The following is a 223,628-nucleotide window of genomic DNA, read 5'->3' on the forward strand; positions in this document are numbered from 1 at the left end:
GCTGAACAAGAAGTGGTTTCTTGACTACAAGATGGGGCAGTAGGCCCTGTTGTTGACAGCAGTGCCTGTGCGGGAAATCGCGCTGGGTTTGCGCTTGAGCACCCCCCTCTGCCCCGGCGGCAGGACAGGGGGTGCCTTGGCACCTGACCTTCGCGATATCTGCCTTGCCAGCCGCGCCTGATGGCACCTTCGTCTTCCTCCACCAAAGCCGAATTCCCCTGGTGGCTTGCCGTTGCCGCTGCCCTTGCCCTGGCGGCGGCTTTGTTCATCGCGGCCAGCGATCTCTACACCCAGGTCTTCGCCACCGTCGCCAAGGGCATCGGCGTCACCGTCTTCGTCACTGTGGTCGCTTTCGCCCTGGCGTCGATCATCGGCCTCGGCATCGCCTTGATGGGCCTGTCCGCGTCGCCCTGGCTGCGCCAGATCGCCCGCTTCTATGTCGAGATCATCCGTGGCGTGCCGATCCTGGTGCTGCTGTTCTGGATCGCCTTTGCCGGTGCACCGGGCTTCGTCGCGGCCTGGAACGCGCTGACCGCGCCGCTGCAAAACGCCGGCTATCTCGGCGAGCTTCTGGTGCGCGACGTGTCGCTGCTGTGGCGCGCCATCATGGCGTTGACCATCGGCTACTCGGCCTTCATCTCGGAGGTTTTCCGGGCCGGCATCCAGTCGGTCGAGAAGGGCCAGATCGAGGCGGCCAAGGCGCTTGGCCTGAGCCGCGCGCAACGCTTCCGGCTGATCGTGTTTCCGCAGGCGATCCGCACCATATTGCCGCCGCTCGGCAATGATTTCGTCGCCCTGGTCAAGGATTCCTCGCTGGTCTCGGTGCTCGGCGTCGCCGACATCACCCAGATGGGCAAGGTCTATGCCGCCGGCTCGTTCCGCTTCTTCGAGACCTATTCGATAACAGCCTATATCTATCTCATCCTGACCGTCGGCCTGTCGCTGGCGCTGAGGGCGCTGGAGCGGCGCTTGCGCCGCCAGCACGAGGAATAGTCTTTGGACGCGGACAGGGTTACGATCCTGTCGACATACAGGTTCGGGAGGTCTCATGATCGTCGACAAAGCCAATGCGGCGCTGGATTCCGTCTATGGCGCCGACACGCCGGAATCGCTGGCGCAGGCCTACGCCGCATGGGCCGCGACCTATGACAGCGAGACCGCCTCGCTCGGCTATCTGCTCCCCTTCCTGATCACCGCCTGGCTGGCGCGCTATGTTCCGGCCGGTGAAGGGCCGCTGCTCGACGCCGGCTGCGGCACCGGCCTGTCGGGGCCGTCGCTGAAGGCGCTTGGCTATCGTGACATTGCCGGGCTCGACCTGTCGGATGACATGCTCAAGATCGCCGGCAGCCGCAACGCCTACAGCGAGCTGAAACAGGCGATGCTGGGTGGACCGCTGCCATGGCCGGACGGTCATTTCCGGGCCTTCTTCTCGACCGGCGTGTTCACCATCAGCCACGCTCCGGCATCCGGCCTGCACGATCTGGTGCGCATCACCAAAAAGGGTGGCCACGCCATCTTCACCGTACGCGACCAGGTGTTTGAAAGCGGTGGCTTCCAGGCGGTGTTCGACGAACTGGAACGGGCAGGCAAATGGCGCCTGGTCGAGCAAAGCCCGTGGTTCCGCTGCTATGCCATCGCCGAGCCGGATGCTTTGGTGAAGACGTTCGTATTCGAGGTGATGTGAGCTGCGCCTTCTTCCTTCTCCCCCTTGTGGGAGAAGGTGGCCTCGCGAAGCGAGGTCGGATGAGGGGTGCTCCAGCTTGGCACTGACGACACTCCGTCACCCACCCCTCAACCGTCTCGGCGCTACGCGCCGATCCACCTTCCCCCACAAGGGGGGAAGGAAGAAGGCACCGCCACGCCGCAATTGCCGAAAAGCCAAAACATTGGTATGAGCCACGCCATGGAAGAGCTTTTTGGCGATCCGGCCTACAAGGGGTTCGTGCTGCAGGACAGAAAACGCCTGCCGTCGCGCTTCTCCGCGCGCGTGTCCGGCGCGCTGACCAGCCGACTTACCTAGGCCAACCTGTTCAGGTTGTCGCGCCGGGAACTGCCCGGCGTCTGCTCTTTCCCATTCTCATATCGACGGATTTACGCACATGAGCGCACCGCGCACCCTCTACGACAAGATTTTCGACGACCACGTCGTCGACCGCCAGGACGACGGCACCTGCCTGCTCTACATCGACCGCCACCTCGTCCATGAAGTTACCAGCCCGCAGGCCTTCGAAGGCCTGCGCCTGAGCGGCAGAAAAGTCCGGCATCCGGAAAAGACGCTGGCCGTGGTCGATCACAATGTCTCGACCTCGCCCGAGCGCAAATTCGGTATCAAGAACGAGGAAAGCCGGATCCAGGTCGAGGCGCTGGCCAAGAACGCCAAGGATTTCGGCGTCGAATATTATTCCGAGAACGATATCCGCCAGGGCATCGTCCACATCATCGGCCCCGAGCAGGGCTTTACCTTGCCCGGCATGACCATCGTCTGCGGCGACAGCCACACCTCGACGCATGGCGCGTTCGGCGCGCTGGCGCACGGCATCGGCACGTCGGAAGTCGAGCATGTGCTGGCGACTCAGACGCTGATCCAGCGCAAGGCCAAGAACATGCTGGTCCGCGTTGACGGCCAGCTGCCGGAAGGCGTCACCGCCAAGGACATCATCCTGGCCATCATCGGCGAGATCGGCACTGCCGGCGGCACCGGCTACGTTATCGAATATGCCGGCGAGGCGATCCGCTCGCTGTCGATGGAAGGCCGCATGACGATCTGCAACATGTCGATCGAGGGTGGCGCGCGCGCCGGCCTGATCGCGGCCGACGAGACCACCTTCGCCTATGTCAAGGACAAGCCGCGCGCGCCGAAGGGCGCGGCCTGGGATGCCGCACTCGCCTACTGGAAGACGCTGCAGTCCGACGAAGGCGCGCATTTCGACAAGGTGATCGTGCTCGACGCGGCGAAACTGCCGCCCATCGTCTCCTGGGGCTCTTCGCCCGAGGATGTCGTCTCCGTGCAAGGCATCGTGCCGAACCCGGACGATATCACCGACGAAAACAAGCGCACCTCCAAGCAGCGCGCGCTCGACTATATGGGCCTGACGCCGGGAACCAAGATCACCGACATCACGCTCGACCGCGTCTTCATCGGCTCCTGCACCAATGGCCGTATCGAGGATCTGCGCGCCGCCGCCAAGGTGATCGAGGGCAAGACCGTCAATCCGCGCGTCAACGCCATGATCGTGCCGGGCTCGGGCCTGGTCAAGGAACAGGCGGAAGCGGAAGGCCTCGACAAGATCTTCCTGGCCGCCGGTTTCGACTGGCGCGAGCCGGGCTGCTCGATGTGCCTGGCCATGAATGACGACCGGCTGAAGCCGCATGAACGCTGCGCCTCGACCTCGAACCGCAATTTCGAGGGCCGGCAAGGCTTCAAGGGCCGCACCCATCTGGTCTCGCCGGCGATGGCGGCGGCGGCGGCGATCGCCGGCCACTTCGTCGACATCCGCGACTGGAAATAACAGCCGGTCCACACGTTCCCACCTATGACAGACCCCGGACCGCATCGCGGTTCCGGGGTCTTTTTCATTCGAGCGGCCCGCATATTCGCCTAGAGCCGGATGATTTCAGGTCGAATCGACCTGAAATCTGAATCCGCCTCTAAATCAAAGAGATAGAGCATGATGTCGTCCGAAAACCGCTTCACACTTTTCGGCATCATGCTCCAGGCTTAACCGCTTGTTTGGGCTTGCCCTCTACACTCTTACGCGACGTCAAACGAGGGGAAGTCACGGTCCTTTGGACACCGGCCTGTTCATAGCGCTGCTCAATCCAACGATCGCGCTGGCCCTCGGCGCGGCCTTCTTCGTGCTATGGACCTATCAGCGCCACCGCCCCTATCTGGCCGTGCTGGCGTTCAGCTACTGTGTTTCGGCACCCGGCTTCCTGTTCCAGTATTTCACCTTGCCCATCGGCATGGCGCTGACCAAGCTGGTGTCCAACATCTGCTTCACCATCGCCGGCTGCTGCCTGTCGGGTGCCATCGTCGCCCGCTACGGCCGCAAGGTGCCTCGTGTGGGGATCGGCGTGCTGGCGGGCGGCGGCCTGGCGTCATTTTGCTGGTTCCTGTTCGTCGAGCCGGATCTCACCTGGCGCATCCTGGCGATGAATTTTGCCTTCGGTGGCATCAGCCTGCTGGTCGCCGCCGAATTGCGGCCGGTGCGCAACAATGGTCCAACCGAGAAGATCCTGTTCCTGCTGTCCCTGCTGTCGGGCCTGAATTTCTTCGTGCGCACTTTGATCGTGGTCATCGCGCACGGGCCGTTCACCAGCTATGACGGTTTCTACGGTTCGTCCTACTGGACGACGGCACTGCTCTCGCATGCGCTCTTGTCGCTGCTGATCGCGCTTTGCCTGTTCACCGCCGCCGCACTCGACGTGATGAAGGCGCTCAAGGCCGAGACGCATACCGACCCGCTGTCGGGCCTGCTCAATCGGCGCGGCTTCGAGGAACGCGCCGAGTTCCTGTTGCAGCGTTGCGCGGCGGCGAAGTTTCCGGTCGCACTGGTGTTGGCCGACCTCGACCATTTCAAGACGCTCAACGATGTGCACGGGCATGCCGCCGGCGACCGGGTGATCGCCGATTTCGCCGCCAAGCTGCGCACGGCTACTGGCGCGCGAGGGGCGGCCGGACGTATCGGCGGCGAGGAGTTCGCCGTGCTCTTGCCCCTGAGCGATCTCGCCGCCGCGCGGCTGTTCGCCGAGGCCGTGCGCACACTCTATTCGGCAGGCGGCATCGACGGGCTCCCCGCCGGCACCAAGGTCACCGCCAGCTTCGGCGTGGCGGCCCGCAGCGGCGAGGAAGCGCTGGAACCCTTGATGCGCCGTGCCGACGAAGCGCTCTACAAGGCCAAGAAAAATGGCCGCGACAGTGTGCGCCTTTCCTTCGAGCGGCCGGAGGCGGTGTTTGTACCGGAGCCGTCCAGAGCCGGATGATTTCAAGGCGAATCGACCTGAAGTCTGATCCGTCCCCAATTCAAAAGAGATAGAGCATGATGTCGTCCGAAAACCGCTTCACACTTTTCGGGGGGTGCGAAAAGAGATGAGCGGCGCCAACTTCATCCTGTTGATCAATCTGTCGGTTGCCGGCCTGCTGGCGGCATCCTTCATGGCGGTTGCGTTCCATGATGCCGGCCGCGCCCCGGCACGATGGTTTGCATCAAGCTATGTCCTGGGCATGGCCTATTCGGCCATCGAATTCAGCATTCCCGCCTTCACCGATGCCCGGCTGCCGGTGGTGACTGCCTTCGCGGTTTTCCTTGGCGCAACAATAGCCTTCAATGCCGGACTGGCCCGCAAATACGGCGTCACGCCGCCATGGCCGGCGATACTGTTCTTCCTCCTCGCCGCCACCATCGCCGTCTATCTCGTCCAGGACCTGCCGCGCCAGTCGCTGGCCCGCATGGCGGCCTACCAGCTTCCCTATGCCGTCATGCAATTCGTCGGGCTGGCCATCGTCTGGTCGTCGAGGCAAAGGCATGGCCGGCTCGATCGTCTCCTGATGGCCGTGCTGGTAGCCAGCGTGTTGCTGTTCGCCTCAAAGCCGTTCATCGCGCATGCGCTCGGCGGCTGGGGGGCCAATCCGCAGGCCTATCTGCAAAGCAGCTACGCGCTGGTCTCACAATCGCTCGGCACTGTCTTTGCCCTGGCGCTGGCGCTGCTGATGTTGGCCATCCTGGTTCGTGAGGCGCTTGCCGAAGTGACGTCCAGGTCGGAGACCGATACGCTCTCGGGACTGCTCAATCGTGGTGCCTTCACGCGACAGGCCGAGCTGGCGGTGCTTGGCGCGATGCGACAAGGCGTGCCGGTCGCCCTGGTCATCGCCGACCTCGATCATTTCAAGAGCATCAACGACAGTTTCGGCCATGCCTCCGGCGACCGCGTGATCGAGACCTTTGCCGGTTTCCTGCGCGAAGCCGCCGCCGGCCACCATGTCGCGGGCCGCCTCGGCGGCGAGGAATTCGCAATCATCCTGCCCGGGACCAACCTCGCCGCCGCCCGGTTGTTCGCCGAAGGCACGCGCAGCGCTTTCGGCGCGCTGCCCATCGAAGGGCTGCCCGCGGACAATCGCTGCACGGCGAGTTTCGGGGTCGCCGAACTTCATCCGGGCGAGGAGATTGCCGATCTCATGCGGCGCGCGGATGAGGCGCTCTATCAGGCGAAGAATGCCGGTCGCGACTGCGTACGCATTTCCGCCGGGCCGGCGGATGCACGGGTGTCAGCCGTGTCGGAAGCCAACGCTAGCGGCAGGGGCTGAGTTCGGGCATTTCGCCGTCGGACAGCCCGTACATGTAGCTGCGGCCTTTGACGAAGACCGGCGGCCGGTAGCAATCGCTGTAGCCTGATATCTCGTCGGATTCGTTCTGGTAGATCACCTTGGGCTGACCGGCACTGGTGTAGTCGGACAGCTGCTTGGCCAGCCTGCCCTCACCGACGAGGATGCGCTTGTAGCCGGCGGCGCTGTCGATGACGAGATTGCCGAAGGAATCGGCGTAGACGCGGTCCTGATGACGGGTCCCGGCGAGCGCCGGTACAGCCAGGCCGGCAACCGAAGCCGCCACGATGATCGCCGCAAGGCGCGATCTGCCAGAGTTCGAACGCATGGCGTCCTCCGTGTTCGAGGTTGATAGGATGCATGTCGTTGCCCAAAAACCGCCGACGCACTTTGGAGCGACACGCACAGCCTCCTCGAATCAGAAATTAACCTTTTCTTAACCTTTGTTAAGAGGTCGGCGCGTTTGGCGGCGATGTCTCGATAAACATGGTTAATATCCGTCTGGACAAAAACCCGGCGGCCATCATTCGGCCATGCTTGGCCGCACCATCGCGGCCGGCATCGAATGGATCTGAGGGCAACGCAGGGGCAACCTTGATCTTGGCGCGGCATCGTGGCTAGTCTGCCGCGCGGGAGGACAGCATATGGCGTTACGCCGAACGGTTTGGGTGTCCGTTTTCCCGTTGCTCGGTATCGTTGCTGCCTGCGTGCCGCAGGATGGCGCGCCGAAGGCGGCCAACACCGTCCCGCCCCCGCCGGCTCAGCAGTCCGTCGCAGCCGCGCCGCCGCCGGCACCCGCGACCAAGATCACCACCGACCTGACCGCGCCGCGATCCGGCATCGGCACCGCCACCTACAGATGCGGCAACAACGGCATGATCACCATCCAGAATCTCGGCTCGTCGTTGCATGTGGTCGGGCCCGACGGTGCGACCGAGGAGTTTGCGGCGTCGCCCGCCAACCAGTCCAGCCGCTACCAGGAGGCCGCGACGCATGACGCAATCGTGATCGACGGGCGCGAGGCGCTGGTGATGAAGAGGGGCTCCACGCCACAGACCTGCAAGCGATGAGGCCCGCGTAAACCGCGGCGGCCTATCGCACTGCAGCGAACGCTGTGCCGGCTTCTAATCGATTGAGGCGAAAGGCCGCCGGTTTGTCAGACTAAATGACGTTTTCAAAACGATTTTCTGGCTTTGACGCGGTGCAAAAAGAGCATTAGAAACCGGCTGTCCGAAGTCGCAACCGAAAGCGGTAATGCCGCATTTCCACCTGGGGCTCCAGAGACGCCGAACTGGGGGAGCCATGAGCAAATCACCAGCCACCCGCGAATTCGCCCGGCGTGAACGGCCACTTTCGCCGCACCTGAGCGTGTACCGGCCGCCGATCACCATGACGATGTCGATCATCCATCGCATCACCGGCGGCGCGCTTTATTTCGGCACGCTGCTGGTCGCGGCCTGGCTGATGGCGGCGGCAAGCTCGCAACCGGTTTTCGACTGGGTCAACTGGGCTTTCGGCACCTGGCTCGGCCGGCTCATCCTGTTCGGCTACACCTGGGCGCTGATGCATCACATGCTGGGCGGCGTGCGCCACCTGGTCTGGGATACCGGCGCCGGCCTCGAAAAGCACACGGCCTCCAGGATCGCCTGGGCAACGCTTGCGGGTTCGATCCTGCTCACATTGCTGATCTGGGTCGCCGGCTATATGGCGCGAGGAGCCTGACCATGAGTACTGGCAAGACCGACATGCGCACGCCGCTGGCGAAAGTCCGCGGCCTCGGCTCCGCCCGTGAGGGCACCGGCCATTTCTGGCGGCAGCGCCTCACGGCCATCGCCAACATTCCGCTGACACTGTTCTTCGTCGGGTTCCTCATCGCGCTCAACGGCGCCGGCTATGCGGAGGTGCGCGCGGCGCTTGCCAATCCGTTCGTCGCACTGGTGCTGGCCCTGGTGCTGGTCTCCGGCCTTATCCATATGCGGCTCGGCATGCAGGTGATCATCGAGGACTACGTGCATGGCGAAGGCATGAAGCTGGCGCTCATCGCGCTCAATACATTTTTCACTGTAGCGGTTGGCGTCGCCTCGATCTTCGCCCTGCTCAAGCTGGCATTCGGAGGCTGAGTTGGCCAAGGACGCGAAATCAGCCAACACGGCAGGCTATACCTTTGTCGACCACAAGTTCGACGTGGTGGTGGTCGGGGCCGGCGGTGCCGGCCTGCGCGCCACGCTCGGCATGGCCGAGCAGGGCCTGCGCACCGCTTGCATCACCAAGGTGTTCCCAACCCGCTCGCACACGGTGGCGGCGCAAGGCGGCATTGCCGCCTCGCTGTCCAATATGGGGCCTGATTCCTGGCAATGGCACATGTACGACACCGTCAAGGGGTCGGACTGGCTCGGCGATGTCGACGCCATGGAATATCTGGTGCGCGAGGCACCGGCGGCGGTCTACGAACTCGAGCACTATGGCGTGCCGTTCTCGCGCACCGAAGAGGGCAAGATCTACCAGCGGCCGTTCGGCGGCCACATGATGAACTACGGCGAAGGCCCGCCGGTGCAGCGCACCTGCGCCGCCGCCGACCGCACCGGCCACGCCATCCTGCACACGCTTTACGGCCAGTCGCTGAAGAACAACGCCCAGTTCTTCATCGAGTATTTCGCGCTCGACCTGATCATGGAGCCGGACGGCACCTGCACCGGCGTCGTCGCCTGGAATCTCGATGACGGCACCATCCACCGCTTCTCGGCCAAGATGGTGGTGCTGGCGACCGGCGGCTACGGCCGCGCCTATTTCTCGGCCACATCGGCCCACACCTGCACCGGCGACGGCGGCGGCATGGCATCGCGGGCCGGCTTCCCGCTGCAGGACATGGAATTCGTGCAGTTCCACCCGACCGGCATCTATGGCGCCGGCTGCCTGATCACCGAAGGCGCGCGCGGCGAGGGCGGCTACCTCGTCAATTCCGAAGGCGAGCGCTTCATGGAGCGCTACGCGCCCTCGGCCAAGGACCTTGCCTCGCGCGACGTAGTCTCGCGCTGCATGACGCTGGAGATCCGCGAGGGCCGTGGCGTCGGCAAGAAGAAGGATCACATCTTCCTGCATCTCGACCATCTCGATCCGGCCGTGCTGCATGAGCGGCTGCCCGGCATCTCGGAATCGGCCAAGATCTTCGCCGGCGTCGACCTGACCAAGGAGCCGATCCCGGTGCTGCCGACGGTGCACTACAATATGGGCGGCGTGCCGACCAATTACTGGGGCGAGGTGCTGAACCCGACAACGCGCAGCCCCGACAAGGTGTCGCCCGGGCTGATGGCGGTCGGCGAAGCGGGCTGCGCCTCGGTGCACGGCGCCAACCGGCTTGGCTCGAACTCGCTGATCGACCTGGTGGTGTTCGGCCGCGCCGCGGCGATCCGCGCCGGCCAGGTCATCGACCGCAAGGCGGCGATCCCTTCGCCCAACGCAGCCTCGGTCGAGAAGATCATGGATCGCTTCGACGGGCTGCGCCATGCCAATGGCTCGACGCCGACGGCGGTGCTGCGCGAGAAGATGCAGAAGGCGATGCAGGAAGACGCTGCCGTGTTCCGCACGCAGGAATCGCTGGAGAACGGCTGCAAGCGCATTTCGGAAATCTGGGGCGAACTCAAGGACATCAAGGTCTTCGACCGCTCGATGATCTGGAATTCCGATCTGGTCGAGACACTGGAACTGGAGAACCTGATGGCCAATGCCATCACCACGGTCTACAGCGCCGAGGCGCGCAAGGAGAGCCGTGGCGCGCATGCGCGGGAAGACTTTTCCGCGCGCGACGATGCCACCTGGCGCAAGCACACGCTGGCGAGGGTGGGTGAGGACGGCAAGGTGACGCTCAGCTACCGGCCGGTGCACACCGAGCCGCTGCTGGCCGAAAAGGACGGCGGCATCAACCTCGCCAAGATCGCGCCCAAGGCCAGGGTGTACTGACGATGGCGCTGGCGGCGACGGGATATTCCGGCACGCCTCTTCCGGCCAAGCTCGGCCTGAAGGACGGCATGACCGCTGCCTTTATCGCGCTGCCGCCGGAACTCGACGACCTGACCGATGCAGTGGCTTTTGCCGAAGTGGATCGGCTGGCCGATTGGTCGCAGATTGCAGGGGCCGCTCTCAAATACGATGCCGTCCATGCCTTCACCCGGCAGCGCGCCGAGATCGAGAATCGCTTGGGCGATCTCGAGGCGGCGATCAAGCGCGACGGCATGGTCTGGGTGTCCTGGCCGAAAAAGGCATCGAAAGTGCCGACCGATGTCACCGAAGGTGTCGTGCGCACTGAAGCGCTGAAGCGCGACCTTGTCGACGTCAAGGTCGCCGCAGTGAATGAAATCTGGTCCGGGCTGAAGCTCGTCATCCGAAAGGACCTGAGGTAATGGTCGAACTCACGCTTCCCAAGAACTCGAAGATCCAGCAGGGCAAGACCTGGCCGAAGCCGGAGGGCGCTACCAACCTGCGGGAATACCGCATCTACCGCTGGTCGCCGGACGATGACGAGAACCCGCGCATCGACACCTATTTCGTCGACATGGACGATTGCGGGCCGATGGTGCTCGACGCGCTGCTCTGGATCAAGAACAAGATCGATCCGACGCTGACCTTGCGCCGCTCCTGCCGCGAAGGCATTTGCGGCTCCTGCGCCATGAACATCGACGGCTCCAACACGCTCGCCTGCACCAAGGGCTGCGACGACATTTCCGGTGCCGTAAAAGTCTACCCGCTGCCGCATATGCAGGTGGTCAAGGACCTGGTGCCCGACCTTACCAATTTCTACGCCCAGCACGCCTCGATCGAGCCGTGGCTGAAGACGGTGTCGCCGCAGCCGGCCAAGGAGTGGCTGCAGAGCCACGAGGACCGCGAGAAGCTCGACGGGCTCTACGAATGCATCCTGTGCGCCTGCTGCTCGACCTCGTGCCCGAGCTACTGGTGGAACGGCGACCGCTATCTCGGCCCGGCGACGCTGCTGCAGGCCTATCGCTGGCTGATCGACAGCCGCGACGAGGCCAAGGGCGAGCGGCTTGACAATCTCGAGGACCCGTTCCGGCTCTATCGCTGCCACACCATCATGAACTGCGCGCAGACCTGCCCCAAGGGCCTCAACCCGGCCAAGGCGATCGCCGAGATCAAGAAGATGATGGTCGAACGGCGCGTCTGACGCCGACTATCTTGCCGCCCTTGGGGCGGGCTGTCGCGGCGGCAAGGTCGGATCGTCCGGTCGCCGGCAGTGTTCCCATTGCCAGCCAGTTGTCGGGGCCTTGCATTCGTCCATCGTGACATACAATATCCATACATCTGGATCACGAGGCGAAGACAATGGACGACAATCAGGCTTCATGGACGCCGGCCATCCGCAAGGGCGACGGGCCGGTCTATCTCGCCATTGCCGATGCCCTGTCGGCCGATATCGCCTCGGGCCGGCTGGCCGGCGGTTTCAGACTGCCGCCGCAGCGCGCGCTGGCGGATGCGCTGGGCATCGATTTCACCACGGTCAGCCGCGCCTATGCCGAGGCGCGCAAGCGGGGTCTGATCGACGGGCGGGTCGGGCAGGGCACCTATGTCCGGGCTCGGCGACCGGCCGAGAGGCGAGGTGCCTCGACCGGCCTTGTCGACATGAGCATGAACCTGCCACCCCGGTTCGAGGATGCCGGGCTGGTCGCGCGGATGTGGGATGGAATTGCCGATCTGCGGGCGGATGACGGGCTGGGCCTGCTTCTGCGCTACCAGGAGGCCGGGGGAACCGCGCGTGACCGCGCCGCTGGCGCGCGCTGGCTTTCACCGAGGCTCGGCGCCATTCCGGCGGAGCGGCTTCTGGTCTGCCCGGGAGCACAGGGCGCGCTGCTGGCGCTGGCCGGCGTGCTCGCCGGACCCGGCGAGACGATCTGCGTCGAGGCCCTGACCTATCCCGGCTTCCGGTCGCTGGCCGCGCATCTCAGGATCAATCTCGTCGGCGTGCCGATCGACGAGCATGGGCTCATTCCCGAAGCACTCGAGGCGGTGTGCGCGGAACATCGGCCAAAAGCCCTCTATTGCACGCCGACCCTGCACAATCCGACGACCGCGACCCTACCTCTTGGCCGTCGCGAGGCCCTGATAGAGATTGCCCGCCGCCATCAGGTGCCCATTATCGAGGACGATGCCTATGGCGCCTTGCCGGCCGACCCCATGCCGCCGCTGGCAGCGCTTGCGCCGGATCTCGTCTATCATGTCGCGGGCCTGGCGAAATGCCTGTCCCCAGCCTTGCGGATTGCCTATCTCGTGCTGCCGGACGGCCGCTCCGCCGCCAGAGTGGCGGGCGCCATAAGGGCGACCGCCTCCATGGCCTCCCCCCTGACGGCCGCGATCGCGACGCGCTGGATCGAGGAGGGAACCGCGGACGCGGTGCTTGCCGCGATCCGCGAGGAGTCGCGTCGCCGGCAGGCGATCGCTGCCGCCATCTTGCCGCCCGGCTTCGGACAGGCCGACCCGCGGGGTTTCCACGCATGGCTGCGGCTGACCGGTCCCTGGACGCGGGGCGAATTCACCGCGCGGCTGCGCTCGGCCGGTATCGGCGTGGTGGCGAGCGATGCCTTCGCCATCGCGTCGCCGCCCGAGGCTGTCCGCCTGGGACTTGGCGCGGCCGCGAACGAAGACGATCTGCGTGACAGCCTGCGGATCGTTGCGGACCTTCTGTCGCAGTCACCGGCCATATCGTCGATGGTGGTTTGATCTTGTAGGGATTGCTCTTGACAATGTATGCATACATACCACATACATTGTGCAATCAATGACGCTGTGGAGACCAGCAAGTTCATGCCGTCACACGCGGGCGAGTGACCGCGAAGGGGCAGGGGTCTCCATGCACGCGCCGCAGACAAGGGCAAAACAAAATGGTTCAGGATCGCGAATGGCCTCCCCTCTCACCGATTGAGACGGGCATAAGGGGACGGTGTCCGCGCTGTGGCGAGGGACATCTGTTCGAGGGCTTCCTGAAGCTGCGCAAGGGCTGCGAGGTCTGCGGGCTCGACTATTCGTTCGCCGACCCCGCCGATGGCCCGGCGTTCTTCGTGATCTGCTTCGCATGCGTGCCGAGCGTGGTGCTGGCGCTCTGGATCGAGGTGCGCTTCGAAGCGCCCTACTGGGTGCATCTGTTCACCACCTTGCCGTTCATGCTCCTGACCTGCATCCCGCCGCTGCGGCCGCTGAAGGGATGGCTGGTGGCCAGCCAGTATTTCTACAAGGCGGAGGAGGGCCGGATGGTAACGCCGCTGATCCCGCCGGCATCCGCCGTGGGGGCCGGTTCGACCGCGACCTTGCCTGGCGACGACAGGCGGTGACGACAGCGACCGCGAAAATGACGGTTGAACGGCGCATCCGGTGGCGGCTATAGGCATTGGATGGAGTGCTTGAGGAAATCAACCTGGCCAGCATGGTCAGGGATAATGCCCGTCAAGCCCGCAAACGAACGCCTGCAACCGATCTCTACCGCCGGGAGGCTGAACAACTTTCATGAGCGAAGACCTTCCTATCCTCAATCCCGTCGAAGCGCGCGTGCTCGGTTGCCTGATCGAGAAGAAGGAGCTGACGCCTGATGTCTACCCGCTGACGCTCAACAGTGCGCTTGCCGCCGCCAACCAGAAGACGGCGCGCGAGCCGGTGATGGCGCTGGAGCAGACAGAGGTGCACCGGGCATTGAAGCTGCTCGAGCAGAAGGGGCTTGTGCGGCAGATGTTCGGCTCGCGCGTCGAGCGCTATGAACATCAGATGGCGCAGCGCTTCTCGCTGACCACGCCGCAGAGCGCGTTGCTCGGCCTGCTCTTGCTGCGCGGACCGCAGACGGCGCACGAGCTTCTGGCCCGAGCCGAGCGCATGGCGCGGTTTTCGTCGATCGAAGACCTGCGCGGTGAACTCGACATGCTGATCGGCCGCCGGCCGCCGCTGATCCAGGAAATACCGCGCGGGCCGGGCCAGCGCGAGGACCGTTATGTGCATCTTCTCGCCGGTCCGGTGGACGTCGCGTTGCTATCGGCGCAGCGCAGCGCGCCGGCCCTGCCTCACTCCGACCTGGAAGCGAGGCTGGAGGCTCTGGAGCAGGAAGTCGCCGCACTTCGCGCCAGGCTTGACGCGCTGGGCGGTTGAAGCCGCGAGGCTGCGTGCCCGCGTCGAGCCGCTGGCCGGCGGAGAAGCGTATTGCGCGCGCTCGTTGCCGGCCTCATGGCCGACGCTCCCCGGTGCGCGGCGGCCGCTTCAGGTCGCGGTGGTCGGCAACGGTTCCGCCGAGAGCGATGGACAGCAGATAGACGCGTGGATTGAAGCCCGCCGAAGCGAGACCCGACAGGGTCTTGAACAGCTGCAAATGATACATCGAACCCCCTTGTGGTTGTTTCGGTTTGCGCCCTCCGGGTCGGAAGCGCGCCGCAAACTAGGTCCGGGGAATGAGGCCAGCTTGGACGCAGCGGCCCTAAAAACGGCCCAGACGGCCCTGTATTGACGTTTTCGGGGTCACGGCGCATATGCGCGCTCTGGCATGGGGGGCCGATGACGGCGATGATGGGGTCAACCGCCTCGTTTCGACTGATTACCGACATGGTTCCCGAGCGGGACCGTATCGAGGTCATGCGCGAGGTCTATGGCCGCACGGTGCTCAAGGTCGACCTCGATCCGCTCGGTCCCACCCAGGTCGACATGAAGGTGCGCGCCCTGCCGGGTCTCGGCATCGCCACCGGCACCTCCTCGGAATTCCGCGTCCATCACTCGACATCGCTGATCGAAAGCGACGATCTCATCCTGCTGGCGGCTCTCGATGGCGCGAGCGTCATGAAGCATCGCGGCCGCGAGGAGGCGGTCGGCAACGGCCAGGCGCTGATGATGAGCGGTGAAGAGGTCGGCCTCAACGTCATCCAGCCCGGCGGCTTTCGCTTCGTCAATATGAGCTTTTCGCTGAGAGAGCTTTCACCGCTGATCGGCGATCCGGCGCGGGCCCTGATGCAGCCCCTGGCGACCGGCGGCGGGGCGATGCGGTTGCTGCTCGACTATGTGCAGTCGCTCCAGGATGCCGGCGACGCGCTGACGCCGGAGACCTGGCATCTGGCGACCGCGCATATGTTCGATCTCGTGGCGCTGGCCATGGGGGCGACCCGGGAGGCGGCCGAAATCGCGCGCGGGCGCGGCGTGCGCGTGGCGCGGCTGCGCGCCATCAAGGCCGATATTGCGGCCCATGGCGGGCATGGCGCCCTGTCGGCCGAAGACATCGCCCGCCGTCACCGCCTTTCAGCCCGTTATATCCGGAAGCTGTTCGAGGCTGAGGGGACGTCGTTATCGGACTTCATGCTCGGCCAGCGCCTGCTGCGCGCGCATCGCATGCTGTCAGATCCGCGCCACTCAGGCCGCAGCATCACCGAGATCGCCTTCGAGGCCGGCTTCAACGACCTGTCCTATTTCAACCGGGCGTTCCGGCGCCGCTACGATGCAACGCCGTCCGATGTGCGGGCGGCGGCGCTGAAGGGTTGATCCTCAAACGCGAAACGCCAGCCCGGAGGCTGGCGCCTGCAATCAAGGTCGTCTTGCTCGAACTCTTGTCTTGACGCAATTCCAAGGGAAAGCGTCACGCGCCTTCCCGGGGAAAACCGTTTCACGCTTTTCCAGGAATTGCCCTAGCCAAGCCTGGCGTCGAGCGACACTTTTATGGCGCCGAGAGCCTTGGAGACAGGGCATTCGGCCTTGGCCTTCTCGGCCAATTCCTTGAATTTCGCCGCATCGATGCCGGGCACCTTGCCGACGAGCGTGATCGCGCTGCCGGTGATGCCGGTGCCGGGGACCAGGGTCACCACGGCCTTGGCGTCGAGTTCGGCGGCGGGCGTGCCGTTCTCGGCCAGGAAATGCGAAAGCTGCATGGCGTAGCAGCCGGCATGGGCAGCCGCGATCAGCTCTTCGGGATTGGTGCCGGATTTGCCGCTTTCATCCTCGAAGCGCGCCTTGAACGAATAGGGCGTTCCTTTCAAGGTTCCGCTCTGGCTGTCGAGCGTGCCCTTGCCTTCTTTCAGATTGCCTTTCCAGACGGCGGTTGCGGTGCGGTCCATGAAGTCCTCCTTGGCCTCGATTGCGCCGGCCCGGCGCCGACGTTCCTGCCAACTATAGCGCGGGCGCGGGGGAAGGCCACCGCGCGATCGCAACGGAAACCGCGACATTGGTGTCGCGCCGAGATTTTTCCTGAAAAAAAGCGCCTGCGAAAATGTCGACTTCCATCCGGCCCGGCCGTCCTGGGGGCGGCCATGGGATTTGTGGCCGGATGGAGGTTCACATGGACAATCTGTTTTTCGCATTGTGGAAGGGGCCAGGCCATAAGGCTGGGCGACAGGAAGACTTATGGCTCGATCCGCCGGCGGCTGGCTTCGACAGGCTGCTGGCGGCTGTTGCCGTCATCGGCGTCGCGGCATGCCTTCTCGACCACATCGCCGCGGTCAACGGCACGGCTGACACGCACGCCGCCGCATCCTATGGTTCCTCGCGGCACGGGAGCGCGCAATGAAATATGTCTGTCTGGTCTATGGTGAGGAAAAAGACCTCCATGCGTTGACCGTGGAGCGCGGAGCCAAGCTCGACGCCGATTCGCTGGCCTATGACAGGTCCTTGGATCAACAGGGCAAGCTGATCATCGCGCAGGCGCTGCAGTCGGTGAAGACCTCGAAGTCGGTGCGACGGCGCAAGGGCAAGCGCCTTGTCACCGACGGCCCTTTCGCCGAAACCAAGGAGCAGTTGCTTGGCTTCGTCATGATCGAGGCGGACACTCTCGAGGAAGCGCTGGACATCGCCGCCGATATTCCGCTGGCCGAACTCGGCACGATCGAGGTCAGGGCGATCTATGACATACCCGGGTCATAGGCGGCGCTTGGCCTTGGCGGTCGGGCCTGCAAATCGGCTTGTCCGGTCGCCCAGGCTACGCCAGCCGCAAATTGTTTTTCTTCGCCAGCGGCAACTCTTGCGTGTTGAAGCAGCACGGCGGTTCTCTTATCGTCCGTCGGATTCCTGGGGGATTTCGACATGCCGTTCCTGATTGTTGTCCTTGGTGTGCTCGGGGCGGCGGCGTTCTGGTGGTACCGGATGAAGGCCATGAACGACGCCGCGCGCGAGGTCGCCGATGTCGTCGGGCGCGTGCAAGGCAACATCAGGCGCAAGAAGCTGCGCAACCAGGCGGCCCTGTCGCCGCTGACGGCGATCGACGATCCGGTGGTGGCCGCCGCGACGCTGATCACATCGATCGTCTCCGAGAGTGGGCCTGTCCTGCCGCAGCGCGAGGCCGTCATCCGCGCTGTCATTTCCGAGATCGCCGACAAGAAGAAGACCGACGAGGCGGTGGTCTACGCCAAGTGGGCGGCCTCACAGATCGACGACACCACTGTCGTCATCGACAAGCTGGCGCCGTTCCTGCGCGAGCGCCTCGACGTATCTGAACGAAACGACCTGCTGCAGATGGTGAACCGTGCGGCCCAAGGCGGCGAGAAGCGCCTTGAGATCGCCGACCAGCGCATGCTGAGGCTGCGGCAGAAGCTGGGTTTTGAAGTGAATTGAGATCGCCGGCCCGACGATTGGCGCCAAACATCCGCTGCGTCGTCATCCTATGGCGGAGCAAGGAGCGAAGCGACGCGGCGCAGACCATAGGATCCATGCCGGGACTCGGAAGCGCCGCCACGGTGCAGAATTCTGCTCCGCCGCACCCTACGACCAAGGTCGCGGCATGGATCCTCGGGTCTTCGCGACGGAGCTTCGCTCCTGCTTCGCCCGTGGATGACGAAGTCGGGTGCTGGCGAGAGACTCAGATCGCCTCGCCCTTCAGCAGCCTCGGCGTGCCGGCCGACAGTCCCGAGGCCTGCCGGATGAAAAACTCCTTCAGGCGCGGCATGCGCTCGACGAGGCCGAGGCCGATGTCGCGGACGGTGCGCAGTGGGGTGATGTCGTTGGAAAACAGCCGGTTCAGCACATCCGTGGTGACGCCCATCTGCACCGTGTCGAAACGGCGCCACTGCTGGTAGCGCTCCAGCACGTCGAGCGCGCCGATGTCCTGTCCGAGCCGGTCGGCCTCGACGATCACCTCGGCTAGTGCCGCCACATCCTTGAAGCCGAGATTGAGGCCCTGTCCGGCGATCGGGTGGATGCCGTGGGCGGCGTCGCCGGCAAGGGCTACGCGCGGCGCGACGAAGGCGCGCGCAATGCTGAGGCCGAGCGGCCAGGCGCGCGGCTTGTCGGCGACACGGATCTCGCCGAGCTTCAGGCCAAAGCGCTGTTCGAGCTCATGCTCGAAGACGAGATCGTCGCCTTCTACGAGCGCCTTGGCATCTTCCGTGCGTTCGACCCAGACGATCGACGAACGGTTGGTGCCGTCCTCGTCGGGTTTCAGCGGCAGCGTGGCAAAGGGTCCGGCGGGCAGGAAATGTTCTTCGGCGCGGCCATTGTGAGGCCGCTCATGCGCCACCGTGCAGACGATGCCGGACTGGCCGTATTCCCATTTCACAGTCTTGATGCCGGCCATGTCACGCAGCTTCGAATTGACGCCGTCGGCGGCGACAAGCAGCCGCGCCGTCAGCGTCGCACCGTCGGCCAGATGGACCGTGATGCCGGCACCGCTGGTCTCAAAACCCTGCACCGCGACGCCTTCGATAATGTCGATGCCGAGCGTCTCTGCCCTGGCGCGCAAGGCCCCGTTCATCGCCTTGTTGGCGACCATGTGCGCGAAGGGCTCGCCCGGCGCCACTTCGCCGCCGAAGGTCAGGAAGACGGGGCGCACCGGATCGGAACTGCGCGAATCGGTGATGATCATTTCGGTGATGGCCTGCGCCTGCGGGGCGATCTCGGCCCAGACGCCGAGCTGGTCGAGCATGCGGCAGGCTGCGGCGGCGATGGCCGATGCGCGGCCATCGCGTTGCCAGACGCCGGCCGGCGCGGCATCGACCAACGCCACGGCAAGACCCGGCCGCGCCTGCTTCAGCGAGACGGCTGCGGCCAGTCCGACATAGCCGGCGCCGGCAACGAGAACATCGAGCCCGGATCTGATCTTGGCGTCCGCCTTGCGTTCCATTGTCCTGGCTCCTTGCGCACCGACCGGGCTTGCGCCCTTGACGGCTCGTCCTTCCTGTCGGAAACCGCCATAGCAATTTTGCGGCGAGGTCACAAAAATGACGGCGGCCATGGACGAGCTTCTGCGCATTCTCGACCTCGAGAGGCTGGAACACAATCTGTATCGTGGTCGCAGCCCCCAGGTGGAGTGGCAGCGCGTGTTCGGCGGCCAGACCATCGCCCAGGCGCTGGTGGCGGCGCAGCGCACGGTCGAGCCGGACCGTTTCGTGCATTCGCTGCACGGCTATTTCATGCGGCCGGGCGATATCAAGGTGCCGATCGTCTACGAGGTCGACCGCATCCGCGACGGCGGCTCCTTCACCACGCGACGCGTGCTGGCGATCCAGCACGGACAGGCGATCTTTTCGCTGGAAGCCTCGTTCCAGGTCGATGAAAAGGGGCTCGAGCATCAATTCGCGCTGCCCGATGACGTGCCGCCTCCGGAGGGCCTGCAGACCCAGCGGCAGCTGCTCGAAAAGGCTGAACGTGTGCCGGAGGCGGTGCGCCGTTTCTGGGCGCGTGAGCGGCCGCTGGAGCTCAGGCCGGTCAATCTCCAGCACTATGAGAGTCGCGACAAGCTGCCGCCCCGGCAGAATGTCTGGATCCGTCTTGCCGGGCCGGTTCCCGACGACCGCGCGCTGCAATCGGTGCTGCTCGCCTATCTCTCCGACATGACGCTGCTCGACACCTCGACCTTCGCGCATGGGCGCGGCCTGTTCGATCCCGATATCCAGGCGGCGAGCCTCGACCATACCATGTGGTTCCACCGGCCGCATTCGCTCGACGGCTGGCTGCTCTATGCGCAGGACAGCCCTTCGAGTTCGGGATCGCGCGGCTTCAGCCGTGGCACGCTCTATGCCCGCGACGGCACGCTGATCGCCTCGATGGCCCAGGAAGGCCTGATCCGGCTCAAGCGTTGAGCACTGCGAGTCTTGTTTGAGCAGGATGACTGAACAAACGAAAACCGTTTGTCCGAGAAAACCGGGCTCCTCCCTTTAGCGCCATGCTCAAAGCCGGCAAAATAGGCAAAACAGAAAAAATGCACAAATTTTGAGCATGTGGCGCGCCGCAGGGACCGGCGCCCGCTGACCTCGGTCACTCCATTCCCTTTGTTTACAATAGGTTAACACGCTGCTTCGGCACTTGGCACGGAGCTTGAATCCTTGGGGGCACTCTCCGGCTCCTTGGGATCGGTGAAGTCGTGCAAACGCGGGGGACCGCAACAGCAAAGGGTGAAACCTTATGAAAATCGTGATGGCAATCATCAAGCCGTTCAAGCTGGACGAGGTACGCGAAGCGCTTACCGCCGTCGGCATCCAGGGCCTGACCGTCACCGAAGTCAAAGGCTACGGGCGTCAGAAGGGGCATACGGAAATCTATCGCGGAGCGGAATACGCGGTCAGTTTCCTGCCGAAGATCAAGATCGAGGTCGCGGTCAGTGCCGACACGGTCGACAAGGCCGTCGAAGCCATCACCGCCGCGGCCAAGACCGGCCAGATCGGCGACGGCAAGATCTTCGTTTTCGGCATCGACCAGGCGGTGCGTATCCGCACCGGCGAAACAGACACCGACGCGCTCTAAGCGGCGAACACGTATTCCAATGGAGAGTTCAATGAATATTTCTTCCACCTTGAAGACGACGGGACGGGCGGCCCTTCTGGGCTCGCTTGCTCTCGCAGCATTGGGCAGCGTCGCCGCCTTCGCGCAGGAAGCCGCTCCGGCCGCTGCCGCCGCCGCACCGGCCGCCGCCCCCACACCGGTGCTCGATACCGGCAATACCGCCTGGATGCTGACCTCGACGGCGCTGGTGCTGATGATGACCATCCCGGGCCTGGCGCTGTTCTACGGCGGCATGGTGCGCAAGAAGAACGTGCTCGCCACCATCATGCAGAGCTTTGCCATCACCTGTCTGGTGACGATTCTGTGGTTCATGTTCGGCTATTCGCTGGCCTTCTCCGACGGCGGCGGCATGAATGCCTATCTCGGCGGCTTCTCGAAATTCTTCCATCACGGCATCACCACCTCGACGCTGTGGGCGCCGGGAGTCGCGAACATTCCTGAATTCGTCTTCTCGATGTTCCAGATGACCTTCGCCATCATCACACCCGCCCTCATCGCCGGCGCCTTCGCCGAGCGCATGAAGTTCTCGGCGCTGCTGATCTTCATGGCGCTGTGGCTGCTGGTCGTCTATGCGCCGATCGCGCATTGGGTCTGGGGCGGCGGCTTCCTCGGCGCGGCCGGCGTGCTCGACTTCGCCGGCGGCACGGTCGTCCACATCAATGCCGGTGTCGCCGGTCTCGTCTGCGCCCTGGTTCTGGGCAAGCGCGAAGGCTATGGCACCACCAACATGGCGCCGCATAACCTGGTCTATTCGGTGATCGGCGCTTCGCTGCTGTGGGTCGGCTGGTTCGGCTTCAACGCCGGTTCGGAACTGGCGGCCGACGGTCTTGCCGGTGCCGCCATGCTCAACACCCAGGTCGCCACCGCCGCGGCGGCCCTTGCCTGGATGTTTGCCGAATGGATAGTCGCCAAGAAGCCTTCGGTGCTCGGCATCATCTCGGGTGCCGTCGCCGGCCTGGTCGCGGTGACGCCTGCTTCCGGCTTCGTCAACCCGACCGGCGCCTTCATCGTCGGCATCGTTGCCGGCGTGGTCTGCTACATCTCGGCGGTCAAGGTGAAGCACATGTTCGGCTATGACGACTCGCTCGATGCCTTCGGCGTCCATGGCGTCGGCGGTGTGGTTGGTGCGTTGCTGACCGGCCTGCTCGCCGATCCGGCGATCAACAGCCTGTCGTCGGGTGCGTCCGTCGGCAAGCAGCTCTACGGCATCGTCTTCACCATCCTGTGGACGGCAATCGCCACCTTCGTGATCCTCTACATCGTCAAGGCGCTGGTCGGCCTGCGTCCGACGACCCAGGAAGAGGTCGAAGGCCTCGACATCTCCCAGCATGGCGAAGTGGTGCCGTAAGGCCAGCCTCGCCAAGGGGCCGGCGGATCCTCCTCCCGCCGGCCCCATATTTCACGCAACTTCCACCTGAAGACCACGGTTCGGTTTTCATCGGAGTTGCTCCAGAGATCCCGTCGTGACGTTCTCGAAAGAGGCTCACGCATTGAGGCCCGAAGCAATTCGGGCCTCTTTTTTTGGAAAATCGTACGCTTCGAAAAGATGAAGGAGGAATCGTTTTTCGGAATGATCACGTTCACGTGATCGGCCAAAGGGAAGAAACATAGGGCTTCCCAGCTCCGTACTGGGGTTAGCGAGCGCCGTTCCGACGCTCGCTACCAACAGGGAAGGAACCAACTGATGAACATTAAGAACATCTTCCTGGGAGCGCTGGCTCTGTCGATGCTCAGCGGTGTTGCACTTGCTGGCGCGCTCGACGAGCCTGACAACATGGCGCCGTTCTTCACCGATTCCGGCATGAAGACCATGAAGTCGGAAGCGGACTTCAAGGCAGCCTGGGCCTCGACGGCCAAGGACAAGCAGGACACGATGATGAAGGAGTGCCAGGACGCGGCGATGAGCAAGCCTCATGCCGAATTCTGCGCCAACCTTATGATGTACGCCGGTCACAAATGATCGCGCGGGATCGGGTCCGGAAGGCCCCGATCGCTTCGATGTTTCAAGACAAGAATGGCGGGCTTCGCGGCCCGCCATTCCTGTCCGCGGGGCGGCATCGGTAAAAAGCCATGGTTAATGCGGCCTTAACCTTCCCACAGCTAGTCTGACCTCCGAATCTGCCGGAGTGCGTCATGCGCTCTGGCCAGGCAATCTGACGGGGAAGAGCATGCGTTCAGGGGCTTCAGCACCGCTCGCGCTGGCCGATACGGGGCACGGCATCCAGGCTTTCGCGCGGCGCCAGGTCGGCCGGCTGGTCGGTGCCGGCATGTTCCTGGCGGTGGCCTTCGGGATTGCCAGCCTCGCCACCTGGAACGTTGCCGATCCAAGCTTCTCGCACGCCACCAACAACACCGTCACCAACGCCATGGGCTATGCCGGCGCGGTGTTCTCCGATCTTGCCATGCAGTTCTTCGGCCTTGCCGCGGTTGCCGCGCTGGTCCCGGCGGTGATCTGGGGGTACCTTCTGTTTTCGGCGCGTGGTGTCGACAGGCTGCCCAAGCGCGGCTTGTTCTGGTTCGGCTTCGCGCTGCTCGCCGCCGCCATCGCCGGCTGCATCGTTCCGCCCAAGACCTGGCCGCTGCCCACCGGCCTCGGCGGCGTGTTCGGCGACATGGTGCTCAAGATTCCCGGCGTCCTCATCGGCGGCTATCCGACCGGACTGATCGCCAGCGTGCTCGCCGTTCTGCTGGCGGCGCCCGCGCTCTGGCTGTTCGCCTATGGCTCGGCGCTGATCGGGCGCAAGAACGGCTTCGCCGTGATGGAAGAACCGGCCGCGGACCCGCGCGAGGACGATCTTCTGTTCGACAATGACGAGGATGAAGGCGACGAGGGCATATTGGCGCTCGGCGCCATCACGCATTGGTGGCTTTCGTTGCGCGCCTGGATGCATCGCCGCGCGGTACGCCGCAGGCAGGAGCGGGAGGAGTATGAGCCGGAGATGGAGCAGCGCTCCACCGCATGGCGCCGCGCCGCCGAACGGGTCGAATCGGCCGAATTCGCGGAGCAGCGCATGAGCCCGGATGGTCGCGCCCGCGTCGAGCCGGAATTCTTTGCCGCCATGGTCAATGACCGCAGCGTTTCCGTCGATCCGGACGATGACGATGTCTTCGATGCCGGTTTCGACAATGGCGACGAGGATGTCGATCTCGACGACGAGCCGGTCAAGCGTCGCGCCACGCCGAACGCCAAGGTGCAGAACTTCCGCTCCGATGCGGCGACCCGTGTCGCGGCTCCGGCGGCGCGCCCCGTGCCCGGCGCGCGCGTCCAGCGTGAGGCACAGACCTCGCTGATCGGCTCGGACACGTTCGAGATGCCCTCGTTGCATTTCCTGTCCGAACCGAAGAACGTGGCGAAGGACCCGAGCCTGTCGAAGGACGCGCTGGAGCAGAACGCGCGCCTGCTCGAAGGCGTGCTGGAGGATTTCGGCGTCAAGGGCGAGATCATCGCCGTACGCCCCGGTCCGGTGGTCACCCTCTATGAGCTTGAACCGGCGCCCGGCATCAAGTCGTCTCGCGTCATCGGGCTTTCCGACGACATCGCCCGCTCGATGAGCGCGATCGCCTGCCGCGTCGCCGTGGTGCCCGGTCGCAACGCCATCGGCATCGAATTGCCGAATGCCAAGCGCGAGACGGTGTACCTGCGCGAGATCATGGCCAGCCGCGACTTCGAGACGACCAAGGCCAAGCTGGCGCTGGCGCTGGGCAAGACCATCAATGGCGAGGCCGTCATCGTCGACATCGCCAAGATGCCGCACGTGCTGGTTGCCGGCACCACCGGCTCGGGCAAGTCGGTCGCCATCAATACCATGATCCTGTCGCTGCTCTACCGACTGACGCCGCAGGAATGCCGGCTGATCATGATCGATCCGAAGATGCTCGAACTTTCCGTCTATGACGGCATCCCGCATCTTTTGACGCCCGTCGTCACCGATCCGAAAAAGGCGGTGGTGGCGCTGAAATGGACCGTGCGGGAGATGGAGGACCGCTACCGCAAGATGTCCAAGGTCGGCGTGCGCAACATCGACGGTTTCAACGCCCGCGTTCAGCAGGCCGAGAAAAAAGGCGAAAAGATATCGCGCACGGTGCAGACCGGCTTCGATCGCCAGACCGGCGAGGCGATCTACGAGACCGAGAATCTCGACCTCGAGCCGATGCCCTACATCGTCGTCATAATCGACGAAATGGCGGACCTGATGATGGTCGCCGGCAAGGACATCGAAGGCGCCGTGCAGCGCCTGGCACAGATGGCGCGTGCCGCCGGCATCCATGTCATCATGGCGACGCAACGTCCCTCCGTCGACGTCATCACCGGCACCATCAAGGCCAACTTCCCGACCCGCATCTCCTTCCAGGTGACGTCGAAGATCGACAGCCGCACCATTCTGGGCGAGCAGGGCGCCGAGCAGCTGCTCGGCATGGGCGACATGCTCTACATGGCCGGTGGCGGCCGCATCCAGCGCGTGCACGGTCCTTTCGTCTCCGACGACGAGGTAGAGAAGATCGTCGGGCACCTGAAGCTGCAGGGCGTGCCCGAATATCTCGACGCCATCACCGAGGATGACGACGAGGACGACGACGAGCCGTCAGGCAAGGGTGGTTCCGGCGGTGGTGGTGGCGGCAATTTCGAGGATTCCGACGACCCCTACGACCAGGCGGTCGCCGTGGTGCTGCGCGACGGCAAGGCATCGACCAGCTACATCCAGCGCCGTCTCGGCATCGGCTACAACCGCGCCGCCTCGATCATCGAGAAGATGGAAAAGGAAGGCATTGTCGGCCCGGCCAACCATGCGGGAAAACGCGAAATCCTGGTGCCGACCGAAGAGGACAAGTTCTGACGGGAAGCCGGCCGCAACCTTGAACCTTGCGGCGCGTTGAAGCGAGGATGCGCCGCCAAACTTCAGCCCAACTGGGGGTTCAGGACAGCGACAGATACAGAATCATCAAGCGAGTGACCGACATGAAGAACGATCTTTCCGCACTCAGCGATTTTGCCCCGACCCGTCGTCAGCTGCTCGGCCTCGGCCTTGCCTTCGCGGGTGCCGCCGCCATCAATGTGGTGCCCGGGTTCCAGTTGCTGGCCTCGGCGCAGGCGGCCGTGCCCACGGCCGCGCAGAAAATCGCCGACCATTTTTCCGCGGTCAAATCGATGAGCGGCGAATTCGTCCAGTTCGGCCCCAAGGGCGAGCAGACCGGTGGCAAGTTCTTCCTGGAACGGCCGGGCAAGATCCGCTTCAACTATGACGGAGCGTCGAATTTCCGGGTGATTTCCGACGGCAAGTCCGTGGTCATCCTCAACAAGAAGCTGAACACGTCGGATCTCTATCCGCTGTCCAAGACGCCGCTGAAGCTGCTGCTCGACGACCGCATCGACCTCTCCGGTGATCGCGTCAAGAGCGTCAAGGAAGAGGACGACCTCACCACCATCAAGCTCGCCGACAAGTCGGTGTTCGGCAATGCGATGATCACCATGATGTTCGATCCGAAGACCTACGATCTGCGCCAGTGGACGATCACCGACGCGCAAGGCAAGGACACCACGGTGATGATCTTCAATACCAAGGAAGGCGTCAGCTTCGCCGCCGACACCTTTGCCATCGACTATACGGCCAACCGCGAGCTGAACACCAAGACTCGCTGATCGCCAACTCGGCAGGCCCCTGCTTTCGTCATCCTAGTGCGGAGCAAGGAGCGAAGTGACGCGACGCAGACCCTAGGAGCTGCTCCGCAGCCCAAGGGATACATGCCGGGACTCTGGAGCGCCGCCACGGTGCAGAATTCCGCTCCGCTGCACACTTCGACAGACGTCACGGAATGGATCCCAGCGTCTCCGCGACGGCGCGGCGCGCCTGCTTCGCCCAGGAATGACGAAGTTGGGGCGGCCTTTGACCGATCTCAAAAGGTTCGCAACACGCTTCGGCTTGTCTTTGTGGCGCCCGGCTGGCAGTTTCCGGACTGACTCCCTCAAAAGGCGTCTTCTTCGCCAGGATTCATCGGTCCTGGCTGGAAGTACGCTGTCCCGGATTGCCAATGCCCTTTTCGATCGCCACCTGGAACATCAACTCCGTGCGCCTGCGCATGCCGATCGTCGAACGCCTGCTCGATGAGTACGCCCCCGATGTGCTGTGCCTGCAAGAGACCAAGGTTCCGGACGAACTGTTCCCGGAAAAGGCATTCCGCAAGCTCGGCTACGGGCACATCGCCTTCCATGGCCAGAAGGGCTATCACGGCGTCGCCACCGTGGCACGGCGCCCGATCGAGGTGGTCGAAAAGCGCCGTTTCTGCGAGATCGAGGACAGCCGGCATTTGTCGGTGACGGTGCGCGCCGGCGGCAAGACGATCCTGCTGCACAATTTCTACGTTCCGGCGGGCGGCGACGAACCGGATCCCGAAATCAACAAGAAATTCAAGCACAAGCTCGATTTCGTCGCGGAGATGAACGCCATCCGCGCCGAGCATAACGAGGTGTCCGCTTCGGTGCTGGTCGGCGACCTCAACATCGCCCCGCTCGAGCACGACGTCTGGTCGCACAAGCAATTGCTCAATGTGGTCAGTCATACGCCGGTCGAAACCGAAAACTTCGAGGCGATGCGGCTCGCCGGCAACTGGGTCGACCTGATGCGGCTCAACGTGCCATCGGACCAGAAGCTCTACACCTGGTGGAGTTATCGCGCGCAGGACTGGGAAGCGTCGAACCGTGGCCGGCGGCTCGACCATGTCTGGTCGTCGCCCAACCTAGTGCCGGATTTCGCCGGTTACGAAATCCTGAGGGCGGCACGCGGCTGGGACCGCCCCTCGGACCATGTGCCCGTGATTGCGCGGTTCGATCTGGACTAGGTGTGCCGAAGCTCCTGCTTCGTCCCAGGATGACGAAGAGTGGAGGGCGGCTCCAGCCAATGTCGAAGGGTAGTTCCTGGCTGCGACCGACGATTGCCGGCACTCACCCTGAAAACCGTGACGCCAGTTCCTCAATACGGCGGATCATGGCCTGGAATTCCTCGGAGATGCGCTGGTGCAGTTTCACCGCGACTTCGGGATATTCCTCCAGGATGCGGCGGAACATCTTGCGGCTGAGGCGGATCACTTCCGAGTCGATTTCGGCCGACGCGCTGGTCAGCCGGTTGGTGTCGGCGATCAATGCCAGTTCGCTGAGCATCGTGCCGGGACCGGCCTCGCCGATCGGGATGCGTTGACCATTCTGCTCGCGATAGAGCACGATGCGCCCGCTGACCACGATATAGGCCGAATCGGCCTCGTCATCCTCGCGGTAGAGCTTGTGGTCGGCCCGCACTACGGTGGTCTCGGCGCCGAAGGCGAGCAGGCGCAGTTGTTCCTGCGTGAAACCCTCGAAGAGCCTCACGGCGGACAGGATGCGGATGTCGTCATCCAACGCCATCTCTAGCTGCGTCCCCGAACGGTCAGTCCAATCCTCCTTCACGAGCCGATCCCGAATACCCTCCAACAGGATCGCACCCGAAAGCGGTCCCGCCCAGACCGCTCTATTCCTTCAGTTTTTCGCAATTCCGGACGGAAAACCGCCCACACTTTTCCTGGAATTGCTCATTGGATAATGAAATGTTTAAGGAACCAGCTTGTAGCCGCCGCTTTCTGTCACAAGAATTTCCGCATTGGAAGGATCGCGCTCGATCTTCTGGCGCAGACGATAGACATGGGTTTCCAGCGTGTGCGTGGTGACGCCGGAATTGTAGCCCCAGACCTCCTCGAGCAGCACGTCGCGCGTCACCACCTTCTGGTCGGCACGATAGAGATATTTGATGATCGAGGCTTCCTTCTCCGTCAGCCGCACCTTGCCGCCACGGGGGTCGATGAGCAGCTTCTGGCTGGGCTTGAAGGTGTAGGGGCCGACCGAGAAGGTGGCGTCCTCGCTCTGCTCGTGCTGGCGCAACTGGGCGCGGATGCGCGCCAGCAGCACCGCGAAGCGGAAAGGCTTCGTCACATAGTCGTTGGCGCCGGCCTCGAGACCAAGAATCGTGTCCGAATCGGTGTCGTGGCCGGTCAGCATGATGATGGGCGCCTTGTAGCCGCCCTTGCGCAGGATCTTGACGGCCTCGCGGCCATCCATGTCGGGCAGGCCGACATCCATGATAAGCAGGTCGATGAGGCCGCCGCGTGCCGCCGCGACGCCTTTTGCCGCAGTCGCTTCCTGCAGCACGTCGAATTCCTCGTAGAGGGCGAGTTGCTCGACCAGCGTGCCGCGCAGGTCGTCATCGTCGTCGACGATCAGGATGGTGCGTGAAGTCATGGATCAATCCGTTGTTTTGAAAATGAAATTCAGTTGACCGCTGCGTATTTATGCGGAAGCTGGCCGACACAATAGCCGATCACAGTGATTTGTTCCGTGGCACGATCATACAAGAAAAAACGCGATCGCAATGCAGCCGCCTCAATTTTGGTAAAACGGCTGCGCGTGCTGACCGTGCGGGCAAGGCCCGGCCATCCGAGCCAGGGCCTGCTGCAGGCCGGCAATGCGGTGTTTGCCTGTGCGCTGGGGCATGGCGGCATCTCGGCCGACAAGCGCGAGGGCGACGGCGCCACGCCGCTCGGCTCGATGCGGATCCTGTCGGGTTATTTCCGGGGAGATCAGTTTGCCGGTGGCCGCCGCACGCGTCTGGCGATGACGCCGATCGGGCCCGATCTCGGCTGGTGCGAAGTGCCTGACGACCGCAACTACAACCGTCCGGTCAGAATCCCCTACCGCGCCAGCCACGAACGCATGCGGCGCGACGACGATCTCTATGACGCCTGCCTGGTGCTCGACTGGAACATCGCGCCACGCCGCAGGGGGCGCGGCAGCGCCATCTTCTTCCACCTGGCGCGTCCCGGTTTCACGCCGACGCTAGGCTGCGTCGCGGTGAGCGCACGCACGATGGCGCGGCTGCTGCCGCTGCTGTCGGCCCGGACGGTGGTGAGGGTGGTGAGGTAGGAAAGGGCAGTAGGGCAGTAGGGCAGTAGGGCAGTAGGGCAGTAGGGCAGTAGGGCAGTAGGGCAGTAGGGTGTGACTTCCGATGCTGCCTTGGCTTCCCCCTACTGCCGTACTGCCTTACTCCCCCATTCACCTCCGTCTTGGCTGCTGCCAGCCGATGTCGAGCAGACCCAGCCGGCCGATCTCGCGGTCCATGGCGCGGGCGATGTCCGAGCGCCCGGCGCCGATGTCGCGCAACTGGCGATCGGAGAGGTCCTCGACGTTCTGGTGCGGAAGGTTGACCGCGACCCTGGCCTGACGCAGCCAGTCGCGGATCGCCGACAGCCGTGCCGACCGGGCGGTATAAGCGGGGTGAAGAGCGATGTGAGACATGGTGTGATCCGTTCTTCCGGACTTCAAATCCGGTTTGATGGTGTTTCAGTGCCCGCATCATGCCGGATTGAAATCTTGGAAGGAAACGAGTAGTTTTTTCTCGATTATCAAGTTTTATTTGAGGATTGAGACGCCATGGAGCGCTTTCCCCGGGTCGCGCGCTGATGGCAACCCTGCTGCCGGGAACGCGAGCGTTGAGGACGCTGGAGGCGGCTGCGCGTCACCTCAATTTCACCCGCGCCGCCGACGAGCTTGGGTTGACGCCGGCCGCGGTCAGCCACCAGATCAAGGAAATCGAGGATCAGCTCGGCATCGTGCTTTTCACGCGCACCAGCCGCACCATCCGTCTGACGGAGGCGGGCACGGTGCTGTTCGAGGCCGCGACCGACACGCTCGACCTGCTTGGTCGGGCGGTCATGCGGGCGCGCAAGATGGCACGCGGGACGGAGTTCCTGAAGGTCACGCTGGATGCCCAGTTCGCGGCGAAATGGCTGATGCGGCGCGTCGAGGATTTCCGCAAGCAAAGGCCGGGGATAGAGCTCAGGTTCGACATCGCCTACGGGCTGCGTGATTTCGACCTGGATGATGTCGATGTCGGCATCCGCTTCGGCGCCGGCAAGTATCCGGGGCTTTGCGCGCACCGCCTGTTCGACAACATCATCATTCCGGTGTGCAGCCCAGGCCTGCTGGCGTCCGGGCCACCGTTGCGCGAACCGCGCGACCTCTTCCTCCACACGCTCGCCCATATCGAATGGGCGCGGCAGGGCGTGACATGGCCGAACTGGCGCATGTGGATGGCGGCGGCCGGTGTCGACGATTTCGACGACAGCCGCACCGTTGTCTTCGGCACCTCCACGGATGCGGTCCAGGCGGCGCTCGACGGCAACGCCGTCGCACTCGCCGATTTCGCCATGGTGGCGAACGACCTTTCCGAAGGCCGGCTGGTGCAGCCCTTCGCGCTCAGCATCAAGGTCGCGCCCGAATACGCCTACTTCCTGGTCTATCCTCAGGCGATGGTTGACGACCCCCGCATCGTCGCTTTCCGTGAATGGATACTGGAGGAAGTGGCCAGGACGCGAACGGTGGACAAGGCATAGATCATCACGGCCAGATTCGCCTCACGACCTGGCGTTGTGGCCGAAGATCATGCGGGTGTATTTCTTCCACTTCCATTTCAGGCTTTTGTACAAACGCGGGTATCTTTTCGCGGAAATGGAGGTTTGAAACGCTCCATTCTCGCTCCCCTGTTCGACAATCGGCCGTTCGAACCACAGCATTTCAATGCCAAGCTTCTCGTCCATCTGTTCGACCTGGTGGTCGATCGACGTGTATATCTTGTTCTGGGCGATCCAGGCGCAACGGGCCTCGGCGACCGGACGGGTGATGAGGTAGGAATCGGTGCATCTGGCATGCAGTGCCGGGTAGAGCCTTTGACCCCTCCGCAGTTCCCAGCTCGGCGTGTAGTAGTTGCTGCCATTGCCGAGATAGATGACGGCCTTGCGCTTGGGGCTGCCGAGCTCTGCCAGTCCCTGCCGGAACTTGGCGACGAAGTCGCGGGCGAGGAACACGTCGTCCTCGAACACCAGGCAATAAGGCTGGTCGGTCTCGAGGAAATCGCGCCAGATGCCGACATGCTTCAGCGCCAGCGAGACGGCCGGCGGGTGGGTAAAGGCGGGCGCGATCAATTCGTCGCGAATCTCCTGAGTGATATCCGGACGGTCCCAGTCCGTGTAAAAATAGACCGGCACGCCGCGCCGCTCGAACTCGCGGACAATGTGGCGGCGCCGGTCGTCATAGCCCTGTTTGACGTGGCAGACCCGGGTGAACACCAGGTCGCGCGGGAAACCGGACTCGTCTGCCATCGTCAACCCACTCTCAGCTTGCCGCGGCGCCGAACCAGCCGATCACAGCACCGATGATCAACAGCACACCCAGCCAGTGGCCGCCATCGATGAGGGTCAGGTCCCAGCCGAAATTCTCGTAGCGATGGTTGACCGACAGCGTTGTGGCGACGAAACCCAGCCAGAGCACGAAGCCGAAGACAAGCCCGGCAAGCAGTGTCGGCTCACCGCCGGTCACCGCGCCGACGACCAGGGCCATGATATAGGCCATGACCAGTTCGGCGATGAAGCTGATGACGAAAGGCAGCGGCGATTTCTTCATCGTCGACGCATCGAGCCTGGCCGCCTTCAGCCACGGCTTGCTCAGGGCCATGTACCAGGCGGCGCCGAACAGCCAGGCCAAGATGGCGGCGGCGATCACCGCCAGCCAGTTCACCGCCGAAAAATCCATGAGCTTGCCCCTCCGATGCGGATTCTATGGAAACGCCTGTTCGGCGATGGCGTCAAGCAAAGCGCCAGACGGTGGTGCGCTTGACCAGCGAATCCTCCAGTGCCCGCGTGACGGCGACCTCATAGACCGCAAGCGGTTCCAGCCCTGATCTTGGCAGATACGACCGGCCGGGATCGCCGACGAGGATCTCGGCACCACGCGCCTTGAGCGTTGCGAACCACGGCATCAGGCGGTCGGCGAAGGATTTGTCGTAGAAAACGTCGCCGGCGAGGATCACGTCCCAGCCCGCATCGGTGCCGATGCAGTCCGTGCCGAGGAAATCGATGCCGACGCCATTGGCCTCGCCGTTGAGGCGTATGGCGGTGGCACAGAACGGATCGATGTCGGCGGCGGTCACTCCGGCAGCACCCGCCCTGGCGGCGGCGATCCCGACAAGGCCGGAACCGGAGGCGAAGTCGAGCACGCGCTTGCCCCGCACCGTGTCGGGATTGTCCAGGATATAGCGGGCGAGGCCCTGGCCGCCGGCCCAGGCAAAGGCCCAGAAGGGCGGCGGCAGGCCGATCTCGACCAGTTCGTCCTCGGTGCGCTGCCAAAGATCGTGCGCTTCATCGGCAAGATGAAGCAGAATCTCAGCCACATGCGGCGGCGCCATCAGCGCCGTGTTGTCGAGGATGAATTGCCTGGCGCCGTGCGGGGTGAGTGCCGTCACGGAGCAGGCGTCAGGCCGCCCATGCGGCAGACTTCCTTCCATTCGGCCGGGGTGACCGGCTGCACGGAAAGCCGTCCAAGCCGCACCAGCGCCATATCGGCAAGCTTCGCGTTGGCCTTGATCTCGGCCAGTGTCGGCGGGTTGGGCACATCCTTGAAAGCGCGGACATCGACGCATTCCCAGCGCGGATCATCCGACGTGGTGTCGGGATGGGCGAGCGCGCAGACCTCGGCGATGCCGACCACGTTCAACCCCTCGTTGGAATGGTAGAAGAAGCCGAGATCGCCGATCTGCATGGCCTTCATGTTGTTGCGGGCGGCGTAATTGCGTACGCCATCCCACTGCGTGCCGGCCTTGCCCTTGGCCTTCAGCATCTCGAAGGAGAACTTGAACGGCTCCGATTTGAACAGCCAGTAGTTCATTTCTTCTCCTCCTTGCGGTCCTGCTGCGAGCGACCGGGATTAACTAGCCGCCGGCTTGTTGAACGTCCAGTTCCACGGGTGGATTTCGACGCTTTCGAACAATCCGGCCTTGGCATAGGGGTCGGCGGCCGACAGGGCTTGCGCTCCTGCCAGATCCGGTGCCTCGACGACCACGAGGCTGCCATTGGGCTTGCCGTCGGCATCGAGGAACGGACCGGCAAAGGCCAGTTTCTTGTCGCCATTCAGCCCTTCGAGAAAGGCGACATGCTCGGGCCGCGTGTCGAGGCGCACCTGCAGGCTTCCCGGCTTGTCCTTGCAAATCAAAGCAAACAGCATGGTTTTTCTCCTGGTCTTGGGATTGAAGCTAGGGGGATCGAGATTTGGGGGATCAATCGTTGGTTTCGGTCTTGAGCGGCCGGGTCATCAAGGCCGTCACAGCCTGGCGGATGGTGATGGTACCGTCCAGTATGGCAGCGACGGCGGCGATGATCGGGGCGTCGATGCCGCGTTCGGCGGCAATGCGAGCGGCGATCGCCGCCGTTGGCACGCCTTCAGCCAGCGGCAGCCCGGAAAGCGCCTTGCCTTGCCCGAGAGCAAGCCCGTAGGCGAAATTGCGCGATTGCGCCGACGAGCAGGTCAAAAGCAGGTCGCCAAGGCCGGAAAGCCCCATCAGGGTCTCTGGCCGGGCGCCGAAGGCGGCGCCGATGCGGCGCAGTTCGACGAAGCCACGCGTCACCATCGCGGCCTGGGCGCTGGCGCCGAGCCCGGCGCCGGTGACGGCACCCGCGGCGATGGCAAAGACATTCTTCAGGGCGCCGCCGATCTCGACGCCGATCAGGTCGTCGCTCGAATAGCAGCGCAGGTTCTCCGCGGAAAAGCGGGCAGCGAGGTCGGCCGCCAGGGCCTCGTCGCCGGCGGCCACCACCACCGCTGTCGGCAGGCCTCGGGCGACATCGGTGGCGAAGCTCGGGCCTGACAAGGCGGCGACGGGATTTCGCGGCAGGATCTCGGTGACAATCGCCGACAGCAAGGCGCCGGTGTCGCGCTCGATGCCCTTGGCGCAGAGAACGAGCGGGATGCCGTCCGGAATATGGTCCTTCGCGGCCGCCAGCGTCGCCCGCAAGGACTGCGCCGGGGTCACCGCCAACACGCAATCGGCACCGGCGAGCGCCATCCTGATGTCCGATGTCGCTTCGATGGCGGGCGCAATCGCGATGCCGGGCAGGTAGCGCGGGTTCTGGCCCCGGCCGATCGCGGCCACGGTTTCCGGATCGCGCGCGAAGAGCCGCACCGCGTGTCCGGCGCGCAGCATGGCCAGCGCCAGTGCCGTGCCCCAGGCGCCGCCGCCCAGCACAGCGACACGCCAGCCGCTTTTGCCTGGATTGTTCTTGGCTTCAGCCGTCATGCCTTGGCTCCGCGCCGGCCGGAGCCGACCATCGGCGCCGAGATGCTGTCCAGCGGCCAGCGCGAACGCGGCACGAAATCGAAGCCGTTCTCCTGCGCCATGCCTTTGCGCAGGCGTTCGATGCCGGCCCAGGCGATCATCGCCGCATTGTCGGTGCAAAGTTTTAGCGGCGGCGCGACGAAGGTGAAACCGGCCTGGGCGCAGAGCCGCTCCAGGGTCGCCTTGATCGTGAGGTTGGCGGCGACGCCGCCGGCGACGACCAGCGCCGGGTTTTTCGTGCCGGGAAATGTTTCGCTGAACCGTGCCAACGCACGCGACACGCGGTCGGCGATCGCATCGGCGACCGCCGCCTGGAACGAGGCGCAGATGTCGGCGACGTCCTGATCGCTCAGCGGCTCGATCGCCGTCGCGGCCTGGCGCACGGCGGTCTTCAGGCCGGAGAAGGAGAAATCGGGCTGCGCCGATCCTTTCATCGGCCTGGGAAAGGCAAAGCGCGTGGCGTCGCCGCTCTGTGCTGCCTTCTCGACATTCGGGCCGCCGGGATAGGGCAGGCCGAGCATCTTGGCGGTCTTGTCGAAGGCCTCGCCGAGCGCGTCATCGATGGTGGTGGCCCAGCGCTGATAGTCGCCGACACCGCGCACGGCCAGGATCTGCGTGTGGCCGCCGGAGACGAGCAGCAGCAAATAGGGAAACTCGAGCCCGTCGGTCAGCCGCGCCGTCAAGGCATGGCCTTCCAGGTGGTTGATGGCGATCAGCGGCTTGCCCGCCGCCGCGGCGATCGCCTTGGCCGTCATCAGCCCGACGATCAGGCCGCCGACCAGGCCGGGGCCGGCGGTGGCGGCGATGGCATCGATATCGGCAAGGGACGTGCCCGAATCGGCTAGGGCTGCCTCGACGATGCCGTCCAGCGCCTCGACATGGGCGCGCGCGGCAATCTCGGGCACGACGCCGCCGAAGGCGGCATGCTCCTCGATCTGGGAAAGCACGACGTTAGACAGGATCTTCGGCGCGGCGTCGCCTTCGAGCGCCACGACACTGGCGGCTGTCTCGTCGCAACTCGTCTCAATGCCCAGAACACGGATCAATTCGTCGCTATCCCAAGAGATTGTTTATCGGGCCTTTCCCCGTTAGGAGAAAGCCCGAAAAGGCCTCGGTTATTCCAGCCGCATTTCCGCGACGCCAGGTGGCTCCACTTGGCTGCAAAATGCTCTGGCCGGGGGTTATCACGGACCGCGCGCCATGCAAACAACCTTGAAAATCGGAACACGCGGCAGCCCGCTGGCGCTAGCCCAGGCGCATGAAACGCAGGCGCGGCTGATGGCCGCGCATAAAATGCCGGCGGAAGCCTTCGAGGTCGTCGTCATTTCGACGAGCGGCGACCGCATCCAGGACCGTCCGTTGTCGGAGGCCGGCGGCAAGGGCCTGTTCACCAAGGAGATCGAGGAAGCGCTGCTCGCCGGCGCGATCGACATCGCCGTGCATTCGTCCAAGGACATGCCGACGCAATTGCCCGACGGCCTGGAGCTCTCCGCCTTCCTGCCGCGCGAGGATGCGCGCGACGCCTTTGTCGGCAAGGCGGTGAAGACGATCGCCGAACTGCCGCGCGGGACCAAGGTGGGCTCTTCGTCGCTCAGGCGGCAGGCGCTGATCCGCCGCATGCGGCCGGATCTCGACGTGGTGATGTTCCGCGGCAATGTGCAGACGCGGCTGCGCAAGCTGGACGAAGGCGTCGCGGCCGGAACCATCCTCGCCTATGCCGGGCTGAAGCGGCTGGGGCTCGAACATGTCGCCACCGATTTGATGCCGCTCGAGATATTCCCGCCAGCGCCCGGCCAAGGCGCGATCGGCATCGAGACGCGCATCGGCGATCGCGCTGCCGAGAGGATGCTGGGGGCGATCCACGATGTGCCGACCGGACAGGCACTCGCCTGCGAACGCGCCTTCCTGGCGGCGCTCGATGGTTCCTGCCGCACGCCGATCGCCGGCTATGCGGCGATCGATGCCGGAAAACTCACCTTCGCCGGCTTGATCATCTCGCCCGACGGCACGCAGTCGCACACGGTCGAACTGCAAGGGGCAGCACAGGATGCCGCCCGCATCGGCGATGAGGCCGCGCGGACGGTGCGGGCCAAGGCCGGCGAAAAGTTCTTCGACGGCTGGGTCTGAACATGCTTCGCGTCCTGGTGACCAGACCGGAACCGGGCGCCTCGCGCACGGCCCGGCGGCTTCAGGACACAGGCTTTCAGCCGGTTCTCCTGCCCCTGACTGAAACGGCGACTTTGCCTGTCGATGCCGGGCTGATTCCAGATGACGCTGCCGCCGTTGCCGTCACCAGCGCCAATGGCTTGCGTCACGCCCCGAAGGACGTGATCGCGGCGCTTGCCGCCCTGCCTTGCCACGCCGTGGGCGCCAGGACCGGCGAAGCGGCGCGCAGGATGGGGTTCTCGTCGGTCGTTGAAGGCGCCGGCGATGCCGAGGCGCTGGCCGATAGCCTTGCGGCCGCGTTTCCCGGCAAGACAATCGTTTATCCCTGCGGCCGCGTACGCTTTCCGGTGTTCGAGCAGAGGCTGGAAGCGGCTGGGGTCCTGGTCCATGCCATGGAGACCTATGACACGCTTCCGGTGCGGCATTCGGATGACACCATCCTTGCACTTCTGTCCGGCCGACCGGTCGATGCGGTGCTGCTCTATTCGGCCAAGGCGGCCGCCGCGATGCGGGGCCTGGCCACACGGCCTGCCTTGCAAAGGGCTTTTGAAAACACACGCTTTTTCGCTCTTTCCGCGCGTATCGCCGCTGCCTTCGACGACAGTGGCGGCAAGGCAATCCGCGTCGCCGAAGAGCCCGATGAGGAAGCCCTGCTGGCGCTTTTGCCGCCGCCCCGCTGACCCGCGTCATCACACCGCCCCTTTTCACCGCTTGGTGATGTGCTAGACCCTTTGTGAACCATCACGCGCCGCCAGGCGTTGAGACGAAGCGAATTTTGCGGAGCCAGGCATGGTCAAGACGCCGAAGATGCGACACTCGAAAAGCCGCCGCGAGCCGGTGACCATCGATCTCGAACCCGGCGCCGTCTCCCGTATCGTCGACGAGGATGCCGCGAAGCCGTCAGCGACAAGCGACGAAGCCCAGGCCGCGGAAGGGTCTCAAGAAGAGATTCCCGAAGAGCCGGTGCATGCCGACCAGACCGACCTTGAACCCTGGGAACACGCCGATGCCGCCGGGCAGGCCGGGACAGAGCCGCCCGTGGAGGCCAAAGCCGCTGGGCCGGAGCTGCCCTATCCCGGTTCGGATGCACCGTCCAACGGCGCCAAGGCCTCGGACTATAATTTCGAGGACGCGTCGGCAAAGCGCACCGACGACAGCAAGGCAAGAACCGAGACACGGGGCGAAAAAATGGCGCCGACTCCTCCTCCAGCAAAGCGTGGCGGCGTCAATGGTATTGCCGCCGGCCTTATCGGCGGCGTCATCGCGCTGGTCGGCGCCGGCGGCTTGCAGTTTGCAGGCCTGCTCGGCGCGCCCGGTTCCGGCGCCAGTGTTTCGCTGGATGGCGTCAATGGCGAGATCGCCTCGCTGAAGAGCGAAATCGCCGGCCTGAAGGAAACCGGTGGCAACAATGACGCGGCGGCCAAGATGGTTGGGCTTTCCTCGGGTCTGGAGCAGGTAAAGGCCGATGTCGCGGCGTTGAAATCGGCGGTCGAGCAGGGTGGCGCGGGCGACAGTGCCGGGCTTGCCGCGCTCGGCGACAAGGTCAAGCAGATCGAAACCGCGCTCGCCGCTCTCGGCAAGGCCGGCAGCGCCGCACCGGTCGATCTCGGCCCGCTCAACGAAAAACTGGCCGGTCTCGACGCGTTGGTGAAATCAACGGGCGAGGCGGCGAAGACTCAGGACGGCCGGCTGACCGCGCTGGAACAGTCGGTGTCGCAGCTTTCCGGCAAGGTCGAGGCGGCGGCGGGACAGCCCAAGATCGCGCTCGCCATCGCTGCATCGGCCTTGAAGTCGGCGCTCGAACGCGGCGCGCCGTTCTCGGCGGAACTCGATACGCTGGCCGCGATCTCTCCCAACGCGCCTGAGCTCGCGACCTTGCGGCCCTATGCCGAAAAGGGCGTTCCGACCCGCACCGAGATCGCCTCGCAGATGGATGCCGCCGCCAATGCCATGGTCGCCGCCGCCAAGCCGGTCGACCAGAATGCCGGCTTCCTGCAGAACCTGATGTCGAGCGCCGAATCGCTGGTCAAGGTCCGGCCGATCGGCGCTGTCGAGGGTGTGGGTGCACCCGAAACCGTGGCGCGCATGGAAGTGGCGGTAACCCAGGGCGACTATGCCAAGGCGCTCAGCGAGTATAATTCGCTGCCTGAGGCCGCGAAGGCCGCCGGCGCCGACTTTGCCGGCAAACTGAAGGCGCGCATCGAGGTCGAAACCCAGGTCGACGCCCTGATCTCCGGCGCGATGAAGGCATGAGGGCAAAACGATGATCCGCCTGCTCGCCTTCCTCATCGTCGTCTTCGCGCTCGGGCTGGGCTTTGCCTGGCTAGCCGACCGGCCGGGCGACATGGTCGTCACCTTCAACGGCTACCAGTACCAGGTCAGCCTGATGGTGGCGGCGGTGGCAATCGTCGCCGTCGTCGCCGCGGTGATGATCCTGTGGTGGCTGGTCAGGTCGCTTTGGAACAGCCCCTACACAATTTCGCGCTATTTCCGCGTGCGTCGCCGCGACCGCGGCTACCAGGCGCTGTCGACCGGCATGATCGCCGCCGGCGCCGGCGATGGCGCGCTGGCCCGCAAGAAGACCAAGGAAGCGGCCAAACTGATCCGTTCCGACCAGGAGCCGCTGATCCATCTGCTCGAGGCGCAGGCGTCGCTGCTCGAAGGCGACCATGAAGGCGCGCGGCAGAAATTCGAGAGCATGCTCGACGATCCCGAAATGCGGCTGCTGGGCCTGCGCGGGCTTTATCTCGAAGCCGAACGGCTGGGCGACCGCAATGCAGCCCGGCACTATGCAGGCCGTGCCGCCGCCGTTGCGCCGCAACTGGCCTGGGCGGCCGAATCGACGCTTGAGGAGTTGACCGCGCGCGGTGACTGGGACGGTGCCTTGAAACTGGTCGACGCGCAGAAGTCGGCGCGGCAGATCGAACGCGACGCCGCCAGCCGCCGTCGCGCCGTGCTGTTGACCGCCAAGGCGCAATCGCTCGCCGACAGCGATCCCGCCGCCGCCAGGACAGCGGCGCTGGAGGCGAACAAGCTCAGGCCGGATTTCGCGCCGGCCGCCGTTGCCGCTGCGGCAGCGCTCTTCAAGCAGAACGATGTGCGAAAAGGCTCCAAGATCCTGGAGACGGCGTGGAGGGCCGAGCCGCATCCCGAGATCGCCGAGCTCTACACCCATGCTCGTCCGGGTGATGCCGTGCTCGACCGTCTCAACAGGGCGAAGAAGCTGCAGGAGATGAAGAAGAACCACGCCGAATCGTCGATGACGGTGGCGCGTGCGGCGCTCGACGCGCAGGATTTCTCGACCGCCCGCGGCGAAGCCGAGGCCGCCATCCGCATGGACCGCCGCGAGGGTGCCTATCTGCTTCTGGCCGATATCGAGGAGGCCGAGACCGGCGACCAGGGCAAGGTTCGGCAATTGCTTTCCAAGGCTTTGCGGGCACCGCGTGACCCGGCCTGGGTGGCCGACGGCGTCGTGTCGGAACGCTGGGCGCCGGTGTCGCCGATCACCGGACGGCTTGACGCCTTCGAGTGGCGCGCGCCGATGGAGCGGCTTGGCCAGTTGATCGACAGCCGTGACGATGCGCCTGACGCCGCCGTGCCGGTTATCGAAGCGCTGGCGAAGCCGGCCAGTGAAAAGCCGATCGACGTGATCGATCATGCCGCCCCGGCCAACGAGGTGAGGGGCAAGGAAACCGAAAACCGGGAAGACGATGTTACCCCGGTCACGGCGGCGGCGTTCGCGGCGGTGCCGGCCGATGCCGAGGCCGTGGAGCCGGCGGAAGAACTGACGCGCCTGCCGGACGATCCCGGCGTCGATCCGGACGACGAGGCGGAGAAGGCGCCGCGCCGGTTCCGGCTATTCTGATTTTGGCCTTCGGGTGATTGACTTGGCCTTTGGGCCGTTTGGGAATGGATTGATGTTCGAACGCGTTCTGTCGTTTCTCAGGGACCTGCCGGCCGGTGCCGGCGCGCATGCCAGCACGGACGATCCTCGTGTTGCCGCCTCGGCGCTGCTCTACCATGTGATGAACGCCGACGGCGTGCGCCAGGACGTCGAATGGGAGCGGTTCAAGGCGGTGCTGGCGGAGAGCTATTCGATCAGCGGCGCCGAACTCGAAGCACTCGCCGCCGCCGGCGAACGCGCCGACAACGAGGCGATCGACCTCTATGCCTTCACCAGCGTGCTCAAGCGCCATCTCGACGCCGAGGGGCGCAAGGCGTTCATCGGCCTGATGTGGGAGATCGTCTATGCCGATGGCGAGCTGCATGAGCTCGAGGACAATACGGTCTGGCGTGTCGCCGAGCTGATCGGCGTCGAGCGCCATGACAGGGTCGAGGCGCGCCGCAAGGCGGCGGCGCATGCGCCGGGCGCGCGTGGAACCTCCAGCGACGAATAGACGGGATCTCGCCTGCAGATGCCGCACGGAACGCCTTCGAAGCCAAAAATCCTGATCGTGCTGCATCAGGAGAATTCGAGCCCGGGACGCGTTGGCCACATGCTTATCGAAGAGGGTTTCGAGCTCGACATCCGCCGGCCGCCGCTGGGCGACGCCTTGCCGGAAACGCTGGATGGCCACGCCGGCACGGTGGTGTTCGGGGGGCCGATGAGCGCCAATGACGAGGACGAATTCGTCCGCCGCGAGACCAACTGGCTGGAGATTCCGCTCAAGGAGAACCGGCCATGCCTCGGCATCTGCCTCGGCGCACAGATGCTGGTCAACCATCTCGGCGGCAAGGTCGAGGGGCATGGCGAAGGGCTGGTCGAGATCGGCTGGTATCCGCTCAAGGCGACCGAGGCCGGCAAGAAGCTGATGCACTGGCCCGACATGGTCTACCAGTTCCACCGCGAGGGCTTTTCGCTGCCGAGGGACGCGACGCTGCTGGCGACGGCCGATACCTACCCCAACCAGGCCTTCCGCTACGGCGACAATGCCTGGGGCATCCAGTTCCATGGCGAACTGACAAGGGTGATGATGCAGCGCTGGGTGGTGCGCGGCGCGCATCGCTTCGAACTGCCCGGCGCCCAGCCCGGCCGCGATCACCTCGGTGGCCGGCTGATCTGGGACATGCACCTGAAGCGCTGGCTGGACGAGTTTTTGCGGATGGTGTTTGGCGAGGTGGCGGTGCGATAGCTTTCTCTAAGGTTCGAGCACCGGCCGCATGAAGCTGCGCTCATAGCTGAGAATGCTGCGATTGCGCTTTTCCGTTTCGAACACCTCCTGGCATTCCGGGTCGGCAGCCATCCGCCTGCGATAGTCCTCGTAGTCGGCGAGGCTCGGAAAGCTGAACATGGCATAGGCGATATTGTTGGCTCCCTCGCTCGGAAGGAAATAGCCGTGATGGTTTCCGCCGAGGCGATTGACCAGACCGATCCAGCGACGGCCATAGTCTTCAAACTCGGCAAGCTTGTAGGGATCGATGACATATTTCAGGTGACAGGTAATCATGGCAGGTCCTGTGACAGGGTGATGTATATTGCCGGCCGTCAGTTGCGCCCGTTCAAATGCCGCACCTTACGCAATTGCGGGAACAGATACGCCCACAGGCCGGCAACCGCGATGGCGCCGACGCCGCCGATCACGACCGCCGGCACCGTGCCGATCAGCGCCGCCATGGTGCCGGCGCGGAATTCGCCGACTTCGTTGGAGGCGCCGACGAAGACCTGGTTGACGGCGTTGACGCGGCCGCGCACCGCGTCCGGCGTCCACAACTGGATCAGCGTCTCCCTGATGTAGACGCTGAACATGTCGGTGGCGCCGAGGAGGGCCAGCGCGACGATTGACAGCCAGGTGACGGTGGACAGGCCAAACAATACGGTGCAGGCGCCGAAGGCAGCGACGAAGCCGAGCATGATCTTGCCGGCATTGTCGCGAAGCGGGTGCCCGGCGAGCCACACCGCGACGCAGATGGCGCCGATGCCGGGCGCCGAGCGCAACAGGCCGAGGCCCCATGGGCCGAGTTCAAGAATATCGCGCGCATAGACCGGCAGCAGCGCCGAGGCGCCGGACAGGAGCACGGCGAAGAGGTCGAGCGAGATGGCGCCGAGCACGATCTTCTCGCTCCAGATGTAGCGGAAGCCGGCAAACAGCGTCTCCATCGTCGGCTTGTCGGTGGCGGTCTGCTGGGCGGGCTTGGGAATGGTGAAGATCAGCAGACCGGCCACCAGCATCAGCACTGAGGCGACGGCGTATGCGGCTTCGGCCGAGACGCCATAGAGCAGGCCGCCGGCGACCGGGCCGACGATCGTCGCCGTCTGCCAGGCGGACGAGTTCCACGCAATCGCGTTGCCGAAATCCTCCGGCGGCACCAGATTGGCGAACAGCGACGACGAGGCCGGCCCGTAGAAGGCGCGCGCCATGCCGAACAGCGCCAGAATGACGAAAATCGGCAGCGGACTGACGAGGCCGTGCAGCGTGAAATACAGGAGCACGAGCGCGCAGCTTGCCTCGACCACCGTTGCCAGAGCCATGATCAGGCGGCGGCCGAAGCGGTCGGCGACGACACCCGTGACAAGCACCAAAAGCAGCGACGGCAGGAACTGGACGATGCCGACAATGCCAAGATCGAAGGGATCGCGCGTCAAATCATAGATCTGCCAGCCGACGGCGACGGAGACGATCATGGTGGCGAAAGTGGTGAGAAAGCGTGCCGTCCAGTAGCTGAGGAAGGCTTTGTGCCGGAAGGCGGCGTAGCGCTGCTCCGGCGAAGTTTGTACGGATGTCATGGAATGAGGCCCCGTTGCGATTGCACCGGCTGGCGGGGCACTTCCCGAATGGGCGCTGTTCCGGCCAATGAAACTTAGTAAAGTTCGGCGCGCATATGCGGTAAAATCGGTGCAGGATCAAGGGACCTTGCACCTTTTCCTTCGACTGCACGAGGAAGTTACTGCCGCAGCGCCGCCGAAATGGCTTCGAGGCCGCCTTTCAACTCGGCTTCCGTCGGCCAGCCGAAGCCGACGCGGAAGAAGCGTTTTTCCATTTCGAACCAGTGACCGGGGCCGACATAGGTACCATGGTTCTCAAGCAGGTTAGCGTAGAAGCGGTCGAGGTCGAAGCCGGGTTCGACATTGAGGCGCGGGAAGCCGACGACACCGCCTTCGGGCCGCACCCAGTCGACCAGCGGCTCGCGGTCGATCCAGGCCTGGACGATATCGCGGCGCTTGGCCATCTCGGGCAGCAGCGCGCCCAGGAACGTATCCCGGCGCTCCAGCATGCCGCGCGCAATGCCTTCGTCGATGACGCTGCCGCAGATGCCGATCTGCTCCTTGGCGGCGAGGAATGTCTCCTGAAGGGCGGCATCCCTGGTGATCAGCCAGCCGATGCGGATGCCGGGAATGCCGAAGGCCTTGGACAGCGACGAGACGCTGATCGCCTTCTTGCTCAGCGAGGCCGCCGACGGCAGGCGCCTGCCATAGGAAAGATCGCGATAGGTTTCGTCGACCAGCAAATGGCAGTTGTTGGCCTCGGCCAGCGCCACCAGCGCGTCGAGATCAGCACGTGACATCATCGTGCCGGTCGGGTTGTGCGGGCAGGTGACGCTGATCAGTTTCGTGTTCGGTCGGATCGCCGCCTTGATGGCCCCGACATCGATGGCAAAGCCGTTCTCGAAGGCGAGGTCGACAAAGCTGATGGCGCAGCCGATCGCCCTCGGGGTTTCGATGTTGGTGGCGTAGTTGGGCCTGATGACGACGAGATGGTCGCTCGCCGACAAAAGCGAGGTCGAGATGATGAACAGCGCGCCGGCGGCACCGGCGGTGACCAGCACATCATCGGGCGAAATGCCGGCATCCTGCGCCGCGACCAGCGCGCGCAAGTCCTTGTCGCCGCGATGCTCGCCATAGAACAGCGTCAGGTCCGGCAGCGACAGGCCGATGTCGGAAAGCTTCTGATCGGCGATCGAGCTTTCGGAGAGATTGTAGCGAATACGGTCGTAGCCGTACTCCTCCGGTGCTTCCTTCTCGATCACCATCCTGGTGTAGTTCATGGCTTCGCTTCCCCCCAAAAACCTGTCCGGTTCATCCAAGCCACAAAAACGTGAAGCCTGCCAAGGCGAATTCGCCGGCAGGCTTCTGTTCCAGTCGTCCTAACGATTGGCTCAGGACTGATCTTCTCAGGCCGAGACCTTGGCCTTCCGGCCCTTGGCCTTGACGGGCACCACTTCGACAGCCTTGCGGCCGAGGCCGATCGACTTCGCCAGCTCCGAGCGCGAGGCCGCATAGTTGGGCGCAACCATCGGATAGTCAGCCGGCAAGCCCCATTTGGCGCGATAGGCGTCCGGCGTCAGGCCGAAATGCACGCCGAGATGACGCTTCAGCGATTTGAACTTCTTGCCGTCCTCGAGGCAGATGATGAAATCCGGCGTCACCGACTTCTTCGGGTTGACAGCGGGAACCAGCGGGGCCGCCACCGGCACGGCCGGCTTGCCGAGCCCGCCGATCGAGGTGGCGACGCTGGCGATGAGGTCGGCAAGGCCGGAGACGGGCAGGCGATTCTTCTCGACGTAAGCGGACACGATGTGGGCGGTCAGCTCGAGAAGGTCGATGTCTTTGCGAGCGTCGTTGCTATCGTCGGTCAATGTATCCTCCGTCTGTGGCGCACGGCCTCGAAAATCAGAATCGCTTTCGACAGGACGAGGCACAAAATCAAAAATGCTGAAGCGTCTTGAGCGTATCCACTGGAGCACGCCGGGCAGTGCGGCGAAACTCCTAGTCGGCAAATCTGCGTAACGCAATGATTTAGCGCGCCGTCACACGTTATTTTGAACAACTATACTAAACTGTAATAATATCAGACGATCAAGGCCTTGTCTCGCCACAGACGAAATCCACCTTCGAAGGCGCGTGTGTTGTCTCCGCGCCTGGACTCGGCCGGCAACTCGTCGAGCTTGTCGACATTGCCGCCGCCAATGATGACATAGTCTGGCTGCAGGGCGGCGCGCAGCCGGTTGACGACGTCGAAGACGTATTTGCGCCACTTCTTCTTGCCGTACTTTTCCAGGCCGCGCTCGCCGACATAGTCCTCGAAGCTCCGGCCTTTCCTGTAGGGGAGATGGGCGAGTTCCATCGGCTGGCCGACATTGTCGAAGACCATCGCCGCCCCGAGGCCGGTACCGAGGCCCAGGAACAGCATGCGCCCGCCTTCATAGCTGCCGATGGCCTGCATCAGCGCATCATTGACCACCTTGACCGGCTTGCCGAACTGCGCGGCGAAATCGAAGCCGGCCCAACCCTTGCCGAGATTCATCGGGTCGAGCACCGGCTTGTTGCGACGCACCGGGCCCGGATAGCCCATCGATATGACATCGTAGGACAGGCCCTCGGCGAGCTTCTTCACCTTGTCGATCATCTGCTGCGGCGTCAGGTCCGGGCCGGAATCGTCCCGGCGCTCCGTGCCGCCGGCGCTGGTCAGGATCTTGACGTGCGAGCCGCCAATGTCGATCGCCAGCACGATCTGCTCGGGGCTGGTTGCTGCTTGCTTCACCGCCTTGGCCATCGGGTCCCCTCCGCTCATGCCACCGGGTCGATCCAGCCATTGGGCGGCCCGAAGCCGGCCATGGCGTCTGCCGGCCCCCATGTTTTCGGCTCGTAGAGATGCGGCGGCGTGGTGTCGCCAAGCACCGGCCCGACGATGCGCCAGGCGAGCTCGGCCGCGTCCTGGCGGGTGAAGAGCTGGCCGTTGCCGTTCATGGCGTCGCCGATCAGGCGCTCGTAGGGCGGCATGTCGGCCTTGCTGTCGTCGAGCGCCGTCAGTTCCACCTGCTCGCCGACCATGTCGTCGCCGGACGCCTTGCGTTGGGCGCCGATGGCGATCACCACCTGTGGATCGATGCGGAAACGCACGTAATTCTGGTCGGCGGGCTTGATCGGGTCGAAGACATCGAGCGGCGGGCGCTTCAGCCGCACCACCACCTCGGTGACATGCACCGGCATGTTCTTGCCGGCACGGATGAAGAACGGCACGTCCTGCCAGCGCCAGGTGTCGACGAAGAAGCGCACCGCCGCGAAGGTCTCGACCGGCGAGTTCGGCTTGACGCCGGGCTCGGCGAGGTAGCCGGTGAACTGGCCGCGCACGACATCGTCCCTGGTCAGCGTGCGGATCGCGCGCAGCACCTGCACCTTCTCGTCGATCAGGTCGTCGGCGGAGCGCCCGACCGGAGGTTCCATGGCCAGCAGCAGGAGGATGTTGAGCAGGTGGTTCTCGATTACGTCCCGGATACAGCCGACATCGTCATAGAATTTACCGCGGCCCTCGACGCCGAAATCCTCGGCCATGGTGATCTGCACGCTCTCGACGAAGTTGCGGTTCCAGATCGGCTCGAGAAAGGAATTGGCGAAACGGAAATAGAGCAGGTTCTGGATCGCTTCCTTGCCGAGATAGTGGTCGATGCGGAAGATCGACTGTTCGTCGAACACCAGGTGCAGCACGCGGTTCAGCCAGCGCGCCGATTGCAGATCATGGCCAAAGGGTTTTTCCACCATCAGCCGCGCGCCATGCGCGGTGCCGGACTGCTCCAGGCCCTGCACGACGGTCTCGAACATGGTCGGCGGCACCGCCATGTAGTGCAGCGGCCGCTGGGCGCTGCCAAGTGCGGTCTTCAGCTTCTCGAACGTGGCCGGGTCGCGATAGTCGCCGCTGACATAGCGCAGCAGCGAGGCGAATTTGGCGAAGACCTTCTCGTCGATCTTGCCCAGCGCATTGACGATGCCGTCGCGGGCGCGGTCCTGAAGCTGCTTGATGTCCCAGGCATCGAAGGCGACGCCGATCACCGGTTCGGTGAGCGTGCCCTTGGCGACCATCTGGTAAAGCGCTGGAAATATCTTCTTGTGGGCGAGGTCGCCGGTCGCTCCGAAGAGCACCAGCGTGTCGGACCGTTCCTGGCTCATGCGTGTGTCTCCCCCTGCGGCGTCACTGGCCAGCCTTTGGCTTCTCGACATGGCCGCCGAAGGCATAGCGCATGGCGGACAACAGCTTGTCGGCGAATTCGGATTCGCCTTGCGAGGAGAAGCGGTCGAACAAGGCCGAGGACAGCACCGGCGCCGGGACGCCGGTGTCGATCGCGGCCTTCAGCGTCCAGCGTCCTTCGCCCGAATCCGAAACGCGGCCGCCGAAATTCGCCAGGCCCGGATCGCTCTTCAGCGCGCCGGCGGTGAGATCGAGCAGCCAGGAGCCGATGACGCTGCCGTGGCGCCAGACCTCGGCCACCTGGGGAAGGTCGATGTCGAACTGATAATATTGCGGGTTCTCCAGCGGGCTGGTCTCGGCGTCCGCCGTGCGTTGCCGCTTGCCGGCATTGGCCGACTTCAGGATGTTCATGCCTTCGGCGTAGGCGGCCATGACGCCATATTCGATGCCGTTATGCACCATCTTGACGAAGTGGCCGGCGCCGCTCGGTCCGCAATGCAGGTAGCCGAAGGGCGCGGTCCCGGCCGCCTTGTCGGGAGCGGGCGAGCCGGCATCGGCGCCCGGCGCCAGCGTGGCGAAGATGGAATCGAGGTGCTGCACCGCGACGTCCGGGCCGCCGATCATCAGGCAGTAGCCACGCTCCAGGCCCCAGACACCGCCGCTGGTGCCGACATCGACAAGATGGATACCCTTGGTGGCCAGTTTCGCGGCTTGGTCGACGGCGTCGTGATAATAGGAATTGCCGCCGTCTATGACGATGTCGCCGGGCTCCATCAGCGCTGCGACCTGGTCGATGATCTTGCCGGTGATCGCCGCCGGCAGCATCAGCCAGACGCAGCGCGGCTTGGCGAGCTTGCCGACGAATTCCGTCAGGGATGCCGCCCCCAGGGCGCCGTCGCTCACCAGGGCCGCGACGCTTGCCGCGTTGATGTCGTAGACGACGCATTCATGGCCGTCGCGCATCAGGCGGCGGACCATGTTGGCGCCCATCCGGCCCAGTCCCATCATTCCGATCTGCATGGTTTCGTCCCGATTGTTTGAGGAAAGAACAAATCTATCGGCGCCGCTGCCTTAATCATGATGCGTCAATGCCGACGCTGAAGTCGACATTCTCCCAACGCATCGCATCGGGCCAGAAAAAAGTGAAGACGAGGGTGTCTCCCGGCTCCAGTCCGGCGACCGGCAGATCGACCAGATGAACGCCGAAAGCGTTCTCGCTGGTCTTGTGGTCCTGGATCGTCAGCCATTTGTCGCTGCTCCAATGGACAACGCCCGGCGCCGATAGCTCGACGCGCAAAACCTTGCCGGCCGGGATGGAGCGGATCTTGTTGTTGAAGCGCCATGTCCTGAGCGGCGAGCCTGTCTTGCCCTTGATGTAGCGCTCGACCCCTTGCGGCGGCATGTCGAAGACCGCGCCGTCGCGCAGCGAGCGCAACAGCTTGATATGCTCGGCATGCGCCCAGACCAGCGGCATGGCGCTGCCCGAAGGTTTGCCGAGCCACAGCTCGCGCTCAGGGATATTTTCGGCATCCCAGACCTGCTCCGGCAGCAACCCGCCGATCCCCGCCGAGCGCTCGAAAGTATCGAGAAGCTGCGCGGCTTTCTCCTTGCGCCCGGCGGCAAGCTCGTAATGCGCCCGCTCGCCGGTGAGCAGCGGCCAGGCGCGTCCCTGGCCGGTGCCGTCGAAAGGCGTGCCATCCTCGTGCTCGCCATAGCCGTCACTGGTGTAGCGGTACCAGACCGGGCCTTGCGGCAGATCGCAACGCAAAAGCGCATCGACGGCCTTGACCGTATCGACAATGCGCGGATCGTCGGCCGCCCTGAGGCCAAAGCGAACCAGGGCCAGGGCGTCGGGACTGACTATGGCTTCCGCCGGTTTGTCGGTGTCGGCCGGTGGACGGTTCTTGATCGGCACGAAGCCGTCCTTCGGCGTAGCGGCGCCCGCATCGTCCGGCGGCGCGATACGGACATAATAGCCTCTGACGCCTGCGTCGATGGAGAGCTGAGTGCCCATGACGTAGGTCCAGCGTTCGACCTGATCGTTCCAGCAATCAGCGGTTTCGCGCAGGTAGTTTGCCGGCTCACTCTTTCCGAAGACATCCAGCATATCGGCGGCGGCAAGCAGCGCGGCGATCTCGACGGCCAGCGTGAACGGGCTGTATCCGGCGTCCTCCTCCCAGCGGTCCTCGCCGGTGACGGGGCCATTGCGCACGACATACGAGGCGGCGGTTTCGATCATGGCCATGAAATCGGCGAGCCTGGCACGCGGCAGATAGCCCGCGCGGCGCAAGGCGTCGGCCAGAAGCAGCGGAAAGGCGCATTCGTCCATCTGTATGCCGGGCCAGTAGGCGGTGCCGTCCGACCAGACATTCTGCGGCCAGTGACCGTCCGGCTGCTGGATCGAGCGCAGAAAGGCCAGGATCTGCAGCGCCTGCTTGCCGTCACCGGCGGCAAGGAAACCGCCAGCGGTCTCGACCAGATCGCGCGGCCAGACCAGATGATAGCCGCCGAGATCGTCGTCGCCCTTGTTGAAGCCCCATGGGATCGACAGGCTGGCAACGGCGGCGCCGGGTCTCGCGACCGAGAGATGCGTGGCGAGAACCGCGGTGCTCACACGATAGGTGTTCAGCCCTGAGGCGGTGTGGCGGTCGAGCTTCTCAAGCCCGGTCTGAAATATCCGCCAGTTCCCGACATAGGTTTCGGCGGCGGCTTCGAAACCCTGCTTGAGACTGGCCAGCGCGAGGTCCGCGGCTGCTTCCGGCGAAGCGCCGAAGCCAAGCGCCAGCAAGGCCGTGGTCTTGCCAGTGGAAAAGCCGATCTCGCCGGTCAGGGCGACATTGCCGTCTTCCGCCCGCTGGCAGGAGGGATCGAGCCCACCGCCGTTCTGCAATTGCTGCCATCCGTCGGAGAAACCGACATAGCCGGCCGAACAGCCATGCCAGGGCAGTGAGCAGGCCAGCGCCAGGGAGACGCCGCGCCCCGTGGCGAAGAGCATGCGCTGGCCCTTGTGTTCGCCAACCCAGGCGGTATTGCCCATCCCGGCATTGACGAGGTGCGGGGCAAGCAGCGCGTAGACATGGAAGTCGGCCGCCGGACCTTTCAGCGGTACGAATGCAATCTCCTGCAGCAGGACAGGCCGTTTCGGATCCGTAATGATACGCTTTTCGATACGGTAGGCGCCGTCCGTCGCGGTGTTGGTCAGCCTGTAGCCAGGCACGCCGTCCTCGAACGGCGCGATCGCGTGCGCGGCGTCGCGCTTCTCTTCCGAGAAATAGCCACCCGGGCCGGTGACGATCAACTCCATGTCGCGCGTGCAGGCGCTGTCGAGACGCGGATAGTAGATCTCGTTCAAGATGCCGTGACTCATGGTGAACCAGAGCGGGCTCTTGGCTGAAAACGCGGTGCCGACGCCACTCTTGGCGCTTGATGTCCAGCGCGCCGGTATTCCGGGCGCGCCTTTGGCAACGGTCGGCGTTACTGCCATCAAATGGCCTCCTGTCGTGCTCCTAGACCATGTGCAGGCGGCTTTTTCAATCATCGCACCGCAAGTTGATCGAAGGCATGCCAAGCTTTGCAGTTGACAGCTTGCGGTTCGTCTGCATTTGTCTGACAATAGATAAAAAACAGGGACTGCGCGTAACGATCATCAGGCAAAACTAGCAACTTCGGGAGGAAATCATATGAAGAAACTGTTCGTTCTGGGTGCGCTGACGGTTATGTTGGCCTCGGGCACCGCACTTGCCGACACCAGCGGCAAGAAGATCGCATTCTCCAACAATTACGCCGGCAATTCGTGGCGGCAGGCCATGCTCGACAGCTACGGCATCGTCACCAAGAAGGCGGTCGACGACAAGGTCGTCGGCGCGGCCGATATCTTCACCACCGCCGACAAGGAAGTGCCGACGCAGGCAGCCCAGGTGCAGAACCTCATCCTGCAGGGCTATGACGCCATCGTCATCAACGCCGCCTCGCCGGATGCGCTCAACGGCGCCATCAAGCAGGCCTGCGACGCCGGCATCGTCGTCGTCTCCTTCGACGGCATCGTCACCGAGCCCTGTGCCTATCGCGTCGTCGTCGACTTCAAGGACATGGGCAAGCAGGAAATCGAGCAGATGGCCAAGTTCCAGCCGAAGGGCGGGAACCTGCTGGAAATCCGTGGCCTTGCCGGCACGTCCATCGACGATGCCATCCATGCCGGTATCCTCGAAGGCGTCGCCGCCCATCCCGAATTCAAGATCGTCGGTTCGGTGACCGGCGACTGGGACCAGACGACGGCGCAGAAAGCGGTCGCGACCATCCTGCCCTCGCTGCCCGATGTCGTCGGCATCGTCGACCAGGGCGGTGACGGCTATGGCGCGGCCCAGGCTTTCGCCGCCGCCAACAAGCCGCGCCCGACCATCATCATGGGCAACCGCCAGGACGAGTTGAAGTGGTGGAAGGAACAGAAGGACAAGGACGGCTACCAGACCTGGTCGGCCTCGATCGCGCCCGGCGTGTCCTCGCTTGCCTTCTGGGTGGCGCAACAGGTGCTCGACGGCCGCAAGGACATTCCGCACGATCTCCTGGTGCCATATCTGGCCTTCACCCAGGACGATTTCGAGGCAGCCCTGCCGAAGATCAAGGAAGGCGGCGTCGCCACCCACGAATACAGCCAGGCAGATGCAATGGCGGCCATCAAAGCCAACATCAAGTGAGCATCGCGGCAGCGTTGCCGTCCGTATCGCCGAGCGGGTACCGTTGAGCATGCCTGAAGGGAACGCTGACATCATCAGACTGAACGGCGCCGAAAAACATTTCGGCGCCGTTCGCGCGCTGGGTGGGGTGGATTTTCATGTCGGGCCTGGCGAGTGCGTCGGTCTGGTTGGCCACAATGGCGCCGGCAAATCGACGCTGATGCACATGGTGGCGGGGACGATGGCGCCCGACAGCGGCAAGATCGGCGTGCATGGCGGCATCGAGGAAAACTACTCGGTGTCGCGTGCGCAAAAGCTCGGCATACGCTGCGTGTTCCAGGAACTGTCACTGTGCCCCAATCTCAGCGTCGCCGAGAACACGCGCATCAACCATGCCTCGCTCTCCGGCTTCGGCTGGCGGCGCAAGGCGGCCGCGCTGATCACCGCCAAGCTGGACGAGATCTTCCCGGACCATGGCATCTCGGCCTGGGATATTGTCGGCGACCTCTCGATCGGGCGGCGCCAGATGGTCGAGGTGGCGCGCGCCTTCACGGTCACGCAGGACCGGCTCGACCTCGTCATCCTCGACGAGCCGACATCGTCGCTCGACGCGCATACATCAGGCCAGTTGCTGGCCTTCGTGCGCCGCTTCGTCGCCGGCGGCAAGAGCTGCATCCTGATCTCGCATGTGTTGGGCGAGGTGCTGAAGAACGCCGACCGCATCGTGGTGATGCGCGACGGCAAGGTGGTGGCGTCGGATGCGGCTGATGTCTTCGACCGCGACCGGCTGGTGACGGTGATGGGCGGAGCGGAAGCACGCCGCAAGATCGCGGCGCAAGCCGCTGCCGTGAAGCCTGGGGCGGGTCCGCTGCGGGTGCGGGCACGGCCCGCCGCGCAGCAGGATGGCGCCGACCTTGAGGCGCGGGCCGGCGAGATCATCGGCCTTGCCGGATTGGCCGGTCATGGCCAGACCGACCTGCTGCTGGCGATCTTCAGCGGAGCCTCGCGTGCCAGGACAGGGATCGAGGTGACCGCCCCAGTGGCGCTTGTCGCGGGCGACCGTCAGTCGGACGGCATCTTCCCGCAATGGTCGATCGCGCAAAACATCGGCATCCGCTCGCTGGCGCGCCTGCGCAAGGGGTTGTTGATCTCGCCACAGCGCGAGGCTGAACTTGCCGAGGTCTGGCAGAAGAGGATCGGCATCCGCACGCCAGACATGAACAACAACATCTTCTCGCTGTCGGGTGGCAACCAGCAGAAGGCATTGTTTGCCCGCGCGCTCGGCTCCGATGCCCAGATCGTGCTGATGGACGACCCGATGCGCGGCGTCGACATCGGCACGAAGCTCGAAGTGTACGACCTCGTGCGCGAGGAGGCTGGCCGCGGCCGCACCTTCCTCTGGTACACGACCGAAACCGAAGAGCTCGACAATTGCGACCATGTCTATGTCTTCAAGAACGGCCGCATCGTCGCCAACCTCACGCGCGACGAACTGACGGAGGAGAAGATCATCCAGTCCTCGTTCGGCGATGCGGCCTGAGATGACGGCAGCATCCATCGACAATGGCTTCAAAGGGGCGGCGGCGCGCAATGCGGCGGCGCGTGCCCGCCTGCTGCGTGGCTTGCTGCCGGCGCTGTCGCTGGCGCTGGTGCTGCTCGCCATTGCCTGGCTCAATCCACGTGCGATCAGCTATTTCGGCTTCAGCCTGATGCTGAACCTGGCGATCCCGATCGCGCTGGCGACGATCGCGCAGATGTTCGTCATATCAGGCAATGAGCTCGACCTGTCGATCGGCACCTTCGTCGGGTTCGTCGGCTGTGTCACCGCGACCTGGCTGAAGGACGCGCCGCTCATCGGCGTCGCCATCCTGCTCGGCTCGATCGGCATCTATGCGCTGCTCGGCGCGCTGATCCATCTGCGCAATCTGCCGTCGATCGTGGTGACGCTCGGCATGAGCTTCGTCTGGCAGGGATTGGCCATTCTCGTCCTGCCCAAGCCCGGCGGCAAGGCGCCGGACTGGCTGCTGGCGATCATGTCGTTCAAGCCGCCATTCATTCCCTTCCCGATCATCGCGGCGCTGCTGATCGGTCTCATTGTCCATTTTGGCCTGATGCGCACCTCCTATGGCGCGATCCTGCGCGGTTCCGGCGGCAATCCGGCAGCGCTTCGACGTGCCGGCTGGTCGTTGCTCAAAACCAAGGTCGTGCTGTTCGCGATGGCCGGCCTGTTCGGCGTGCTGTCCGGCATGGCGCTGATCGGCATCACCACTTCGGCCGACGCCAATATCGGCAATGGCTACACGCTGCTGGCGATCGCCGGCGTCATCCTCGGCGGCGGCGAATTCGTCGGCGGCCGGGTGTCGCCGATCGGCGCGGTGATCGGCGCGCTGACACTGGCGCTGGCGGCCTCGCCGCTGCTTACCTTCATGCACATTCCACCCGATTGGCAGGTGGCCGCCAACGGCGCCATCCTGATCATCGTGCTGGCGGCGCGGGTGCTGATCAGCCGCAGGGAGAGGTGAGCGATGGCATTGGTGAAATCGCTGGCTACCAAACCCTGGATCTGGTCGTTCGTCGGCGCGCTTGTCGTGTGGCTGGCGACGATCGCCTTCACCGGCGGCTATGGCGCCGGCGGCATGGTGACGGCGGCGCTCTCGCTCGCCGTGTTCACCGTCATCGTCGGCGTCGGCCAGATGTTCGTCATCACGCTCGGGCCCGGCAATGTCGACCTGTCGCTGCCGGCCAATATCGGGCTCGCCAGCGCCGTTGCCATGAAGGTGATGGCCGGCAGCGATTCCATGATCGTCGTTGGCCTCTTGGCGGCGCTCGCCTGCGGCGCGGCGATCGGCGCGGTCAACTACCTGCTGATCTGGGCGCTGCGCATTCCGCCGATCATCGCCACCTTGTCGGCGAGCTTCATCATCCAGTCGATCGACATCAGCTATGGGCGCGGGCTGCAGATCAAGCCGCCGCCCGGCTTCGCCGATTTCACCAATTGGCAGATCCTGGGCATTCCCGTGCTGGCGATCCTGACCGTGCTGTTCACCATCGGGGCGGCCATCGCCTTGCAGCGCATGATCTATGGCCGCTCGGTGCTGGCGATCGGCCAGAACATCCGCGCCGCGTGGCTCGCCGGCGTCAATGTCGGCCGCATCCGCTTCCTCACCTACACGCTGTCTGGGGCGCTCGGCGGCATCGACGGTGCGCTGCTCGCCGGTTATTTCCGTGGCGCCAATGTCGATATCGGCAATGAATATCTGCTGGCCTCGATCGCCGTGGTGGTCATCGGCGGCACGTCGGTGGCGGGCGGCAAGGCCAATGTGCCTGGTGTGTGGGGCGCGGCGCTGTTCCTGGTGTTGCTGCTCACCATGCTCAACACGTTCGGCGTCAGCGCCGGCGTGCGGCTGCTGCTGACGGGGCTCATCATCGTCGGGGTGATTACGGCTGCGGGTGGCGAGAAGGCAGTGCGCTGAGTCGTCCCGTTACGCACTGCCCTCGAGATGCCGCGCCAGCATCAGCCTCAGCTCCTCCAGCACGCCGTCGCGCAACCGCTTTTCGCCGACCAGCGCCAGCGGGATGCGCATCAGCTGCGGCACGATGACGGCGAGCCGCTCGGCCTGGCCGGCTGGAAGCGGTGGCTCGGCTTGCGCGAACAGCGCAGCGATCTGGTCGCGCCGGCGTGCCCGCATCTTGCGGCGCCAGCCATCGTCGCCGGGCAGGTCGAGCAACGCGGAATAGACCGGGTGCGTGGCGACGAAACGGCCCAGCACCTCGAACAGTGCGTCGGCGATCGCTGCCGGCGCCAAGCCCCTGGCCTGTTCCTGCAAGGCGTCGAGCTGAGTGGACAGGTTTTCAGCGTTCTCGGCCAGAATGGCTTGCGCCAACGCTTCCTTGGTGGGGAAGAAAAGGTAGAGCGTGCCGATGGCGGCACCGGCGCGTGCGGCGATCTCGGTCATCGTCGTGGCGTCGAAACCCTTCTCGACGAACAGCGCTGCCGCGCTCGCCATGAGTGCCGCGACCCGTTCGCGCCCTCTTTTTTGCTGCGGTGCACGCGGATTCGTCGCCGACACTCTTGCTTTTTCCGAGGCCATCCTCATATTTCCAAACCTGAGACTATCCTCATATATAGCGCTGACGGCAACCGCGCCAGCACCGTTGGACGTTACCATCATGAATACCGCCGCAGACAGCCGCCCGCAGAGCCACAAATGGATGGTCCTGAGCAACACCACGCTCGGCATGCTGGCCGCCGCCATCAATGGCTCGATCCTGCTGATCAGCCTGCCGGCGGTATTCCGCGGTATCGGCCTCAAGGCGCTCGATCCCGGCAATATCAATTATCTGCTCTGGGCGATCATCGGCTACATGATCGCCACCGCGGTGCTGGTCGTCGCCTTCGGCCGGCTCGGCGACCAGTTCGGCCGGGCGAAAATGTACAATCTCGGTTTTGCCGTCTTCACCGCCGCCTCGATCGCGCTCAGCCTGCTGCCGGGACAAGGCGATTTCGCGGCTATGTACCTGATATCCGTGCGCATCATCCAGGGCATTGGCGGCGCGCTGATCATGGCCAACTCCACGGCGCTGCTCACCGATGCCTTTCCGGAAAACGAGCGCGGCTTCGCGCTCGGCATCAATGTCGTGGCGGCGATTGGCGGCCAGTTCGTCGGCCTTCTGATCGGCGGCCTGCTTGCCGACACCGACTGGCGTCTGGTGTTCTGGATCAACGTGCCGTTCGGCCTCGTCGGCACGGTCTGGGCGTATCTCAAGCTGCACGACGCGCCGAACCGCTCCACCCACACGATCGACTGGCTCGGCAATATCAGCTTCGGCCTCGGCCTCGTGCTCATTCTCACCGCCATCACCTACGGGCTGCAGCCCTATGGCGACCAGGTGATGGCGTGGACCAGCCCGAAAGTGCTTGTTCTGTTTGCCATAGGCTTCGTCTCGCTGATCGCCTTCGTCTTCATCGAGCAACGCGTCGCCAAGCCGATGCTGGACCTGAAACTGTTCCGCATCCCCGGCTTCGCCTATGGCAACATAGCCAATCTCGCCTCGGGCATAGCGCGCGGCGGGTTGCAATTCATGCTCATCGTCTGGCTGCAAGGCATCTGGCTGCCGCTGCATGGCTATTCCTTCGAGGAGACACCGCTGTGGTCGGCGATCTTCATGCTGCCGCTGACGGTTGGCTTCCTCATAGCCGGGCCGGTCTCGGGCTATTTCTCCGACCGGGTCGGCGGCGTGCCGTTCGCGGTCGGCGGCATGGTCGTGGGCGCCGCAAGCTTCGTGGCGCTGATGGCGCTGCCGGCCGATTTCTCCTACACGGTTTTCGCCGCGCTCCTGTTCCTCAACGGTCTCGGCTCCGGCCTGTTCGTGGCGCCGAACTCGACGCAGATCATGAATTCGGTGCCGGCGCGCGAACGCGGCCAGGCCTCCGGCATGCGCGCCACCACCGCCAATGCAGGCCAGGTGCTGTCGATCGGCCTGTTCTTCAGCCTGATGATCGTCGGCCTCGCCGCCAGCCTGCCGCAGAGCATGGAGGCCGGCCTGCTGGCACAGCATGTGCCTGAAGCGGTCGCCCACCAGATCGCCAACATGCCGCCGGTCGCCAGCCTGTTCGCAGCCTTCCTCGGCTACAATCCGATGGGCGAACTGATCCCGGCCAATGTGCTGCACGCGCTGCCGCAGCAGAGTATCGACACGCTGACCGGCCACGTCTTCTTCCCTCAGTTGATGTCGGGGCCGTTCAAGCATGGCCTGGTCTTCGCCTTCACCTTCTCGGCCATTCTCTACCTTGTCGCGGCTTTCGCCTCCTGGCGTGGCGGGCGCACCATCGATACCGCGATGCCGGAGATGCTGGCGGCGGAGGGTGCCGGCCGGCGCTGATCCAAACGGTAAACATTGTGCCAGGCAGGCATCTGGTTCCCATCCACGCCATTGCCCTGTAAATCCCGATCGCGGCCATGCCGCTCACCATTGCTGGGAGGTTTGTGTGTCCGATTTCGTGAAGCTCAGCCGGGACGGCGACGTTGCCGTCGTCATTATCGACAATCCGCCGGTCAACGCGCTGAGTTTTCATGTCCGCGAACCGCTGATGCACGCGCTGGTTTCCTTGCGCGATGATGTTTCGGTCGCGGCCATCGTGATTGCCTGCGCGGGACGGACCTTCGTTGCCGGCGCCGACATCACGGAATTCGGCAAGCCGGTGCAACAGCCCGATCTGCGCGCTCTGATCGTCATGCTTGAGACCATCGCCAAACCGACGGTCGCCGCCATCCATGGCACCGCGCTCGGTGGCGGCCTGGAACTGGCGCTTGGCTGCCATTTCCGCATTGCCGATACCGGCGCCAGGCTCGGCCTTCCCGAGGTGAAACTTGGGCTATTGCCGGGCGGCGGCGGCACCGTGCGGCTGCCGCGCCTCGTCGGCGCGGTGAAGGCGCTGAAGATGATCGTTTCCGGCACGCCGATCGGTGCAGCCGAGGCGCATGCCGCCGGTCTCGTGGACGCCGTTTTTGAAGGCGATCTGACCACGCATGCCGTGAACTTCGCCCGGGAAATCGCCCGCAAGGGTGGCCCCTTCACGCCGGTGCGTGATCGCGATGACGGGCTGAAGGAAACCGACCTCAGGGCTTTCGATGCCGAGGCCGCCGACCTCGCCAGGAAAGCGCGCGGGCTGGAAGCGCCGATCGCTTGTGCGCAAGCGGTGCGCAATGCCGTCACGCTGCCCTTCGACGAGGCGCTGGCGGCGGAGCGCGCGCTGTTCGTGACGCTTGTCGGCAGCGACCAGTCGCGCGCCCAGCGTCATCTGTTCTTCGCCGAACGCGAGGCGGCAAAGCTTCCCGGCAAGGACACGCCCAAGCGCAGGATTGCCCGGGTCGGCGTCATCGGCGCCGGCACGATGGGCGGCGGCATCGCCATGGCCTTCGCGAATGGCGGCTATCCCGTGACCTTGCTGGAAACCAGCGGGGAGGCGTTGCAACGCGGGCTGGGCACGATCGAGAAGAACTATGCGGTCTCCGTTTCGCGCGGTTCCCTGACCGAAGACGCCAAGCGTCAGCGGCTCGCCCAGTTCAAGGGCTCGACCGATTATGCCGATCTCGCCGAGTGCGACCTGATCATCGAGGCGGTGTTCGAGGACATGGCGGTCAAGAAGGAGGTTTTCGGCAAGCTGGATGCCGTCGCCAGGCCGGGCGCCATCCTTGCCACCAACACCTCCTATCTCGACATCAATGAGATCGCCGGCTCGATCTCGCGGCCGCAGGATGTGCTTGGCCTGCATTTCTTCTCGCCGGCCAATGTCATGAAACTGCTGGAGATCGTTCGCGCCGAAAAGACCGCGCCGGATGCGCTGGCGACCGTCGTTGATCTGGCGCGGCGGATCGGCAAGGTGGCGGTCGTCGTCGGCGTCTGCCACGGCTTTGTCGGCAATCGAATGCTGGCCGCGCGCGGCTCGGAATCGGAAGCGCTGCTGCTGGAGGGCGCGACACCCAGCCAGATCGACAAGGCCTTCACCGATTTCGGCTGGCCGATGGGGCCGTTCCAGATGGGCGATCTCGCCGGGCTCGACATTGGCTGGCGCAACCGCAAGGCGCGCGGCCTGACGGCCGTGATCGCCGACACGCTGTGCGAGCAGGGGCGGTTCGGCCAGAAGACCGGCCGTGGTTTCTACCTCTACGAGGCCGGCGCCCGGGCCGGCGTTTCCGATCCCGAGGTGGAGGCGCTGATCCGCGACAAGGCGGCCGAGCGGGGCATCGAACCGCGCGCGATCGGCGCCGAGGAGATCATCGAGCGCACGCTCTATCCCATGATCAACGAGGGGGCGAAGATCCTCGAAGAAAAGATCGCGGCCCGCGCCTCGGACATCGACGTCGTCTGGGTCAATGGCTACGGTTTTCCCATCGGCAAGGGTGGGCCGATGTTCTGGGCCGGCCTCGAAGGCGGAGCCAGGATTGTCGAGCGGCTCGAGCATTGGTCCCGGCAGACCGGCAAGGACGTGTTCAAGCCAGCCCCGCTGCTGAAGCGGATGGCCGAGACCGGTTCCTGGGAAGGCGATGCGCCGGCTTGATCGAACGACCGCCGAAGGTCGTGGCAACTATCGGATCCGCGCGTCGATGATTTCGACGAAGCGGGCGAACAGGCCGGCCTGCGACTTGATCTTGAGCTTGCGGTAGATGTTGCGGCGGTGGACCTTCACGGTCCCCGGCACGATGCGCATGGCTCTGGCGATCGATTCCGTCGAGTGGCCCTGCAGCACCAGGTCGACCACATGCTTTTCGCGCGGCGTCAGCGACAGGCTCTTCCAGATATGGGCACGGTCGAACTCGTTGACCGCGGCGATCGTCTCATCTTGTCTGGCTTCAGCCGGCTCGTCGGCGGGAAGGGCAGGCCAGCGCAGCCTGATGAAGCTGATCACGGCCGGCGCCATGTCGCGCAGCAGCCTGGCGTCCGCGGTGCCGAACGGGCCCGAAGCGCGCAGCCGCATCAGCGACAGCACAAGCGCGTCCTTGCCGGGCAACGGCACGAAGAAGCCGACCTCCTCGGCCAGCCTGGTCTGGCTGTAATAGGAGCGAAAATACTCGCTGGCGTAGAAGCGGTCCGGCGCCAGTTCGCGCATGCGCCAGAACCCTTCCTTGCGCTCCACCGCGGCGTGGTGGAATGGATCGAGCAGATAGGGCCCTTCCTGGTAGAGCGCAACGAAGACGTGGCTTTCGGCCGGCGAGAAGGTTTCGAACAGCAATGGCGGGCGCGAGGCGCCGCGATAACCGAAGACCACGCAATGGTCGAAGCTGACATGCTGGCGCAGCCAATCGACTATCGCTCTGCCGAACAGGTCGCCGCTTGTCTCCCGCGTCGCCGCGACGAGGGCGGCGAGCCGGCTGTATTCGTCGCTGCGCGATGCGCCCAATACCTACCCCTCTAAACGCGAAAATAGATCAGATATACCACCCGCGAGGTATATACTAGTCGCCATTGGCTCTGGTAGCGTTCGGAAATAGCCCTGTCGCTGGAGCCCTCAGCCTTTGACCGCAGTGCCCGACATCGAGTTTCGCGGCGTTACCAAGCGCTATGGCGCGGTGACCGCGGTCAGCGGCATCGATCTCTCTGTCCCGCCCTCCGCTTTTGTCGCTCTGCTCGGCCCGTCCGGCTGCGGCAAGACGACGTGCCTGCGCATGATCGGCGGCTTCGAACAGCCGAGCGAGGGCCAGGTGTTCATCCGCGGCCAGGACATGGCCGGCACGCCGCCCTATCGGCGGCCGGTCAACATGGTGTTCCAGCAATACGCGCTGTTTCCGCATCTGGATGTCGAGGACAACGTTGCCTACGGGCTGCGCCAGGCACGGCCGCGGCTGTCGTCACGCGAGATCGGCCAGCGGTCCGGCGAAGCGCTCGAAATGGTGCGGCTTGCCGGTTATGGCGGTCGCAAGATCCACGAACTGTCGGGCGGCCAGCAGCAGCGCGTCGCGCTGGCGCGCGCGCTGGTCAACAAGCCGGCGGTGCTGTTGCTCGACGAGCCGCTGGCCGCGCTCGACAAGAAGCTGCGCACCGACATGCAGATCGAGCTGCAGAACCTGCAGCGCGAGATCGGCATCACCTTCGTCCTGGTCACCCACGACCAGGAGGAAGCGCTGTCGATGAGCGATTTCGTCTGCGTCATGAATGGCGGGCGCATCGTCCAGCTCGGCCAGCCGAGCGAAATCTATGACGAACCGGCCGATCTGTTCGTCGCCGATTTCGTAGGCAAGACCAATCTACTGAGCGGCAAGGTCACCGGGCATTCAGGCGATCTGGTTGATGTGGCGCTGGCCGACGGCACCGTCATAGCGGCGCGCAAGCGGACCGCCTTGCGGCAAGGCGAGACCGTTTCGGTCAGCCTGCGCCCGGAATCACTCAGCCTCGGCGCTCCGCAAAGCGGCCCGCTCAAGGGCATCGTGCGCAACCGCATCTTCCTGGGCTCGACCGCGGAATACGCGATCGAGGTCCAGGGCATCGGAACGCTGCTGGCCAAGGCCGACCATCTGATCGGCCAAGGCAATCTCTTCAAGCCGGGCGAACCCGTCGCCATCGGCTATGCCGCCGGAACGCCGTTGGCGTTTCCGGAAACCAAGAACAACGGGACCAACCAGAGGGTAAACCAAAATGTCGAAATCATATCGTGACGGACTGCCGATAAGCCCTGAAAAATTCGTCGACCAACTGATGCGCCTCAAGCGCGGCTCGATCGGCCGCCGCGACTTCCTGGGCCTTACCGGCCTTGGCATCGCGACGGCGGTGATGGCGCGCGAGATCGGCATCATGCCGACGCCGGCTTTTGCCGCCGAAAACCTCGGCGACCGCATGTCGATCGCCACCTGGCCCAACTACCATGATCCGCAGACCTTCGAAAACTTCAAGAAGGACACCGGCGTCGCCGTCGAGGTCAACGTGTTTGGCTCCAATGAGGAGATGCTGGCCAAGCTGCAGGCCGGCGCCTCGGGCTGGAGCCTGTTCGTGCCGACCAATTACACGATCTCGACCTACAAGAAGCTCGGCATCATCGAGCCGCTCGACATGGCGAAGCTGCCGAATTTCGACGGCACGCAGGAAGACCCGCGCTTCACCTCGGAAGGCACGATCGACAAGGTGATCTACGCCGTGCCGAAGAACTGGGGCACGACAGGTTTCGCCGTCAACACCAAGAAGCTGACCAAGCCGATGACGAGCTGGAAGGAGTTCTGGGATACGGCCATGGCCGAGGGCGACGGCCGCACCATGGTGCACGACTACCAGCTGACCACGATCGGCAATGCGCTGAAATACTATGGCTATTCGTTCAACTCGCTCAAGCAGGACGAACTCGCCAAGGCCGAGGAGCTGCTGCTGAAGGTCAAGCCGCATCTGTTCGCGGTCTCCTCCGACTATCAGCCGGGCATGCGCGCGGGCGACGCCTGGATGACCATGTGCTGGACCAATGACGGCGCGCAACTGCATCGCGACATTCCCGAGATCGCCTATGTGCTGGGCAAGGAGGGCGGCGAGATCTGGACCGACTTCTATGCCATCCCGAAGGACGCGCCGAACAAGCCGGCCGGCTATGCACTGCTCAACTATCTGATGAACCCGCAGGTCGCGGTGAAGGAGCACCTTGCAAACGGCGCGCCCTCGACCGACGCTCGCGTCAACAAGCTGCTGCCCAAGGAAGTGCTCGACAATCCGATCCTCTATCCGGCGGCCGACCTGTTGACGCCGCTGGAGTTCGGCGCCGCGGCAACGCTGACCGATCCGGGCCGCGCCGAGCTGATGGCGCGCTTCAAGTCGGCCTGAGCGCCGGCCTGACGCGGACAATTGACCGGCGGGCGCATGCCCGCCGGCATCGGGGCGGTTTCAAATGCACGGCAACAGATTTCGTCATAATTTCCTGACCGCCTTGCTGCTTGCCCCGGCAACGGCGTGGCTGGTGGTGTTCCTGGTGCTGCCGTTCATCGCCATTGCCGTCTTCAGCGTCGGCGAGCGGGCACCGGAAGGCGGCTATCAGGCTGCCTTCACCTTCGCGCAGTATGCCAACCTTCCGGCGCGGGCGACGGCCTTCTGGAACACGATGGTGCTGGCGCCGGTGGGCGCGCTGGCTTGTCTGCTCGTCGCCTATCCGGTTGCTTATTATCTCGCTTTGCAGGCGCCGCAACGCTGGCGGCTGATCCTGCTGGCGCTCGTCGTCATTCCGTTCTGGACCAGCCTTTTGATGCGGACCTATGCCTGGATGTACATTCTGGGCGGACGCGGTATCCCGGCGCTGCTCGCTTTTGTCGGCATCGAGGATGTCAGGCTGATCAACACGCCGGGCGCCGTGCTGCTCGGCATCGTCTATGGCTATCTGCCGCTCATGATCCTGCCGATCTATGTCAGTCTCGAGCGGCTCGACCGAAGGCTCTTGGAAGCATCTGCCGATCTCGGCGCGACGCCGCTGTCGACCTTCCTCGGCGTGACATTGAAGCTGTCGCTGCCGGGCGTGATGACCGGCTTCTCGCTGGTGATGATCCTGCTGCTCGGCGAATACCTGATCCCGACGCTGCTCGGCGGCGGCAAGGTGTTCTTCATCGGCAATGCGCTGGTCGACCTGTTCCTGCAGTCGCGCAACTGGCCGTTCGGATCGGCCATCGCCATCACGCTGGTGCTGGTTTCGGTGGTTGTGCTGATCGTGGCCAACCGCATCTCGACCCGCGTCTCGGGCGCTCGCCGTGTGGACCTGATCTGATGCGCGCCTTCGTCACCGCCATCTTTGCGTTCCTCTATCTGCCGATCGCACTGGTCGTGCTGTTCTCGTTCAATGCCGGTCGCCATGCCAGCGAGTTCACCGGTTTTTCGGTGCAGTGGTACGGCACGGCGCTGTCCAATCCGTTCCTGGTCGAGGCCCTGAAGAACAGCCTGTTCATCGCCACCACCAGCGCGCTTCTGGCAGCGGTGTGCGGCACGGCGGCGGCACTCGGCCTGGCGCGGGTCGGGGTCAGAACCCGGGCTGTCTTCGACGCGCTGCTGGGTGCCGCGATCGTGGTTCCCGGCGTCGTCATCGGCATCTCGACGCTGGTCGCGCTCGTCCAGCTGTTCGCTGTCGTCAACCCGTTCCTGGCCTCGATCTGGCCTGACGACCAGCCACCGCGCCTGTCGCTCGGCTATGGTTCGATCATCGCCGCGCATGGCCTGTTCTCGATGGCGCTGGTGACGATGATCGTCGGCACGCGGCTCGGCAGCCTCGACCGCAACCTGGTCGAGGCCTCCAGCGATCTCTACGCCACGCCGCTGACGACGTTCCGCTCGATCGTGCTGCCGCAGATCATGCCGGCGGTGGTCGCCGGCTTCCTGCTCGCCTTCACCTTCTCCTTCGACGATTTCATCGTCGCCTTCTTCGTCGCCGGCGCGCAGACGACGCTGCCGATCTATGTGTTCGCCTCGATCCGGCGCGGTGTGACGCCGGAAATCAACGCCATCGCGACGATCGTGCTCGTCGCTTCCGTGCTGCTCGTGGTGCTTGCCCAGTGGCAGTTGCGCCAGCGCAAGCCGTCCAACTGAAAGCCGTATCATGATCCTCAAAGACCGCATCGCCGTGGTGACAGGCGCGGGTTCCGGCATCGGCCGCGCCGGCGCCATGATCATGGCCAGGGAAGGCGCAATGGTCGTCATCGCCGACAGGGACCAGGCGGGCGGCGAGGCGACAGCTTCGGATATCCGCGCGGCGGGCGGCAGTGCCGAGGCAATTGCCGCCGACGTTTCGGATGACGCCGATGTCGAGCAGCTCCTTGCCGGCACGCTCCAAAAGCATGGTCGCATCGACATCCTGCACAATCACGCCGGCATCCAGGTCGGCGGCACGCTGACCGAGGTCGGGACCGACGGCATGGATGCCTCGTGGCGGGTCAATGTGCGGGCGCAATTCCTGGCGGCGAGGATCGTCATGCCGTCGATGATCGCGCAAGGCGGCGGCGTCATCCTCAACACCGCCTCGAATTCGGGTGTCTTCTACGACCGGGAGATGATCGCCTACGCGACATCGAAGCATGCGGTGGTGGCGATGACGCGGCAAATGTCGCTCGACTATGCCCGGCACAATGTGCGCGTCAACGCGCTCTGCCCGGGCTGGGTCGACACGCCGTTCAACGAGCCGTTCATCGCCCAGATGGGCGGACGCGAGGCGATCGAGACCTATGTCCGCACCAAGATTCCGATGGGCCGCTGGGCGAGTGCCGAGGAGATTGCCGAGGCGATCCTGTTCCTCGTCTCCGACCGGTCATCCTTCATGACCGGCCAGGCGCTGGTGATCGACGGCGGCGAAAGCATCGGCTGATCCCTGATTTTGCGCAATTCCCCAGGGAAAGCGCCAAGCGCTTTTCCCGGGAAAACCGCTACACACTTCTCCTGGAATTGCTCCCAGCTGTTTCCGCCGTCAGCCAGTCCGCGAAGGTCGTCATCGCCTGCGAGTTCTGCCGCCTGCGTCTTGCCGACAGCCAGTAGCGGCCGACATCGACCGTGCTGCCGAAGGGCTGCACCAGTTGGCCGCAACCAAACTCCCGGCTGAACATCGAGACCGGCAGCAGCGCGACGCCGGCGCCCTGGACGGCGGCGTTGGCCATGGTGACGGAGGAATCGAAGACGATGCCCTTGATCGGCGGGCAATGGCGCCCCGCCGCCTCGAACCAGCGCAGCCACTCGTCCTCGCGGTAGGAGCAGAGCAGCGTTTCGCGGGCGAGATCGGAGGGGTCGCGCAGGCGCGCGGCTATGTCGGGCGCACAAGCAGGCGAGAACGAACCCGACATCAGCGGCGTGTTGTCCGTCCCTTGCCAGGAGCCGTCGCCGAAGCGGATGGCGAAGTCGAGGCCGTCGGCGGCGAGGTTGACCCGGTTGTTGTTGGTCGAGATGCGCAATTCGATGTCCGGATAGGCCTGGTGGAACAGCGGTAATCGCGGGATCAGCCAGCCCGAGGCGAAGGTGCCGACGACGCCGACGGTGACGATATCGTGGAAGCGGCCGCCCTCGAAACGGTCGAGCGTGATGCTGATCCTGTTGAAGGCGTCGCTCAGCACCGGCAGCAAGGCTTCGCCTTCATCGCTTAAAGTCAGCCCGTGCGGCAGCCGGCGGAAGAGCCGGACGCCAAGCACCTCTTCAAGGCCCTTGACCTGATGGCTGATGGCAGCCTGGGTGACGCGCAGTTCGAGGCCGGCGCCGGTGAAGCTGAGATGCCGTGCGGCGGCCTCGAAGGCGCGCAGGCCGTTCAGCGGAAGATGCGATCGCTTCATCGGGTGCAGCCCTAATTTTTCTCATGGCGGAGGCGACGTTTACTCGTTTGCGATGGCATCGGATCCGGTCCAGTTCTGCGGCGCGGGGCAACAGAGAGTGTGGATATGACGAGCAGACGCAGTTTCATTGGTGGTCTCGCAGTGGTTTTGACGGCCCCCATCACGCTTGGCGCGGTGGCGAAGGCGGCAACAAGCCCGACAAAATTTGATGGGGTCTTGCCGAAAATAAGGCGGATCGAAGCGAAAAGCGGCGGTCGGCTTGGTGTTGCCTGCCGGATCGCGGGGACGGCGGTTCAGTTCGGTTATCGCGAGAACGAGTTGTTTCCGATGTGCAGCACCTTCAAGACGCTTGCCGCAGCGTTCATCCTGCATCGAGTCGACGGTGGCATCGAGCAGCTCGACCGCAGCATAGAAGTGCCGCATAATGCCGTTGTCGCGAACTCGCCAACGACCAAGAACCATGCCGGCGGAGTAATGACGGTGGCGCAGCTTTGCGAGGCCGCGGTGACGGTGAGTGACAATGGCGCCGCCAATCTGCTGCTGGCCTCCTTTGGCGGACCGCCGCAACTGACCGCCTATCTGCGCTCGATCGGCGACACGGTGACCAGGCTCGACCGGATCGAGCCGGAGCTGAACGAATCCGTTCCGGGCGACCCCCGCGATACGACCTCACCGCTGGCCATGATCGAGGATCACGAGCGCCTCACCCTCGGCGACAGCCTGTCGCAAAAGAGCCGGGCGCAGCTCGTAGACTGGCTGGTCGCCAACAAGACAGGCGACGACCGCATCAGGGCAGGACTGCCGAAAGGCTGGAAATGCGGCGACAAGACCGGCACCGGCGAGCACGGCAGCACCAATGACGCGGCGGTCATCTGGCCGATGTCAGGCAATCCGGTCCTAATGTCGGTCTACCTGACCGGTACCAAGCAGAGCCTAGCCAAGCGCAATGCGACGATTGCCTCGGTCTCGCGCGCCTTGGTGGAAGCAATCGAGGCATGAGTCGTCGGAGCAGCGCGGCTGTGCCGCGCCGCATTTCTCACACATGCTTGCGGCCGCCGGTCTCGCGGAACCAGCTGTCCGGGTAGGGATACCACCAGCCCTGGATTTCTGGCTTGTGGTCGATGATGACCATCTTCGAGCGGCGGAAGGCGTCGAGCCCCTGCCGCCCGAGCTCGCGGCCAAGGCCTGAAGCCTTCCAGCCGCCGAAGGGCAGGGCGTCATTGTCGATCAGCGGGTTGTTGACCCAGACCATGCCGGCTTCGAGCCGCTCGGCCGCCTCATGCGCCTCGGCGAGGTCCGTCGTGAACACCGAGGCGCCGAGCCCGAACGGGCTGTCATTGGCGAGCCGGATCGCCTCGTCGAAATCCTTCACCCGGCAGATGGCGGCGACCGGCCCGAAACATTCCTCGCGCACGATCGCCATGTCCGGGGTGACGCCGGTCAGGATCGTCGGTTCGTAGAACCAGCCGGTGTTGTGCGCCGGCGGGATGCGCCCGCCGGTGACGGCCTTCGCTCCGTGCGCAATGGCGTCATCGACCAGCCGCATCACCTTGGCCCGCGCGCTTTCGCTGACCAGCGGCCCGATCTCGGTCTTGTCCATGCCGTTGCCGATACGCAGCGCTCGTGTCCTTTCGGCGAACAATTCGACAAAGCGGTCATGCACGGCATCGACGACGAAGAAGCGCTCGGCCGAGGTGCAGACCTGGCCGGTGAGGTGGAAGGCGGCGGTGACACTGCCGGCGGCCGCGACCTCCAGTGGCGCGTGTTCGCTGATGATCAGCGGATCGCTGCCGCCCGCCTCGATGACGCAAGGTTTCATGCGCTCGGCGCAGGCCACCGCGACCGCCTTGCCGGCGGCGACCGAGCCGGTGAAGGCGACTGCATGGGTGCGATCCGAAGTAATTAAGGCCTGCGCCGTGGCCGCGCCGCCCGGCAGGCAGGAGACGAGGCCTTCCGGCAGCGAGCGGAACACGGCCATGTAGTCCAGCGTCGACAGCGTCGTCGCCTCGGCCGGCTTGATGACGCAGGCATTGCCTGATGCAAGCGAGGCGGCCACCGTCCAGCACATCAGCAGGATCGGAAAATTGTAGGGCATGATGTGGACGGAGACGCCATAGGGCTCGTAGCGCGCATACTGGAAGGAGCCGGCCTGCGTCGTGCCAGCGACCTTGCCGGCGTCGTCGCGCGCCATCTCGGCATAGTAGCGGAAGATCGGCGCGCAATTGGCGATTTCGCCGATGGCTTCGGGATAGGGCTTGCCCATCTCGCGCACCATCAGTTCGGCGCAGCGCGTGAAGTCCGCCGCCTCGATGGCGTTGGCGACGGCATGCAGGTGTTTCGCCCGGCTCTTGGCGTCGAGCTTTTTCCAGGCAAGTTGCGCCAAGGTCGCCGCTGTGAGTACGGCGTCTATCTCGCCGTCGCTGGCTGCGGTGATCGCACCGACGGTTTCCAGCGTCGCGGGATCGATCACCGGTTTTGTTGTGCCGGCCATCGAACGGTAGTCCGGATTGACGAAGAAGGTCGGCCGATCGGGCGAGAAATGCATTCTGTGCTCCTTGAAGACTGATCGGAGAAGGCTCAGCGGATCATGTAGACCTTCTTGATCGTCTCATGGACGGTGCAGACGCCCTTCCAGTCCTGCGGAAAGAAGGCCGCCGTGTCGGGCTCGATTTCGATCACCTCGCCGGATTCATGGACATAGGTGCAGCGGCCTTCGAGGAAGTGGCAGAACTCGTCGCGGGTGACGTGGCAGTGCCATTTGCCAGGGGTGCAGACCCACAGGCCGCATTCGGAGCGGCCTTCCGGCCCCTTGTAAAGCAGCTTGCCCGAGGTGTGGGACTGGCCCTCGATCATGGTCGGGATGACGCCCCAGTCGACGAGATCGGTGATGGCGAGCGGCGATTGCATGATGGGCGTGGTCATATCGATTTCCTTGAAGAGTGCTCACCGGCACATGAAGGCCTTGGTCAGCGTTTGCGTGATGATGGAGATGCCGGTCCAGCCGGCGGGGAAGAAGACGAGCGTGCCGGCCTCGACCGGAATCTCTTCGCCGTTCTCGTGGACATAGCTGCCGTGGCCGGACAGGAAGTGGCAGAACTCGTCGGCGCCGAAGGTGACCTTGCGGGTGCCCGGCGTGCAGGACCACAGGCCGCATTCGCTCGATCCGTCCGGGTTCTGCGACAGGATCCTGCCGGAGGCGCGCGGCGCGCCGGCAAGCGTGTTGCTGCCCGCGCCCCAGTCGTCCAGTTCCACGGTTGAGGCCTTTGGCCAGTGCGGTGTCGGCATATCAGTTCCTCGGTCAGGCCAGCATGTAGACGTTGCGCATGGTCTCATGCACCGTGCATTCGCCCGTCCAGCCGGCGGGGAACATGACCACGGTCCCGGCCGACACTTCTATCACTTCACCGACATCCGACCGGTAGGTCGCGCGGCCGGCGACGAAATGGCACAATTCATCGCGCGGTATCGAGAGCCGCCAGCGGCCCGGCGTGCACACCCAGATGCCGGATTCCGGCTGGTTATTCGGTCCTTTGTGCACCAGCCTGCCGGTGGAATGCGAGGCGCCTTCCAGTGCATCGGGCTGGGCGCCCCAGCCGACGAGGTCGGTGCGGGTGGAGGCGTGGTGGAGGTGTGGAGCGGAAGAGGTCATAGCAGTGCCTCCAGCAACCCGGCCGCCTTTTCCGGCCCATTCTGCGCGTGCATCTGTGCCGATGTCCTGGCCAGCTTCGCCTTCATCCTGGGATCGGTCAGGCAGGTCTCGATCTTCGCGATCAGCTCGGCATCGGTCCAGTCGTAGCGCGGCATGCCGAAGCCGTGGCCGGTTTCCTCGACCCTGGTGGCGTTGTCGTGGCCGTCCCAGACATAGGGCATGATGATGGCGGGCTTGCCGAAATAGAGGCACTCGGTGAACGAGTTGTTGCCGCCATGGTGGATGACCGCATCGACCTGCGGGATGACCGAAGGCTGCGGAAACCAGCTCTCGACAATGACGTTGCCGGGTACGTCCGTGTACTGGTCCTTGTAGCCGCCGACATTGACCAGAGCGCGGTAGCGCGTCTTGCCCAGCGTCGCGATGATACGCTTCAACAAATCGACATCGCCGGCGCCGAGGCTGCCGAAGGAGACATAGAGCAGAGGGCCATCATTGTTCTTCGCGAAGGTCGGCACCGCATAAGGCTTCTCTTGCCGCACGCAGCCTTCGAGATACTGGAATTGTCGGGGGTCGAGCGGATGGCGGCGCTTGAATTTCGCGGCCTCGGGATAAAGCAGCAGGTTCAGATAGGGCGACGCCTCGAAGAACTGGCCGACAGGATAAGGCGCTTCATTGTTGGCTGTGAGAAAGGCATTGAAGTCGTCATGGATCGGCTTGATCACCGCGTTGAAATGGTCACGGTAACGCTTGTGCCCGGCATGGTCGTTCTCGCCGCAGCCCGACAGATGCGGCGGGATATCCTCGTCCTCGATCTCGTTTTCGGAACAGGAGATGACGCGCACCCACGGCTTGCCGAACTGTTTTATGGCCGGGAAAAGGATGACGTTGTCGACGCAGATCACGTCGGGCTTGATGGCGGCCAGCACGCCCGGCAGATCCTTCTGCGCCCATTTGGCGCTGTCGACGATCGCGGTCCAGCAATCCTTCACATAATTGTCGACCTGGTCGTAGGGCGACTTGCGGAAATTCGGGATGTGGCCGTTGATGAAATCTTCCCAGAATTTCGCCATCTGCTCGGGCGGCATCGGTTCGGACAGGTTCACCGGATGCGCCTCGTAACCGTAACCCCTGTAGACCTCGACAAAGCCGGGGTCCGACAGGAACACAGCCTTGTGGCCGCGCGCCTCGATGGCTTGCGCGATACCGACGGAATTGAGCGCCGGGCCGTAGGCGGCTTCGGGGAAAAAGGCGATCGTCTTCTGGGCCATCAGGCTGCTCCTCTCATTCTGCGAAAATTCTGACGTCGGCGGCGTCCCAACCGAGTTCGACCTGGTCGCCTGATGCGACAGGCCGCCGGTCGGCGGCATCCGCGGTGACGCGCACCAGGAACGGTTTTGGCGACAAAGGCGTGCGGACATGCAGCTGCAGGTCGAGGCCGTGATAGGCTAGCGCCTCGACTGTGCCGGTCGTGTGGTTGCCGGTCTCGGCTGACGGGAACAATCGGATGCGTTCTGGCCGCACCGAGGCAACAGCCGATGCGCCAGGTGAAAGTGTGGCGGGAACCTCGCCGGCGACGCGCGCGCCGTTCGCGGCCAGCACGCCATCGGCGGCGGCCTTGCCGGGCACGAAATTCATCACACCGATGAAATCGGCGACGAAGCGGTCGGCGGGATGTTCATAGATCGCGTGCGGCGTGTCGCATTGCAGCAGCCTGCCGTCTTTCAGCACCGCCATGCGGTCGGCCATGACAAGCGATTCTTCCTGGTCGTGGGTGACGATGACGAAGGTGATGCCGACCTCGTGCTGCAGGCGCTTCAGCTCCAGCTGCATGGCACCGCGCAGTTTCTTGTCGAGCGCGCCGAGCGGCTCGTCGAGCAGCAGCAGCCGGGGGCGCTTGACCAGGGCACGGGCGAGCGCGACGCGCTGTTTCTGGCCGCCGGACAATTGCTCAGGCTTGCGGTCGGCGAACGGGACCAGTTCGGTGGTCGCCAGGATGGCGTCGACGCGGGAGCGGATTTCTTTAGCCGGCAAGCGCTCCATCTCCAGCCCGTAGGAGACATTGGCACGCACGCTCATATGCGGGAACAGCGCGTAGGACTGGAACATCAGGTTGACCGGCCGCTTGTTGGGCGGCGTCCTGGCGATGTCCTTGCCGTCGAGCAGGATGCGTCCGTCGGTCGGTGTCTCGAAGCCGGCCAGCATGCGCAGGAGCGTGGTCTTGCCGCAGCCGGAGGGGCCAAGCAGCGCGAAGAATTCGTTCTCCCGGATGTCGAGCGAGATGCCGTCGACTGCGGTGACCCGGCCGAATCTCTTCGACACATGATCGATGGCCAGCAGCGTACGAGGTTCGCTCATTGGCCGATAATCCCCCTGTTAAGCCGTTGTGACAGGGTCAACGCGGTGATGGAGACGGCCATGACGATGGTCGCCAGCGCATTGATCTCCGGTGTGATGCCGAAGCGGATCATGGCGTAGATCTGCATCGGCAGCGTGGTCGACGCACGGCCGGCGCCGGATGTGAAGAAGGCGATGATGAACTCGTCGACCGAAAGCGTGAAAGCAAGCAGCGCGCCGGCGATCACCGCCGGCAGGATGACCGGCAGGGTCACGCGCCGGAAGGTGGTCACGGCGGAGGCGCCGAGGTCGGCGGAGGCCTCGACGATCGACCAGTCGAAACTCTTCAGCCGGGCACGCACCACCGAGCAGACGAAGGCAAGATTGAAGACGACATGGGCGAGGATGATGGTGTGCAGCCCCATAGTCAGGTTGAGCATGGAAAAGAACGACAGCAGCGCGATCGCCAGCACGATGTCGGGAATGATCATCGGCGCGAAGATCAGCGCTTCCAGGCCCTTGCCGTATTGCCGGCGCATCTCGACGCCGATCGCCAGCAGCGTGCCGAGCAGTGTGGCGATGGCGGTGGAAACCAGCGCCACGATCAGCGTGTTGAGCGCGGCGGAAAGGATCGCGGAGTTGTTGGCCAGCGAGAGATACCATTTCAGCGAAAAGCCCGACCATGCCGTCGGCAGGCCGCCTTCATTGAAGGACAGGGCCACCAGCACGCCGATCGGGATGTAGAGGAAGGCGAAGACGAGGGCGAGCACGAACCAGAGCGTGCGCCGCGTGGCTGGGGAACGCTCAGCCATCGGCGTTCTCTTTGGCCTCCGCCGCCCGGCCCGAGGCGCGATCGGCGGCCAGCGCTTGCGCCATCAGCACCAGAAGCATGATGGCGATCAGCCCCATGGCGAGCGCCGCGCCGAAGGGCCAGTCATTGGCGGTCAGGAACTGGTCGTAGACCAGATTGCCGATCATCTGGAAACGGCCGCCGCCGAGCAGCGCCGGGGTGACGAAATTGCCGATCGACAACACGAAGACGAAGACCGCGCCGGCGGCGATGCCGGGCACGGTCAGCGGCAGGATGACACGGCGAAAGGTCGTGGCGGCCGAGGCGCCGAGATCACGTGAGGCTTCGGCAAGCTCCGGGTTGAGCCGGGACAAAGGCGCGTAGCAGGCGAGGATGACGAAGGGCAAATAATTGTAGACCAAGCCGGCAATGACGGCGCCTTCGGTATAGAGCATCGACGGCGGTTCGCCGGTGTAGCCGAACCAGCGCAGCAGTTGCGTGATCAGGCCTTCGCGGTTGAGCAGCACGATCCAGGCATAGGTGCGGATCAAATAGTTGGACCAGAACGGCAGCACGGCGAAGAACAGGAAAACCGGCTGCCACCGGCGCGGCGCGGCAGCGATCGCATAAGCGGCGGCATAGCCGACAACCACCGCGATCAGGGTGGCGGTGCCTGCGATGCGCGCCGATTTGAGGAAGATGCCGGCATAGAGCGGGTCGAAGACCAGCCCGAAATTCTCCAGCGTGAAGGTGTAGTCGATGCCGCCATAGATGCCGCGCCGGAAGAAGGCGAGCGCCAGCACCAGCGCGCACGGCACCACCATCAGCGCGGTCAGCCAGACCAGCGCCGGGGCCATCAGCAAGGAGGAGCGAAGTCGGGTCTGGGACAATTTAAGGTACCGCTCAGGGCCGGCAGACGAAGCGCCGCCGGCCGTGATGTCCAAGCCGCTTACTGCGCGGCCTTGATCTCGCTGACGATCTTGGAATAGTCGCGCTGGGCCTCGCCGACGTCACGCAACTGCTCGAACTTGACGAGATCGGCCACCGGCATCGCCATGTTGGGGAATTTGGCGAGGAAGTCGGCCGGCAGGCTTTCCATCGCCGGCTTGTTCGGCACCTTGTAGTCGATGTTCTGCGCCGCCCAGGCGTGGTTCTTGGCGTCGAGCATGAAGTTGATGAACTTGAAGGCGTCGTCCTTGTGCTCGGAAGCCTTCATCACCACCATCGTGTCGACCCACAGGTCCGAGCCTTCCTTCGGGATGATGTATTTGATCTCCGGCTTTTCGGCGATGCCGTAATTGCACCAGCCGTCCCAGGCCTGCACCATCAGCGCCTCGCCGGAAACCAGCTTCGAATAGAAGGTGGTGTCGTCATAGGCGAGCAGGGTCTTCTTGGCCGAGATCAGCAGGTCCTTGACCTCGGCCATCTTGGCCGGATCGGTCTCGTTGACGGAGAAGCCCTTGTCGAGCTGGCCGGCGGCCAGCAGCCAGCGATCGGTCGCCAGCATGGTGGTCTTGCCCTTCAGCTCGTCGGAAGGGGCGAGCAGGTCGCTCCAACTCGTTGGCGCCGCCTTGACGAGGTCCGAGCGGTAGCAGAGGCCCGTCGTGCCCCAGGTATACGGCACGGAGAAAGTGTTGCCGACATCGTGCGGCAGTTTCGTCGCCTCGGGATAGAGGTTGGCGAGGTTGGGGATCTGGGCGTGGTCCATCGGCTCGGTCAGGCCGAGCTTGTTCAGCACTTCGGCGAAGGGCGAGGAAACGAAGACCACGTCATAGCCCTTGCCGCCGGCGGCGATCAGCTTGCCCATGATCTCTTCATTGGTGGCGTGCACAACGACTTCGCCGGAGACGCCGGTCGCGGTCTTGAAGGCGGCCATGGCATCGGGCGCCATGTAGCCGTCCCAGTTGGAGATGACGAGGCCGGCGGCCATTGCCGGTGCGGACAGCGCCAGGGCAAGGCCGACAGCGATTGAAGAAACCTTGAGCGCACGGCGCCGCGGGCTGGTAGCGGTCATGGCAGACTCCCATTCCGGTTGATCGTCGAATTCTGTGCTGGACCGGGTGCGACCCACGCCGCTGCCCTCGATCCTGTTCCCTCGGTCTTTTTATCGCCGATTGCACTGACAGTACTATTGCAGAAAAAAGTACGTCAATCCATAATTTGTCAACCGACCGAGGAATCTGGCCGATTGCGCTTGTCCCGGCGATCGGCCAAACCAGTAAGGTCCCATCCGTCCGCCGAGACCAGTCATGCAAGCCGCAGCCCGACGACCTCGCACCAACCATCTCGATCTGGCGCAGCGCATCCTGGATGTGGCGCGGCAGCGCGGCTTCGAGCCCGGCGCGCGCCTGCCCGAGCAGCAGATCGCTTCGCTGTGCAATGTCTCGCGCACGCCGGTGCGGGCGGCGCTCAGCCTGCTGGCGGAACGGGGCGTCGTGCGCTGGGAGGCCGATACCGGTTACCACCTGGCGGTCGACCTCGCCGCGCAGCCGGCTATTGCCACCGAGCTTCCCAGCGCGGAGGAGGACGAGTTGGCCGAGGCGATCCTGCGCGACCGCTCGGCGCGCAGGCTGGACCAGACGGTGACCGCCGCAGCGTTGATGCGACGCTACAGTGCTGAGAGGAAGACGGTACTAAAAGCGCTTAATAAACTGACGGAAGAGAATCTTCTGGACCGTGCGCCCGGCCAGTCATGGCTGTTCCGCCGGACGCCCGACGATCCTGAGGCGCAAGGCGAAAGCTATGAATTCCGCCTGGTGCTGGAGCCCGTGGCGATCCTGACGCCGGGCTTCCGGCTGGACGGCGCGCGGGCGGCGGCCTTGCGCCAAGGCATGGACGCGCTATCGGCGCTGCCGGATGCCGCGTTCGACACGCGCGAGTTCCAGCGGCTGGACATCGATTTTCACGGCATGATCGCCGAGGGCTGCGCCAATCGCTTCGTCGCCGACGCGCTGGCCGATCACCTCAGGCTGCGCCGGCTGCCGGGCCTCTATGGCGGCGTCAACGTCTTCCGGCTCCGGCAATCCTTGCTGGAACACCTGAACATACTCGACCATCTCGAAAGCCGGCAGTATGAGGTGGCTGCAGATCTGCTTCGCATCCACCTGCGGCTCTCCCGCAACCAGCGACCGCAGGCGGCCAGCCGCGGCGCACCCGCGCTGTTCGGCATGATCAGCCGGCCGGAATGAAGAGGATTAATTGACGCGTAAAGCCAGCCCGACCATCGCGCTGTTTCCCGAAGCCAGTTTCGGGGCGGCGCTGAATTGCGTCGGCATCGCGCAGGCATTGCGTGCCAAGGGCGCCCGGCCGGTCTTCATCTGCCATGCCGGCTTCTCCGGCGTCTTTGCCGACTATGGTTTCCAGGAATACCAGCTGCCGACCGACGAGCCGCTGAGCGACAGCGAGCGCCAGAGCTACTGGCAGGCCTTCGTGCGCCGGCACCTGCCGCATTTCAGGCTCAGCCCGATCGACCAGCTCGAAACCTATGTCGCGCCGACCTGGCAGGCGATCGTCGATACGGCGGTCAATGCGGAGGGGCCGCTACGCCAATTGCTGGCGCGGCTGAAGCCCGACGCGGTGGTGCTCGACAATGTCATCATGTTCCCGGCGATCGCTGCCGCCGGCTGTCCCTGGGTGCGCGTCGTCTCCTGCGCCGAGACCGAGCTGCCCGACGCCCGGGTGCCACCCTATTTATCCGGCCTCGGCGCCGATGACCCGCAACGCGTGGCGTTCGAGGCCCGCTATCTCGCGGCCTCCGCGCCCGCGCATGACCGCTTCAACCGTTTTCGCGTGGACGCCGGCCTGGCGCCGTTGCCGAAGGGCCTGTTCCTGGAAAGCTCGCCCGACCTCAACCTGCTGCTGACGCCGACGATCGTGCGCCGCGAGCGTGCCGAGCCGCTCGATCCGGCCCGCTTCGTCTATCTCGAAGGCTGTGTGCGGTCGGAAGGACCGTTCGAAGTGCCGGTCTTCCCGCGCAATGGCGGACCGCTGGTCTATGTCAGCTTCGGCAGCTTAGGGGCCATGGATGTCGCGCTGATCGAGCGCATGCTCGCCGTCTTCGACAGGCTGCCGGCGCGTTTCATCGTCAATGCCGGCGGCCTGCGCGACGCCTATCGCGCGGTGCCGGACAATGTCTATCTCGACGCCTGGTTTCCGCAGCCTTCGGTGGTGGCGAAGTCCGACCTGTTCATCCACCATGGCGGCAACAACAGCTTTTGCGAGGCGCTGCGCTTCGGCGTGCCGTCGCTGATCATGCCCTATTGCTGGGACGGACACGACAATGCGCGCCGCGCCGAAGAGACCGGCACCGGTGACCATATCGGCCGCGACGGCTGGACCGAAGGAGTATTGGAGAGAGCCATTCTCGGCCTGCTGGCCGATGACGCCATGCGCGCCCGCCTGAGGGACAATGCAGCCCAGATGGCGCTGAAACCCGGAACGGACGTGGCCGCGCAAGCCATACTCTCCCTGATACGGACGTGAACGAAATGCTCGACAAGAAGACGAATACCGCAACCAACGACCCCAAGGCCTGGCTGGCCCAGCACGGCATCAACGAGGTCGAATGCCTGGTGCCCGACATGAACGGCGTGCTGCGCGGCAAGGCGCTGCCGACGGAAAAATTCCTCAAGGCGCTGGAAGACCGCGCGCTCTATCTGCCAAGCAGCGCTTTCCTGGTCAGCATCGACGGCCGCTATTCCGGCTCGATCGACGAGGGTTTTGCCTATTCGGACCCGGACATGCGCATGGTGCCTGACGTTTCGACGCTGTGCCTGGCGCCAGGCGCTGGGGCGGGGAAGGCCTATGTCTTCGCCGACGCCTTCCATATGGACGGCAGGCCATGGATGGCCTCGCCGCGCCATGTGCTGCGCGCCGTGCTCGATCTATACCGCCAGCGCGGCTGGCGGGCCGTGGTGGCGCCGGAGGTCGAGTTCTATCTGACCGCGCACAATCCCGATCCGGACAAGCCCCTGATCGCGCCGGTCGGCGCCAATGGCCGCGCTGAAACCGTGCAGCATCCCTATGACATGGCGGCGCTCGAGGAGTTCGAGCCGGTGATCCGGCGCGTCTATGAGTATGCCGCGGCCGCCGGGCTGCCGCTCGACACGTTGATCCATGAATCGGGCACGGCGCAGCTGGAGATCAATCTCCTGCATGGCGACGCGCTGCCGCTGGCCGACCAGGTGCTTTTGTTCAAGCGGTTGACGCGCCAGGCCGCGCAGCAATGCGGCATGCACGCGACCTTCATGGCCAAGCCGATCGCCGCGCAGGCCGGCAGTTCGATGCATCTGCACATGTCCGTGGTCGACGAGGCGGGCAACGCGCTGTTTGCCGGCGACGATGATGCCGACACCGAGATGTTCGGCCATTTCATCGGCGGCCTGCAGAAATTTGTCCCGGAAATCATGCCGCTGTTCGCACCCAATGTGAATTCGTTCCGCCGCATAAGGCCCAACCACAGCGCGCCGGCCAACATCGAATGGTCGCACGACAACCGGTCCTGCGGCCTGCGCGTGCCGGCCGGCGGGCGCGCCGCACGGCGCGTGGAGAACCGCTTGCCGGGAGCCGATTCCAATCCCTATCTGGCGATCGCCGGTTCGCTGCTCGCCGGCTATCTCGGCGTCGAGCAGAAGCTGGCGCGCTCGGCCGAGGCGTCGGGCAATGCCTACAAGATCAAGAGCACGCTGCCAAAAACCATGGAGGAGGCGCTCGATCGTTTCGAGGCTTGCGACCCGGTGCGCAAATTGCTTGGCGAGGATTTTTTCCAGACCTATCTGCGCGTCAAGAGTGTCGAGCTCGACCTGTTCCAGAGCGTGGTGACGAGCTGGGAACGCGACCATCTGCTGCTGAAGGTGTGATCATGGCATCTTCAACAGGCTTCAATTCCGGTCTCGATATCGGCAAATCTTACTATGTCGCCACGGCCAATCCGGCGCCGGACCATCCGGCGCTTGTCGGCGATGTCGAGGCCGACCTGGTCGTCGTCGGCGGCGGCTGCACCGGGCTGTCCGCCGCGCTTCACGCCGCCGAGCGCGGCCTGAAGGTGGTGCTGCTCGAAGGCGGCAAGATCGGCTGGGGGGCTTCAGGGCGCAATGGCGGCCAGATGATCCCCGGCCTGCGCAAGGGCGCCAAGGGTCTGGTCAAGCTCTACGGTCCCGAGCGGGCGAAGGTTCTGTTCGACCTCGCCTTCGAGGCGCGCGGCCTGGTGCTCGACATCATCGAGCGCCATGCCATCGATTGTGACCTGAGGCTGACCGGCCATCTAGTCGGCGCGGTCAACGGTTCCGACCTCAAGGATTTGGAAGAAGAGGCGAAATGCCTGGAAAGCGTGATGAAGTTCCGCGAGGTCGAGATCCTGTCGGCGGCGGATGCGCGGGCCAAGGTCGACACGCCCTATCACGGCGCGATGTATGAGCCGCTCGGCGGCCACATGCATCCGTTGAACTACACGCTCGGCCTTGCCCGCGCGGCCGTGGCCGCCGGCGTCGTCATCCATGAGAATTCGGTGGCGGTGAAGCTGGAGCGCGAGCCTTCGATCCGCGTCTCGACATCGAAGGGTTCGGTCCGGGCCAAACATGTCGTGCTGGCGGGTGATGCGCTGCTGCACGGGCTGGAGCCGCGCGTCAACAGCCGCATCATGCCGGTCGGCAACTACATCGTCGCCACCGAACCGCTGGAGGGCGAACGTAATGTCATCCCGGCCAATGTCGCGGTGTCCGATACACGCTTCGTCGTCAACTACTACCGCATGTCGGCGGATGGCCGCCTGCTTTTCGGCGGCGGCGAGCGCTACACGCCGTCGCCGCCGGCCGACATTGCCGGCTTCGTGCGGCCGCATATGGAAGGCACGTTTCCGCAGCTCAGGGGTTGCCGCATCGATCATGCCTGGGGCGGCCTGGTTTCGGTGACGACGTCGCGGCTGCCGCATGTCGGGCACTATGGCGAGGTCTATTTCGCGCATGGCTACTCCGGCAAGGGCGTCATCCTGTCGACGCTGTCGGGCAAGCTGCTCGCCGAGGCGATCACCGGCGATGCCTCACGGCTCGATCTGTTCTCGACGCTCACGCCCATGCCGTTCCCCGGCGGCACGGCGCTGCGTGGGCCGCTCTATGTGCTGGGCATGCTGTGGTATGCGATGCGGGACCGGATCAAGCATTGAGGTCGCCAGACGCGGTCTAGACGACAAAGAAATCCTCGATGCGCTCTCTGGCTCCAAGCAGCGCCGGCAGGATTTCCCGCTCCATCTCGGCGACGGTGAACCGCGCCGACTGGGTCGAGACATTGATCGCCGCGACCGTGCGTTTCGCCCGATCGCGGATCGGCACGGCAATGGAGCGCAGGCCGAGCTCCAGTTCCTCGTCGACGATGGCGAAGCCGTCCGCCTTCGCCTTGCCGATGGCGCCGGCCAGCGCACGCTTATCGGTGATGGTCTTTGGCGTTCGTCTCTCGATGGTCGCCTGGCCGAGAAATGTGTCCAGTTCCCCTGATGCCAGGCCGGCAAGCAGGATCCGCCCCATCGATGTGCAATAGGCCGGCAGCCTCGTGCCGACATCGAGCGAGACGCTGAGGATACGGCGGCCGGGAATGCGGGCGACGTAGACGACGTCCTCGCCCGACAGGATCGCGGCCGAGCAGGCTTCGTTCAGTTGTGCCGCCACGGCCCGCATGATGGGGGCGGCAAAGCTCCACAGCGAGGCGCCGCCGAGCCAGGTGCGGGCAACCGTCAGCAGGCGAGGCGACAGCGAAAACACGCGGCCGGCCTGTGTGGCATAGCCTGTGGCAACCAAGGTCAGCAGGAAGCGGCGGGCGCCGGCGCGGGTCAGGCCGGCCTCCTCGGCCATTTCGGTCAGCGTCATGCCCGCGGGATGCCGGGCCAGGATTTCCATGACGGCAAGGCCGCGTTCGAGCGAGCCGACATGATCGCGGGAAGGGGTCTCTTCGTTCATCTCGCCTCCGCGCAAGGGTGCTGAGTGCCAGGATTGACTCCGTGGTCCCAGTCGGCTTAGAAGTATCGCATATAAAACATATGTTCGCAATACGAACTTTTTTTGGATTGGAGCCCTGGCGATGGTCAAGTTCCTGCCGCTGAAGCAGGCCGTTGCGGAGAATTTGAACGATGGCGACTCCGTCGCCTTCGAGGGCTTCACCCATCTGATCCCGACAGCCGCCGCGCATGAGGCGATCCGCCAGGGGTTTCGCGACCTGACCCTGATCCGCATGACGCCGGACCTGATCTACGACCAGATGATCGGCATGGGCATGGCGAAGAAGATCGTCTTCTCCTATGTCGGCAATCCCGGCGTCGGGCTGCTGCGGCGCGCGCGCGACGCCATCGAGAACGGTTTTCCCCGGTCGATCGAAGTCGAGGAGCACAGCCATGCCGGCATGGCCAATGCCTATGAGGCGGGCGCGGCGGGCCTGCCCTGCGCGGTGTTCCGTGGCTATCGCGGCGCAGGCCTCGCGGCGGTCAACCCGAACATAAAGTCGGTCACGTGTCCGTTCACCGGCGAGGTACTGGCGGCGGTGCCGTCGATCCGTCCCGACGTCACCTTCATCCATGCGCAGAAGGCCGACAAAAAGGGCAATGTGCTGGTCGAGGGCATTATCGGCATCCAAAAGGAAGCGGTGCTGGCGGCCAAACGCGCCGTGGTGACCGTGGAGGAAGTGGTCGACGATTTCGACGATCTCCATCCCAATTTGACGGTGCTGCCGCGCTGGACGATCGCGGCGATCTCCGTCGTGCCCGGCGGATCGCACCCGTCCTACGCCCATGGCTACTACGCACGCGACAACGCCGCCTATCTGGAGTGGGACGAGATCGCCGCCGACCGCGAGAAATTCCAGGCCTGGATGCAGGCAAACGTCATCGAGAAGAACGCCGGTGACTTCGCCGGACGTGTCGAGCATCTGAGGAAAGCGGCATGAGCGGGACAGGCTTCACCCCCAACGAGATGATGACCATTGCTGCCAGCCGCGCGTTGAAGAACGACGATGTCTGCTTCGTCGGCATCGGTGCGCCGTCCGCCGCCTGCAATGTAGCGCGTCTGACGCATGCGCCCGACATCACGCTGATCTATGAGAGCGGCACGATCGGCACCGCGCCTGATGTGCTGCCATTGTCGATCGGCGATGGCGAATTGTGCGAAACCGCTGTCACCACCGTCGCGGTGCCGGAAATGTTCCGCTACTGGCTGCAGGGCGGCCGCATCTCGATCGGTTTCCTGGGTGCGGCCCAGCTCGACAAGTTCGGCAACATCAACACCACGGTCATCGGCGATTATTTTCATCCCAAGACCAGGCTGCCCGGCGGCGGCGGCGCGCCGGAGATCGCGACCTCGTCGAAGGAAATCTACATCACCATGGCGCAGACCAAGCGCGGCATGGTCGAAAAGATCGACTTCTTCACGTCCTTTGGCCATGGCGAGGGCGGCGACCATCGCAAGCGGCTGGGCATCGAGACATCGGGCCCGACCTTGCTGATCACCGATCTCGCTATCTGGAAGCCGGACCCTGTGACCAAGGAATTCACCGTCGTGTCGCTGCATCCGGGCGTCACCCGCCAGCAGGTGCAGGAAAGCTGTGGCTGGGTGGTTAAGTTCGCCGAGGCGCTTGACGAAACACCGGCGCCAAGCGAACTCGAACTCAATACATTGCGCGACCTGCAGGCCCGCACCAGGGCGGCGCATGAGGGAACCGGAAAAGCAAAGGCTGCATGACATGGCCGAGGCCTATATTTGCGACTACATCCGCACGCCGATCGGCCGTTTCGGCGGTTCGCTGTCCTCGGTACGCGCGGACGATCTCGGCGCCATCCCGCTGAAGGCATTGGTCGAGCGCAATGCCGGCATAGACTGGCAGGCGGTCGACGATGTCGTCTATGGCTGCGCCAACCAGGCCGGCGAGGACAACCGCAATGTGGCGCGCATGGCGCTGCTGCTGGCCGGCCTGCCGAAGGAGATCCCGGGTTCGACCGTCAACCGGCTGTGCGGGTCGGGCATGGACGCGCTGACCATCGCCGCCCGCGCCATCAAGGCCGGCGAGGCGGAACTGATGATTGCCGGCGGCGTCGAATCGATGAGCCGGGCGCCTTTCGTCATGCCCAAGGCCGAGACGGCGTTTTCGCGCAACGCCGAAATCCACGACACCACCATCGGCTGGCGCTTCGTCAACCCGCTGATGAAAAAGCAGTACGGCGTCGATTCGATGCCCGAAACCGGTGAAAACGTCGCCGAGGATTTTGCCGTTTCGCGCGCGGACCAGGACGCCTTTGCCGTGCGCAGCCAGGACAAGGCCGTCGCCGCGCAAGCCAATGGAAGGCTGGCCAAGGAGATCACGCCGGTGACGATCCCGCAGCGCAAGGGCGATGCGATCGTCGTCTCGAAGGACGAGCATCCCCGTGCCGGCACCACGGTCGAGACGCTGGCCAAGTTGCCGACGCCGTTCCGTCAGGGCGGCACGGTGACGGCCGGCAATGCCTCCGGTGTCAATGACGGGGCGGCGGCGCTGATCGTTGCTTCCGAGGCTGCTGTGAAGAAACACGGTCTGACGCCGATCGCCCGCATCCTTGGCGGCGCTGCCGCCGGCGTCGCGCCGCGCATCATGGGCATCGGTCCGGCGCCGGCGACCGAGAGGCTGTGCGCGCGGCTCGGTCTGACGCCAAAACAGTTCGATGTCATCGAGCTCAACGAAGCGTTTGCCTCGCAAGGCATCGCCGTGCTTCGCCAGCTCGGCATCGGCGAGGATGCACCGCACGTCAATCCGAATGGCGGCGCCATCGCGCTTGGCCATCCCCTGGGCATGTCGGGCGCACGCATCTCCGGTACGGCGGCGCTGGAGTTGCGCGAACGTGGCGGCCGCTATGCCCTGGCCACCATGTGCATCGGTGTCGGCCAGGGCATCGCCATCGCGCTCGAAAGGGCCTGATCGCGCGATCTTTCGGCTTGCCGAAAACATGGTCGGATTCGGCGCGTCGCCAAATTTGACCATGTGGACAAAAGTCCGCACCCGTTCCATAGTTCCCCGTCTGACATTTCTAGGAACAGCCGGCTCGACACGGCTGTCGAACAGAGGGGACTGCAATGGAAAACCGGAAGACCAAATTCCAATCGACACGCGAAGGGATTTCGCGACGCAACGTGCTGGAGCTCGGCGCGCTTGGCCTGGCAGCGGCGATGCTGCCGGGCGCCGCCTTCGCCAAGGACAAGAAACTGAAGGTGGCGGCGATCTTCGCCACGCCGATCGAGGAGCCCTGGGACAACCAGATCCATGTCGCCCTGCAGAAGGCCGAGAAGGAACTGGGTATCGAATACAAATGGTCCGAGAAGGTGCAGACCGCCGATTTCAGCCGCGTCATGCGTGAATATGCGCAAGGCGGCTACCAGCTGGTGCTGGGCGATGCCTTCGCCGCCGAGCGCGAGTCGCGCCGCACGGCCAAGCAGTTCCCCAAGACGGCCTGGCTGTTCGGCTCGGGTGCCGGCCCGGCGGAGCCCAATTTCGGCGTCTTCGACAACTGGATCCATGAGCCGGCCTACCTCTCGGGCATGATCGCCGGCAAGATGTCGAAATCGGGCACGGTCGGCGCCGTGGCGGCGATGGGCATTCCGGAAGTGAACCGGCTGGTCAACGCCTTCTTTGCCGGCGCCAAGGAGGTCAACCCGAACGTCAAGAAGAAGGTCGCCTTCATCGGCTCCTTCTTCGATCCGCCAAAGGCCAAGGAGGCCGCGGTGGCGCAGATCGATGCCGGCGTCGATGTCATCTATGCCGAGCGCTTCGGCGTCATCGAGGCGGCGGTCGAGAAGAAGATCTACGCCATCTCCAACATGTCCGACCAGTCGAGCCTCGGCCCCGACACGGTCATCACCGGCCCGGTCTGGGATATGTATCCGACGGTCGAACAGGCGATCAAACTGGTCAAGGCCGGTGTCTACACCGCGCAGGACTATGGCGATTTCTCGCGCATGGCCAAGGGCGGCTCCTATCTCGCCCCGTACCACAAGTTCGACAAGACGCTGCCGGCGGACGTCAAGGATCTGGTCGAGAAGAAGAAGGCCGAAATCCTGGAAGGCAATTTCCGCGTCGACGTCGACGAGAACACGCCGGTTTCGGATTAGGCTTGCTTTGAGGGGGGCGGTGCTAGGCGCCCCCCTCTGTCCTGCCGGACATCTCCCCCTCAAGGGGGGAGATTGGCAGCTTCACCCGCGCCACTTTTCTTTCGACTTAGAAAATTGGCGAGATCCGAAAGTGACATTCGATCTCCCCCCTTGAGGGGGAGATGCCCGGCAGGGCAGAGGGGGGTACAGCGCAACCCTATCGGTCAAAGCTGAATCGTGAAGCGATCAGGAGTATCCTTGCCGACGCCCGCCCCACTCATCGAAATGCGCGGCATCACCAAGAGCTTCGGCGCCGTCAAGGCGAACGAGGCCGTTGACCTCATTGTCGCGCCGGGCGAGATCCTCGGCCTGCTGGGCGAGAACGGCGCCGGCAAGACGACGCTGATGAACGTGCTGTTCGGTGCCTACGCGCCGGACGCCGGCGAAATCCTCATCCAGGGCCAGCCAGTGAGGATCACCAGTTCGGCCGATGCGCTGGCCGCTGGCATCGGCATGGTGCACCAGCATTTTCATCTGGCGCCAAGACTGACGGTCCTGGAAAATCTGCTCATCGGTATCCCGGGAAAATCGGGGCGGATCGATCGCGCCGGCGGGCTGGCGCGGTTGGCAGAAATCAGCCGCCAGCACGGGCTGACGCTTGATCCCGATCTGCCGGTTTCGGCGCTGTCGGTCGGCGAACAGCAGCGGCTGGAGATCGTCAAGGCGCTGTTTCGCGGCGCCAGGCTCTTGATCCTCGACGAGCCGACGGCGGTGCTCGCGCCAAGTGAGGTCGACGGACTGTTTTCAGCGCTGCGCTCGATGGCGGCACAGGGCCTCGGCATCATCTTCATCTCGCACAAGCTCAACGAGGTGCGGGCGCTCACCCATCGCTGCACCGTGCTTCGGCACGGCCGTGTCGCGGGCCGTGTCGACGATCCCGCCAACACCACGTCGGCGGCGATGGCACAACTGATGTGCGGCCACGAAATCGTACCGCCGGCAAGGGGCGCGTCGACGCCCGGTGCCGATGTGCTGACGCTCGACGGCATTTCCACCTCGCGTCATTCAGGCACCGTGCTGCGCGATGTGTCGCTTGCCGTTCGCGCCGGTGAAATCCTCGGCATCGCCGGCGTGTCGGGCAATGGCCAGCGGGCGCTGGCCGAGGTGATCTCCGGCGTGCGCGCGCCCGATGCCGGCCGGATGACGATCGCCGGCCAGATTGTGTCGCGGTTCTCGCCGCGCGAGGTGCAGGCGCTTGGCCTCGGCCGCATCCCGGAAGACCGCATGACGACTGGCCTGGTCACCAATCTGCCGCTCGCCGATTCCATGGTGCTGCCGCGCATCGGCACCGCCTCCTTTTCAGCCAAGGGCCTGCTCAAGCCGGATGCGATCCGCGCCTTCGCCGAAGCGCAGATCAAGGCCTATGACATCAGATGTCCCGGGCCGATGACCCGCGCCGGGGCGCTGTCCGGCGGCAATCTGCAAAAGGCGCTTCTGGCCCGCGAGCTCGCCTTCGATCCGAAGGTGCTGATCGTTTCCCAGCCGACGCGCGGCCTCGACATCGGTGCCGCCCGCTTCATCCACGAAAAATTCCTCGACATGCGGACCAAGGGCTGCGGCATCATCGTCATCGGCGAGGATCTCGAAGAGCTGCTGGTGCTCTGCGACCGCATCGCGGTGATGTATGAAGGCCGCATCGTCGGCACGCTCGACAGCGCCGATGCGACGATCGCGCGGCTCGGCCTGATGATGACCGGGGCGGAGGGGAGGGGCTAGATCGGATGGATTTTTTTGTGAAGCGGACCCCCACCCCTAACCCTGCCGGGGCGAGCCACGGGTCTCGCCCGTCCTTCGGACCCCCACAAGGGGGAGGGGGATGCGGCCGCGTACCTTTCATTCATCTAGGAAGCCCAGACGTCCGCTATTCTGCTGTGGCCGGCGCCTGCCAAAGTCCCCCTTCCCCTTGTGGGGAGGGGTTAGGGGTGGGGGTCCCTCTTCGTAAGAATCCTTGTTCCACGGACCCGGCGGGGGGCCACGGCTGATGTTTCGCCTGGAAGTCCGCACCTCCACGCCCGCCTGGTTCAATCTGGCGCTGCCGCTGCTGGCGATCGGCGCCACTCTTGTCCTGTGCAGCGGCCTCATCGCGCTGGCCGGCGCCGGCGTGCTGGAATCCTATGGGGTGATGTTCACGGCCTCGCTCGGCGACAGCTATGCGATCACCGAAACGCTGGTGCGCGCCGCACCGATGATCTTCACCGGGCTGGCGGTCGCCGTCGCCTTCCGTGCCAAATTCTGGAACATCGGCGCTGAAGGGCAATTGCTGGCCGGCGCGGTCGCCAGCTGCTTCGTCGGCGCGATCCCGATGCCGGGGCCGCTCGCCATGCTGCTGATGGCTATCGCAGGTGCCGCCGCTGGTGCTGCCGTCGCCCTCGTGCCCGCCACGCTGCGGGTCAAGTTCAAGGTTGACGATGTGGTCAGCTCGCTGCTGCTCAATTCGGTCATCTACTACGCCCTGATGGCGCTGATCGAAGGGCCGTGGAAGGATAGTTTCAGCGGCTATCCGATCTCGCCGCCGATCGAGGATTCGGCCAACTTTCCGGTGCTGATCGAAGGCACGCGCCTGCATCTCGGCGTCGTGGTGGCGCTGATCGCCGCACCTCTGATCTGGTTCCTGATCGCGCGCACGACGCTTGGTTTCAGGATCAGGGTCACCGGCGAAAATCCGGAAGCCGCACGCTATGGCGGCATCCATGTCGAACGCGTTCTGCTCTCGACCGCGCTGCTGTCGGGTGCGCTGGCTGGGCTTGCCGGCGTCGGCGAAGTCGGCGGCGTGCATTTCCAGGTGATGAGCGATATCTCGCCGGGCTACGGCTATTCCGGCATCGTCGTCGCCATGCTGGCGCGGCTCAATCCGTTGGGCGTGGTGCCGGCCGCGATCTTCCTCGCCGCCGTGATGACCGGTGCCGAGGCGATGTCGCGGGCAACGGGCGTGCCGGCCTTCCTCAGCGATGTCATCCAGGGGACAGCGCTGCTCGCCATGCTGGTGGCGCTGCTGTTCACCGCCTACCGCATCCGCCGCGTGGGGACAGCCTCATGAGCGCGGTGTTCGAACAGATTTTTCAGGTCGGTTTCCTGGCCGCCATCATCCGCATCGCCACGCCGCTGGCCTTCGCCACGCTGGGCGAGATGTTCTCCGAGCGGGCGGGCGTGCTCAATCTCGGCATCGAAGGCATCATGCTGCTCTGCGCCATGACCGGCTTCACCGCCACCAGCCTGAGCGGCAGCCTGTGGCTGGGCGTGCTGGTGGCGGTGCTGACCGGCATGCTGATGGGTGCGCTGCATGCGCTGTTCACGGTGGCGCTCGGCCTCAGCCAGCATGTCTGCGGCATTGGCGTGACGCTGTTCTCATCGGGCCTCGCCTATTTCCTCTACCGGCTGATCTTCGGCCAGCAATCGGTGCCTCCAAGCATCAAGGGTTTCCAGACGCTGCCGATCCCGGTCCTCTCCGATATTCCGGTGCTCGGGCCGGCCGTGTTCAACCAGTTCGCGCTGGTCTACATGGCGATCCTGGCCATCCCGCTCGCCGCCTTCGTGCTCTACCGCACGCCCTGGGGCCTGTCGGTGCGCATGGTCGGCGAGAACCCTCGCGCGGCCGATTCGGCTGGCGTCAGCGTCATTGCCACGCGTTTCCAGGCCGTCATCCTCGGCGGTGCGCTGATGGGGCTGGCTGGCGCGTTCCTGTCGATGGCGCAGTTCAACGCCTTCACTTTCGGTGTGGTGTCGGGGCGTGGCTGGGTGGCGATCGCGCTGGTCGTGTTCGGCCGCTGGGACCCGTGGCGCTCGGCGGGTGCCGCGCTGCTGTTCGCCTTCGTCGATGCGCTGCAACTGCGCATGCAGGCGAGCGGGCTCGGGCATATACCCTACGAAGCATTCCTGATGCTGCCCTTCATCTTCACGATCGTCGCGATGGCCTTCATGTCGCGCAACGCGGTGGCGCCGTCGGCGCTGCTCAAGCCGTTCCGAAGGGAAGAGCGCTAGAGGGCTTGGCGTCTTTTCCTCTCCCCCGATCGACGGGGGAGAGGAAGGCGCCAAGCTGTCCCTGAGAAGCCTCACATCGCCGTAAAGCCATTGTCGACGAACAGATGCGCGCCGTTGACGAAGCTCGACTCGTCGCTGGCCAGATACAGCGCTGCCTTCGCCACCTCCTCAGGCTCGCCGATGCGGCCCTGCTGCGCGGCGAGTGCCGCATCGGAAACGTCGACGCCAAGCTTGCCGAGGTCGGCGACCTCGCGCAGTCCATGCGGCGTCCTGATAAAGCCGGGGCAGACGGCGTTGCAGCGGATGTTGCGGTCGCGGAACTCGACGGCGATGGCGCGGGCGAACATGTGGCAGGCGCCCTTGGTGGTGTCGTAGAGCACTTCCATCGGTGTCGCCGCCACCGCCGAGATCGACGAGGTGCAGACGATCGAGCCGCCGCCGGCCGCGATCATGCCGGACAGCACGGCGCGGGTCATCAGGAACATGGAGCGGACATTGACGGCATGCAGCCAGTCCCATTCCTGCACGGTCGTCTCCAGGAACGGCTTTATCACAATGGTGCCGGCATGGTTGAACAGCACCGTGGCCGGCCCGAGTTTCTCCGTCGCGCCCTTTACCGCCGCTTCGACCTGGGCTTCGTCGGATACGTCGGCGACAAAATGCTCGGCTATGTGTCCCCGCGCGCGGATCGCCGCCGCCGTTGCCGCGGCCGCCTCGCCATTGCGGTCGATGATCGCCACCTTGGCGCCTTCGGCCGCGAACAGCTCCGAGGCCGCCCCGCCCATTCCCGTCGCGCCGCCCGAGATAATGGCGACCTTGCCCGCCAGTCTTGTGCCCATGCTTCTTACTCCCGTCCCGTTTCAGTGGCTTTTCGTCTTCGATCGCAATGCTATCCCTCGCGCTCGGGATGGCCAAGGGAGCCACCGGAGACAGCGAATTCCTCTTCCGGTGACAGCACCAGGCGATGGCGGCGGTAGAAGGCGAAGTAGGCGAGGCCGATCGCATACCACACCGCCGCCGCGATCGCCGCCCAGCGGTAGAGCGGATCGAAGAACTGGTAGGCCAACGTCACGATGCAGATCAGGATCGTGGCGTAGGCGCCGAACTTGCCGAGCGGGCTGACGAAGGGTCGGGCAATCGAGGCATAGAGCGTGCGCAGGCGCAGGTATGCGATGCTCTGCAGGATGTAGGACACCATCCCGGCGAAGACGATCATCGAGACCAGGAAGCCGCCCATGAAGGCGACATTGTTCTCGCCGCCGAGATACCAGACCACGAGCAGCATCAGCAGCGCCATGGCGGAGCCGGTGGCAAGCGCCCGATTGGGTGTCTTGGTGCGGGCGCCGGTCACCGAAAGTGCCGTTGGCAGATAGCCGGCGCGCGACAGGGAGTAGATATTGCGGCCGGAGGCAAAACTGCCGGCGAAGAAGCTGGCGGCAAGGCCGAGCACCGCGACCGAAGCCAAAAGCTTGGCCCAGCCGTCGCCGAAGATGGTGCGGAAGCCGTCAAGCAGAGGTTCGCCGGAAGAGCCCATGGCGTGCGCGCCATGCGGGATCGAAGCGCTGAAGAACAGAACGCCGAGTGCCAGCGCGATCAGCGTCACGATCGACAGGATCAGCGCACGCGGCATGTCGCGGGTGGGGTTCTTGGCCTCCTCCGCCGTCAGCGGCAGCTGTTCGACGGCCAGGAACATGTAGACGCCGAAGGGCAGGGCCAGCATCACGCCGGTGAAGCCGAAGGGCAACCAGGGACCATTGCCGTCCGCCAGTGCCGCCGGACCGTCCGCCGCCGCGCCGATGTTCAGCGCGTATCTGAAGAAGTCGACATGCGGGATGGCGACGACGAAGAAGAACACAAGCACGGCGATCGCCGCGACGGTCACATAGATCACCACCTTCATCGATAGTTCGAGGCCGCGCAGCGACAGGCCGAGCATGACGACGTAGCCAGCCACCCACCACAACGGCAGCGCGCTTTGCGGCGTGCCGAAGATCGCGGCGAGATAGGAGCTCATGAAGAACATGTTGGCGGCCGGCGCCAGCACAAACTCGATGTTCTCGGCAAGGCCGGTTGTGAAGCCGCCCCAGGGACCGAGCGCGGTGCGCGAGAAGGAATAGGCGCCGCCAGTATGCGGCAAGGCGGCGCTCATCTCGCCGATCGAGCAGCACAGGCAGATATACATGAAGCCGATGATCAGCGCGGCCAGCAGCATGCCGCCGAAGCCTCCTTGCGCGAGGCCGATGTTCCAGCCGGAATATTCGCCGGCCACCACGGCGCCGACGCCCATCATCCACAGCGAGAACAGGCCGGCGTGGCGCTGCAATTGGCGCTGTTCGAAATACTGCTTGTCGACGGTCTGATAGGTAACGCCGGCCGTGCCGCGCTCCATTGCTTGCTCTGTCATCGCTGTTCCCCTTCTTCTCCAGCGAAGCGTGGCCGCTTCGCTCTCTTGCGATCGGGGCATAGTTCAAGAGCACGTCGCCAGCGTATATATCCCCAAGGAGATATGTTCCGCGCGAACCGCAACGCGCAGGATATGCAGGCAAGGAAGCGAGGATGGGTTCACTGGAGATGGCGGCGCTGGCGGGCTGGCATGACGCCTTGCCGGAGTTGGTGCCGCTGATCGGAAAACCGGGATTTGCCGCAAGGCTCGATAACGCCTTGCGCGGGGTAGCCCCCTTTGATCTCAGCTGTGCGTTCGCCTATCCCGGCCGCGACCGGCCGATGTTCCTGCATGATGGGCTGGGCGCGGTGTCCTCGACCCAGATCATGACCAATTACCTCAACGGCACCTATCTGCTCGATGCCGTCTATTCGGCCTGCCTGCGCCGCGCGCCGCAAGGGCTGCATCGCCTCGTCGACCTGGCGCCGGACGCCTTCTTCGAGGGCGAATATTACAATTCGCCCGACGTGCATCCCTGCATTTCGATGGAATCGGGTACGCTGGCGGAGGAGATCGTCTTCCTCGTTCCGGTCCAGGGCAGCTTCTACATCGCCTATTCGCTGCTGCGGGCGAATGGCAGCCCGGCTTTCTGCGAGAAGGATTTCGAGCGGCTGCAGCGGACGGCGCCGATGGTGACCAGCCTGGCGCAACGGCATTGGGAGCATCTGGCGCCGGCCGGTTCGGACAACGAACCGGTCCAGCAGCCTACCGGCCAGGATGTCGAACAGGCGTTCGAGACCTTCGCGCCGTCGCGGCTGACGCGGCGCGAGCAAGGCATCGTCAGCCTGATCCTGCGCGGCCATTCCTCTATGTCGATCGGCCGCATCCTTGAGATCGCCGAGGGCACGGTGAAGATCCATCGCAAGCACATCTATGCCAAACTCGACATTTCCAGCCAGACGGAACTGTTCAATCTGTTCATCAAGCATCTGCTGGCGGGCCGATGACCCGCCGATGGACCTGAAGAACATCGCAAGCCGGTGATCCGGCTGGCTTTTTGCGTCGGACGAACAGACCCGGATACGCTAAATCCTGGTTGAAAATACCGATCCTTCCAAGATATTGAGAAATTCATTCCAACAAATGGCATAAAATAGCAATCGACAAAGTCTACAAGTTTTATAGATTAACGGGCGAGACGGAGGTCGATATGTCGTATATCCAGAACGCTCAGACTGACAGCAGCGGCCAGAGGCTGGCCAATGCCCAGACCTTTCGCCCGGCCTATGCCGGAGCTTTCGCCTATCTCGTCTTTGCCCTTGCGTTCGTGTTCACCGGGGCCGTCGTTCTGGGCCTCATTCCCTAAGGCGTCGGACCGGCAGGGGTTAGTTTCCCCACTGTCTTCAGGCAATCGGAGTTGAATGAACCGGATCCCGGTGCGTTTGCGCGCGACCGTGGGTTCGCATTTCACAGCATCCATGATTCCAGCGATGGAGGAGATGACAATGCCGATCGAATTCACCCATGTCCCGGGCAAGTCCACTGAGGCCGCCGTTCCCTTCTTCTACGATTTTGCCGAGACCGCCACCAAGCTCGGGCTGATCGAGGATGGCGGCTTCCAGAAGATCGTCGTCGACGATCCGGCCGGACTGCTGACCAATATGGATCTTGGTGCCCAGGTGCTCAATCGCACCGCGTCGCTGGAAGTGGTGCTGACCCATTGGGCCGGCGTGATCGAACCGACGGTGGCGGCCCGCCAGCTGGCGTCGATCGACAGGGAGAGCGGCGGACGGCTGGCGCTTCGGATGATCAGCGAGCCATTGAACGACGACGACGCCGAGACGCGGCCCGTCGGACATGGCGTGATCTGGCAGCGCATCGACGAATATCTGGTGCTTTTGAAGCGGCTTTGGTCGAACGACCGGCCTTTCGACCATGAAGGCGCCTTCTACAGCATCAAGGGCGGCTATATCGAGCGCAAGGGTCCGCATGGCGCCGACCTTGTCATCCGCATGGGCGGCCAATCGGGAACGGCCCTGAAGGTGGCCGGGCGGCATGCCGATGTCTTCGAACTGGCACCGGGCTCGATTGATGAGGTCCGGCAGCTGATGGAGCGGGTGCGCGGTGCCGCCGCCGAACATGGCCGGGCCGGCAAGCTGCGCTTCGCGCTTCCGGTGAGGATCCATCAAGGCGCATCCGCCGCCGGCTACAAGGCGGTCGATCTGTCTGGCCCGCCAGCTCAAGCCGCCCTGTCGCTGCTTGCCTATGCCGGGCTCGGGATCGAAGAATTCATGATCATTGGCGTCGACACGCCGCGCGAGATCGCGACGGTCGGCAGGGAGACCATCGCCCTGTTGCGCAATTCCCTGGCGCGCCGCGAAGACCATGATGCCTTCCAGCCTGGGGCCTATGCGCCTCGGGCAGGGCTGGGGACGCGGGCTGCCGGCTGAAGCCGATCAATCGTCTGTCGCGCCCCGCCTGTCGCCAAGCCGCGACAGGCCCTCGATGACGGCGGCTGAATCGGCCAATACCCCGAAGACGCCGTCCTCGACCGTCACCATGTGCAGGGCTGCCTCATGGGCTTGTCTGTCGCCGCTGGCGCAGGCGTCCGAGATCGTCAGGCACTGAAAATTGCGGTCGCAGGCTTCGCGCAGCGTGGTGTGGACGCAGACATCGGTCGTGCATCCCGAAAACATGAGATGCGTGATGCCTTGCGCGCGCAGCACAAGCTCGAAGTCCGTATAGGTGAAGGCGCTGTTGCAGGTCTTGTCGACGATGATGTCATCAGGCGTGACGTCGATTTCCGGGACGATCTGGAACCCCGCGCCGGAGCGCAGCAGGATGTCAGTGCCGTCGAGGCCGGAGCGCTTGCGGCGCCATTTCTCGTAGGGCGTCATGTCGGCCATGTCGGCGCGATAACCCTGCCTCGTGTGGATGACCCTCACGCCAGCTCCGCGCGCGGCTGATATCAGCAGGTTCACGGTGGGCAGGATCGCCCGCAGCGGCGAGGGGTCATATCCCTGTTTGGCGAAATAGCCCGTCGTGGACAGGAAATCCTGCTGCAGATCGATGACGACCAGTGCCGTGTTTTCGGCCACCAGCCTGCCGTCATAGGGATAGTCGAAGGGCGTTGCGTTGATCATTGACGGCTCCCGGTTTTGACCAACCATAATCGTTCAATGCGCCGATACCAGATGCTGGGCGTCATGCAGGCGCCGGTAGACGCCATCGGCATGGATCAGCTCCTGATGCGAGCCCTGCTCGACGATGCCGGTCTCCGAGACGACGACGATGCGATCGGCGCCACGGATCGTCGCCAGCCGGTGCGCGATGACCAGCGTGGTGCGGCCTTGCGCCAGTTCGGCCAGCGCCTTCTGGATCTCGCGCTCGGTCTGGGTGTCCAGCGCCGAGGTTGCCTCGTCGAGGATCAGGATCGGTGGATTCTTCAGGAACATGCGGGCGATCGCCAGCCGCTGTTTCTGGCCGCCTGACAGTTTCACGCCACGCTCACCGATGACCGTGTCATAGCCGGCCGGCAGGCCCGAGATCATGCCGTCGAGCTGTGCCCGCCGCGCGGCGTCGGCGATCGCCTCGTCCGAAGCGCCGAGCCGGCCATAGGCGATGTTTTCGCGAACCGAGCCGCCGAACAGGAACACATCCTGCTGGACGATGCCGATCTGGCCGCGCAGCGAGGCCAGTGTCATGTCCCTGATGTCGATGCCGTCGATGCTGATCCGGCCGGTGCCGACCTCGTAGAAACGCGGCAGCAGCGAGCAGATGGTGGTCTTGCCGGCGCCGGATGGACCGACGAAGGCAATGGTCTCGCCGGCGCGGATCGTCAGGTCGACATGTTGCAGCACCGGCTTGCCGTCGCCATAGCCGAAGCTGACATCGCGGTATTCGATGTCGCCCTTGAGCCCGCTGACGGCCACGGCGTTGGGCCGGTCGGCGATGTCGGGCTCGGTGTCGAGCAGTTCCGTATAGCGGCGGAAGCCGGCAATGCCCTTGGGATAGGTCTCGATCACCGAATTGATCTTCTCGATCGGCCGCACGAAGACACCGACCAGGAGCAGAAAGCCGACGAAGCCGCCATTGCTGAGGCTCCCCGTGATGACCAGGTAGCTGCCGGCGATCATCACCACGAGCTGGATTAGCCTGATGCCCATATAGTTCAGCGAGTTCGAGGCGGACATGATGCGGTAGGCGTCGAGCTTGGTCTGGCGGTAGCGCTGGTTGTCATGCGCGAACAGGGCGCGCTCATGCTCCTCATTGGCGAAGGCCTGGACGACGCGCATGCCGCCGACATTCTCCTCGATGCGCACGTTGAAATCGCCGACGCGACCGTAGAGCGCCTGCCAGTTGCGCTCCATGCGGTCGCCATAACGCATCGTCACCCAGGCGATCACGGGCACGATCACCGCTGTGATCAGCGCCAGGTGCATGTTGACCGTGAACATCAGCACGAAGGCGCCGGCGAAGGTCATGATGGCGATGAACAGGTCCTCGGGGCCGTGATGGGCGATCTCACCGATCTCCTCTAGGTCCTTGGTGACGCGGCCGACGAGATGGCCGGTCTTGTGGTTGTCGTAGAAGCGGAACGACAGTTTCTGCAGATGGTCGAAGCTCTTGCGCCGCATCTCGGTCTCGATGTTGATGCCGAGCATGTGGCCCCAATAGGTGACGACAGCCATCAGCGCGGTGTTGAGCAGATAGATCAGCAAAAGCCCGAGCGAGGCGATGATGATCAACGTCCAGTCCTGTTGCGGCAGAAGCTGGTCGACGAAGGTGCGCACCGCCATCGGAAAGCCGAGCTCGAGCAGGCCGGCGAGCACGGCGCAGGAGAAGTCGAGCGCGAACAAGCCCTTCCAGGGCGCGTAGTAGGCAAGGAAACGTCTGATCATCGCAGTGAACCGCATACTGTCTTGATGGGCGGGGGGATGGAACATGCACCGGCCGTCATCGCTGGGCGCTGCTTACAGGTGGCGGCGCAGCGAGGGCAATATGCCAGTCCGGGCTTCATTTTTCTGATTCTGGCCGCGAGATCGACGGCCGGGATGATTTGTTGATTGTTGCAGTCATCTTAAATGTTGACTAGTAAGCTCATGTTTCATAGTCAACCGGACATTGGACTGCCGAGGCCAGAAATTGGAAATGCGGGTGGCCGCACTGGAGACACCATGACCGTGGCTGGAGCCGAGACCGCCTTCCATATCGACGCGGTGCGGTTTGCCGTCGGAGAGCGGACGCTGCTTGGCCCTGTCTCGCTCGAACTGCAGCGCTCGCGCGTCTACGGGCTGATCGGTCACAACGGCTCGGGCAAGTCGACGCTGATCAAGCTGCTGGCGCGCCAGCAGCCGGCAAGCTCCGGCGCCATCACCTTCGCCAGGCGGCCGTTGCCGCAATGGGGCGCTCGCGAGCTCGCCCGCGCGCTCGCCTATCTGCCGCAGACGACGCCGGCGGCGACGGGCCTCACGGTGCGCGAACTGGCGGCGCTCGGGCGTTATCCCTGGCATGGCGCGCTTGGCCGCTTCAGCGGGGAGGACAGGCGGCATGTCGAGGAGGCGCTTGTGCTGACCGACATGGAAGGCTTCGCCGACCGTCTGGTCGATGAATTGTCCGGCGGCGAGCGCCAGCGCGCGTGGCTTGCCATGCTGGTGGCGCAGAACGCCGGCGTGATGCTGCTCGACGAACCGATCTCCGCACTCGACATCGCCCACCAGGTCGAGGTGCTGGGGCTGGTCAAGGAACTCAGCCGCAAGCGCGACCTCTGCGTCGTCGTCGTGCTGCACGATCCCAACATGGCGGCGCGCTATTGCGACGAGCTGATCGCACTGAAGGAGGGCAAGCTGCTGACGCGCGGGCCGCCGGGCGAAATCATGCGGGGCGACATGCTGAAAGGCATTTTCGGCGTGGAGATGGGCGTGTTCGCGCACCCGGTCACCGGACAACCCGTCGGCTATGTGCAGTGACGAGATCTGACGCGGTGGCGCAATAGGAAGCGGCTGGTCGCTGCGAGAACAAGGAAGAAGCTTTTGTATAGAACTCGTTTGTTGGCGGCGTTGGTCGCATCGGTGATCCTGGCAGGCGGCGGCGCCGTGGCCCAGGAGCAACCGGCCGGTACTGCTCCCGCGGCCGAGGCCCCTGCCGCTGCCGCCACACCAGCCACGATGGCGCCCGCGCAGCCAGTTGGCCAGCCGGCCACGGCGGCGCCTGCCGGAGCCGCGCCCGCGGGGGCCATGGAGCTGAACCTGCCGCACGATTTGTCGCCATGGGGCATGTTCATGGCCGCCGACATCATCGTGAAGACGGTGATGATCGGGCTGGCCTTCGCCTCGCTCGTCACCTGGACGATATGGCTGGCCAAATCGCTGGAGATTTTCGGTGGCAAGCTTCGTATCCGCCGTGCCGTGCGCGCGATTGGCGATGCCGCGACGCTGAAGCAGGCCAGCCGCGCGCTCGACCGCAGCGGCGGTCCCGGCGCGCTTCTGGTCAAGGCGGCTGAAGAAGAGACCGCGCTCTCGGCCGGCGCGCTCGACCACGTCGGCGGCGACGGACTGAAGGAACGCGTCACCTCGCGCCTGTCGCGCATCGAGGCGGCGGCGTCGCGGCGCATGTCGCGCGGCACCGGCGTGCTGGCGACGATCGGCTCCACCGCGCCGTTCGTCGGCCTGTTCGGCACCGTCTGGGGCATCATGAATGCCTTCATCGGCATCTCGCAGGCGCAGACCACCAATCTCGCCGTGGTCGCGCCGGGCATCGCCGAGGCGCTGCTCGCCACCGCGATGGGTCTCGTCGCGGCAATTCCGGCGGTGGTGATCTACAACGTCTTCGCCCGCTCGATAGCCGGCTACCGGCAGATCCTCGCCGACGCCTCGGCGGGCGTCGAACGGCTGGTCAGCCGCGACCTGGATTTCCGCGCTGTCTCGCCAACGACAGCCCTGGCGGCGGCGTAGCGGGGCGACACCATGGGAAGCAGAATCCGACAGACCATGGATGACGATCTCGAGGAGAACCACGAGATCAACGTCACGCCCTTCATCGATGTCATCCTGGTGCTGCTGATCATCTTCATGGTCGCCGCGCCGCTGGCGACGGTTGACGTCAATGTCGACCTGCCGGGGTCGACGGCGACGCCCGCGCCCCGGCCCGAAACGCCGCTGTTCCTGACCTTGAAGGACGATCTCACGCTGGCGATCGGCAATGACACCGTGCCGCGCCCGGCCTTCGCGGCGACGCTGGAAGCCAAGACCAAGGGCGACAAGCAGACGCGCATCTTCCTGCGCGCCGACAAGGCGGTCGCCTATGGCGACCTGATGGAGGCCATGAACCTGTTGCGCGGCGCCGGCTATCTGAAGATCGCGCTGGTGGGCCTGGAGACGGGGTCCACGGCCGATGCACCGGCACAAGCGGGAGCTGCCGCGCCATGACGCAGTCCGCCGCCTTGCCCACGATGCAACTATCGCGCTTCGGCTGGCGCGATCTTGGTCTTTGGGCGGGGGCGGCGACGCTTATCCTTGGAGCCCATGTCGCGGTTGCCTATGCCGTGCAGACCTTCAGCATGGTCAATGAAGCGGATGGCGGTCCGCCACCGGCCCAGGTGATCGAGATGGCACCGATGACGGTGATGCCGGCCGTGGAGGAAGAGGTCGCGGCACTGGACGCAGTGATGCCTGACCAGAGCGAGCCAACGCCAACACCGACGACGGAGCCAGCGCCTGAACAGGTCGAGAAGGCGGAACCGGTTACCGAACAGCCGGAAGCGGTTGCGCCCGACGAGATCGAGCCCACCCAGATCGAAAAGACGGAGCAGGTCGATCAGCCACCACTGGACGAGGTGGTCCCGGACATTGTCGAGGCTGTCGCCCCGGAGGTAGTCATTCCGTTGCCGCAGGCGAAGCCGATCGAGACGCCAAAGCAAAAGAAACAGGTCGAGGCCAAGGCCAAAAAGCCTGTCGACAAGCCCAAGCCGAAGAAGGAAAAGACGGCACCGCCCAAGACGGTGACCGCTGCCAGCGCCGATGCCAAGCCAGCGGCCAAGACAGCCGCGCCGAAGTCGGCGGAAGCGACGGGGCGATCCGGCGACTCCAGCAAATGGGATTCAAAACTGCGTTCATGGATCAATCGGCACACGCGCTATCCGAGTGCGGCGAGAGCCCGACGCGCCGAAGGCAGTGCCTACGTCACGTTCACGGTCGACTCATCCGGCCGGGTTCTGGCCGCCAGGTTGACCCGTTCCTCAGGCAATGCCGACCTGGATCGGGCAGCACTGTCCGTGCTCCAGGGTGCTACCGTGCCGGCACCTCCGCCTGAACTTGGCGGGCGCCAAAGCCGGACGGCGCCGTTCGTCTTCAACCTGCGCAATTAGCGCGGGTCCTGGGGCGAAACGATGGTGCGATGGGCCCTCGCGCGGATAGCGATCGATCAGCAGCTCATCGACTGGCACAGCGCTTCGACCTGCTCCAGGTAGAAACGGCATTTCGTGCGCAGGATCCGGAGGTTCGGATCGTCGGCGCCATTGATCTCGATGGTTTGCATCATGAAATCGAAATGGATGTGAAAGGCGTCCACCGCGCCCCAGAGGCTGTCGGCCTGCCAAGTGTCGGCCATCGCCATGGAGATCAGTTGTCGGGCCTCGACGCGCGCGGCATCCGGTGATGCCGGTCGACTGGCGATCAGGACATGGAGCCGGCCGAAGACGCTTTCCCTGGCGTCGGCGCTCCTGATGGGTGCGATCATGTTCATTGGCGGGTCCCCCTCGGTTCTCCAGGCATGATGTCAATTCTGCGGACTGCGGGCGATCAAGGCGGGGATCGCGGCGGTATCGGATGGCCGACCCCTGATGATGTTGGCAAGCTCTGCGTCGGCCTGCTCGAACCAATAGACCATGTCGCGACGCTCAAGATCGCCGGCTGCCCTCTTCAGGAGCGGCAGCAGGGTTTGCAGCGCACACAGTGTCTCCCACCGGTTCGGCTGAGAGCCCACCGGCGCGCACAGGGCTGACGGTTGCATCCGCTAAGCTCTCCGTGGCTGAGCGTGTTCCTTGACGTTCGGCCTGGGATGCATCGGATTGCCGCTGAGCTGGGCATGCCTTGCCGGTCGCGCGCCGCGCAGGACGTCGAAGGCTTCGGCATAGGCCATGCCCAGCAGATAGGAGATCATGGGAAAACGGCTTGCTTCGGCCATCTGCACCAGCTCATTGGTCATCGATGCGATATATTGAAGACTATCGATCTCTGACTGCCGTAAGGAATGATTTGCCACGTGTTGCTCCTGTAATCGGATGGAACTCGGGAAACGCGTACTGGCTACACTGGACATACTGAGTCGGCTAGTTAATAGAGTGGCCCGCCGGATGCGGGCTTGGTTCCGGGGTCGAGAGGGTCAACGCATAAACAGGTGCGTCCGTGAGGCGGTCGAGGCCAAGGAGGCGCTTGATCGCCGAATGGCTGAGCGCTGCCGTGGGGCAGGCCGACAAGCCATGTCGGGTCGCCGCCAACATCACGTTCTGGCCGATATGGCCGGCCTCGATCAGCACGACACGATAGGCGTTGGCATCCTCATATTTCCACATGGTGCGGTCGAGCCTGGCGCAGAGCAGGATCAGGCATGGCATTGTATCGGCCCATTCCTGCCCGCCGACCAGTTCGGAGATCTTCGGCAGATGGTTGGCCGGGATCCTGCCGAGGTCGTGATCGGCGGCGGAATAATGATAGACGCCGGGATCCAGACCCTCGACACCAAGCGCGACCACATAGGCCTCATAAGGATTCCGCGCACCACCCGAAGGGGTCATGCCCAGCGGCAGGGCGCCAACGCAGTTGCTGGTCTCGCCGGTAATGCCCATGCCCGCGAACAGGCAATCGGAGAGCTGCCGCGCGGTGATGGTGGGCGCGGCCGCGGTGCGGTTGGTGCGGCGCCGCGCCATCAGGCTCAGCAGTTCGTTGTCGTCGAGTGCGTTCGGCAGCCGGATGGCGCCGGCGGCGTTCTTGAGCATGAGGTCGGGCTGCGCGACATGACCGGCGCGCTCGATCTGGCGGGCCTCGGCCTGTTCGATGGTCATGAACTCTGAGTCCTGGACACAGAAATGCATCAGCGCGGTCGGAATGCCCCAACTCCATTGTCCGGAGAACTGTGTTTCCTGTTCGGCCAGCGGCGAGCCGGCGGTGACCAGGGCGGAAAAATCAAGCAATTGCGGCACGACGGCATTGAGGTCGGATTTCGACCATCCGTGGGCGCGTGCAATCTCCGCCGTGGAGGCCCATTCGTCCCAGGATGCAAGAAGACCGATCACCTCGGGGCTGCAGTCGAAGACACTTCTGGTCAGGAAATTGCAGGCCGTGACCTTGTTGGTCCCGGGATAGAAGACAAGCGTTTTTGAAGAGCGCATTTTCATGATGCTGAATGCCGTTTTGTGAATGTGAGGCGCCGACGGGCGAACATCCCCGTCGGCGCCGAACGACTTCAGCGCTTGTTGTAGTGCATGCCCTGCGAAAAGAAGACGGTCTGCGTGCCCGCGGCAACCGTCAGCTTCGGGGCATTGCTCACTTTCTTGGCCATTTTTCGTCCTTTCCCGACCCCCCAATGGGATCTGTTGAAAGATCCCCACCGTGGGATCCGCGAGAAGAAAGGTAAGGTCGAAAGAGTTAATGGTGTGTTAAAACCGTAGTAAAAGGCACGCGATCTAAAATATCTTTCTTCGCGATAAAGTTTAGAAAATCGATTTTTCTCAGATAGCGAGTAGGTATACGCTAGCATACGCTCTTTCGAGGTATTCTTGTTCTTATTTAGCGTAAATTGGGTGCGCGAGATCAGCCCTGCCCGTCCCGGGCGAGACTGACGACCAACGGATCGATGCCCGGATCGTCAAGCTTGACGACATGCGCCATGCGGATCGCATGCCGTGGCCGGATGCCGGACATGTCCTGCCGCATGATGACCGATACGAATGCCGGCCCGGTCTCGGTCAGGAGCATGGCCTTGCCAACCAGAACCGGTTCGGAGATCGGCGCCCATTGCACGGAGATCAGCGACGGCTCGCCGGTCTGGCGACGGTTGACGCCGCTGAAATAGATCCAGTTCAGGCGAGAGATCGCCACGCCATAGTGATTGCCGCGCGCCCGCGCCCATATCGAGCCACGGCGCTCCGACCACCCGGTGACCCGGCGGAATGTGACCAGTTCGGCCTCGCGACGCACGAAGGTTACCGACCGCACCAACAGGTCGGAACGGGTCGGGATTGAAAAATATGTGAAATAGGTGCCTCCCGCGATCGATGCGGCAGGTGGGCGGATCATCTGCTTGAACAGGCTTTCCGAAATCGGCGGCAGGCCGGGGGCCATGGGCTCGGGAATACCCGGGTCGCGGTACAGTTCGGCTTCATCGATGCGGAAGTAGTCGCAGATCAGTTTGGCAGTGGCCTTGTTCGGAACGGTCTGCCCTTGCAGGTAACGTTCGAACTGCGTGCGGTTGATACCCAATTCGCGGCAAACCGCGCTTACGGAGGCATGGTCCTTGCAGAGCCGTCTGAGATTTGCAGCGAGATTCTCGCGTATGGACACGTCTTTGCTTTCGCAGGCGAATTCTTCATTCCGACTCGGAATCCATATAGCGCCTTCGGTCGCCCCCGCCGAAACGCCTTGTCGCAACTCACAGAAAAAACTGATTTGAGAACAGCAGTCTAATGGGGAGGCTTTCAAAAAAAATAGCGCAATCCGACAACGGTCATCGCCATAAGTCCAATTGACAATCTGTCTTGCCTCGGACCTCGCCAAATCGCCTATGGCTTTTTTTGGGGGCTTTGGCGCGCGGAACGCCGCATCGCCTTGCATCGCATGTGCTTGCGCCCTGGCGGCGCGCCAAAAAACGGAGAAGCGATTATTCCGATGGTGGAGCTGAGGAGGATCGAACTCCTGACCTCGTCATTGCGAACGACGCGCTCTCCCAGCTGAGCTACAGCCCCGTCCAACGGATGGCGCATTTATCGGGCGCGGCGGATTTCTGTCAAGGCGGCGTTTTGCCGAAATCCTCGTTGGCCGGCGCGGCGGCTGCCGGCCCTTGCCGGTTTCGCGTGCAATGGCTACATGTCGGCAACAATTGGAGACCGGCATGCTCGCCCTCATTCAAACCATCGTCATGGCGCTTGACCTCTACTGGTGGATCATCATCGCCTCGGCGATCTTTTCCTGGCTCTACGCCTTCAACGTCGTCAATTCGCGCAACCAGTTCGTCGGCAGCATCGGCAACATGCTCTATCGGCTGACCGAGCCGGCGCTGCGGCCGATCCGCCGCTTCATGCCCGACCTTGGCGGCATCGACATCTCGCCGATCATCCTGCTGTTGATCCTGTTCTTCGTCAGGCAGTTCATTCTCACCACGGTAGCCCCGCTGGTGCTGTGAACCCGGCAATTGCATGAGCGCGCCGCTGCGCATCCGCGAGAACGGCATCGACCTGTTCGTCCGGCTGACACCAAAATCTTCCATGGACAGGTTGGAAGGCGTCGAGACATCGGCGGACGGGCGAAGCCATCTGAAGGCGCGGGTCCGCGCCGTGCCGGAAAATGGCGCGGCCAATCAGGCGCTGGAGAAGCTGGTCGCCAAGACACTGGGAGTGCCGGCATCGGCGGTTTCGGTCGTCGCCGGCGGCACGGCTAGGCTCAAGACGTTGCGCATCGTGGGTGATCCGGAGGCGCTGGTGCAGCGTGTTGAGGCGCTCGGCTGATCCATAATCCAGTGCTGTGGCAACTCCGAACCTGAAATGTCGGCGGGACAGCGCCCCCCTCTGTCCTGCCGTCCCCCACAGGTGGGGAGATCGGCAGCTTCGGCGCCGGCCTTCAATCCCCCAAGGGCAGCTTCGGATCATCGACCTTCAGCGTGTTCACGCTTTGCTTGATGCGGCGCAAATTCTCCAAGACCTTCGGGCCGCGCGTCTCGGCGACCGATGTCACGATCATGTCGACGATCGCCAGCAGCGCGTAGCGCGACGATGTGGGCTTGTAGATGTTGCCATCCTCGAGCGGCTGCAGGTGGATGACCGTGTCGGCCACCTTGGCCAGCGTCGAATCGGGCGCGGTGACGGCCACCGTGGTGGCGCCGTATTGCTGCGCGACCTGCACCGCCTCGATGACCGAGCGCGCATAGCCGGACACTGAAAAGGCGACCAGCGTGGTTTCCGGCGTGGCGACGGCGGCGTACATGCGCTGCAGCTGGCCGTCGATCTGGGCCAGCACCGGCAGGCCGAGCCGGAACAGCCGGTTCTGCATTTCGGTCGCCATCATCGACGAGATGCCGCCGGAGCCGATGCACAGCACATTGCCTGACGTCGCAAGCCGCTCGGCGACAGCGACCAGCGTCGTCATGTCGAGGTTCTCGCTGGCGCGCTGGATTGCCGAGATCGCGGCTTCGGTGATGGCGGAGGCGATGCGCTGCTCACGGGCGTCGCGGCTCAGAGGCTCGGGCGACAGATACTGGCCGCCAATGGCGATGGCCTGCGCCAGGTAGAATTTGAAGTCGCGCAGCCCCTCGCAGCCGAGATTGCGGCAGAAGCGGGTCACCGTCGGCTCGCTGACGCCGACGCGCGCGGCAATCTCGGAGATCGCGGCCTTGGAGGCGAAATCGAGATCGGACAGCACGAGCCCGGCCAGCCGGCGATCCGACTTGGTGCCGTCCTGCGACATCAGCTGCAGCCGCGTGATGATGTCGGCCGGCGTCTTCATGCCCGTGTTTTCGTCTTCATGTCGGTACTTCCCGTTTCACAGCGGCAGGCCTGTCGCCTTGTCGAACAGGTGGATGTTGCCAGGATCGACCGAGACCGGCAGCAAGTCGCCCGGCCTGACCGGCACCCTGTCGCGGAACACGGCGCGCACCGTATCGGCGCCGATGGCGCCATAGACGTGGGTTTCGGAGCCGGTCGGCTCGACGACATCCACCTTGAGCGCCATCGCGTCGGCGGCTTCACCGATGATGAAGTGCTCGGGTCGGATGCCGGCCTCCACGGCGCTGCCCGCCGGCACCGCCTTGCCGGCAAGCGCAAGCCGCCCGCCGCCGGCCGATTCGAACCATGTCTTCTCCGGCGTTGTCTTCAGAGCCCCGGACACAAAGCTCATCGACGGCGAGCCAAGGAAGCCGGCAACGAACTTGTTGGCCGGCCGATCATAAAGCTCGAGCGGGGCGCCGACCTGCTGGATCCGGCCACGGTCCATCACGACGATACGGTCGGCCATGGTCATGGCCTCGATCTGGTCATGGGTGACGTAGACGATGGTCGATTTCAGCCGCTGGTGCAGCGCCTTGATCTCGGTACGCATCTGCACGCGCAATTGGGCGTCGAGGTTGGACAGCGGTTCGTCGAACAGGAACACCGAGGGTTCACGCACGATGGCGCGGCCCATGGCGACGCGCTGGCGCTGGCCGCCCGACAATTGCCGGGGGTAGCGATCGAGATAGGAGAACAGGTTGAGGACGCCCGAGGCCTTCTTGACCTTCTGGTCGATGGTCGCGCGGGTCTCGCCGCGGATCTTCGGGCCGAAGCCGATATTGTCCGAGGCTTTCAGATGCGGGAACAGCGCATAGGACTGAAACACCATGGCGATGTTGCGCTGCTGTGGCGGCAGGTCGTTGGCGCGCACGCCGCCGATCAGGAGATCGCCTGACGTGATTGTCTCCAGCCCGGCCAGCATGCGCAGCAAGGTCGACTTGCCGCAGCCGGACGGGCCGACCAGCACCACGAATTCGCCACTCTTGATGTCGAGGCCGATGTCCTCGAGGATCCTGTGCTGGCCGAAGGATTTCGACAGGTTGCGAAACAGGACGTCGGTCATGGTCACGCTCCCAATATGTCGTCGATGAACGGCAGGCAGCCGGCGGTCAGCCCCGCATCCACGGGCATCACCACGCCTGTTACGCCCGAGGCGCGGTCCGACGCAAGGAAAGCCACGGCTTCAGCCACTTCCGAGGCATTGACGATGCGTCCGAGCGGGTAGAGCCGCTGCAACTTGCCCAGGATTTCCGGGTCCTTGGCCAGGCGATGGTCCCAGGCGGCGGTGCGGATCGATCCCGGGCAGACGACATTGGCGCGCACGCCGCTGCGGCCAAGCTCGACCGCGATCGATTTGGCATAGGCGTTGATGCCGGCCTTGGCGACCGCATAGGCCGGATTGCCGAAATGCGCGATGGCGTTGACGGAGGAGATGAAGACGACGCTGCCTGAGCCGCGCGCGGCCATCGCCTTGGCGATAGGGTCGGCGAAGGTCATGACCCCGGTCAGATTGAGGTCGAGCTCATGCTCGATGTTGTCGGCGTTGAGTGCGGAGATCGTCTCGGCGCGCGTCCAGCCGGCATTGTTGATCAGGATGTCGGGCACGCCGTCCCTGTCCAGCACAGCGGCGATCCCCGCCTCGATCGAAGCCCGGTCGAGAAGGTTGAAGACATGGCGCGAGGCAAGCTGTGGGCTTGCCAGCGCCTCCTCGGACTGGTCGCAGCCGACCACCCGCGCGCCTCTGCCGGCCAGCAGCGCGACGATGGCCGAGCCAAGGCCGCCGCCGGCACCGGTGACGACGACAGTGCGGCCTGCGAATTCGGCTTTCGAAACCACGGCGCTTGCTCCTCCCGCAGGTCAGGCAGATGCCGGCAAGCTAAAGAAAGAAATGTAATTAAGCAACATGATAATCCGCTTGCATGGCGTGAATTCATCGATAATGTAGGAAAGTCACATAAATCTTGTGCCAGCCATCGGCACAGGAAGCGCAAATGCGCGAAACAAATGGGAGAGCTCGGATGAGCCTTGCCAAATGGACTGTCGGCCTGATGGCCGGAATGAGCATGCTGGCCTTCGCCGCGCAGGCGAATGCGGGTGAGGTGCGCGTCACCGTCGCCGAATACAGTGCCAAGACCGGCCCCTATTTCGAGGAAGTGAAGAAGGAGTTCGAGGCAAAGAACCCTGGCATCACCGTCAAGTTCGAAGTCGTGCCGTGGGATGTGCTCCTGCAGAAGCTGACCACCGACATCACCGCCGGCACCAATGCGGACCTGTCGATCATCGGCACGCGCTGGCTGATCGACTTCGTCCAGCAGGACGTCGCCGAGCCGCTCGACGGCTACATCACGCCCGAATTCAAGGGCCGCTTCATCGACACCTTCCTGTCGCCCTCGATCATGAACGGCAAGACCTACGGCCTGCCGATCGCGGCGTCCGCCCGCGCCATGTATTACAACAAGGAGCTGTTCGAGAAGGCCGGCATCGCCAAGCCGCCGGCAACCTGGACCGAGTTGCAGGACGATGCCCGCAAGATCAAGGCGCTGGGGTCCGGTACTTTCGGGTTCGGCCTGCAGGGCAAGGAGATCGAGACCGACGTCTATTACTACTACGCCATGTGGTCGCAGGGCACCGAGATACTGAACAAGGATGGCACGTCGGGCCTCGGCACGCCGGGCGCGCTCGAAGCCGCCAAGCTCTACAAGTCGATGATCGATGAAGGTCTGACCGAGCCGGGCGTCACCTCCAACAACCGCGAGGATGTGCAGAACCTGTTCAAGCAGGGCAAGGTCGGCATGATGATCACCGCGCCCTTCCTGTCCAACCAGATCAAGGACGAGGCGCCGACCCTGAAATACGGCGTCGCCGCCATTCCAGCCGGCCCGACGGGCGCGCGCGGCACCTATGGCGTCACCGATTCCATGATCATGTTCAAGAACTCAAAGAACAAGGATGAGGCCTGGAAGCTTATGGACTTCCTGTTCACCACGGAGCAACGCGCCAAGTTCACGCAAGGCGAGGGCTTCCTGCCGGTGAACAAGGAAGAGGCCAAGATGGACTACTACGTCAACAATGCCGACCTCGCCGCCTTCACCGCGCTTTTGCCCGACGCCCGCTTCGCGCCGGTCATTCCGGGCTGGGAAGAGGTTGCCCAGATCACGTCCGATGCCATGCAGAAGATCTATCTCGGTGGCGACCCCGAGGCAGGCCTGAAGGACGCGGCGGCCAAGGCCAATGCAGTGTTGAAGAAATAGGGGCCGTGCCCGAGCAATAGGGCGTATCTCCCTGCGCCCGTGGCGCGCCTCAGATTCAGGCGGGGCGCGCCACTCCCCTTGGAAGAAGCATGCAAAGACTCCCGAGAAGAGTGGTGAAGGCCGACAAGGCAATCACCCCGGACAAAGGACAAATCGGCAACGTTGGCGCCGCCCCTCATTGCCCTGCCGGGCATTTCTCCCCGTATAGTGACGGGGAGAAAGAGCTGGCCGCGATCTCGGCGCCCTTTTTGAGACGCTGGTGATTGGCGAAAGCGGGACGAAAGCGTCCCTCTCCCCGTCACTATACGGGGAGAGGATGCCGGCAGGCAGGTGAGGGGCAGCGCAAACGCCGGGGAGAGTTTGAAAGTCAGTATTAGCTCAGCTGGCAAGCCAGCGCGCTACGGATGCCTCGCAACGCGGTACAAACCAGCCGATGCAAAATCGTTTCCTGCCCTATCTTCTGACCTTGCCCAGCCTGTTCCTGGCGGCGGTCGTCATCTTCTGGCCGGTCTGGGACCTGATCCAGATCTCGACGCATGACGTCAACCGCTTCGGCCAATTGCGCGAATTCAGCGGCCTTGCCAATTTCGCGGCCCTTGCCGCCGATCCCGACTTCGTCGCGGCACTCTGGCGCACCGGTCTGTGGACCGTGCTGGTGGTCGGCGGCGCACTGCTGCTGTCGGTGCCGGTGGCGATGATCCTCAACACCGATTTCTATGGCCGCGGTCTTGCCCGTGTCATCATCATGCTGCCCTGGGCGGTGTCGCTGACCATGACGGCGGTGGTCTGGCGCTGGGCGCTGAGCGGCGAAAGCGGCATGCTGAATTCGGCGCTGCTCGGGCTTGGCCTGATCGACCATAACATCCAGTGGCTGGCCAGCGCCGAGACGGCGTTCCCGATGCAGGTGCTGATCGGCATATTGGTGACGGTGCCGTTCACCACGACGATCGTCCTCGGCGGACTGTCGTCGATTCCGGACGATCTTTACGAGGCGGCCGCCCTTGAGGGGGCCACGGCGCTGCAGCAGTTCCGCGAGATCACCTTTCCGCTGCTGAAGCCGTTCATCAACATCGCCATCGTGCTCAACACCATCTATGTCTTCAATTCGTTCCCGATCATCTGGGTGATGACGCAGGGCGGGCCGGCCAACTCGACCGACATCCTGGTCACCCACCTCTACAAACTCGCCTTCCGCATCGGCAAACTGGGTGAGGCCTCGGCGGTGTCGCTGGTGATGTTCGCCATATTGCTGGTCTTCACCATGATCTATGTACGCCTCGCCATGCGGGAGCAACGCGCATGACAAATCAGCTCATGACGGGCAAGCTCAAACGCACCATCATCGCCTGGCTGCTTTTGGCGCCTTTGATCGTGGTGACGATCTTTCCCTTCGCGGTGATGTTCCTGACCGCGGTCAAGCCACGGCAGGAAGTGCTGTCACCGACCTGGTGGCCAAGCGAGTTCCGCTGGTCGAACTTCTCCGACATGTGGGTGGCGACCGGTTTCGGCCAGGCGCTGGCCAACTCGCTCTATGTGTCGGTCATCGCCACGGTCGGCGCCATCCTGATCTCCGTACCCGCCGCCTACGCCATGTCGCGCTTTCGCTTTGCCGGCTATGGGGCCTTTCGCCAGTTCCTGCTGATCTCGCAGATGATCTCGCCGATTGTGCTGGTGCTCGGCCTGTTCCGGCTGATGGCCGCCTGGGGGCTGGTCGAGTCGACCACGGCGCTCGGCTTCATCTACATGGCCTTCAACGTCGCCTTCACCGTGTGGATGCTGCAGAGCTATTTCGACACCATTCCGCGCGATCTCGAGGAAGCCGCGTGGATGGAAGGCGCCGGCCGCTGGCTGACGCTGCGCAAAGTGTTCCTGCCGCTCTGCCTGCCGGCGATCGCGGTCACGGCGATCTTCACCTTCATCAACGCCTGGAACGAGTTCGTCGTGGCGCTGACCATGCTGCGCAGCCAGGAGAGCTACACGCTGCCGATTCAGGTCTTTTCCCTCGTCGCCGGCCGCTACACGATCGAGTGGCATCACGTCATGGCGGCGACCCTGCTGGCGACGCTGCCGGTGGCGATCCTGTTCATCTGGCTGCAGCGATATCTTGTCAGAGGACTGGCGCTCGGGGCGGTCAAGTAGCCGGCAATCACCACGGAGTTTTCATGCGCATCTTCACCGCCTCGCTGGCGACGGAAACCAACACCTTCTCGCCGGTGCCGACCGACAGGGCCTCGTTCGAGATGGCGTTCTATGCCGGGCCGGGCAAGCATCCGGAGACGCCGACATTGTGCTCCTCGCCGATCGTGGCCTTGCGCCGGCGCGCGGCCGCCGAAGGACTGACCGTGATCGAAGGCACCGCCACCTGGGCCGAGCCCGGCGGCCTGGTGCAGCGGCAGACCTTCGAGGCGCTGCGCGACGAGATTCTCGGGCAGCTCGAGGCGGCACTGCCGGTCGACGCGGTCATCCTCGGCCTGCATGGCGCCATGGTGGCGCAAGGCTATGACGATTGCGAAGGCGACCTGCTTGAGCGCGTGCGGGCAATTGTCGGACCCAAGGTGGTGATCGCCTCCGAGTTCGATCCGCATAGCCATTTGACGCCAAAGCGCGTGGCGGCCTCCGATATCATGGCCTACTTCCTCGAATTCCCGCACACCGACTTCTATGAACGCGGCGAACATGTCGTCGAGCTTGGCCTGGCTGCCGCACGCGGCGAGATCAAGCCGGTGATTTCGACCTTCGACTGCCGCATGATCCAGGTGCTGCCGACCAGCCGCGAGCCGATGCGCTCCTTCGTCGACCGCATCAAGGCGATGCACGGCAAGGACGGCGTGCTGTCGGTGTCGGTCATCCACGGCTTCATGGCCGCCGACGTGCCGGAAATGGGTACGCGCATCCTCGTCGTCACCGACAATGACAAGGCCAGGGGCGATGCGCTGGCGCAGCAGCTCGGGAGCGAACTCTATGCCGTGCGCGAAAATACGGCGATGACGATGCTTGATACCGCCGGCGGCATCGACCGGGCGCTGGCCGTACGTGCCGGGAATCCCGGCAAGCCCGTGGTCATCGCCGACATCTGGGACAATCCCGGCGGCGGCGTTCCCGGCGACGGCACCTTCGTGTTGCGCCAGATGCTGGCGCGTGGCCTGGACAAGTTTGGCGTGGCGACGATCTGGGATCCGATCGCCGTGACTTTTTGCCTGGCGGCGGGCGAAGGCGCCGTCATCGACCTGCGCTTCGGCGGCAAGGCCGGCCCGCAGGCCGGCGAGCCGATCGACGCGCGCGTCAAGGTGCTGAAAGCCGTTAACGAGGGGTGGCAGAGTTTCGGGCCAAGCCGGGTGACACTTGGGCCGGCCGCTTTGGTCCGCATCGAAGGCACCGAGGTCGACATCATCCTCAACACCAACCGCACGCAGACTTTCGAGCCGGACATCTTCTCCAACATCGGCGTCGATCCGCTGGCCAAGGATATGCTGCTGATCAAGTCGACCAACCATTTCTATGCCGGCTTCGAACCGATCGCCGCCGAGATCATCTATGTCTCGGCGCCGAGTTCCTATCCGAGCAATCCTGCGGTGACGGATTACAGGAAGCTGACACGGCCGGTCTGGCCGAGGGTGAAGGATCCGTGGAAGGAGTAGGCTCCCCCTTCTCCCCTTGCGGGAGAAGGTGTCGCCGCAGGCGACGGATGAGGGGTGTTCCAGCGGAGTGAGACGTCGGCGTTCCCTGGAACACCCCTCATCCGTCTCGGCGCTGCGCGCCGATCCACCTTCTCCCGCAAGGGGAGAAGGAAGAGGCCGGGCTACACCAGCCCCCGCTTCACCATCATCGCTTCCGGCGACGGCATCTTGCCGCGAAACGCCGTGTACAGCTCTTCCGGATCCTTGGAACCGCCGGCGGCGTAGATGTTCTTTCTCAGCCGCTCGGCCAGGGCCGGGTTGAAGGGATCGCCGGTCTCCTCAAAGGCGGCGAAGGCATCGGCGTCCAGCACTTCCGACCACATGTAGGAATAGTAGCCGGCCGAGTAGCCGTCGCCCGAGAAGACATGACCGAAATGCGGGGTGCGGTGGCGCATGGCGATGGTGTCGGGCATGTCAAGCCTGTCGAGCGTTTCGGCTTCGAAACGAAGCGGCTCCGCCGGGGCATCGGGCCGAGCGTGATAGGCCATGTCCATCAAGGCGGAAGACGTGAATTCGACCGTGGCGAAGCCGGCGCCGAAAGTGCGGGTGGCCAGCATCTTGTCGAGCAGCGCCTTCGGCATCGGCTTGCCTGTCTTGACATGCAGGGCGTGCTTCTCCAGCACCGCCGGCACCGTCAGCCAGTGCTCGTAGAGCTGCGAAGGCAGCTCGACGAAATCGCGGCTGACCGAAGTGCCTGATACCGACGGCCAGGTGACGTCGGTCAGCATGCCGTGCAGCGCATGGCCGAATTCATGGAACAGCGTCTTCGCCTCGTCGACCGACAGCAGTGCCGGCTCGCCGGCCGGCGGCTTGGCGAAGTTCATGACATTGTAGATCACCGGCTTCGAGCCTTGGCCAAGATGATAGCCGGACTTCAGCGCGCTCATCCAGGCGCCTGACCGCTTCGAGGGCCGTGCGAAATAGTCGGCGAGGAACAGGCCGCGCTCGCTGCCATCGGCATTCTTCACCACGAAGACGCGTGCATCGGGATGCCAGGCGGCAATGCCCTTCTTCTCCTCGAAGGTGATGCCGAACAACTTTGTCGCCACGTCGAAGCAGGCGTCGATGACCCGGTCGAGCTGGAGATAGGGCTTCAGTTCCGCCTCGTCGAAAGCGAATTTTTCCGCCCGCAGCTTCTCCTGGTAGAAACGCCAGTCCCAGGCGGCGAATTTTTCATTGCTGCCGGCTTCCGCCGCCAGGCGTTCCAGTTCCTTCTGGTCGGCGGCGGCCTTTTCCAGCGCCTTTTCCCACACCGGATCGAGCAGCGCGTGCACCGCCTTCGGCGTCTTGGCCATGGTGTCGTCGAGCTTCAGTGCGGCGAAGGAGGCGTAGCCGAGCAGTTTCGCCTTTTCGGCGCGCAGCTTCAGCATGTCGCGCACCACGGATGTGTTGTCGCTGGCGCCGCCATTCTGGCCGCGCATGGTGAAGGCGCGGAAGGCGATCTCGCGCAGGTCGCGGCGTTCCGAGAAGGTCGTGAACGGCTCGTAGATCGAGCGCGACAAAGTGACGGCGTAGCGGCCCTTCTGGCCGCGCATCTCGGCCGCCTCGGCCATCGAACTTTTCAGGAAATCCGGCAGGCCGGCAAGATCGGCCTCGTCGAGGAACAGCACCCAATCGCGCTCGTCGGCCAGCACGTTCTGGCCGAACGTCGTGCCGAGCGAGGACAGTTCCTCATTGATCCGGGCCAGCCGCTTCTTGCCCTCGGCATCGAGCTTGGCGCCGGAGCGGACAAACCCCTTCCAGGTCTTCTCCAGTACCCGCAAGGTCTCGGCGTCGAGCCCGAGGTTCTCGCGGCGCTGGTAGAGATCGTCGATGCGGGCGAAAAGTTTCTCGTTCATCGAGATCGCCGAGAAATGCCTGGACATTTTTGGCGAGATATCGCGCTCCAGCGCCTGGATCGTATCGTTGGTGTAGGCGCCGGCCCGGCACCAGAAGATCGACGAGACGTGATCGAGCGCCTCGCCGCCCAGCTCCAGCGCTTCAAGCGTGTTCTCGATGGTCGGTGCATCCTTGTTGGCGGCGATCGCGTCGATCTCGGCCTCATGCGCCTTCAGTGCCGCGTCGAAGACCGGGGAAAAATCACCGTCGCCGATATGGGCAAAGTCTGGCAGGCCGAGCGGGCCCTGCCACGCGGTCAGCGGATGGGCGGCGAGGTCGACGGCTTTCGTGGAGGACATGGACGGTCTTTCGCTGGCATCAAGGAGGAGGGTGTCACCGATGTAGGGCGCGGCCCGCGGGGCCGCAATATGGCAGTTGGCCGATCCGCCTCAATAGCCTTCGCAGTTTTCGGCGATTGCCGCTTGCGAACTGGCGGTGATGCGGTTGTCTGTCACCGCGAAGGTTTCCTGCATCAGCATGTCATTGTTGGGGAAGTCGTAGCAGGCGATCACCGTGGTGACACCGCCCTCGCTCTTCTCGATCCGGTGGCGGATCGCGGCACCCGCTACCGCGCCTTTCCATTCGTCGAGCGAGGCGATGAACTCCTGCTTGCTTTGAACGATGCCGAGGTCGTCGAGCGTGATGCGGACATCGTCGGCAAGCAGGTCGGCGAGTTCGGTACGGTCGGCGACCAGCAGCGCCGCATACCAGCGGCTGATGATGGCGCCGTCATCGGCGCGGGCGGCGATAATCGCTATCAGCAGTGCGGCCGCCGTGAAAACGACCGAACGGACGTTCATCGCCTGGCGCACCGCCCCGTTCATTCCAGCACCGGCCGCTCGAAATCGCCGGTGTCCTTGTTCATCACCCAGAGCTCGCCGGTCGAAATGTCGAACCAGGCCCCGTGCAGCGACAGCCGGCCCTTGCCCTCGAGGATCGAGACGCAAGGAAAGGTCCTGAGGTTGGCGATGGAATAGCGGATCGAGATGCGCTCAAGTGCTGTCTGGCGCTCCGTTGCCGTCATGAAGGTGCTGGAGGAGACGGTCTCGGCAGCTGGCGCGATCAGGCTCATCCACTTGCCGATGAAGTCGCCGGGGGACAGCGGTGCCGAATTGGGGTCGAGCGCGGCGCGGATGCCGCCGCAGCGGCCATGTCCCATGACGACGATATTCTTGACCTTGAGGCTCTGTACCGCGAATTCGAGCGCGGCCGAGGTCGAGTGGAACTCGCCATCCGGCTCGTAGGGCGGCACCAGATTGCCGACATTGCGCAGCACGAAGAGTTCGCCCGGCCCGGCGTCGAAGATCGCTTCAGGGGCCGAACGGGAATCGCAGCAGGCGACGATCATCGTCTCGGGGGCTTGCCCCTCCCGGGCGAGTTCACGATAGCGCCCGCTCTCGGTGAGGTAGCGGCCATTCATGAAATTGCGGTAGCCGGCGAGGAGGTGGTCAGGAAGATGAGGCATGGGCGGCTAAGGCCTTTCCAGTTGGAGGCGGCAGCTCGTTGCGGTCGAGAAAGGCTCTAACGGCAAAAGCCCGTCGCGAGCAATGCAGAATTGTGGGGGCTGGGCATAAATGCCATGCGCCAAAGCAGAGCGTGTGTCGATATTCAAGCCCAGATGGCGAACGGTATGCCAAAACCGTCAGCGAGCGGCGGGTTGGGAAATGGCTTCGCGCTGCCGCTGGCAATGCGGCCGGCGATCAGCATCATGACAGCCGCGTCGAGGAAATCGTCCGCGGCCGCTCCGCGCGGCGGCGGCTGGTCGAGAAAGCCCATCTCATAACCGTGCCGGCACAGCAGCGCCTTGCGCTCCGCCATGCCGGCCGGGTTGACGCTGCCCTTGATCTTCTTCGGCAATTGCATGGCCTGATTGCCGTTCAGGCGGCAGAAGGCGACTTCCGGATGCGATTCGAAGACGCGGCCGCGCAGATCCGGCCGCGCGATCAGCAAAGTATCGATCTCGCGGATTTTCGAAAAGATGCCGAAGGCCTGGATGGAAACGCCGCGCGGCGGGTCGGATGTGGCCCTGGCCACCTCGCTTGCCTTGCGATGCGCGGCGTACCAGGCTTCGACGGTGGTGAATTCGCTCGTGTCGGCATAGAGCGCGGCGCGGGACGGGATCGAAAAGACGCTGGACTGGCGTGCCCCGAGCAGTGGCCTGACCAGCGCTTCCGGTCCGCGCCCGCCTTTGCTGGAAAATTCGGGCAGGCCGATCGGCATGTCGACGGCGACAACCGCATTGTCCGGGCTTGCCTCGAGCAATGCGGCGAAGCTGGCGAACACCTCGACCTGGGGCGCCGAACCGGGGTTACCAGGTGTCGAACCGGCGTTACGAGGTGTTGAATCGGGCTCGAGCCGCACGGCGATCCAGCCGGCCTTGCAGCCATCGGCGCCGACGATCACGACCTCGGTCGAAGTCACGCCCGACGGTCCCGCCCCGGATGCGTGAGGTGACGCAGCTGCACCATGGCCATCGGGTGCGACAGGCTCTGCGCGTCGGTTTCGAGCTGCAGTTCGTCGCCGCCCCGCTTGGCGGTGCGTGCCAGGATCTCATAGACCGCCGCCGTGGTCGATTGCAGCGCCTTGATCGGCGGCTGGCCGGAGAGGATGCGGGCAAGGTAGACGGCCGCCGTCAGGTCGCCCAGGCCGTTCGGCGGCTTGTCGATCAGGCGGTGCTCGGCAAGGAGGGCCTGGGTGCCGTCGAGCAGCAGATTGCCGGTGCCACCCGTCATCATCGACTGTGCCGAGGTGACCAGCATGGTCGACGGACCGGCATGGAGCGCCGCCGAAATCACCGATTTCAGATCGGGCAAGGGAACGCCGGCCATCCATTCGAGTTCATAGCGATTGGGCGTGGCAATGTTGGCGATCGGCATCAGCCGGTCGCGCAGCGCGACAGCGGTGGGCTCCGGCACATAGAGACCGCCGGAATCACCCATCACCGGATCGCAGATATAGACGGCGCCAGGCGTCCTGGCCTTCACCGCGGCGACCAGCGAAGCGACGGCCTCGGCCTGGCCGGCCTCGCCGAGATAGCCCGACAGCACCGCGCCGACCTCGCCCAGCCATGGCGCGCGCTCAAGATCAGCCATCAGTGCCTTGAACTGGTCGAGTGGCGGCACGATGCGCGTCGCCCGCCCGTGGCCGGGATGCCAGGGCAGGATGACCGTCGGCACCGCCCAGACCGGAAAGCCGAGGGTCTCCAAGGCGAAGACGGCGGCACGGTTGCCGACCGAACCGCGTGCGACATGGCTGGAAATGACGATGACCGCACGCGGCGCGTCGGGTTTTTCGGCGCTCATTGTTTTGTGATTCCTAGCTGCCCCGGGTGAGGAAAAGCACGAGCCAGACCATCAGGCCCAGCGCCAGAAGCAGGCCGAGTATCCTGCCAATGCGCGTGCCCCAGACTTCGATCGGGTCCGTGCGGTCGGCGTCGGCGGCGGCGACGTGGTCGCGCATGCCTTTCGTCGTCCGCGCCACGAAGGAGGCGCCGGCCGGGTCGGTTTCCTGCGCAACGCGCTCTAGGATACGGCGCGATTCCCTGTCGCTGTCGGGGCGTTCCGCCATGATGATGTCCCGTTTTGCCGGGACCTTATCGCGTTCGCGCGGCCAATCACAGGGCCTTGCGGCAGGGCGATACATTGCCGGGCCGGCTCAGGAGGTCGAGGCCGTTTTCTTGCGCGCTGATTGTGGTAATGCTTCGCATGCAACTTCTACCGAGGGACCCCATCATGCTTGCCCAGCGCCTTGCCCGACCATCGACATTCCGCACGCTGCCCGCCTTCCTGATGATGGCAATCGTGCTGCCGCTGCTTGCCGGCTGCGGCTACAACACGATCCCGACGGCGGAGGAGAATGCCAAGGCGGCTTGGAGCGAGGTGCTGAACCAGTACCAGCGCCGCGCCGATCTCATCCCCAATCTGGTCGAGACGGTCAAAGGCTATGCCTCGCATGAAAAAGACACGCTCGACGCTGTCGTAGAGGCCCGCGCCAAGGCGACGCAGATTACGGTGACGCCGGAAACGCTGAAGGATCCCGAGGCGCTCAAGAAATTCCAGGATGCCCAGGCAGGGCTGACCAGCGCGCTGTCGCGGCTGATCGCGGTGTCGGAAGCCTACCCCGACCTCAAGGCCAACCAGAATTTCCTGGCGCTGCAGGCACAGCTCGAAGGGACGGAAAACCGCATCGCGGTGGCGCGGCGCGACTACATCCAGGCGGTCAGGGACTATAATCTGACGCTGAAGACCTTCCCGTCCGTGCTCTGGGCCACCTTCTGGTTCCGCGGCAACGAGCCCTTCGCCAATTTCACCGTCGACGAAGACAAGATGCAGCCGCCGAAGGTCGATTTCGGCACGAAGCAGGGCGGGTAATTTCGCGAAATCGGCTGAGCGTCTCTTTGCCACAAGACGGACCGCTGGCGTGCAAACACCCCCCTCTGTCCTGCCGGACATCTCCCCCTCAAGGGGGGAGATTAGCCGTGGTCAAGGCCCTCGCCAATTTTTGACCTCTCAAAGTGAGAGCCGGCAGCGAAGTCGCCCATCTCCCCCCTTGAGGGGGAGATGTCCGGCAGGACAGAGGGGGGTGCCTCGCGCTTACCTCACCCTTCTTGGCCTTCTTGCCAGCCTCCTTTTTCTCCCCCTAGCCGCCTTCGCAGCGGATCTGCCGGCGCTCACGGGCCGCGTCGTCGACAATGCGGGCATCATCGATGCCTCGACCAAGGCGGCGCTGACGCAAAAACTCGCCGACTTCGAGACAAAGGGTTCCGACCAGATCGTCGTCGCAACCATTCCCAGCCTCGACGGCGAGGAGATCGAACCCTACGCCAACCGGCTCTTCCGCTTCTGGAAGCTCGGCCAGGCCAAGGAGAACAACGGCGTCCTGCTGCTGGTCGCGCCGAACGATCGCAAGATGCGCATCGAGGTCGGCTACGGGCTGGAAGGCACGCTGACCGACCTGCACACCAAGCTGATCATCGAAAACGACATGGTGCCGGCGTTCCGCGCCGGCGACTTCTCGGGTGGCATCTCCAAGGCCGTGGACGACATGGTCATGGTGCTGGAAGGCAATCCGGAGGAGCTGGAAGCGCGCGGCAAGCGCAACCAGGAGGCGCCGTTCAATTCCGACGACCTGTTCTTCGCCATCTTCATCAGCATCTGGGCGATCATCTTCTTCGGCAGTATCGCCGCCTCCATCCTGCCGCCGATCTTTGGCCAGAAGCTCGGGCCAGGCCGCTATCGCTGGCTTGGCATGACCTTCGAGCCCGGACGGCGTTCCTCATCCGGGGGCGGCTGGTCCTCGGGGAGCTCAGGCGGCGGCTGGTCTTCGGGTGGCGGCGGTGGCGGCTTTTCCGGCGGCGGCGGTTCGTCCGGCGGTGGTGGCTCCTCGGGAAGCTGGTGACGGCATGACGACACACACCGTCAGCACGCCGAGGCCTGGTTTCATTAGTCCGGCGATCCACGCTGTCCTGACGGCTCTGGCGTTGCTGCTGTCCTGCTTCGCGGTTTTCGCCGCCGAACTGCCGGCGCTCACGGGCCGCGTTGTCGACAATGCCGGCATCATCGATGCCTCGACCAAGGCGGCGCTGACGCAAAAACTCGCCGACTTCGAGACAAAGGGTTCCGACCAGATCGTCGTCGCCACCATTCCAAGCCTGGACGGCGAGGAGATCGAACCTTACGCCAACCGGCTCTTCCGCTTCTGGAAGCTCGGCCAGGCCAAGGAGAACAACGGCGTCCTGCTGCTGGTCGCGCCGAACGATCACAAGATGCGCATCGAGGTCGGCTACGGGCTGGAAGGCACGCTGACCGACCTGCACACCAAGCTGATCATCGAAAACGACATGGTGCCGGCGTTCCGCGCCGGCGACTTCTCGGGTGGCATCTCCAAGGCCGTGGACGACATGGTCATGGTGCTGGAAGGCAATCCGGAGGAGCTGGAAGCGCGCGGTAAGCGCAATCCCGCCGACAGCAGCACCTCCATCGATCCCATCGTCGCGGTGTTCCTGATCCTGTGGGCGACGATGTTCTTCGGCGGCCTGGCGATGGCATTCCTGCCGCCGATGTTCGGCACGAAACTGTCGCCGGGCGTGTATAGATGGCTGGGTATGACGTTTCGTTACGGCCGGGGGTCAAGCGGATCGTCGTCGGGCTCCAGCGGCTGGACAACGGGATCGTCGGGCGGCGGCTGGTCGTCGGGAAGCTCCAGCAGTGGCTGGTCGTCCGGGTCGAGCAGCGGCGGCGGGTTTTCGGGCGGCGGTGGCTCGTCCGGTGGTGGCGGTTCTTCAGGAAGCTGGTGAGACAATGGCAACACGACCGATCAGCCCGCAGGATCATGAGCGCATCGCCGATGCGATCCGCGCCGCCGAGGCCAAGACCGATGGCGAGATCTACTGCGTCGTGGCGCATGCCAGCGACGGCTATTTCGCCCCCGCCGCCCTGATGGCGACGCTTGGCATGCTGGTCGTCAGCCTTGCCGTGGCCTACGGGCTGGAGGCATGGTGGCTCACCATCCGCCTGCCGCATTTCGTCATCGCCCAGCTCTTGGCGCTGGCCTGCGTGCTGGCCCTGTTGTGGGGGTTGCCCGGCCTGCGCATCCACATGGTGCCACGGCGGCTGCGCTATCAGGCGGCGCACGCCAATGCGATCAAGCAGTTCCTTGCCCGCAACGTCCATCGCACCGCGGCGCGCACCGGCGTGCTGATCTTCGTCTCGATCGCCGAGCGCTATGCCGAGGTGGTCGCCGATTCGGGTATCGACGCCAAGGTCGGCCAGCATGTCTGGGACGGGGTGGTGCGCGACCTCACGGCGCACGCCGGCGACGACCGGCTTGCCGACGGTTTCGTCAAGGCGATCGAGCAGGTGGGGGCGGTGCTGGCCGAACATTTCCCGGTCACCCCGGGCGATACCAACGAGCTGGACGACCATCTGGTCGAAATCTGAAAAGCCTGCCTGCAAGCGCCACCTTGCCGATCCGGCCTGTTTGCGGACGGGCGTTGCCCGACGGCAGCGGTGTCGGCATCGGTTGTGAGAAAGCGATCGACGGGCCGCCCGGACTCTTGCAATCGGGCGATGCGGGTTTATGGTTAACAAATCATGAATACGCTGACGATCGACATCCGGAAAGCCGACCCGCGCGATGCAGGCGCCATCGCCGAGGTGCATCTGGAAGCCTGGCGCGGCGCCTATTCCGGCATTATTCCACACCGCACGCTGACATCGATGATCAACCGCCGCGGCGCCGACTGGTGGGCGAATGCGATTCGTCGCGCCGCCACCGTTCTGGTGGTCGAAATCGGCGGTACGATCGCCGGCTACGCGACGATCGGCAAGAACCGCGCGCGGGAGCTCAAGCAGCAAGGCGAAATCTACGAGTTGTACCTGCGCCCGGAATATCAGGGCATCGGTCTCGGCCGTCGCCTGTTCGCGGCAGCCAGGGCGCGTCTTGCCGACCATGGCCTGAAAGGCATGGTGGTGTGGGCGCTGGAAGATAACCAGAACGCGTTGGCTTTCTATGCCGGAGCCGGCGGCCGCGATATCGCCGAGGGTGTCGAAATCTTCGAGCAGAAGGCGTTGAAGAAGGTCGCTTTCGTCTGGGAGTGACCGCCCAGGGGCGATTGCGGCAAGCCAAGCCGGTGCGCGGTTCGTATCCCACGCCAAATCACGGCGCTGAAACATCTTGTGCCGATGATTGAACGTGCCGGATGCCGGCGCGTCCCGCCTGACCGTCGTGAGCACCATTCGCCGCATTGCACCATTCCGCGCCGCCCGCTATCTCCTCCCAATCGAGAGAGGGACAAAGCCATGCGCATTGAAGCCATAGCCATCGGAAAGAATCCGCCTGAGGACATCAACGTCATCATCGAAGTGCCGATCGGCGGCGAGCCGATCAAGTATGAGATGGACAAGGAGGCCGGCACATTGTTCGTCGACCGCTTCCTGCACACCTCGATGCGCTACCCCGGCAATTACGGCTTCGTGCCGCACACGCTGTCGGGTGACGGCGATCCGATCGACGTGCTGGTCTGTAACACCCGCGCGCTGGTACCGGGCTGCGTCATCAATGTCAGGCCGATCGGCGTGCTGGTGATGGAAGACAATGCCGGCCAGGACGAAAAGGTCATCGCCGTGCCGTCGCCGAAGCTGACACTGCGCTACGAGAACGTCACCGAGTACACGCATCTGCCCGACATCACGCGCCAGCAGGTGCAGCACTTCTTCGAGCACTACAAGGATCTCGAGCCCGGCAAATGGGTCAAGATCGAAGGCTGGCACGATTCCAAATATGCCAAGAAGATGATCGTCGAGGCGATCGAACGGGCGAAGAAGAGCAAGTAGGCGACACTGGGATTCTGCTGACTCTTGTGACGAAGCCCCTCAGCTTCGTCATACTAGGGCGGAGCAGCCGCGAAGCGGCGTCGCGGAGACCCTAGTATCCATGCCGTGACGCTGGCCAAAGGGCTCGGCGGTGCAAAATTCTGCATCGTTGCGGCTGTTGTTGAGGTCGCGGCATGGATCCTCGGGTCTGCGCCGCGTCGCTTCGCTCCTTGCTTCGCCCGTGGATGACGAAGGCGCGGTGCTTCAGCGAACGTCCAACGTCCTCAGTTATCGACCCGCCCAAAGGCAGGCACATTGCCAATGGCGGTGTGCCGGTCCTTGCCGCAGGCAAAGGTGCGCGCCTTCTCGTCGGCGAGTTTTCGCGCCTGATCGTTGGCTTGCGGGTTACCGGTGGCCAGGACAAGGCCGACCGCGCAGCTTTCCCGCGCATCCATCTGGCCGACCTTGGCGACGAGCAGCACCTCGATCGACTTGTTCTCGTCCTCGCCATTGCTGATCGTGCGGCGGTGGATGACCGCGAAGGGCACGGCCTTGTCGCCATTGGTTTCGATGCGCCATTCGACCTTGGCTCCGGATGAATTGAAGCCTGAAAAACTCTCCCAGGCGGACGTCATGTCGCCGCCCGGCGGAAAACCGTAAAACAGCGATTCGCGGGCGTCGTCATAGGCGATCAGCACGGGATAGCCGCGGTAGCCGGAGCAGGCGAGATCGGCCCAGTCGCCATCGCCTTCACCAGCCTGCGCGTAAGTCACGCAGTCCTTCTTCCAGTCGAGGTCGGTGTAGGCGCTGGAAATGTCGCCGGCATGGGCTGCCTGGCAGAGACCGGCGAGGGCAAGCGGGATCAGAACGGCACGCATGACGGACACCTCCGGTTCGGGCCGGAGCAGCGTACCGGCAATCGCTATTTGTTCAAGCTCGCTTCGATCAGCAGATCGGCGTTGCGGGTAACCGACTGCGCGGGGCCGCCGAGCCCGAACAGCTGGCCGCTGATATAGGCGCCCTCGATCAAGAGCAGCAGCCCGTCGCCCAGCGTATCGGCGTCGCCGGCGCCCATCGCCGCGGCCATGGCGCGCAGGCGGCGGCGCAGTTCCTGCTTGTTGTCTTCACTCACCACGCGCGCCGGATGGCCGCGCTCGGGATATTCGACCGCCGCATTGGTCATGCCGCAGCCGCGATATTCCGGCATCTGCGTGCGTTTGCCGATGCGGGTCAGGAAGGCGCGGATCTGCGCCCGCGGATCGCCCGGATGGGCGTTGACCGCCTCGTCGAAACGCCCCCAGAACTCGAGGTCGTACCGCCTGAGATAGGAAGCGGCCAATTCGTCCTTGGACGGGAAACTGCGATAGAGGCTGGGCTTGGTGACGCCGGCGCGCCTGACGATCTCGTCGACGCCGATCGCCCTGATGCCGCGCCGGTAGAACAGGTCATATGCCACGTCGAGGATCTTCTTGGCGGCCTTCGGCGGCGCCGGTGCATGACCGTCGCTGATGGTCAGTTCAATATTTTTGTCGGTTGGCATCATGGGACTCGATTGACAGTGTTACCGATCGGTACGTATACATGCTCCCTTCTAGCAACGTACCGGTCAGTAACATGATAGCCCAATCCCGTCCATTTGGCCAGCGCTACGCTTTCGTCGTGGTCGGTGTCATCTTCCTCTGCCTGCTGATCGCGGCCGGCCTGCGGTCCGCGCCCGCCGTCATGATGCTGCCGCTGGAAAACAGTTTTGGCTGGCGGCGCGACGTTATCTCGCTGGCCGCCGGCGTCGGCATCCTGCTCTATGGCCTGACCGGTCCGTTCGCCGCCGCGCTGATGGAGCGGATCGGGATGCGCCGCACGCTGATCGCGTCGCTGGTGGTGATGTCGGGCTCGACGGCGCTCAGCCTGCTGATGACCGAGCCCTGGCATCTGTTCATCACCTGGGGCGTCTTCTCGGGTATCGGCTCCGGCGCTGTCGCCAGCGTGCTCGGCGCCACCATCGTCAACCGCTGGTTCAAGACCAATCGCGGCCTGGTCATGGGCTTGATGTCGGCCTCAAGTGCCACCGGCCTGCTGGTGTTCCTGCCGCTGCTTGCCTCGCTGGCGCAATCGGGAGGCTGGAAGCCGGTCGCCATCGCGGTCGCGATCGCCACCGCCTGTCTTCTGCCGCTGGTCTGGCTGCTGGTGCCGGAGCGCCCGGCCTCGATCGGCATGGTTCGCTATGGCGCCGAGGCCGATGACGTGCCGCCAGTCTCGCCCGCATCGCAAGGCAATTTCCTGGCGCATACGCTGAACACGCTGCGCCGCGCCGCCGGCACAAGGGTGTTCTGGTACCTGTTCGCCACCTTCTTCGTCTGCGGCTTCACCACCAACGGGCTGGTCGGAACGCATCTGATCGCCTTCTGCGGTGATATGGGCATCGGCGAGGTGCAGGCCGCCGGCCTGTTGTCGATGATGGGCATTTTCGACCTGATCGGCACGACGCTGTCGGGCTGGCTCACCGACCGCTTCGACCCGCGCAAGCTGCTCGGTGTCTACTATGCCATCCGTGGCCTGTCGCTGATCTACCTGCCCTATTCCGGCTTCTCGGCCACCAGCCTGATCATTTTCGCCGTGCTCTACGGCCTCGATTGGATCGCAACCGTGCCGCCGACACTGCGGCTCGCCAACGAGGCGTTCGGCGACCGCAGCGGCCCGATCGTGTTCGGCTGGATCGTTGCCGGACACCAGGTTGGCGCCGCGGCCGCGGCCGCCTTTGGCGGCACCATGCGCGAGCTGCAGGGCAATTACGAGCTGGCCTTCCTCATCGCAGGCATGACGGCCATCGCGGCGGCCTGTATCTCGCTGCTGATCAACACCAGCCGGCCAGCGTTCGACCCGGAACCGCAAGCCGCTTGACGTGGTGAGGCCTTGTGATCTCCCCCATCGAGGGGGAGATGTCGCCGAAGGGCGACAGAGGGGGACCTCGCGTGAAGCGCTGACGTCCTGCGCCTGCGAGAATGAGTTGAGCCCGGTCGAACCGACCACCTCTGGCCTGCCGGCCATCTCCCCCTCAACGAGGGAGATTGGCAGCTTCGACCCCGCTAGTTCCGTGATGGGATCCTAATCCGGGTAGCAGACCATCGGAATGTTCGGCCACACCGCGCTGTCGCAGTTGGCGGCGGCTTGGCGCTGCTTGAAGGCGGCGGTGACCGGGCCGGTCACCACCGGATCGACGCCATCGGGTGCGTCGGCGAAGACCTGTTCGGCCGGCGCATTGGACGGCAGGGCCGGCCGTGCCTCCTTCAGCGTCGCGGCCGACTGCGCGGCATTGGCCGCCAGCAGCATGGCAAAGGCCGCGGATGCGATGAGCGGCCAAAAACGATTGAGTTTATCGGTCATGATGGTCGAACTGTCCGGGTCCTGAAAAGGTTCCCGCCTTGGTTAACAAAATCATCTCACACGCAGATGCTTAAGATTTGATGAGTATTTGGTGTCGCGCGTCCTCTTTCGCAAATGCGAAAAACCCTGTATGAGCCGCGCAACCGAAAGAGGCGGCGCCTTTGGCCTGCTGCCTGCAACGCTCCCGAGACCAGAACATGAAACTCCGTAATATCGCGATTATCGCGCACGTCGACCATGGAAAGACAACCCTGGTCGACCAGCTTTTGAAGCAGTCCGGTTCCTTCCGCGACAATCAGCGCGTCGCCGAGCGCGCCATGGATTCCAACGACCTCGAAAAGGAACGCGGCATCACCATCCTGGCCAAGGCGACCTCGGTCGACTGGAAGGACACCCGCATCAACATCGTCGACACCCCCGGCCACGCCGATTTCGGCGGCGAGGTCGAGCGCATCCTGTCGATGGTGGATTCGGCCATCGTGCTGGTCGACGCCGCCGAGGGCCCGATGCCGCAGACCAAGTTCGTCGTCGGCAAGGCACTGAAGGTCGGGCTGAAGCCGATCGTCGTCATCAACAAGATCGACCGCCCGGACGCGCGTCATGTCGAGGTGGTCAACGAGGTGTTCGACCTCTTCGCCGCGCTCGACGCCACCGACGAGCAGCTCGACTTCCCGATCCTCTATGGTTCGGGCCGTGACGGCTGGGTTTCGGAAAATCCGGAAGGCCCGAAGGACCAGCAGCTGGCGCCGCTGTTCGACCTCATCGTCAAGCATGTGCCGGCGCCGACCGTTCATCCCGGCCCGTTCCGCATGATCGGCACCATCCTGGAAGCCAACCCCTTCCTCGGCCGCATCATCACCGGCCGCATTGAATCCGGCACGCTGAAGGCCAACCAGGCGGTCAAGGTGCTGCACCATGACGGCACCCAGATCGAAACCGGCCGCATCTCGAAGATCCTGGCTTTCCGCGGCCTTGAGCGCCAGCCGATCGACGAAGCCCAGGCGGGCGACATCGTCGCCATCGCCGGCCTGTCGAAGGGTACCGTCGCCGACACGTTCTGCGACCTGGCGGTGAGCGAGGCGCTGCATGCGCAGCCGATCGATCCGCCGACCGTGACCATGTCGTTCCTCGTCAATGACAGCCCGCTCGCCGGCACCGAAGGCGACAAGGTGACCAGCCGCGTCATCCGCGACCGCCTGCTGCGCGAGGCCGAAGGCAATGTCGCGCTCAAGATCGAGGAATCGCCCGACAAGGATTCGTTCTTCGTCTCCGGCCGTGGCGAATTGCAGCTCGCCGTGCTGATCGAGACCATGCGCCGCGAAGGCTTCGAGATCGCCGTGTCGCGTCCGCGCGTCGTCATGCAGAAGGGCGAGAACGGCGAATTGCTGGAGCCGGTCGAGGAAGTCGTCATCGACGTCGACGAGGAGCATGCCGGCGTCGTCGTTCAGAAGATGTCGGAGCGCAAGGCCGAGATGGTCGAGTTGCGCCCGTCCGGCGGCAATCGCCAGCGCATCGTGTTCCACGCGCCGACGCGCGGTCTGATCGGCTACCAGTCGGAACTGTTGACCGATACGCGCGGCACCGCCGTGATGAACCGGCTTTTCCATGCCTACGAGCCCTACAAGGGCGAACTGCCGGGCCGCACCAACGGCGTGCTGATCTCCAACGAGCAGGGCGAATCGGTCGCCTACGCCATGTGGAACCTGGAAGACCGCGGCCCGATGGTCATCGACCCGGGGGTCAAGGTCTATCAGGGCATGATCATCGGCATCCATTCCCGCGACAACGACCTCGAAGTGAACGTGCTGAAGGGCAAGAAGCTGACCAACATCCGCGCCGCCGGCAAGGATGAGGCGGTCAAGCTCACCCCGCCGATCCGCATGACGCTGGAACGCGCGCTGGCCTGGATCCAGGACGACGAACTGGTCGAGGTGACGCCGAAGACCATCCGCCTGCGCAAGCTCTATCTCGATCCGAACGAACGCAAGCGTTTCGAGAAGTCGGCCAAGGCGGTCGGCGCGGCGTAATTTCTTCTTCGGACGATTTCTGAGAGGGGCGGAGCATCACGTGCTCCGCCCCTCTCTCGTTCATCCGCCGGCCGCCCTGATGATCGCTTCGTGGTCCGGCTCGCCGGTCAGGTCGAGGCGGATCGTCATTCCCTGGCGGGCCGGCTTGCGCAAGGCTTTGGCTCCGTCCGGATCGACGACCAGCAGACGCCGCTCCTCCAGCGCCTGAAGTTTCGAGCGCGAGATGCCGAGTTCATTGGCAAGCAGACGATCGAGCCGGAGCGATATCGGCATTTCCAGCCCGAGCCGCAGTTCCAGGGTCGCCGCGCTTTCCCTGGTACCGCCGAGCAACCGCTTGCGCACCGAAACATCGGCAAACTCCTCGACACGCCCAACCTGGTTGCGCAGGGCGACGACATCGAAGGCATGGCGCCGCGCAAGCCCCAGGTCGTTGCTTTCGAGTGCCTGCAGCAGCGCGGGTTCGATGTCGCGGCGATTGCAGCGCTCGAAAATGCCGAAATTCCAGGAATTGTCGCAATCGACGCAGCGATAGATCAGCCAGACATCGATGCGCTTGCCGTTGGCGTTGACGCGGAATTTGCCGCTGCAGCGATAGGCCTTCACACCGCCGCAGCGATTGCAGTTGATCAGGGGTTGAGGGGCGATTGCAGGCGTGATCGCCCAGTGAATGACAAGATGTTGAGACAAGCCGAAAAACCTTCCAGTGCGGAAGTTCTTCAGGCTGGCAATGTCGAGATGCCCATGCGGGCACGGCGTGGCGAGAGCTAGCTATGGTCGGAAGTCAGGTGTCACGGGCGACAAGCACGCGACAGCGGTTCAGCAGTGCCAAACCGGTCTCGAACCGCCGCCTGAGGAACACATGAAAATGAGCAGACACCGCTGATGCGGCGCCCTGCAGGTGTGATCAGGGGAGTTGGCGAGACCGGCGATTACTGAGGCAAAGTGAAGCTCGAAATTGTTTTCGCGGCGGGTCTTCTAGCGACAAGGCGGCGGATGGGCAAGGGCTTCGGCGGCCGGCAGAGCAACTGATGCATGACAGGAGTCAATCAGTTGCTGCGGACGTCAGCGCTGCCTCTCATTGCCCTGCCGGGCATTTCTCCCCGTGAACGGGGAGAAGATGGCGGCAGCCAGATGAGGGGCGGCGCCGACGTCTCTTGAGGGCGAATCTCACGATGGGTGGCAGGGTGCCAAACCACCACCGATCGGATATCTTTCACCCTCCAACGCTGGAAGGCTCCGCCATGCACCTCACCTCGCTGCTGATTTTCGCCGCCGCCTTGTTCGTTGCCGCCGGCTCACCCGGCCCGTCGATCGCCGCACTCGTGGCGCGCGTCATCTCGAAGGGCTTTCGCGACGTGTTCCCGTTCCTGCTCGCCATGTGGATCGGCGAGGGCATCTGGCTGTCGCTGGCGGTGTTCGGGCTGGCCGTGGTGGCACAGACCTTCCACTTCGCTTTTGTCGTGGTGAAATGGGCCGGTGTCGCCTATCTCGCTTACCTTGCCTGGAAGATGTGGACGGCGCCTGTCGACGCGAAAGAGGGCGAGATGCCGCGCGAAGATTCGCCGGCGAAGCTGTTTTTCGCGGGCATGGCGGTAACGCTCGGCAACCCCAAGATCATGATGTTCTACCTGGCGCTGCTGCCGACCATCATCGACCTGGCTTCGGTCAGCATTGTCGGCTGGGTCGAGCTGACGGCGACCATGGCGGTGGTGCTGATCGCGATCGATCTCGCCTGGGTGCTTGCCGCCTCTCAGGCGCGCAAGCTCCTGAAAAGCAAGCGCGCCATGAAGATCGCCAACCGGATCAGCGCCACGACGATGGCCGGCGCCGCCGCGGCGATCGCTGCGCGGTCCTGAGGCGAGGCGTCAGCCCATCATATTGATGATGGGTGCGATCTCGACGTTGCAGTTCGGCATGGCCAGCATCGGGCAGCCCTTGGCCTTCTCGGCGGCATCGTCGATATCCCTGGCCTCGATGATCGAGTAGCCGCCGGTTGGGTTGCTGCCGCCGTTGTTCTCTATCTTGCCGCCGGGCATGACGGTCTTCGACATGCCGACCGGATTGCCCGGGTCGACAACAGCCGAACCAAGCTTTCCAAACCAGCCTGTCCAGGCGTCAGTCATCGCCTTTCGCTCGGCTTCGCTCGTCGGCATCTTTCCGGAGCCGTGATAGACATAGAGAAACTTCGCCATGTTCTCCTCCCTTGATGAGCGGCATCGAACCGGCATGCGGTCATGCCGCCTGCCGATCATCGGACCAAACCGGCAAACAAGCAACGAGAATGAGGAATGCCTAATGTAAGGCGAGGTTGGAGCCTCACCGTGCCATGGCGTGGTATTCGTCGTTCGGCCGCATGTCGATCGCAGCAGCCACGCGGTTCGACATGTTGAAGAAGGCTGAAGTCGAGGCGATGTCCCAGATGTCGCGGTCGCTGAAGCCGGCCTTCCGAAGCGCGACCCGGTCGGCCTCGACGATCTTGGCGGGCTCCTCGGTCAGCTTGACCGCGAATTCGAGCATGGCGGCCTGCCTCGGCGACAGAGCGGCGGCGCGGAAATTCATCACCATCATTTCTCCGAGCGCAGGGTCCCCGGACAACTGGCGCACCGCCGCGCCATGCGCGGTCAGGCAGTAATAGCAATGGTTGATCGAGGAGACCGCGACCGCGATCATCTCGCGCTCCAGGTTCGACAGGCCCGAATCACCCAGCATCAGATCGTTGTACATGTCGGTGAAGGCGCGCAGCTTCTTGTCGTCGAAGGCGTAGGCCTTGAGCACGTTCGGAACCAGGCCGAGCTTCTCCTCGCATTTGGCGAAATAGGCCTTTGTCGGTTCGCTCAGTTCCCCTGAATCGAGATCAAGCGCGGTGATTTTGCCGGTCATGGTCATTTTCTCCTCTTCGGGCGCCGCCTTGCCGCCGAATTCGGATAATTCTCGGCAAGCCGTCAAACCTTTGTCGCCAAACAGCGGTCATCTGCTACGATAGTCGTAAAAGCATTCGACGGGAGGGAATAGCGTCATGGCCAGCGTGAAATCCGCAGCGAAGCCGAAGAAAAAACTCACATCAGCAACAAAGACCGAGGAAAGGCCAGCCCGGCTCGCCGATTACCTCCTCGCCCGCGCGCCGGCCGAAGACATCGCCGCCTATGACGTGGCGGACCTCGAACGTGCCGCCGACCTCGCCGGCGAGGCGGTCGCCAGGCACAAGAAGGGCGCGTGCGTCGTTGCCGTCGAGACCGATTCGGGCGTCGCTCGCGAAGGCCGCCCGGTGACGGTCATCACCGTCGTCAACGACAACATGCCGTTCCTGTTCGATTCCATCCTCGGTGAGGTTACCGAGACATCGGGTGAGCCGACATTGGTCACCCACCCGGTCATCACCGTGCGCCACGGCAAGCGCGGTGTCGAGGAAATCCTGGGCGACGGCAATTTCGCCAAGGACGACGGCAATCACGACCGGCTGAGCGTCATCCACGTCCATATCCCGCGGCTGACCGCGGACGCGGCAAACGCCTTGACCGAGCGGCTGCGCAAGATGCTTGGCCAGGTTCACGCCGCCGTCAACGACTGGAAGCCGATGCTGGCCCGGCTCGATCAGGCGATCTCCGAGTTCCGCTATTCCGCGGTGCCGCTCGACAAGAAGAGCGTGGCGGAGGCGATCGCCTTCCTGGAATGGCTGCGCGACGACAATTTCACCTTCCTCGGCATGCGTGAGTTCAAATACACCGGCGGCGAGGAAAGCGGCAATCTGGAGCGCGCCGACAAGCCCGGCCTCGGTATCCTTAGCGATCCCGATGTGCTGGTGCTGAGGCGCGGCACCGAAGCGGTGACGACAACGCCCGAGATTCGCGCCTTCCTGCATGGGCCGGAGCCGCTGATCGTCACCAAGGCCAATGCTAAGTCTTCCGTGCACCGGCGCATCTATCTCGATTACATCGGCGTCAAGACCTACACCGCCAAGGGCGTGTTGTCGGGTGAACTGCGCATCGTCGGCCTGTTCACCTCGACCGCCTACACGCGGTCGGTGATGAAGATCCCGTATCTCAGGTCAAAGGCCGAGACCATCATCGCCAAGTCCGGTTTCGACCGGCATGACCACTCGGGCAAGGCGCTGATCAACGTGCTGGAAAGCTATCCGCGCGACGAACTGTTCCAGGTGCCGGTGCCGATCCTGCGCAAGCACGCCGCGGCCATTCTGGGGCTGATCGAGCGGCCGCGCGTTCGGGCGCTGGTGCGCGCCGACCAGTTCGACCGCTTCGTCTCGATTCTCGTCTTCGTACCGCGCGACCGCTACGACAGCGTCGTGCGCGAGAAGATCGGCGCTTACCTCAAGACCGTGTTCGAGGGCCGGCTGTCAGCCTATTACCCGGCCTTCCCGGAAGGCGGGCTGGCGCGCGTGCACTTCATCATCGGCCGCTCCGGCGGCAAGACGCCGAAAGTCGAGCAGGCGACGATCGAGGCGGCGATCCGCGACATCGTGCGCACCTGGGAGGATGCCCTTTCCGACGCGGCGGACGCCGATGGCGGCGACCAGGCGTTGAAGGCCATCGCCGCAAGGCTGCCGGAAAGTTATCGCGACTCCTTCAGCGCGGCGGTGGCGCTGGTCGATGCCGGGCGCATCGCCAGGATCAGCGCCGATAATCCGATCGCCATCGACTACTACCGCCATGCCGAGCAGAAGCCGCATCAGGCGGCGCTGAAGATTTATCACCATGGCAGCCCGGTGGCGCTGTCGCGGCGTGTGCCGGTGCTGGAAAACATCGGCTTCCGCGTCATCAGCGAGCGCACCTTCGAGGTCGGCGACGACCAGTCCGGCATGATCAATAGAGATCAGCCCGGCATGGTCTTCATCCACGACATGGAGCTGGAGAACAGCTATGGCAAGCCGATCGACCTTGCCGATGGCGGCGCGCTGTTCGAGGACGCGTTCCTGTCGGTGTGGCGCGGCGATGTCGACAATGACGGCTATAACGGCCTCGCCCAGACGGCCGGCCTGTGGTCCGGCGAAATCACCATCCTGCGCGCCTATGGCCGCTATCTGCAGCAGGTCGGCATTCCGCAAAGCCAGGACTTCATCGCTGCCGCCCTCAACCGTTATCCCCAGATCGCGCGTGGCCTGCACGCGCTGTTCATCGCCCGGCTTGGCCCCACGGCCGAGGGCGATGGGGTGGTGGCGGCAAAGCATCTCAAGGCCAAGATCAAGGATGCGCTGGAGGATGTGCCCAACATCGATGACGACACCATCATACGCCGCTACCTCAACCTGATCGAAGCCTCGCTGCGCACCAACCATTTCGTTACCGATACGAAGCAGAAAGGCCAGTCGCTGGCGATCAAGCTCGAGTCGCAGGCGGTCGAAGGGCTACCGGCGCCACGGCCGTGGCGCGAGATCTTCGTCTATGGTTCCGAGGTCGAGGGCCTGCATCTGCGCTTCGGCCCGGTGGCGCGTGGCGGCTTGCGCTGGTCGGACCGTGCCCAGGACTACCGCACCGAGGTGCTCGGCCTGGTCAAGGCGCAACAGGTCAAGAACGCCGTGATCGTGCCGGTCGGCGCCAAGGGCGGTTTCTTCCCCAAGCGCCTTCCAGTCGGCGGCAGCCGCGACGCGATCTTCGAGGCGGGCACCTCCGCCTACAAGAATTTCGTCTCCAGCCTGCTGTCGATCACCGACAATATCGGACTGGAGGGTGTCATTCCGCCGGCCGGCGTCATCAGGCGCGACCAGGACGATCCCTATTTCGTCGTCGCCGCCGACAAGGGCACGGCGACCTTCTCCGACACCGCCAATGCCATCTCCGAGAAGCATGGCTTCTGGCTCGACGATGCCTTCGCCTCCGGCGGCTCGGCGGGCTATGACCACAAGAAGATGGGCATCACCGCCAAGGGCGCCTGGGAAGCGGTCAAGCGGCATTTCCGCGAGATGAACCGCGACATCCAGACCTCGCCGTTCACCGCCGTCGGTGTCGGCGACATGTCGGGCGACGTGTTCGGCAACGGCATGCTTCTGTCGCCGAAAACCAGGCTGATCGCAGCCTTCGATCATCGCGATATCTTCATCGATCCCGATCCGGACATGGCGGCCTCGATGGCCGAGCGCGAGCGCATGTTCGCGCTGCCGCGTTCGAGCTGGCAGGACTATGACAAGAGCAAGCTGTCGGAAGGCGGCATCATCGTCTCGCGCAATCAGAAGTCGATCACCTTGCCGGCCGCGGCCTCGGCGGCAATCGGCCTCGGCAAGACGACCGCCACGCCGGTCGAGATCATGACCGCCATCCTCAAGGCGCCGGTCGATCTTCTGTGGTTCGGCGGCATCGGCACTTACTTGAGGGCATCCACCGAAACCAACGCCGAGGTCGGCGACCGCGCCAATGACGCCATCCGCATCACGGCGCTCGACGTGCGTGCCAAGGTGATCGGGGAGGGCGCCAATCTCGGCGTCACGCAGCGGGCGCGCATCGAATTCGGCATGAATGGCGGCCGCTGCAATTCCGACGCCATCGACAATTCGGGCGGCGTCAATTGCTCCGACGTCGAGGTCAACATCAAGATCGCGCTGGCGTCGGCCATGCGCAAGGGATCGCTGACGCGCCCTGCACGCAACAAGCTGCTGGCCGAGATGACCGACGAGGTCGGCGGGCTGGTGCTGTCCAACAACTATCAGCAGACGCTGGCGCTTTCGATCGCCCGCAAGCGCGGCCTCGCCGACATCGCGCATCAGGCCCGGTTCATGTCGGCGCTCGAAGCGCGCGGCCTGCTCGACCGTGCCGTGGAAACACTGCCGTCACCGGCGGCCCTTGCCGAGCGCGAAGCACGCGGCGAGCCGCTGACCAGGGCCGAGCTCGGCGTGCTGCTCGCCTATGCCAAGATCGTGCTGTTTTCCGACATCGTTGCCAGCGACGTGCCCGACGACGGGCATTTCGACCGCGATCTGATGGGCTATTTCCCGGACCGGATGGCGAAGAAATACGCCGCCGAGATCCATGGCCACCGACTGCGCCGCGAAATCATCGCCCGCGTCGTCGCCAACGACCTCGTCAATCGCGGCGGCCCTTCCTTCGTCAACCGGCTGCAGGAGGCCACGGGGCGCACCGCCGCCGACGTGGTGCGCACCTTCGCCTTGGTGCGTGACGGCTTTGCGCTGCCGGCGCTCTATCGCGAGATCGACGCGCTCGACAACCAGATCGACGGCCAGGTCCAGCTCGATCTCTACCAGATGGTGAGCCGGCTGATCTACGTGACCAGCGGCTGGTATCTCAAGAACGATACCGGCACGGCACCCCTTGGCCAGCGCATCGCGGAACTGCAGGAGGCGCGCAAGGCGCTGGAGCCGAAGCTCGTTTCGCTGCTGCCGGCGTTTTCGCGCGAACGCATCGAGGAGAAACGGCACGGGCTGTTCAAGGCCGGCGCGCCTGAGCGGCTGGCCGAACAGCTGGCGCTGAGCGAGGTGGCGGAACTCATCCCCGACATCGCACTGACCGCGCGGATGGCAAATGCCGACATCGTCGCCGCGGCAAGGGCGTTCTTTGCGGTGAGCGATGCCTTCCGCATTCCGCGCGTCGAGGACGCCGCGCGCTCGATCACGCCTTCGGACTACTATGATCAGCTGGCGCTTTCGCGAGCCACCGACACGATTGGTGCGGCGCGTCGCGGCATTGCGGTTGCGGCACTCACCGGCCATGCCAAGGCGGCCGATGCGGTCGCGGCCTGGCTGGAAGCCGGCGGCGAGCGCGTGGCGCGTATCCGCGAGCGGCTGCAGGCGCTGACCGAAGGCGGCGACATCACCGTGTCGCGGCTGTCGGTGGCGTCAGGGCTGATGAGCGACCTGACGGGGATGTGAGGCTTACCTTTCGCCTAGCGGGAGGGTCGCTGCGAAGCAGCGGGGGTGGCGGCGCCAGACCCCCACCCAGACCTTCGGTCGGACCTCCCCACAAGGGGGAGGTAAGGGTTGGCGCCTGCGACGCTTGTGTTTGCATGACCATCGGAAAACATGCAGACATGGCGCGAACCGCCAACGAAGCGTAGGCGAGTGGAGGGGATATGGCCGAGGTAGCAGTGCAGCGTGCGTCCGGGCGCGGCATCTGGGGATGGATGTTCTTCGACTGGGCGGCGCAGCCGTTCTTCACGGTCGTCACCACCTTCATCTTCGGCCCCTATTTCGTTTCGCGCATGGCGGGCGATCCCACCACCGGCCAGGCTGTATGGGGTTACGGCATAGCCGCCGCCGGGCTGGTCATCGCAATATTGTCGCCAATCCTCGGCTCGATCGCCGACCAGACCGGTCCGCGCAAGCCGTGGATCGGGTTTTTCGCGGCGATCAAGATCACCAGTCTCACCTTGCTCTGGTTCGCCGCGCCGGGCTCGAACCTGTTCCTGATCGTGGCGCTGTTCTCGCTGGCATCGGTGGCGGCGGAATTCTCCACCGTGTTCAACGATTCGATGATGCCGCGGCTGGTGCCGAAGAGCGAGATCGGCCGCATCTCCAACACGGCCTGGGGTCTCGGCTATCTCGGCGGCATGATCGCGCTGATCTTCGTCGTCACCTGTCTCGCCGGCTCGCCGGAGACCGGCAAGACGATCATCGGCATCAACCCGCTGTTCGGGCTCGACCCGAAGCTGGGCGAGGATGCGCGCGCCACCGGGCCGCTTTCGGCCGGCTGGTATTTCCTGTTCATCCTGCCGATGTTCTTCTTCACGCCGGATGCCATCAAGGGCATTCCGATCGGGCCGGCGGTGCGCGAGGGCCTGTCGGAGCTGAAATCGACGCTGGCCGAGGTGCGCAAGCGCGGCGGCATCTTCCGCTTCCTCGTCGCCCGCATGATCTACCAGGATGGCGTCAACGCGCTGCTGGCGCTTGGCGGCACCTTCGCGGCGGGCATGTTCCACTGGTCGATCACCGAGATCGGCATGTTCGGCATCATCCTCAATGTCGTCGCCATCTTCGGCTGCTGGATCGCCGCCCGGCTCGACACCGCGCTCGGCTCCAAGGCAGTGGTGATGATCTCGCTGGTCATGCTGTCCGTCGCCACCATCGGTGTCGTCTCGACCGGTCCGGGCTTCACCTTGCTCGGCCTGATCCAACTCCCGACCACCGACTCAGGTGGCCTGTTTGGCACGGCCGCCGAAAAGGCCTACATCATGTACGGCCTGCTGATCGGGCTGGCCTTCGGTCCGGTGCAGGCGTCGTCGCGTTCCTACATGGCGCGCAGCGTCACGGCGGCGGAATCCGGGCGCTATTTCGGCATCTATGCGCTCGCCGGACGTGCGACCAGTTTCCTGGCGCCGTTCATGGTGGCGACCATCACCGCGCTGAGCGACTCGGCGCGGCTTGGCATGGCCGTGATCATCCTGTTCCTCGGCATCGGCATGGCGATACTGGTTCGCACGCCGTACCCGGCGGACCAGCCGGCGGAATAGCTCCACTTCCCCTTCCCCAAAAGGGGGAAGGAAGAAGCGCTCAGTGCCTGAAATGCCTGACCCCGGTGAACACCATGGCGATGCCATGTTCATCGGCCGCGGCGATGACGTCGTCATCGCGCATCGAGCCACCGGGCTGGATCACCGCCGTAGCGCCGGCTTCGATCGCCGAGAGCAGGCCGTCGGCGAAGGGGAAGAACGCGTCGGAGGCGACCACCGAGCCCTTGGTCAGCGGTTCGGCCATGCCTGCCGCCTCGGCCGCGTCGAGCGCCTTGCGGGCGGCGATGCGGGAGGAATCGACCCGGCTCATCTGGCCGGCGCCGATGCCGACGGTGGCGCCGTCCTTGGCATAGACGATGGCGTTCGACTTGACGTGCTTGGCGACGCGGAAGGCGAATTTGAGATCGGCCATCTCAGCCGGCGTCGGTGCCCGCTTCGTCACCACCTTCAGCTCGAGGTCGTCGACCACGGCATTGTCCCGGCCCTGAACGAGCAGGCCGCCGGAGACGGACTTGACCGTCGTGCCGGGCGAGCGCGGGTCGGGCAGACCGCCGGTGACCAGGAGGCGAAGGTTCTTCTTCGCCGCGACGATTGCCGCCGCTTCTTCGGTGGCGTCGGGCGCGATGATCACTTCGGTGAAGGTTTTCACGATTTCCTCCGCCGCCTCGGCGTCGAGGGTGCGGTTCACGGCGACGATGCCGCCGAAGGCAGAGACCGGATCGCAGGCAAGCGCCTTGGCATAGGCTGCCTTCAGCGACGTGCCCTCGGCGACGCCGCAGGGGTTGGCGTGCTTGATGATGGCGACAGCGGCGGAGCGGGCAGGGTCGAACTCGCCGGTGAGTTCGAAGGCGGCGTCGGTGTCGTTGATGTTGTTGTAGGACAGCTGCTTGCCCTGCAGCTGTCGTGCCGTGGCGACGCCCGGACGCTTGTCGCCATTGACATAGAAGCCGGCGCCCTGGTGCGGGTTTTCGCCGTAGCGCATCACCTCGGCCAGCCTGCCGCCGAAGGCGCGCCAGGTCGGATGCTCGATCTCCAGCGCCTCGGCGAACCAGCCGGAAATCGCCGCGTCATAGCTGGCGGTGCGGGCAAAGGCCTTGGCCGCCAGCTTCTTGCGAAAATCCAGCGACAGCGAGCCGATGTTCATCTCCAGCGCGTTCAGCACCGAAGCGTAATCGCCGGGATCGGTGACGATGGCAACATAGGCGTGGTTCTTGGCCGAGGCGCGGATCATCGCCGGGCCGCCAATGTCGATGTTCTCGACGATCGCCGCATAGTCGGCGCCGGAGCGGCGGACTTCCTCGAACGGATAGAGATTGGAGACGACGAGGTCGATCGGCTCGATGCCATATTTGCGCATCGCCATGGCATGCTCCGGGTCGTCGCGCACGCCAAGCAGGGCGCCATGCACCGACGGATGCAAGGTCTTGACGCGGCCGTCCATGATCTCGGGAAAACCGGTGAGCTCGGAGACGTCGCGCACCGCCATGCCGGCTTCCGCGATCGCCTTGGCCGTGCCGCCGGTCGAGACCAGCTCGACACCGGCCGCGGCCAAGGCCCTGGCGAAGTCGATGAGGCCGGTCTTGTCGAAAACCGAGAGCAAGGCACGGCGCACGGGGACGAGATCCGGGGCGGGAATGTTCTTGGCGGCGACGGCCATGGGCTGGCGGCCTTTCACGGCTGGAGGGGCAAGCCCGCGCCGTAGCACATGACATCAGGAAATCAAGCGGCAAGCCAGCGCTGCACACTTTTCGGCGTCATGCTCCAGCGGTGGCCGGCAAGATCAATTGTTTTCCGGATAGCCGGCGATGCTGGTGCGCGTCAGCTGCCAGTGGACTTCGGACACCTCGGAGGCCTTGAAGGCAAGCACGATCTGCCGGCTGCGGCGCGGGCCGCCAAGACCGGCGAAATAGATCGATTCCTCGACCTCCGGCACCACTTCGCCTGACGTGAATACCCAGCTGTCGGCCTGGTCGGCGGTCAGCACCAGGCGGTCGTGCTCGTCCTGCAGCAGGTTGATGTCGGGATGGACGTGGAAGCGCACGGTGATGAAGTCGCGGCCATTGTTGCGGATCGAGGCATTGCCGGGCCGCTGGAACCGGTCCCTGCCGGCCAGCACATTGCCGTCCGTCGACAGCTTCAGCTCGCGCTCATGCAGGAAGCCGAACCGCTGGATATAGCCGTCATGGCGAGCGATGAAGCCCTGGACGCCCTTCTGGTCGATGCGCTTGCACTGCACATGCTGCGGGCCGCCGATCAGCGGCGAACCGAGCAGGTCGTTGACCCGCAGCGAATGGCTGAAGCGAGCCGATGAGGTGTCGTTGATGGTGGCGGTCGAGTGCGCGGCGGTGGCGCGCGCCAGCGGCCGGAATTCGGCGGCGCCATAGGTGTCGATGCCGGCATTGACGATATAATGCTGGCGGCCGGACGACAGTTCGAAGGCGAGGCAGCCTGCATGCGCGGCGTTGGAGACGTCGACCGGCGGCGGCAGGCCGGTGTCGGCAATGACCGTGACGCCGCCCATCGACAGCCGCTCATAGCCCGAATGCGGCGCGTGCAGCAGGGGTGCGCCGGCGGTGTCGTCATGACGCAGGATGGTGGCGATGCGGTCATGGATGGTGGCGCCCATGCCGTTGAAGCGCGCGAGGCTGCCATCCTGGTGGCGGAAGAAGCGCAGCGCCGGCAGCATGCGGTCGATGGCGCCGATCAGCGCCTGCGGCGGGGTCTCGGCCTGGTTGGCGTAGGTCTGGCGCAGCGGCAAAAGGTCGGCGAGGATTTCCAGCACCGCCATCGGATTGCGCGAGATATGGCCGCCATCGGCGAGGATCTGGCGGTTGAGCTCCTCGGCGAGGTTGCGGGTTGCGCCGCGTAGCGCCGAAGCCGGCGCCGGCAGCGAAAGAGCGGCGAAGGCTAGCGCGATGCGGGCACGAAGCCGGTCCTTGCCGTCGGGCATTTCGCGCGCCATCGACCTGAGATAGCGGATCTGGACGGCCAGCGATTTCAGGAAAGCGCGGTAGAAGGGAAATTCGGCTCCCTGCAGCACGACGGAGGAATGCTGCAGCCAGGCGATGATGCGCTTGGCCGTCGTGCCAGGCTCCCAGGCGACACCGGCAATGTTGTTGCCATGCATGGCGATCCAGTCGGACACCAGGGCACGCGCATTGGCGGCGGCAAGCTCGGTACCGGCGGCGCGCATGTGGCGCAGCCAGCGAAACCCATGCAGCGTCTTCTGCCAGCCGCGGTTGGGCACGTTGATCTGGAAAGGGGATTTGCCGCCGGTTTCGACCAGATGCCCCGACAAGGGATAACGGCCGTAATAGATCTCAAGCGCGATCTGCGGATCGGCGAGGCGCAGGTCTGGTGGTGCGATCAGGACGCGTTCGGGCGTGCGACCGGAATAGCGCCAGCGATAAATCGGGCCGGCACGCAGGCGCCGGCGCGTTTTGCGCCAGAACTCCTTCGCTACCAGCGTCCACAGACGCGTCGTGTTGCCGGCAGCAAGTGCCAAAAGCCCTCCTGGTCGTCCTCTACCCCGGCACCAAGTTTACATGATTGAACGACTCGTGCGAAGGCGAATTCCTGGGACCGGGTCCGTTTCACCGGGTTTTGTCCCATCCCCTCCCTAAAAAAGTCAGCAAATCCGGATGCTTACATATTCAGCCGGCGCGCCGCATGCGGGCGGCGAAGAAACCGTCCAGGCCGGAACGCTCCGGCGCGCCGAGATCGAGATCGGCTGGCGTGGTGCGCAGCGTGCCTTGTTTCGTCAGGAACGAATCGATGCTGGCGATCTCGCCCGGATGCAGCGGATCGTCGACGACATCAGGCGATTGCTTGAGGAAAGCGCGATAAAGATCCTCGCCTTCGAGCGGGTCGAGCGAACAGTTGGAAAAGACGATCCTGCCACCGGGCTTGACCAGGGTGACGGCGCGGGTGAGCAGCCTGCGTTGCAGGTCGGCGAGCTTTTCGACATCGGCCATGGTCTTGGTCCACGGCACGTCGGGGTGGCGGCGTACCGTGCCGGTCGACGAGCAGGGCGCGTCGAGAAGCACGGCGTCGAACAGCTCCGCGGGCTCGTATTCTAGCAGGTCGGCCTGGACGATGTCGGCCGAGAGGCCGAGGCGGTCGAGATTCTGCGCCAGCCGCGCCAGCCGGTTCTTCGAGGTGTCGACGGCGGTGACCCTGGCGCCGGCCAGGATCAGCTGGGCGGTCTTGCCGCCGGGCGCCGCGCAGAGATCGGCCACACGCAATCCCCTGGCATCGCCGAACAGTTTTGCCGGCAGACTGGCCGCCGCATCCTGTACCCACCAGGCGCCTTCGGCGAAGCCCGGCAGGTCGGTGACCGCGCCGACAAGATTTTCCACGCGCACCGTGCCGGTCGGCAGCACGGTACCACCAAGCCTTTCGGCCCACAGCTCGGGATCGGCCTTGACCGAGAAATCGACCGGTGCCTCATGGCGATGCGCCGCCAGGATCTGTCGGGTCTTGTCCGCGCCATAGGCGGCCTGCAGCCGGTCTGAAAACCATTTCGGCGCTTCGTCGGTGGCGGCAAGGGCGGCCGGCAGTTCGGTTTCCTTGGCTCGAGCCAGCGTGCGCAGCACGCCATTGACCAGGCCGGAAAAACGCTGCGTGCGCGGATCGGACTTGGCGTGGGTGACCGCGAGGTCGACGGCGGCGCTGTCGGGAATGTCGAGGAACAGGATCTGCGCCGCCGCCACATGCAGTATGTGCGACAAAGCGGTGGCATTGGGCGGCAGCGGCTTTTCCAGGCGCTTTGCCAGCAGCCCGGTGATGGTCATGCGATAGCGCAGCGCGGTGACCAGGATGGCGCGCACCAGGCCACGGTCACGCAGGTCGAGCGCCCTGTATTGCGGATGGCCGTTTTCGTGGTCGGTCAAGCCGTCGAGCGGCGTCCTTGCGTCGATGACGGCGGCAAGCAGCCGAGCCGCTGCCTTGCGGGCGGCCAGACCGGCGACGAATTCACCGCCGTCCTTGTGGTCCTGATCGCCTGAGCCTGTGCGTCGAGGTGTTCTGCCTGCCACGCTCACGACCACCGGCCTTTGGGCCCGGTCGGGTTGCGACCCCATGGATTGGGTTTCGGCTTGGCCGGTTCAGCCGGCGGTTCGGCAGCGGTCGGCTTGCCCCAGGGGCCGGCCGACTGCTGCTCGTCGGCCTGCGATGGAACCGGCGCCTGGCGTTGGGTGGTGCGTGCCGCGCCGTCGCCCATCCCGCGCGCCATCTCCTGCAACGCGGCGATGCGGTTCTCGGTGCTCGGGTGGGTGGAGAACAGATTGTCCATGCGCTCGCCATGCAGGGGATTGATGATGAAGAGATGCGCCATCGCCGGATTGCGCTCCGCATCGGGGTTGGGAATGCGTTCGGCGCCGCGGGCGATCTTGTCAAGCGCGGATGCCAGCCAGAGCGGGTGTCCACAGATTTCGGCGCCGCGCCGGTCGGCCTCGTATTCGCGTGTGCGGCTGACCGCCATCTGCACGATCATGGCGGCGAAGGGCGCCACGATCATCGCCGCCAGCACACCGACAAAGCCGAACGGGTTGTTGTTGTCGCGATTGCCGCCGAGGAAAAACGCGAAATTGCCCAGCATCGAGATGGCGCCGGCAAAGGTGGCGACGATGGTCATGGTCAGCGTGTCGCGGTGCTGGACATGGGCGAGCTCGTGCGCCATGACCGCCGCGACCTCCTCATGGCTCAACCGCTGCAACAGGCCGGTGGAAACGGCGACCGCCGCGTTCTGCGGGTTGCGGCCGGTGGCGAAGGCGTTCGGCTGCGGATTGTCGATCAGATAGGTTTTCGGCATCGGCAGCCCGGCCTGCTTGGCCAGCGCCTGGACGATGGCGTAATATTCCGGTGCGTTCTTCTCGTCGACCTCGACGGCATGGTTCATCGACAGCACCATCTTGTCGGCGTTCCAGTAGCTGAACAGATTGGTGCCGGCGGCGATCAGCAGCGCGATCATCATCCCGCCCGAACCGCCGATCAGGAAACCGACGCCCATGAACAGCGCCGTCATCGCGGCAAGAAGCATGGCGGTGCGGAGAGTGTTCATCGTCTGCTCCTGTCGTGGTGGTGGCAAAAAGAGGTCGATAGTCTCGGTTTCATGGCTATATGATGGGAAAGAGCTGCCGCTGTTTCAATCCGCGGGGAATATCGCATGACCGACGAAACCAGTAAAACGCCCGCCGAAACCGACGGCGACGCCTTGCCGAAGGAGCTGACGCCGGCCGCACGGCGGGCGCTGGCCGAGGCCGAGGCCCGGCGCACCGAATATCGCGAGAAAGAAGCCGCCCTGCCGAAGGAACTCGGCGGCCGTGGCGGCAAGGAACCCGGCCGCTATGGCGACTGGGAGGTCAAAGGCCTGACCAGCGACTTCTAGGGTGCGTTGATATTCAGGTGAGGCCGACCTGCAAACGGTGGCTTCCTGCGCTTCCCCGTTCTACTGCGTCGCAGTAGAACAGTGCTCACGTACCCAAAAGTACGCTCCGCTCCGGTTCTCGGAAGCCACCATTTTCGGCTCGGCCTGACTTGAATCCCAACACACCCTGGCCAGTCTTGCTTAGGCAGCGTTGCGCTGCCGCTCAAGCGCCAGCCAACCGCGCTCGTCGATGGTGATGCCGACATCGTCGTAGCCAGCGATGGCTGCATGGTGCGTCGGCAACGGATGCGCGTGTGTGGCGCTGATCACCATGACCGCGGCTTGCGCGGCCTCGGCCGCCGAGATGCCGGCCGGAGCATCCTCGAACACAAGGCAGTCGCGCGCATCGACGCCGAGCCGTTCCGCTCCCAGCCGGAAGCAGTCGGGCGCCGGCTTGCCGCGGGAAACGTCTTCCGCGGCGACGAGGACGGCGGGAACCGGAATGCCGGCGGCCTTCATGCGCGCCAGCGCCAAGGAACGTGGCGCCGAGGTTACGATCGCCCAGCTTGCGCTTGGCAACGCATTGAGAAACGCCACGGCGCCGGGGATCTGGACAATGCCATCCAGATCGTCGGCCTCGGCCTTCAGCAGCAGGTTGGCCTCATGCGCCGGATCGACGCCTGGAAGGGCAAGGTTCGTGATGGTCTCGATCGCCCGCACGCCATGGATGGTCGGCAGGAAGGCGGCGACGTCAAGACCATGGCGGCGTGCCCAATCGCTCCACACCCGCTCCGCCGAGGCGATGGAATTGACGAGGGTGCCGTCCATGTCGAAGAGGAAGGCGGCGAATTTTCTGCCAGAAAACATGATTTTCCTTGAAGTCCGGGGGAGCGTGTCGAGGGAAGGACCAACCGTAACGTCAAGCCACCGACATGGAAAGGCGCGAGGCGTATTTTGGGGCGGTCCAGGGAACCACCGCCACATTGCGACGTTTCAACGGCATCTGCTTTCCATGACGATCGAAGGGGACGTGCGATGCTGATCCGGCTCGGCTACGAAATCGCTATTGAATGCACCGAGGCCACTCCTGTGATTTCGCTGCTGGAGATCCACAAGGACAGACAGGCCGACATCAAGCGGCAGACGCGCGTGCTGACCTCGCCTGCTGTGCCGACCAGGCTCTATCACGACCTGCATGGCAATGGCTGCCGCCGCTTCACCGCGCCTGCCGGTACGTTTCGCATCCTCTATGACGCGGTCGTCGAGGACAGCGGCGAGACGGACGAGGTCAACACGCTGGCCAGGGAAGTGCCGGTGGCCGAGTTGCCTGACGAGGTGCTGGGTTATCTCCTCGGCAGCCGCTACTGCGAGACAGATCACCTCAGCAACCTCGCCTGGCAATTGTTCGGTCATCTTCCGTCCGGCTGGGCGCGGGTGCAGGCGATCGTCGACTATGTCCACAACCGGCTGTCGTTCGGCTATGGCTATGCGCGTTCGACCCGCACGGCGGCGCAGGCGCATGAGGAACGGGTCGGGGTCTGCCGTGACTTCGCCCATCTGGCGATCACGCTTTGCCGCTGCATGAACATTCCGGCGCGTTACGTGAACGGCTATCTCGGGGATATCGGCGTGCCGATCGATCCGGCGCCGATGGATTTCTCGGCCTGGATGGAGGTGTTCCTCGACGGCAAGTGGTACACGTTCGATCCACGCCATAACCGGCCCAGAACCGGGCGCGTCGTCATCGCGCGCGGCCGCGACGCCACCGATGTGCCCTTGCTGCACAGCTTCGGCCCGCACCGGCTCGCCCTTTTCAAGGTGTGGACCTACGAACAGGAAGGCAAGCTGTTCAATCCGCCCCATCACGGCATCGACAGGACAGTGAGCGCACAGATGCTGGCTTGAGGCGCATCGATATTCTGCCGGCCTGCAAACGGCCTGACCTTAAAATCTCAAGGCACCCTGGTTCTCTGCCGCAGCATTTCTGTCCCGCAATTTCGGGACAGTGATCCGCTTCGGCACAGAAGGCCTGTGCCGCAACAGGACGGCGTCGACCACTGCGTGATTGCTTCGATCCGGGCATGGTAAGCGGTTCGTAAACACACCGAAGTCGCGCGTTCCTGTTTACCGATCGTTCACCTTGGCAAAGATCGAAATCCAATGAAAACAAAATGTTGAGATCGGCGCCTCCGCTCCGGTGCACAACGGGCGCCGTCCGGCTGGAATCCTGCATTGCCCTCATCGCGGCGACGAGGCCGAGGCATGCGGAGGTTGTTGGATGCGAAATTACGGGGGTCTTGTCCACGCGGTCGGCGGGTTCGCCAGACATAGGGGTGGAAATTTCACGGTCCTGTTCGGCTTTGCTGCCTCGGTCCTCGCGCTGGCCGCCGGCTTCTCGGTCAACGTCGCGCAGCTCTACAATGCAAGATCGAGCCTGCAGGGCGTGGTCGACGCCGCGGTGACGTCGACGGCGCGCGACCTGACGACCGGCGCCATCAAGGAAGCCGACGCCGACAAGGCAGTGCAAGCCTTTCTCGACGCCAACAGCACGGCCGGCATCCTGAAGGCCGACCAGGTCGTGCTGGACAGGCTCACCGTCAACCCGACGGCCAGAACCGTGCAGGCGGATGTGCATGTCGATGTCAGCCTCTATTTTCCGTTGTTCGGCATCAGTGACATGCGGCGCGTCGTCGCTTCCACCACAGCACTCTATTCGGACAAGCAGGTCGAGGTCGCCATGATGCTCGACATCACGGGATCGATGGCGAAACGAGGCAACGTCGACAAGATCGGCGATCTGAAAGCAGCGGCGAAAAACGCCGTCCAGACGATGCTCCAGAACCAGGACCCGAAGAACCCCCGCATCCGCGTCGCGATTGTGCCTTACGCATCCGGCGTGAACGTCGGCAAGCTGGCGGAAAACGTCTACGCCGAGAAGCAGGCGAGCTCTGATCTGCCGCCGGTGGCCGGCAGTTCGCTTCTCGTCGCAAAGACGGGCAAGACGACGTTGCCGGCCTTCGGCGACTACAAATCCATTGTTGGCGCGGCAATGCCAAGGACCGACAATTGCGCGACGGAGAGGAAGGACAAGAACGGCAATGCGGATTTGAGTGCCGATGGCCCGGACACGGTTCGCACCGACAAGACCGGCAAGAACTACTATGCGCTGGTCAACCGGGATGATCATCTGGGTGGCGGGAGCATGAACAGATGCCCTGACGCGGAAGTGATCCCGCTGACGGCTGATTCCGGCGCATTGCTTGATTCGATCGCTGCCTTCCGGGCCGATGGTTACACGGCCGGCGCGATCGCCATCCAGTGGACCTATTATATGCTGTCGCCGCAATGGCGGGCTGCGATCAAGAATGCCGGTCTCGGCAACGGCGCCTCGGATACCAATGCGAAGAAGATTGCCAAGGTCGCGATCCTGATGACCGATGGCCAGTTCAATACCGCCTTCGCCGGAGCCGGGGGAAGCTACAACGGCCAGGGCAACCTTGCCCGCGGTAACGCCGAAGCCCTCTGCGGCAACATGAAAAATGATGGCATCGAGATTTTCACCATCGGCTTCGATCTGAACGACAAGGACATGTCGCCAACCGAGCGGGACCAGGCAAAGGCGGTGCTGAAGGGCTGTTCGTCGAAGGACGCTTCCGCCGCGGACAGGCATTATTTCGAGGTGTCCACCGGAGTGGAATTGGACGCCGCCTTCCAGGAAATCATCCGCAACACCGAAAAGGTCGCACTGACCCAGTAATCCGCAAAAAGGAAAAGGCCGCCGCTTCCTTCGAAGCCGGCGGCCTTCCGTGTTTCCGTCCATGGCGCGGCCTGTGGCGGCAACCCCTTCGGGTTACCTGCCGCGCATCTCGCGCCTTAACGGGAAGACTGCTTCCCGAAAGTGCAATCCGCTGAGGCCACGTTCTGGAAAACGAAATCACTCGACATCGGATCACCTCCTTTCGATTTGTTGAACACATGCTCATGATGGGGTGCGTTGCAGCAAATGACAAGGTGCCATGCTGAAAAAGCCGTCTGCCGGAAAATCCCGCCCAGGGCAGATCCGCGTGCTTCGGCTTGCGATCCACGTCCCAAACAGACAAGATTGCGCAATCGGGCCGCTGGGGGAACGAGCATGGACGCCACCGAAAGAGCCGCGCGCATCGTTCGAACGGTAATCGAGGCCCTGAAGCCGGGCTTTGCCGTCCGGCTATGGACCGGGGAACGGATCGGTCCCGCCGGGGGACCGGTGCTTGCCATCAACGATCAGGATATTGTCTGGCAGTTGGCCCGCCGGCCAAATTTCTCGACGCTGCTGGAGATGTGGATTTCCCGGACGATCGACGTCGAGGGCGGGTCGCTGTTCGATCTCTATGCCTTGCCGTCACAAGGAAAGCTGAGGTTGAAGGCATTGCCGAAGCTGGCGATCCTGCGCGACCTGCCGGCAGTCCTGTTCTCGCGACGACAAATGACGAGACGGGCCGACCTAGCCGGCCGCAATCCCTTCGTCAGCGGTTCCAACAAGCAGGCGATCGAACATCACTACGATATTTCGAACGCCTTCTACCGGCTCTTCCTCGACGAGCGCATGGTCTACACCTGCGCTTATTTCACCGATTTCGCCAATGGGATCGACCAGGCTCAGAAGGACAAACTCGACCATATCTGCCGCAAGCTCAGACTGAAGCCGGGCGACCGTCTGCTCGACATCGGATGCGGCTGGGGTGCGATGCTGATCCATGCCGCCAAGCACTATGGCGCCATCGGCCATGGCGTCTCGCTGTCCGAGGAACAGACCCGGCTGGCGCGCGAACGTATCCGCGCCGAAGGGCTGGAGGACAAGATCACCATCGACATCAAGTCCTATACCGAACTCGACGGCAGCTATGACAAGATCTCGTCGATCGGCATGTTCGAGGCCGTCGGTCTCGCCAACCACGCCACTTATTTCTCGACCGTCCACCGGCTGCTGAAGCCGGGCGGCATCTACCTGCACCACGCCATCACACGCCGCGGCAAGGGCGGCACGCGGAAGACGCTGCGCAAGGGCGCGGAATACAAGGCGCTGATCAAATACATCTTCCCCGGCGGCGAGGTCGACACGATCGGCATGACAACAGGCAATCTCGAGGCACATGGTTTCCTCATCGCCGATGTCGAGAATCTGCGCGAGCACTATGCCCGCACCTGCAGGCTGTGGGCGGAGCGCCTGCATGCCCGTTTCGACGAAGCGATCGCCGAGGTCGGCGAGCCCAAGGCGCGGCTATGGCTGCTTTACCTGACCGGCTGTTCGATCACTTTCGATCGCGGCTCGGCGCAAATCTTCCAGACTGTCGTCACCAAGCGCGCGCGGGGACCGAGCGGCCTGCCGCCGACGCGAGCGGATCTGTATCGGTAGTTACAGGAAACGCATCGTGTCGCCGACCTTGATGCCGGCCGGCCGATCCACCGTGCAGTAGACACCGAGATTGTGGGCGTTGTGGCGGACCAGGTTGCGCAGGATCGCCGGATCATTGTCGAAGCCGTCCTGGGCGATGATGGTGAAGCCGCAGCGGCGGCATGGTTCGGAAATCGTCAGGAGCAGGTCGCCGATCGCGAGCTTGCGGCCGATCCATTCCGTTTCGGGAAACGAGCCTTCCATCGCCGCCATGTCGACAACGATGTTGGGGCGGAAGCGGCGCGGGTCGGCCGCCCCATCCGGATGCAGCGCCTTCAGCCGCGCAAGCGAAGCCGTGGTCAAGAGGTGGATCGGCGCCTTGGTATAGCGCGCCTGCGTCACCGGACCGGCATAGGCGGGTGGTGCATTCTCCCGGCCGAACGGCCGGATCGAGGCGGCGAAGCCGAGATAGGCCGATACGGCGCGGTCGCATTCGGTGCCTGGCGCGGCCAGCCAGTCGCCGCCAGGGACGGCGACCTCCAGGTCGCGATCATTGGCCAGCCGGGTGCGGATGCGCGGCACCTTGTGCCATTTCGCCTCGCGGTCGGGCCGGGCAATCTCGTTGTCCGAGGTGTCGACGAGGCCGAACATGCGGTCGCCCGCCATGCCCGCTGGCCCGACCAGGATGGCGTCCCGGCGCTCGCCGGCGAGCGAACTGGCCGGATAGCGCCAGAGTTGGCTGACAGAGCCCAATGCCGCGTCTTCCCGCATCAGCCCTTCTTGTTCTGCCGGTTGGCGACGAGGTCGTCGACGACCGCCGGGTCGGCCAGCGTCGAGGTGTCGCCAAGCGCGGCAAAATCGTCCTCGGCGATCTTGCGCAGGATGCGGCGCATGATCTTGCCGGATCGGGTCTTGGGCAGGCCCGGCGCGAACTGGATCTTGTCGGGCGAGGCGATGGCGCCGATCTCCTTGCGGACATGGGCGATAAGTTCCTTGCGCAGGTCCTCGGTCGGCTCTTCCCCTTTCATCAAGGTAACGTAGCTGTAGATGCCCTGGCCCTTGATGTCGTGCGGGTAGCCGACGACGGCGGCCTCGGAGACCTTCTCATGGCTGACCAGCGCCGATTCGACTTCGGCCGTGCCCATGCGGTGGCCGGAAACGTTGATGACGTCGTCGACGCGGCCGGTGATCCAGTAGTAGCCATCGGCGTCGCGGCGGCAGCCGTCGCCGGTGAAGTACTTGCCCTTGTAGGTCGAGAAATAGGTCTGCACGAAGCGGTCGTGATCGCCATAGACGGTACGCATCTGGCCCGGCCAGGAATCGGTGATGCAGAGATTGCCGTCCGCGGCTCCTTCCAGCACCTTGCCTTCGCCGTCGACCAGCTGCGGCTTGACGCCGAAGAAGGGCCTTGTCGCCGAGCCTGGCTTGAGGTCGGTGGCGCCGGGCAGCGGAGTGATCAGGATGCCGCCGGTCTCGGTCTGCCACCAGGTGTCGACGATCGGCACCTTGGCGTTGCCGACGACGTTGAAATACCATTCCCAGGCTTCCGGATTGATCGGCTCGCCGACCGAACCGAGTACGCGCAGCGATTTGCGCGAGGTCTTCTTCACCGGGTCGTTGCCGGCCCCCATCAGAGCGCGCAGCGCCGTCGGCGCGGTGTAGAAGATGTTGACCTTGTGCTTGTCGATGACTTCCCAGAAGCGCGACTGCGACGGGTAGTTGGGCACGCCTTCGAACATCAGCGTGGTGGCGCCGTTGGCGAGCGGGCCATAGACGATGTAGCTGTGGCCGGTGACCCAGCCGACATCGGCGGTGCACCAGTAGATGTCGCCATCATGGTAGTCGAAGACATACTGGTGCGTCATCGACACGTAGACGAGATAGCCGGCGGTGGTGTGCAGCACGCCCTTCGGCTTTCCAGTCGAGCCGGACGTGTAGAGGATGAACAGCGGATCCTCCGCCTTCATCTTCTCGGGCTTGCACTCGGCCTTCACCGACGCGACTTCGTCGTGGTACCAGACATCACGGCCAGGCGCCCAGCCGATCTTGCCGCCGGTGCGGCGCACGACGACAACGTTCTTCACCATCACATGGTGCCTGGCGGCAATGTCGATCGCCTTGTCGGTGTTCTCCTTCAGCGGGATCGGCTTGCCGCCGCGCAAGCCCTCGTCGGCGGTGATGACGAAGGTCGATTCGCAGTCGACGATGCGGCCGGCCAGCGCATCCGGCGAGAAGCCGCCGAAGACGATCGAATGGATGGCGCCGATGCGCGTGCAGGCCAGCATCGCATAGGCGGCTTCCGGGATCATCGGCATGTAGATGGTGACGCGGTCGCCTTTCTTGACGCCGTGCTTCTTCATCACATTGGCGAGCCGGCAGACATGTTCGTAAAGCTCGTTGTAGGTGATCTTCTTGTCGTCGTAGGGGTTGTCGCCTTCCCAGATGATGGCGGTCTGGTCGCCGCGCTTCTTCAGGTGGCGGTCGATGCAATTGTACGAGACGTTGGTCAGCCCGTCCTCGAACCACTTGATCGAGACCTTGCCGTCGAAGGAGGTGTTCTTGACCTTGCTGAAGGGTTTGAACCAGTCGATGCGCTTGCCGTGCTTGCCCCAGAATTTGTCTGGGTTCTTGATGCTGTCGGCGTACCATTTCAGGTAGGTGTCATTGTCGATCAGCGCATTCTTCTTCCACGCCGGCTGGACGCGATGGACATGAACCTCGGACATTCCTGATTTTCCTCCCGAACCAATCCGCCGGCTTGAAACGCCGGCGGGATCGCGGCGACGCAGCCGCGAATTCGGCGGCATTATTACCAGTTCCGCCGCAACGGCAATATTAGACGTTGGATTCGCGCGGCGGGATGCCGCAGGGAGCCTTGTACACGCTGTCAGCACTCGAACCGGCTCGCTGCTAACTGTATGTTTTCGCGTCGAAAAACCTGTTTCGATCAGGAAAAATCAATAGACAGTTAAGCAACGGCGCGCACAATCTGACGTTGGGAGGAAAGGAGACTCACCCTGGGGACCGCCATGCGCGACCATTCCGAAATGGACCTGATGCTCAAAGGCTATGGCCTGACCACGGCCAAGATTCTCTATCACTTTCCCGACCACCCGCATCTGCTGCAGAGCTTCATCTGGCAGGACTACGACTTGGCGCCGCAGTTTCCGGTATTGATCCGCTTCATTGAATTCTGGAGGGCAAAGCTCGACGGGCCGCTGCACTCGGTCGTCTACACGCACCAGAAACTTATCGCGCCGAATGAGTGGCGCAAGGTGGACGGCGAATTCGTGCTGCACTGAGCGCGACCGCAGACGGTCTGTTTCCATTCTCGTGCGGCGACAGCAAAGTGGCGGTCGTCTATTCTTCACGTGCGGCGCGGCAAGGCAGAGTGCCCCAAGGCGGCGTCCGCGATCGGGAGAACGGACATGACCGCTTTCGACTATGCCGCGCTGCTGCTTCGGGTCAGCGTCGGCGGCCTGTTTCTTGCCCATGCCTATCTGAAATACGCCGTTTTCACGCCGAAAGGCACAACCGATTATTTCCAGTCGCTCGGCGTGCCCGGCTATTTCGGCTTGATCGCCATCGCCGCCGAAACGGCCGGCGGGCTTGGCCTGATCTTCGGCGTCGCCACGCGGCTGGCAGCCATCCTGCTCATTCCGCTGATGCTGGGCACGATCGTACTCGTCCACGGCAAGAACGGTTTCTGGTTCACCAATGCGGGCGGCGGCTGGGAATATCCGGCATTGTGGATCGTCTGCTTGGTCGTCATCGCCTGATCGGCAGCGGCCACGCGGCACTCTGGCCGATCTGGGGATAGGGCGTTCCGGGTCCTGGGTCGCGTACAACGCGACCCAGGCAGGAGATATCACACCGCTGGTGGGTTGAGCCGGGCGAAGGCTTCCTGGCGGCGATAGGGGAAATACGGGTAGGGCGCGGTGACTTCACTTGCCGCGTCGAGTTTCTTCACCTGATCCGGCGTCAGCGACCAGCCGACTGCTCCCAGGTTCTGGCGCAGTTGCTCCTCGTTGCGGGCGCCGATGATCACCGACGACACGGTCGGGCGCTGGAGCAGCCAGTTGATGGCGATCTGCGGTACGGTCTTGCCGGTTTCCTGCGCCACCGCGTCCAGCGCATCCATCACCCGGTAGAGATGTTCGTCCTCGACCGGCGGACCGAAATCGGCCGTGTCATGCAGCCGGCTTTTTTCAGGCAGCTTCTGGCCACGGCGGATCTTGCCGGTCAGCCGGCCCCAGCCGAGCGGGCTCCAGACCAGTGCGCCGACGCCCTGGTCGAGGCCGAGCGGCATCAGTTCCCACTCATAGTCGCGGCCGACCAGGGAGTAGTAGACCTGATGCGCGGCGTAGCGGGGATAGCCGTGCTTATCGGCCTCAGCCAGCGACTTCATCACTTGCCAGCCGGAGAAGTTGGAGACGCCGACATAGCGCAGCTTGCCGGCGCGCACGAGTTCGTCGAGCGTCGACAGCACCTCCTCGATCGGCGTGCCGGCATCGAAGGCATGCAGCTGCAACAGGTCGATGTAGTCGGTGCCGAGGCGCTTCAGCGCGGCGTCCGTGGCCTTGATCAGCCGCGAACGCGACGAGCCGTAGTCGGCCGGCCCGTCACCCACCGGCAGCGAGGTCTTGGTCGAGATCAGCACGGCGTCGCGGCGGCCCTTGATCGCTTCGCCCAGCACCTGTTCCGAGGCGCCGTTCGAATAGACGTCCGCCGTGTCGAACAGATTGACGCCGGCTTCCAGGCAGATGTCGACCAGCCGCCGCGCTTCCCTGGCGTCGCTGTTGCCCCAGGCGCCGAACAGCGGGCCGGAGCCGCCGAAGGTTCCCGCGCCGAATGAGAGTGCGGGCACTTTCAGGCCCGATGCGCCGAGACGTCGATAATCCATTTTCTGCTCCTGGTGGTTTGGAAAGAGGAAAGGCAATCCGGTCCGCCGACGAGCGTCAGGACCGGACGGAGACAGGCCCGCCGAGCGCGTTGGTGCGATCGAGGCGCAGGGCCAGCCCAGCCACGGCGAGTGCCGCGACCGGCAGCAAGGCGGCGACCCAGGTGAGCGAACCCAGTCCGAGGCCATGGGCGATGACCGCGCCGCCAAGCCAGGCGCCGGCGGCATTGCCGAGATTGAAGGCGGCGATGTTGAAGGACGAGGCGAGGCTCTGGCCGGCGCCTTGCGCCTTTTCCAGAACCCACATCTGCAACGGCGCCACCGTGGCGAAGGCGGCTGCGCCAAGCAGGCCGACATAGATGACGGCCATGACCTGGCTGTGGATGGCGAAGCTCATGGTCGCGAGCACAAGGGCCAGCACGATGAGACTGCCCAGCACCGCCGGCACCAGCCAGCGGTCGGCGACCTTGCCGCCGACCAGGTTGCCGGCGATGAGGCCGCCGCCGAAGACGAGCAGGATCGGCGACACGGCGGCTTCCTTGAAGCCGCTGATCTGCGTCAACAGCGGCGCGATGTAGGTGAAGACGGCGAAGACGCCGGCATAGCCGAGCACGGTGGTGGCAAGCCCGAGCAGGACCGGCGTGCGGCGCAGCACGGCGAGATCGGCGCGCAGGTCGCTCTTCTCGGGCGCGGCCTGGCTGCGCGGCACCAGGGCCAGGATGACGGCGAAGGCCGCCAGGCCGACCGCGGTGACCGCCCAGAAGGTCGCACGCCAGCCGAAGGCCTGGCCAAGCCAGGTGCCGAAAGGCACGCCAAGGATGTTGGCGATGGTGAGCCCGGTGAACATCAGCGCGATCGCCGAGGCCTTCCTGTTGGGCGCGACCAGGCCGGTGGCGACCACCGAGCCGACGCCGAAGAAGGTGCCGTGGGCAAAGGCAGTGATGACCCGTGCCCCCATCAGGGTCCAATAGTCGGGCGCCAGCGCACAGGCGAGATTGCCCAGCGTGAAGATCGCCATCAGCGCCAGAAGCACGGTCTTGCGCGGCCAGTTGCCGGTGGCGATGGTGAGCAGCGGCGCGCCGATGACGACGCCGAGCGCATAGCCCGAAATGAGCTGCCCGGCAGCCGAGATCGAGACGCCGAAATCCTTGCTGACGTCGAGCAGCAGGCCCATGATGACGAATTCGGTAACGCCGATGCCGAAGGCACCGGCGGCGAGGGCGTAAAGAGCAAGAGGCATGGCGGTTCCCACTTTGAAAGACGGCCGTTAAGGCGATGAGCGCCTTTGTCCAATCCGCGCCCCGACCGGGAAGATCGTGTTGCCAGGTGCTGTGAACCAGACTTGATCAAGGCATATTTTCTGTGAAATAGATTCACAGATGGCCAGACCCGACATAAACCGTTCCGGCGAGATCGAAGTCTTCGTGCGCGTCGTGGAGGCGGGCAGCTTTTCCGCCGCGGCGCGCGCGTTGCGCATGACGCCGTCGGCCGTCAGCAAGCTGATCGCGCGGCTGGAAACCCGGCTCGGCGCGCGGCTGGTCAGCCGCTCGACGCGCAAGCTGCTGCTGACGCCGGAAGGGGCGGCGTTCTATGAAAGCGGGCTGCGCATCCTCGCCGACATGGCGGCGGCCGAGCGCGAGGCGGCCGCGGGCGCCGCGCCGCGCGGGCGGCTGCGCGTCAACACCTACGTGCCGTTCGGGGTGCACCGGCTGATCCCGCTGCTGCCGCGCTTCCTCGAACGCTACCCCGAAATCTCGGTCGATCTGGTGCTGACCGACAGTGTCATCGACCTGATGGCCGAACGTGCCGATGTGGCGATCCGGGCCGGGCCGCTTGGCGAGTCACGGCTGGTGGCGCGCAAGCTCGGGCAGAGCCCGGTGGTCGTCGTTGCGGCCCCTTCCTACCTCGAGCCGCACGGCACGCCGCTGACGCCGGCCGATCTCGACACACACAACCGGATGGGCTTCGGCTTCGTCAGGCACATTGACGGCTGGCCGTTCCTCGACGCGCAGGGCAATGCCGTCATGATCCCGATCACCGGCAACGCCCAGGTCAGCGACGGCGAGGCAATGCGGCTGATGACGCTGGCCGGGGCAGGCATTTCCAGGCTGGCGCGCTGGCATGTGGCGGCCGATATCGCCGCCGGGCGGCTGGTGCCGCTGCTGGAGGATTTCAACCCGGGCGACGAGGAGGCGACGCACGCTGTCTATGTCGGCCAGGGCCGGCATCTGCCGGCACGGGTAAGGGCGTTTCTCGATTTTCTGGCCGAGAGCGTGCGGCTGGGCTGAACGGTTTTCGGGAGCCGGCCGGCTCCCGAAATGTCTGTGCCGGCTGCTTATGCCTTGGGTACGAACGGCGCCGGGCGCCGGCCGGCGCCTTGCCGCTCCAACATCCAGCCGGGATATTCGGACGGCAGCGCGCTGACTTCGTCGAGCTTGGCGAGATCGTCCGCGTCGAGCTTCACTTCAGCCGCGGCAAGGTTCTGTTCGAGCTGGTCCATACGGCTGGCGCCGATGATGACGCTCATCACGAAAGGCTTGGCCAGGACATAGCCGAGCGCCACCGTGGCAACGCTGACATCGTGCTTCTTGGCGATCTCGCGCATGACGCCGACGGCCGCCCAAGCACGGTCCTCGTTGACCGGCGGGAAGTTGAAGGACGCACGTCGGCCTTCGCCATTGCCGGGCGCACCGGGGCCGTATTTGCCCGACAGCAGGCCGCCGGCCATGGGCGACCACACCATCAAGCCGAGTTTCTCCTCATTGATGAGCGGCACGATCTCACGCTCGAGATCGCGACCGGCGATCGAATAATAGGACTGTATGGTCTCGAAACGAGCAAAACCCTTGCGGTCGGCGATGCCGAGCGCCTTGGCGATGCGCCAGGCCTGCCAGTTGGAAACGCCGACATACCGGACCTTGCCGCTGGCAACGAGATCGTCGAGCGCCCGCAGCGTTTCGTCGATCGGGGTCACCGCGTCGGTACCGTGCAGCTGATAGAGATCGATATGGTCGAGCTGCAACCGTTCGAGGCTGGCATCGACCGAATCCATGATGTGACCCCGCGAGGAGCCGCGATCGTTCGGTCCGTTGCCCATGGTGCCATGGACCTTGGTGGCGATCACCACGCTCGATCTGGGAATGCCGAGGTCCCGCAGGGACTGGCCGAGCAGGCGCTCGGATTCACCGAAGGAATAGACGTCGGCCGTGTCGAAGAAGTTGACGCCGGCGGCGATCGAGCGGCCGACGATCTCGTTGACGCCCTTCTGGTCGAGGCTGGCGATCAGGCCCCATTGGGCATTCTGGCCTGCGGCGCCGAAGGTCATGGTGCCGAGACAGAGTTCGGAGACGAACATCCCCGTATTTCCAAGCTGGTTGTAACGCATGGCGAAGGCTCCAGGAGAAATGTGATGACGCAAAACAAATAGGAACGGTACGTTTCGTTTCTAGTGTTGGCGTAATGACGCTTCTGGATTGGCCCAACGCTGTAGGCATGAGCGGAGGTGAGATGCCCACGAGGCGAAAACGAACTGGGTTAGGCGTCCCAGGGATTGAACACCGTTACGCCTGTATCGTCGAAGTCGGCAACATTGCGCGTCACAAGAATGAGATCATGGACAAGAGCGGTAGCCGCGATGAGGGTATCGGCGCTGCCTCTTGTACGGCCGGCGGTGATGCGGCCCCAGGTTAACGCGACATCTTGCGTGACGGCGAGAATACGATCGGCATTGTCGCGCCGAAGCTCCCGCAGCCACAGGTCGAGGCGTGTTGCCTTTTCGGAGTCGACCTTGCGTAGCTTGATGATCCCACGTTCGATCTCTCCAAGCGTGATGACGCTGAGGCTGACCGAGGTCGGATCCACCGAAGCCAGCCATTCGGTTGGCTTGGGTAGTCGCCTCTGCACATCCGAAACGATGTTGGTGTCGAGCAGATACATCAGAGATCGACGTCCCGGATCATCGTCTCCGAGCGGCGGTTGACCTCTTCGGCGAAATCATCGTCCCAAACCGGACCAGTCAAAAGATATTCGGCCAACGACTTCTTCTTTCCGGCCAGGCGGTCGTAATCCTCGGCGGAAAGCACCACTGCGGCGCGCTCGCCGCGCAACGTCACCGTCTGCGGTCCCTCGCTGCGCGCACGCTGAACCACCTTGGAGAAATTGTTCTTTGCGTCCTGAAGGTGCCAGTTCATTGAATGCCTCCTAGCTAGCTTGGCTAGATATAACATTCGCCCGATGATGCGGCAAGGAATGCCGTGTTGGCGCTTGGGGGCTAACGGCTACCAAAAATCGCCGAGCCGACCCTGACGCTGGTGGCGCCGAAGGCGATGGCCGTTTCGTAGTCGCCGGACATGCCCATGGATAGCCTTTCGACTCCGGCCTCGCGCCCAAGCTTCTCCAGCAGCGCGAAATGCGGGCCGGGATTTTCGTCTGCCGGGGGGATGCACATCAGGCCTTCGATGGCGAGGCCGTGGACATCGCGGCAGCGGGTTACGAAGGCCACGGCATCGCGCGGTTCGATACCGGCCTTCTGCGGCTCGGAGCCGGTGTTGACCTGGACATAGAGTTTCGGCGCGCGGCCCTGCCGGGCCATCTCCTTGGCGAGTTCGGCGGCGATCTTCTCGCGGTCGACCGTCTCGATGACGTCGAACAGCGCCACCGCCTCTTTCGCCTTGTTCGATTGCAGCGGACCGATCAGGTGCAGTTCGATGTCGGGGAATGCCAGCTTCAGATCCGGCCATTTGCCTTGCGCTTCCTGGACGCGATTCTCGCCGAAGACCCGCTGGCCGGCCTCGATCACCGGCTGGATGTCGGCGGCGTCAAAGGTCTTGGAAACCGCGACCAGCGTCACGGCACCGGCCTGGCGAGCGGCCTCCTGCTCGGCGGCGGCGATCTTCGCCTTGACCGCGAAAAACTGCTGAACGGTGTCACCCATATGCAAATCCCGCTGTTTTGACCCGCGTTTTTAGCCGCCGCGATGCCCATATGGTTGACGGGTTTGCCAAACCATGGTGAACACCCGGACCACATTCCCTGAACCGCCGAGCCAGTCGCCCGCGGTTCGCGCATGCTTTTAAGTGAAAAACGTCCCATGGCAACCGAACGATACAATCCGCGCGCGTCAGAGCCCAAATGGCAGAAGGCCTGGGCCACCAAGAAGCTTTTCGAAGCGCACAATGACGACCCGAAGCCTAAATACTACGTGCTGGAAATGTTCCCCTATCCATCGGGGCGCATCCATATCGGCCACACCCGCAATTACACGATGGGTGACGTGGTGGCGCGCTACAAGCGGGCCAAGGGATTCAACGTGCTGCATCCGATGGGCTGGGACGCCTTCGGCATGCCGGCCGAGAACGCGGCGATGCAGAACAAGGTCCATCCCAAGGAATGGACCTACCAGAACATCGCCACCATGCGCGAGCAGCTCAAGGTCATGGGCCTGTCGCTGGACTGGGTACGCGAATTCGCCACCTGCGACGTCGACTACTACCACCGCCAGCAGATGCTGTTCTTGGATTTCGTCGAGAAGGGACTGGTGACGCGCAAATCCTCCAAGGTCAATTGGGACCCGGAGGACATGACCGTGCTCGCCAACGAGCAGGTCATCGACGGGCGCGGCTGGCGCTCCGGCGCGCTGGTCGAACAGCGCGAGCTGACGCAGTGGTTCTTCAAGATCACGGATTTCGCGCAGGACCTGCTGGATTCGCTCGATGGGCTCGACGAATGGCCCGAAAAAGTGAAGCTGATGCAGCAGAACTGGATCGGCCGTTCGGAAGGCCTGCTGATCCGCTGGCCGCTCGCCTCGGACATTGCCGGCGAGCATGAGCTGGAAGTCTACACGACGCGGCCCGACACTATTTTCGGCGCCTCCTTCATGGCCATCGCCGCCGACCACCCGCTGGCCAAGAAAGCCGCCGAGACCAATCCGGCGCTGGCGAAGTTCATCGAGGAGGTCCGCCATATGGGCACTTCGGTGGCGGCGCTGGAGACGGCGGAGAAGAAGGGGTTCGACACCGGCATCCGCGTCGTCCATCCCTTCGACGACAGCTGGACGCTGCCCGTCTACGTGGCCAATTTCGTTTTGATGGAATACGGCACCGGCGCCATCTTCGGCTGCCCGGCGCATGACCAGCGCGACCTCGATTTCGCCAACAAATACGGCCTGACGGTGGTGCCGGTGGTGATGCCGGAAGGCGAGAATCAGGCGACTTTCCAGATCATCGACGTGGCCTATGGCGACGACGGCGCGATGATCAATTCGCGCTTCCTCGACGGGATGAAGCCGACCCAGGCTTTTGACGAAGTGGCCAGGCTCCTGGAACAGAAGACGATCGGCAACCGGCCGATGGCCGAGCGCAAGGTCAATTTCCGCCTGCGCGACTGGGGCATTTCGCGCCAGCGCTATTGGGGCTGCCCGATCCCGATGATCCATTGCGAGGATTGCGGCGTGGTGCCGGTTCCCAAGGCCGACCTGCCGGTCAAGCTGCCCGACGACGTCGATTTCGACCGGCCGGGCAATCCGCTCGACCGGCATCCGACCTGGCGGCACGTGAAGTGCCCGCAATGCGGCAAGGACGCGCGCCGCGAGACCGACACGATGGACACGTTCGTCGATTCGTCCTGGTATTTCGCCCGCTTCACCGCGCCCTGGGCGCATGAGCCGACCGATCCCAAGGCGGCGAACGAATGGCTGCCGGTCGACCAGTATATTGGCGGCATCGAGCACGCGATCCTGCACCTGCTCTATTCGCGCTTCTTCACCCGCGCCATGCGCGAGACCGGCCATGTCGATCTGGCCGAGCCGTTCAAGGGCCTCTTCACGCAAGGCATGGTGGTGCACGAGACCTACCGGGTCGGTTCGGCATCGAATGGCCGTTGGCTGGCACCGACCGAGGTGCGGCTGGAGGAAGTCGACGGCAAGCGCCGCGCCATCGACATAGCCACCGGCGAGGCGGTCACCATTGGCCCGCTGGAGAAGATGTCGAAGTCGAAGAAGAACACGGTGAGCCCGGAAGACATCACCGACGGCTACGGCGCCGACACGGCGCGCTGGTTCATGCTGTCGGATTCGCCGCCCGAGCGTGACGTCGAATGGACCGACGATGGCGCCGCCGGCGCGCATCGCTTCATGCAGCGCATCTGGCGCCTGGTGTCGACAGCGGCCGAGACGCTGGCGGGCGTCAAGCCTGCCGCGGCTGGCGCCGGCGAGGCGGGAGCGGTCTCGAAAGCCGCGCACAAGATCCTCAAGGCAGTCGGCGAGGACATCGAGAAGCTCGCCTTCAACCGCGCCATCGCCCGCATCTATGAACTGGCCAACGTGCTGACCACACCACTCAACGAGGTGGCCGAAGGCAAGGCCGATCCGGCACTGCAAGGCGCCTGCCGCCAGGCCGTGGAAATCCTGGTGCATCTGATCGCGCCGGTGATGCCGCATCTGGCCGAAGAGTGCTGGGAGACGCTCGGCGGCACCGAACTGGTCGCCGAACGGCCGTGGCCGGTCTTCGATCCGGCGCTGGTCGTCGACAACGAAGTCACCTATCCGGTGCAGGTCAACGGCAAGAAGCGGGGGGATTTGACAATTGCCCGCGACGCGGACCAAGGTGCGGTCGAAAAAGCGGTATTGGCTCTCGACTTCGTGCAGAAAGCACTTGAAGGTAAGGCTCCGCGCAAGGTGATCATCGTGCCGCAGAGGATCGTCAATGTCGTTGCCTGATCGGGAAAAGACAGAGCTGAGCCGGTTGCTGCGCCGTGTGGCGCTTGCCGGCCTTGTCGGCTCGCTCGCGCTGGTTTCAGCCTGCACGGTACGGCCGCTCTATTCCAGCGCGCCGTTGACGACGGGTTCGAGCGCCAATGCCGAACTGGCGTCGATCGCCATCAAGCCGGTCAAGACGCGTTATGCCCAGCAGGTACGCAACAACCTGATCTTCGGCTTTGGGCGCGGTGCCGGCGAACCGGCATCGCCGCTTTACTCACTTGATCTCAGCGTGACCGAAGCCGTTGAATCCTCCGCCCTCGTGCAGGTCGGAACCGATCAGGACGAGCCGACTGCCGGTTCGGTGACGCTTACCGCCAGCTATACGCTGACCGATGCGAAAACCGGCGTCGTCATCACGGTCGGCAAGCGCGCGATCACCTCCTCCTTCGACAGGCCGCGTCAGGAATTCGCATCGTATCGGGCGCAGATCGACGCCGAAAATCGCGCCGCGCGCGAACTGGCCGAGGCCCTGCAACTTTCCATCGCCCAGGATCTGGTCCGGCACGGCAAGGCGGCCAGCTAACGCCGCTCTTCGTTTTTTACGAAGACGCCTATTTCCAGCGCGCTTTTTAGCCCGACGCGGGCATGACCGATCACTCCATATCGTCGCGAAAGATACGTTTCAGTCGCTTTAGCTGCGCTGACGGGAAGCAACTGTTAACCACTCGCTCCCTATTGCTCAGCAGACGTTTCAGAGTGAGTCTTGAGAATGGAATCCAAGCGTTTTCCCCGGGTCAATTCATTGAAGGCAGCCTCGCCCGATGACCCCGGAGCAGAGCGTTTCAGCGGCAGGAGCGACAAGGCGGATAGCCAGCGGACCGGCGCAGCCAAGGCCGGCAATTCCCAGCCGCCCCTTAATCTTGGTAGCAATGAAAGCCCCGCCTGGCAGGATTATTTCTTCCTGGCGCCCAATGTGCGGTTCACGCGCACGCCGGACTATGACGCCAGCACAAACAATACGCGGCGCGAGCAGGTTGCTGCCGAGGAAAGTGAGCCACTGACGCCGCCAGTACAGCAGGCAATCGCCCATCCGGCTGCGGCACTCCAGGCAGGCTCGTCCTCGCCATCGCCAATGAAAAACCCCGCTCTGGAAGCCGCCCGGCCTCTCGCAGGCAACAGGGCCGTGACGCATGAAAGGCAGCCTGCCCCTGCCCCTGTATCCGCCCAGCCAGGGCATGCCGGCGAGAGGGCGCGGACTGTTGCGCCGGCGGGCTCCAGGACGGCGGCAACAGCACGTGCATCCACGCCGGCAGCGTCTGCCCGCGAGGTTGCATCACCGGTCAGAACACAAGGCCGCGGAAATGCACGCTGGCCCTATCTGTCGGATCACGTCTTCTTCGAACTCATGGCGCCCTACATGATCGAGAGCCCGTTGCCGGCGCCACGGGCGGTCTCGGCTCCGCGGCCAGCCGCGCCGGTCGTGCCGCCACGAGTAGATATCCGTGCCACGCCGACGGCCGACCCGACAGCGTTGTTTCGGGTCATCGAGTGCCTTCCAGGCCTGCAAGCCCCACCCGCCTTGCCGGATGTCCGTCCGGCCAATTCGAACGAAGCCGCGAGCAATGCGCCGAAGGATGCCCGGACAGCGGTCGCGGTTCCCGCTGCCGCGACGAGCAACGCCGTTCAGGTCCAGGTCGCGCAAAGCGCGGAGGAGACCGTGCAGGCTCCAGCCATGCGCGCATCCGCGACGCTGCCCAGGGTCGGCAAGATCGTGCCGGCCACGACAGGCGAGGCATATGAACTCCCCTCCGAAGAGCTGCTGCAGCAGCCGCCGGAAGGGCAGGGCTTCTACATGTCGCAGGAGCGGCTCGAGCAGAATGCCGATCTCCTGGAAAGCGTGCTGGAGGATTTCGGCGTCAAGGGAGAAATCATCCACGTTCGCCCGGGGCCGGTCGTGACGCTCTATGAGTTCGAGCCGGCGCCGGGCGTCAAATCGTCCCGCGTCATCGGTCTTGCCGACGACATTGCCCGCTCCATGTCGGCGATTTCGGCGCGCGTCGCCGTCGTGCCCGGCCGCAACGTCATCGGCATCGAGCTGCCGAACGAGACGCGCGAGACGGTCTATTTCCGCGAGCTGATCGAATCGCAGGGTTTCCGCAAGACCAGCTGCAAGCTGGCGCTTTGCCTCGGCAAGACGATCGGCGGCGAGCCCGTCATCGCCGAACTGGCGAAGATGCCGCATCTGCTCGTTGCCGGCACCACCGGCTCGGGCAAATCGGTTGCCATCAACACGATGATCCTGTCGCTGCTCTACCGGCTGAAGCCGGAAGAATGCCGGCTGATCATGGTCGATCCCAAGATGCTCGAGCTCTCCGTCTATGACGGCATCCCGCATCTTCTGACGCCCGTCGTCACCGATCCCAAGAAGGCGGTCACCGCGCTCAAATGGGCGGTGCGCGAGATGGAGGACCGCTATCGCAAGATGGCGCGGCTCGGCGTGCGCAACATCGACGGCTACAATGAGCGCGCCGCCCAGGCCCGCGACAAGGGTGAGGCGGTCGTCATGACGGTGCAGGCCGGCTTCGAAAAGGGCACCGGCGCGCCGCTCTTCGAGCAGCAGGAAATCGACCTTGCGCCGATGCCCTACATCGTCGTCATCGTCGACGAGATGGCCGACCTGATGATGGTCGCCGGCAAGGAGATCGAAGGCGCCATCCAGCGCCTGGCGCAGATGGCGCGCGCGGCCGGCATCCACCTGATCATGGCGACGCAACGCCCCTCGGTCGATGTCATCACCGGCACGATCAAGGCCAATTTCCCGACCCGCATCTCCTTCCAGGTCACGTCGAAGATCGACAGCCGCACCATTTTGGGCGAGCAGGGCGCCGAGCAGCTGCTTGGCCAGGGCGACATGCTGCACATGATGGGTGGCGGGCGCATCGCCCGCGTGCACGGCCCGTTTGTGTCGGACGCGGAGGTCGAGCATGTCGTGGCGCACCTGAAGGCGCAGGGCCGCCCGGAATATCTGGAAACCGTGACCGCCGACGAGGACGAGGAAGAGGTCGAAGACGACCAGGGCGCGGTCTTCGACAAGGGGTCGATCGCCGCCGAGGACGGCGATTCCAGCTATGACGAAGCGGTCAAGGTGGTGTTGCGCGACAAGAAGTGTTCGACGTCCTACATCCAGCGCCGGCTCGGCATCGGTTACAACCGCGCCGCTTCCCTGGTCGAACGCATGGAGAAAGAGGGATTGGTCGGCGCGCCGAACCACGTCGGCAAGCGCGAGATCACCATGGGGCGGCGCCCGCCGGCGGCCGCGCCCGACGACGACGGCTCGGAGTGATCGGCAGCCTTCGGCGCCGTTCTCCCGAAAACAAAAAAGGCCGGTTGCCCGGCCTTTTTTCATGGAAGCGGTGCGATCTCAGCCGATCTTCTGGCCGGTCTTGGCCCAGTCGGCGAGGAAGGTGGCGAGGCCCTTGTCGGTCAGCGGATGGTTGACCAGCGCCTTCAGCGTCGCCGGCGGCGCGGTGACGACATCGGCGCCGATCAGGGCCGCCTGCTTGACGTGGTTTACCGTGCGCACCGATGCGGTCAGGATCTCGGTCTGGAAATCATAATTGTCATAGATCTGCCGGATCTCCTGGATCAGCTCCATGCCGTCCGAACCGGTGTCGTCGATGCGGCCGACGAAGGGCGAGATGAACGAGGCGCCGGCCTTGGCGGCGAGCAGCGCCTGGTTCGCCGAGAAGCACAGCGTGACGTTGACCATGCGGTTCATCTGGGTGCGGATCGTCTTGCAGGCCTTCAGGCCGTCCAGCGTCAGCGGCACCTTGATGCAGACATTCGGCGCGATCTTGGCCAGCACCTCGGCTTCCGCCATCATGTTCTTGTATTCGGTCGCCACCACTTCGGCTGAAACCGGGCCTTCGACGATGTCGCAGATCTGTTTGGTGACGTCGGCGATCTTGCCGCCGGATTTCAGGATCAGCGATGGGTTGGTGGTGACTCCGTCGAGCAGCCCCAGATCGTTGAGCTCACGGATATCCTTGATGTCGGCGGTATCGACAAAAAATTTCATGGCGGTCTCCTGACGATTTCGTCGTGCTTGGGAAGGCACGTTCAGCGTTGCTCTTTGATCTAGACCAAAGTCGGGGCAAGGTCACGCCTCATGATCGAAGATTCGCCCTTTGTCGCAGCCGCACCGGTGCTGGTGCCGATGCCCGCCGAACGCCCTTACACCTATGCCGTGCCGGCCGGCATGCGCGTGGTGCCGGGGTCGATCGTGCGCGTGCCGCTCGGACCGCGCCAGGTCGCCGGCATCGTCTGGGACGGCACGGTCGAGAACATCGACGCGAAAAAGCTGCGCCCGATCGAACAGGTTTTCGACTGCCCGCCGATCGACCGCGCCATGCGCCGCTTCGTCGACTGGGTAGCGCAATACACGCTGTCGGCGCCGGGCATGGTGGCACGCATGCTGCTGCGCGCGCCGGAGGCCTTCGACCCGGAACCCTGGATCGAGGGACTACAGCGAACGCTCCTCGTTCCCGACCGGATGACGGATGCGCGGGCGCGCGTGCTGGAGATTGCCGAAGGCGGGCTCGCTTGGACGCGATCCGGCCTGGCGCATGCGGCCGGCGTGTCGTCGACGGTGATCGAGGGGCTGAAGGCGCAAGGCGTGTTCGAGACGGTGATGATCCCGCCGCGTCCTGTGGTGGCCGCTCCCGACCCAAGCTATGCCGTGCCGGAGCTGATGCCGGACCAGAGCGACGCAGCATCGATGCTGCGCGCCAATGTCGCGGCCGGCACCTTCAATGTCGCGCTGCTCGACGGCGTCACCGGTTCGGGCAAGACGGAGGTTTATTTCGAGGCGGTGGCGGCGGCGCTCGACCAGGGCAAGCAGGTGCTGATCCTTTTGCCGGAGATCGCGCTGACCCACGCTTTTCTCGAGCGCTTCCAGCAGCGCTTCGGCGCCAAGCCGGGCGAATGGCATTCCGACCTGCCGCCCAGGATGCGTGAAAAAGTCTGGCGGCAAGTGGCGGAAGGCACGGTGCGCGTCGTTGCCGGCGCCCGGTCGGCTTTGTTCCTGCCATTCAAGGAACTTGGCCTGATCGTGGTCGACGAGGAGCACGACCCGGCCTACAAGCAGGAAGACCGCGTCTTCTACAACGCCCGCGACATGGCCGTGGTGCGCGGCCATATTGGCGGCTTCCCGATCGTGCTGGCATCGGCGACGCCATCGGTCGAGAGCCGGGTCAATGCGAGCCAAGGCAAATACAACAGAGCCATACTCTCCGCCCGCTTCGCCGAAGCGGCGCTGCCGCAGTTGAAGTCGATCGACATGCGGCGCGCGCCGCCGGCGCGCGGCGGCTTCCTGTCGCCGGTGCTGATCGACCATATGCGCCGGACGCTGGAGAGGAAGGAACAGTCGCTGCTGTTCCTCAACCGGCGCGGCTATGCGCCGCTGACACTGTGCCGGGTCTGCGGCCACCGCTTCGGCTGCCCGGTCTGCTCGGCGTGGCTGGTCGAGCATCGTTTTCGCGGCCAACTGGTCTGCCATCATTGCGGGCACAATGAGCGCCGCCCCGAAGCCTGCCCGGAATGCGGCACGCTCGACCATCTGGTCGCCTGCGGGCCGGGCGTCGAGCGCATCGCCGAGGAGGTCGTCACGCATTTCCCCGACGCGCGCACCATCGTCTTGTCATCTGACCTGATGGGCGGCGTGCGGCGGTTGCGGCTGGAACTGGAGGCGATCGCCGATGGCGAGGCCGACATCGTCATAGGCACGCAACTCGTCGCCAAGGGCCACAACTTCCCCAACATGACGCTGGTCGGCGTCGTCGACGCCGATCTCGGTCTCGCCAATGGCGATCCGCGCGCCGCCGAGCGCACCTTCCAGCTGCTCAGCCAGGTGACCGGCCGCGCCGGGCGCACCGGCAAGAAGAGCCTCGGCCTGTTGCAGACCTTCCAGCCGGACCATCCGGTGATGCGGGCGATCGTCTCCGGCGACGCCGAGGCTTTTTACGAGCGCGAGATCGCAGAGCGCGAGCGGGCGGCCTTGCCGCCCTTCGGCCGGCTGGCCGGCGTCATCATCAGCGCGGTGACGCGAGCCGAAGCCGAAGGCCATGCACGCGGGCTGCGCCGCGCCGCGCCGGAGGCGTCGGACCTGTTCGTGCTGGGGCCGGCCGAAGCGCCTCTGTCGTTGCTCGGCGGCCGCCATCGCTTCCGCCTGCTGATCCAGGGCGAACGGCGCGCAGACATGCAAGGCTTTATCCGCGCCATGCTGGCCAATGGGCCCAAACAGCGTGGTTCGGTCCGGGTGCAGGTCGACATCGATCCGCAGAGCTTTTTGTAAAATGGGATCGACTAGTCGAGGCCTGGCGGGTCTTGCAATATATTCCAGCACCAAACGTCAAGCGCTTCAAAATGCCTGACGTTTGCCGTGATCACGGTAAGTCCGTTAACTGCTGCCGTAGCGGCGATCAGTATGTCAGCCAGGCCCGGATTCTTCCCTTTCGCAGAGGCCGCTTCCTCCATTCGGCCCGCTCTTCGCGCTATATCGGCATTGACCCCTAGAATTTGATCTGCGAATCCTTCGATAGTGTCATTCAGCCAGACAGTGAGACTATCCACTCGGTTCTTGGCGCCAGTACGATCGAGCTTGCGTATGCCTTTCTCGATTTCGGTGATCGCAATTACCGGTATGAAGAGCGTTTGCTTCTCACCTTGCGTTACGACCCAATTGGCGACCTCTTTCGCAAGCGGCGGCCTGCCGGGCGCGAACGCGGACAAAATGGACGTGTCGAGAAGATAGCCGCTCAAAGATCGATGTCCCGCGACGGTGACTCGTTCCTTTCAAGCTCGATCCCTCCCGGATAGGTCAGAAGAAACTCTCCGAAGTTTCGACGCTTGGCTGGATAAAGCTTTCGTAAGTCCTCGACCGAAACGACGGCCGCTGCCGGCTTGCCGTGCTTTGTGATAATGGTGGGCTCGCCGCTCTCCGCAGCCTCGACCAGCGCCGAGAACCCTGCCTTGGCCTCCCGAACCTGCATTGTTTTCACGGCAAACCTCCTTGTGTGGTCTCATGTAGTCATAATATAGGAATTGCACGTGCAAAGGAACAACCCATCATGAAAACCCTTGGCCTTCTGGGCGGCATGAGTTGGGAATCGACCGCCATCTACTATCGCCTGCTCAACGAGATCGTGCGCGAGCGGCTTGGCGGGTTGCACTCGGCTAGGCTTCTGCTCTGGTCGTTCGACTTCGCCGAGATCGCCGAGCGGCAGCATCATGGCGATTGGGACGGTGCCGGCATGCTTCTGGTCGAAGCCGCGCGCAAGCTCGAGGCGGGCGGCGCGAAAGGCCTGCTTTTGTGTACCAACACCATGCACAAGCTGGCAGACCAGGTGCAGGCGTCCGTATCCATACCGCTGATCCACATCGCCGACGCTACCGCCGTGGCGATCAAGCGCGCCGGCATGCAGCGCCCGGCATTGTTGGCGACGCGGTTCACCATGGAGCAGGATTTCTACAAGGGCAGGCTCGCCGACAAATACGGCCTGTCACCCGTGGTGCCCGATGCCGCGGGGCGCGACATGGTGCATCGCGTCATCTATGACGAGCTCTGCCAGGGCATTGTCAGCGACGCATCGAAGGCTGCCTATATGGAAGAGGCCGAGCGTCTGCGCCGTGAAGAGGCCGCCGACAGCCTGATCATGGGCTGCACCGAGATCACCATGCTGATCGGCCAGCGCGATTTCGACATTCCGGTCTTTGATACGACGCGCATCCATGCCGAGGCGGCCGTGGAATTCGCTCTCGGTTGATGCGCTTGTCCTAAAGTGCCCGGAGCCATCTGGCGCGGCGTTTTTCCTCCGGTAGAATGTCCGCAATTTCAAAACAGGCATTTCGAGGGGACAAAATGGATTTTGCGCTTCCATGGCCGACGAGCCAGGGCGAATGGCTGGCCTGGTCGAGTGCCGTCTTCACCGTGCTGCTCGGTCTTCTGTTTTTCCTGGCGCCGGGCCTGGCCTTTCGCATCCTGCGCCTGCAGGCCAAGCCCGAGAAGGCGGCGGCGATCGCCGAGGGACGCGGCAGGATGTCGGGCTTTTATCTTGGCGTCGGCCTGTGCTGTATCCTTCTGGCGCAGCCGCTGATTTACATGGCGCTCGGCTTCTCCTGGCTGTTCACCGCCTTCGGCCGGCTGCTGTCGATGATGTCCGACGGCGCCAACACACCTTTCAATTGGGTTTCCATTGTGGTGGAATTGGTCCTGGCGGCGTTGCCGCTTGCCTTTGCCTTCGGCTTTGTGCCCTGAATCCAAGCGTATTCCGGCGCGCGAGACCCGAGTCTTTCGCTGGATGCGACAATAGTGCCTGAAAAGCATGCGGAACGACGCATTGCGGTCTTAAAATGCCTGTGCTAGACGGCAATCGACTTTCGGCCGGGGATAGCGGAAGCCGCGCCTCCGTGCTTGAAAAAATGCAGTAAGGTCAAAGATTTAGCCAGAGTTTTTGCTCGCGCCAACAATCTGCGGCCTGTCAGACAAGAGAAAAGACGGTCCGTGGCTCAATCGTCATCGCCAATCTCAGGTGTCGCAGAACGCTATGCGGGTTCGCTGTTCGAACTCGCCCTGCAGGCAAATTCCGTGGCCAAGGTCGAGGCCGACCTCAACAGTTTCGAGGCGATGCTCGCGGGCAGCGCCGACCTGACCCGGCTGATCAACAGCCCGGTGTTCTCCAGCGAGGACCAGGCCAAGGCTATCGCGGCGATCGCCGACAAGGCCGGGATCACCAGCCTCGCCGGCAATTTCCTGCGCGTCGTCGCCCGCAACCGCCGGCTGTTCGCGGTGCCCGGCATGATCAAGGCGTTCCGCCAGATCGCTGCCGAACACCGTGGCGAGACCGCTGCCGAAGTGACGTCGGCTCACGAGCTGACGGCCGCCCAGCAGACCGAACTCAAGGCGGCGCTGAAAGGTGTTGCCGGCAAGGACGTGGCCATCTCCGTCACCGTCGATCCGTCGCTGCTCGGCGGGCTGGTGGTCAAGATGGGCTCGCGCCAGATCGATACGTCGCTCAAAACCAAACTCAATTCGCTCAAGCTTGCACTGAAAGAGGTCGGCTGATGGACATCCGCGCCGCGGAAATTTCCGCAATTCTGAAAGACCAGATCAAGAATTTCGGCAAGGAGGCCGAGGTCTCCGAAGTTGGACAGGTGCTGTCCGTCGGTGACGGTATCGCCCGCGTCTACGGCCTCGACAATGTCCAGGCCGGCGAAATGGTCGAATTCCCCGGCGGCATCCGCGGCATGGCGCTCAACCTCGAAGCCGACAATGTCGGCGTCGTCATCTTCGGCGCCGACCGCGACATCAAGGAAGGCGACATCGTCAAGCGGACCGGCGCCATCGTCGACGTTCCGGTCGGTCCGGGCCTGCTCGGCCGCGTCGTCGACGCGCTCGGCAATCCGATCGACGGCAAGGGCCCGATCAAGGCGATCGAGCGCAAGCGCGTCGACGTCAAGGCGCCCGGCATCATTCCGCGCAAATCGGTGAACGAGCCGATGTCGACCGGCCTCAAGGCCATCGACGCGCTGATCCCGGTCGGCCGTGGCCAGCGCGAGCTCGTCATCGGCGATCGCCAGACCGGCAAGACCGCCATCATTCTCGACACGATGCTCAACCAGAAGTCGGTGCACGACAACGGTCCCGAGAAGGAAAAGCTCTACTGCGTCTACGTCGCCGTCGGCCAGAAGCGTTCGACCGTCGCGCAGTTCGTCAAGGTGCTGGAAGAGCGCGGCGCGCTCGAATATTCGATCATCGTCGCCGCCACCGCGTCCGATCCGGCGCCGATGCAGTTCCTGGCGCCGTTCGCCGGCGCCACGATGGGCGAATATTTCCGCGACAACGGCATGCATGCGCTGATCAGCTACGACGATCTGTCGAAGCAGGCCGTCGCCTATCGCCAGATGTCGCTGCTCCTGCGCCGCCCGCCGGGCCGCGAAGCCTATCCGGGCGACGTCTTCTACCTGCACTCGCGCTTGCTCGAGCGCGCCGCCAAGCTCAATGACGATCTGGGCGGTGGTTCGCTGACCGCGCTGCCGGTCATCGAGACGCAGGCCAACGACGTGTCGGCATATATCCCGACCAACGTGATCTCGATCACCGACGGCCAGATCTTCCTCGAAACCAACCTGTTCTTCCAGGGCATCCGTCCTGCGGTGAACGTCGGTCTGTCGGTCAGCCGCGTGGGCTCGGCCGCGCAGATCAAGGCGATGAAGCAGGTTGCCGGCTCGATCAAGGGCGAGCTCGCGCAGTACCGCGAAATGGCGGCCTTCGCGCAGTTCGGCTCGGACCTCGATGCCGCCACGCAGCGTCTGCTCAACCGCGGATCGCGCCTGACCGAACTTCTGAAGCAGCCGCAGTTCTCGCCGCTGAAGACGGAAGAGCAGGTCGCGGTGATCTTCGCCGGTGTCAACGGCTATCTCGACAAGCTGCCGGTCAACCAGGTCGGCAAGTTCGAGCATGGCCTGCTCAGCCACATGCGTGCGGCCGGCAAGGACGTTCTCGACGCCATCCGCAAGGAAAAGGCGCTGTCGGACGATCTGCGCGCCAAGCTGAAGGCAGAGATCGACGCTTTCGCCAAGACCTTCGCCTGAGCGAAGCGACAAGACGGGATCAGGTTTGAAGCATGCCTTCATTAAAAGACCTTCGTAACCGTATCGCCTCGGTCAAGGCGACGCAGAAAATCACCAAGGCGATGCAGATGGTCGCCGCGGCGAAGCTGCGCCGTGCGCAAGAGGCCGCGGAAGCGGCGCGCCCCTATTCGGAGCGCATGGGTTCCGTGCTGGCCAACATCACCCAGGCGATCGGCGGTGGCGGCGATGCCCCGGCGCTGATGACCGGAACCGGCAAGGACGACGTGCATCTGCTCGTCGTCTGCACCGCCGAGCGCGGCCTGTGCGGCGGCTTCAATTCCCAGATCGCCCGTCACGCCCGCGACCATATCCGCCGGCTTCTGGCCGACGGCAAGCAGGTCAAGATCATCTGCGTCGGCAAGAAGGGCTTCGACATACTGCGCCGCGACTATGCAGCGATGATCCTCGATCGTGTCGACCTGCGCGAGGTCAAGACGCTCGGCTTCGTCAATGCCGACGCGATCGCCAAGAAGGTCATCCACCTCTTCAGCGAGGGTGCCTTCGACGTCTGCACGCTGTTCTATTCGCAGTTCAAGTCGGTGATCAGCCAGGTTCCGACCGCGCAGCAGATCATTCCGGCCGGCGTCGCTTCGGCTCCGGCCGCTGCGGCGGATGGCGCCAGCGCCGTCTACGAGTACGAGCCGGAGCCGGGTGAAATCCTCTCCGACCTCATCCCGCGCAACATCTCCGTGCAGGTTTTCCGGGCGCTGCTCGAAAACGCGGCCGGCGAGATGGGCGCCAAGATGAGCGCCATGGACAATGCGACGCGCAACGCCGGCGAGATGATCAACAAGCTGTCGATCACCTACAACCGCCAGCGGCAGGCGCAGATCACCAAGGAACTGATCGAAATCATTTCGGGCGCCGAGGCGCTCTAGGCGCGGTTCGCGGGTCAATCTGCCCGCGACCGGACCGCGTAAGAAACAAAGGACGAAAAGGGTAAAGACGATGGCGAAAGCAGCGACCCCCAAGACGGCAGCCCCCAAGGCCGCAGCCGCGAAGACCGCAGCCCCCGCGAAGGCGGCCAAGGCTCCGGCAGCAGCCGCCAAGGCAGCTCCAGCCAAGACGGCGGCAGCGCCCGCCAAGGCCGCCGCGGCCAAGACCTCGGCCGTTGCCACCAAGGCAACCGGCGTTGTCGGCAAGGTCCGCCAGGTCATCGGCGCCGTCGTCGACGTGCAGTTCGGCGATCACCTGCCGCCGATCTTGAACGCGATCGAGACCACGAACGTCGGTAACCGCCTCGTGCTCGAAGTTGCCCAGCATCTGGGCGAGAACACCGTGCGCTGCATCGCCATGGACTCCACCGAAGGCCTGGTGCGCGGCCAGGAAGTGCGAGACACCGGCGGCCCGATCTCCGTGCCGGTCGGCCCGGGCATGCTCGGCCGCATCATCAATGTCATCGGCGAGCCGGTCGACGAAGAAGGCCCGGTCGACGCGACCGAGATGCGGTCGATCCACCAGCCGGCCCCGGCCTATGTCGAGCAGTCGACGGAAGCGCAGATCCTGATCACCGGCATCAAGGTGCTCGACCTGCTGGCACCTTACGCCAAGGGCGGCAAGATCGGCCTGTTCGGCGGCGCCGGCGTCGGCAAGACCGTGCTGATCCAGGAACTGATCAACAACATCGCCAAGGCGCATGGCGGCTATTCGGTGTTCGCCGGCGTCGGCGAGCGCACCCGCGAAGGCAACGATCTCTATCACGAGTTCATCGAATCCGGCGTCAACAAGAAGGGCGGCGGCGAGGGCTCGAAGGCGGCCCTGGTGTACGGCCAGATGAACGAGCCGCCGGGCGCGCGCGCCCGCGTCGGCCTGACCGGCCTGACGGTCGCGGAATATTTCCGCGACCAGGGCCAGGACGTGCTGTTCTTCGTCGACAACATCTTCCGCTTCACGCAGGCGGGTTCGGAAGTGTCGGCTCTGCTCGGCCGTATCCCGTCGGCCGTCGGCTATCAGCCGACGCTCGCCACCGACATGGGCGCGCTGCAGGAACGCATCACCACCACTACCAAGGGCTCGATCACCTCGGTGCAGGCCATTTACGTGCCGGCCGACGACTTGACCGATCCTGCGCCGGCGACCTCGTTTGCCCACCTTGACGCGACGACGACGCTGAACCGCGCCATCGCCGAGAAGGGCATCTATCCGGCGGTCGATCCGCTGGACTCGACCTCGCGCATGCTCGACCCGCTGGTTGTCGGCGACGAGCACTATGCCGTTGCCCGTCAGGTGCAGTCGATCCTCCAGCGCTACAAGTCGCTGCAGGACATCATCGCCATCCTGGGCATGGACGAGCTGTCGGAAGAGGACAAGCAGACGGTGGCCCGCGCCCGCAAGATCGAGCGCTTCCTGTCGCAGCCCTTCTTCGTCGCCGAAGTGTTCACCGGCGCGCCAGGCAAGCTCGTCGATCTCGCCGACACCATCAAGGGCTTCAAGGGCCTCTGCAACGGCGACTACGATCATCTGCCGGAGGCCGCCTTCTACATGGTCGGCGGCATCGAGGAAGCGGTCGAGAAGGCACAGCGCCTGGCGGCTGAAGCGGCTTAATCAAGGGAATAGGGAGTAGTCAGTAGTCAGTAGTGAATGGCAGGCGGGTGACCGGGGCAATTGCCCTTTCTCCCTACTTCCCTACTCACTATTCCCTACTCACTAAATTGACATGGCTGAAGCTTTCAAATTCGAACTGGTCTCGCCGGAGCGCCTGCTGGTTTCCGCCGAGGTCGAATCCGTCGTCATTCCCGGCGCCGAAGGCGAGATGACCGTGATGGCGCATCACGCGCCGGTCATGACCACGATCAAGCCGGGTGTCGTCACGGTGAAGACCGCCTCGGGCGGTGAAGAACGCTATGTCGTGTTCGGCGGTTTCGCCGACATCGTTCCGGCGGGCTGCACGCTGCTGGCGGAATCGGCTGTGGCGGTGAAGGATGTCGACCGGGCCGATCTCGCTCGCCGTATCCAGGAAGCCAAGGAAGATGCCACCGACGCCAAGGACGACCAGGCGCGCAGCAAGGCCGAGCAGTTCCTCAGCCAGCTCACCACGCTGGAAGGCGCGCTTCTGCCGGCCTGAAGTTCGCACCAGATGAGTTGATAAAAAGCGGGGCCTTGCCTCGCTTTTTTGTTTAAATCCCCAAGGCAGCGAAGGCCAATCTTGGACCATCGCGTCGCAGGTGCACCAGATGCACGGCCGTGAGTTCGATCAGCGTCTGGCGCTCGGCGTGATCTCCGGCAAAGCCGGCCAGGTCGAACACTGCTGTCACGGTTTCGTTCGCCGGTAGCTGCTGATCCAAAAGCGCCGTCAGTGCCGCGTCGAGCGGATCGGTGAAATGGTTTTCGGGCAAGGTTTTGCCGCGCGCGGCACAGGCGGCGATCCAGGCCGCCACCACCAGCGTGAGATGCACGAACTCGGTACCTGCTTCGAGGCACTCGATGGCGGACGCGATGATGCGCTGCGGCAGTTTCTGGCTGCCGTCATTGGCGATCTGCGCCGTGCGATGGGCGAGCGCGGTGTTGGAAAAACGCTCGGCAAGCTCGGCTGTGTAGGTTGTCGTGTCGAGCCCGGCATCCTCCGGCAATGTCGGGATGGCTTCGGCCCAGAGCCCGTCGACAAATTGCCGGATCGCCGGATCGGCAAAAGCCCGGTCGACCGTGGCGTGGCCGCTGAGCAGGCCGAGATAGGCAATGCCCGAATGCGCACCGTTGAGAAGCCTGAGCTTCATGTCCTCGAAGGGGCCGACATCGCCGACCATGGTGACGCCGAACTTTTCCCAGGCCGGCCGGCCGGCGGAAAAATTGTCCTCGATCACCCATTGGCGGAATGGCTCGGTCATGACGGGCCAGGCATCGTCGACACCGAGTTCGCCAGCGACGCGTGCCCGGTCGGCGTCGGTCGTTGCCGGCACGATCCGGTCGACCATGCTCGACGGAAACGCGACCTGGCCTGCGATATGGTCGAAGAGACCGGTACCGTCCGCTGTGGCAAGCTTGGCATCGCGCAGCGCGGCGAATTCGGTCAGCAGCCGATGCAAGGTGGCGCCATTGGCAGGCAGGTTGTCGCAGCAGAGCACGGTGAAGGGCGGGGTGCCGGCTGCCAGTCGTTGAGCAAGCGCCTCGGCGAGAAAACCATGCGCCGTCTTCGGCATTCGCGGATTGGCCAGATCGTGGGCGATGTCGGGGTGAGCGGCGTCCAGCCCGCCGCCCGCGGCCCTGAGATAGGCCTTCTCGGTGATTGTCAGCGTGACGATGCGGGTGCGCGGATCGATCAGCGCGGCCAGTACCGCAGCCGGATCTTCCGGCGCCACAAGCATCGACTGGATCGAGCCGATGACGCGCAGCTCCTCCTCACCGCTGCTGCGAACCGCCAGCGTGTAGAGCCCGTCCTGCGGCGCCAGCGCGTCGCGCGTGTCGGTGCTGCGCAAGGAGACGCCGATGATGCTCCAGTCCGTTTCGCCCGCCGCCAGGCAATCGTCGACATAGGCGGCCTGATGGGCTCGGTGGAAGGCACCGACGCCGAGATGCACGATGCCGGGAGCAACGCGGCCGCGGTCATATGCGGGGATTCCGGCGGCTGCGGGCAGCCGTTGCAGTGTTGCGTTGGACAGATGGCTTCTGGTCATCACGATACCGGGGCTGAGGTCTTTGGGGACGCGGCGGATGAGAGGCGGCGTAACACCTACGTCCGCCTGCCGCAAGGATGCCGCTTTGCCGGGGCACGTTGACATCGCTTTAGTCCGAACGTACCGATACCCAACTGGAAGGAGCTGCTTTCCCATGGTCGCGCTGATCGATCCGGACCTGCTTTTTCCGCCTGAAGCGCATTCGCGCTCGCTTGCCCGCGACCTCTATGCCGGCGTCAAGAACCTGCCCATCGTCAGCCCGCACGGTCACACCGATCCGCGCTGGTATGCGCTGAACGAGCCGTTCCCGGATCCGGCACAATTGCTCATCGTGCCCGACCACTACATCTTCCGCATGCTGTTCAGCCAGGGCGTGCGGCTGGAGGATCTCGGCGTGGCGACCCTGGACGGCGCTCCGGTCGAGACCGACGGCAGGACGATCTGGCGGCGCTTTGCCGAGCACTATTACCTGTTCCGGGGCACGCCGACCCGGCTGTGGTTCGACCATGTGCTGGCGCATCTGTTCGGCATCGAAGAGCCGCTGAGCGCCGAGACCGCCGACCGCCATTACGACACGATCGCGACGGTGCTGCAGTGGGAGAATTTCCGTCCGCGCGCTCTGTTCGAGCGCTTCAACATCGAGGTGATCGCCACGACGGAAGGCGCGCTCGACGACCTCAAATGGCACCAGATGATCCGCGACAGCGGCTGGGCGGGCCGTGTCGTCACCGCCTACCGGCCGGATTCGGTTGTCGATCCCGATTTCGAAGGGTTTGCGGCCAATCTCGACCGGTTGGGCGAGATCACCGGCTGCGACACCGGCAGTTGGGCCGGCTATCTCGACGCGCATCGCCAGCGGCGCGCCTTCTTCAAAGGCTTCGGCGCGACTTCGTCCGATCACGGCCATCCGACAGCCGAGACCGCCAACCTTTCCGATGCGGCGGCCGAGGAGCTGTTCAACCGCATTCGCCGTGGCTCGGATGACGAGCGCGAGCGAAAGCTGTTTCGCGCCCAGATGCTGACCGAGATGGCCAAGATGAGCAGGGATGACGGGCTGGTGCTGCAGATCCATCCAGGCTCCCAGCGCAACCATTCGGCTTCTGTCTTCCAGAGGTTCGGCCGCGACAAGGGCTTCGATATCCCGACACGGACGGACTATGTGACGGCGCTGAAGCCGCTTCTCGACTGCGTCGGGCTGGAGCGTGATCTTACCGTGGTTGTCTTCACGCTTGACGAAAGCAGCTATGCGCGCGAGCTGGCGCCGCTGGCCGGCGTCTACCCGGCGCTCAGGCTCGGTCCGGCCTGGTGGTTCCACGACAGTCCGGAAGGCATGCGCAGGCTTCGCGAGATGACCACGGAGACGGCAGGCTTCTACAACACTGTCGGCTTCAACGACGACACCCGCGCCTTTCCCTCGATCCCGGCCCGTCACGATGTGGCGCGGCGGGTCGACTGCGCATTCCTGGCGCGGCTCGTCGCCGAGCACCGGCTACGCGAGGAAGAGGCGCATGAACTCGCCGGGGAATTGGCCTATACGCTTGCCAAGAAAGCCTATCGGCTCTGACGGAACGTGCCTGGTCGGCGTTGGCCGGCCACTCACGGCAAGGAGATGACGATGACGAAGATATTCGCCCATGCCGGCGAGGCACCCTGGACGCCGACGCCCGACGGCAACAGGCGGCGCGTTCTCCTCTCCACCGATGAATTGATGCTGGTGGAGTTCGGCTTCGACAAGGGCGGTGTCGGTGCGCTGCATTCGCATCCGCATGTCCAGTCAAGTTACGTCGCCGAGGGTCGCTTCGAGGTGACCATCGACGGGCTGACGGAGATCCTTGAGGCCGGTGGCAGTTTCATCGTGCCATCCGGCCTCGTGCATGGCGTCAAGGCGCTCGAAGCGGGGCGGCTGGTCGACAGCTTTGCGCCGCACAGGGCTGACTTCCTCGCCTGAGGGCGCTAACCGGGAAGGATCACGCCTCGGCTTCCAGCAGCGGCACGCCGGCAAGGTCCAGCCTGATATGCCCACGCTCGGGCCGCAGCAGCCGGATCGGTGCGCTTTTCTCGTCAAGGCGCCGACGCAGAAGGATGAGCCTGGTTTCAAGATTGTCCTTGATATCAGGCAGCCGGAGCGTTGCGTCCCGCCTGATCTCGCGATTGGAGAAGTCGCGGCGTCCCGTGGCGAGGAAGGTGCGGACGAGGTGGATCAGGAGCCGCCCAGGGACGCCTTTGATCAGATAGTCGTCATCGATAAAGACACTGTCGTCGAAAGCGAAGTATCTTATCTTGAACGAGGGTGCTCCGGCTTGATCCGAGGCATATCCGCCTTGCGTCGACTTCGCGAAGGCATTGGCCTGGTGGCCACCTTCCAGTTCGGCAAGCCGCAATCCCGCGGCCAATTGGCTCGCGACCAGCATCAGGGCGTCTTCATCCTGATGGCCGAAAGCGAAACTGGCCTCGGACTCGATAAACAGCACGCCTCGCAATTTTCCCTGGGCAAGCATTGGCACCGCCATCTGGCTGCGCGGACCGGCAAGTCCGGGAAGTGGGATATGGCGTGTGCGGTCAGACGCCGAAAGTATGGCTGAGGCATAGCGTTGGGAACGCCGCAGGTCACAGATACGAACCGGCTGGCGCGTAGCGGCCGCGATGCCGATCACGCCTTCACCAAACGCGATCTCCGCGCCGACACCAAGGCTGCTGTATCCGCGACTCGCCAGAGTGCTTAGCCGCTGAGCGGTCTCGTCGGGCACCAAAACCATCGCATGCCGATAGTCGAAGCTGCTCTCAAGTCCGGCCAGGGCCTTGTCCAGCATCACATCGGCATCGGCTTCCGAGCCGATGGCGGCGGCAAGAAGCGCGGCCTTGGGCAGGTGGTTCGTTGTCGCGGGGGCCGGATTGCGATGTTCAGGCGGGACGACGCCGACCACCGCGCGGCAATCGCGCACGAAGTACAGGTCGGCGGAGCGCAGTTTCATGACCCCCGCCATTCCCTGTTGCGCACTCATCACCGAAAGATGTGACTTTATGCGTTCGAACAGTTCGCCATGATCGAGCGCATGCAGGAATTCCAGATCGAGCATGTGATGGACGCCGCTTCGTCCATCGACAACCATCAGCGTGGCAACGCCGCTGGCGCGGACATTGGCGGCCGTCTTGGAAAAGAACTGGTTCGAAAGCGCGACATGGCTCTCATCGACGTAATAGACATGAGACAGGTACGAGATGTTGGGTATGCCATCGCCATCGCTGGTCGCGATCACCGATGGAATGACACCTTCAAAACTGTCGCGGATGTCGCTGAGGGAGATCATGGCGAGTTCGTCCGGAGCCTCTCGCCCGCACCGGGGCCGGGTGACTGCGAAAAGACATCGGTGGGCTGAAAACGGATGCGAAGCAGATCACTGTCGACGAGGGTATGAGAGAGTTGATGCGGGGTCACGCCAAGCGCCTCCATCACCACCAGCATCTCGGAAATATAGTTTTGCGCTCTCGCCCTGTCGGCATCGTCGGCCGGTGACACCGCCAGGATGCTGCCCTTGACCTGGAAGGCGCGATAGTCGTGCGGGCGTACCATGGTGACCGCCACCGGCGCACCCAAGGCGGCGTTCTCGACAACTTCGGGCCATTGGGTCCGCGATACGAGCACGTCGATGCATCCGAGGCTCGCGATATGCGCGGCGCCGGTGCCGCGGCCGATGGCTGGGCGAAACGCGGCATTGCGTGTGGATACGAGTATCATCACCGGACCTGCGAGCAGGTCGTCTATTTCCTTGCTGATCAAGGCCGCCCCATTGCCTACGTGCAAACAGTCTAATCGGATAGGAAAGTTTTAGGAACAGGCATGCTCGCTTAGGAAGCATTTAGGAAGCATGTTCTTCAGCCCTTGAATAGAAGGCCTCGCGAAGCCGGCGCGATCAGTCATCGTGACAATCGGGACGCCGCACAGACGGGAGACCTTCAATGACACATGCAAGAATACCAGACCTCAATGGCCGCTATGATCTTTATGGCCTGATCCACAAAGGTCTTCGCAAGGCCCAATGCGAATTGCTTGCGCGCCTGGGCGGCGCGGATTTCGACGATGTCGCGGCGACCGCACCATTGCTGGCCGACCTTCGTACGATCCTTATGCTTGGAGCCAGCCATCTTGCCCATGAGGACCGGTATATCCACCAGCCACTCGAAGCGCGCGTGCAGGCTTCGACCGATCGCCTCGAGCACCAGCACGACGATCATCGGCTTGCCTTTGCCGAACTCGAGGACATGATCCGGGCGATCGAGGAGGCACCCCTTGATGCCCGAGCCAGCCTTGGTCGCCGGCTCTACATCGCTTTCACGGTCTTTGTCGGACACGATCTCGAACATATGCATGAGGAGGAGACGGTAACCGCGCCGCAACTTTGGGCGAACTTCACGGATGCCGAACTGCAAGGCATCGAAATGGCGATCATCGGGTCGCTCACGCCGGAAAAGAACCTCGCCTTCATGCGCCTGATGATTCCCGCCATGAACCGCAGCGAGCGTGCCGCGCTTCTGGGAGGCATGAAGGTCTCGGCGCCTGCCGAGGCGTTCGCCGCCGTCATCGAGTTCGCGGCGCGGCCACATCTGTCGCATGAGGATTTCTGCGACCTCTCCAGCAGACTTGGGCTCGCTGCCTGAAATTCGCACCGGAGACGCTCTCGGAGGCAGTTCGCGTTCGAGCGTAACGAATTCGACAGGGAATCAGAACCATGCACGACCGCCATGCGGCAGCCCTGGGCTGCACGATTTCAACCGGCCGGGCTGCTGCCCGCCGTGGAGGCTGCGGCGCATGCGCCGCGCATTGTCCGGCAAAGCTTGGCCGTGCCCGAGCAGCCGGTCGGCCGTCGGCGGATGACACGTGTTTCGCCGCCGGAGGAGGATCGCTGATCCACGCGCCGCTGGACAGCCGATGATGGAAGGTCACATCGTGGGCGGCAGCCTGGCGTTGCCGGCCAAACGGTTCCTCGATAGGGAACCCGCGCCTCGGACAAGGCGCGGGTTTGTTGCCTGGGCGCCAGTGGCGCCGCGGTACTCAAGAACATCACCGCAGGATTGGAAACCTGCCGGATCATAGTGAAGATAAACTTAATGCCGGCGCCGGGTGGTCGCGACGGCTGGCGGCAAGCAAGCGATGCGTGGCCTCGAGAATGGCTTCGACCGGTGCATCGGCGACGTTAGCCCTTCGTCCGCGTCTCGGCGCCGTCACCACCTCGACCATGTTCGACAGCGGCCGCCACCGCTCCAGATTGGCGCCGTTGTTGACGATCACCGTCGGCGTCATGACGGTGGCGAACAGGTGTCCAAGGCCGCCTTCCATGCCGACATAGGCGGCAGCCATCTCGCCAAGCGCCAGCAGGAGGTCGCCGAACGCCTCGACATCGAGCCCAAGTTCCGGACCAACCACCGAGAGACGGCTCTCCCTGGCTACCAGGGCCTGCGGCGTCGGTCCGTCACCGGGTGTCACCAGATACAGCACGTGGTAGCCGGCATCGATGAGATTGCCTGAAATGGCTGATATCTGGTCCTCGCTCATGAACTTGTTGCTCCTGGCGTTGCCGCCAAGCAGGACCAGCGGACGGTTGTCCGCGCCGACGAGCCGGCGCGCCATGGTCCGGGCGGAGTGCGGAACATCGAGCCTGTGGTCGAATGGCAGGTGCCGGCCGGCGAGGCGCTCGATCAGCCGGTGATAGCGCCAGGCATTGTGTTCGGGCCGCAAGGTCCATCTGGTGCCCCGGCGCAGCGACAGGAGATAGCCGGCAAAATTGGGCTCGTAGTGAACACCGCGGCCGAGAAGCTGCAATCCGGTCACCATCAGTCCGGGGACGCCTGTGCGGAAGTCGACGACCGTCTTCTGTCTGCCCGGCTGTGCGAATTCAGCGAGAATGTCGGAGAGCGGCTTCATCCTGAAGTCGTCGACGAGAGGAGCGGCATGCTTGCGCAACATGCCCGTGAGCGAAGACTTGCCCTGGCAGCCATAGACAATATGGCTTTGTGGGAAGGCCGTTCTTGCCGCCCGCAAGGCTGGTATCCTCAGCAACCCATCTCCGAGGGCGTCGTTGCGGACATAAAAAATCAACAGCGGCGCGGGCAAATCCATGACCAGGCGAGTCCGTCAGGTGTGATTTGGAGAGGGAGACAAGTTTCGGAAACGACTTTGCAGAAAGACAGCAAATCCCGGCTGAATCCAGAGGGAATATGCGTCAAACGTAATAATAGGGCCGTGTTGGCTGGTATTGCCGCCGTTCGCCCTACCAATCCGTCATGGAAGCGGCGAGATTGGTCAGGTGATATGCCTGAGCAGGCCGAAAAGCCGCTCGAACGTCTTGCCATAGGGCGGGCGCAGCAGGGCGCCGGCGCTCAGCCGCGACTGCAGGAAAACCGGCTTCTCGTTACTGAAGGTGCGGAAGCCCCATTCGCCGTGATAGGCGCCCATGCCGCTGGCGCCGACGCCGCCGAAGGGCTGGTTCTCCTGCACCAGATGCAGCATGCAGTCGTCGACGGTGACACCGCCGGCGACGGTCTCGCGCAGGATGCGCTGGCGGTTGGCGCTGTCATTGCCGAACCAATAGAGCGCCAGCGGCCGATCGGCCTGGTTCACATGGCTGATCGCCTCGTCGACCGTGGCGTATTCGACGATGGGCAGCACCGGGCCGAAAATCTCCTCGCGCATCAGCCGCAGGTCCGGGCCGGCATTGCTGACCAGGGTCGGCACGAATTTCCGGCTTGTCGTGCCGAGGTCTTCGCCGGCCGGGTTGATTTCGGTGATGGTAGCGCCGGCATCGCGGGCTTCCGCGATCATGGCGCGCAGGCGCTGGAAGTGCCGGTCGCTGATGATGGCGGTGTAGTCGGGATTGTCGCGCAGCGTGGGGTAGAGCCGCGCCACCGTGGCTGCGAGCTTGGCCGTGACCGTGCCTGCCTGCCCCTTGGGCACCAGCAGATAGTCCGGCGCGATGCAGGTCTGTCCGGCATTGAGCAGCTTGCCATAGGCAATGCTGGCTGTTGCCGCATCGAGATCGCAGGAGGGATCGAAGATCGCCGGCGACTTGCCACCGAGCTCGAGCGTGACCGGGGTCAGGTTGGCGGCAGCGGCGATCGCGACCTGGCGGCCGACCGTGGTCGAACCGGTGAACAGCAGATGATCGAACGGCATCGACACGAAGGCCTTGCCCATCTCGGCATCGCCGGTGATGACGCTCAACTCGTCGGGCGAAAAATGCTCGGCGGCCAATCTGGCCAACAACTCCGAGAAAGCCGGCGTCAGTTCGGACGGCTTGACCAGCACGCGATTGCCGGCGGCAAGCGCTGCCGTGACCGGCGCGACGGCGAGCTGGAAGGGGTAGTTCCATGGCGAGACGATGCCAACGACGCCGAGCGGCTGCGGCACGAGGCGATTCTTGCCCGGCAGGAACGGCAAGGTGGTGGCGACGCGACGCTCCCGCATCCAGCCTTTCAGGTGAGACAGCGCGTGACGGATGCCGGCACGCACGACAAACAATTCGGCGAGGCGGGTCTCGTGAGTCGAGCGGCTGCCGAAATCAGCGTTGATCGCGGCGCAAATGTCGGCTTCGTGCCGCTCGGTCAGCGCCAGCAGGCGCTTCAGGCGATCCTTCCGCACGCCCAGGTCCGGGAAGGGCTGTTTCTCGAAAGCGGCGCGCTGCAAGCCGAACCGCTCGCCGAGAACGTCCTGTCTCACCTGCAGCATTGCGCGCGCTCCTTGCTCCTGCCCAGCTTACATCAGGGCCAGCCTGAATCCAGCCAGGAGCACATGCCGCAAGGATAGGCGAGGCTCACATGGCTGTTTGACCTTCCGTTTGCATCCATGCCGTTGTATCGAATGCGGCAAGCTGAAATCTCCGACAAGGGCGCGTGGCGCATGATTCCGCAAATTCGTGTCACCGCCATGCGACACGGACCCGTCATTACGCCGGACATGCTGCCCGGCGATGACGGGGTCAACATCAACGGGCCGTCGCTTATCAGCATGCCTGACTGGGTGCCCGGTCGGCTTGGTGCCTACTATCTCTACTTCGCCGACCACACGGGGACCTATATCCGCCTCGCCTACTCCGATTCGCTGCATGGGCCTTGGCGCATCCACCCCGGCGGTGTGCTGTCTCTCGATCAATGTCCATTCATCGTCGGGCATATCGCCTCGCCCGATGTTCACATCGACCAGAAGCTGCGCCATTTCGTGATGTATTTTCATGGCCCGGCAGAATCCGGCGAAGGCCAGATTACCTTCGCCGCGACATCCGTCGACGGGCTTCGTTTCACTCCGCTTTCCGAGCCGCTCGGGCCGTTCTACGCGCGCATCTTCCGTTACGATGGCTGGTGGTACGGTTTGCTTGGAACGGGAACGATCACCGTCTACCGATCGAGAAACGGCATTTCGGATTTCGAACGCGGTCCGGTCGTGCTGCCTGCCATGCGGCAGGACCTCGCCCCGCGGCATGTCGCACTGCAGAAATCCGGCCGCTGGCTGCGCGTCTATTACACGCGTCGGGGCGACGCGCCGGAACGGATCCTTTACGGCACAATCGATCTCGCCGAGGATTGGCGGGACTGGACCGTTCGAGGCGACAGCGAAGTGTTGCGGCCGCAGACGGAGTTCGAAGGGGCCGACTTGCCGATCCGCCCCAGTCGGATCGGTCTGGCCCAGGGTAGGGAAAACGCGCTACGCGATCCGGCCATTTTTGAGCAGGATAATCAGACCTGGCTGCTCTATGCGGTCGCCGGAGAAAGCGGAATCGCCCTGGCCGAGCTTGGCTTTTCCGAGGTGTCAGCCGCGGCGCCCCGAAAGCCGATCGCGGCGTTACGCCGCCTTGCAAGGCGGCTTTTCTGGCACCTTCGACAGAAAGTGCCAATGCTGCCTTCGGCAATAAGATCCCAAAATAGAATTTTCATCGCCGGCTGCGCGCGCAGCGGCACCACGCTCAGCCTCGATCTGATGGGCTGTTTCGAGGATATCTATGTCCATCCCAGCGAAGCGCCTTACCAGACACTGATCGAACTGGATCGCTACCAAGCCAACCTGGTCGTAAAACGCACTTTCGTGAGCTATAGGGATCTCGAGGATTTGCCCGCCTCGGTCGGCCTGATCTATTGCGTGCGGCATCCTTTCGACGTGCTGACCAGCTCTCACCCGGAGACCGTTGATCTGCGGCCCTTTCACGTGACCATGGAGCGTTGGGAGGCTGAGTATGATGGTTTGATGCGGCTGCGACAGGTCCAGCCGGAGAGAGACATCACCTATTTGCGCTATGAGGACCTGATCGCCGAACCGGACATCGTGCAGGCGAGGATTGCCCGATCCTTCGGCTTGGCGCCGGCTACGCTCTTCAGTCGCGATGCAAACAATCCCATCAGGTCCACCTCGCTGAGAAAATGGGAGCGCAATGAAGCGTTCAGGACCTATCTGCGCGGCCTGCCGCCGTCGTTTCTCGAGCGCGTGGACAGCTTCTGCCGGGAGTTCGGCTATGACAATTCGGCCGGCATATTGACGACGGAATCGGCTGAATGACGCAGGCAACCGGCATCCTGGCCGAGGATCGCAAGCGGCGCGTGCTGAAGGACGTGTTCGGTTTCGACGATTTCCGCCCCGGCCAGGCCGATGTCATGGATGCGCTGCTCGGCGGGCGCCATGTGCTTGCCGTCATGCCGACAGGTGCGGGCAAATCGCTTTGCTACCAGGTACCGGCGCTGGTCATGGGCGGGCTCACCCTCGTCATTTCGCCACTGGTGGCGCTGATGCAGGATCAGGTCGCCGCCTTGCGGCTGGCGGGTGTTGGCGCCGATACGATCAATTCCTCGCTCGACCGCGAAGCCAATGTCGCGGCCTGGCGCCGCGTGGCGTCCGGCCAGACGCGGCTGCTCTATCTGGCGCCGGAGCGGCTGATGACCGAGCGCATGCTCGAGGCGCTATCGAGGCTCGACGTCAGCCTGATCGCCATCGACGAGGCGCATTGCATCTCGCAATGGGGACCGGCGTTTCGGCCCGAGTATGAGGACCTGTCGCGGCTGCGGCACATCTTCCCCAACGTGCCGATCATCGCGGTGACGGCGACGGCGGACGAGAGCACGCGCAGCGACATCGAGGCGCGGCTGTTCGCCGAGCGGGTCGAAACGCTGGTGCTGGGTTTCGACCGGCCCAACATCAAGCTGGCGATCGAATCCAAGCAGGACAGCAAACGACAATTGCTGCGTTTCATCGAGCGTCACGCCGGCAAGAGCGGCATCGTCTACTGCCTGTCGCGCAAGAAGACGGAGGAGATGGCGGCCTTCCTCGAGAAGAATGGCGTCACCGCGCTCGCCTATCATGCCGGCATGAGCAAGGAGGCGCGCGAGGCCAATCAAAACGCTTTCATGACGCTCTCCGGCGTCGTCATGGTGGCGACCATTGCCTTCGGCATGGGCATCGACAAGCCGGATGTCGCCTATGTCTTCCACACCGACATGCCGGGCAGCCTGGAGGCGTATTACCAGGAGATCGGCCGCGCCGGCCGTGATGGGCGCAAGGCCGAGGCGCACATGCTTTACGGCCTTGGCGATATCCGCATGCGACGGCTGTTCATCGACGACGAGGACGCGTCCACCGAGCACAAGAAGCGCGCGCATCGCCGGCTCGACACGCTGATCGGCTATTGCGAGACGGCGCAGTGCCGGCGTCAGGTGCTGCTCGGCTATTTCGGCGAGGAAGCCGAGCCTTGCGGCAATTGCGACAACTGCCTCGACCAGGTGCCGCGCGCCGATGGCGCTGCCGAGGCTCGCATCATCCTGGCGGCCGTCGCCCAGAGCGGCGAGCGCTTCGGCGCTGCCCATGTCATCGACATCCTGCTCGGCCATGAGACCGAAAAGGTGCTGGCCAGGGGCCATGAGAGGCTGGCCAGCTTCGGCGGCGGCGTGGCGCACAAGAAGGATTTCTGGCAGTCGCTGATCCGGCAGCTCGTCGCCGGCGGTTTCCTGGAGCCGGATCCGAGTGGTCATGGTGGCCTCGCCATCGCCGATAAGGGTCGCGCGCTCGGCCGTGGCGAGGTCCCGTTCCACTATCGCGTCGAGGTGCGCGGCCGCGCCTTGCGCAAGATGCGAGCGGCCGAGGTCGCGGGTGCCGAAGGCATCGATGCTTCGCTGCTGGCCATGCTCAAATCCCTGCGCTTGCGTCTTGCCCGGGAACGCCAGGTGCCGGCCTATGTGGTGTTCTCCGACCGCACGCTGATCGACATGGCCGAGCGCTGCCCGCGCGACCTCGACGCGTTCGCGGAAGTGAACGGAGTGGGAGGGGCGAAGCTCAAGGAATTCGGCGAGATATTCCTGGGCGCGATCGCGGCGCATCTGTCAGCGGCGTGACGCTGACGGCTTCCGGCGGCGCGCCGGCCGGCAGCTTACGGGGCAGATTCACTCGCCGGGACCTGGAAAGACGATCCGCCTGGCGGCAAGTGCACGCAGCCGGAAGGTGCCGGCAAGGCGTTCACGCCGGTATCGGCAAGGGTTTGCAATTCAGCTCCCGAGCCTGGTGGCGAGTTCGGCCTGGATTTGCCGCAGCACCGCCGAGGCGGTCTCGAGCTCGTCGTCGCCAATGAGAGAGACCAGTTCGTGGCGGAGCTCAGCCAGCACCGTGTTGATCGAACTCATCCGCGCCTCACCGTCCTTGGTCAAGGACAGTATCTTGGCCCTGCGGTCGCTGGGATCCTCACGCCTTGTGATCAGGCCTTCGGCCACCAGGAGATCGACGAGACGCACCAGCGAAGGCCCTTCGAGGCCGGCCTGTTCCGCGACCGCTCCCTGGCGAGCCTCACCGCCCAGTTGCCACAATGCCAGCAGCGGCATGGCCACGGCATGTGAAAGTCCGTAACGATCCAATCGCTCGTTGGCGGTGCGACGCCAAAGGCGCGCAACATTGGTTATCACCTGGCCGATCGTTTCGCGGCTTCTGGATCGTTCATTTTCCATTGCCAATCGTTCGCATACAATCTATTTGAATGCAATTGATACCAGCGAGATGGCGAAGCCGATCCTTCCATCTGTCCGCCAGGTGTCCGTTCTCAGCGTGAGGGATCGGCGTTCGCCGGCCCTTTTAGGTGTTTTCCGATGTCCGTTGCTTTCAGCGCAGTGCCCTCAGCTTCCACTCCCGCAAATCCGCGTTCGCGCGTTATCCTGGCGAGCCTGATAGGCACCACGATCGAATTCTACGACTTCTATGTCTACGCCACGGCTGCCGTGCTGGTGTTTCCTCACCTGTTCTTCCCGGCCGGCAACGACACGACGGCGCTGCTCGCTTCCTTTGCCGTGTTCGGCGCGGCGATGATTGCGCGCCCGCTCGGCGCGATCTTCTTCGGCCATCTGGGCGACCGGCGCGGCCGCAAGATCACGCTGGTTGGCGCGCTGCTCACCATGGGGCTGGCGACATTCCTGATCGGCCTGCTCCCAACCTATTCGAGCGCCGGATGGCTGGCGCCGGCCCTGCTGGTGGTGTTGCGCCTCGCTCAGGGTTTTGCGCTCGGCGGAGAGTGGAGCGGTGCCGCACTGGTGGCGACGGAGAACGCGCCGAAGGGAAAGCGCGCGGTCTACGGCACTTTCCCGCAGCTCGGCGCGCCGATCGGCTTCATTATCGCCAACGGCCTGTTCCTGATCATTGCCGCCGCGATGCCCTCGGACGACCCCTCGCGGCCGTCGATGGCGTTCCTTTCGTGGGGGTGGCGCATCCCGTTCCTGTTTTCGGTGGTCATGGTGGCCATCGGTCTGTGGGTCCGGCTCAACCTGGTCGAGAGCGCCGCATTCGACAATACGGTGCGCACGGGCCAGGTCAGAAAGCTCCCGCTGGCTTCGGCGGTCAGGACGCATTCGAAAGAGCTCGTACTCGGCACGTTCTACATGCTTGCCACCTATGTGCTGTTCTACCTGATGACGACGTTTTCGTTGAGCTATGGCCGCGCGGCGCCCTCGGCGGCGGTGCCGGGTCTGGGCTACAGCTACACGACCTTCGTGCTGATGATGATCATCGGCGTTGTCTTCTTCGGCGTCTTCACCATGGTTTCCGGCCCGTGGGCCGACCGCTGGGGCCGCCGCCGCACGCTGATCTGGATCACCCTGGCGATCGCGGTTTTCGGCCTGCTGTGGGTGCCGATGCTTCATGCCGGTACCGTTGGCGTCATGGCATGGCTCATCATCGGCTTCAGCCTGATGGGCATGACCTTTGGCCCGATGGGGGCGCTGCTGCCCGAGCTGTTTCCAGCCAATGTTCGCTACACCGGCTCGGGCATCTCCTACAATGTATCCTCGATCCTCGGCGCGGCCGTGGCGCCATTCATCGCGGTAGCCCTCTGGAGCTTCGGAGGCGGACCTTTCTGGGTCGGCGTTTATCTGTCGGCCATGGCGGTGCTCACCCTGATCTCCTTGTTGATCGGGAATGAGACGAAGGATGTCGACATCAACAATTAGGTTCAAGGAGCTTTCCGGACCCCGCCTGGGAGGAGCGGGCCAAAGAGCTGAAGCACAATGACGCTCCCTTCCTGGCAAGACTGGCTGTTTTCGATCAAGGCGTTCATCGCCTCGATGCTGGCGCTCTATATCGCGCTGTCGTTCGACCTGCCGCGCCCTTACTGGGCCATGGCCGCCGTCTACGTCGTGGCCAATCCGCTTGCCGGCGCGACCTCCTCCAAGGGGCTCTATCGCGCGCTCGGCACACTGATCGGCGCGTCGGCGTCCGTCCTTTTCTTGCCGATGTTCGTCAACTCGCCTCTGCTGTTGAGCATGGTCGTGGCGTTGTGGACTGGCGGGCTGCTTTATATTTCGATGCTGGACCGGACGCCGCGCAGCTATGTCTTCATGCTGGCCGGCTATTCGCTTCCGCTGATCGCGCTGCCGGCGGTCGATGCGCCCCAGACGATCTTCGATATCGCCTCGGCCCGGAGCCAGGAGATCATCCTCGGCATCGTTTGCGCCAGCGTGGTCGCGCAATTGCTGTTCCCGATCGGGCTGTCTTCGCTCTTGTCCTCGCGCATTTCCAACTGGCTTGGCGATGCCGCGGCATGGGCGGGCGAGATCTTGCGCGGCGAGGGCGCGCTTGGGGTAACCTTGCAGGCCCGGCAGAAGCTGGCATCGGACATTTCAGGGCTCGACATCCTTATCAGCCAGCTCGGATACGATGCCCATACGCGCGGCGTCACGCGACAGGCGCGACAACTGCGCGGACGGCTGATGTTGCTGCTTCCGCTGCTGTCGTCGCTCGATGACCGCATCCATGGCCTGAAGTCGCAGGACCGGGCGATCCACGAGGAGTTCTTCACCCTGCTCGGTGATGTCGGAACCTGGCTCCAGGCGGTGGACGGTCCGGACCGCGCCGTTCTATTCCGATCCCGTATCGCCGATTTGCGGCCGCCCGCGCACGCGGTTGATTGGGACAGCCTCATCCTTGACAGCGCCTTGGCCAGGCTGAGGGAGATCGTCGACGCTTGGCACGACTGCCTGGTGCTGAAAAAGCAGATTGCGACAGGCGATTCCCGGGGCGAGAGGCTCGCCTTCCGCCGTCGCCGCACCTTCTCGCGCACCCGCCATCACGACTACGGCATGTTATTCTTCTATGCCGGTTCCGTGATCCTCGCCGTGCTGGCGGCCAGTGCTCTGTGGATTTATTCGGGCTGGGCGGAAGGCGCCGGCTTCGTGCTCATGGTGGCGGTCGGCAGTTCGTTTTTCGCCGCCGCCGATCGGCCGGCGCCGCTTCTCCTGTCGATGTTCGTCTGGTGCACGCTCAGCCTGGCGGTCACCGCCCTCTACCAGTTCGCCATCCTGCCGATGGTTCAAAGCTTCCCCTTGCTGGTTCTCGTGCTGGCGCCGCCTTTCCTCGTGCTCGGCACGCTCATTCCCAGGCCTCAGCTCAGCATGCTGGCGATGCTGCTCACCGTGAACACCGCATCCTTCATCGCCCTCAGCGACCGGTTTTCCGCAGATTTCGTTTCGTTCGCCGGTGGCGGTCTCGCCGCCCTGGCGGGTGTGGGCTTCGCGCTGGTGTGGACACTGGTGCTGCGGCCGTTCGGCGGAGAGATCGCAGCCCGGCGACTGGTGCATGCCGGCTGGTCGGATCTTGCCCAACTCGCCGCCGGCGACCGCGTCGAGGACCAGCGCCGGCTCGCCGGCCGCATGCTCGATCGTCTCGGCCAGCTCGTGCCCAGGCTCGCGGGGACGGAGAACAAGGCGCTGTCGACGATTGATGGCTATGCGGAAATCAGGCTCGGCCTGAACATCGTGGAACTGCAGCGGATGCGCAACCGTCTCACGCCCGACGAGAGGCGCGAGGTCGGCACCGTCCTGTCGGCCGTCGCCGAGTTGTTCAAGGAGCGTCTGCGCCTCGGCGCTGCCGTCACCGCGCCGCCGCGGCTGCTGGCGCGCATCGATCGCGCCCTCGCCACGGTCGCGGGCCGTCAGGCCACGCCGGCGCGGCGGTCGGCGGACGCGCTGGTCGGGGTGCGACGGGCGCTGTACCGGAACGCCGCGCCACCGATCTATTCGACAATGCCGGAGCCCATGCTGCTGGTGGCGGAGTAGATCGATCATGCAAAGCGATATCAGCATAGCCGGCGTCTATCTGCCGGGTCTTCTTGTCCTGATGCTGGCGGCCTTCGTCGTGGCGCGGATGGTCTGGCAAGTGCTGTCGTGGACGGGGCTCTATTCCTTCGTCTGGCACAGGGCGCTCTTCAATTTCGCGCTCTACATCCTTATCCTCGGGGCGTTGTCCTCGCTTTCAAATCGGCTGTTGTCATGAAGTACCGCTTTCTGCGCCTTACCGGCAGGATCCTCGTCACCGCTACCGTCGTTGCCGTCGCTGGCGCCGTCGCCTGGAAGCTGTGGGACGACAACATGAATGCCCCATGGACGCGTGATGCGCATGTCCGCGCCGACGTCGTCGGCGTCACACCTGACGTGTCGGGCTTGGTGGCCGAGGTCATGGTCAAGGACAATCAGGCGGTGAAGAAGGGCGATGCTCTTTTCCAGGTCGACCGCCAGCGCTTCGCCGTGGCGCTCACGCAGGCGCAGGCTATGGTGGAGGGGAAGCAGGCAACGCTCGACCAGGCCAAGAGAAATCTCGACCGCCTTCAGCGCCTGACCGCTTCGGCGGTCAGCATCCAGCAGATCGAGGAAGCGCGGTCGACGGTGGCCGAGGCGGAATCGGAAAGCCTGCAGGCCAGCGCGTCGCGCGACCTGGCGCAGCTCAATCTGGACCGTTCCGAAGTCCGGGCGCCGGTGAATGGCATCATCACCAATCTCAGCCTTCGCCCGGGAGACTATGTCGCCCCCGGCACGGCCACCATGGCGCTCGTCGACACCGACACGATGCGCATCGAGGGTTATTTCGAGGAGACGAAACTTCCGCGCATAGGGATCGGCGCCAAGGCATCCATCAGGCTGATGGGATGGCCAAACGCCCTGTCCGGCCATGTCGCAAGCATCGCCGCGGGAATCGCGGACCGCGAACGCAGCTCGGGCACGCTGCTGGCGGACATCAATCCGACCTTCACCTGGGTGCGGCTCGCGCAGCGCGTTCCCGTGCATATCGTGCTCGACAGCGACGCGGCGACCAAGGCAAGGCTGGTTGCCGGAACCTCCGCAACGGTGACCATCGATCGCGCTACGGCGCAGTGAGCGCGCCCGCCTCGCGCGGCGCGGCGCTTGAACGGCGGCTCTTAGGGGCGGTGGCCCGAAGCGGGATGGTCATCGGACGGATCGTCGGTTGCGATGCCGCCACCACCGCCGGAGCCGCCGCCCATGCCGCCACCGCCCATGCCACCGCCGCCACCTTTCCCACCGCCGCCTGACGTGTCATTGCCACGCTCGTTCTTGCCGCGCGCGGTCGAGGCCGATGGCCTTGCCGGACCTTGTTGCGGGATCGTGAGGTCGGCCGGGATCGGGGCCAGGTCGAGGGCCTCGCGAATGAAATTGCGTAGCGAAACCACTAGGTCGTGCGTGTGCACGGGACGCCCGGCCACCATCTCCCGGATCGCGTGCTCGGCCAGCCGGACCTGCTCTTCGGTGCCGAGCAGCAGTATGTCCGACAGGCATGCCTCGACCGCGTCGCGGATGCGTCGCCCCCGTTCCGATCCCGAGATGCGTTCGCCACCGAGGTCGACGGCCGTGTCGCTTTCGACGGCAGGCCGCTCGCGAAAGTCGCGCAGATGGGCTGGATCGACAGCGAGGTTGCCGGTGAACGATCCGCCAAGCGTCTTGTAGGCGGCAATCAAGGTACGCAGCCGCTCGTTGATCTGGCGGTTCGTGCGTTCGCGGCGCTGCTGAATGGTGAACATCATCAGCAAGCGAATGCCGATGCTGATCAGCGTGAACAGCGCCAGGCCGATAAGGGTGGCAAGCAGGCTCTGCCAGGAGCTGAAATCGATGTTCCGCAAGGTGCAGCGTCCTCATTTGTTCCGCCTGCCGCGTTTTGTGTCGCATTCCGCCGGCATTGGCCAGGGAATAGCGGTCACGGCTCACGGCGCGGAGACGACTCCGGTTTTGACATGCTTTGCCAAAATACGTCATGCTGGCTTTGAAAGGGGGCTGATATGACGATCACGGATATATCCTCCCTCGCCGACTCGAATTGCCATGGTCGTGAGATCGTTTGCCGGCGGGCTGCAGTGCCGACTGGCTTCGCTCGCTGCCGAGAAATTGTGCCAGGATCCATCTGTGAGAATAGTTCTAGGAACCTATCAGTTCGATGATGTCGGCGGCAGCGAGACCTATGCAATAACGATTGCCGAACAGTTCCTGAAGCTTGGCCACGACATCACGATCTATGTGAAGGCACCTGGGAAGATGGCTCAGGTGGCCAGGGATCGCGCGATCAGGATTGCAACGGATCTCGAGCTGCCAACGCCCGATGTCGTGCTCAGCCAGGACGGCGTTGTCGCCTATGAGATGTCGGCCAGGTGGCCAGAGGTTCCTCACGCTTTTATCTGCCACAGTCCGCTTTTCGAATTGCAGACGCCTCCGGCTGTTCCTGGCGTGGTCGGCGCGGTTGTTGTCATGAGCGAGCGATTTGAAGATCGGCTTCGCGCCCTGGCCACGAAGCACCGGATTGTTCGCTTTCGCCAACCGATCGACGTGGACAGGCTGGCACCCCGCGGCGCAGCCCGCAAACAGCCGAAGAAAGCGCTTTTGCTGGGGAATTATCTGCAAGGCGAAGCAAAGCGCTTCCTGGTCGACGCGTGGAGTGGCGCCGGGGTCGAGTTCATGCAGGTCGGCAGCCCTGCCGGCACCAATTCCGCCGACATCGTCCAAGCCATCGCCGAGGCCGATATCGTCGTGGGGAAGGCCCGGGCGATCCTGGATGCCATGTCCTGCGGTCGCCCTGCCTATGTGTACGACGTCTTTGGGATGGATGGCTGGGTAACCCCACAGGTCTATGAGGCGATGGAGGCCGACGCGTTCGCGGGGCTCGCTTTGTCGCGCCCCTTTGAGCCCGCACAATTGGTCACCGATCTAGGTGCCTATGATCCCCTCATGGGAATGGCGAATCGGAAACTGGTCATGATGCATCACCATGCTCGAATCCATGCCCAGCAGATGATCGATCTGTGTTCGGATCTGGCAAAGCCGACGGCAAGCCGGACCACGCCGAAGCTTGAGCTCTCGAGATTGGTGGCGTCGAACTGGAGGTCTGAATCCAAGCTGCTGTCCGCCCGGATAACATTTGGACCGGTGGCCGAGCGCGCCAAAAGGGCCGAGGATGAAGTTAGCCGGCTTCGCGGCGAGAACGAACAATACCGCCGCACGATCGAGCAACTGACGAGGGAGCTCAACATCCCGACAGCAGGCGAAGAGCGAAACGAATTTCGGCGCCGGATGGCGGCGAAAGTCGACCGGGACCTCAAGGCTGATCAGGGCCAGTTGTCCGAAAACACCTGGGATGAACCGGGCGTGAAAATCCACATGTCCCAGATCAATCGTCGCGTCGTCATTGCGAAGATAAAGCGCCTGATACGCAAGCACTATCGAAGGCCGACAGAATGAACGAGTTGAAGAAGTCCGATCGCGCGCCCTACCTTATGTGCGCGGACGATGTTCAAATCGCGGACGACGTCTCCATAGGCGCCTATGTCGTCCTCTATCCCGGAACACGATTGGGCCGCGGGGCCCGTATCGAGCATGGCGCCATAATAGGCAGGCCAAGCCATTCCAATCCCGGTTCGGTTGCCCAGCCAACAGTTCAGCAGCCGACCGATATAGGCGAGAGAACCATTGTTGGCGCCTACGCCATCGTCTGCTCCGGGGCGATAACCGGCCCCGACGCCTATATCGGTGACCATACCCTGATCCGCGAAGGCGCGCGTCTCGGGGAAAGAACCAGCGTTGGTTTCTCCTGTACGGTGGGGAGCAAGTGCGTCATCGGAGAAAACACGAGAATTCAGGGGTTTTGCGGATTTCCGGCAGGGACCACTATCGAAAGCGACTGCGCCATCGGGCCCTACGTCGTCGCGCTCGCCACCACGTTCAGTCCCAACGGGAGGACACCTGACGGTCCCGTTATCGTTCGGCAGGGTGCCCGTATCGGCAGCGCCGTCCAATTGATGCCCGGTGTGGAAATTGGTGCCGGCGCGACGGTGGGCGCCGCCTCGGTGGTCACCCGCAGCGTCCAGCCCGGCGTGACCGTGCGCGGAACCCCGGCATCCGCAGTGTGACAAGAGACGGATGAAAATGGCGGAGAGGGTGGGAGCTATGTGCCCTTCAACCCGTAGGGTGGCGCAACTGCTGCTCCTCCCCATTGCTCAGCAGGGACCGGATCGCTCTGAACACCAGCGTTATGGCTTCGTCGCGCCCGACATCGTCGGCGGCTGCCTTGCGCAGCCAAAGTCCATCGATCAGGGCAGCGATGACAAAACTCGCCTCGCGAAGGCGTGTCGCATCGAACATCCCTGCAAACACCGAAGCCAGGTTTGAGCGCAATCGGCGGTAAAACAGCCGCTGGAGCCGCGCATATTGCGGATTTACGCCCGTCTCGGCGCAGACTGACAGCCACGCATTGGCGATGGGGCGGGTGAACGCCGAGGCGGGAAAGTTTCCTTCAACGATCGCTTCCAACCGTGCCCAACCGGTCCGCGCAGCCCCCAGGCGCGCTATGACGTCTTCCATCAGCAGGCGATTGTTGTAGCGCACCATGCCGAACAGAACCTCGTCCTTGCCCTTGAAATAATAGGCAAGGATGCCCGGCGACATGCCGGCTTCGCGGCATATGCGGGCGGAGGTCATGCCTTGCAACCCATGCTCGAGGAATACGCGGCGGGCGGCGGCAATCAGCTCGACGCGCCGTATGTCCTCGATTTTCGTTCGCTTGCCCTGAGTCGCCATTGCTCTTTCTAGCAAAGAAGATTTTTGTACGCTTATACAAGATTCTATATTGACATATAATGCAGAGGCCATAGCGTTGGCGGGCAATTCGTCTCACGAAGAAAAATGGGGAGCCACAATGCGCACGACACTCGTTCTGGCCTTGCTTTCAGCACTCGTCGCCTCGCCGGTCATGGCCGCCGACGCGTCACAATGTCGGAAGGTCCGCATGGCGGATCTGGGCTGGACCGACATCGCCCTGACCAACACCACCGCCGAGGTCATCCTCGACGCCTTGGGATATGACGCCTCTCAAACCTTGCTCGGCCTGGGAGTCGCCTATTCAGCGCTGAAGGAGAACGACATGGATGTCTTCCTGGGCAATTGGAGGCCGGTGCAGGACGAGGAATACAAGTCCTACTTCGACGAGGGGTCGGTCGAAGTGCTGGGCGTGAACCTGGAGGGTGCCAAATACACGCTGGCCGTACCGCAATATGTCGCGGACCAGGGGATCAAAAGCTTCGACGATCTTGCTTCCCATGCCGACAAGTTCGGCCGCAAGATCTACGGAATCGAGGCAGGCTCGAACAAGCCGCTGCTCGACATGGTGGCCGCCAACCGGCACGGGCTGGGCGATTGGCAGATTATCGAATCCAGCGAGGCAGCAATGCTGACGCAGGTCTCGAATTCCGTGGCGGACAAGGGCTGGGTCGTCTTCCTTGGCTGGGAACCACATCCGATGAATCTCGACTACAAGATAAGCTATTTGTCGGGCGGGGACGTCGAGTTTGGACCGAATTTCGGCGGCGCCACGGTGCGCACCATCGCTCGCAAGGGATTCTCGGCGGAATGCCCCAACGCGGCCAGGCTGTTCGCCAATCTGGCATTCGATCTTGACTACGAGAACCATGGCATGCGGATGATCCTGGGGGAGAGCAAATCCGCCGACGAAGCCGCACGCGAGATGATCAAGCGCAATCCGGACAAGCTCACCAAATGGCTGGACGGCGTTTCGACCCTTGACGGCCAGCCAGCCTCGGCGGCCGTGAAAAGCGCTCTCGGCCTTTAGATGACGCAAAGCATGCTTGCAGCCGTGCTGGAACACGCCGGCCAGCCGTTGCGCATCATCAGCGTGCCGCGGCCGGAACCGGGTCCCGGAGAAATACTGGTCCGTCTGGAGGCCAGCGGCATATGCCATACCGATGTACATGTGTGGCAAGGGCATCTGCGGCCGGCTTCGGGGCAAGCGGCGGCGATTCTTGGCCATGAGGGCATAGGCAGGGTGGTGCGGACGGGCGCCGGCGTCACGGGCTGGCGGGTTGGCGAGCGGGCGGGCGTCGCCTGGCTGCATGACACCTGCGGCTGCTGCGATGAATGCCACGCCGGCATGGAATCCTTCTGCCAGCACCAGCGCGCCCATGGCTTCGATGTCGCGGGCACTTTTGCCGAATATGTCGTGGCCGATGCGCGTTTCGCCGCGCGCGTGCCGGACCGAGGCGATGCAGCCATGCTGGCGCCGTTGATGTGCGCGGGCCTGACCGCTTTCGGGGCGCTGAAGCGGGCAGGGATCGTTGCCGGCGAGGTCTGTGCTGTATTCGGCTGCGGCGGCCTGGGCCTGTATGCGATCCAGATCGCCCGGCGGCTAGGTGCTGTGGTCATCGCCGTTGACACGGATGAGGCCAAGCTCCGCCTCGCGGCTTCACTTGGCGCCGAACACACGCTTCTTGCCTCGCCTCGTCTGGCCGGTGATTGGCCGGCGAAGCTGCGTGCCCATGTCTGCATCAATTTTGCGCCGACACCGGCGAGCTGGGATGCGATGACCGCGGCCATCCGTCCGCGCGGCAGGATCATCGCCGCGGCCATGGTCTCGCAACCGGTACCCCTCAGCCAGGAATGGCTCACCGCCACCGGTGTCTGGATAACCGGCACCAGCGTGGGCACGCGCGCGCAGATGCGTGAACTGATGCAATTGCACGAGGCGCTGCCGTTCGAGGCTCAGGTCGAGCGCGTCACGCTCGCGGACGTGACCAGCGCGCTGGGCCGGTTGAAAACGGGAACCGCCGAAGGACGGCAGGCGATTGTCTTTGGTGCCGGTGCCTGACGATGCCGTCGGCCGAGCCGTATCGGCAGGATAAGCATTGCCCGGATACGCCACCGACGGGGGTTGGGCAGACTGTGCCGCCGGGCCGGATCGGCCGGCGTGAATGGATTGGCGGAGAGGGAGGAAATCACCGTGCGGATGAATCGTTTTAAGTGTATGAATTAATTATATAATTTTAAATGTGGCAAAAAAGTTTGTACCAAAAAATGTACTAACCTTAACTGGCACTCTGCCCCTCACTTCACAGAGCCGGAGCTGTCTTCGAGTCGTTGGAGGCTTGAGAGGCGTGCTACTGTGATCGCTTATGAATCCGCCGCCACGCCGGGCCGCTCAAGCGAGAGCCCACGGATGGAATTCAAATGTTTATCTTCCAAACAAACAAAATGAATGCCGATGTCCCGTGTCTTTGGTGAGAAAACGAGAGCAGTCATTTGCCCCTCTCGTTTGCCCGCAGATATCAACGAGCCCGCAAAAGCTTCCCCATTTGAAATTTGCTCCATAACATAGTAGAGTGAGTTGTTGGCTCGCTGCCACCGCAGATGTCCATTAATCGTCATCAAATTAATTTGACAGAGGCCTTTCCCAGTTTCTAAATGTACATCATCACCGCGCACATCAAGGCTATGCGTGTGTGGCCATGCTGGCCCAGCAGGTACATCTCCGCTGGGAGCGGTGAGCGGAACTGGAAATGTACGTGAAATATTAACTGCCGGCTCCAATCGAAAAAGTATTTCTGTAGAACGGAGAAGCAATTCGTTACGATAATTATCGAACGTTTTGTATTTCGGGTGTCTGTAGCCTGATTTGTCGAACAGCTTAGCATCAGCTGCCACAGTGAACGGTCCACCCGCCTCGGGTGCTACCATGTCGAACTTTTCATCAATCCAACAGAGCAGAATTTGGCTCATTGGAAAACGCTCTTCCACAGTGCCTTCCATCTCAAGAGCTGGGAATTGTTCCTGCAGTGGTCGTGTCCATGGGCGAAGTTGATAAAGAATGATTCCGTGTTGCAAGGCCTTGGATCGGGCACTTGAAGTGAAGCCCGATGCTGAGACAATCGCCTTATGGGTCACCGACGGCATATCCAGAAGCTTAAGGCACAACTGCTCAACATCAGCGACATCAAGCGCTTCCTTCTCATGCTTTACTTCATATCCCTTGAAGGCATGCGTAATATTCCCAGATTCTGATATTGTAACCGTGACATCGACGTCTCGCTGTTTTCCAGCTGCCGGATCGAGAACCATGTCACCTATTGTTACATTGACAGCATCAGGATGCCATTTCAGGCAGCACAAGCCGACAAGGTATTGAACGAGCATTGGTGAAAGAGGGGCTTTTATCATTCACAACTTCTCCAAAAGCCAGCAGATCGGCTGTCTGATTGACTCTTTATACCGACCACAATGGCTGATTTTGTCACGCATGCTCAATACTGAAGCTACCGCTTTGGGGTCAATCTCGGTGCAGGAGCTATGGCTTTACTAGCTTCGGCTGGAGGAATGCCGCCCAACAATCAACGGGCGACGACCTGCATATTCACCAGTCGATCTGCTTGAACTTATCCCTGTCGCCACCCTTCTCAATCCTGCAAGAGGTGTCCAGGCTCCTCCTGTAGCCGGTCCACCGTAGCAGACCGATGAATCTTCCTCTGCGTCGAACTGAACATCCAGGCGCTTGTCAACCATTCGACCGCACGGCGGCTAGTCCTGGAGGCTGTCACCCGCCCAAGGAAAATTCGGCTTTTTACTTGCAGACTCTGCACAGCTAGACTTCGCTGCACCGTCTGGCTATCCAGATCGTTGAAATTGAGCAGGGGGGAAACATGACCATCGATAAACTAGAGAAGGTGCCACTACTCTATCATTTCACAGATCGGCGTAACCTTCCGCTCATCCAGGAAATGGGAGGTCTCTATCCTCTATCACAGCTTGACCAAAAGAAGGTCAAAGTGCCTGCACCAGGCGGCAACGAGTGGAGCCGGGACGCAGACGCTATCAAGGGAATGGGCAATTACGTTCACCTCTGCTTTCGCAGTACCCATCCCATGGAATTCGTTGCGCGTCAGGAAGAGAGAATCACAGATACCATCTTCCTCCAAATCCACCCCTCGGTAATGCAGTTCGACGGTGTTCGATTTACCAATGACGTGGCGAACAAGGCTGGTGTCGAATCCGTCGCCATCGGGGAAGCCGAAGCTCTCATCGACTTCGAAATTCTGTATACTCGGACAGATTGGAAGGATCCGGCGATCCGGGCGCGTCTGTCACAGGCGGAAAAGTATGAGGTACTTGTCCCGCATGTGATCCCGCTTGCCTACATAAGGAACATCTAACATGGCAGAAAGACCGATCTTCATCCCAACAACCGAGGAAGATGGCTACGTCAGGCGGGTCGATTTCGAAATTCCATGGGCGGGCGGCTTTGCGGAGGTCCAGAAGAAGAAAAACATACGGTCGCTGCACGACGCCGCCAAAAAGGCTGGATACGAACCTCTCTTAGAGGTTTCGAGTAAATCAGACGAAGTGGCCGGGCGTCATCTGAGCGCCTTTCATCTTCGTGTAATGACCAATGTGGGGGATATGCCGCTGGAGAACGCCTTTCAAGGGAGCAAAGTTTTCGAGCATGGTGGTCCGTATGTCGACCTTTATGATGTCGAGCCAAGGGAGGCGAAACGCGACCCCCGTCTTCGCGGCTCCGGCTCGCTTACGGGCTTCCGGTTCGACGGATTTGACTTTCCACTGAAGCCGACGACCGTGTTCTATGACTGGCTCTATCTCACTGCGATCTTTCCGCACCGTATTTGGCTGAAAAACCGAGTGGACGGTGAGATGCGGTATGAAGGTTTTACTGACATCGAGTTTAACCCCAGCAAATCAGTAAACTGTCAGGCGAAGTCATGCGCCTTGTTCGTTTCTCTGATGCGCGAAGGCAGGCTGGAGCAATACTTGGAATCGCCCTCGACGTTCATTACCGCAATGTCTGCTCACCCCTCGCGTACATCGGAACATCAACCTCATGTGAGACAGGCCCATTTTCGGGTCGGCTAAGGACCGTTTCGGATGCTGGTAGCTAGCCTAAACGGCATGAGGACTGATGCCTCAGTGGCGAAGCGAGGTCCTGAGTATCGGTGCCCGAAGTGTGAAAACGTTGTGATCCTGAAACAGGGCCGAATTGTCATCGATCACTATGCGCACAAACCGCCGACAGATTGTACATGGGCAGCGGGCGAGACGCGGGCGCACCTCGAGGCGAAGGCTTTGGTGCAGGCCGCACTTGTCGGTCGCGGCCTGAAGGCAGAAGTCGAGTTCGTCGTCAAGACACTGCCCGGTGATCGTCGTGCCGATGTTATGGCATGGTCGCCAAAGGAGATGCAAATTGCGTTCGAGCTACAACACACACCCATCGACTTGAACCAAATCGAGGCCCGAGCCTCATCGTATGCACGTGCAGGTATTGCCCAAATTTGGATACCGTTCCTTAGAGACTCGGTGTGGAAGGGCAGCGAACCCAGACACGGTGGCTGGTTTTTAAAACGCTACTCTCCGCGACCGTTTGAGCGATGGGTTCACGGTCTCAACGGCAAGCGGGGCATGTGGATGTACGATCCGGCCAAGCAAGAGTTCTGGCTTGGCCGTATGGAAGGCCATCAAATCTATGTCGAAGAATCGTCGTGGTACTCCGAAGGCGGCGAGGAGAACTATGGCGGTGGGTTTCAACGCTGGTCAAAGCGATACAAGGAATTGGCATTGCAGGGGCCACACAAGGCCGACAAGCTCCTCATCAAAGTGGAAGCACGCCGGGCTTTCACCGCTAAAGGTTATAGCTGGCCTGCCGGGAGGATAGCGCATCTCACGCCGGTCTGACGGACCTTCTTTCGGCAAAGCGTTATCGGCCATGTCGCAGAGTGGGAGCTGCCAGAGAACAGCCATATCCCGCAGCGCCGTCGAGGCGTACGGCCATGTCCCGGTCGTCCGGCTGAGCAATATGGGCATCCACCGACTTGTAGGCGATCTTGTGGGACTCGCCCATGCCTTGAGCTGGTCTAGACTCGGTTTCTGCTGATCGTTAAGGGCGATGCCCTTTTTAAGCTGATCGAAGATGGCTTCGTATTTGCCGTTCGTCTCGCCATACCGGGCGATCGCATCTGTGTGCTTCCTGGTCCTGAGAGACTCCTTGAACTCTCGCTTCCCGTTGGCCAGAATTCGATAGCCGGGAGGGATGGGCCGGCGATACACATAATTGCCGTCGCCACGGATATAGAGATAGCGAGCCGTGAAGCCCTGAATCGCAGCCTTTCGCATGATCTCTTTGTACCAAAAAATGTACCAAAAGAGAACTGCCGGTCCCGAAAAATCGTTGTGAATCACACTGTTATGGGAAATCGATGGCGGAGAGGGAGGGATTCGAACCCCCGATGGGCTTGCACCCATGCCGCATTTCGAGTGCGGTGCATTCGACCACTCTGCCACCTCTCCGCGGTCATGGTCGGCCGTTGCCGGCGCGGCGCACTAGATAACGGCTGAACGGGCAGGTTACAAGGCCAAATCCACCGATATTTGGCTTGCCGGACAAGCATGGGATTTACCGGCGGCATTCGCCGCGCATTGGCCCGGCAGGGCATGGCGATCTTGACGGTCATCGCGGCCACCACCGATTTCTCCAGCGCGCCACAGGGCTTGCCGCAAAGGATCGCTGGCCGGCCGGGTCGGCCGGACAATAGCAGTCCTGGCAACGGGTGTTGCCTTGACTCCCGCTCAACCTTCGGTTAGGGACAGCGCGCAATCGGCGTGGAGGGTTCTTCCGCGCCGCTTGTTTTTTGAACCCGCAGACTGACAAAAAGACGGCCGAACCGCCAGACGCGGTTCATCAAGGCCGACCGAACAGCGAAAGGCAAAAAATGTTCGCAGTCATTAAAACGGGCGGCAAGCAGTATCGCGTCGCCGCCAACGATCTCCTGAAGATCGAAAAAGTCGAAGCCAATGTCGGCGATATCGTCGAGATCGGCCACGTGCTCGCGCATGGCGAGGGCGAAAATGTCACGTTCGGCGCGCCGTTCGTCGACGGCGCCCTGGTTACCGCCGAAGTCGTCGAGCAGGGCAAGAACCGCACGGTCATCGCCTTCAAGAAGCGCCGCCGCCAGAATTCGCGCCGCAAGATCGGCCATCGCCAGCTTTTGACCACCGTGCGGATCTCCGAGATCCTGCTGGGTGGCGCCAAGCCGACCAAGAAGGCGGCCGTGAAGGCGGAAGCCAAGGCCGAAGTGGCCGCCGAGGCCGCGCCGAAGGAAGCCAAGGCGAAGAAGGAATCCGCCCCCAAGGCAGAAGTGACGGTCGAGACCGTCGCCGCGCCGCTGTTCAAGGCGCCGAAGGGCGAGCCGGACGACCTGACCGTGATCAAGGGCATCGGCCCGGTCGCCGCCAAGGATCTCAACGAGCAGGGCATCATCACCTTCGCGCAGCTGGCCAAGCTGACCGACAAGGATGTCGCCAAGATCGACGAGCACATGCCGTTCAGCGCCGACCAGATCAAGGACTGGCGCGAGCAGGCCAAGGAACTGGCCAAGAAGTAATTTTTCCGGCGAAACATCAGCCGGATCGGACTTGAAACGGAACGCGAACGCGTTCATAAGGCCTTTTAGGCGCCTTGCGGCGCAACGGAGTTAGTTAGATGGCACACAAGAAAGCTGGCGGCTCGTCGCGCAACGGTCGCGACTCGCATTCCAAGCGTCTGGGCGTGAAGAAGTTCGGCGGCGAAGCCGTCATCCCGGGCAACATCATCATTCGTCAACGCGGCACCACCTGGCATCCCGGCGTCAATGTCGGCATGGGCACGGATCATACCCTTTTTGCGCTCGAATCCGGCGCCGTGACGTTCAACAAAAAAGCCAACGGCCGAACCTACGTATCGGTCAACCCGATTACCAAAGCCGCGGAGTAGCCGGTTCCGCACTAGAACACCGGCGCCCATCTCGGGAACCGGTGTCTGGCAAAACCAGGAAAAGGATCAGGGGAGATGGGTTTCCATCTCCCTTTTTCTTGTGCCTGGAGGACGTTCAAATGGTTGCCGAAGCGGAAGACAGTGAAGACGAAAGTTACGCGATAGACTGCCCGGTGCTGGTCACCGAACGGCTGGTGATGCGGGCGCCGCGCGAAGAGGACATCGCGCAACTGGTCGAGCTTGCCGACAACCGTCATGTCGCCGAGATGCTGGCGCGCATGCCGCATCCCTATGGCGAGGACGAGGCGCGCGCCTTCCTCGCCATGACCAGGTCGCGCCGGGCCGGCATCGCCTATGCCCTGACGCTGGCCGGCACCGACACTTTCGTCGGCTGCGCGGGCTTGAACACCACCGATCGCGGGTTGGAACTCGGCTACTGGATCGGCGAACCCTACTGGAAGCGGGGCTATGCGACCGAAGCCGCCCACGCGCTGGTCGACCTCGCCTTCCAGAAGACCTCGATCCAGGTGCTGCATGCCTCGACGCGGGTCATCAATCCGGCCTCGCGACGGGTGATCCACAAGTGCGGTTTCCAGTATGCCGGCCAGGGCATGCTGAACTCGATCGTCGCGGGCCAGGTGCCGGTCGAGCGCTACAGGCTGGACCGCAAGACGTGGACGAGCCTGCGCAACTGGGTGCACTTTTGAGGGATGGCGCGGTCGAGCCAATGGTCGATGACAGCAACGGTATCGAAACGATCGCGCCGATAACGCCGGGTGACATCGAAAGCTTTCATCGTGCGCTTGATCTCGTTGCGCGCGAGCGGAAGTACCTGTCCTTCCTCGAGGCGCCACCGCTGGATCAAACCCGCCGATTCGCATTGGACCGTATCGCGAAAGGCGATCCGGGGTTCGTGGCCGTCATTCGTGGCGAGGTCGTCGGTTGGTGCGACATCACCCGCCATGACCGGCTCATCCATGCCCATCGTGGCAGCCTCGGAATGGGAATTGTTGCCTCCCATCGCGGGCGTGGGCTCGGATTGCGGCTTATCAATGCCACCTTGGCGCAGGCACGCAAGACGGGCTTTGTCCGCGTCGAGCTGTCCGTACACGCCGACAATGCCCGCGCCATCGCTCTTTATGACAAGGTCGGGTTTGTCAGGGAGGGTGTGCAGCGCGACGCTATCTGTATCGACGGGCAATATGGCGATACGATCATGATGGCGATCGTCGAACGCGAAAACGCAGCCGGATGAAGACTCGTCAGTCCAGTTCGACCCACACGGGCAGGTGGTCCGAACCCGTTGCTTTCCGGTCGACCCACAGACGCTTCAGCGACCGGGCAAGCGAGGCGCTGGTGAAGACATAGTCGATGCGCTTGTGGCGGCTGGCATTGGCAGGGTCCTTGGGGTCGACCCGGCTGACGAGATCCTCGCCGGCGACATCAAGGCGCACGGCGGCATCGACGGCGAAGTCGGCGGTCAGCGGCATGCCGAATTCATGATCCGGCCGGCCGGCGAGTTCGACATATTCGGGCGAGGCGGCCAGCATGTTGAAATCGCCCATGGCCACAAAGGCCTCGGGATGCGGCAGTTCCGGCAGGCCGATCTCGGCGACGCCGGACAGCGCGCCGCCTTCGAGCGCGTAGTTCAACAGGCGCCGGCGCAGGAACTGGATCTGGCTTGCGCGTTCCACGGGGCTGCGATGATCGAGATGGATGGAATAGAAACGGATGAAACCAAGCGACGTCTCGATCAGCGCCTCCAGCGCGCCGCGCTGGAAGTTCATCATCTCGAAGCTGCGGCTGCGCGGCAAAAGCAGGTTGCGCGACAGATGAATGGGCGTCTTGGACAGCACCATATTGCCGAGCTGGAAGGTCGTGGTGATGGCGCGGCCGTTTTCGATGCGCGAACCGATATTGGCCTCGAAATTGCTGCCATAGACGGCGAAATAGTCGGGCAGCGCCTCGCCGATCTCGGCGACCATGTCGCGGCTGCCGTTCCTGGGATTGTTGCGAGTGACCTCCTGCAGCGCGATCACGTCGGCGCCGCGTACCGCGTCGGCAATACGCGCGACATCGTAGTGCCCATCAAGACCGATGCCGTACTGGATGTTGTAGGTTACAAGCTTCATACCGACATCTCTCCGGCCGACCCCACGCGGCCATTGTCACAAAACGGCCTCGCCCTTCGCCGCGCCTTGGTTTAGAGCAAGGCCCAAGGTTTAGAGCAATGCCGCAAGGCCAATAAAAGAAACTGCAATCCCATGAAATTTCTCGATCAAGCCAAGGTCTATGTCCGCTCCGGTGACGGGGGCGCCGGTTCCGTGTCGTTCCGGCGCGAGAAGTTCATCGAGTTCGGCGGGCCGGACGGCGGCGATGGCGGCCGTGGCGGCGATGTCTGGCTGGAAGCGGTCGACGGGCTGAACACGCTGATCGACTACCGCTACCAGCAGCATTTCAAGGCCAAGACCGGCGTCCACGGCATGGGCCGCAACATGACCGGCGCCAAGGGCGCCGACGTCACGCTGAAAGTGCCGGCCGGAACCCAGGTGTTCGGGGAAGACAATGAGACGCTGATCTGCGACCTGACCGTGGTCGGCCAGCGCTTCCTGCTTGCCAAGGGCGGCAATGGCGGCTTCGGCAACCAGCATTTCAAGACCTCGACCAACCAGGCGCCGCGCCGCGCCAATCCCGGCCTGCCGGGCGAGGAGCTCAACATCTGGCTGCGGCTGAAGCTGATCGCCGATGCCGGGCTGGTCGGGCTGCCCAATGCCGGCAAGTCGACATTTCTCGCGGCCGTCACCGCGGCCAAGCCGAAGATCGCCGATTATCCCTTCACGACGCTGCATCCCGGTCTGGGCGTCGCGCGCATCGACGCGCGCGAATTCGTCATCGCCGATATTCCCGGCCTCATCGAAGGCGCGCATGAGGGCGTCGGCATCGGCGACCGTTTCCTCGGCCATGTCGAGCGCACGCGCGTGCTCTTACATCTGGTCTCGGCCCAGGAGGAAAATCCGGGCAAGGCCTACAAGACCGTGCGCGCCGAATTGGAAGCCTATGGCCAGGGGCTGACCGACAAGGTCGAGATCCTGGCGCTCAGCCAGGTCGACACGCTCGATGCGGACGGGCGCAAGAAGAAGGTCGCCTCGCTGAAGCGCGCCGCCGGCCGCGCGCCGATGCTTCTGTCCGCCGTCACCGGCGAAGGTGTCGAGGCGGTGCTGCGGGCGCTGATGACGGTGATTGCCGAGGCGCGCGCGGAGGCCGCGCCCGTGGTCGAGACGCGCTGGGAAAAGTAGTGCCATGCAGTCGCTGAAAAAATACCGGCGCATCACCGTCAAGATCGGCTCGGCGTTGCTGGTCGACCGCGCAAGCGGCCTGAAGCGCGACTGGCTGGCTTCGCTCGCCGACGACATCGCCGTGCTCGCCGAGGGCGGCGCCGAAATCCTGGTCGTGTCGTCCGGTGCCATCGCGCTTGGCCGCACCATCCTTGGCCTTGGCAAGCGCGCGCTGAAGCTCGAGGAGAGCCAGGCGGCTGCCGCCGTCGGCCAGATCGCGCTCGCCGGCGCCTGGTCGGATGCGCTCGGCAAGGGCAGCCTGAGGTCGGGCCAGATTCTCTTGACCCTTGGCGACACCGAGGAACGCCGGCGTTATCTCAATGCGCGGGCGACGATCTCGACGCTGCTCAAGATGAAGGCGGTGCCGGTCATCAACGAGAACGATACGGTCGCCACGTCCGAAATCCGCTATGGCGACAATGACCGGCTGGCCGCGCGGGTGGCGACAATGATGGGCGCGGACCTGCTGGTGCTGCTCTCGGATATAGACGGCCTCTACACCGCACCGCCGGCGCGCGATCCCCAGGCCAAATTCATTCCGGTGGTCGACCGCATCACGCCTGACATCGAGGCGATGGCGGGAGCGGCCGCGTCCGAGCTGTCGCGCGGCGGCATGCGCACCAAGCTCGATGCCGGCAAGATCGCCACCGCCGCCGGCACCGCCATGATCATCACTTCGGGCACGCGGCTGTCGCCGCTGATGGCGATCGAGCGCGGCGAGCGGGCGACCTTCTTCCGACCGAGCGCCAATCCGGTCAAGGGCTACAAGACCTGGATCGCCGGCCAGCTCGAGCCGGCCGGCCGGCTCACGGTCGATGCCGGCGCCGTCGGCGCGCTCACATCGGGCAAATCGCTGCTGCCCGCCGGCGTCAAGCTGGTCAGCGGCAATTTCTCGCGCGGCGACACGGTGGCGATCCTGTCGCCCGAGGGCCGCGAGATCGCGCGCGGCCTGGTTGCCTATGATGCCGCCGATGCCGTAAGGATCGCTGGCCTGAAGACGGCCGAGATCGAAACCGTGCTCGGTTACGAAGCGCGTTCGGCGATGATCCACCGCGACGACCTCGTGGTTAGTCATTCTGATGAACAAGTACGGGCCGGTGGCGACATAAGCGGAGGATGAGCCATGCTGAAGCTGCATGAAAAATCCGGGGATGATACCGTGGCGCTGATGGCCGATATCGGCCGCCGAGCCCGCGCTGCCGCCCGACCGCTGGCCATCGCGACCACCGCCGCCAAGAATGCCGCGCTGCTTGCCATGGCGGACGCGATCGTTGCGCGTGAACAGGACATTCTCGACGCCAACGCCATCGACATTTCGAATGGCGAGGAATCGGGGCTCTCCGCATCCTTCATGGATCGGCTGAAGCTCAATCCGGCGCGCATCCGCGCCATGGCGGATGGTATCCGCGAGATCGCCGCGTTGCGCGATCCGGTCGGCGACGTCATCGCCGAGTGGGACCGGCCGAACGGCCTGCATATCGAGCGCGTGCGCACGCCGCTCGGCGTCGTCGGCGTCATCTATGAAAGCCGGCCGAACGTTACGGCCGATGCCGGCGCGCTCTGCCTCAAGGCCGGCAATCCGGTGATCCTGCGCGGCGGCTCGGATTCGCTCAATTCGTCCGCCGCCATCCATGCCTGCCTGGTCGAAGGCCTGAAGGCCGCCGGCCTGCCTCAAGACGCCATCCAGCTGGTGCCGACAACCGACCGCGCCGCTGTCGGGGAGATGCTCAAGGGGCTTGGCGGTACGCTCGACGTCATCATCCCGCGCGGCGGCAAAAGCCTTGTCGGGCGCGTGCAGAGCGAGGCGCGCGTGCCGGTCTTTGCCCATCTCGAAGGCATCTGCCATCTCTACATCGACCGCTCCGCCGATCTCGACATGGCGGTGAAGATCGCCGTCAACGCCAAGATGCGGCGCACCGGCGTCTGTGGCGCGGCCGAGACGCTGCTGGTCGACCGCGCGGTGGTATCAACCCATCTGGTGCCGATCCTCGACGCGCTCCGCGCCGCCGGCTGCGAAATCCATGCCGATGCCGAGGTGTTGAAGGTGTTTTTCGACGCCAAGCCGGCGACCGATGCCGATTGGGTGACGGAATATCTCGACGCCATCATCGCGGTGAAGCTGGTCGACGGCATCGGTGGTGCCATCGAGCATATCGAGACCTTTTCCTCGCATCACACCGAGGCGATCATCGCCGAGGATGCGCGAGCCGTCGAACGGTTCTTCAACGAGATCGACTCGGCAATCCTGCTGCACAATGCCTCGACGCAGTTCGCCGATGGCGGCGAGTTCGGCATGGGCGCCGAGATCGGCATCGCCACCGGCAAGATGCATGCGCGCGGGCCGGTCGGCGTCGAGCAACTGACCTCCTTCAAATACCGCGTGCGCGGGTCGGGACAGGTGAGGCCTTGAAGCGCGTTGCTAGAGCCTGAGGCGTTGCGCGCGCGGACCCCCCACTGCCCTACCGGGCATCTCCCCCTCAAGGGGGGAGATCGGCTGTTATTTCCGGTTTCGCCAGTCACGGAAGTTGCAAGAACTGCTCCTGCGATAAAGCTGCCAATCTCCCCCCTTGAGGGGGAGATGTCCGGCAGGACAGAGGGGGGCGCCTAGCACCATGCTTTCGCAACCCGAACACACCGCCCCCTCCGCCTACCTGAAAATGCCGCATGCCGAAAAAGGCCTGGCCGTCGGCCTGTTCGGCGGCTCGTTCAACCCGCCGCATGCCGGACACGCGCTGGTCGCCGAGATTGCGCTCAGGCGCCTGGCGCTCGACCAGTTATGGTGGATGGTCACGCCGGGCAATCCGTTGAAGAGCACGCGCGAGCTGGCGCCGCTGGCCGAGCGCCTGCAGCTGTCGGAGCGGATCGCCAAGAACCCGAAAATCAAGGTAACCGCCTTCGAGGCGGCGCATCATGTGCGCTATACCGCCGACACGCTGGCCTTGGTCAAGGCGCGCAATCCCGGCGTCGACTTCGTCTGGATCATGGGCGCGGACAGTTTGCGCGACTTCCACCGCTGGCAGCGCTGGCGCGAAATCGTACTGACTTTCCCGATCGCGGTCATCGACCGGCCGGGCGCGACGCTGTCGTTCCTGTCGTCGGTCGTCGCCAAGACCTTCGACTACGCCCGCATCGATGAAGGCGACGCGCCGCTACTCGCCCGCATGAAGGCGCCGGCCTGGACCTTCATCCACGGCCCGCGCTCGTCGCTGTCGTCGAGTGCGATCCGGAAGATGGCAAAGCGGTAATTGGTCCAGCATCACCGACAGCGCTCAACAGTAAGTGAGCGATCCGGCAGTGTTCGCTGCTATCGCAAGCTTATATTGACGGGCTACCGTGCCTCTGTCATCAAAGACGAGTTCGTCGGCGATACAGTTGATCGCGTGCGAGCGTTGCCTACATCAATTTTTACCTCTTTTCGGCGGGGAGGTTGTCGTGAGAATTAGTTTCGGCAACAGGTATGGGGGCTTGGCGCACGGGTTGGACTGCCCTTGTCATAGTCCGCTCGCACTCAACCTCTTCGATCGAGTGAGCAAGGACATTTCACGCCGCTCTGTTCTTTCCGGCATCGCCGGGATGTTCGGTGCTTCGGCGCTCGGCCTTGCATCTCCATCCTTCGCGCAGGCCGCGGGTAAGCCGATCCTGCTCAGCAATGCCAGGATTTTCGACGGCCAGGCAAGCAAGCTCATCGAAGGCAAGTCTGTCCTTATCGACGGGAAGACGATCAAGGCACTGCCTGGCGCCAGCGAAACGGTTGCCGATGCCGAGGTGATCGACTGCGCGGGCGGCACGCTGATGCCGGGCATGATAGATGCCCACTGGCATGCCTTGCTTGCCGGTATCTCGCAGGTCGCGGCCATGACGGCCGACGTCCCGTATGTTCATCTCGTCGCCGCGCAAGAGGCCGAGCGGACAGTGTTGCGCGGCTTCACGACGGTTCGTGATGTCGGTGGTCCGTCATTCGCATTGAAGCGCGCCATCGATGAAGGTCGATTGGTGGGTCCCCGCATCTATCCTTCCGGCGCCATGATCTCGCAAACTTCGGGGCATGGCGACTTCCGCATGCGCACGGATTTGCCGCGCACGCCGCAAAGCAATGCAAGCCTGGCGGAACAGGCTGGCATCGCCGAGATCGCCGATGGCGAGGCGGAAGTGCTGCGCCGTGTACGCGAGCAGCTCATGCTGGGGGCGAGCCAGATCAAGATCATGGGCGGAGGAGGCGTCGCCTCGCCCTACGACCCGATCGATGCTGTGCAATACACCGAAGCCGAGATGAAGGCTGCCGTATCCGCGGCGGCAGACTGGGGCACCTATGTGTGCATCCACGCCTATACGCCCGCGGCCGTGCAGCGTGCGATCGCCAGCGGTGTGAAGTCGATCGAGCATGGCCAACTCGCCGACGAGGAGACCGCCAAACGCATAGCCGGTGCGGACGCATGGTGGAGCATCCAGCCCTTCCTTGCCGACGAGGATGCCAACACCTACGCCTTGCCGGAACAGCGTGCGCAGCAGCAGACAATCGCCGAAGGTACGGCGCGGGCCGTCGAGCTCGGGCGCAAATACAAAATCAAGATGGCCCTGGGCACTGATATCCTGTTCAACCCGAAAGGCACCTCGACACAGGGAAAGCAACTCGCCAAGTTCAGCCGGTGGTATGAAAATGTCGATGTGTTGCGGCTGCTGACCAGCGGCAATGCCGAGCTTGCCGGCCTTTCCGGCCCACGCAATCCGTATCCTGGAAAACTCGGACACATCGAACCGGGCGCCTATGCCGACGTGCTCATCGTCGACGGCAATCCGCTCGAGGACATTTCCCTCATCGCAAATCCGGATCGGACGTTGAAGCTCATCATGAAGGATGGGCACATCCACAAGAACACGCTGGGGGGATGATCTTGAGAGCAATCCTTGGGATAGGCATGCTTGCCGTCTCCGCCTTCGTTTCCATGGAAGCAAGGGCGGCCGACGTGCTTGCGGGAAGCGCCGACACGACCGCGGATGGCGAAAAGAACTGGGCCCTGCAGGTCACGCCCTATCTCTGGGCGGCGGGCATCAGCGGCGACATATCGCCTTTCCGCAGGGCCCCGACCATTGGTGTCGACAAATCATTCTCGGACGTCATGAATGATTTGAACATTGGCGGCTTCATCAATGTATGGGGGCGCTACGACCGTTTCGTCTTCTCGGCCGACGCCATGTATGTCGACACGACAGACGAGAAAGCAACTGGTCCGCTTCCGCCCCTGCCCCCGCCATTGCCGCAAATCCCCAGCATCAGCGGCAGCGTGGACACCAAGGAATTCACATCGACGCTGCAGGCCGGCTATCGGGTCTATGACAGTCCAGCCTTCACCCTGGATGCGCTGGGCGGTGTCCGCTTCTGGCATATCTCCAACCGGGTGACCGTGCAGGCGGCAGGGCTGTCGGGCAGCTACAAGGAAAGCTTTGGATGGGCTGATCCGGTCGTTGGCGCGCGCGCCTTTCTCAGGATGACGGACAAACTTTCGGCGCAGGTTCAGGCGGATGTCGGCGGCTTCGACGTCGGGTCCAAAACCACCTGGCAGGTGCTGGCAACCGCCAACTACATCATAAACGACCATCTTTCCGTCTCGGGCGGCTACAAGGTGCTCAGTGTCGACTACGAGTCCGGCGGTCACGTCTTCGATTCCCGATTGTCCGGACCGGTGCTGGGGGCGACTTGGCGATTCTGATGATCTGTGCCCAACCGATGACGATGTCGGGTCCCCGATGAGTGCGATCCAGTCCGATGGATTGTCCGAAGGCCGTGCCTGTCGATCATGAGCACCAACAATGCCGACAAGATTCCGCTCTGGTCGATAGCGGCCCCAGCAATCGCGGCGGCGCTGGCTGGGCTGATTTTTGCGCACATCCTGCCTGAATCCGTGCCGGTACTAGCCCTTGCGGCGATTGCACTGGGGACATGCGTCTTTGCAGCCGTGCATCACGCGGAGATGCTGGCGCTGAAGGTTGGTGAGCCGATGGGCTCCATCATCCTCGCGGTCGCGGTGACCGTCCTCGAAGTCGGGCTCATTGTGTCCATAATGCTTTCCGGCGCGAACGGCAGCGAGATGGTCGCTCGAGACACGGTGTTTTCCGCGATCATGATCGTACTCAACGGCGTGATCGGCCTATCTCTGGTGCTCGGGGCGCGCAGACATCACGAGCAGGCATTCCAGGTCAATGCGACCTCGGCGGCGCTCGGCGTGCTCGGTACACTCACAACGATTGTTTTCATCCTTCCGGCTTTCGTAAAGGCCGGCGCGAGCCTGCAGTTCTCGACCGTACAGGTCATGGGTGTGGGGATCGTATGCCTGGCGCTCTACGCCATCTTCGTTTTTGTACAAACCATCAAGCACCGAGACTATTTCATGGAGGTGGCGTCAGCCGAATCCGACGGCAACGACCATCCGCACCGCGTTCCATCCTCCAGGGAAACCGTGGCCAGCATCGTGCTGCTGCCGCTGTCGCTTCTTTTGGTCATTCTGCTCGCAAAGGTGCTTTCGCATCCGCTGGACGACGCGGTCGAAGCCGCCGGTTTGCCCCATGCAGTTGTTGGTGTCGTCATCGCGGCCGTCGTGCTCCTCCCGGAAGGAATTGCATCCGTCCGCGCCGCGCTTCTCAACCGCCTCCAGAACAGCGTCAACCTGGTCCTCGGTTCCGCCCTGGCGAGCATAGGTATGACGATCCCGGTGGTCGCCGCCCTGGCGGTATTGACCGCACGACCACTGACGCTAGGGCTTGAGCCGTCTTCCATGGTTCTGCTGATACTCACTTTGTTCGTGAGCACTCTCACGCTCGGCACGGGCCGAACGACCACGCTGCACGGTGCGATCCACCTTGGAATATTCGTCATGTTCCTTTTGATCGCAGCCGTGCCGTAAGGTACGCCTCGATACCCAATCGACATGTTGCGCAGGAGGTTGGCCGGCAAAGCGTCGGTTCAAGCACCGTGAAGGCTGCTCGCAACCAACGCTTGATGTGTTTTCTCTCTACCGCGGCCGCCGCCGCTGTCATGTCGCTTTTATTGCTCCCTTGGCAGGGTTTCCCAGGCAATCCTGAGCGGACATGCCGATTCTCGATGAAAACCGCACCGAAACCGACCGCGAGCATAGCAGTGCGCCCACGCCGCTGATCGCGATTGCAAGCGTAATCATGTCGATGGCGCTGATCGCCATCGGCAACGGCCTGATGTTCGCTTACATCCCGGTTCGGCTCGGCGTCGAGGGTTTCGATCCGATCTGGGCCGGGCTGATCGTCACCGGCCTGTCGGCCGGCGGCCTCGCCGGATGCATCCTCACCGGACCACTGGTGCGCAGGGTCGGCCATGCCCGCGCCTTCATGGTGCTTTCAGCGCTGATCGCGCTTTCCAATGTCGCGATCGGCGCCGGGCCGCATCCCCTGCTGTGGATCGGCGCGCGCGCCCTCTACGGCTTTGCCATATGCGGTCTGTTCATCGTCGCGCAGAGCTGGCTCAATTACGCGCTGCCCAATGCCATACGTGGGCGCGTCATGGCGGTGTTCTACGTCTCCTATGTTGCCGGGTTGGGTGTAGGCTATGCGACACTTGCAATTGTCGACATCCACACCGCCGCGGCCTCTCTGATCGGCATCACGTTTACGGCCTTGTCGATCCTGCCCGTCGGCATGACCCGCCTTGCCCAGCCGCCAGCGCCGCAGGCGGCTTCGGTCGCGTTGCGGCAAGCATGGCGCATTTCGCCGGTTGGGGTCGCCGGTATGCTGGCGGTCGGCGGCTTGTCGATGATCATCTCGGGCTTTGCGCCCATACACGCCACCGCCAAGGGCTACACGCAAGGTGATGTCGCGCTGCTTCTGTCGGCGATGCCCGTTGGAACGCTGATCCTGCAGATCCCCCTTGGCTGGATTTCGGACCGCACGGATCGGCGCTTCGTGCTGGCTGGCACTGCCATGCTGGCGATCGTGGCCAGCGTGCTCGCGATCGTGTTCGACGGCGGTGCGCTGATGGTCCTGGTGGTGATCTACCTGGTCTGGGACGGTGCGGCGGAATCGATCTACTCCCTCTCAAGCGCGCATGCCGCCGACCGCGCCAGGAAGGATGAGCTTCTTGCCCTGTCGAGTTCGATGCTGTTTGCCTGGTCGCTGGCCGGCTTCGTCGTCCCGGGCATCGTCACGGCACTTTCGGTGGTTTTCGGCACCGCGACGTTCATCTATGTCGGAATCATCATCGCCGCGCTGTTTTGCTTGTTCGTGCTGTGGCGGGTGATAGCGGCGCGGCCGGTCCCTGCGGCCGCCACGGGCAGTTTCACGCCGATGTCGGCACAAGCGCCCTTGCCCGTCGAACTCGCCTTCGCCACCGACGAGCCGCAAGACCGGGCCAGGGACTGAGGTCCTTTCGCACACGGTCCGGGCTGAATTGCCCTATTGCTTGCGAGCTTCGGGCGCCGGCGCTTCCGGTGGCGGCAGCGGAATGGAGATGCCCTCGCTGTCGAAAGCCTGCTTGGCGCGTTTCGTCATGTCGATGTTCGTGGAGAAATAGTCGGCCGCCGAGGTCCAGTAGCGCAAGGTGAGCGAAACGGTCGTGTCGCCGAGGCTGGCCACGAAGGCGATCGGCGCCGGTTCGCGACGGATGCGTTTCTCGGCGCCGGCAATGGCGAGCAATGTCTTCTGGGCGCCGTCGATATCGTTCCACGAGCCGATGCTCAGGCTGATGTCGGCGCGGCGCACGCCATTGCGCGAGAAATTGCGCACCGGCTGGTTCCACAGCGTCGAATTGGGCGCCAGGATGTAGAGGCCGTCGGCGGTCCTGAGCCTGGTGGCGAACAGGCCGATTTCCTCGACCGAACCGGCAATAGAACCGACCTCGACGGATTCGCCGATGCGGAACGGCCGCAGCGCCAGGAGCATGATGCCGGCGGCGATGTTCTGCAGCGTACCTTGCAGCGCCAGCCCGATGGCGAGGCCGATGGCGCCGATGGCGGCGATGATCGAGGCGGTCTGCACGCCGAACTGGCCGAGCACCATGATGACGACGAGGATCAGGATGGCGTAGCGGACGATCTTGGAAAAGAAATGCCGCAACGTCGCATCGAAACCGTGGATATGACCCAGGCCTGCAAAGATCGAACGCTCGGCGAGGCCGGCGACGATGTAGCCGACCACCAGCAGAATGACGGCTCCGATGGCGGAGAAGGAATAGGAGACGATCAGCGTGCTGAGCTGCGCGAGGCCAGCCTGGACGGTGAGAAGGGTGTCTTGCGGGTCGATCGGCATGGCGGGATTCCGGTTGGTCGGTCAGCCGATAACCGCTGCGGGACGCCTGGGTTCCGATCTTTTTTGCGTGCCGCATGGAACAAGCGGGCAATCGGTGAGTTCGCGTGAGTCGGGGCTGCGTCTTGAAACTGTCAGGGAACTCTGCCTATCTAAGTGGTGTCACCTGCTTTTGGGGGTGATTTGGTTGTTCTTGCTGCGAAAGGAAATACACTGAGAACAGCACTGCGGAAGAAGGCCGATATCATGCCTTCGCCGGCCGGGATAAGCGTAGACGACGCCGTGTCCCGCGCCATCAAGACAGTCCTTGCCAGTCTGGAAGACTCCAAGGCCGAAAATATTGTCTCAATCGACATTCAGGGGAAATCGAGCCTCGGCGACTATATGGTTGTCGCGTCGGGCCGATCGCACCGTCATGTCTCGGCTGTCGCCGACCATCTCCTCAAGGCGCTCAAGGATGCCGGCCTCGGCACGGCGCGCGTCGAGGGGCTCTCCGGCGCCGACTGGGTCCTGATCGATTCGGGCGATATCATCGTCCACGTCTTCCGCCCCGAAGTCCGCGAATTCTACAATCTCGAAAAGATGTGGCAGGCGCCGGATCTCGAGGAAGAGACCCTTCACTAAGCTGCTTTGTGTCGTTGCCCGGACGTCGGATTTCGCCTTTGGGTGACATGCATTAACGGCTTATAGAGGCGGGATGAAGATTTCAGTTCATGCCGTGGGCCGAATGAAAGCCGGCCCCGAGAGGGAATTGGCCGACCGCTATTTCGAGCGCTTCGCCAAGAGCGGGCCCGCGGTCGGGCTCGAATTCTCCGGGGTCACCGAGATTGCCGAGGGCCGCGCGCAAAGCGCCAGCGAACGCCAGCGCGACGAGAACTCCAGGCTGCAGGCGCAATTGCAGCCGGGCACGGCCCTTGTCCTGCTCGATGAACGCGGCAAGAGCCTTTCCTCGCAGGATTTCGCCGATCGCATCGGACAGTTACGCGATGGCGGGCGCAAGGCGGTGGTGCTCGCCATAGGCGGCGCCGATGGTCACGACCCGTCGCTGCGCGGCCAAGCCGATCTGGTGCTGTCGTTCGGTGCGCTGACCTGGCCGCATCAGCTGGTGCGCGTGATGGTGGGGGAGCAGCTCTACAGGGTGGCGACGATCCTGTCCGGCCACCCCTATCACCGATCCTGAAAGCTCCCGGATCGCACCGAATTCCGCCCCAATCCCGCGCGAGATCGGGCTGGGAGACTATTTTTCCATGTGCATGCCGCTATCCCGGGACAACCGAGCGGTTTTGGGCGACAGGCGTTAACATGGTTGATGGTTCGTTAACGAAGCCGCGGATAGAATCGACCGGGAATGTCTGAAGGCTGGAAATCGACACCGGGCTTAACAAGGGGCTCATCAACCGGGCGCTTCGGGCGCGCGCGTTGCGGCGTCGCGGCGATGGCTATCCTTTTGTCGTTCCACGCGGCGCGGGCCGAAAACACGCTCGACATGGCGCCCGATCCGGACCAGAGCCGCGCCGAGTACGAGCAGGTTTCCAAGGAAATAACGCTGTCGTCGGAACGGCTGGCCAAGCTCGCCGCCGATATCGCCGCGGTCAAGAAGGACCATGCCTCCATCACCGCCGCGCTGATCCAGTCGGCGATGACCGAGCAGAAGCTTGGCCAGGATATCGAGGATATCGGCGCCAAGCTGGAGGGGCTGAAGGGCCAGCAACAGAAGATCCGCGCCTCGCTTGTGGCGCGGCGCGACGTGCTGGCCGAAGTGCTGGGCGCGTTGCAGCGCATGGGACTCAACCCGCCGCCGGCGATCCTGGTCAAGCCGGAGGACGCGCTGTCGTCGGTGCGCAGCGCCATCCTGCTCGGCGCCGTGGTGCCGGAATTGCGCCAGCAGACTGACAGCCTGCTGGCCGACCTCAAGGAACAGACCCGGGTGACGGCCTCGATCGAGGCCGAACGGGCGCGGCTGACGGAAGCGGTCGGCGAGCAGGCGGCGGAAAAGAAGCGGCTCGGCATGCTGCTCGAAGCCAAGCAGAAGCTCGAGGCCGATACGCAGGCGCAAATGGCGGCCGAACAGCAGCGTTCAGAGCAACTGGCGGCCAAGGCCTCCAGCCTGAAGGACCTGATCGCCTCGCTCGAAGCGCAGGCCGACAAGACCCGCAAGGCCGCTGATGCCGCCAAGGCGGCCGCCGCGGGCCAGGCGGGTGACGATAAGACGGGCGGCGACACAACGGCATCGCTGGCGGCAATCCCTGTCCCCGAAGGCAACCGGCTCACCGCGACGGCCCCGTTCTCGGCGCTGCAGGGGCAGATCGCGCTGCCGGTCACCGGCCGCATCAAGCGCCGTTTCGGCGCCGATGACGGTAACGGCGCAGTGATGCTTGGCGACATGCTTGCGACACAATCGGGAGCCATCGTTACCGCGCCGGCGGATGGGAATGTGCTTTATGCGGGGCCGTTTCGCTCCTATGGTCAACTCTTGATCCTCAATGCCGGCGACGGTTATCATGTCGTTCTGGCGGGGATGAGCAGAATCAGCGTCGTGACTGGCCAGTCGGTGCTCGCAGGAGAGCCGGTCGGCGCGATGGGAGAGGCCCGGGTGGCAAGCACCTCGGTTTCGAAGAATGTAAATGCCACGCCGGAACTCTATGTCGAGTTCCGCAAGGATGGAAAACCCGTCGATCCGGCCCCATGGTGGGCGGACCGTTTTTCTGGAAGGACGTGAAATGATGCGGAAACTGTCGCTTCTGTTTGCCGGTGCGCTGATGGGCGCGTCCGCCATGAGCCTTGTCTATGGTGCTCCTGGCTCGTCGGCGAACGCTGCGGGATCGGAGACCTACAAGCAGCTGGCGATCTTCGGCGACATCTTCGAGCGGGTGCGGGCGCAATATGTCACGCCGCCCGACGACAAGTCGCTGGTCGAGAACGCCATCAACGGCATGCTTTCCTCGCTCGATCCGCACTCTTCCTACATGAACGCCGAACAGGCGCAGGATATGCGTGTGCAAACCAAGGGCGAGTTCGGCGGCCTCGGCATCGAGGTCACCATGGAGAACGACCTGGTCAAGGTGATCACGCCGATCGACGACACGCCTGCCGCCAAGGCCGGCGTGCTGGCCGGTGACTACATCGCCAAGATCGACGGCGAAGAAGTCCGCGGCCTGACGCTCAACGACGCGGTCGAGAAGATGCGCGGCCTGGTCAACACGCCGATCAAGCTCACCATCCTGCGCCAGGGCGCCGACAAGCCGATCGAGCTGACGGTGGTGCGCGACATCATCAAGGTCAAGGCGGTCAAGTTCCGGGTCGAGAACGACATCGGCTACATGAAGATCACCTCCTTCACCGAAAAGACCTATGACGACCTCGAGAACGCCATCGACACGATCAAGAAGCAGGTGCCGGACGACAAGCTGAAGGGCTATGTGCTCGACCTGCGCCTCAATCCGGGTGGTCTGCTCGACCAGGCGGTGAGCGTGTCCGACGCCTTCCTGAAGCGCGGCGAGATCGTCTCGACGCGGGGTCGCGATCCCAAGGACGTCACCCGCTTCGACGCCAAGCCGAAGCAGACCGACGACATCAACGGCAAGCCGATGATCGTGCTCGTCAATGGCGGCTCGGCCAGCGCTTCCGAAATCGTTGCCGGCGCGCTGCAGGATCTGCGCCGCGTCACCGTGGTCGGCACGCAGTCCTTCGGCAAGGGTTCGGTGCAGACCATCATTCCGCTCGGCGAGAATGGCGCGCTCCGGCTGACGACGGCGCTCTATTACACGCCATCGGGCAAGTCGATCCAGGGCAAGGGCATCACGCCCGACATCAAGGTCGACCAGCCTCTACCGCCGGAACTGCAGGGCAGGGACCTGACGCGCGGCGAGTCCGACCTCAAGGGCCATATCAAGGGTGCCGACGAGAGCTCGACCGGCTCGGGCTCGGCGGCCTATGTGCCGCCGGATCCGAAGGACGATCTGCAGCTGATCTTCGCCGAGCAGCTGCTGCGCGGCGAGAAGACCGATCCGGCCTTCCCGCCCAATCCGGAAAAGGCCGTGCTCAACCAGTAAAATTCACGGCCAGCAACGGTCTGGCCGCCTGAACCAAGCAATGCGATGCTGCCGGGGCCGAAAGGTTCCGGCAGTTTGATTCGGGGCAAGGCGAGGCCTCCAGATATGGCGCCAGGGGTGCGCCGGGGTTGATGAATTTGCGCATGTCCTGCCGAAGGGGTCGCCTTCGGCACCGTGCGCTCCGGGGATAGGGCTTGGCTGATATCGGCAAGGACATCGAACGCCCGCTTGGACAGACCGTCCGGGCGCCGCGCGCCGCCGGCAAGGTCAA

The 223,628-nt window shown here is 63.9% G+C and carries 218 protein-coding genes, 2 tRNA genes and 1 pseudogene (2 of these 221 running past the window's edge); 132 read left to right on the forward strand and 89 right to left on the reverse strand.

Translation table 11 applies throughout. The features are described from left to right. The 6 genes from AC07UC_RS05950 to AC07UC_RS05975 all read left to right on the forward strand — a co-directional run. Positions 1-43: the final stretch of a transporter substrate-binding domain-containing protein gene (locus AC07UC_RS05950; protein ID WP_494904614.1), read on the forward strand. 755 nt of this gene lie to the left of the window's left edge; 43 of the gene's 798 nt are visible here — the last part of the coding sequence; its start codon lies off the left edge, out of view; the stop codon is at positions 41-43. Between the two features lie 137 nt (positions 44-180). Beyond that, positions 181-993, forward strand: a complete 813-nt coding sequence (locus AC07UC_RS05955; RefSeq protein WP_140776072.1) for an amino acid ABC transporter permease — start codon at positions 181-183, stop codon at positions 991-993. Positions 994-1,048: 55 nt separating this feature from the next. Further along, entirely contained in the window at positions 1,049-1,684 is a 636-nt protein-coding gene (locus AC07UC_RS05960; RefSeq protein ID WP_494904616.1) for a class I SAM-dependent DNA methyltransferase, read from the forward strand. 415 nt (positions 1,685-2,099) lie between these two features. Then, positions 2,100-3,509 carry a 3-isopropylmalate dehydratase large subunit gene (gene leuC / locus AC07UC_RS05965; protein ID WP_140776070.1) on the forward strand — a complete coding sequence of 470 codons (1,410 nt, stop codon included), beginning with the start codon at positions 2,100-2,102 and terminating at the stop codon, positions 3,507-3,509. A 277-nt stretch (positions 3,510-3,786) separates the two neighbouring features. Then, positions 3,787-4,983, forward strand: coding sequence for a GGDEF domain-containing protein (locus tag AC07UC_RS05970; protein WP_494904618.1), 1,197 nt, complete (start codon positions 3,787-3,789; stop codon positions 4,981-4,983). Positions 4,984-5,089: 106 nt separating this feature from the next. After that, positions 5,090-6,304: a GGDEF domain-containing protein gene (locus tag AC07UC_RS05975; protein WP_494904620.1), complete on the forward strand. Its 1,215-nt coding sequence runs from the start codon at positions 5,090-5,092 to the stop codon at positions 6,302-6,304. On the opposite strand, the gene AC07UC_RS05980 is transcribed toward AC07UC_RS05975, so the two are convergent. Continuing rightward, positions 6,288-6,650 (reverse strand): hypothetical protein, encoded by a 363-nt coding sequence (locus tag AC07UC_RS05980; RefSeq protein ID WP_140776067.1) that lies wholly within the window; start codon positions 6,648-6,650, stop codon positions 6,288-6,290. The two genes, AC07UC_RS05975 and AC07UC_RS05980, sit on opposite strands and share 17 nt — an antisense overlap. Positions 6,651-6,966: 316 nt before the next feature. Between AC07UC_RS05980 and AC07UC_RS05985 the strand changes: the two genes are divergently transcribed. The 9 genes from AC07UC_RS05985 (at position 6,967) to AC07UC_RS06025 (ending at position 14,458) form a co-directional block, all read left to right on the forward strand. After that, positions 6,967-7,392: a hypothetical protein gene (locus AC07UC_RS05985; RefSeq protein WP_494904622.1), complete on the forward strand. Its 426-nt coding sequence runs from the start codon at positions 6,967-6,969 to the stop codon at positions 7,390-7,392. A 232-nt stretch (positions 7,393-7,624) separates the two neighbouring features. Continuing rightward, positions 7,625-8,044, forward strand: coding sequence for a succinate dehydrogenase, cytochrome b556 subunit (gene sdhC / locus AC07UC_RS05990; RefSeq protein WP_202325372.1), 420 nt, complete (start codon positions 7,625-7,627; stop codon positions 8,042-8,044). Between the two features lie 2 nt (positions 8,045-8,046). Next, positions 8,047-8,442 carry a succinate dehydrogenase, hydrophobic membrane anchor protein gene (gene sdhD, locus AC07UC_RS05995; RefSeq protein ID WP_056574669.1) on the forward strand — a complete coding sequence of 132 codons (396 nt, stop codon included), beginning with the start codon at positions 8,047-8,049 and terminating at the stop codon, positions 8,440-8,442. A gap of 1 nt (position 8,443) precedes the next feature. Beyond that, positions 8,444-10,279, forward strand: coding sequence for a succinate dehydrogenase flavoprotein subunit (gene sdhA / locus AC07UC_RS06000; protein WP_140776063.1), 1,836 nt, complete (start codon positions 8,444-8,446; stop codon positions 10,277-10,279). Between the two features lie 2 nt (positions 10,280-10,281). Further along, the gene (locus tag AC07UC_RS06005) at positions 10,282-10,719 is read left to right on the forward strand and encodes a DUF3052 domain-containing protein (RefSeq protein ID WP_494904624.1); all 438 of its coding nucleotides are present in this window, start codon (positions 10,282-10,284) and stop codon (positions 10,717-10,719) included. Next, positions 10,719-11,498: a succinate dehydrogenase iron-sulfur subunit gene (locus AC07UC_RS06010; RefSeq protein ID WP_010912301.1), complete on the forward strand. Its 780-nt coding sequence runs from the start codon at positions 10,719-10,721 to the stop codon at positions 11,496-11,498. Before AC07UC_RS06005 ends, AC07UC_RS06010 begins: the two co-directional genes overlap by 1 nt. 158 nt (positions 11,499-11,656) lie before the next feature. Continuing rightward, positions 11,657-13,048, forward strand: a complete 1,392-nt coding sequence (locus tag AC07UC_RS06015; RefSeq protein WP_494904625.1) for an aminotransferase-like domain-containing protein — start codon at positions 11,657-11,659, stop codon at positions 13,046-13,048. 161 nt (positions 13,049-13,209) lie between these two features. Beyond that, positions 13,210-13,656, forward strand: coding sequence for a DUF983 domain-containing protein (locus AC07UC_RS06020; protein ID WP_140776060.1), 447 nt, complete (start codon positions 13,210-13,212; stop codon positions 13,654-13,656). A gap of 172 nt (positions 13,657-13,828) precedes the next feature. After that, positions 13,829-14,458: a YceH family protein gene (locus AC07UC_RS06025; protein WP_494904627.1), complete on the forward strand. Its 630-nt coding sequence runs from the start codon at positions 13,829-13,831 to the stop codon at positions 14,456-14,458. Positions 14,459-14,531: 73 nt separating this feature from the next. On the opposite strand, the gene AC07UC_RS06030 is transcribed toward AC07UC_RS06025, so the two are convergent. Continuing rightward, positions 14,532-14,684, reverse strand: a complete 153-nt coding sequence (locus AC07UC_RS06030; protein ID WP_202325378.1) for a hypothetical protein — start codon at positions 14,682-14,684, stop codon at positions 14,532-14,534. 173 nt (positions 14,685-14,857) lie between these two features. Here AC07UC_RS06030 and AC07UC_RS06035 point away from each other — a divergent pair, with 173 nt between their 5' ends. Beyond that, positions 14,858-15,829 (forward strand): helix-turn-helix transcriptional regulator, encoded by a 972-nt coding sequence (locus tag AC07UC_RS06035; protein ID WP_494904628.1) that lies wholly within the window; start codon positions 14,858-14,860, stop codon positions 15,827-15,829. A gap of 143 nt (positions 15,830-15,972) precedes the next feature. Here the strand turns inward: AC07UC_RS06035 and AC07UC_RS06040 are convergent, their stop codons facing one another. Continuing rightward, positions 15,973-16,398 (reverse strand): OsmC family protein, encoded by a 426-nt coding sequence (locus AC07UC_RS06040; protein WP_010912297.1) that lies wholly within the window; start codon positions 16,396-16,398, stop codon positions 15,973-15,975. A gap of 221 nt (positions 16,399-16,619) precedes the next feature. Here AC07UC_RS06040 and AC07UC_RS06045 point away from each other — a divergent pair, with 221 nt between their 5' ends. The 3 genes from AC07UC_RS06045 to AC07UC_RS06055 all read left to right on the forward strand — a co-directional run bounded on the left by AC07UC_RS06045 (position 16,620) and on the right by AC07UC_RS06055 (position 17,887). Further along, positions 16,620-16,847 (forward strand): hypothetical protein, encoded by a 228-nt coding sequence (locus AC07UC_RS06045; protein ID WP_494904629.1) that lies wholly within the window; start codon positions 16,620-16,622, stop codon positions 16,845-16,847. Then, the gene (locus AC07UC_RS06050; RefSeq protein WP_140776054.1) at positions 16,844-17,200 is read left to right on the forward strand and encodes a YciI family protein; all 357 of its coding nucleotides are present in this window, start codon (positions 16,844-16,846) and stop codon (positions 17,198-17,200) included. Before AC07UC_RS06045 ends, AC07UC_RS06050 begins: the two co-directional genes overlap by 4 nt. 159 nt (positions 17,201-17,359) lie before the next feature. Further along, positions 17,360-17,887 (forward strand): hypothetical protein, encoded by a 528-nt coding sequence (locus AC07UC_RS06055; RefSeq protein WP_494904631.1) that lies wholly within the window; start codon positions 17,360-17,362, stop codon positions 17,885-17,887. A 244-nt stretch (positions 17,888-18,131) separates the two neighbouring features. Here the strand turns inward: AC07UC_RS06055 and AC07UC_RS06060 are convergent, their stop codons facing one another. Continuing rightward, complete coding sequence (locus tag AC07UC_RS06060; protein ID WP_494904633.1) at positions 18,132-19,391, reverse strand: ubiquinone biosynthesis hydroxylase; 1,260 nt, start codon at positions 19,389-19,391, stop codon at positions 18,132-18,134. A gap of 97 nt (positions 19,392-19,488) precedes the next feature. Here AC07UC_RS06060 and tesB point away from each other — a divergent pair, with 97 nt between their 5' ends. From tesB to AC07UC_RS06095, 7 genes are all read left to right on the forward strand, one after another. Further along, on the forward strand, positions 19,489-20,349 hold the full coding sequence (gene tesB / locus AC07UC_RS06065) for an acyl-CoA thioesterase II (RefSeq protein ID WP_140776051.1): 861 nt from the start codon (positions 19,489-19,491) through the stop codon (positions 20,347-20,349). 322 nt (positions 20,350-20,671) lie between these two features. After that, positions 20,672-21,010: a P-II family nitrogen regulator gene (locus tag AC07UC_RS06070; RefSeq protein ID WP_010912291.1), complete on the forward strand. Its 339-nt coding sequence runs from the start codon at positions 20,672-20,674 to the stop codon at positions 21,008-21,010. A 31-nt stretch (positions 21,011-21,041) separates the two neighbouring features. After that, positions 21,042-22,397: an ammonium transporter gene (locus AC07UC_RS06075; RefSeq protein WP_056574714.1), complete on the forward strand. Its 1,356-nt coding sequence runs from the start codon at positions 21,042-21,044 to the stop codon at positions 22,395-22,397. A gap of 336 nt (positions 22,398-22,733) precedes the next feature. Continuing rightward, positions 22,734-23,009 carry a hypothetical protein gene (locus AC07UC_RS06080; RefSeq protein ID WP_140776050.1) on the forward strand — a complete coding sequence of 92 codons (276 nt, stop codon included), beginning with the start codon at positions 22,734-22,736 and terminating at the stop codon, positions 23,007-23,009. A gap of 208 nt (positions 23,010-23,217) precedes the next feature. Continuing rightward, positions 23,218-25,884 (forward strand): DNA translocase FtsK, encoded by a 2,667-nt coding sequence (locus tag AC07UC_RS06085; RefSeq protein ID WP_494904636.1) that lies wholly within the window; start codon positions 23,218-23,220, stop codon positions 25,882-25,884. A 122-nt stretch (positions 25,885-26,006) separates the two neighbouring features. Then, entirely contained in the window at positions 26,007-26,687 is a 681-nt protein-coding gene (locus AC07UC_RS06090) for an outer-membrane lipoprotein carrier protein LolA (protein ID WP_172347927.1), read from the forward strand. Positions 26,688-27,076: 389 nt separating this feature from the next. After that, a complete protein-coding gene (locus AC07UC_RS06095; RefSeq protein ID WP_056574724.1) occupies positions 27,077-27,883 on the forward strand; it encodes an exodeoxyribonuclease III in 807 nt (268 codons plus the stop codon). A gap of 103 nt (positions 27,884-27,986) precedes the next feature. On the opposite strand, the gene AC07UC_RS06100 is transcribed toward AC07UC_RS06095, so the two are convergent. Both AC07UC_RS06100 and AC07UC_RS06105 read right to left on the reverse strand, forming a co-directional pair. After that, positions 27,987-28,442: a Crp/Fnr family transcriptional regulator gene (locus AC07UC_RS06100; protein ID WP_140776046.1), complete on the reverse strand. Its 456-nt coding sequence runs from the start codon at positions 28,440-28,442 to the stop codon at positions 27,987-27,989. Positions 28,443-28,625: 183 nt separating this feature from the next. After that, the gene (locus AC07UC_RS06105; RefSeq protein WP_023737980.1) at positions 28,626-29,309 is read right to left on the reverse strand and encodes a response regulator transcription factor; all 684 of its coding nucleotides are present in this window, start codon (positions 29,307-29,309) and stop codon (positions 28,626-28,628) included. Positions 29,310-29,453: 144 nt separating this feature from the next. On the opposite strand from AC07UC_RS06105, the gene AC07UC_RS06110 reads away from it, so the two are divergent. Beyond that, complete coding sequence (locus tag AC07UC_RS06110) at positions 29,454-29,990, forward strand: L,D-transpeptidase family protein (RefSeq protein WP_181180136.1); 537 nt, start codon at positions 29,454-29,456, stop codon at positions 29,988-29,990. Between the two features lie 129 nt (positions 29,991-30,119). Here the strand turns inward: AC07UC_RS06110 and AC07UC_RS06115 are convergent, their stop codons facing one another. Next, positions 30,120-30,362, reverse strand: coding sequence for a hypothetical protein (locus AC07UC_RS06115; RefSeq protein WP_494904639.1), 243 nt, complete (start codon positions 30,360-30,362; stop codon positions 30,120-30,122). 164 nt (positions 30,363-30,526) lie between these two features. On the opposite strand from AC07UC_RS06115, the gene gcvA reads away from it, so the two are divergent. Then, positions 30,527-31,459, forward strand: coding sequence for a transcriptional regulator GcvA (gene gcvA / locus AC07UC_RS06120; RefSeq protein ID WP_494904641.1), 933 nt, complete (start codon positions 30,527-30,529; stop codon positions 31,457-31,459). A gap of 21 nt (positions 31,460-31,480) precedes the next feature. Here the strand turns inward: gcvA and AC07UC_RS06125 are convergent, their stop codons facing one another. From AC07UC_RS06125 to tsaD, 7 genes are read right to left on the reverse strand one after another with little or no spacing between them, the layout of a single operon-like run. Beyond that, positions 31,481-32,224, reverse strand: a complete 744-nt coding sequence (locus AC07UC_RS06125) for a glycosyltransferase family 25 protein (protein ID WP_140776042.1) — start codon at positions 32,222-32,224, stop codon at positions 31,481-31,483. A gap of 13 nt (positions 32,225-32,237) precedes the next feature. Next, the gene (locus tag AC07UC_RS06130; protein WP_140776041.1) at positions 32,238-32,654 is read right to left on the reverse strand and encodes a DUF1761 domain-containing protein; all 417 of its coding nucleotides are present in this window, start codon (positions 32,652-32,654) and stop codon (positions 32,238-32,240) included. A 52-nt stretch (positions 32,655-32,706) separates the two neighbouring features. Next, positions 32,707-33,363, reverse strand: coding sequence for a class I SAM-dependent methyltransferase (locus AC07UC_RS06135; RefSeq protein ID WP_494904644.1), 657 nt, complete (start codon positions 33,361-33,363; stop codon positions 32,707-32,709). Next, complete coding sequence (locus tag AC07UC_RS06140; protein ID WP_202325388.1) at positions 33,360-33,785, reverse strand: EVE domain-containing protein; 426 nt, start codon at positions 33,783-33,785, stop codon at positions 33,360-33,362. Before AC07UC_RS06140 ends, AC07UC_RS06135 begins: the two co-directional genes overlap by 4 nt. A gap of 39 nt (positions 33,786-33,824) precedes the next feature. Beyond that, positions 33,825-34,121, reverse strand: coding sequence for a YciI-like protein (locus AC07UC_RS06145; RefSeq protein ID WP_172347935.1), 297 nt, complete (start codon positions 34,119-34,121; stop codon positions 33,825-33,827). Between the two features lie 52 nt (positions 34,122-34,173). Next, complete coding sequence (locus tag AC07UC_RS06150; RefSeq protein ID WP_202325389.1) at positions 34,174-35,190, reverse strand: NAD(P)H-dependent glycerol-3-phosphate dehydrogenase; 1,017 nt, start codon at positions 35,188-35,190, stop codon at positions 34,174-34,176. Continuing rightward, positions 35,187-36,272 carry a tRNA (adenosine(37)-N6)-threonylcarbamoyltransferase complex transferase subunit TsaD gene (gene tsaD / locus AC07UC_RS06155; RefSeq protein WP_494908899.1) on the reverse strand — a complete coding sequence of 362 codons (1,086 nt, stop codon included), beginning with the start codon at positions 36,270-36,272 and terminating at the stop codon, positions 35,187-35,189. The genes AC07UC_RS06150 and tsaD overlap by 4 nt, the downstream gene beginning before the upstream one ends. Positions 36,273-36,429: 157 nt before the next feature. On the opposite strand from tsaD, the gene hemC reads away from it, so the two are divergent. From hemC to AC07UC_RS06185, 6 genes are all read left to right on the forward strand, one after another. Then, the gene (gene hemC / locus AC07UC_RS06160; protein WP_494904645.1) at positions 36,430-37,356 is read left to right on the forward strand and encodes a hydroxymethylbilane synthase; all 927 of its coding nucleotides are present in this window, start codon (positions 36,430-36,432) and stop codon (positions 37,354-37,356) included. 2 nt (positions 37,357-37,358) lie between these two features. Continuing rightward, the gene (locus AC07UC_RS06165) at positions 37,359-38,075 is read left to right on the forward strand and encodes a uroporphyrinogen-III synthase (RefSeq protein WP_494904646.1); all 717 of its coding nucleotides are present in this window, start codon (positions 37,359-37,361) and stop codon (positions 38,073-38,075) included. 109 nt (positions 38,076-38,184) lie between these two features. Next, positions 38,185-39,648: a COG4223 family protein gene (locus tag AC07UC_RS06170; RefSeq protein ID WP_494904647.1), complete on the forward strand. Its 1,464-nt coding sequence runs from the start codon at positions 38,185-38,187 to the stop codon at positions 39,646-39,648. Positions 39,649-39,658: 10 nt separating this feature from the next. After that, entirely contained in the window at positions 39,659-41,260 is a 1,602-nt protein-coding gene (locus tag AC07UC_RS06175; protein WP_494904649.1) for a heme biosynthesis protein HemY, read from the forward strand. 52 nt (positions 41,261-41,312) lie between these two features. Continuing rightward, entirely contained in the window at positions 41,313-41,792 is a 480-nt protein-coding gene (locus tag AC07UC_RS06180; RefSeq protein ID WP_056574771.1) for a tellurite resistance TerB family protein, read from the forward strand. Positions 41,793-41,810: 18 nt separating this feature from the next. Further along, positions 41,811-42,527: a glutamine amidotransferase gene (locus AC07UC_RS06185; protein WP_140776030.1), complete on the forward strand. Its 717-nt coding sequence runs from the start codon at positions 41,811-41,813 to the stop codon at positions 42,525-42,527. A 6-nt stretch (positions 42,528-42,533) separates the two neighbouring features. Here the strand turns inward: AC07UC_RS06185 and AC07UC_RS06190 are convergent, their stop codons facing one another. The 8 genes from AC07UC_RS06190 to AC07UC_RS06225 form a co-directional block, all read right to left on the reverse strand. Beyond that, complete coding sequence (locus AC07UC_RS06190; protein ID WP_494904650.1) at positions 42,534-42,842, reverse strand: NIPSNAP family protein; 309 nt, start codon at positions 42,840-42,842, stop codon at positions 42,534-42,536. A 38-nt stretch (positions 42,843-42,880) separates the two neighbouring features. Beyond that, on the reverse strand, positions 42,881-44,119 hold the full coding sequence (locus AC07UC_RS06195; protein WP_140776028.1) for an MFS transporter: 1,239 nt from the start codon (positions 44,117-44,119) through the stop codon (positions 42,881-42,883). A gap of 158 nt (positions 44,120-44,277) precedes the next feature. Beyond that, entirely contained in the window at positions 44,278-45,378 is a 1,101-nt protein-coding gene (locus AC07UC_RS06200) for an aminotransferase class I/II-fold pyridoxal phosphate-dependent enzyme (protein ID WP_494904651.1), read from the reverse strand. Between the two features lie 126 nt (positions 45,379-45,504). After that, complete coding sequence (locus AC07UC_RS06205) at positions 45,505-45,969, reverse strand: Ros/MucR family transcriptional regulator (RefSeq protein WP_056574785.1); 465 nt, start codon at positions 45,967-45,969, stop codon at positions 45,505-45,507. 212 nt (positions 45,970-46,181) lie between these two features. Then, a complete protein-coding gene (locus AC07UC_RS06210; protein ID WP_494908900.1) occupies positions 46,182-46,886 on the reverse strand; it encodes an ROK family protein in 705 nt (234 codons plus the stop codon). A gap of 14 nt (positions 46,887-46,900) precedes the next feature. After that, a complete protein-coding gene (gene zwf, locus AC07UC_RS06215) occupies positions 46,901-48,277 on the reverse strand; it encodes a glucose-6-phosphate dehydrogenase (protein ID WP_494904653.1) in 1,377 nt (458 codons plus the stop codon). 22 nt (positions 48,278-48,299) lie between these two features. Further along, positions 48,300-49,316, reverse strand: a complete 1,017-nt coding sequence (gnd, locus tag AC07UC_RS06220; protein ID WP_494904655.1) for a phosphogluconate dehydrogenase (NAD(+)-dependent, decarboxylating) — start codon at positions 49,314-49,316, stop codon at positions 48,300-48,302. Between the two features lie 55 nt (positions 49,317-49,371). Beyond that, on the reverse strand, positions 49,372-51,780 hold the full coding sequence (locus AC07UC_RS06225; RefSeq protein WP_494904657.1) for a glucan 1,4-alpha-glucosidase: 2,409 nt from the start codon (positions 51,778-51,780) through the stop codon (positions 49,372-49,374). Between the two features lie 196 nt (positions 51,781-51,976). Between AC07UC_RS06225 and AC07UC_RS06230 the strand changes: the two genes are divergently transcribed. Genes AC07UC_RS06230 through AC07UC_RS06245 form a run of 4 tightly spaced genes read left to right on the forward strand, consistent with a single transcriptional unit; the run spans position 51,977 to position 56,442 of the window. After that, positions 51,977-52,990 (forward strand): substrate-binding domain-containing protein, encoded by a 1,014-nt coding sequence (locus tag AC07UC_RS06230; RefSeq protein WP_494904659.1) that lies wholly within the window; start codon positions 51,977-51,979, stop codon positions 52,988-52,990. 49 nt (positions 52,991-53,039) lie between these two features. Beyond that, complete coding sequence (locus tag AC07UC_RS06235; protein ID WP_494904661.1) at positions 53,040-54,509, forward strand: sugar ABC transporter ATP-binding protein; 1,470 nt, start codon at positions 53,040-53,042, stop codon at positions 54,507-54,509. A gap of 1 nt (position 54,510) precedes the next feature. Continuing rightward, complete coding sequence (locus AC07UC_RS06240; RefSeq protein ID WP_494904663.1) at positions 54,511-55,491, forward strand: ABC transporter permease; 981 nt, start codon at positions 54,511-54,513, stop codon at positions 55,489-55,491. Positions 55,492-55,494: 3 nt separating this feature from the next. Beyond that, positions 55,495-56,442, forward strand: coding sequence for an ABC transporter permease (locus AC07UC_RS06245; protein ID WP_494904665.1), 948 nt, complete (start codon positions 55,495-55,497; stop codon positions 56,440-56,442). 9 nt (positions 56,443-56,451) lie between these two features. On the opposite strand, the gene AC07UC_RS06250 is transcribed toward AC07UC_RS06245, so the two are convergent. Beyond that, entirely contained in the window at positions 56,452-56,976 is a 525-nt protein-coding gene (locus tag AC07UC_RS06250) for a TetR/AcrR family transcriptional regulator (RefSeq protein ID WP_494904667.1), read from the reverse strand. 163 nt (positions 56,977-57,139) lie between these two features. Here AC07UC_RS06250 and AC07UC_RS06255 point away from each other — a divergent pair, with 163 nt between their 5' ends. Both AC07UC_RS06255 and AC07UC_RS06260 read left to right on the forward strand, forming a co-directional pair. Then, positions 57,140-58,852, forward strand: coding sequence for an MFS transporter (locus AC07UC_RS06255; protein ID WP_494904669.1), 1,713 nt, complete (start codon positions 57,140-57,142; stop codon positions 58,850-58,852). A gap of 106 nt (positions 58,853-58,958) precedes the next feature. Beyond that, positions 58,959-61,031 carry a 3-hydroxyacyl-CoA dehydrogenase NAD-binding domain-containing protein gene (locus AC07UC_RS06260; protein ID WP_494904671.1) on the forward strand — a complete coding sequence of 691 codons (2,073 nt, stop codon included), beginning with the start codon at positions 58,959-58,961 and terminating at the stop codon, positions 61,029-61,031. Positions 61,032-61,058: 27 nt separating this feature from the next. Here AC07UC_RS06260 and AC07UC_RS06265 read toward each other — a convergent pair whose 3' ends face one another. Continuing rightward, positions 61,059-61,871 carry a response regulator transcription factor gene (locus tag AC07UC_RS06265; RefSeq protein WP_494904673.1) on the reverse strand — a complete coding sequence of 271 codons (813 nt, stop codon included), beginning with the start codon at positions 61,869-61,871 and terminating at the stop codon, positions 61,059-61,061. A 115-nt stretch (positions 61,872-61,986) separates the two neighbouring features. Here AC07UC_RS06265 and AC07UC_RS06270 point away from each other — a divergent pair, with 115 nt between their 5' ends. From AC07UC_RS06270 to AC07UC_RS06290, 5 genes are all read left to right on the forward strand, one after another. Beyond that, positions 61,987-63,123, forward strand: a complete 1,137-nt coding sequence (locus AC07UC_RS06270; RefSeq protein ID WP_494904675.1) for an ABC transporter ATP-binding protein — start codon at positions 61,987-61,989, stop codon at positions 63,121-63,123. Further along, a complete protein-coding gene (locus AC07UC_RS06275) occupies positions 63,104-64,267 on the forward strand; it encodes an ABC transporter substrate-binding protein (RefSeq protein ID WP_095202768.1) in 1,164 nt (387 codons plus the stop codon). Before AC07UC_RS06270 ends, AC07UC_RS06275 begins: the two co-directional genes overlap by 20 nt. A gap of 64 nt (positions 64,268-64,331) precedes the next feature. Next, positions 64,332-65,195: an ABC transporter permease gene (locus tag AC07UC_RS06280; RefSeq protein WP_494904677.1), complete on the forward strand. Its 864-nt coding sequence runs from the start codon at positions 64,332-64,334 to the stop codon at positions 65,193-65,195. Beyond that, a complete protein-coding gene (locus AC07UC_RS06285; protein ID WP_494904679.1) occupies positions 65,195-66,007 on the forward strand; it encodes an ABC transporter permease in 813 nt (270 codons plus the stop codon). The genes AC07UC_RS06280 and AC07UC_RS06285 overlap by 1 nt, the downstream gene beginning before the upstream one ends. 10 nt (positions 66,008-66,017) lie before the next feature. Further along, positions 66,018-66,779, forward strand: coding sequence for an SDR family NAD(P)-dependent oxidoreductase (locus tag AC07UC_RS06290; RefSeq protein WP_140776011.1), 762 nt, complete (start codon positions 66,018-66,020; stop codon positions 66,777-66,779). Between the two features lie 58 nt (positions 66,780-66,837). Here AC07UC_RS06290 and AC07UC_RS06295 read toward each other — a convergent pair whose 3' ends face one another. Then, complete coding sequence (locus AC07UC_RS06295) at positions 66,838-67,728, reverse strand: LysR family transcriptional regulator (protein ID WP_494904681.1); 891 nt, start codon at positions 67,726-67,728, stop codon at positions 66,838-66,840. 105 nt (positions 67,729-67,833) lie between these two features. Between AC07UC_RS06295 and bla the strand changes: the two genes are divergently transcribed. Continuing rightward, positions 67,834-68,727 carry a class A beta-lactamase gene (bla, locus tag AC07UC_RS06300; protein WP_494904683.1) on the forward strand — a complete coding sequence of 298 codons (894 nt, stop codon included), beginning with the start codon at positions 67,834-67,836 and terminating at the stop codon, positions 68,725-68,727. A 37-nt stretch (positions 68,728-68,764) separates the two neighbouring features. On the opposite strand, the gene AC07UC_RS06305 is transcribed toward bla, so the two are convergent. The 9 genes from AC07UC_RS06305 to AC07UC_RS06345 all read right to left on the reverse strand — a co-directional run bounded on the left by AC07UC_RS06305 (position 68,765) and on the right by AC07UC_RS06345 (position 76,518). Beyond that, complete coding sequence (locus AC07UC_RS06305) at positions 68,765-70,273, reverse strand: aldehyde dehydrogenase family protein (protein ID WP_494904685.1); 1,509 nt, start codon at positions 70,271-70,273, stop codon at positions 68,765-68,767. 32 nt (positions 70,274-70,305) lie between these two features. After that, on the reverse strand, positions 70,306-70,650 hold the full coding sequence (locus AC07UC_RS06310) for a cupin domain-containing protein (RefSeq protein ID WP_115139971.1): 345 nt from the start codon (positions 70,648-70,650) through the stop codon (positions 70,306-70,308). Positions 70,651-70,671: 21 nt separating this feature from the next. Continuing rightward, positions 70,672-71,013, reverse strand: coding sequence for a cupin domain-containing protein (locus AC07UC_RS06315; RefSeq protein ID WP_494904688.1), 342 nt, complete (start codon positions 71,011-71,013; stop codon positions 70,672-70,674). Between the two features lie 13 nt (positions 71,014-71,026). Continuing rightward, positions 71,027-71,377 carry a cupin domain-containing protein gene (locus AC07UC_RS06320; protein WP_494904690.1) on the reverse strand — a complete coding sequence of 117 codons (351 nt, stop codon included), beginning with the start codon at positions 71,375-71,377 and terminating at the stop codon, positions 71,027-71,029. Then, entirely contained in the window at positions 71,374-72,648 is a 1,275-nt protein-coding gene (locus tag AC07UC_RS06325; RefSeq protein WP_494904692.1) for a glycosyltransferase, read from the reverse strand. Before AC07UC_RS06325 ends, AC07UC_RS06320 begins: the two co-directional genes overlap by 4 nt. A 13-nt stretch (positions 72,649-72,661) precedes the next feature. Continuing rightward, positions 72,662-73,735, reverse strand: coding sequence for an ABC transporter ATP-binding protein (locus tag AC07UC_RS06330; protein WP_494904693.1), 1,074 nt, complete (start codon positions 73,733-73,735; stop codon positions 72,662-72,664). Continuing rightward, positions 73,732-74,526: an ABC transporter permease gene (locus AC07UC_RS06335; protein ID WP_494904695.1), complete on the reverse strand. Its 795-nt coding sequence runs from the start codon at positions 74,524-74,526 to the stop codon at positions 73,732-73,734. Before AC07UC_RS06335 ends, AC07UC_RS06330 begins: the two co-directional genes overlap by 4 nt. Next, complete coding sequence (locus AC07UC_RS06340; RefSeq protein ID WP_494908901.1) at positions 74,519-75,361, reverse strand: ABC transporter permease; 843 nt, start codon at positions 75,359-75,361, stop codon at positions 74,519-74,521. The genes AC07UC_RS06335 and AC07UC_RS06340 overlap by 8 nt, the downstream gene beginning before the upstream one ends. 92 nt (positions 75,362-75,453) lie before the next feature. Further along, positions 75,454-76,518, reverse strand: coding sequence for a polyamine ABC transporter substrate-binding protein (locus tag AC07UC_RS06345; protein ID WP_494904697.1), 1,065 nt, complete (start codon positions 76,516-76,518; stop codon positions 75,454-75,456). A 235-nt stretch (positions 76,519-76,753) separates the two neighbouring features. Between AC07UC_RS06345 and AC07UC_RS06350 the strand changes: the two genes are divergently transcribed. Genes AC07UC_RS06350 through AC07UC_RS06365 form a run of 4 tightly spaced genes read left to right on the forward strand, consistent with a single transcriptional unit; the run spans position 76,754 to position 81,663 of the window. Next, positions 76,754-77,692, forward strand: coding sequence for a GntR family transcriptional regulator (locus AC07UC_RS06350; RefSeq protein WP_140776001.1), 939 nt, complete (start codon positions 76,754-76,756; stop codon positions 77,690-77,692). A 10-nt stretch (positions 77,693-77,702) separates the two neighbouring features. After that, positions 77,703-78,986, forward strand: coding sequence for a glycosyltransferase (locus AC07UC_RS06355; protein WP_494904699.1), 1,284 nt, complete (start codon positions 77,703-77,705; stop codon positions 78,984-78,986). 5 nt (positions 78,987-78,991) lie between these two features. Then, complete coding sequence (locus tag AC07UC_RS06360) at positions 78,992-80,362, forward strand: glutamine synthetase family protein (protein ID WP_494908902.1); 1,371 nt, start codon at positions 78,992-78,994, stop codon at positions 80,360-80,362. Positions 80,363-80,364: 2 nt separating this feature from the next. Further along, the gene (locus AC07UC_RS06365; RefSeq protein ID WP_494904701.1) at positions 80,365-81,663 is read left to right on the forward strand and encodes an NAD(P)/FAD-dependent oxidoreductase; all 1,299 of its coding nucleotides are present in this window, start codon (positions 80,365-80,367) and stop codon (positions 81,661-81,663) included. Between the two features lie 16 nt (positions 81,664-81,679). Here AC07UC_RS06365 and AC07UC_RS06370 read toward each other — a convergent pair whose 3' ends face one another. After that, positions 81,680-82,450: an IclR family transcriptional regulator domain-containing protein gene (locus tag AC07UC_RS06370; protein WP_140775999.1), complete on the reverse strand. Its 771-nt coding sequence runs from the start codon at positions 82,448-82,450 to the stop codon at positions 81,680-81,682. Between the two features lie 121 nt (positions 82,451-82,571). On the opposite strand from AC07UC_RS06370, the gene AC07UC_RS06375 reads away from it, so the two are divergent. From AC07UC_RS06375 to AC07UC_RS06405, 7 genes are all read left to right on the forward strand, one after another. After that, a complete protein-coding gene (locus AC07UC_RS06375; RefSeq protein WP_494904703.1) occupies positions 82,572-83,429 on the forward strand; it encodes a CoA transferase subunit A in 858 nt (285 codons plus the stop codon). Continuing rightward, the gene (locus tag AC07UC_RS06380) at positions 83,426-84,220 is read left to right on the forward strand and encodes a CoA-transferase subunit beta (protein ID WP_202325421.1); all 795 of its coding nucleotides are present in this window, start codon (positions 83,426-83,428) and stop codon (positions 84,218-84,220) included. Before AC07UC_RS06375 ends, AC07UC_RS06380 begins: the two co-directional genes overlap by 4 nt. Position 84,221: 1 nt before the next feature. Further along, entirely contained in the window at positions 84,222-85,427 is a 1,206-nt protein-coding gene (pcaF, locus tag AC07UC_RS06385) for a 3-oxoadipyl-CoA thiolase (RefSeq protein ID WP_494908903.1), read from the forward strand. Positions 85,428-85,582: 155 nt separating this feature from the next. Continuing rightward, entirely contained in the window at positions 85,583-86,614 is a 1,032-nt protein-coding gene (locus AC07UC_RS06390; protein ID WP_056574893.1) for a BMP family protein, read from the forward strand. Between the two features lie 264 nt (positions 86,615-86,878). Next, positions 86,879-88,369 (forward strand): ABC transporter ATP-binding protein, encoded by a 1,491-nt coding sequence (locus tag AC07UC_RS06395; protein WP_494908904.1) that lies wholly within the window; start codon positions 86,879-86,881, stop codon positions 88,367-88,369. Between the two features lie 265 nt (positions 88,370-88,634). After that, positions 88,635-89,690 carry an ABC transporter permease gene (locus AC07UC_RS06400; RefSeq protein ID WP_202325422.1) on the forward strand — a complete coding sequence of 352 codons (1,056 nt, stop codon included), beginning with the start codon at positions 88,635-88,637 and terminating at the stop codon, positions 89,688-89,690. After that, a complete protein-coding gene (locus AC07UC_RS06405; protein WP_140775994.1) occupies positions 89,687-90,631 on the forward strand; it encodes an ABC transporter permease in 945 nt (314 codons plus the stop codon). Before AC07UC_RS06400 ends, AC07UC_RS06405 begins: the two co-directional genes overlap by 4 nt. Before the next feature lie 71 nt (positions 90,632-90,702). On the opposite strand, the gene AC07UC_RS06410 is transcribed toward AC07UC_RS06405, so the two are convergent. Both AC07UC_RS06410 and AC07UC_RS06415 read right to left on the reverse strand, forming a co-directional pair. Beyond that, entirely contained in the window at positions 90,703-91,470 is a 768-nt protein-coding gene (locus tag AC07UC_RS06410) for an SDR family NAD(P)-dependent oxidoreductase (RefSeq protein WP_494904706.1), read from the reverse strand. A 50-nt stretch (positions 91,471-91,520) separates the two neighbouring features. Then, entirely contained in the window at positions 91,521-93,020 is a 1,500-nt protein-coding gene (locus tag AC07UC_RS06415; RefSeq protein WP_494908905.1) for an amino acid permease, read from the reverse strand. Positions 93,021-93,187: 167 nt separating this feature from the next. On the opposite strand from AC07UC_RS06415, the gene AC07UC_RS06420 reads away from it, so the two are divergent. The 3 genes from AC07UC_RS06420 to AC07UC_RS06430 all read left to right on the forward strand — a co-directional run bounded on the left by AC07UC_RS06420 (position 93,188) and on the right by AC07UC_RS06430 (position 95,464). Continuing rightward, positions 93,188-94,021 carry a helix-turn-helix domain-containing protein gene (locus AC07UC_RS06420; protein WP_494904708.1) on the forward strand — a complete coding sequence of 278 codons (834 nt, stop codon included), beginning with the start codon at positions 93,188-93,190 and terminating at the stop codon, positions 94,019-94,021. A 203-nt stretch (positions 94,022-94,224) separates the two neighbouring features. Continuing rightward, positions 94,225-94,380 (forward strand): hypothetical protein, encoded by a 156-nt coding sequence (locus AC07UC_RS06425; RefSeq protein WP_010912229.1) that lies wholly within the window; start codon positions 94,225-94,227, stop codon positions 94,378-94,380. A gap of 139 nt (positions 94,381-94,519) precedes the next feature. Then, a complete protein-coding gene (locus AC07UC_RS06430; RefSeq protein WP_494904710.1) occupies positions 94,520-95,464 on the forward strand; it encodes an LLM class flavin-dependent oxidoreductase in 945 nt (314 codons plus the stop codon). A 6-nt stretch (positions 95,465-95,470) separates the two neighbouring features. Here the strand turns inward: AC07UC_RS06430 and AC07UC_RS06435 are convergent, their stop codons facing one another. Together AC07UC_RS06435 and AC07UC_RS06440 are read right to left on the reverse strand one after the other, a co-directional pair. After that, the gene (locus AC07UC_RS06435) at positions 95,471-96,157 is read right to left on the reverse strand and encodes a cysteine hydrolase family protein (protein WP_494904712.1); all 687 of its coding nucleotides are present in this window, start codon (positions 96,155-96,157) and stop codon (positions 95,471-95,473) included. Positions 96,158-96,190: 33 nt separating this feature from the next. Beyond that, the gene (locus tag AC07UC_RS06440) at positions 96,191-97,915 is read right to left on the reverse strand and encodes an ABC transporter ATP-binding protein (protein ID WP_494904714.1); all 1,725 of its coding nucleotides are present in this window, start codon (positions 97,913-97,915) and stop codon (positions 96,191-96,193) included. Positions 97,916-98,191: 276 nt separating this feature from the next. On the opposite strand from AC07UC_RS06440, the gene AC07UC_RS06445 reads away from it, so the two are divergent. The 4 genes from AC07UC_RS06445 to AC07UC_RS06460 all read left to right on the forward strand — a co-directional run bounded on the left by AC07UC_RS06445 (position 98,192) and on the right by AC07UC_RS06460 (position 101,379). Continuing rightward, positions 98,192-98,983 (forward strand): ATP-binding cassette domain-containing protein, encoded by a 792-nt coding sequence (locus tag AC07UC_RS06445; protein ID WP_494904715.1) that lies wholly within the window; start codon positions 98,192-98,194, stop codon positions 98,981-98,983. A 63-nt stretch (positions 98,984-99,046) separates the two neighbouring features. Next, complete coding sequence (gene exbB / locus AC07UC_RS06450) at positions 99,047-99,967, forward strand: tonB-system energizer ExbB (RefSeq protein WP_494904716.1); 921 nt, start codon at positions 99,047-99,049, stop codon at positions 99,965-99,967. A gap of 12 nt (positions 99,968-99,979) precedes the next feature. After that, on the forward strand, positions 99,980-100,441 hold the full coding sequence (gene exbD, locus AC07UC_RS06455) for a TonB system transport protein ExbD (RefSeq protein ID WP_494904717.1): 462 nt from the start codon (positions 99,980-99,982) through the stop codon (positions 100,439-100,441). Next, positions 100,438-101,379 carry an energy transducer TonB family protein gene (locus AC07UC_RS06460; RefSeq protein WP_494904718.1) on the forward strand — a complete coding sequence of 314 codons (942 nt, stop codon included), beginning with the start codon at positions 100,438-100,440 and terminating at the stop codon, positions 101,377-101,379. The genes exbD and AC07UC_RS06460 overlap by 4 nt, the downstream gene beginning before the upstream one ends. A 56-nt stretch (positions 101,380-101,435) precedes the next feature. Here the strand turns inward: AC07UC_RS06460 and AC07UC_RS06465 are convergent, their stop codons facing one another. The 6 genes from AC07UC_RS06465 to AC07UC_RS06490 all read right to left on the reverse strand — a co-directional run bounded on the left by AC07UC_RS06465 (position 101,436) and on the right by AC07UC_RS06490 (position 104,973). Then, on the reverse strand, positions 101,436-101,756 hold the full coding sequence (locus AC07UC_RS06465; protein WP_140775984.1) for a hypothetical protein: 321 nt from the start codon (positions 101,754-101,756) through the stop codon (positions 101,436-101,438). Positions 101,757-101,789: 33 nt separating this feature from the next. After that, complete coding sequence (locus tag AC07UC_RS06470) at positions 101,790-102,023, reverse strand: hypothetical protein (RefSeq protein ID WP_494904720.1); 234 nt, start codon at positions 102,021-102,023, stop codon at positions 101,790-101,792. A 3-nt stretch (positions 102,024-102,026) separates the two neighbouring features. Continuing rightward, positions 102,027-102,275: a hypothetical protein gene (locus AC07UC_RS06475; protein WP_056574932.1), complete on the reverse strand. Its 249-nt coding sequence runs from the start codon at positions 102,273-102,275 to the stop codon at positions 102,027-102,029. Positions 102,276-102,342: 67 nt separating this feature from the next. After that, positions 102,343-103,401, reverse strand: a complete 1,059-nt coding sequence (locus AC07UC_RS06480) for a SagB/ThcOx family dehydrogenase (protein ID WP_494904722.1) — start codon at positions 103,399-103,401, stop codon at positions 102,343-102,345. A gap of 421 nt (positions 103,402-103,822) precedes the next feature. Next, positions 103,823-104,572, reverse strand: a complete 750-nt coding sequence (locus AC07UC_RS06485; RefSeq protein ID WP_140775980.1) for a helix-turn-helix domain-containing protein — start codon at positions 104,570-104,572, stop codon at positions 103,823-103,825. Between the two features lie 325 nt (positions 104,573-104,897). Further along, positions 104,898-104,973: transfer RNA gene (locus AC07UC_RS06490), tRNA-Ala, on the reverse strand. Positions 104,974-105,119: 146 nt separating this feature from the next. Here AC07UC_RS06490 and AC07UC_RS06495 point away from each other — a divergent pair. Beyond that, entirely contained in the window at positions 105,120-105,410 is a 291-nt protein-coding gene (locus tag AC07UC_RS06495) for a YggT family protein (RefSeq protein WP_027047523.1), read from the forward strand. A 13-nt stretch (positions 105,411-105,423) separates the two neighbouring features. Then, complete coding sequence (locus tag AC07UC_RS06500) at positions 105,424-105,732, forward strand: DUF167 domain-containing protein (protein WP_494904724.1); 309 nt, start codon at positions 105,424-105,426, stop codon at positions 105,730-105,732. A 112-nt stretch (positions 105,733-105,844) separates the two neighbouring features. On the opposite strand, the gene AC07UC_RS06505 is transcribed toward AC07UC_RS06500, so the two are convergent. Genes AC07UC_RS06505 through AC07UC_RS06515 form a run of 3 tightly spaced genes read right to left on the reverse strand, consistent with a single transcriptional unit; the run spans position 105,845 to position 108,603 of the window. Continuing rightward, positions 105,845-106,726, reverse strand: a complete 882-nt coding sequence (locus AC07UC_RS06505; RefSeq protein WP_494904726.1) for a MurR/RpiR family transcriptional regulator — start codon at positions 106,724-106,726, stop codon at positions 105,845-105,847. A 36-nt stretch (positions 106,727-106,762) separates the two neighbouring features. Further along, the gene (locus AC07UC_RS06510; protein WP_140775977.1) at positions 106,763-107,830 is read right to left on the reverse strand and encodes an ABC transporter ATP-binding protein; all 1,068 of its coding nucleotides are present in this window, start codon (positions 107,828-107,830) and stop codon (positions 106,763-106,765) included. Between the two features lie 2 nt (positions 107,831-107,832). Beyond that, positions 107,833-108,603: an SDR family NAD(P)-dependent oxidoreductase gene (locus AC07UC_RS06515; RefSeq protein ID WP_494904728.1), complete on the reverse strand. Its 771-nt coding sequence runs from the start codon at positions 108,601-108,603 to the stop codon at positions 107,833-107,835. Between the two features lie 182 nt (positions 108,604-108,785). Here AC07UC_RS06515 and AC07UC_RS06520 point away from each other — a divergent pair, with 182 nt between their 5' ends. From AC07UC_RS06520 to AC07UC_RS06535, 4 genes are all read left to right on the forward strand, one after another. Then, positions 108,786-110,018 (forward strand): ABC transporter substrate-binding protein, encoded by a 1,233-nt coding sequence (locus tag AC07UC_RS06520; protein ID WP_494904730.1) that lies wholly within the window; start codon positions 108,786-108,788, stop codon positions 110,016-110,018. A gap of 433 nt (positions 110,019-110,451) precedes the next feature. Beyond that, complete coding sequence (locus AC07UC_RS06525) at positions 110,452-111,321, forward strand: carbohydrate ABC transporter permease (RefSeq protein WP_494904732.1); 870 nt, start codon at positions 110,452-110,454, stop codon at positions 111,319-111,321. Positions 111,322-111,332: 11 nt separating this feature from the next. Continuing rightward, complete coding sequence (locus AC07UC_RS06530; protein WP_202327189.1) at positions 111,333-112,157, forward strand: carbohydrate ABC transporter permease; 825 nt, start codon at positions 111,333-111,335, stop codon at positions 112,155-112,157. Positions 112,158-112,180: 23 nt separating this feature from the next. Continuing rightward, positions 112,181-113,656, forward strand: coding sequence for a M81 family metallopeptidase (locus AC07UC_RS06535; RefSeq protein ID WP_494904734.1), 1,476 nt, complete (start codon positions 112,181-112,183; stop codon positions 113,654-113,656). Between the two features lie 161 nt (positions 113,657-113,817). Here AC07UC_RS06535 and AC07UC_RS06540 read toward each other — a convergent pair whose 3' ends face one another. The 6 genes from AC07UC_RS06540 to AC07UC_RS06565 form a co-directional block, all read right to left on the reverse strand. Further along, positions 113,818-115,872, reverse strand: coding sequence for a M3 family metallopeptidase (locus AC07UC_RS06540; protein WP_494904736.1), 2,055 nt, complete (start codon positions 115,870-115,872; stop codon positions 113,818-113,820). Positions 115,873-115,962: 90 nt separating this feature from the next. Then, positions 115,963-116,397: a nuclear transport factor 2 family protein gene (locus AC07UC_RS06545; RefSeq protein WP_140775971.1), complete on the reverse strand. Its 435-nt coding sequence runs from the start codon at positions 116,395-116,397 to the stop codon at positions 115,963-115,965. After that, on the reverse strand, positions 116,394-117,038 hold the full coding sequence (locus tag AC07UC_RS06550; RefSeq protein WP_140775970.1) for a carbonic anhydrase: 645 nt from the start codon (positions 117,036-117,038) through the stop codon (positions 116,394-116,396). The genes AC07UC_RS06545 and AC07UC_RS06550 overlap by 4 nt, the downstream gene beginning before the upstream one ends. Before the next feature lie 143 nt (positions 117,039-117,181). After that, positions 117,182-117,994, reverse strand: coding sequence for a DUF429 domain-containing protein (locus AC07UC_RS06555; protein ID WP_494904738.1), 813 nt, complete (start codon positions 117,992-117,994; stop codon positions 117,182-117,184). Further along, the gene (pdxY, locus tag AC07UC_RS06560; protein WP_202325452.1) at positions 117,991-118,875 is read right to left on the reverse strand and encodes a pyridoxal kinase PdxY; all 885 of its coding nucleotides are present in this window, start codon (positions 118,873-118,875) and stop codon (positions 117,991-117,993) included. The genes AC07UC_RS06555 and pdxY overlap by 4 nt, the downstream gene beginning before the upstream one ends. Before the next feature lie 13 nt (positions 118,876-118,888). Then, positions 118,889-119,140, reverse strand: a complete 252-nt coding sequence (locus AC07UC_RS06565) for a hypothetical protein (RefSeq protein WP_202325453.1) — start codon at positions 119,138-119,140, stop codon at positions 118,889-118,891. A gap of 164 nt (positions 119,141-119,304) precedes the next feature. Here AC07UC_RS06565 and AC07UC_RS06570 point away from each other — a divergent pair, with 164 nt between their 5' ends. The 6 genes from AC07UC_RS06570 to ppa all read left to right on the forward strand — a co-directional run bounded on the left by AC07UC_RS06570 (position 119,305) and on the right by ppa (position 123,906). Further along, positions 119,305-119,943, forward strand: coding sequence for a LemA family protein (locus AC07UC_RS06570; RefSeq protein WP_027053113.1), 639 nt, complete (start codon positions 119,305-119,307; stop codon positions 119,941-119,943). Positions 119,944-120,154: 211 nt separating this feature from the next. Beyond that, the gene (locus AC07UC_RS06575; protein ID WP_202325454.1) at positions 120,155-120,970 is read left to right on the forward strand and encodes a TPM domain-containing protein; all 816 of its coding nucleotides are present in this window, start codon (positions 120,155-120,157) and stop codon (positions 120,968-120,970) included. 4 nt (positions 120,971-120,974) lie between these two features. After that, positions 120,975-121,868: a TPM domain-containing protein gene (locus AC07UC_RS06580; RefSeq protein WP_494904741.1), complete on the forward strand. Its 894-nt coding sequence runs from the start codon at positions 120,975-120,977 to the stop codon at positions 121,866-121,868. Between the two features lie 4 nt (positions 121,869-121,872). Then, the gene (locus tag AC07UC_RS06585; protein WP_494904743.1) at positions 121,873-122,511 is read left to right on the forward strand and encodes a TPM domain-containing protein; all 639 of its coding nucleotides are present in this window, start codon (positions 121,873-121,875) and stop codon (positions 122,509-122,511) included. A 153-nt stretch (positions 122,512-122,664) separates the two neighbouring features. Next, positions 122,665-123,171 (forward strand): GNAT family N-acetyltransferase, encoded by a 507-nt coding sequence (locus AC07UC_RS06590; protein ID WP_140775964.1) that lies wholly within the window; start codon positions 122,665-122,667, stop codon positions 123,169-123,171. 201 nt (positions 123,172-123,372) lie between these two features. Continuing rightward, the gene (gene ppa / locus AC07UC_RS06595; protein WP_056575002.1) at positions 123,373-123,906 is read left to right on the forward strand and encodes an inorganic diphosphatase; all 534 of its coding nucleotides are present in this window, start codon (positions 123,373-123,375) and stop codon (positions 123,904-123,906) included. A 263-nt stretch (positions 123,907-124,169) separates the two neighbouring features. Here the strand turns inward: ppa and AC07UC_RS06600 are convergent, their stop codons facing one another. After that, positions 124,170-124,763, reverse strand: a complete 594-nt coding sequence (locus AC07UC_RS06600) for a hypothetical protein (RefSeq protein WP_140775963.1) — start codon at positions 124,761-124,763, stop codon at positions 124,170-124,172. Between the two features lie 44 nt (positions 124,764-124,807). Next, positions 124,808-125,425 (reverse strand): TetR/AcrR family transcriptional regulator, encoded by a 618-nt coding sequence (locus tag AC07UC_RS06605; protein ID WP_494904746.1) that lies wholly within the window; start codon positions 125,423-125,425, stop codon positions 124,808-124,810. Between the two features lie 74 nt (positions 125,426-125,499). Between AC07UC_RS06605 and AC07UC_RS06610 the strand changes: the two genes are divergently transcribed. Next, entirely contained in the window at positions 125,500-126,783 is a 1,284-nt protein-coding gene (locus tag AC07UC_RS06610) for an MFS transporter (RefSeq protein WP_181180122.1), read from the forward strand. Between the two features lie 204 nt (positions 126,784-126,987). On the opposite strand, the gene AC07UC_RS06615 is transcribed toward AC07UC_RS06610, so the two are convergent. Further along, the gene (locus AC07UC_RS06615; RefSeq protein ID WP_202325459.1) at positions 126,988-127,266 is read right to left on the reverse strand and encodes a hypothetical protein; all 279 of its coding nucleotides are present in this window, start codon (positions 127,264-127,266) and stop codon (positions 126,988-126,990) included. Positions 127,267-127,463: 197 nt separating this feature from the next. On the opposite strand from AC07UC_RS06615, the gene typA reads away from it, so the two are divergent. Beyond that, entirely contained in the window at positions 127,464-129,293 is a 1,830-nt protein-coding gene (typA, locus tag AC07UC_RS06620) for a translational GTPase TypA (protein WP_140775959.1), read from the forward strand. A gap of 60 nt (positions 129,294-129,353) precedes the next feature. Here typA and AC07UC_RS06625 read toward each other — a convergent pair whose 3' ends face one another. Continuing rightward, positions 129,354-129,980 carry a DUF1062 domain-containing protein gene (locus AC07UC_RS06625; protein ID WP_494904749.1) on the reverse strand — a complete coding sequence of 209 codons (627 nt, stop codon included), beginning with the start codon at positions 129,978-129,980 and terminating at the stop codon, positions 129,354-129,356. A 554-nt stretch (positions 129,981-130,534) separates the two neighbouring features. Here AC07UC_RS06625 and AC07UC_RS06630 point away from each other — a divergent pair. Then, positions 130,535-131,149, forward strand: a complete 615-nt coding sequence (locus tag AC07UC_RS06630; protein ID WP_202325462.1) for a LysE family translocator — start codon at positions 130,535-130,537, stop codon at positions 131,147-131,149. A gap of 9 nt (positions 131,150-131,158) precedes the next feature. On the opposite strand, the gene AC07UC_RS06635 is transcribed toward AC07UC_RS06630, so the two are convergent. Both AC07UC_RS06635 and AC07UC_RS06640 read right to left on the reverse strand, forming a co-directional pair. Next, complete coding sequence (locus AC07UC_RS06635; protein WP_056575027.1) at positions 131,159-131,485, reverse strand: YciI family protein; 327 nt, start codon at positions 131,483-131,485, stop codon at positions 131,159-131,161. 124 nt (positions 131,486-131,609) lie between these two features. Next, positions 131,610-132,173, reverse strand: a complete 564-nt coding sequence (locus AC07UC_RS06640) for a peroxidase-related enzyme (RefSeq protein WP_494904750.1) — start codon at positions 132,171-132,173, stop codon at positions 131,610-131,612. 136 nt (positions 132,174-132,309) lie between these two features. On the opposite strand from AC07UC_RS06640, the gene AC07UC_RS06645 reads away from it, so the two are divergent. Then, positions 132,310-137,124 carry an NAD-glutamate dehydrogenase gene (locus tag AC07UC_RS06645; protein ID WP_494904751.1) on the forward strand — a complete coding sequence of 1,605 codons (4,815 nt, stop codon included), beginning with the start codon at positions 132,310-132,312 and terminating at the stop codon, positions 137,122-137,124. A 200-nt stretch (positions 137,125-137,324) separates the two neighbouring features. Further along, a complete protein-coding gene (locus AC07UC_RS06650) occupies positions 137,325-138,701 on the forward strand; it encodes an MFS transporter (RefSeq protein ID WP_494904752.1) in 1,377 nt (458 codons plus the stop codon). Positions 138,702-138,741: 40 nt separating this feature from the next. Here AC07UC_RS06650 and purH read toward each other — a convergent pair whose 3' ends face one another. The 4 genes from purH to htpX all read right to left on the reverse strand — a co-directional run bounded on the left by purH (position 138,742) and on the right by htpX (position 144,762). After that, complete coding sequence (gene purH, locus AC07UC_RS06655) at positions 138,742-140,358, reverse strand: bifunctional phosphoribosylaminoimidazolecarboxamide formyltransferase/IMP cyclohydrolase (protein WP_494904753.1); 1,617 nt, start codon at positions 140,356-140,358, stop codon at positions 138,742-138,744. Positions 140,359-140,481: 123 nt separating this feature from the next. Beyond that, positions 140,482-142,206, reverse strand: coding sequence for a heparinase II/III family protein (locus AC07UC_RS06660; RefSeq protein ID WP_140776707.1), 1,725 nt, complete (start codon positions 142,204-142,206; stop codon positions 140,482-140,484). Positions 142,207-142,354: 148 nt separating this feature from the next. Continuing rightward, positions 142,355-143,743, reverse strand: a complete 1,389-nt coding sequence (locus AC07UC_RS06665; RefSeq protein ID WP_494904754.1) for an RsmB/NOP family class I SAM-dependent RNA methyltransferase — start codon at positions 143,741-143,743, stop codon at positions 142,355-142,357. After that, positions 143,740-144,762, reverse strand: a complete 1,023-nt coding sequence (htpX, locus tag AC07UC_RS06670) for a zinc metalloprotease HtpX (RefSeq protein WP_494904756.1) — start codon at positions 144,760-144,762, stop codon at positions 143,740-143,742. Before htpX ends, AC07UC_RS06665 begins: the two co-directional genes overlap by 4 nt. Positions 144,763-144,867: 105 nt before the next feature. Here htpX and AC07UC_RS06675 point away from each other — a divergent pair, with 105 nt between their 5' ends. Beyond that, positions 144,868-145,089, forward strand: coding sequence for a DUF1674 domain-containing protein (locus tag AC07UC_RS06675; RefSeq protein WP_140776701.1), 222 nt, complete (start codon positions 144,868-144,870; stop codon positions 145,087-145,089). 180 nt (positions 145,090-145,269) lie between these two features. Here the strand turns inward: AC07UC_RS06675 and AC07UC_RS06680 are convergent, their stop codons facing one another. After that, positions 145,270-145,935 carry an HAD-IA family hydrolase gene (locus AC07UC_RS06680; protein WP_202325470.1) on the reverse strand — a complete coding sequence of 222 codons (666 nt, stop codon included), beginning with the start codon at positions 145,933-145,935 and terminating at the stop codon, positions 145,270-145,272. 168 nt (positions 145,936-146,103) lie between these two features. Between AC07UC_RS06680 and AC07UC_RS06685 the strand changes: the two genes are divergently transcribed. From AC07UC_RS06685 to AC07UC_RS06695, 3 genes are all read left to right on the forward strand, one after another. Beyond that, on the forward strand, positions 146,104-146,973 hold the full coding sequence (locus AC07UC_RS06685; protein WP_140776697.1) for a transglutaminase-like domain-containing protein: 870 nt from the start codon (positions 146,104-146,106) through the stop codon (positions 146,971-146,973). A gap of 373 nt (positions 146,974-147,346) precedes the next feature. Further along, complete coding sequence (locus AC07UC_RS06690; protein ID WP_494904758.1) at positions 147,347-148,825, forward strand: TadE/TadG family type IV pilus assembly protein; 1,479 nt, start codon at positions 147,347-147,349, stop codon at positions 148,823-148,825. 375 nt (positions 148,826-149,200) lie between these two features. Then, the gene (locus AC07UC_RS06695) at positions 149,201-150,463 is read left to right on the forward strand and encodes an SAM-dependent methyltransferase (protein WP_140776693.1); all 1,263 of its coding nucleotides are present in this window, start codon (positions 149,201-149,203) and stop codon (positions 150,461-150,463) included. Here AC07UC_RS06695 and AC07UC_RS06700 read toward each other — a convergent pair whose 3' ends face one another. Then, positions 150,464-151,213 (reverse strand): MOSC domain-containing protein, encoded by a 750-nt coding sequence (locus AC07UC_RS06700; protein WP_494904760.1) that lies wholly within the window; start codon positions 151,211-151,213, stop codon positions 150,464-150,466. Continuing rightward, a complete protein-coding gene (acs, locus tag AC07UC_RS06705) occupies positions 151,213-153,168 on the reverse strand; it encodes an acetate--CoA ligase (protein WP_140776688.1) in 1,956 nt (651 codons plus the stop codon). The genes AC07UC_RS06700 and acs overlap by 1 nt, the downstream gene beginning before the upstream one ends. A gap of 303 nt (positions 153,169-153,471) precedes the next feature. On the opposite strand from acs, the gene AC07UC_RS06710 reads away from it, so the two are divergent. Both AC07UC_RS06710 and AC07UC_RS06715 read left to right on the forward strand, forming a co-directional pair. Continuing rightward, the gene (locus AC07UC_RS06710; RefSeq protein WP_056575079.1) at positions 153,472-153,744 is read left to right on the forward strand and encodes an usg protein; all 273 of its coding nucleotides are present in this window, start codon (positions 153,472-153,474) and stop codon (positions 153,742-153,744) included. A gap of 126 nt (positions 153,745-153,870) precedes the next feature. Next, complete coding sequence (locus AC07UC_RS06715) at positions 153,871-154,221, forward strand: DoxX family protein (protein ID WP_494904763.1); 351 nt, start codon at positions 153,871-153,873, stop codon at positions 154,219-154,221. An 89-nt stretch (positions 154,222-154,310) separates the two neighbouring features. On the opposite strand, the gene AC07UC_RS06720 is transcribed toward AC07UC_RS06715, so the two are convergent. After that, positions 154,311-155,345, reverse strand: coding sequence for an aldo/keto reductase (locus AC07UC_RS06720; RefSeq protein WP_494904764.1), 1,035 nt, complete (start codon positions 155,343-155,345; stop codon positions 154,311-154,313). A gap of 55 nt (positions 155,346-155,400) precedes the next feature. Next, positions 155,401-156,582, reverse strand: coding sequence for an MFS transporter (locus AC07UC_RS06725; RefSeq protein WP_494904766.1), 1,182 nt, complete (start codon positions 156,580-156,582; stop codon positions 155,401-155,403). Positions 156,583-156,721: 139 nt separating this feature from the next. On the opposite strand from AC07UC_RS06725, the gene AC07UC_RS06730 reads away from it, so the two are divergent. Then, on the forward strand, positions 156,722-157,630 hold the full coding sequence (locus AC07UC_RS06730; protein WP_140776682.1) for a LysR family transcriptional regulator: 909 nt from the start codon (positions 156,722-156,724) through the stop codon (positions 157,628-157,630). Between the two features lie 47 nt (positions 157,631-157,677). On the opposite strand, the gene AC07UC_RS06735 is transcribed toward AC07UC_RS06730, so the two are convergent. The 4 genes from AC07UC_RS06735 to AC07UC_RS06750 form a co-directional block, all read right to left on the reverse strand. Continuing rightward, positions 157,678-158,727, reverse strand: coding sequence for an aldo/keto reductase (locus AC07UC_RS06735; protein WP_140776680.1), 1,050 nt, complete (start codon positions 158,725-158,727; stop codon positions 157,678-157,680). Positions 158,728-158,876: 149 nt separating this feature from the next. Continuing rightward, a complete protein-coding gene (locus tag AC07UC_RS06740) occupies positions 158,877-159,278 on the reverse strand; it encodes a type II toxin-antitoxin system VapC family toxin (RefSeq protein WP_494904769.1) in 402 nt (133 codons plus the stop codon). Continuing rightward, positions 159,278-159,532, reverse strand: a complete 255-nt coding sequence (locus AC07UC_RS06745; protein ID WP_113192000.1) for a type II toxin-antitoxin system Phd/YefM family antitoxin — start codon at positions 159,530-159,532, stop codon at positions 159,278-159,280. Before AC07UC_RS06745 ends, AC07UC_RS06740 begins: the two co-directional genes overlap by 1 nt. An 80-nt stretch (positions 159,533-159,612) precedes the next feature. Beyond that, on the reverse strand, positions 159,613-160,275 hold the full coding sequence (locus tag AC07UC_RS06750) for a YggS family pyridoxal phosphate-dependent enzyme (protein WP_494904771.1): 663 nt from the start codon (positions 160,273-160,275) through the stop codon (positions 159,613-159,615). A 156-nt stretch (positions 160,276-160,431) separates the two neighbouring features. Here AC07UC_RS06750 and leuS point away from each other — a divergent pair, with 156 nt between their 5' ends. From leuS to AC07UC_RS06765, 3 genes are all read left to right on the forward strand, one after another. Continuing rightward, complete coding sequence (gene leuS, locus AC07UC_RS06755) at positions 160,432-163,056, forward strand: leucine--tRNA ligase (RefSeq protein ID WP_494904773.1); 2,625 nt, start codon at positions 160,432-160,434, stop codon at positions 163,054-163,056. Next, on the forward strand, positions 163,043-163,621 hold the full coding sequence (gene lptE / locus AC07UC_RS06760) for an LPS assembly lipoprotein LptE (RefSeq protein ID WP_140776673.1): 579 nt from the start codon (positions 163,043-163,045) through the stop codon (positions 163,619-163,621). Before leuS ends, lptE begins: the two co-directional genes overlap by 14 nt. A 186-nt stretch (positions 163,622-163,807) precedes the next feature. After that, positions 163,808-166,381 carry a DNA translocase FtsK gene (locus tag AC07UC_RS06765; protein WP_494904774.1) on the forward strand — a complete coding sequence of 858 codons (2,574 nt, stop codon included), beginning with the start codon at positions 163,808-163,810 and terminating at the stop codon, positions 166,379-166,381. Between the two features lie 78 nt (positions 166,382-166,459). Here the strand turns inward: AC07UC_RS06765 and fsa are convergent, their stop codons facing one another. After that, the gene (gene fsa / locus AC07UC_RS06770; protein WP_056575113.1) at positions 166,460-167,116 is read right to left on the reverse strand and encodes a fructose-6-phosphate aldolase; all 657 of its coding nucleotides are present in this window, start codon (positions 167,114-167,116) and stop codon (positions 166,460-166,462) included. A gap of 90 nt (positions 167,117-167,206) precedes the next feature. Between fsa and AC07UC_RS06775 the strand changes: the two genes are divergently transcribed. Beyond that, the gene (locus AC07UC_RS06775) at positions 167,207-169,390 is read left to right on the forward strand and encodes a primosomal protein N' (protein WP_494904775.1); all 2,184 of its coding nucleotides are present in this window, start codon (positions 167,207-167,209) and stop codon (positions 169,388-169,390) included. An 11-nt stretch (positions 169,391-169,401) separates the two neighbouring features. Here the strand turns inward: AC07UC_RS06775 and AC07UC_RS06780 are convergent, their stop codons facing one another. Both AC07UC_RS06780 and AC07UC_RS06785 read right to left on the reverse strand, forming a co-directional pair. Next, on the reverse strand, positions 169,402-169,857 hold the full coding sequence (locus AC07UC_RS06780; RefSeq protein WP_494904776.1) for a type II toxin-antitoxin system VapC family toxin: 456 nt from the start codon (positions 169,855-169,857) through the stop codon (positions 169,402-169,404). Next, the gene (locus tag AC07UC_RS06785) at positions 169,854-170,096 is read right to left on the reverse strand and encodes a type II toxin-antitoxin system Phd/YefM family antitoxin (protein ID WP_056575120.1); all 243 of its coding nucleotides are present in this window, start codon (positions 170,094-170,096) and stop codon (positions 169,854-169,856) included. Before AC07UC_RS06785 ends, AC07UC_RS06780 begins: the two co-directional genes overlap by 4 nt. Before the next feature lie 69 nt (positions 170,097-170,165). Here AC07UC_RS06785 and AC07UC_RS06790 point away from each other — a divergent pair, with 69 nt between their 5' ends. From AC07UC_RS06790 to AC07UC_RS06820, 7 genes are all read left to right on the forward strand, one after another. Beyond that, a complete protein-coding gene (locus tag AC07UC_RS06790) occupies positions 170,166-170,861 on the forward strand; it encodes an aspartate/glutamate racemase family protein (RefSeq protein WP_494904777.1) in 696 nt (231 codons plus the stop codon). A gap of 95 nt (positions 170,862-170,956) precedes the next feature. Then, complete coding sequence (locus AC07UC_RS06795) at positions 170,957-171,352, forward strand: AGROH133_08824 family phage infection protein (protein ID WP_202325487.1); 396 nt, start codon at positions 170,957-170,959, stop codon at positions 171,350-171,352. Between the two features lie 246 nt (positions 171,353-171,598). After that, on the forward strand, positions 171,599-172,159 hold the full coding sequence (locus AC07UC_RS06800) for a F0F1 ATP synthase subunit delta (RefSeq protein WP_140776663.1): 561 nt from the start codon (positions 171,599-171,601) through the stop codon (positions 172,157-172,159). Further along, positions 172,159-173,688 (forward strand): F0F1 ATP synthase subunit alpha, encoded by a 1,530-nt coding sequence (gene atpA / locus AC07UC_RS06805; protein WP_095204821.1) that lies wholly within the window; start codon positions 172,159-172,161, stop codon positions 173,686-173,688. Before AC07UC_RS06800 ends, atpA begins: the two co-directional genes overlap by 1 nt. Positions 173,689-173,720: 32 nt before the next feature. After that, positions 173,721-174,605: a F0F1 ATP synthase subunit gamma gene (locus tag AC07UC_RS06810; RefSeq protein WP_140776661.1), complete on the forward strand. Its 885-nt coding sequence runs from the start codon at positions 173,721-173,723 to the stop codon at positions 174,603-174,605. 70 nt (positions 174,606-174,675) lie between these two features. Further along, entirely contained in the window at positions 174,676-176,271 is a 1,596-nt protein-coding gene (atpD, locus tag AC07UC_RS06815) for a F0F1 ATP synthase subunit beta (RefSeq protein ID WP_140776659.1), read from the forward strand. Between the two features lie 112 nt (positions 176,272-176,383). Next, positions 176,384-176,791 (forward strand): F0F1 ATP synthase subunit epsilon, encoded by a 408-nt coding sequence (locus AC07UC_RS06820; RefSeq protein WP_140776657.1) that lies wholly within the window; start codon positions 176,384-176,386, stop codon positions 176,789-176,791. A gap of 52 nt (positions 176,792-176,843) precedes the next feature. Here AC07UC_RS06820 and AC07UC_RS06825 read toward each other — a convergent pair whose 3' ends face one another. Further along, entirely contained in the window at positions 176,844-178,337 is a 1,494-nt protein-coding gene (locus AC07UC_RS06825; protein WP_494904780.1) for a mannitol dehydrogenase family protein, read from the reverse strand. Between the two features lie 154 nt (positions 178,338-178,491). Here AC07UC_RS06825 and uxaC point away from each other — a divergent pair, with 154 nt between their 5' ends. Further along, entirely contained in the window at positions 178,492-179,901 is a 1,410-nt protein-coding gene (uxaC, locus tag AC07UC_RS06830; protein WP_494904782.1) for a glucuronate isomerase, read from the forward strand. Between the two features lie 45 nt (positions 179,902-179,946). Further along, positions 179,947-180,285 carry a cupin domain-containing protein gene (locus AC07UC_RS06835; protein WP_140776649.1) on the forward strand — a complete coding sequence of 113 codons (339 nt, stop codon included), beginning with the start codon at positions 179,947-179,949 and terminating at the stop codon, positions 180,283-180,285. A 19-nt stretch (positions 180,286-180,304) separates the two neighbouring features. Here the strand turns inward: AC07UC_RS06835 and AC07UC_RS06840 are convergent, their stop codons facing one another. Next, on the reverse strand, positions 180,305-181,645 hold the full coding sequence (locus AC07UC_RS06840; RefSeq protein WP_494904784.1) for a GAF domain-containing protein: 1,341 nt from the start codon (positions 181,643-181,645) through the stop codon (positions 180,305-180,307). Further along, the gene (locus tag AC07UC_RS06845; protein WP_494904786.1) at positions 181,642-182,115 is read right to left on the reverse strand and encodes a hypothetical protein; all 474 of its coding nucleotides are present in this window, start codon (positions 182,113-182,115) and stop codon (positions 181,642-181,644) included. Before AC07UC_RS06845 ends, AC07UC_RS06840 begins: the two co-directional genes overlap by 4 nt. Positions 182,116-182,294: 179 nt before the next feature. Here AC07UC_RS06845 and AC07UC_RS06850 point away from each other — a divergent pair, with 179 nt between their 5' ends. Beyond that, on the forward strand, positions 182,295-182,993 hold the full coding sequence (locus AC07UC_RS06850) for a hemerythrin domain-containing protein (protein ID WP_494904788.1): 699 nt from the start codon (positions 182,295-182,297) through the stop codon (positions 182,991-182,993). A 430-nt stretch (positions 182,994-183,423) separates the two neighbouring features. On the opposite strand, the gene AC07UC_RS06855 is transcribed toward AC07UC_RS06850, so the two are convergent. After that, positions 183,424-184,374, reverse strand: a complete 951-nt coding sequence (locus AC07UC_RS06855; RefSeq protein ID WP_202325496.1) for a glycosyltransferase family 9 protein — start codon at positions 184,372-184,374, stop codon at positions 183,424-183,426. A 261-nt stretch (positions 184,375-184,635) separates the two neighbouring features. Continuing rightward, positions 184,636-186,057, reverse strand: coding sequence for a coniferyl aldehyde dehydrogenase (locus tag AC07UC_RS06860; RefSeq protein ID WP_494904790.1), 1,422 nt, complete (start codon positions 186,055-186,057; stop codon positions 184,636-184,638). Positions 186,058-186,228: 171 nt separating this feature from the next. Between AC07UC_RS06860 and AC07UC_RS06865 the strand changes: the two genes are divergently transcribed. Together AC07UC_RS06865 and recQ are read left to right on the forward strand one after the other, a co-directional pair. Further along, complete coding sequence (locus AC07UC_RS06865; protein WP_494904792.1) at positions 186,229-187,875, forward strand: sulfotransferase; 1,647 nt, start codon at positions 186,229-186,231, stop codon at positions 187,873-187,875. After that, the gene (recQ, locus tag AC07UC_RS06870; RefSeq protein ID WP_494904794.1) at positions 187,872-189,698 is read left to right on the forward strand and encodes a DNA helicase RecQ; all 1,827 of its coding nucleotides are present in this window, start codon (positions 187,872-187,874) and stop codon (positions 189,696-189,698) included. Before AC07UC_RS06865 ends, recQ begins: the two co-directional genes overlap by 4 nt. A gap of 150 nt (positions 189,699-189,848) precedes the next feature. Here recQ and AC07UC_RS06875 read toward each other — a convergent pair whose 3' ends face one another. Further along, positions 189,849-190,301 carry a MarR family winged helix-turn-helix transcriptional regulator gene (locus tag AC07UC_RS06875; protein ID WP_140776635.1) on the reverse strand — a complete coding sequence of 151 codons (453 nt, stop codon included), beginning with the start codon at positions 190,299-190,301 and terminating at the stop codon, positions 189,849-189,851. A gap of 138 nt (positions 190,302-190,439) precedes the next feature. Between AC07UC_RS06875 and AC07UC_RS06880 the strand changes: the two genes are divergently transcribed. Genes AC07UC_RS06880 through AC07UC_RS06895 form a run of 4 tightly spaced genes read left to right on the forward strand, consistent with a single transcriptional unit; the run spans position 190,440 to position 194,987 of the window. Then, positions 190,440-191,789, forward strand: coding sequence for an MFS transporter (locus AC07UC_RS06880; RefSeq protein ID WP_494904796.1), 1,350 nt, complete (start codon positions 190,440-190,442; stop codon positions 191,787-191,789). A gap of 57 nt (positions 191,790-191,846) precedes the next feature. Beyond that, positions 191,847-193,892, forward strand: coding sequence for an FUSC family protein (locus tag AC07UC_RS06885; RefSeq protein ID WP_140776630.1), 2,046 nt, complete (start codon positions 191,847-191,849; stop codon positions 193,890-193,892). Between the two features lie 7 nt (positions 193,893-193,899). Further along, the gene (locus AC07UC_RS06890; RefSeq protein ID WP_140776629.1) at positions 193,900-194,109 is read left to right on the forward strand and encodes a DUF1656 domain-containing protein; all 210 of its coding nucleotides are present in this window, start codon (positions 193,900-193,902) and stop codon (positions 194,107-194,109) included. Further along, positions 194,106-194,987 carry an efflux RND transporter periplasmic adaptor subunit gene (locus tag AC07UC_RS06895; RefSeq protein WP_494904799.1) on the forward strand — a complete coding sequence of 294 codons (882 nt, stop codon included), beginning with the start codon at positions 194,106-194,108 and terminating at the stop codon, positions 194,985-194,987. Before AC07UC_RS06890 ends, AC07UC_RS06895 begins: the two co-directional genes overlap by 4 nt. Before the next feature lie 41 nt (positions 194,988-195,028). On the opposite strand, the gene AC07UC_RS06900 is transcribed toward AC07UC_RS06895, so the two are convergent. Continuing rightward, on the reverse strand, positions 195,029-195,745 hold the full coding sequence (locus tag AC07UC_RS06900) for a hypothetical protein (RefSeq protein ID WP_494904801.1): 717 nt from the start codon (positions 195,743-195,745) through the stop codon (positions 195,029-195,031). Positions 195,746-195,944: 199 nt separating this feature from the next. On the opposite strand from AC07UC_RS06900, the gene AC07UC_RS06905 reads away from it, so the two are divergent. Together AC07UC_RS06905 and AC07UC_RS06910 are read left to right on the forward strand one after the other, a co-directional pair. After that, on the forward strand, positions 195,945-197,351 hold the full coding sequence (locus AC07UC_RS06905; protein WP_494904803.1) for a hypothetical protein: 1,407 nt from the start codon (positions 195,945-195,947) through the stop codon (positions 197,349-197,351). Next, a complete protein-coding gene (locus AC07UC_RS06910) occupies positions 197,348-198,019 on the forward strand; it encodes a DapH/DapD/GlmU-related protein (protein ID WP_494904805.1) in 672 nt (223 codons plus the stop codon). The genes AC07UC_RS06905 and AC07UC_RS06910 overlap by 4 nt, the downstream gene beginning before the upstream one ends. 46 nt (positions 198,020-198,065) lie before the next feature. Here AC07UC_RS06910 and betI read toward each other — a convergent pair whose 3' ends face one another. Beyond that, complete coding sequence (betI, locus tag AC07UC_RS06915; RefSeq protein WP_494904807.1) at positions 198,066-198,773, reverse strand: transcriptional regulator BetI; 708 nt, start codon at positions 198,771-198,773, stop codon at positions 198,066-198,068. Between the two features lie 31 nt (positions 198,774-198,804). Between betI and choX the strand changes: the two genes are divergently transcribed. Together choX and AC07UC_RS06925 are read left to right on the forward strand one after the other, a co-directional pair. Beyond that, positions 198,805-199,734, forward strand: coding sequence for a choline ABC transporter substrate-binding protein (choX, locus tag AC07UC_RS06920; RefSeq protein ID WP_202325506.1), 930 nt, complete (start codon positions 198,805-198,807; stop codon positions 199,732-199,734). A 12-nt stretch (positions 199,735-199,746) separates the two neighbouring features. Then, positions 199,747-200,766, forward strand: coding sequence for an alcohol dehydrogenase catalytic domain-containing protein (locus AC07UC_RS06925; protein WP_494904809.1), 1,020 nt, complete (start codon positions 199,747-199,749; stop codon positions 200,764-200,766). Between the two features lie 302 nt (positions 200,767-201,068). Here AC07UC_RS06925 and AC07UC_RS06930 read toward each other — a convergent pair whose 3' ends face one another. Continuing rightward, the gene (locus AC07UC_RS06930; protein ID WP_494904810.1) at positions 201,069-202,112 is read right to left on the reverse strand and encodes a hypothetical protein; all 1,044 of its coding nucleotides are present in this window, start codon (positions 202,110-202,112) and stop codon (positions 201,069-201,071) included. Positions 202,113-202,591: 479 nt separating this feature from the next. Between AC07UC_RS06930 and AC07UC_RS06935 the strand changes: the two genes are divergently transcribed. Genes AC07UC_RS06935 through AC07UC_RS06945 form a run of 3 tightly spaced genes read left to right on the forward strand, consistent with a single transcriptional unit; the run spans position 202,592 to position 204,632 of the window. After that, positions 202,592-203,101 (forward strand): DarT ssDNA thymidine ADP-ribosyltransferase family protein, encoded by a 510-nt coding sequence (locus AC07UC_RS06935; RefSeq protein WP_494904811.1) that lies wholly within the window; start codon positions 202,592-202,594, stop codon positions 203,099-203,101. Position 203,102: 1 nt separating this feature from the next. Then, on the forward strand, positions 203,103-203,816 hold the full coding sequence (locus AC07UC_RS06940) for a DarT1-associated NADAR antitoxin family protein (RefSeq protein WP_494904812.1): 714 nt from the start codon (positions 203,103-203,105) through the stop codon (positions 203,814-203,816). A gap of 36 nt (positions 203,817-203,852) precedes the next feature. After that, a complete protein-coding gene (locus AC07UC_RS06945) occupies positions 203,853-204,632 on the forward strand; it encodes a competence protein CoiA (protein WP_494908906.1) in 780 nt (259 codons plus the stop codon). A gap of 231 nt (positions 204,633-204,863) precedes the next feature. On the opposite strand, the pseudogene AC07UC_RS06950 reads toward AC07UC_RS06945, so the two are convergent. Both AC07UC_RS06950 and AC07UC_RS06955 read right to left on the reverse strand, forming a co-directional pair. Continuing rightward, positions 204,864-205,199 (reverse strand): annotated as a pseudogene (locus AC07UC_RS06950) (DUF6538 domain-containing protein); the annotation flags it as partial. Then, positions 205,155-205,244, reverse strand: a tRNA-Ser gene (locus AC07UC_RS06955). The gene AC07UC_RS06955 and the pseudogene AC07UC_RS06950, both read right to left, overlap by 45 nt. A 422-nt stretch (positions 205,245-205,666) precedes the next feature. Here AC07UC_RS06955 and AC07UC_RS06960 point away from each other — a divergent pair. The 4 genes from AC07UC_RS06960 to AC07UC_RS06975 all read left to right on the forward strand — a co-directional run bounded on the left by AC07UC_RS06960 (position 205,667) and on the right by AC07UC_RS06975 (position 207,961). Beyond that, the gene (locus tag AC07UC_RS06960; protein WP_494904814.1) at positions 205,667-206,338 is read left to right on the forward strand and encodes a 50S ribosomal protein L21; all 672 of its coding nucleotides are present in this window, start codon (positions 205,667-205,669) and stop codon (positions 206,336-206,338) included. A gap of 98 nt (positions 206,339-206,436) precedes the next feature. Continuing rightward, positions 206,437-206,706 carry a 50S ribosomal protein L27 gene (gene rpmA / locus AC07UC_RS06965; RefSeq protein ID WP_010912120.1) on the forward strand — a complete coding sequence of 90 codons (270 nt, stop codon included), beginning with the start codon at positions 206,437-206,439 and terminating at the stop codon, positions 206,704-206,706. Between the two features lie 119 nt (positions 206,707-206,825). After that, positions 206,826-207,413 carry a GNAT family N-acetyltransferase gene (locus tag AC07UC_RS06970; RefSeq protein WP_056575214.1) on the forward strand — a complete coding sequence of 196 codons (588 nt, stop codon included), beginning with the start codon at positions 206,826-206,828 and terminating at the stop codon, positions 207,411-207,413. A gap of 20 nt (positions 207,414-207,433) precedes the next feature. Further along, entirely contained in the window at positions 207,434-207,961 is a 528-nt protein-coding gene (locus AC07UC_RS06975) for a GNAT family N-acetyltransferase (protein WP_140776723.1), read from the forward strand. A 7-nt stretch (positions 207,962-207,968) separates the two neighbouring features. On the opposite strand, the gene AC07UC_RS06980 is transcribed toward AC07UC_RS06975, so the two are convergent. Continuing rightward, on the reverse strand, positions 207,969-208,838 hold the full coding sequence (locus AC07UC_RS06980; RefSeq protein ID WP_494904815.1) for an endonuclease/exonuclease/phosphatase family protein: 870 nt from the start codon (positions 208,836-208,838) through the stop codon (positions 207,969-207,971). A 132-nt stretch (positions 208,839-208,970) separates the two neighbouring features. On the opposite strand from AC07UC_RS06980, the gene obgE reads away from it, so the two are divergent. From obgE to AC07UC_RS07020, 8 genes are all read left to right on the forward strand, one after another. Further along, positions 208,971-210,002, forward strand: a complete 1,032-nt coding sequence (obgE, locus tag AC07UC_RS06985) for a GTPase ObgE (protein WP_494904817.1) — start codon at positions 208,971-208,973, stop codon at positions 210,000-210,002. 4 nt (positions 210,003-210,006) lie between these two features. Then, positions 210,007-211,161 (forward strand): glutamate 5-kinase, encoded by a 1,155-nt coding sequence (gene proB / locus AC07UC_RS06990; protein WP_202325510.1) that lies wholly within the window; start codon positions 210,007-210,009, stop codon positions 211,159-211,161. A gap of 3 nt (positions 211,162-211,164) precedes the next feature. Further along, entirely contained in the window at positions 211,165-212,451 is a 1,287-nt protein-coding gene (locus tag AC07UC_RS06995; RefSeq protein WP_494904819.1) for a glutamate-5-semialdehyde dehydrogenase, read from the forward strand. Between the two features lie 247 nt (positions 212,452-212,698). Further along, a complete protein-coding gene (locus tag AC07UC_RS07000) occupies positions 212,699-213,286 on the forward strand; it encodes a nicotinate-nucleotide adenylyltransferase (protein ID WP_494908907.1) in 588 nt (195 codons plus the stop codon). A 280-nt stretch (positions 213,287-213,566) separates the two neighbouring features. Next, on the forward strand, positions 213,567-214,931 hold the full coding sequence (locus AC07UC_RS07005) for a metal-dependent hydrolase family protein (RefSeq protein WP_494904820.1): 1,365 nt from the start codon (positions 213,567-213,569) through the stop codon (positions 214,929-214,931). Between the two features lie 26 nt (positions 214,932-214,957). Continuing rightward, complete coding sequence (locus tag AC07UC_RS07010) at positions 214,958-215,749, forward strand: hypothetical protein (RefSeq protein WP_494908908.1); 792 nt, start codon at positions 214,958-214,960, stop codon at positions 215,747-215,749. Positions 215,750-215,836: 87 nt separating this feature from the next. Beyond that, entirely contained in the window at positions 215,837-216,940 is a 1,104-nt protein-coding gene (locus AC07UC_RS07015; RefSeq protein ID WP_140776600.1) for a calcium:cation antiporter, read from the forward strand. A 184-nt stretch (positions 216,941-217,124) separates the two neighbouring features. Continuing rightward, positions 217,125-218,423 (forward strand): MFS transporter, encoded by a 1,299-nt coding sequence (locus AC07UC_RS07020; protein ID WP_494904822.1) that lies wholly within the window; start codon positions 217,125-217,127, stop codon positions 218,421-218,423. Between the two features lie 33 nt (positions 218,424-218,456). Here AC07UC_RS07020 and AC07UC_RS07025 read toward each other — a convergent pair whose 3' ends face one another. Then, positions 218,457-219,308 (reverse strand): mechanosensitive ion channel family protein, encoded by an 852-nt coding sequence (locus AC07UC_RS07025; protein ID WP_494904824.1) that lies wholly within the window; start codon positions 219,306-219,308, stop codon positions 218,457-218,459. Positions 219,309-219,551: 243 nt separating this feature from the next. Here AC07UC_RS07025 and rsfS point away from each other — a divergent pair, with 243 nt between their 5' ends. The 5 genes from rsfS to AC07UC_RS07050 all read left to right on the forward strand — a co-directional run. Next, positions 219,552-219,929, forward strand: coding sequence for a ribosome silencing factor (gene rsfS, locus AC07UC_RS07030; RefSeq protein WP_023766075.1), 378 nt, complete (start codon positions 219,552-219,554; stop codon positions 219,927-219,929). 73 nt (positions 219,930-220,002) lie between these two features. Further along, the gene (gene rlmH, locus AC07UC_RS07035; protein ID WP_494904827.1) at positions 220,003-220,485 is read left to right on the forward strand and encodes a 23S rRNA (pseudouridine(1915)-N(3))-methyltransferase RlmH; all 483 of its coding nucleotides are present in this window, start codon (positions 220,003-220,005) and stop codon (positions 220,483-220,485) included. A gap of 168 nt (positions 220,486-220,653) precedes the next feature. Beyond that, entirely contained in the window at positions 220,654-222,024 is a 1,371-nt protein-coding gene (locus AC07UC_RS07040) for a murein hydrolase activator EnvC family protein (protein ID WP_140776592.1), read from the forward strand. 1 nt (position 222,025) lies between these two features. Then, the gene (locus AC07UC_RS07045; protein ID WP_181180143.1) at positions 222,026-223,357 is read left to right on the forward strand and encodes a S41 family peptidase; all 1,332 of its coding nucleotides are present in this window, start codon (positions 222,026-222,028) and stop codon (positions 223,355-223,357) included. Positions 223,358-223,551: 194 nt separating this feature from the next. Then, positions 223,552-223,628, forward strand: the 5' end (the start) of a protein-coding gene (locus tag AC07UC_RS07050; RefSeq protein WP_494904829.1) for a divergent polysaccharide deacetylase family protein. It continues 1,102 nt past the right edge of the window; the window shows 77 of its 1,179 coding nt (coding positions 1-77); the start codon lies at positions 223,552-223,554; the stop codon falls past the right edge of the window.

The organism is Mesorhizobium sp. GW821-FHT04C10 (assembly GCF_059420305.1).

Excerpts from the sequence above, each read along its gene's own strand:
- AC07UC_RS06085 (WP_494904636.1), top strand. The coding sequence starts at position 23,218 with ATGCGTTCAGGGGCTTCAGCACCGCTCGCGCTGGCCGATACGGGGCAC.
- AC07UC_RS06370 (WP_140775999.1), bottom strand. The coding sequence starts at position 82,450 with ATGAACGAAGAGACCCCTTCCCGCGATCATGTCGGCTCGCTCGAACGC.
- recQ (WP_494904794.1), top strand. The coding sequence starts at position 187,872 with ATGACGCAGGCAACCGGCATCCTGGCCGAGGATCGCAAGCGGCGCGTG.
- AC07UC_RS06405 (WP_140775994.1), top strand. The coding sequence starts at position 89,687 with ATGAGCGCGGTGTTCGAACAGATTTTTCAGGTCGGTTTCCTGGCCGCC.
- AC07UC_RS06440 (WP_494904714.1), bottom strand. The coding sequence starts at position 97,915 with ATGATCAGACGTTTCCTTGCCTACTACGCGCCCTGGAAGGGCTTGTTC.
- AC07UC_RS06715 (WP_494904763.1), top strand. The coding sequence starts at position 153,871 with ATGACCGCTTTCGACTATGCCGCGCTGCTGCTTCGGGTCAGCGTCGGC.
- AC07UC_RS06150 (WP_202325389.1), bottom strand. The coding sequence starts at position 35,190 with ATGACGGCTGAAGCCAAGAACAATCCAGGCAAAAGCGGCTGGCGTGTC.
- AC07UC_RS06510 (WP_140775977.1), bottom strand. The coding sequence starts at position 107,830 with ATGACCGACGTCCTGTTTCGCAACCTGTCGAAATCCTTCGGCCAGCAC.
- AC07UC_RS06395 (WP_494908904.1), top strand. The coding sequence starts at position 86,879 with ATGCGCGGCATCACCAAGAGCTTCGGCGCCGTCAAGGCGAACGAGGCC.
- AC07UC_RS06225 (WP_494904657.1), bottom strand. The coding sequence starts at position 51,780 with ATGGCAGTAACGCCGACCGTTGCCAAAGGCGCGCCCGGAATACCGGCG.
- AC07UC_RS06070 (WP_010912291.1), top strand. The coding sequence starts at position 20,672 with ATGAAAATCGTGATGGCAATCATCAAGCCGTTCAAGCTGGACGAGGTA.
- AC07UC_RS06335 (WP_494904695.1), bottom strand. The coding sequence starts at position 74,526 with ATGGCTGAGCGTTCCCCAGCCACGCGGCGCACGCTCTGGTTCGTGCTC.
- AC07UC_RS05975 (WP_494904620.1), top strand. The coding sequence starts at position 5,090 with ATGAGCGGCGCCAACTTCATCCTGTTGATCAATCTGTCGGTTGCCGGC.
- AC07UC_RS06565 (WP_202325453.1), bottom strand. The coding sequence starts at position 119,140 with ATGGCGGAACGCCCCGACAGCGACAGGGAATCGCGCCGTATCCTAGAG.
- pcaF (WP_494908903.1), top strand. The coding sequence starts at position 84,222 with ATGGCCGAGGCCTATATTTGCGACTACATCCGCACGCCGATCGGCCGT.
- AC07UC_RS07000 (WP_494908907.1), top strand. The coding sequence starts at position 212,699 with ATGCCGCATGCCGAAAAAGGCCTGGCCGTCGGCCTGTTCGGCGGCTCG.
- AC07UC_RS06130 (WP_140776041.1), bottom strand. The coding sequence starts at position 32,654 with ATGGATTTTTCGGCGGTGAACTGGCTGGCGGTGATCGCCGCCGCCATC.
- AC07UC_RS06905 (WP_494904803.1), top strand. The coding sequence starts at position 195,945 with ATGGTCGTGAGATCGTTTGCCGGCGGGCTGCAGTGCCGACTGGCTTCG.
- AC07UC_RS06035 (WP_494904628.1), top strand. The coding sequence starts at position 14,858 with ATGACGGCGATGATGGGGTCAACCGCCTCGTTTCGACTGATTACCGAC.
- AC07UC_RS06610 (WP_181180122.1), top strand. The coding sequence starts at position 125,500 with ATGATAGCCCAATCCCGTCCATTTGGCCAGCGCTACGCTTTCGTCGTG.
- purH (WP_494904753.1), bottom strand. The coding sequence starts at position 140,358 with ATGGCCGTCGCCGCCAAGAACATTCCCGCCCCGGATCTCGTCCCCGTG.
- AC07UC_RS06330 (WP_494904693.1), bottom strand. The coding sequence starts at position 73,735 with ATGAGCGAACCTCGTACGCTGCTGGCCATCGATCATGTGTCGAAGAGA.
- AC07UC_RS06075 (WP_056574714.1), top strand. The coding sequence starts at position 21,042 with ATGAATATTTCTTCCACCTTGAAGACGACGGGACGGGCGGCCCTTCTG.
- AC07UC_RS06240 (WP_494904663.1), top strand. The coding sequence starts at position 54,511 with ATGACGGCAGCATCCATCGACAATGGCTTCAAAGGGGCGGCGGCGCGC.
- AC07UC_RS06975 (WP_140776723.1), top strand. The coding sequence starts at position 207,434 with ATGGTCGATGACAGCAACGGTATCGAAACGATCGCGCCGATAACGCCG.
- ppa (WP_056575002.1), top strand. The coding sequence starts at position 123,373 with ATGCGCATTGAAGCCATAGCCATCGGAAAGAATCCGCCTGAGGACATC.
- AC07UC_RS06430 (WP_494904710.1), top strand. The coding sequence starts at position 94,520 with ATGCCGATCGAATTCACCCATGTCCCGGGCAAGTCCACTGAGGCCGCC.
- AC07UC_RS06995 (WP_494904819.1), top strand. The coding sequence starts at position 211,165 with ATGCTGAAGCTGCATGAAAAATCCGGGGATGATACCGTGGCGCTGATG.
- AC07UC_RS06125 (WP_140776042.1), bottom strand. The coding sequence starts at position 32,224 with ATGGCAGACGAGTCCGGTTTCCCGCGCGACCTGGTGTTCACCCGGGTC.
- AC07UC_RS06250 (WP_494904667.1), bottom strand. The coding sequence starts at position 56,976 with ATGGCGAGCGCGGCAGCGCTGTTCGTCGAGAAGGGTTTCGACGCCACG.
- htpX (WP_494904756.1), bottom strand. The coding sequence starts at position 144,762 with ATGAACACTCTCCGCACCGCCATGCTTCTTGCCGCGATGACGGCGCTG.
- AC07UC_RS06495 (WP_027047523.1), top strand. The coding sequence starts at position 105,120 with ATGCTCGCCCTCATTCAAACCATCGTCATGGCGCTTGACCTCTACTGG.
- AC07UC_RS06380 (WP_202325421.1), top strand. The coding sequence starts at position 83,426 with ATGAGCGGGACAGGCTTCACCCCCAACGAGATGATGACCATTGCTGCC.
- gcvA (WP_494904641.1), top strand. The coding sequence starts at position 30,527 with ATGGCAACCCTGCTGCCGGGAACGCGAGCGTTGAGGACGCTGGAGGCG.
- AC07UC_RS06650 (WP_494904752.1), top strand. The coding sequence starts at position 137,325 with ATGGCCGAGGTAGCAGTGCAGCGTGCGTCCGGGCGCGGCATCTGGGGA.
- AC07UC_RS05960 (WP_494904616.1), top strand. The coding sequence starts at position 1,049 with ATGATCGTCGACAAAGCCAATGCGGCGCTGGATTCCGTCTATGGCGCC.
- proB (WP_202325510.1), top strand. The coding sequence starts at position 210,007 with ATGCAGTCGCTGAAAAAATACCGGCGCATCACCGTCAAGATCGGCTCG.
- hemC (WP_494904645.1), top strand. The coding sequence starts at position 36,430 with ATGCAAACAACCTTGAAAATCGGAACACGCGGCAGCCCGCTGGCGCTA.
- AC07UC_RS06165 (WP_494904646.1), top strand. The coding sequence starts at position 37,359 with ATGCTTCGCGTCCTGGTGACCAGACCGGAACCGGGCGCCTCGCGCACG.
- AC07UC_RS06445 (WP_494904715.1), top strand. The coding sequence starts at position 98,192 with ATGACCGTGGCTGGAGCCGAGACCGCCTTCCATATCGACGCGGTGCGG.
- AC07UC_RS06590 (WP_140775964.1), top strand. The coding sequence starts at position 122,665 with ATGAATACGCTGACGATCGACATCCGGAAAGCCGACCCGCGCGATGCA.
- pdxY (WP_202325452.1), bottom strand. The coding sequence starts at position 118,875 with ATGAGCGCCGAAAAACCCGACGCGCCGCGTGCGGTCATCGTCATTTCC.
- AC07UC_RS06795 (WP_202325487.1), top strand. The coding sequence starts at position 170,957 with ATGGATTTTGCGCTTCCATGGCCGACGAGCCAGGGCGAATGGCTGGCC.
- AC07UC_RS06680 (WP_202325470.1), bottom strand. The coding sequence starts at position 145,935 with ATGTTTTCTGGCAGAAAATTCGCCGCCTTCCTCTTCGACATGGACGGC.
- AC07UC_RS06025 (WP_494904627.1), top strand. The coding sequence starts at position 13,829 with ATGAGCGAAGACCTTCCTATCCTCAATCCCGTCGAAGCGCGCGTGCTC.
- AC07UC_RS06145 (WP_172347935.1), bottom strand. The coding sequence starts at position 34,121 with ATGCTGTTTGCTTTGATTTGCAAGGACAAGCCGGGAAGCCTGCAGGTG.
- AC07UC_RS06015 (WP_494904625.1), top strand. The coding sequence starts at position 11,657 with ATGGACGACAATCAGGCTTCATGGACGCCGGCCATCCGCAAGGGCGAC.
- AC07UC_RS06930 (WP_494904810.1), bottom strand. The coding sequence starts at position 202,112 with ATGATAAAAGCCCCTCTTTCACCAATGCTCGTTCAATACCTTGTCGGC.
- AC07UC_RS06435 (WP_494904712.1), bottom strand. The coding sequence starts at position 96,157 with ATGATCAACGCAACGCCCTTCGACTATCCCTATGACGGCAGGCTGGTG.
- AC07UC_RS07015 (WP_140776600.1), top strand. The coding sequence starts at position 215,837 with ATGAGCACCAACAATGCCGACAAGATTCCGCTCTGGTCGATAGCGGCC.
- AC07UC_RS06765 (WP_494904774.1), top strand. The coding sequence starts at position 163,808 with ATGGAATCCAAGCGTTTTCCCCGGGTCAATTCATTGAAGGCAGCCTCG.
- AC07UC_RS06775 (WP_494904775.1), top strand. The coding sequence starts at position 167,207 with ATGATCGAAGATTCGCCCTTTGTCGCAGCCGCACCGGTGCTGGTGCCG.
- AC07UC_RS06460 (WP_494904718.1), top strand. The coding sequence starts at position 100,438 with ATGACGCAGTCCGCCGCCTTGCCCACGATGCAACTATCGCGCTTCGGC.
- AC07UC_RS06350 (WP_140776001.1), top strand. The coding sequence starts at position 76,754 with ATGCAAGCCGCAGCCCGACGACCTCGCACCAACCATCTCGATCTGGCG.
- AC07UC_RS06880 (WP_494904796.1), top strand. The coding sequence starts at position 190,440 with ATGTCCGTTGCTTTCAGCGCAGTGCCCTCAGCTTCCACTCCCGCAAAT.
- AC07UC_RS06940 (WP_494904812.1), top strand. The coding sequence starts at position 203,103 with ATGGCAGAAAGACCGATCTTCATCCCAACAACCGAGGAAGATGGCTAC.
- AC07UC_RS07010 (WP_494908908.1), top strand. The coding sequence starts at position 214,958 with ATGCTTGCCGTCTCCGCCTTCGTTTCCATGGAAGCAAGGGCGGCCGAC.
- AC07UC_RS06700 (WP_494904760.1), bottom strand. The coding sequence starts at position 151,213 with ATGCGGGAAGACGCGGCATTGGGCTCTGTCAGCCAACTCTGGCGCTAT.
- AC07UC_RS06280 (WP_494904677.1), top strand. The coding sequence starts at position 64,332 with ATGCACGGCAACAGATTTCGTCATAATTTCCTGACCGCCTTGCTGCTT.
- lptE (WP_140776673.1), top strand. The coding sequence starts at position 163,043 with ATGTCGTTGCCTGATCGGGAAAAGACAGAGCTGAGCCGGTTGCTGCGC.
- AC07UC_RS06740 (WP_494904769.1), bottom strand. The coding sequence starts at position 159,278 with ATGTATCTGCTCGACACCAACATCGTTTCGGATGTGCAGAGGCGACTA.
- AC07UC_RS06400 (WP_202325422.1), top strand. The coding sequence starts at position 88,635 with ATGTTTCGCCTGGAAGTCCGCACCTCCACGCCCGCCTGGTTCAATCTG.
- fsa (WP_056575113.1), bottom strand. The coding sequence starts at position 167,116 with ATGAAATTTTTTGTCGATACCGCCGACATCAAGGATATCCGTGAGCTC.
- AC07UC_RS06325 (WP_494904692.1), bottom strand. The coding sequence starts at position 72,648 with ATGGCCCAGAAGACGATCGCCTTTTTCCCCGAAGCCGCCTACGGCCCG.
- AC07UC_RS06315 (WP_494904688.1), bottom strand. The coding sequence starts at position 71,013 with ATGCCGACACCGCACTGGCCAAAGGCCTCAACCGTGGAACTGGACGAC.
- AC07UC_RS06725 (WP_494904766.1), bottom strand. The coding sequence starts at position 156,582 with ATGCCTCTTGCTCTTTACGCCCTCGCCGCCGGTGCCTTCGGCATCGGC.
- AC07UC_RS06420 (WP_494904708.1), top strand. The coding sequence starts at position 93,188 with ATGGGTTCACTGGAGATGGCGGCGCTGGCGGGCTGGCATGACGCCTTG.
- AC07UC_RS06175 (WP_494904649.1), top strand. The coding sequence starts at position 39,659 with ATGATCCGCCTGCTCGCCTTCCTCATCGTCGTCTTCGCGCTCGGGCTG.
- AC07UC_RS06540 (WP_494904736.1), bottom strand. The coding sequence starts at position 115,872 with ATGTCCTCCACGAAAGCCGTCGACCTCGCCGCCCATCCGCTGACCGCG.
- AC07UC_RS06825 (WP_494904780.1), bottom strand. The coding sequence starts at position 178,337 with ATGACCAGAAGCCATCTGTCCAACGCAACACTGCAACGGCTGCCCGCA.
- AC07UC_RS06980 (WP_494904815.1), bottom strand. The coding sequence starts at position 208,838 with ATGAAGCTTGTAACCTACAACATCCAGTACGGCATCGGTCTTGATGGG.
- AC07UC_RS06865 (WP_494904792.1), top strand. The coding sequence starts at position 186,229 with ATGATTCCGCAAATTCGTGTCACCGCCATGCGACACGGACCCGTCATT.
- AC07UC_RS06295 (WP_494904681.1), bottom strand. The coding sequence starts at position 67,728 with ATGAAGCGATCGCATCTTCCGCTGAACGGCCTGCGCGCCTTCGAGGCC.
- AC07UC_RS06530 (WP_202327189.1), top strand. The coding sequence starts at position 111,333 with ATGACGGGCAAGCTCAAACGCACCATCATCGCCTGGCTGCTTTTGGCG.
- AC07UC_RS06305 (WP_494904685.1), bottom strand. The coding sequence starts at position 70,273 with ATGCATTTCTCGCCCGATCGGCCGACCTTCTTCGTCAATCCGGACTAC.
- AC07UC_RS06030 (WP_202325378.1), bottom strand. The coding sequence starts at position 14,684 with ATGTATCATTTGCAGCTGTTCAAGACCCTGTCGGGTCTCGCTTCGGCG.
- rlmH (WP_494904827.1), top strand. The coding sequence starts at position 220,003 with ATGAAGATTTCAGTTCATGCCGTGGGCCGAATGAAAGCCGGCCCCGAG.
- AC07UC_RS06935 (WP_494904811.1), top strand. The coding sequence starts at position 202,592 with ATGACCATCGATAAACTAGAGAAGGTGCCACTACTCTATCATTTCACA.
- AC07UC_RS07045 (WP_181180143.1), top strand. The coding sequence starts at position 222,026 with ATGATGCGGAAACTGTCGCTTCTGTTTGCCGGTGCGCTGATGGGCGCG.
- AC07UC_RS06750 (WP_494904771.1), bottom strand. The coding sequence starts at position 160,275 with ATGGGTGACACCGTTCAGCAGTTTTTCGCGGTCAAGGCGAAGATCGCC.
- AC07UC_RS06210 (WP_494908900.1), bottom strand. The coding sequence starts at position 46,886 with ATGGCCAAGGCGGTGAAGCAAGCAGCAACCAGCCCCGAGCAGATCGTG.
- uxaC (WP_494904782.1), top strand. The coding sequence starts at position 178,492 with ATGGTCGCGCTGATCGATCCGGACCTGCTTTTTCCGCCTGAAGCGCAT.
- AC07UC_RS06525 (WP_494904732.1), top strand. The coding sequence starts at position 110,452 with ATGCAAAATCGTTTCCTGCCCTATCTTCTGACCTTGCCCAGCCTGTTC.
- sdhC (WP_202325372.1), top strand. The coding sequence starts at position 7,625 with ATGAGCAAATCACCAGCCACCCGCGAATTCGCCCGGCGTGAACGGCCA.
- AC07UC_RS06235 (WP_494904661.1), top strand. The coding sequence starts at position 53,040 with ATGCCTGAAGGGAACGCTGACATCATCAGACTGAACGGCGCCGAAAAA.
- AC07UC_RS06925 (WP_494904809.1), top strand. The coding sequence starts at position 199,747 with ATGCTTGCAGCCGTGCTGGAACACGCCGGCCAGCCGTTGCGCATCATC.
- AC07UC_RS06850 (WP_494904788.1), top strand. The coding sequence starts at position 182,295 with ATGACACATGCAAGAATACCAGACCTCAATGGCCGCTATGATCTTTAT.
- AC07UC_RS06310 (WP_115139971.1), bottom strand. The coding sequence starts at position 70,650 with ATGACCACGCCCATCATGCAATCGCCGCTCGCCATCACCGATCTCGTC.
- AC07UC_RS06195 (WP_140776028.1), bottom strand. The coding sequence starts at position 44,119 with ATGACATCCGTACAAACTTCGCCGGAGCAGCGCTACGCCGCCTTCCGG.
- AC07UC_RS06425 (WP_010912229.1), top strand. The coding sequence starts at position 94,225 with ATGTCGTATATCCAGAACGCTCAGACTGACAGCAGCGGCCAGAGGCTG.
- AC07UC_RS06090 (WP_172347927.1), top strand. The coding sequence starts at position 26,007 with ATGAAGAACGATCTTTCCGCACTCAGCGATTTTGCCCCGACCCGTCGT.
- AC07UC_RS06140 (WP_202325388.1), bottom strand. The coding sequence starts at position 33,785 with ATGAACTACTGGCTGTTCAAATCGGAGCCGTTCAAGTTCTCCTTCGAG.
- AC07UC_RS06080 (WP_140776050.1), top strand. The coding sequence starts at position 22,734 with ATGAACATTAAGAACATCTTCCTGGGAGCGCTGGCTCTGTCGATGCTC.
- AC07UC_RS06170 (WP_494904647.1), top strand. The coding sequence starts at position 38,185 with ATGGTCAAGACGCCGAAGATGCGACACTCGAAAAGCCGCCGCGAGCCG.
- AC07UC_RS06470 (WP_494904720.1), bottom strand. The coding sequence starts at position 102,023 with ATGCAACCGTCAGCCCTGTGCGCGCCGGTGGGCTCTCAGCCGAACCGG.
- AC07UC_RS06835 (WP_140776649.1), top strand. The coding sequence starts at position 179,947 with ATGACGATGACGAAGATATTCGCCCATGCCGGCGAGGCACCCTGGACG.
- AC07UC_RS06710 (WP_056575079.1), top strand. The coding sequence starts at position 153,472 with ATGCGCGACCATTCCGAAATGGACCTGATGCTCAAAGGCTATGGCCTG.
- AC07UC_RS06550 (WP_140775970.1), bottom strand. The coding sequence starts at position 117,038 with ATGCCTCATCTTCCTGACCACCTCCTCGCCGGCTACCGCAATTTCATG.
- AC07UC_RS07025 (WP_494904824.1), bottom strand. The coding sequence starts at position 219,308 with ATGCCGATCGACCCGCAAGACACCCTTCTCACCGTCCAGGCTGGCCTC.
- AC07UC_RS06945 (WP_494908906.1), top strand. The coding sequence starts at position 203,853 with ATGAGGACTGATGCCTCAGTGGCGAAGCGAGGTCCTGAGTATCGGTGC.
- AC07UC_RS06340 (WP_494908901.1), bottom strand. The coding sequence starts at position 75,361 with ATGGCCCCGGCGCTGGTCTGGCTGACCGCGCTGATGGTGGTGCCGTGC.
- AC07UC_RS06640 (WP_494904750.1), bottom strand. The coding sequence starts at position 132,173 with ATGACCGGCAAAATCACCGCGCTTGATCTCGATTCAGGGGAACTGAGC.
- AC07UC_RS06005 (WP_494904624.1), top strand. The coding sequence starts at position 10,282 with ATGGCGCTGGCGGCGACGGGATATTCCGGCACGCCTCTTCCGGCCAAG.
- AC07UC_RS06410 (WP_494904706.1), bottom strand. The coding sequence starts at position 91,470 with ATGGGCACAAGACTGGCGGGCAAGGTCGCCATTATCTCGGGCGGCGCG.
- exbD (WP_494904717.1), top strand. The coding sequence starts at position 99,980 with ATGGGAAGCAGAATCCGACAGACCATGGATGACGATCTCGAGGAGAAC.
- AC07UC_RS06895 (WP_494904799.1), top strand. The coding sequence starts at position 194,106 with ATGAAGTACCGCTTTCTGCGCCTTACCGGCAGGATCCTCGTCACCGCT.
- AC07UC_RS06535 (WP_494904734.1), top strand. The coding sequence starts at position 112,181 with ATGCGCATCTTCACCGCCTCGCTGGCGACGGAAACCAACACCTTCTCG.
- AC07UC_RS06790 (WP_494904777.1), top strand. The coding sequence starts at position 170,166 with ATGAAAACCCTTGGCCTTCTGGGCGGCATGAGTTGGGAATCGACCGCC.
- AC07UC_RS06690 (WP_494904758.1), top strand. The coding sequence starts at position 147,347 with ATGCGAAATTACGGGGGTCTTGTCCACGCGGTCGGCGGGTTCGCCAGA.
- AC07UC_RS06735 (WP_140776680.1), bottom strand. The coding sequence starts at position 158,727 with ATGCGTTACAACCAGCTTGGAAATACGGGGATGTTCGTCTCCGAACTC.
- AC07UC_RS06745 (WP_113192000.1), bottom strand. The coding sequence starts at position 159,532 with ATGAACTGGCACCTTCAGGACGCAAAGAACAATTTCTCCAAGGTGGTT.
- AC07UC_RS06365 (WP_494904701.1), top strand. The coding sequence starts at position 80,365 with ATGGCATCTTCAACAGGCTTCAATTCCGGTCTCGATATCGGCAAATCT.
- rsfS (WP_023766075.1), top strand. The coding sequence starts at position 219,552 with ATGCCTTCGCCGGCCGGGATAAGCGTAGACGACGCCGTGTCCCGCGCC.
- AC07UC_RS06605 (WP_494904746.1), bottom strand. The coding sequence starts at position 125,425 with ATGCCAACCGACAAAAATATTGAACTGACCATCAGCGACGGTCATGCA.
- AC07UC_RS06600 (WP_140775963.1), bottom strand. The coding sequence starts at position 124,763 with ATGCGTGCCGTTCTGATCCCGCTTGCCCTCGCCGGTCTCTGCCAGGCA.
- AC07UC_RS06730 (WP_140776682.1), top strand. The coding sequence starts at position 156,722 with ATGGCCAGACCCGACATAAACCGTTCCGGCGAGATCGAAGTCTTCGTG.
- AC07UC_RS06820 (WP_140776657.1), top strand. The coding sequence starts at position 176,384 with ATGGCTGAAGCTTTCAAATTCGAACTGGTCTCGCCGGAGCGCCTGCTG.
- acs (WP_140776688.1), bottom strand. The coding sequence starts at position 153,168 with ATGTCCGAGGTTCATGTCCATCGCGTCCAGCCGGCGTGGAAGAAGAAT.
- AC07UC_RS06285 (WP_494904679.1), top strand. The coding sequence starts at position 65,195 with ATGCGCGCCTTCGTCACCGCCATCTTTGCGTTCCTCTATCTGCCGATC.
- AC07UC_RS06840 (WP_494904784.1), bottom strand. The coding sequence starts at position 181,645 with ATGATCTCCCTCAGCGACATCCGCGACAGTTTTGAAGGTGTCATTCCA.
- AC07UC_RS05980 (WP_140776067.1), bottom strand. The coding sequence starts at position 6,650 with ATGCGTTCGAACTCTGGCAGATCGCGCCTTGCGGCGATCATCGTGGCG.
- AC07UC_RS06675 (WP_140776701.1), top strand. The coding sequence starts at position 144,868 with ATGACCGACGAAACCAGTAAAACGCCCGCCGAAACCGACGGCGACGCC.
- AC07UC_RS06645 (WP_494904751.1), top strand. The coding sequence starts at position 132,310 with ATGGCCAGCGTGAAATCCGCAGCGAAGCCGAAGAAAAAACTCACATCA.
- AC07UC_RS06230 (WP_494904659.1), top strand. The coding sequence starts at position 51,977 with ATGAAGAAACTGTTCGTTCTGGGTGCGCTGACGGTTATGTTGGCCTCG.
- AC07UC_RS06720 (WP_494904764.1), bottom strand. The coding sequence starts at position 155,345 with ATGGATTATCGACGTCTCGGCGCATCGGGCCTGAAAGTGCCCGCACTC.
- AC07UC_RS06685 (WP_140776697.1), top strand. The coding sequence starts at position 146,104 with ATGCTGATCCGGCTCGGCTACGAAATCGCTATTGAATGCACCGAGGCC.
- AC07UC_RS06320 (WP_494904690.1), bottom strand. The coding sequence starts at position 71,377 with ATGACCTCTTCCGCTCCACACCTCCACCACGCCTCCACCCGCACCGAC.
- zwf (WP_494904653.1), bottom strand. The coding sequence starts at position 48,277 with ATGAGCCAGGAACGGTCCGACACGCTGGTGCTCTTCGGAGCGACCGGC.
- sdhD (WP_056574669.1), top strand. The coding sequence starts at position 8,047 with ATGAGTACTGGCAAGACCGACATGCGCACGCCGCTGGCGAAAGTCCGC.
- AC07UC_RS06345 (WP_494904697.1), bottom strand. The coding sequence starts at position 76,518 with ATGACCGCTACCAGCCCGCGGCGCCGTGCGCTCAAGGTTTCTTCAATC.
- AC07UC_RS07040 (WP_140776592.1), top strand. The coding sequence starts at position 220,654 with ATGTCTGAAGGCTGGAAATCGACACCGGGCTTAACAAGGGGCTCATCA.
- obgE (WP_494904817.1), top strand. The coding sequence starts at position 208,971 with ATGAAATTTCTCGATCAAGCCAAGGTCTATGTCCGCTCCGGTGACGGG.
- AC07UC_RS06360 (WP_494908902.1), top strand. The coding sequence starts at position 78,992 with ATGCTCGACAAGAAGACGAATACCGCAACCAACGACCCCAAGGCCTGG.
- AC07UC_RS06050 (WP_140776054.1), top strand. The coding sequence starts at position 16,844 with ATGAAATATGTCTGTCTGGTCTATGGTGAGGAAAAAGACCTCCATGCG.
- AC07UC_RS06520 (WP_494904730.1), top strand. The coding sequence starts at position 108,786 with ATGAGCCTTGCCAAATGGACTGTCGGCCTGATGGCCGGAATGAGCATG.
- AC07UC_RS06695 (WP_140776693.1), top strand. The coding sequence starts at position 149,201 with ATGGACGCCACCGAAAGAGCCGCGCGCATCGTTCGAACGGTAATCGAG.
- AC07UC_RS06040 (WP_010912297.1), bottom strand. The coding sequence starts at position 16,398 with ATGGACCGCACCGCAACCGCCGTCTGGAAAGGCAATCTGAAAGAAGGC.
- AC07UC_RS06185 (WP_140776030.1), top strand. The coding sequence starts at position 41,811 with ATGCCGCACGGAACGCCTTCGAAGCCAAAAATCCTGATCGTGCTGCAT.
- AC07UC_RS06115 (WP_494904639.1), bottom strand. The coding sequence starts at position 30,362 with ATGTCTCACATCGCTCTTCACCCCGCTTATACCGCCCGGTCGGCACGG.
- atpA (WP_095204821.1), top strand. The coding sequence starts at position 172,159 with ATGGACATCCGCGCCGCGGAAATTTCCGCAATTCTGAAAGACCAGATC.
- AC07UC_RS06910 (WP_494904805.1), top strand. The coding sequence starts at position 197,348 with ATGAACGAGTTGAAGAAGTCCGATCGCGCGCCCTACCTTATGTGCGCG.
- AC07UC_RS06500 (WP_494904724.1), top strand. The coding sequence starts at position 105,424 with ATGAGCGCGCCGCTGCGCATCCGCGAGAACGGCATCGACCTGTTCGTC.
- AC07UC_RS06375 (WP_494904703.1), top strand. The coding sequence starts at position 82,572 with ATGGTCAAGTTCCTGCCGCTGAAGCAGGCCGTTGCGGAGAATTTGAAC.
- AC07UC_RS06055 (WP_494904631.1), top strand. The coding sequence starts at position 17,360 with ATGCCGTTCCTGATTGTTGTCCTTGGTGTGCTCGGGGCGGCGGCGTTC.
- atpD (WP_140776659.1), top strand. The coding sequence starts at position 174,676 with ATGGCGAAAGCAGCGACCCCCAAGACGGCAGCCCCCAAGGCCGCAGCC.
- AC07UC_RS06255 (WP_494904669.1), top strand. The coding sequence starts at position 57,140 with ATGAATACCGCCGCAGACAGCCGCCCGCAGAGCCACAAATGGATGGTC.
- AC07UC_RS06465 (WP_140775984.1), bottom strand. The coding sequence starts at position 101,756 with ATGAACATGATCGCACCCATCAGGAGCGCCGACGCCAGGGAAAGCGTC.
- AC07UC_RS06635 (WP_056575027.1), bottom strand. The coding sequence starts at position 131,485 with ATGGCGAAGTTTCTCTATGTCTATCACGGCTCCGGAAAGATGCCGACG.
- AC07UC_RS06180 (WP_056574771.1), top strand. The coding sequence starts at position 41,313 with ATGTTCGAACGCGTTCTGTCGTTTCTCAGGGACCTGCCGGCCGGTGCC.
- AC07UC_RS06020 (WP_140776060.1), top strand. The coding sequence starts at position 13,210 with ATGGTTCAGGATCGCGAATGGCCTCCCCTCTCACCGATTGAGACGGGC.
- leuC (WP_140776070.1), top strand. The coding sequence starts at position 2,100 with ATGAGCGCACCGCGCACCCTCTACGACAAGATTTTCGACGACCACGTC.
- AC07UC_RS06545 (WP_140775971.1), bottom strand. The coding sequence starts at position 116,397 with ATGAACGGGGCGGTGCGCCAGGCGATGAACGTCCGTTCGGTCGTTTTC.
- AC07UC_RS05955 (WP_140776072.1), top strand. The coding sequence starts at position 181 with ATGGCACCTTCGTCTTCCTCCACCAAAGCCGAATTCCCCTGGTGGCTT.
- AC07UC_RS06390 (WP_056574893.1), top strand. The coding sequence starts at position 85,583 with ATGGAAAACCGGAAGACCAAATTCCAATCGACACGCGAAGGGATTTCG.
- AC07UC_RS06045 (WP_494904629.1), top strand. The coding sequence starts at position 16,620 with ATGGACAATCTGTTTTTCGCATTGTGGAAGGGGCCAGGCCATAAGGCT.
- gnd (WP_494904655.1), bottom strand. The coding sequence starts at position 49,316 with ATGCAGATCGGAATGATGGGACTGGGCCGGATGGGCGCCAACATGGTC.
- choX (WP_202325506.1), top strand. The coding sequence starts at position 198,805 with ATGCGCACGACACTCGTTCTGGCCTTGCTTTCAGCACTCGTCGCCTCG.
- AC07UC_RS06480 (WP_494904722.1), bottom strand. The coding sequence starts at position 103,401 with ATGCGCTCTTCAAAAACGCTTGTCTTCTATCCCGGGACCAACAAGGTC.
- AC07UC_RS06505 (WP_494904726.1), bottom strand. The coding sequence starts at position 106,726 with ATGAAGACGCCGGCCGACATCATCACGCGGCTGCAGCTGATGTCGCAG.
- AC07UC_RS06190 (WP_494904650.1), bottom strand. The coding sequence starts at position 42,842 with ATGATTACCTGTCACCTGAAATATGTCATCGATCCCTACAAGCTTGCC.
- leuS (WP_494904773.1), top strand. The coding sequence starts at position 160,432 with ATGGCAACCGAACGATACAATCCGCGCGCGTCAGAGCCCAAATGGCAG.
- AC07UC_RS07020 (WP_494904822.1), top strand. The coding sequence starts at position 217,125 with ATGCCGATTCTCGATGAAAACCGCACCGAAACCGACCGCGAGCATAGC.
- AC07UC_RS06200 (WP_494904651.1), bottom strand. The coding sequence starts at position 45,378 with ATGAACTACACCAGGATGGTGATCGAGAAGGAAGCACCGGAGGAGTAC.
- AC07UC_RS06245 (WP_494904665.1), top strand. The coding sequence starts at position 55,495 with ATGGCATTGGTGAAATCGCTGGCTACCAAACCCTGGATCTGGTCGTTC.
- AC07UC_RS06875 (WP_140776635.1), bottom strand. The coding sequence starts at position 190,301 with ATGGAAAATGAACGATCCAGAAGCCGCGAAACGATCGGCCAGGTGATA.
- rpmA (WP_010912120.1), top strand. The coding sequence starts at position 206,437 with ATGGCACACAAGAAAGCTGGCGGCTCGTCGCGCAACGGTCGCGACTCG.
- AC07UC_RS06415 (WP_494908905.1), bottom strand. The coding sequence starts at position 93,020 with ATGGAGCGCGGCACGGCCGGCGTTACCTATCAGACCGTCGACAAGCAG.
- AC07UC_RS06890 (WP_140776629.1), top strand. The coding sequence starts at position 193,900 with ATGCAAAGCGATATCAGCATAGCCGGCGTCTATCTGCCGGGTCTTCTT.
- AC07UC_RS06810 (WP_140776661.1), top strand. The coding sequence starts at position 173,721 with ATGCCTTCATTAAAAGACCTTCGTAACCGTATCGCCTCGGTCAAGGCG.
- AC07UC_RS06580 (WP_494904741.1), top strand. The coding sequence starts at position 120,975 with ATGACGACACACACCGTCAGCACGCCGAGGCCTGGTTTCATTAGTCCG.
- AC07UC_RS06060 (WP_494904633.1), bottom strand. The coding sequence starts at position 19,391 with ATGGAACGCAAGGCGGACGCCAAGATCAGATCCGGGCTCGATGTTCTC.
- AC07UC_RS06570 (WP_027053113.1), top strand. The coding sequence starts at position 119,305 with ATGCTTGCCCAGCGCCTTGCCCGACCATCGACATTCCGCACGCTGCCC.
- AC07UC_RS06105 (WP_023737980.1), bottom strand. The coding sequence starts at position 29,309 with ATGACTTCACGCACCATCCTGATCGTCGACGACGATGACGACCTGCGC.
- tesB (WP_140776051.1), top strand. The coding sequence starts at position 19,489 with ATGACGGCGGCCATGGACGAGCTTCTGCGCATTCTCGACCTCGAGAGG.
- AC07UC_RS06100 (WP_140776046.1), bottom strand. The coding sequence starts at position 28,442 with ATGGCGTTGGATGACGACATCCGCATCCTGTCCGCCGTGAGGCTCTTC.
- AC07UC_RS06630 (WP_202325462.1), top strand. The coding sequence starts at position 130,535 with ATGCACCTCACCTCGCTGCTGATTTTCGCCGCCGCCTTGTTCGTTGCC.
- AC07UC_RS06860 (WP_494904790.1), bottom strand. The coding sequence starts at position 186,057 with ATGCTGCAGGTGAGACAGGACGTTCTCGGCGAGCGGTTCGGCTTGCAG.
- typA (WP_140775959.1), top strand. The coding sequence starts at position 127,464 with ATGAAACTCCGTAATATCGCGATTATCGCGCACGTCGACCATGGAAAG.
- AC07UC_RS06290 (WP_140776011.1), top strand. The coding sequence starts at position 66,018 with ATGATCCTCAAAGACCGCATCGCCGTGGTGACAGGCGCGGGTTCCGGC.
- AC07UC_RS06585 (WP_494904743.1), top strand. The coding sequence starts at position 121,873 with ATGGCAACACGACCGATCAGCCCGCAGGATCATGAGCGCATCGCCGAT.
- AC07UC_RS06010 (WP_010912301.1), top strand. The coding sequence starts at position 10,719 with ATGGTCGAACTCACGCTTCCCAAGAACTCGAAGATCCAGCAGGGCAAG.
- AC07UC_RS06615 (WP_202325459.1), bottom strand. The coding sequence starts at position 127,266 with ATGACCGATAAACTCAATCGTTTTTGGCCGCTCATCGCATCCGCGGCC.
- AC07UC_RS06275 (WP_095202768.1), top strand. The coding sequence starts at position 63,104 with ATGTCGAAATCATATCGTGACGGACTGCCGATAAGCCCTGAAAAATTC.
- AC07UC_RS06970 (WP_056575214.1), top strand. The coding sequence starts at position 206,826 with ATGGTTGCCGAAGCGGAAGACAGTGAAGACGAAAGTTACGCGATAGAC.
- AC07UC_RS06960 (WP_494904814.1), top strand. The coding sequence starts at position 205,667 with ATGTTCGCAGTCATTAAAACGGGCGGCAAGCAGTATCGCGTCGCCGCC.
- bla (WP_494904683.1), top strand. The coding sequence starts at position 67,834 with ATGACGAGCAGACGCAGTTTCATTGGTGGTCTCGCAGTGGTTTTGACG.
- AC07UC_RS06885 (WP_140776630.1), top strand. The coding sequence starts at position 191,847 with ATGACGCTCCCTTCCTGGCAAGACTGGCTGTTTTCGATCAAGGCGTTC.
- AC07UC_RS06095 (WP_056574724.1), top strand. The coding sequence starts at position 27,077 with ATGCCCTTTTCGATCGCCACCTGGAACATCAACTCCGTGCGCCTGCGC.
- AC07UC_RS05985 (WP_494904622.1), top strand. The coding sequence starts at position 6,967 with ATGGCGTTACGCCGAACGGTTTGGGTGTCCGTTTTCCCGTTGCTCGGT.